We start from the raw sequence: 161,865 nt of genomic DNA on the forward strand, positions 1-161,865 counted from the left end.
AAAAGTGATGGAAACTGGTTCTATTTCTATCGCGGCAGAACAATTATTTATAACACAACCTGCGGTCACCAAACGGATTCATAGCTTAGAAGAGTATTTTGATGTCAAGCTATTTGAATCCGCAGGACGGGGAATACAACCCACCTATGCTGCACACTCACTGTTGCCTAAAGTAAGAGGTTGGCTCAATGAACTTGGCGAGATTCATCATACTTTAAGCCATGAGCAAGCGCAGGTACAAGGTCGTTTAAAAATCGGGACCAGCCATCACATCGGCTTGCATCATCTAGCAGAACCACTCAAAAACTTTGTGCAACATTTTCCGAAAGTCACTTTAGATGTTCATTTTGTCGATTCTGAACAAGCGCATGAGCACGTACTCGCTGGAGAGTTAGAGCTTGCATTTTTGACCTTGCCACCAGTTGGGGATGATCGTCTTCGCTATGTGACGATTTGGAATGATCCTTTGGTTTTTGTCGCATCGCCCTTTCATCCTTTAGCACAACAACAAAACCTGAAGCTCGAAGACCTAATTGCCTACCCAAGCTTACTTCCAGCAGCGCACACTTATACCAGTCAAATCACTCTGGCTGAATTCGAGAAAAAAGGCTTAAAGCCTAAGATCAGCATGAGCAATAACCCGTTAGAATCCATCAGAATGTTGGTTTCGATTGGCTTAGGTTGGTCAGTGTTACCAAAGACATTGCTCAATCATGATTTAAAACAATTAGATCTAAATCTGGATATGCAGCGCCAATTGGGCATGGTATGGCACCCTGCCCGCATTCAGTCTAAAGCTGCTGAAGAGTTGATTAATATGATGACTTAAATCGACCAGTCTTGGATTTCCCACGCTTGTTCTTGAGCGAGTGTTTCTAAGCGGTCATCTGGATTCACCGCAATGGCATGGGTTGCATATTCCAATAAGAAACGGTCATTAATCGAATCTGAATAAGCCCAAGATTCATGGACCTCACGACCTGCTAACCATTGATCCAATCGCACCAGCTTGCCTTTTTGATAGCATGGCACACCCGTTACTTTACCCGTATATTTGTCTGCAATCACTTCAGCATTGGTGGCAATAATTTCAGTAATGCCAAATTCACGAAAAATCGGTGCTGTAATAAAATCACTGGTCGCGGTAATTCCCACAATCGCATGCCCCAACGCTTGATGTCGTTGAATTGCCTCAAAACCTTTAGGGCGCATTTGTGGACGAATCACTTTTTGCATAAATAACTGATGAAGTTCCGTTAAATAGGCATTGTCATGTTTGGTCAAAAACTCAAAAACAAATTCATTATAAGCAATCGGATCAAGTTGCCCTGCTTTATAGTCTTCATAAAACTTGTCATTCATTTGACGATGATGAACTGGATCGACCAAAGCTTCATTGACCAAAAATTCACCCCACGAATGGTCAGAATCGGTATTTAACAGGGTGTGATCTAAATCAAACAAAGCCAATTTCATATAAATGCTCATTTAAATGCAAATTAAAGAAAAAAAACGTAAATCTATTTCCGTAAGTCACTAAAAATTCGTTAAGATCATAGCAATTTTAAACATTTTACTTTGATCTTTTTCGAGTTGGACGTGCAAGCGTGACTGTCCCCGATATCAAAGTCAACGATATAGACAAAATTTAGGTAGCCAAATGATCGACTCAGAAGGTTTCCGACCCAACGTCGGGATCATTTTGGCAAACGATGACGGACACGTCTTATGGGCAAAACGCATTGGTCACAATGCTTGGCAATTTCCACAAGGAGGTATCCAGTTTGGAGAAACCCCTGAGCAGGCACTTTACCGTGAACTGAGAGAAGAAGTCGGTTTATTGCCCGAACACGTCCAAATTATAGCGCAAACTAAAGGTTGGCTGCGTTATCGTTTGCCACATCGGTACATTCGGTCAGATTCAGATCCGATATGTATTGGACAAAAGCAAAAGTGGTTTTTACTGAAATTAACGGCTTCGCCCCATCATATTCAGTTAAACCTATCAGACCCACCCGAGTTCGATGAATGGCAATGGGTGAGTTACTGGTATCCATTGGGTCAAGTGGTCAACTTCAAACGTGATGTTTACCGTAAAGCCATGATGGAATTGTGCATACAATTACCTCAGCGTTAATTGTTATAGAATCATCATTTTAAGCAATGATTTTAAACAAGAGAGCTGTTATAAATAGGCATATAACGATTTATAAATTGGAGTAAACATCCATGTCAAACATGCAACTCGACACCCTCAGACGCATTGTGCAAGAAATCAATGCGTCCGTCAGTTTGCATGACTCTTTGGACATTATGGTCAATCATGTGGCTGAAGCGATGCACGTGGATGTATGCTCTATTTACCTTTTAGATGAGCGTAATCGTCGTTATGTGTTGATGGCCTCAAAAGGTTTAAACCCTGAATCCGTTGGACAAGTATCTTTAAGTGTCGGTACAGGTTTGGTCGGTTTAGTCGGTCAACGCGAAGAAATTGTCAACTTAGACAATGCGCCGAAACATGAACGCTTTGCTTATTTGCCTGAAACAGGTGAAGAATTATTTAACTCATTCCTTGGCGTACCCGTGATGTATCGCCGTAAGGTTATGGGTGTTTTGGTGGTCCAAAATAAGGAATCACAAGACTTTAGTGAAGCGGCTGAATCCTTTCTGGTCACGCTATGCGCACAACTGTCTGGTGTGATCGCGCATGCCCATGCCGTAGGGAATATTGACGTTTTCCGCAAACCCAACGGCGGCTCTACCTATAAGACCTTTCAGGGGGTGTCGGGTGCGGGTGGTATCGCCTTAGGTCGTGCGATTGTACTTTATCCCCCTGCTGATTTAGCCGTGATTCCAGATCGCGAAGCTGAAGACATTAGCGATGAATTAGAATTACTCGATCAAGCGATTGCTTCAGTTCGTATAGAAATTCAGTCCTTAGATGAAAAAATGCAAGATTCCCTCATGTCGGAAGAGCGTGCTTTATTTAGCGTGTTCTTACGGATGTTAGATGAAAATGCACTGCCAAGTGAAATTAAAGACCATATTCGCTCAGGAAGTTGGGCACAAGGCGCGGTGCGGAAGGTGATTGATAAACACATCGCCCTCTTTGCACAAATGGAAGATGACTACCTACGAGAACGAGTTTCCGACCTTAAAGACTTAGGTCGTCGAATTCTCGCTTGCTTGCAGGAAAATGATACCAGTCATCGTGAGCTTAGTCCTGATAGCATCCTCATCGGTGAAGAAATCAGTACCGCAGCGCTCGTTGAACTTCCTGTTGATAATATTGCGGCGATTGTGACCTCCGAAGGTGCAGCCAATTCACATATGGTGATTGTGGCACGTGCACTCGGGATTCCAACAGTTGTGGGCGTAACCGAGTTACCGATTACCACGCTTGATGATATTGAGATGATTGTCGATGCTTATCAAGGACGGATCTTCGTCAATCCACCACGTCGATTACGCCAACGTTATAAAGAAGTCCAAAAAGAAGAAGAACAAATTGCCAAAGATTTAAAGCAGTATGAGACCAAAGATGCGATCACACCCGATGGCGTCGCGATCCCCTTGTTCGTCAATACCGGTTTAATGATTGATGTGGTGCGTGGGGTACAACGCGGTGCCAAAGGTGTCGGGCTATATCGTAGTGAAATTCCATTTATGCTGCGTGAACGCTTCCCAGGTGAAGAAGAACAACGTGCGATTTACCGCCAACAACTCAGTCATTTCGCCAATAAGCCTGTGATTATGCGAACACTGGATATTGGTGCGGATAAAGATCTGCCGTATTTTAGTATTGAAGAAGAGAACTCCGCATTGGGCTGGCGTGGCTTGCGCTTTACGCTGGATCATCCTGAGATTTTTTCTGCACAAATCCGTGCGATGCTAAAAGCCAGTATTGGTTTAAATAATTTACATATCTTGCTGCCAATGGTGACCAGTGTCAGTGAAGTTGAAGAAGTGCTGTACTTATTTGAACGTGACTGGATTGCAGTTCAAGAAGAAGAGCAAGTCAAAATCACCAAACCCAAACTCGGCATTATGGTTGAAGTGCCAAGCGTGCTGTTTCAAATTGATGAGTTTTCGGAACTGGTTGATTTCTTTTCTGTGGGTTCAAATGATTTAACGCAATATTTATTGGCTGTCGATCGTAATAACCCGCATGTGGCCAATGTCTACTCACATCTACACCCCTCGGTTTTACGCGCACTGCGACAACTGGTACAAGATTGCCATAAGTATCAAAAACCGATCAGTATTTGTGGGGAAATGGCAGGTGATCCCTTGTCCGCAATTCTGTTGATGGCAATGGGCTTCGATACTCTTTCTATGAGCTCAAGTAATATTTTAAGGGTCCGAAAGGCGATTTGTCATATTCCAATGAGTGATGCAAAACGGCTATTAGATGAAGTCTTACGTATGAATAATCCACTGCTGATTAAGAGCTGGCTAGAGCATTATTTTAGAACACATGGTTTAGCGGATATGGTTAAATCAAATCGTTTGGTCAACGCCTAGAACAGAGAATGCTAGCGAATCAACATGAATAAAAGGGTGATCCTCTTCTGAGCGTCACCCTTTCTTGTTAGATATTATTATTTTAAATAAATCTGTTGCTTGCCGCTTCCCAGTTTAACACGAGGGAATTTTCGGTCGTAGTCAATCACAATCGCATCTTTTCCTGTCAAATTCTGAGTAGCCGATTCCCATGTCACGTAATAAGTAATCTCAGCGTCTCCGCGGACCGTCGGTTGAATCAGCTTTTTATGATCTGCTGGCACTGTAAAATTCACAGTAAACGGAACTTGAGAAACCTGAACTTGCTTTTGTTGAATTAAGGTCGCAGGCGCATCGGCCAAACCTGTTTCCAACGCATATAAACTGACTGTACCCTGCTGTTGCGGCACGCTATAGATATTATTTCCAACAAATTCGACCGTTACTGTATTTGATTGAGTGGTTTTCAAGCCACTATGGGGAGCAACTGAGCTACAACCAGCCAGAAGAGTCACTGACAAACCTAAGCCATAAGCAATTTTTTTCATTTTTCTATCCCAAAACAGTTAGACTCAAAAATACCATGAAATAAAATCAATTCATTTTCACTTACATATTTCTAGCATTTAAGCTTATAAATTCCATATCAATTGAAGTTGCTAAATCACCTTATTTACACAACACCAACATGTATTTGCGCTACAACGTCTAAATACATTCATGCTGTCTTCATGCAAGCAGTTTTTCATTCTGACCGCTACCATCCCAGAAAAATATAGAATAAACATCTATTTTTTAAATATTTTTTAACTTTCTTAACAATTCATATATCAACATGAATTAAGTTAAAGTTTAAGATTTAAACAGCTTCAATCGAATAAAGCATTTAAGACATCAACTTTAATCCATTGGAAAAAAGAGTTTTATCCACCTAGAGTAAAAGTACAAAGGCTGCACCTAATTATGGTAAATATTATTTAGGCATCTATCACGATACCCAATCGAGCCATGATTAGGCTGTAACGGTCCAACTTTCATAACGGTCTAATAGTCAGGCTGATTTCAGATCACCCTGATGGAGAAGAAACATGAGCCAAGATGACAAAAAATGTCCTTATAGCCAACTTACAACAGACTTTGGTGCGCCCGTCGTTGACAACCAAAATAGTTTAACTGCGGGCGCTCGAGGACCACTCCTTGCCCAAGACTTGTGGCTAAATGAAAAACTTGCCAATTTTGTGCGTGAAGTGATTCCTGAGCGTCGTATGCATGCCAAAGGTTCAGGTGCATTTGGTACATTTACGGTCACCCATGATATTACCCAATACACTCGCGCTAAAATTTTTAGTGAAATCGGCAAAAAAACTGAAATGTTCGCCCGTTTTACCACCGTTGCTGGTGAGCGTGGTGCTGCTGATGCGGAACGTGATATTCGCGGTTTTGCCCTTAAGTTTTATACTGAAGAAGGCAACTGGGATATGGTCGGGAATAACACACCTGTGTTCTTTTTACGTGACCCACGTAAATTCCCAGATTTAAATAAAGCAGTGAAACGCGACCCTAAAACAAATCTGCGTAGTGCAACCAATAACTGGGATTTTTGGACTTTACTGCCAGAAGCACTGCATCAAGTGACTATTGTAATGTCAGACCGAGGAATTCCTGCCAGCTATCGTCATATGCATGGCTTTAGTAGCCACACCTATAGTTTTATTAACGCAGCCAATGAGCGCTACTGGGTAAAATTCCACTTTAGAACACAACAAGGCATCAAAAACCTCACTGATGCAGAAGCAGGTGAATTGGTTGGTCAAGATCGTGAAAGCCATCAACGTGATTTATTTGATGCGATAGAACGTGGCGACTATCCAAAATGGACGTTGTGTGTACAAATCATGCCTGAACAAGATGCTGAAAAAGTTCCCTACCATCCATTTGATTTAACCAAAGTTTGGCCTCATGGTGACTATCCACTCATCGAAGTTGGGGAGTTTGAGCTAAATCGTAATTCAGAAAACTTTTTCTTGGATGTTGAACAATCCGCCTTTGCACCGAGCAACCTCGTTCCTGGCATTAGCGTTTCACCAGATAAGATGTTACAAGCACGTCTATTCAACTATGCCGATGCCCAACGTTATCGTTTAGGTGTGAATTATCAACAAATTCCAGTCAACGCAGCACGCTGCCCTGTTCACAGCAATCACCGTGATGGTCAAGGGCGTACCGATGCCAATTACGGTGCTTTACCACACTACGAACCGAATAGTTTCGGTCAATGGCAAGAACAAGCGCAGTACAAAGAACCACCATTGAAAATCAATGGCGATGCTGATTTCTGGGATTTCCGTGAAGACGATAATGACTACTTTAGCCAACCCCGCGCACTATTTGAATTAATGGAACCTGAGCAACAACAGGCGTTGTTTGACAATACAGCGGGCGCGATGGGTGATGCACTAGACTTTATTAAATATCGCCATATTCGTAACTGCTATGCGTGTCACCCCGCTTATGGTGAAGGTGTCGCACAAGCATTAGGTTTAACTGTAGCTGATGCTCAAGCCGCACGTGCAACCGATCCAGCGAGACATTTACCAAGCTTTCTTTAATTTTTGAAGTACAAAAAAAGCCATCCTCGGATGGCTTTTTTTACCCAAACAATTTAAAGCTACAAACTCAAATGCAAAATAGGGAAAGGTTTGCCCAATCCGTCCAGTGGGGAACGAGAAATGACTTTAAAGCCTAAACATTCATAGAAACCAACTGCCTGTGGATTTTGTTCATTGACATCCACGTTAGTCGCACCAAGCTGTTCAACTGCATAAAATAACAACTGCTTGCCAATGCCTTGACCTCGTGCTGCGTTTCGAATAAACAACATCTCAATCTTTTTCTCTGCCACACCAACAAAGCCCAAAATCGTACCTGTATCACTTTTCATACACTTTAAAGTGACTGCTGGAAAAGCCTGTTCCATAATGATTGGCTTAAAAAAGGCAATATCATCGTCACTAATAAAATCATGTGTTGCTCGAACAGAATCCTCCCAAACGGCTAGTAGTTCTGCATAGTTTTCAGGATGTACAGCATCTAGGACCATAGTTTTTTCACATTTAAAAACAACAAATCAAGATTTAGCTTAAGTATTAAGCACGTATAAAATGCCCTTCACGAATACAATAAAAAGGACTAATCAATCTTGAAGATGATTTCATTGCATGCATCAATTCATTTTCTGGCGTATCACGGTCTTCATCCGTCAACTGAAAAGTTCGATAATGAATCGCCAAAGAACGGTGGGCATGGAGATCTAAATGAGCGTGGAATGCATCCTGTGGATTCATATGCACATAATGCATCAATTTACGCGGTTCATATGCACCGATAGGCAATAATGCAACTCTTGCATCACCATAACGTTCATGAATTTGTTTGAAGTGTCCCCCATAGCCAGAATCACCAGCAAAGAAACAATGCCCAGTTTTAGCTAAAAGTGAAAAGCCCCCCCACAACGCCCGATTTTGATCTCTAAATCCTCGTCCAGAAGCATGCTGCGCAGGGGTATAAGCGATCTTTAATTCATCATGAAACGGTATCTCCTGCCACCAATCCATTTCAATGACATGAAAGTATTTCGGCATGTAATAGCCATTGCCCAAACCCGTATAAATTGGCATTTCAAACTTCTGATGTAACCAATCCAGAGTTGCTAAGTCCATGTGATCATAATGATTATGACTCAGCAAAACCCCATGAATAGTTGGCAAATGCTCTAAAGCTATGCCTGCGGTACACACACGCTGCGGCCCTCGCCCTTGTCTTGGGCTGGCATATTCACACCAAACTGGATCGGTCAAAAAATTATAAGGGCCGATTTGAATCAAAACAGTAGCATGACCAATAAACCACATTTGCCAATCATTGAGATCTGCATGCGGACGGTTTTGTGGCAATTCCAACATCTGATTACGCAGATTCAATTCTTGCGCAGGATCAACACGCCATGTAAAAGACTTACGCGTCGCAAGCCATTTAAATAAAGCTTTACGACCCAACGATACTAAAGGTCTTTCTAGATTATAAAAACGATCAATACCAGAATGCTCAGAAGCCTCGTGTGGAAATGGAGGTTTCTCCCAAGTGTGGCTCAAGCAAGATTGTGTCGGCAATTGATAGGTTAATGTCGGCTTATCTTTCATGTACGTCTTCTTTGGTGGAATCCAATCGCATGAGGCATCAGCGAATATGTATTAAATGATAAGAAGTCTTTCAATCTAAATTTTATCAAATCAATAGATTGTATAATTTTTAAAGGATTTTATTTCATCCAAATCATCGACTTCAATCCTCACATAAGGTTCTTAGTTATGCTGATTTTCTCTAGTCGAGTCAATATAATTTTATTGCTGATCCTCATTGTTTACTTAATTTATGTAAGCTGACGTAATCCATTTTTTCCAAAACCTAAAATGAATAAAAAAAAACAGCCGATTAATACGACTGTTTTCTGCTTTATTTTATTAGAACTGTTTCATCACTATTTAGCCTCTTTATATTTCTCCCATAGGGAGCATGAGGAACGATTGAAGTTTCGCAAGGGAATTGATGAAAGAAATCTATTTTTTATACGTTACTAAAAAATGCAGCGAACTGTTGATAACTTGGTCGTTGGCTGACATTTTCTAAATAACGCTCTATTGCAGGATGAGGTTCTATTTCATTCATTTTTAACTGCCAAAATAACATCGCGGCGACCATCACATCCGCCGCAGTAAACTGAGCCCCACATAAATATGGATCCGCTTCACTTAACCCCTGCACAAAAGCAGTATAAACATCTTGATCGTCACCATATCCAACAAACATCTTCTGTTCTGGTTTTATAGTTATACCGAGCATTTTATTGGTCGATGCAGCATCCCACGGTCCCGAAATAAACATCAACCAACGATAATAAATACCGCGCTGAGGATCATCCAATGCAGGCGCTAAACCTTTTTCTATAAACTTATCTGCCAAATAAGCACAAATAGCGCCTAACTCATAAATCACAACCCCATCATCAACCAAAACAGGAACTTTGCCAAAGGGATTAATTTTTAAATATTCAGGCGTTTTCATTTCCGTTTCAAAGGCAACTTCAATGCGTTCACATTCAATGCCAAGTTCGATCAGTAGCCAATCGACCACCACACCACGAGATTGAGAATTGGTATAAAGTTTAAGTGTCATTTTCATTTTTCCTTGTTTGTTGGTCTTATTTAAATGTAATGGTTTTGATTGTCAGTTTTTGTCAGTAGTCGAATGGCAGACTTCTTTTATCCACCATTGTTGAAAGAGTTGTTGTTTAAATTGGGGGTACACATCCTGACTCAAGGTTAATTGTTGAATACGATCAATCCGAAAATTTCGAAAATCATTGCGCAACTCACACCAAGCAGCTAAAACGATTTTGTCATTAAAATACCCCAACGCAAAAGGCCATACCGTTCTAGCACTTATTCGTTGCTGTTCATCCGCATAGTTCATTGAAATTTTGACTTGTTGCCGAATCGCCAAACGTATTTGCTCAACCCATTGTTCATCGACAGGCAACCAAATACTAAATGCTCTTAATGTGGTTTGTTGTAATAAATGCTGGCAATGTTCAGGTAATACTGCATTTAACTTAGCTAACACCGAAGTTGATGCAGATTTTAAGGCTTGATCTGGAATGTCATTCAACCAATTTAAAGCCAAGAAAATCGCTTCTATTTCAGTTTCATTTAAGGTCATCGGCGGGAGTAAGAAATTTTCTTTAAGTTGAAAACCCAAACCAGCGGCAGCCTCTATATTGACTCCTTGTGCTCGTAAACTTTCAATGTCACGATAAATACTACGTTGGCTGATCTGCAAGCGCTCAGCCAATACCTGTGCAGTCACAGGATAGCGATATTCTCTTAACAGTTGCAAAAGATTGAGCAGGCGAATTGAACGACTCATGGTTTTCCTATTTTTATTATGGCTGATGGGAAAGCGTACTTCCCCATCTTTTTATCATTTTCAAATGGCTTAACTTTCTGTTAAAGCATTCACCTGCAAGATACGCTGTAAGTAACCCTGTAATTCCTGAACATTATGAGCAATCGTTAAAGGTTGATAACGTTGTAAAGTTTCAATGCTATGCACACCGTAACTCACACCGATACGATGCATATTCAGATTTTGTGCCATCTCAAGATCATAACTGGTGTCCCCCACCATAATCGCACGTGCCGCATCCACCTGCATTTCGGCAAGAATTTCTTGCAGCATCAACGGATCTGGCTTGGACTTGGTTTCACTGGCAGCACGGGTAATATCAAAAATATCATGGCTATTGGTTTGACTGAGTACACGATCTAAACCTTTCCGACTTTTTCCTGTGGCAACCGCAAGTTTCAAACCTTGCTGCTTTAAATCCATGAGTAATTCAGCAACGCCACTAAACCAAGCATCACCTTTAGAGTTAGCAACATAATGATCTGCATAGCATTGCAAAATATCTTGCTGTAAATGTGGCACTTGAGGAAATAAGATTTGCATCACTTCAGGCAAGCCTAAACCAATAATACTTTTCGCAGCTTCATCCGTTAACGGTTGCTCGAATTGTTGTGCTGCATGCTGCAAGCTTGCCACAATCTGCCCAACGGAATCGAATAAAGTGCCATCCCAATCAAAAATCACCAGCTCAATGCTGTGACTGATTGCTATTTTATCAATTTGGCTCAAGGCTTTTTTCTCAACTCGTCTATAACCTGTTGCATATCCTCAGGCATCGGCGCTTCAATCACTGGATAGTTTGGTATTTCCAAACGCATCGCATGTAAACACAAGCGTCTTGCTTCTGGACCCGCATAAGGTGTGTTGTGTCCATATTTATCATCGCCAATCAGCGGATGACCAATACTTAAACCATGCACACGAATTTGATGGGTACGACCAGATAAAGGTGAGGCATTGATCAGGGTTGCTGTCTTAAAGCGCTCTACCACCTTCCATTCTGTTTTACTCGGTTTACCCTCTTTGGTGACTCGAACCCGACGCTCACCGTTAGAAAGCTCATAGCGAAGTAAAGGTGCATCAATCATTTGTTGATCCAAACTGACTTGCCCTTTTACTATCGCAGTATAGGTTTTCTGTATTTTGTGCTCGCGCAGTAAATCCTGTAGCAGTTTTAAGGTACTCCGCTTTTTACTGATCATCACCAAACCAGAGGTATCACGGTCAATACGGTGAATCAACTCTAAATATTTTTTCCCCGTCGCGGCACGTAAAGCCTCAATTAAGCCATACGCAACACCACTACCACCATGTACTGCGATACCGGATGGCTTATTCACCACCAACAGTCCTTCATCTTCATACACGACACGACTGAGTAAGCTTTGCGCCACACCATCACTCACAGGTACATCGCTTTCATCTTTTTGTTCATAGCGAATCGGTGCGACACGAATTTGATCCCCAATCGCCAAACGCGTCTCTGCTTTCACGCGTTTTTTGTTGATACGAACTTGCCCTTCGCGAATTAAACGATAAATTCGACTTTTTGGCACACCTTTCAATCGGGTAAATAAAAAGTTATCAATTCGCTGCCCTAATTGATGCTCATCCACTTCAAACCAAGTGACACTTTGCCATTGCTGTGTAGAATTCATACGCTCGATTAATCCAAGATTTACTAAATATGATTAAAAAATGATCATTTAGCTAAGTTATTTCACAAGAAACCTAAACTTAGCCCATAGGCAGATGCCGCAAGGTTTGGTATATTCATCACACGGATACCCTCGTAAGTGAGCGTCAAATCGAAAATTTTATTTAGTTAAAATTTCAAATAGATGAGAAACTCACCAATAGCTCGAATAGGTCCTAAAGAATTATGCCGACGCCGAAGGCTTATTATATCGGCAAAATGACAAACTGTTGCGTTTAATTGTGCATCTGCACATACAGTTTGTTCATAAAAAATATGTCGCCAGCAAATTTGTTGGTTATTAAACGTAAACTGATCCACATCAGACAATTTGCTCCCTGATGTCGCATTCAGGCTAAAGCGTTGATGCATTGGAACTGCCAAGCACAGATACGATGATCATTCCGTATCGAGACTTCCAGATGGATCGACTTCAATGCTTAAGACAATGAAAGTCACCATCCAATGCACCGCTCACCCGCCAGTGAAGCGTACAGGACACTTTGATTACATCGGGTCTAGTGGTATTTCACAGATGCATGACATGGATGAAATACCAATAGCTCCAAGATTGAAGCAGGATTGCTTACATCGAAAGAACCGTATCAAAGCCCGAAACTGGATATTACAGTCAGTGGTTTCAGAGCATCATATATAAAGTTGCTTCTGAGTCTTGATCGCGCCAACTTGATGTTTGTTCAAAAGTATTGAGCTCGTTGTTTGTGTGCATCACTATTAGGTGTCACACCCATGAAACGTATGTTGATTAATGCAACCCACGCCGAAGAAGTTCGCGTTGCACTTATCACTGATAATCGTCTTTACGATTTCGATTTAGAAAATCGTACTCGTGAACAGAAAAAATCAAATATCTATAAAGGTCATGTCACTCGTGTTGAACCGTCTTTAGAAGCGGTTTTCGTCGAGTACGGCGCACAGCGTCAAGGCTTTTTATCAATGCGAGAAATTGCAAACTCGTATTTCAAAGCTGACCCTCGCCAAACCTCAAATATCCGTGAACTCATCACCGAAGGAACTGAGTTACTGGTTCAAGTTGAAAAAGAAGAACGCGGCAACAAAGGTGCTGCACTTTCAACGTTCATCTCACTTGCTGGTCGCTATTTAGTATTAATGCCAAACAACCCGAAAGGTGGTGGTATTAGCCGTCAGATTTCAGGTTCAGTCCGTGAAGAACTGAAAGAAATTTTAGCATCATTAAACCTTCCTCGCGGCATGAGCGTGATTGTACGGACTGCTGGTATCGGACGCACTCAAGAAGAACTGCAACTCGACTTGCAACATTTGCTTGACCTTTGGGCTCAAATTCAAAGCACCTCAAGCACTGGCCCATCGCCAATGTTGGTGCATCAAGAAGCGGGTGTGGTCACACGTGCAATCCGTGACTACTTACGTGATGATGTTTCAGAAATCTTAATTGATAGCGAACAAGCGTATAACGAAGCATATAACTTCGTAAAAGCGGTCATGCCACGTCAACTCGACAAATTGAAAACCTATACCTTGAATGAGCCTTTATTCGCTCACTTTGGTATCGAAAGCCAAATCCAAACTGCTTACGAACGTGAAGTAAAACTTCCTTCTGGCGGTTCAATTGTGATTGACCAAACAGAAGCGCTTGTTTCGATTGATATCAACTCTGCAAAATCTACTCGCGGACATGATGTTGAAGAAACTGCTTTAAATACCAACTTAGAAGCTGCGGAAGAAATCGCTCGTCAATTGCGTTTACGTGATATCGGTGGATTGGTGGTGATCGATTTTATCGACATGACCAAAGACCGCAACCAACGTATGGTTGAAGCTAAGCTCCGTGAAGCAACGCAAAGCGATCGCGCACGTATTCAGTTCGGTCAGTTATCACGTTTCGGTTTGATGGAAATGAGCCGCCAACGCTTACGTCCGTCTTTAGAAGAAGCAACAGGTTATGTCTGCCCTCGCTGTCATGGCACGGGTATGGTTCGTGACTTACGTTCTCTTTCACTTTCGATCATGCGTAAAGTTGAAGAAATTGCATTACGTGAACGTCAAGGTGAAGTTCAAGTTGAAGTGCCTGTTGAAATCGCAGCATTCCTCTTGAATGAAAAGCGTCACAGCCTTGTTTATCTCGAACAAACCTCAAATGTGCGGGTTACGATCCTCCCTCACCCACACTTAGAAACACCGCATTATCAAATCCAGTTCAATCCAGAAGGTTTTGCACCTTCAAGCTACGAACGTACAGAAGCAACTCGCTCAAGTGAAAAAGAACTGGGCTATGAATCTTCTGAATGGCATATAGAGGATGCTGAGCACCAACATGCTGCACCTGTCAAAAACCAGACAGCAGCACCACAGAAAAAAGCTGCCCAAACGCAAGCCGCTCAACAACCATCACAAACACAAGCAAAACCACAGACTTCAACGAGTCCATGTGCATGGTTAGAGAACTTATTTGTTCAAAAACAAGCACAAACGACTGATCAGTCTCGTTCAGCACAAAATGCTGCGGCAAGCATTGAACAAATGGTGAACAATGGTGCGATCAGTCGTGGCCAATTTGGTCAAGTCGCGATCCCAACACCTGTTGCATCAGAAGTGGTAACAGCACCTGTAAGCAACAATGCTTATATGTCACAGCCGCCTGTGAAACAAGAAGCACGCGAATCTTTTGATAAAGACGAAAAACCACATCGTCCACATCCATCTCAAAACCAATCGCAAAATCAGAAGAAGCGTAAACACAAAGAGCAACGCGAACAACACGTGCATGTACATGCACATGAACCACAAGCGTCTGCTCCTGTGCATGAAGAAGTCGTACAGCTCTCTCGTCAAGAACAGCGTCACGAACAACGTGAGATGAAGCGCCAGCAAAAACGTCAGCAACCACAAGAGCCTCAAAACCAACAACAGCAGAATGATGCTGCTCATGGAAATGATGCTACACCGTTGCCACGTCGTGAACGCAATCAACAACGACCAAATCGACCAAATCGTCACCGTGATCAAAGTGTTTTAAATGAAGCACCTGCTGCTCCAGCAGCAGAGAATCCACAACAAGTTAAAGTTGCTGTGATTGATGCGCCACGTACTGAACCAATGAACACAGCATTGATTGTGAACATTGATCAAGGTCAAAGTGAAATTGTTGCACTTAATCCACAACAGAAAGTTGCTCCTGCAGTAAAAGCAGAGCCAGCTCAACCTGTGGCAGCAGCGGTTGAAACTGCGAAGACAGCACCTGTGTCAGAACAACCAGTGGTTGTAGAAACACCAGTCGCTGAAGTCGTACAAGCACCAGCAAAACGTGCAGCAAATGATCCACGTTCGCGCCATCGTCAGCAGCGTAAAGCTCAAACGAACCAAAAAGCGGTGCCGAAAATTGCCCCATCGCAAATTCCAAGCTTGGGACAATACACACTTAGCAGCTTGATTCGTCATGTTTATGGTGAAGATTGCACCATTTTAATTGAACAATTTGGTTTGATTACGACGTTCAATCGCGCTTTACAAAAGTTCGCTGAACAATATGCAAGCAGCCTCGTGGTTGAAACAACCGAAACTGAGGAGAAACGCCCAGTCACTCGTGACGTTGAACTTCCGAGCCAAAAACCAACCGAAGAAGCAGAACCTGCGCCAGTGTTAGCACTCACGCCACCGGAAGCATCTTCTATTCGTGTTGCAAATGACCCTCGTGAGCGTCGTCGTTTAGCTAAACTTGCTGCTGAACAAGCCAAAGAAGCACATTTAAGCTCTGCTGCGACCCAAGCTCCAGTAGAAGCTGCTGCTCCAGCGGAAAGTACGGAAGTTCAAGAAGAAGTGAAAGAAACAGAAGCCGCTGTTGCTATCGCTGAGGAAACTGTTGCAGCAACACCTGAGCAACAACCTCTAGAACTAGCAACAACTGAAGTTTCTCAAGCTGAAGAAACTCCTGCTAAAACAGTTGAAAAACAACAACCTGCTACAAAATCAAAAGCAGTTGCTGTAGAGAAAACTGTAGAGCCAGCACAAGCAGCCGAAAAAAGTGAGCCAACTTCAGATCCTGAAACACCAGAATCGGAAGAAGAGGCTGCGGCTAGAATCGAGAAAGAAAAATCTAACCGCCCTCGTCGCCCACGTGGACGTCCACCGAAAAAGAGCGTTCCTAGCAGTGAATAATTTGCTAAATCGCACTCAATAATCAAGAGCCTAGTCATTTCGGTGACTAGGCTTTTTTGTTATTTTGTCAAATTAGGTTGATTGCTCTAGGAACTTGCGATTAAAAACTACATCACTAACAATGATGTTAATGGTTGTGTTCTCACAGATAGCCACCTTTGGATTGATCGAAAAATAAATAGGATTGATATGAGCCAAACTACGCAGACCGATATTATTACTCTTGGTGATGTCGCAACTCGACTTCCAAACTTTCTCACCAAAGTACCTCATATTCTGAATGGTCTTAAACAAGCATATTTGCGAACGCCAACTTCTCCAGCTGGCTTAGGGGTCGCTTTTGAAAAAGCAGTAAAACGTAACCCGCAAGGTATCGCGTTATTATTTGAAGATCAAAGCTACAGCTACCAAGCACTCAATGAATGGGCAAACCAGATTGCACATTACTATTTATCGCTTGGTGCAAAAAAAGGTGATGTCATCGCGGTGATGGTGGAAAACCGTCCTGAATTGATTGCCACGATCGTTGCTTTAGCAAAGATTGGGGTGACTATTGCACTGGTCAATACCTCTCAAATTGGTAAAGTGTTGGCGCACAGCATCAACTTAGTCAACCCAATCGCCGTGATTGCAGGCGAAGAAGTTCGTGCTGCGATTGATGAAGCTCGTCAAGATCTCAAGGTTGCTCAAGATCGCTTTCATTGGTTTGCGGATCAAGAAACACGCAAGGATGCAGGCACAGCACCTAAAGGCTATATCAACCTCGCTCAAGAAATTGATCAATTTCCAAAATTCAATCCATCAACCACGCGTACCGTAACTGGTAAAGATGGTCTGTTTTATATCTACACCTCAGGCACAACAGGCTTACCTAAGGCAGTAATTTTTACCCATAGCCGCTGGTCGCTAGCTTATGGTACCTATGGCCATATCCTCAATCTAGGTAAAGATGACGTGATGTATGTAACATTGCCGCTTTACCATGCCACTGGTGTGGTGGTGTGCTGGTGTGGTGTGATTGCAGGTGGTGCAACATTAGCGGTACGCCGTAAATACTCAACCAGTGCATTCTGGAAAGATGTACAAAAATTCAATGCTTCTGCGATTGGTTATGTTGGTGAATTATGCCGATATCTCATGGATGCCCCTATCACAGAACTTGATCGCAACCATCGTGTCACCAAAATGATTGGTAACGGTATGCGTCCAAACATTTGGAGCAAGTTCAAAGAGCGCTTTGGTGTAGAAGAAGTCCTTGAGTTATACGCATCAAGCGAAGGTAATGTTGGCTTTAGCAACATTTTCAACTTTGACAATACCGTTGGCTTCTCTCCTACGCCTTATGCGATTGTTGAGTTTGACAAAGAAAAGAATGAACTTGTTCGTGACCAAAAAGGCTACTGCAAGAAAGTCAAGACGGGTGACGTTGGTTTACTCGTTGGTAAAATTACCAGCCGCTCTCCATTTGATGGCTATACGGATCCCGAAAAGAACAAATCTGTGATCTTGAAAGATGTCTTCGTCAAAGGCGATTCATACTTCAATACTGGCGATTTAGTTCGTGATATTGGCTTCCGTCATGCGCAGTTTGTAGACCGTTTAGGAGATACCTTCCGTTGGAAGGGGGAAAATGTGTCTACAACTGAAGTTGAAAACATGGTTTGCGAATATGGCAAAATTGTCGAGGCAGTGGTGTATGGGGTAGAAATCCCAAATACCAATGGTCGTGCAGGTATGGCAGCCATCACACTTGTAGATGGTGAAAAGCTAAATGAATCCGACCTCACCGATATGGTCGATGTATTCAAAAAATGCTTACCTGCGTATGCAATTCCAGTATTTCTACGTGTACAGGCTAAAGTTGAAACAACAGGTACCTTTAAATACCAAAAGAATAAGCTGAAAGATGATGGCTTTAATCCAAGTAAAACCGATGAGCGTTTATTGGTTTTATTACCAGGCGCAACGCAGTATAGTGATGTAAATGCTGAAATCTTTGATAATATTCAGAGTTATCAATACCGTTTCTAGTGTGTTTTTTAGCTAAACAAGAGGAAATCGTGCTTTTTATAAACAATCATGCGACTGTTTTTAAATTTCCTCTTGTGTTAGCTGAATAAGTTGCTAGAATACGCAGCATCAAAACGATACAGTGTTTAGAAGTTTTACTTCTCTCTGATTGGAATGACGTTATAGATTTATTCTTGCGTCATAAAAATTGATTAATAATCAATTTTTACTCCTCAGGGTCGTTAGCTCAGCTGGTAGAGCAGCGGACTTTTAATCCGTTGGTCCCGCGTTCGAATCGCGGACGACCCACCACTTATTTGTTTTGATAGTTTGTAAAATGTATTTTACAAATGCCTGTAAGAGGTTCAATGCCATAGAAAATCATAGATTTTCTCTTGCACTCAGGTAAAACGCTGTTTTACTTATCCTCGCTCAGGGTCGTTAGCTCAGCTGGTAGAGCAGCGGACTTTTAATCCGTTGGTCCCGCGTTCGAATCGCGGACGACCCACCAAATTCTAAAAAACCTCATCATTTTGATGAGGTTTTTTTATTGTGTATCATATAAATTGTATATGTCTAAACGATGACAAAATATATTGAATGACTTCAAGTCCCTGACTCAAAGCCATCCTCTCCTTATAAAAATTTTTCTAATACCGAATTTAAGAAAATATGCCCTTGTTCTGTACAAGCAATTTTATTAGGATCTGCAACCAATAACTTTTTGTCACGGAGTTGATTTAAGATTTCGTGTAAATCCTCCAAATCCAGTCCAGTCCGTTGCGCATACAACTCAGCATTTACACCTTCATTTAAACGCAAGGCATTCATCATAAACTCAAACGGCAATTCCTCAGCTTCAATACGTTTCATTTGCACATGGTCGGCAGGAACCTTAGCTAAATAATCTTTCGGCAAACGTGTTTTTTGGAATCGATAAACACCATCAGGATAAGTGACTTTGCCATGCGCCCCTGCCCCAATCGCTAAATAGTCCCCAAATTGCCAATAATTCAAGTTATGCGTCGATGGCAATTCTTTACGCCATGCAGACACCTCATAATTGAGATAACCATTGGCTTTTAAATACGCCTCGCCGTGTTCTTGGATATATTCCAAAACATCATCTTTGGGTAATACTGGCTGAGTCCTGAAAAAAACCGTATTCGGTTCAATGGTCAGTTGATACCAACTAATATGCGTTGCGCCGTGCTCCACCGCAAGCCTAAGATCCATTAAAGCTTGTTCTTGCGTTTGTTGTGGCAAACCGTGCATCAAATCCACGTTGACCCGTTCAAAGCCCGCTTGTCGAGCTTGCTTGATCGCATCAAGCGCATTGTTGGCGGAATGAATCCGTCCTAAGCGTTGTAAATGTTCGGTATCAAAACTCTGCACACCAATCGACAAACGATTAATGCCAGCAGCTAAATAATCTGCAAAGGGATCATGTTCAACAGTGCCAGGATTGGCTTCTAAAGTAATTTCACAACCCAATTCAAAATTTAGACGTGCTTTGAGCTGATCAAAGAGCCACGTATAACCTTGGGCAGAAATAAGAGATGGCGTGCCTCCCCCAATGAATACACTATGAATTGCACGTCCTTGCGCCATTTCCACCTGCGTCTCAAAATCGGCCACCAATGCAGCCAAGTATTGCTGCTCTAAATCCATGGACAGTTGTCCATCAGGTACCGCATGCGAATTAAAGTCACAATAAGGACATTTACGCACGCACCAAGGCATATGGATATACAGTGAAAGTGGAATATTTGCTGGGTTTATATGACTCAAAGTACAGGCTCAATAACAGAACCTCATTATTTTAACACGACTGCCTTAGACTCTGTTGTGACTTCAAACATGTCAACTGACTTACCATCATGTTTGTATTCAGTTAGACTGTCAGCATAAATAACAATTAGACCAATCATATGATGAAAATTTCTAGCCAATTGCTCCTTTTTCTCCCCCTTGCCTTAGGTGTCGGTGTGGCAATGGCTTTTCAAACTGCGATTAATGCTCAACTAAGAGAATATTTACATTCTCCACTCCAAGCTGCATTTCTGTCATTTTTAGTCGGTACAGTGATCTTGGGATTTTTAGTCTATTTTCAAAGTGCAGCAAAACCTGATTTAAGTGAACTTTCACATATTCCTTGGTTTTTGTGGATTGGAGGATTTCTTGGGGTTTATGCGATCAGTATGAGCATTTATACTGCTCCCAAACTCGGATTTCTCACATTTTCAGGTCTGGTCATCTTCGGACAAATGGTTATTTCAATGTTATTAGACCATTTTGGTTGGTTAGGTACAGATAAAACGCCGATTAATTGGCAACGTCTCCTTGGCAGTATCGTGATTTTTATCGGTGTTTTACTCACGTTACAGCGTTAATTCCTTAAGAGTATTTTTAGTGTCCCACATCACCAGCGCACGGTTTGAACTTAAACATCTGTTTCATTTAATGTTACCCATCTTAATGACACAGTTTGCTCAGGCAGGCTTTGGCCTCATTGATACCATTATGGCGGGGCACTTATCTGCCGCTGACCTTGCAGCCATCGCTGTAGGTGTCGGTTTGTGGATGCCCGTTATGCTGTTATTTGCAGGGATTATGATCGCAACCACCCCACTCGTCGCAGAAGCGAGGGGGGCTAAAACACCTGAAAAAATCCCGACTATTGCGCGTCAATCGTTATGGGTTGCCGCTATTTTGGGTACAATTGCCCTGTTAATTATGCAAGCGCTGCCGTGGTTATTACCAGTATTTGGGGTACCTGAAAGCCTCGTACCGAAGGCCAGTTTATTTTTACATGCTATTGGCTTCGGTATGCCCGCAGTGATGATGTATGCTGCGCTAAGGAGTTATTCAGAAGCTTTGGGTCATCCCCGCCCAGTCACGGTGATCAGCTTAGTTGCACTGGTGGCGCTGATTCCGTTAAATCTGATTTTTATGCATGGCTTTGGGCCAATCCCCGCATTAGGCAGCGCTGGCTGCGGCTTTGCCACTGCAATTTTGCAATGGTTGATGCTGATCAGTTTAGCTCTTTATATTTCCAAAGCCAAAGCCTACCAACACGTTCCAATCTTTACAAAATGGGAAAAAATTGATCCAGCATGGGCAAAACGGATTTTAGTCTTAGGCTTACCGATTGGTTTGGCTATTTTCTTTGAAGTCAGTATTTTTAGCACAGGTGCGCTGGTATTAAGTCCTTTAGGGGAAAATGCGATTGCAGCGCATCAGATTGCAATCTCAGTCACCTCAGTCCTATTTATGATTCCATTGTCCTTAGCGATCGCATTAACCATTCGCGTCGGGATGTATTATGGTGAGAAAAATTGGCAAGCCATGCGCCAAGTTCAAAAAATTGGACTGATGAGTGCGACCTTTTTTGCAGCATGTACTATGATCCTGATCGCGATTGCACGGCCGTATATCGTAGCAGTCTATACCACTGATTTAGATGTGTTTCCTGTCGCGATGTATTTACTTTGGTTTGCAATGGCTTATCAGTTGATGGATGCGTGGCAAGTCAGTGCAGCAGGTTGTTTACGCGGCATGCAAGACACGCAAGCACCGATGTGGATTACCTTGATGGCGTACTGGGTGATTGCGTTCCCTATCGGCTTATATTTGGCTCGTTATACCGCTTGGGGCGTGGCAGGGGTTTGGCTAGGACTGATTATTGGCTTAAGCATAGCCTGTGTTTTCTTGATTGGACGTTTATATTTAAATAATAAACGGCTAGCGAATTCCACATAAATTTCAAAAACCATATATTACATACATATCTTTAAAAATTAACTACTTTTCATAATCAGCAACAGCGATCGTGAAGGCGGCATGGATGCCGCCATTACCTATACACTACATTCGATTTCACCCAAAAAAATGAAGCTATGCAGGTTTTTCTTATTCAGCACATCATGATTCAATACTTACATCACTTAACATTTTGTTATAGGCAATTTAAGTTTTGTCACCTATGATCAAGAGATCACTTTCAAACCTGACCATATGAGGTGCAACCGCCATGGCAAAACATGCAAGCTCTCCCAGTAAACGTTTTTTTAAACTGGCTGGCATGACCGCAAGTATTGCCAGCAAAAGTGTTGCCAATTCTATTCGGAATCTCACCGCAGATGAAGAACAAAAAAATGCTGCTCGCAGTCAATTTTTCCAAGAAGTCGGGCTACAAATTGCCGATACGCTTGGAGAAATGAAAGGCGCAGTCATGAAAGTTGGACAAATTGCTTCGCAATATAAAGATATTTTTCCACCTGAAGTTGCTAAGGCAATCGCAAAACTACAACGTCAAGCTCCCGCCATGCCCTTTGCTGCGATCCAACAACAAGTCGAAAAAGAACTCGGAAAACCTCTAAAAGATATCTTTAGCTCTTTTGAGTCAGAACCTTTTGCAGCAGCTTCAATCGGTCAAGTACATCGTGCTGTGCTGCCCGATGGGCAAGCGGTTGTAGTCAAAGTACAATATCCTGGTGTTGACCAAGCCTGTGAAAGTGATTTAAAACAAGTCCGTTTAGCCTTGCGCTTGATGGGTGTATTAAAAATAGACAAGAAGCTGCAAGATCAATTGTTTCAAGAAATCCAAGACAGCCTCTCTGCCGAACTGAATTATGAAATTGAAGCACAAAATCTAGAGGTATTCCGAACTTTCCATGAAAGTCTGGATGACCAAGTCATCATTCCAAGCGTTTTTAAAGAATATTCTTCTCGCCGAGTGCTGACATTGAGTTTAGAACAAGGTGAATCCATTGAAACCGCAAGCACTTGGCCGGTGGACACACGCAATCAAATCGGTCGTCGCTTAATTCGTGCTTTAGGACAAGAAATGTTTTTCTTAAAACGTTTCCATTGTGATCCTCATCCTGGGAATTTTGCCTTTCGTGAGGATGGCAGTGTCATCATTTACGATTATGGCAGCGTTAAAACCCTATCCCCTGAAATCATTCAACACTTTAAAGCACTGGTCAATGCTGCACGTCATGAAGATATTGCCCAAGTGGAAGATTTGTTGGTTGAATTACACTCGATTGCTGAAAAGCAAAAATTCCCAAGTGAGCTGTATGTGCAATGGATCGAAATTTTATTACGTCCTTTAAGTACACATTATGACTTTGCAGAAAACTCATCTCATCACGATGGTATGCGTCTGGTGAAAAAATCATTGAAATATTGGGATGTATTTAAGCCCTCTCCAGATACCTTAATGGTGAACCGTACCATCTCAGGACATTACTGGAACTTAATTCACCTTAAAGTGCATGACAACCTGAATGATCTGTTTGAAGAGTTAGTACCTAGTTAATAAACATAGCCTTTTTTTCGAAGCATGGATAAAGGGTTTTTTTTACGCTTTGCTCCAATTGAAACTATAACTTGAAAATAGATTAGATTGACTCCATATATTGTTATGTTATAACATTTCTATAAACAATAGGAGTATTTCAAATGCGTAAAGATATTCATCCTGCTTATCAACAAGTGCTTTTTCATGACACCAATGCCGATGCCTACTTTTTGATTGGCAGCACACTTCAAACGAAACAAACTAAAGAATATCAAGGTCAAGTTTACCCATATGTAACCTTGGATATTTCAAGCGCATCGCATCCGTTCTATACAGGTGAAGTACGTCAAGCAAGCAATGAAGGTCGTGTTGCAAGCTTTAACAAACGCTTTGCACGTTTTAATCGTAAGTCTTAATCTAATTTTAAGGTTAAACGATTAAAGTAAAAGAATTCGAAGTCTAAGGCTATTATCTCCTCCGCTTAGACTTCTTTTTTTATGTCTAAATTTTATCTCTGACATCTATTGGTTAAACGTCGAGTGATGCTTTCCCAATAAAACCGAACTCAATCGGTGTTTTGACATAGAACAAAGCGACGTGTTTATCATTGAGATAATTTAATAATTTTGTCGCCTGTTCAGCAGTCACTGCAAGTTGTATCTGTACAGGCTGATCCGCTAGCTCAAAGAACCCAGCAGAATGAAATTGACCGCGATGGTCTAAACCTTGACTAGCATTGATCACCGTTGCGCCACGCAAATCCATTTGTTTTGCGATGGCCAACAGCCATTCAACAATCGGTTGACCTTGATAGCTACGACTCTGCGCTGTATAAAAGGTAATTAGAAATCCATTCATTTCCTCACTCCCAAACTAAGCCGCACTTAGCCATTGATGTAAACTCATGCCCAAAATCGTAAACAACAATGATCCCAAAACATGGATTAAAATAGTGAGTGCCGCATATTCCAATTTACCACTTTGCAATAAAGCAATGATCTCAGCTGAAAATGTCGAGAAGGTGGTAAGTGCGCCGCAGAATCCTGTAATCACAAACAGTTTATAGTTGGGACTCAAAGAACTTTGTGAAAAATATGAAATCGCAAAGCCAATAATAAAGCCACCAACAAAATTCACGGTGACCGTACCTAAAGGAATATTGGGAAAGATGGGATTGAGTTTTAAACCAATAAACCAACGCAACCATGCACCGAGCACAGAACCCATTGCAATTGAAATTAAGGAATAATACATCATGACTCCAAAATTAAACTTGGAGAAGAAAAAGTATTCTGCATGGATTGATCAATATTCTTCTGGAAGCTTTTCATCGGCGAACTCTTAAATTAAACAGAGCACGCACACAGCTACGCTCCTTGTTTAGGGTCACGTAGGCATCATTAGCCACAACGGCAGTTCGTAATAGGAGGAATACCATCTCCTTTATTTTTCTAAAATAACATAATTTTTAGACAACTCAACCGATCTTTTTGAGTTGCAATGAAACTGTGCATAAGCATTCAGTTATCCACAGTTTCCTCATGTTATGATGCTCGCATTCATTTTATACACATGGAATTTTAAAATGGCTCAAACATTATTAGCGCAATTAAAAGCAGGTTCTGCCAAGTTTACAGATGTGTTGGCATTTATTGAAGCACGTTATCAGCATAACCCAACCGCTTTTCAAAATGGTGCACAATTCAATGCTGCAACAGAAAACCAAGGCAGTGCCAAAGTATTTTCTTTTGCCAAAATCGAAGGCTTAAATGCTGAAGAAACCTTAAGTTTATTTGCTGAGCATTACGCTTCTGTGCTTGCAACACCAGAAGGAACAGATCACCAAAATATTCGTCAATTTATGCAAAATGGTTGGGATGGTGTGAAGTTTGAGGCTGAGGCGCTAACTGCCCGTTGATATTGAAAAGACAGGAAGGTTTCCCTTCCTGCTTGCTATCCTATACCGATCATGCATTTGCCATTAAAGCGGTCAAAAGCCCCATTGCTAGCACATAAAACGTGATCGGAAATGCCAGAAACCAAAACTTCGCCCATCCGTTGGTATTAAACACTGAGGTTGCAGCTCGATAGCTCACCCAACATGACCAAAATATAAAAGGAATTACCACCAAGTTCAAAATTGATGAGTTTTGATACGCATCAAGATAACTGCTATACATCAATGTCTGTAATATTGTGACTATCATAACAGGCAAAGCTGTGACCAAAGATTGTAAAGCCCAAATATGTCGGGCCAGTTGTGGGTCTGCGTCTTTGGCACCTGAAAACTGTAAACGTTTTTTATACCACCAACCGTGTATCAACCAAACAATTACAGCAGAGATCGTCCCCAACCCTAAAACGAGTAACCAATAACTCCACCAAGCATCTGTAATATCAAGCATTAACGAGGTGCGATTTCCAAATTCTGCTTGAAGCAACTTTTGATCGACTCGATCCATGACAGAAAATACACCTATTAAATAGGCAGCTATCATAATACTGCGATGATGATAGATTGCTGGCAAAGAAAAAAATGTCTTCGGTTGGAAGAACAGCATCCATAAGTTTTTGGGCGAAAATGGTAAAATTTCTTTTTGCTCTTGTTTCTCTAAAGATAATTCAGTATTCATAAATACTCTTAATAATTTGATTTAAAATATTTTATGTTCTAATAATAGCCAATGCCGCGTAGAAAAAGAAGTTTCATTTTATCAGTTGATAAAATAATGCACGCCTTTACCAACCGCACATCTCGTCGTGAAATACTTTTTTAGTTTCGCTTGAATGATTTTTGAAGGTGTGAAATTTAGAAATGTAATATTCAGCGAAATAATAAATGTTTGAATAAAAAATACCTGAGGGAAATTATGACGATTAACCAAGCTGATCTATTAAAAAAACTACGACAAATTACATTAGAAGCGCAAGGACTGAATCAAAAAAAACCTTTTGGCTCAGGAAAAGCGGCTGTTCTTGCGGCCATACAACAGCTTGGCTATGTACAAATTGATACTTTATCGGTGGTTTCTCGGGCACATCATCATACTTTTTGGACACGAATCCCAGATTATCAGCCCAAACTTCTTGATCAATTAGTCGCAGAACGTCAGATATTTGAATATTGGTTTCATGCTGCGTCGTATTTGCCCATGCAAGATTTTCATTATGCTTTACCGCAAATGCTGAGCATTAAAAATGGTGAATCTCGTTATTTTAAAGCGGATGCTCAAGTCATGCACAATGTGTACGACAAAATCCGTATTGAGGGACCGCAAAAAGCCAGAGATTTTGAAAGCTTAAGTAAAAGTAATAGCAGTTGGTGGAATTGGAAACCAACGAAAATCGCGCTTGAGCAGCTTTTTATGCAAGGGGATCTCATGATTTGTGCCAGAAATGGCATAGAAAAAGTTTATGATCTTAGTGAAAGGGTGCTGCCCAGTACGATCAATACCACGCCACCAACCGCATTTGAATACGCTGAATATCTCGTCAAGACTTATCTTAGAGCGTATGGCTTTACCACCATCAAGCAAATAACACATTTAAAAAAGGGACAAATATTACGTCAAAATGTTGAAAAAATTCTAAGTCAAATGCTTGAGGATAAAATCATCCAAAAGTTCGAAGGAAATGAAATACAAACGATCTATGTGCGCACTGATTTACTTGAAAAAACCTATAACACGGATCATAGCAACCTTTGCTTACTCTCACCTTTTGACAACTCAATCATTCATCGTGAACGAGTAAAAACCTGCTTTGACTTTGATTTTCGTCTTGAATGTTACACGCCGCAAGCAAAAAGAAAATATGGATATTTTTGTTTGCCTATTTTATTTGGTGATGTTTTTATTGGTCGGGTGGATTGTAAAGCTCACCGTAAAAGCGCTCAGTTTGAGTTAATTCATCTGCATATTGAAAATACAGAAATTGATATCGCATTGTGGTTAACACCATTTCTAAAAACACTACATCGTTTTGTACTTTTTAATCACTGCCAATCAATTTATATATCACGTATTAGCCCAATTGAATTATCAAGTACGATTCATGAGTTTATTAAAAATGGTTGGGATAACATTCAGTTCGAAAATGAAATTTAAACAACAAAATAAGAAATAGGAGGCGTCTTAGCTCCTATCCTATCCACTCTGTTATGGTCGTTTGAGTTCTCGCAATACAGTGCTCAAACTATAAAAATCACCACCCATTTTCCCAACACTGTCGAGTTGCTGTTGATCAATCATTTTGCCATCCCATAAGCGATCATCCACATATATGGATTTCACATCAAGCAAGGCGACTGTTCCACCCGATGGCAACGTACTCAGTTCAATCACTTCTCTTAGATGACACTCGTATCGAATCATAGAATCTTTTACCGACAAAGGCTGCACTTGATGGCTTGGACAGGATTTAATCTCAGCAAAATCAAATTCACTTTGTTCCGGTGGAAGTGAAGCACAGGTCAAATTCATCTTTTCAAGTAACTGAGCATTGACGATATGTACCACACACGCTTTGGTGTCGATTAAATTTCTCAAGGTATCTTTATCATTGCCAGTTCTTGGATTTACTTGCGAATACCAAAGAATAGGAGGATTACAACTGGCTACATTAAAGAAAGAATAGGGTGCGATATTGGCAACCCCATCAGCAGATACGGTGCTTATCCACGCAATCGGTCGAGGGGTAATTCCGCCCACCAATAGGCGATAGATTTCATTTGCCTCTAATTTCGATGTCTCAAAAATCATAATCAGATACTTCTTTAAGGACGTTCAGCATATTGTGGTAAATCATCGGCTATGCAGTCCCACTCGGCTTTGGATGCAGTGAAGATGTGCATACTTGGTTTTTGCTGTAAAGGCGTATCTAAGGTCCCGATTCTTAGGCGGTAAAGCTCTGGCTGTGCATCGCGCGAACTAATCAATGGCGAACCACATTCTCCACAAAACCAACGGTAAACACCTGCTGTTGCAAACTTTTTAATTAAATTTTCACCTTGTATAATTTTAAAATCTGCACTGTTAATAGGTGCATTGGTCGCAAAAGCGGTTCCATTGGCTTTACGGCAGCGTTGACAATGACATTGGACGATCTCGCCAATTTCACCGTGAATCTCATAATGAATCCCATCACATAAACAACGACCATGATATACAGGTGTAGTCTGAGACATTTCTTATTCCTTAAATGAATTTTCACGTAAAAATATAGGCGAGATCAGCACACCATGCAAATCGTGAATAGCATTTAGATGAGACTTTTCAATTTACTCAAACTATTCCTCTTAAAATAAAGCGCCAGCTAAACCTTTTGATCCAATACTGCCCTTGCGCGTTGATGATCAATATCTTTTTCCCAATGTGCGATTGCGACTGTTGCCACACAGTTCCCGATCAGATTGGTACAAGCACGTACAATCCCGATGAACCAATCCACGGATAATAGCAACACTAAACCTATGGTTGGAAGACTCGGAATGACCGACAAAGTCGCTGCCAAAATAACCAATGCAGAGCCAGGAATACCATGTGCACCTTTTGAGGTCACCAATGACACCAGTAAAATAGCCAGAAGATCGTGCATGGATAGATCAATATTGCAGGCCTGAGCAATGAAAATCACACCCAGTGTTAAATAAATAGAAAATCCGTCTAAATTAAACGAGTAACCTGTTGGAATGACCAAGCCAACTGTGGAATCCTTGATTCCTAGATTTCTCAGTTTTTTCATGATCTGTGGCAGAACAGAATCAGAAGATGCAGTACCCAATACGATGGACAACTCTTCTTTAAAATAATTCAGGAATTTAAAAATATTTAACCCTGCCAATTTAAGAATCCCACCTAAGATAATCAGCACAAACAAAATACAAGTCACATAAAATAACAACACCAGATAACCGAGTTGAAGCAGTGAATCGACACCAAACTTTGCGGTGGTATACGCCACTGAACCCAACACCCCAATTGGTGCTAGCCGTATGATCAAGCCCATCATTTTAAAGAATACTTCAGAAAATGCTTCAAGTGCCTGACAGACCAAATCACCCAAATGTTTTGGGATCAACAAGAGTGCTATACCAAACAAAATCGCAATCAGTAAAACTTGTAAAATGTCACCACTGGCAAATGCATCGACAAAGGTTTTTGGAATAATGTGTAGAAGAAAATCGGATCCCGTACCCATCGTATGTGCTCGTTCGGTATAAACACTGAGATCCTTTCCGTCGAGTTTACTGATATCGATATTCATCCCGACACCAGGTTTAAATACATAAGCAATGACGATGCCCAACACCAGCGCAATACTGGTCACAATCTCAAAATATAAAATCGTTTTTGCACCAACCTTTCCCATTTTTTTGATGTCATTGGCACCATACAGACCGAGCACCACCACACAAAAAACAATCGGTGCAATCAACATCTTGATCAGAGAAATAAAGCCATCGCCTAAAGGCTTCAATGCTAAAGAGAAATCGTGAAAGCTGATACCCACAATAATGCCCAGAATTAATGCAAGAACCACCTGAAGGAATAGACTAGATTTAAGCTTTTGCCACATCGTAAATTCATCAACCAAAATGATAAATCTCAACAGTGCAAAAAACCCGCCAACACCCGAAAATAAAGAATATTTAGAACATGAAAAATACACAAAATTTAAGCAATGCTTTGCAAAACATCATCTTAAATGGGTTTGCTCACAAGATGATGCACACCTTCCCCTGCTGCACGCCCTGTTGCAAAACAAGCTGTCAGTAAATAGCCACCTGTTGGTGCATCCCAATCCAGCATTTCACCACAGCAGAACACATGAGGATTTGATTGCAATTGTAGTTGTGACGAGAGTACCGCTTGCTTCACTCCACCTGCACAGCTAATCGCCTCCTCTATTGGACGGAATCCATCAAGAGTAATGCTGAGATGTTTAATCTGCTGTGCCATCTGTTTTGCATCTGACCATAGGCTTTTTTCAACCACTTCACGAAGGAGATTGATTTTGACTTGATCCAAACCTGCTTTACGCCAAATATTGGTGAGTGACTGTTTTTTATTTGCTTGTAGTTTCTTTTCTAATTGTTCAAGACTTACATCGGGCAGCAAATCTAAATAAAGTGCTAATTCTTTATTCTGAGAAATTTTTCTTCTTAAATCACGTCCCAATTTATAAATCACACCACTTTCAAAACCATAGTGCGTAATTACGATATCACCGTGTGTCTTCTGCGCTGACTCTACCCACGCATCAACGCGTTTGAGTGGCTGCCCAAAACAATCCTGCATAAATGGCGACCATGCTTTCAATACACCAGCATTGCTGGCTTGGAAAGGCTCTATCTCATCATTCGACAACCATTGCTGCCATAGACCATCGCTACCCAGTTGCGACCATGACACCGCTCCACAGGCCAATACAATCGCATCATAAGCTGCTGTAAAACGTTGACTTTGATTTTCGATGGTCAATTGATTATTGGATAAACCAACACAACGATGTCGATAGTGAAATTTGACGCCATCCACCATCAATCGTTTTAACCAAGCCCGAAGCAAAGGAGCTGCTTTCATTTCTACAGGAAACACCCGACCTGAACTACCGATATAGGATTCAATACCCAAACCTTGCATCCAGTCTTGAATCCACTTTGCATCCCATTGTTTGACCCAAGGCGCTAACCATTCGGCATGATCATAACGCTGTAAAAAGTGCGTCATCGGCTCTGCATGCGAGATGTTCAAGCCTGTTTTGCCAGCCATGAGAAACTTTCGCGCAGCCGAAGGTTTTTGTTCAAATACTTCGATTTCATAACCATATTGACTGAGAACTTCAGCCGCCATTAAGCCTGCTGGTCCTGCGCCAATAATTGCAACCCGCTTAGGCATCGCGTTTCTCTTGCACGTTTTGTCCTTGTAAAGGTGCAAAATCATCAAAGCGAGTTGTATAAGCTTCAGGTTTAGTGATAATCAATTGCTGGCAAAGCTCGCCACGTTCTAAATATTTGATTTCAAAATGCGTTCGCGCAGAATCCGCTGCAATTTTTTGTTTCTGATATGGTAGCTTCCACACGTCAATTAACTGCTGCTCTGCTTCAGCAATATATTCAGGAATATTACTCGCCAAAGTAATCGTGCCGTTTGGCTGAAGACGTGACAGTAAAAACTCAAAGAACGGCATATTCAACCAACGCTGTGCTGGATTATGCGGTTCTGGATTTGGATAAAGAATGAAAAATTGTTCCACCTGAGCTGGAAACAAAGCATGCACCACCCATGGCAGCGCATCAGCATGAATGGGATGTAAATGTTCACGCGTATCAAGTTGATGTTGCTTTTGCATAGCCACAAATTTTTCTTTGGTACGTTCAATCGCATACAAGGCCGTTTGTGGATTTTGGCCAGTAAATAACAGCGCATGTTTGCCTTTTCCCGCACCAATTTCGACACAAATCGGGGTGTTTTGAATTGCGATAAAATCACGAGGTGCTTGCATGCGTTGTGCTTGAAATTGACGAATCGACATAATCCCATCAAACTATCTATAATTCGGCATAAGTCTATCAACTGACTTTACTTTTGCCTAATCTATTTAGGGTTTGTTAACATTTCACAGATGCTTGCGACAGAGGGCATTTTTTAGCTGATGCAAGGCATGACTTACGAAATTTAGCTATTCTAAATGAATAAGGCATAACGCAGTAGCAGCAAAAAATACCCCTGTCCCATAGGGTTATGGCTAAAACTTCCCTAAACTTCGTTATGAAACTTGACAAGGGAGTCGCCATTGCCTACGTTTCATGTCTTGTTTATGTCGTTTTAGCCAATAACGCAATGCATGGTTGAAATGTCAACAAACCCTCTTGTTTTTTAGGAATTTTCTATGTCTACACCTCGTACCTTTCCCTGCCCGCGTTGTGGAGAAGCCAGCACTTGGGAAGGCAATGCATTCCGTCCTTTCTGCTCTGAACGCTGTAAAATGATTGATTTAGGTGCATGGGCAAGCGATGCATATAAAATCCCAACCCAAGAGTCTCCACAAGCTGATGTAAAACGTGGTGAAGATGAGTATGAAGATTAATCTTCGCCTCGCTCGCTAAAGCCAAATTCGATTCAGCGCATCAAGCCAGTTACGCTGGCAAATTTTTTCAATCAGTTTAAGTGAATAATCCCGCTGCTGCATACGTTCAATGAGCTTATGCAGACCTGTGACATCTTCAAGTTCTGTACTGATCAATGCGCCATCGAAGTCTGAACCAAAACCAATATACTCTTCACCAAGCCGATCCATCATATAGTCCAGATGATCTAAAATCACATCAATCGGTGTATCGGCGTTACGCTGCCCATCTGCACGTAAAAATGCCACGTCAAAATTGATGCCCACCATTCCTTTACTGTCACGGATGGCTTTCAATTGTGCATCCGTCAGATTCCGTGCCTGCGGACATAAGGCATGGGCATTGGAGTGCGTTGCCACAATTGGCTGCTGTAAAATATCGATGCTATCCCAAAAAGCACGTTCATTCATATGTGACACATCAACCACGATTTTTTTATTGGCACAACGCTTTAGAAAAGCTTTGCCCTCTACCGTAAGTCCTGCGCCAGTATCAGGTGAATGTGGAAACTTTGCATTCAAGCCATGACCAAACCGACTCGGTCTATTCCACAGTGGCCCGATACTACGTAGCCCTGCCTGATAAAATACTTCAAGTAAATCTGGGTTGTGCTGCAAAGCTTCCGCACCTTCCATGTGCAATACTATCGCTAATTTTTGCTGCACATGACAACGCTGAATATCTTCAACCGAAGTACAGATTTTAATGTTTTCAGAGCGTTGTACTAATGTCTGTGCTAAATCGAGCTGTTCTAAACAAATTTTCTCAATCTGTTGCTGGGTAAAATCAGTCTCATTCTGGTCGAACAGCTTATTCGGGTGATGCTGTTTTACATAGCTAAATGGCGGTAGAAAAATCGCAAACATACCGCCGACAAAGCCCGCTTTTTGGCAGCGTTTTAAATCAAGATGTCCTGCGAGCCGCTGATGAATAAAAGCATGTACGGGATCAGCATCCTCACTGAGCCATAGCCGTGTTAGCGCATCATTGTGGCCATCGAAAATAGGGATTAGCTCATGATTCATGCTGATCTTTTCCATCACAATCATTCATCTGTAATATTTTGAACAGGAATGTTTTGTTGAACCGTAAATTGTTTTGAATTTCGGCTATTACGGAACACCAGTTTTTCTAGAGTTGAATCAAGTTCACTCTCGGCACGTGCTTGTTCAATCAACGGATGATAGGCAGATTTACCACAGACTGGATCTGCATTGGCGGCATCTCCCGTCAACATATAAGCCTGACAGCGACAGCCGCCAAAATCACGATCTTTATCTGGGCAATTACGACAACCTTCTGGCATCCATGCATCGCCCCGAAAATGATTAAAGCCAGTCGATTCATACCAAATTTTTGACAGGCTGTGCTCACGAACATTTGGGAAAGCAATCGGCAGTTGTCGAGCCGCATGACAAGGCAGTGCAACGCCATCAGGTGCAACGGTAAAGAAGATTTTGCCCCAGCCATTCATACAGGCTTTTGGTCTTTCTTCGTAATAGTCAGGCACCACAAAAATAAGTTTGCAAGGATGATTTTGCGCTTTTAACTTTTTCCGATATTCATTAGTAATACGTTCAGCACGAATAAGCTGTTCTTGTGTCGGCAATAAACCTTGTCGATTCAAGAATGCCCAACCATAAAACTGACAAATCGCCAACTCCACGGTATCGGCATTGAGCTCAAGACAGAGTTCGATAATCTGTTCGATTTGATCAATATTATGTCGATGGATCACAAAATTCAGAACCATCGGATAATCATATTGCTTGATCAGTCGGCACATCTGATACTTCTGTTCAAAGGCATGCTTTGAACCGGCCAAGGCATCATTGATCACCGCATCACTGGCTTGAAAGCTGACTTGAATATGATCAAGACCTGCCTGTTTCAGACCCGCAATTCGTTGTTCAGTCAATCCCATACCAGAAGTAATCAGGTTAGTATAAAAGCCCTGTTGATGTGCATGTGCAACCAATTGTTCCAAATCCTGACGCACCAACGGCTCACCACCAGAAAAGCCCAGTTGTACCGCCCCCATCTGACGTGCTTGATCAAACACGTCGAACCACTCTTGTGTGGTCAATTCATGCTTATGCTGTGCATAATCCAAAGGGTTTGAACAATATGGGCATTGCAGCGGACAACGATAGGTCAGCTCCGCTAATAACCATAAAGGCAAACCAACACCTTCGGTCATCGTAAATCAATCCAATGTTGCTGCTGAGCAACTAACATATAATCAACCACATCTTGCTCAATATCAGCTACATCACCAAACTGTTGTTTTAATTCGGCAATAATCGCAGAGACATTGTTCTGCCCATCAATATACTGACCAATTGCACCTGCACTTTCATTCAATTTGATCATGCCTTCTGGATACAAAATCACAAAACCATTTTGAGCAGGTTCAAACTGAAAACGATAACCTTGTCGCCAAGTAGGGATCAGGTTTAAATCCAATGCTGCTTTATTCACGAAATAACCCCTTATGCCATACGCGTTCTGTCGTCACAGGATGATACGGTGCTTGATGGTGAACATGAGCCAGTGTCAACGCATCTAAAATGCTCCATAAAATATCCAGTTTAAACTGTAATATTTCTAACATGCGTTGTTGTTGTTCATATGTGGTAAATGAATCCAGCGTAATACTCATCCCATGCTCAACATCTCGACGCGCCTGACTTAAACGAGAACGAAAGTATTCATAACCTTGATCATCAATCCACGGGTAATGCTGTGGCCACGAATCAAGACGAGACTGATGAATTTGTGGTGCAAACAATTCGGTTAGAGAACTACTGGCAGCTTCACGCCATGTGGCACGCCGCGCGAAATTGACATAAGCATCAACGGCAAAACGCACACCCGGCAAAACCAATTCTTCTGAAATTACTTGCTCACGACTCAGACCAACGGCTTCCGCCAAACGTAACCATGCTTCACGACCGCCACCATCAGGATATTCGCCATCCTGATCAAGCATGCGTTGAATCCACTCCTGACGAACACGCTGATCAGGGCAATTTGCCATAATGGCTGCATCTTTGAGTGGAATATTGATTTGATAATAATAACGGTTTGCCACCCATGCCTGAATTTGCTGCTGGGTTGCTTTGCCCTCATACATCATCACATGAAAAGGATGATAAATATGGTAATACCGCCCCTTATCCAGAATGGCTTGTTCAAATTGTGCCGTAGTGAATGCTTCAGGTGTTTGCGTCATATATTTAACCTTAAAGTTCAATCTGCATGCCGTCATAGGCAACGTCTACGCCACGTGCTTTCAGTTCTGCACATTGAGCCGAGTTTTCATTCAGGATTGGGTTGGTATTGTTAATATGAATCAGCACTTTTTTAGGTCGCTCAAGCTGATTCAAATAAGACAACGAACCACCTTCACCACTGATATAGAGATGTCCCATTTCACGACCCGTTTTAACACCTACACCCGTTTGCTGCATTTCATCATCCGTCCAGAGTGTGCCATCAATCATGACACAGTCTGAATCGCGCATAATCTGCATAATCGACTCATCAATTTTTCCGAGCCCTGGTGCATAGAACAATTGTTTTTGCGTTTTATGGTCTTTAATGATCAAGGCAATATTATCGCCTTCATGCGGATCATGGCGATGAGGTGAATATGGCGGTGCGGCACTTTGAATAACGAAAGGCAAAAACTCGAGCTGCTCAAAACCATCAATTTTAAAAGCCTGTTTCGGATCAATCTGGTGATATTGCAGTCCACCATTCCAGTGTTTCAGCATATTAAAAACAGGAAATCCACTGCTCAAATCTTGATAGACCATTTCGGTACACCAAACATCTATAGGGCAACCTTCTCGCAAGGTGAGTAAGCCTGTGGTGTGATCAAGTTGGCTATCCATTAAGATGACACTGCGAATTCCAGTATCACGTAACTGACGAGCAGGCTGTGCGGCTTTGAAATCAAACAATTGCTGGCGAATATCAGGCGATGCATTCAGCAAAATCCAATCTGTGCCATTTTCAGAAATCGCAATCGAAGACTGAGTACGCGCTTTGGCGGAAATCGTACCTGTACGAACGCCATGACAGTTGGGACAATTACAATTCCACTGAGGGAAGCCGCCTCCAGCCGCCGAACCTAAAACATAAATATGCATAAAATTAATATCTTATTAGAAAAAGATAAGCCCTAGAACATGACTAGGGCTTATGAAATATTCGAATGAGGGCGATTAACGCGCTTCGAAATACATGGTCACTTCGAAACCGATACGTAAATCAGTAAAAGCTGGTTTAGTCCATTGCATGAAATTGTCTCCAATGAGATTCATCTTGTGAGATTAAACACTTGATTCAATTTAAATGAAGTATTCAAAAAATCATTCTAAATAAAAACAACGTCTTTGTAGACAAGCTTGTACGAAGATATTGTTCGATAATTGTGATTTTTGTTCAAATTTTAGTTTTCATCGCTGCCTAAGCTGTAACTCATCTAACCTATATAGACGAATAATAATAAAAATCAGTTAGATGTTCGAACCCCAATAAGGAAATAAAAATTTACACATTTAAAATATGTGAATTACATCACAGTAATTTACTTTTCCATGATGCTGTGCAAATCTTAATCCAATGTTGTATTGACAAACAAATAGGGTTTAAGCCCAAAAAATTGTACATCATGCTGATTCAATGGACTTTTTTGATATCAGATTATTTTTATAAAAAGATTAAGAAAACAGGATGTGAACATGAATAATAATATCCCCTATCAACTTAAAGTTTTGGCAACACAAATTGATCCTTATCTTGATCAAGATTGGCAGCGCTCATTGCAAACGTTATTTTCCGACATTTCTCCACAAGATCGAGAGAACATATGCCAACACATCCTGCAACACAAGAAAATTCACTGGAATAGAAAAGACAATACCTTCTCAGCGCTCACAAAGCCTGATCTAAATGTACTAAGTGAAAAAATTCACTATCCGTATATTAAAAGATTACTCAACACGATTATCGATTCTTTAGAGAGGCTCAAGACTTACCATGACATCTACGAAATCTCAGACTATCTTGAGAATATTCTGAGTCAAATCAACGCTATCGACGCTGAGGATGATTTTGATCTGCAAGCACAGAAAAAACAGATTCTAAAAGAATTTATCTACGTCGCCGCACAAATAATCTTAGCAAAACCGCAGATCGCACTTCCAAACAACCATCGGCATATTCATACCGATATGATTAAAACCTTTATTACTGAGGTTTTTCTCAAACAACAACTTTTAAAATATTCCTTTAATATTCTTCGCTCAACCCAGTTGAGAGAAGAAAAGAACCATATCCTAAAATATTTTCTATATAAACAGCAAAAAACTAAACAACTCGATATCGTCAAAACCTCAAAATATATCTTCGCACTTGCACCCAGCACTGAAGGCATTGTCAGTACTTTTTCAATTCGACGTTTTTTACAAGAAGAACAATATGAAAACTGTGAAAATATTTATGTTAACGCTGCCATTCTACATTTAGATCAAATCGATGATGTTTCTCACTACGAACAGTTTCAATGGCAGATCAATCGTATCGTGACCATTGATAAACAAGTCAATCACTATGTTTCAGATGTTGTACGCAATATTGAACTATATACCAATAAAGAGCTGCTTCCCTTTCTCATGGAACCTCTCAATCCGAGAGGCATATTTATTGAAAAACTGGTAGAACAACGGTTGATCGATTTCGAGCAGAAATTATGCCGCAATATCCTTGAACCCATTGCAGATGCGCTAAAACATGCTGTTCATCACGTAGACGAATGTAACTATTTATATGTCAGTATTAAACAAACGCTGGATGATATCATTCGGCATTTTATTGCGTTCCAATCACAACCTTCGATTATCTGCAATAAACACGTCCATCTTTTCGTGGCACGACTCAAATCCTATGCCACGCTGCTACAAAAAAGACATGCGGATGTCTTCACCGTCTTTTCTTATGATGAATGGAAAAAACATCATACGGAAACGCTTGAACCGACCAATATGCTGAAAGACATTAGTTCGCATTCATTACAACTATATAAAGATGCTTTTTCAGAACTGAAAGAAAATCAGCGTCAGCTCAAACAAAGCGTTAGCTTCTTAAATAAGCTATTTAACAAACCACAGAAGATAAAGGACAATATTCTCAAACTCAAAGAAAAAACTGCTCAAATAAAGAAAAATGCCCATCAGGAAATCATTCGCATGCAACGACGCTTTCCGTCTTTAATTGTTTATCTAGAGTTTGAATCACTGATCTCAGTGAATCACAAAGAGCGGCATTATGCTTTTCCGACAGGCGATAATGGCATTACCCGCTTGCCGATTCTGATCCAAATTCCAGAGGACAAAGCCTCTTTTGATTTGCAAAGTATTTGTAATAGTTTGAACTTTGATATAAGTCTAGCCAATCAGAAGTGGCTTGAAACGATTTGATCTGCTCACGTGTTAGTGGAAACAGGCTTCTGTATAGCTGATATACAGAAGCCTGTTCTCAACGACTTAACCCGCTTTACTGGCAACAAATGGATTAAATTGTTTTTCATAGCCAATGGTACTGATCGGGCCATGACCTGAAATAAATTGTGTTTCATCTGGTAGGGTAAAACATTCACGCTGAATTGAATCCAACAATTGCTGATGATTGCCTTTGGGAAAATCGGTACGTCCAATCGAACCTTTAAACAGAACATCACCAGTCCAAAGCAGACCATGTTGCGCGTTGTAGAACATTACATGACCTGGGGTATGACCCGGTGCAAAACGCACCTCAAATTCATCGTCACCCAGTTTTAGTACCTCTCCACCCTCTAACCATTGATCGACTTTGACAGGTTGTGGAATCGGGAAACCATAACGTGCCGAAACTTCCTGAATCATATCTAACCAAAACTGGTCTTCTTTATGCGGACCAATCACAGGGATTTTCCATGTTTCAGCCAATTCGCCTACAGCACCCGCATGATCGAGATGCCCATGGGTTAACCACAAGGCTTTGACTTTTAAACCTAAAGCTTCTACTTCTTTTTTCAGCACCGCAGCATCACCACCTGCATCAATCAAAACAGCTTCTTTGCTCTCACTATCCCAAAGGATAGAACAATTTTGAGCAAATGCAGTAACAGGGACGATTTTGACTTGCAGCATAATAACCTCTGGCAAAGTAAAGCATCGACTTAACGATGGGCTAAGGTATGGGTGAGTGCGTCAAGATTAGCCTGAACCAGACTGGCAAGCAAATCTATATGTACCTGATCAGTATTGAGTGCAGCAATATAAGCATATTCTCCACCTCCAGCATGCTGGAAAATTTCTTTGTTTTGTATCGCAAGCTCTTCCAGCGTTTCTAAACAGTCCGCTGAAAAGGCAGGACTCAAGACCTGAACTGATTTCACACCAGCTTCTCCCCATTGCTCAAGTAAAGCATCGGTATAGGGTTTAACCCACTCCTGCTTGCCAAACCGCGACTGGAAGCTAATCGCCCACTCATCCTCATTTAAATGCAAGGCTTCAGCCACTAAACGTGCCGTGACTCGGCAGCGATCCGCATATGGATCACCTTTGTCGGCATAAGGCTGCGGAATGCCATGAAAAGACATGAGTAATTTCTCAGGCTTACCATGTTGAAGCTGATAGTTCGTCACACTGTCTGCCAATGCTTGAATAAACAGTGGGTGCTGGTAATAATCTTTAATAAGGGTGATGCCCGGTAAATGACGTTGCTTAGGAATCCATTTAGCAAAAGCATCAAACAACGGTGCGGTTGATGTGGCTGAGTATTGCGGAAATAAAGGCAATAGAATCACATGCTCTTGCGGGTCTTGTTTAAGTTGCGCTAAGACAGCTTCAATACTCGGCTGACCATAGGTCATGGCAGGAACAACGTTTAGATCAAAATGATGATTTTCTTCTTGTAATCGGTGTTTGATCAATTGCGCTTGCTCAAGCACAATTTCTCGCATCGGAGAGTCTTTTGACCAAACCGATGCATAAGCTTCAGCCACTCGCTTAGGACGAAAAGTCAGCACAAATAACCTTAGAATAATCCACCAAAGTGCTTTAGGAATCTCTATCACACGTGTATCAGATAAAAACTGCTTTAAGAAACGACGTACTGCTGGCGCAGTAGGTTCATCTGGCGTACCTAAATTTGCCAGAACCACAGTCACTTTTGGTTTTGGTGTCACTGACATAGATCGCATCCGCTTTTCATTGAGTTCATCCAATTACTTTAGCAGTTTTCGCGCCTTTTTATAAATTGGATTAATGCATCGTTTTAAACTGAAAAATCCGATTACTATCTAAAACATTACTTTCTAGAAGTTTCTGGCCTTTTGCCGTTAATTGCCAAAGCATTCGTTGGCGATCATCCCGTCCTGTCGGAATAATCCATTCATTTTGGCGCATTTGCAATTTGATCTCGTGCAACGCTCGAATATTCAGTTGAGCACGTGACACAGCATGTGCTCTTGGCATTTCTTTCCGCGCATCATCCAAACCTGTCTCATTTAAATATTCGTTCATGCGCTTCGAAAAATATTCTTCTGGCGTAGGGATCACAAATGCAGTCCCCAGTACATTTAACAACTGCGCCCATGTCATTTTTCGATGAGGTTTGACTTCTTTGAAGTTGCCATCTTGATAAGCATGCATACGATATTCAAAGGCATATAGTTCATACATCGAGACTTTCGGTACGCTGGTCAGTGGATCTGCCTCTCGACTACCAAGCTCTGTTTCAAGTTGTTTGACTTTAGCGCGCAAAGTATCAATTTCGTCGCGTAACACTTGGGTATTTTGAGGACGTACCCAACCGACCACAGGATAGCGTTCTAACATTTGCGGCATGCCTGAACGCACCGCCAGCTCTAAATCTCTTAAAGTCCGATAGCAAAAGACTTGATCGACTTCATGTTGCAGCTGCTTTCTAAACTCTTTGAACTTTTCTTTTAACTCCGATTTATGGTCATGCAATTTTTCCTCCCTTGATTCAGGGTCTTCATGCATAAACACAACAATCGGTTTTTGTTTGGTCATCGCATAAATATATTCCAGATGCATATACCCAACACCTGAAACTGACTGCTCACCATACTGACTTCCCAATAAGATCACCACATAATCACAATCATCAATTTGACGACGAGCAATAGAAGTACTCAGTGGCGTACGCTGTTCTAACCCCCAAGAGAAAAAACCCATACCAACCAAAGTCTGGGCTAAAACCGCTCGTTCTGGCTGCATTTCATGACCAGATGACGAAATAAAGACTTGATAACGAGTATCTTGCATAGGCTAAGCCCCAATTCACTTATCAATAATATCAAGTTCTAATCTTGATTTTTGTTAAAAGATGACCCTAATAAAATATAAAATATGGATCGATTGAGCACATTCATGCAACCACATCGTCCAAATTTTGAATCGTCCATGTTAATTGTTCTGATATAAGGCGCTGCAGTACTGGTTCTAATACGGCAGCATTATTACCACTGACAAAACATTCAATACGCGAAATATTATGACGTGTTTTGTCACATAATAACCCATTTTTAATTAAAATATATGAGGTTTGTCTCGCAACTGCTTGTCCAGAATCAATTAATTCTAACTTTTCATCAAAAATCTGACGAATCGCATTTTTTAAAAAAGGATAATGGGTACAACCCAATACTAAAAAATCGGCCTCTTGCTCGACCACAGGTTGTAAAATCTGTTGCAGCACAGCTAAGCAAGCGTCACTCATTTGCAGACCAGCTTCCACAAAAGGAACAAGCTCTAAACTGGTTACCATTAAGACTTTCACGCCAGCAGGTTCTGCAAATTTAGACATTACGTCTTTAATCAATTGACCACGAAGCGTTGCTGGTGTTGCAAGCACGGCCACCACTTTCGATTGCGACTGTATCACGGCGGGCTTCAAGGCAGGAACCAAACCTACTATCGGGAAACGCTCACCATAATGATCACGCAAATAATCTAAACTAAAGGCTGAAGCTGTATTACAGGCAACCACTGCGATTTTACAGCCCTGTCGATAAAGCCATTCGATCGCCTGCGCCGTTAGTTGGCGAATTTCCTGATCCGAACGTGCGCCATACGGGACATGTTTAGTATCAGCATAATAGAGAATCTGTTCATTCGGTAAATGTCGAGCAATCTCTTGCGCAACAGACAATCCGCCGACCCCTGAATCAAAAATCCCAATCGGCGCATCTGAGGACGCATTTGGCATAGGGTCTAATAAAAGCGGCATAGGTTGAACGGCTGTCATACAAATACTTGGCACTTGTTTATTCGCTCTTTTAAGCTTAAACCTCAGGTGCTTAAATGCAAGACCAAATCACCACTTTTTAATGTCAAAACAGCCTCACCTTGCGCATTTTCAGACAAGTTACCGTAGTTAATCAGATGATAAAAACTCTGCCGCTGAATCAAGGCATTCATCCCAAAGCGTACATGAACATAAGGACGCAATTCGCCAGCATATTCACGCATAAAAATAGGATGTTGTTGATCCACAATCACCACATCTTGATTGGTGGTCGTGAGTTGTAAATAGGTCTTGCCTTCGATTTCAACCTGATCCGCTTGATTAATCAATAACGGCTCATCTTCGACTTCAATTTCAATCTGTTCAACTGGTGTCTTGAGATAGAATTTGCCTTCTTCTTTCCACAATACTTTGCTAAACAGATCAAGCAATGTTTGTCGTTTGATCAATTGACCTTCGTGCCACCATTCACCGTTGGCTTTTATCTTCAAATCCATTTTGCCACAATGTTTTGGATGCCATTGGTCTAAAGGTGGAATTGACCTTTTGTGACTTTGCTGTACATCTTTTAAGTATTGTGCAATGTTCATTAAGTTTTTATCATCAGGAAACACGATTTTTCCTGTATTCTGTGAAGAATCATTTTCATTTATCATAGTTTATGCCTTGCTGACGAGAAAATATGACCGCTCAGCCAATTGGCGAGATCAAGGTTTAAAACTATACTATCCCAAACGTTTGCAAGCACAATAGATTCTTTTTGTGTTTGGCAATTCAGAACACTCATGGCAGCACCGAATCACAATATTACGGTTGCCACCCCTAAAAATATGAGGAGTCCTACATGGAACACATCGAACGTGAAGCGATGGAGTTTGACGTAGTGATCGTAGGTGCAGGGCCTGCGGGTTTATCTGCTGCGATTAAAATTCGTCAATTAGCGATTGAAAACAACCTACCTGACCTTTCTGTTTGTGTTGTTGAAAAAGGCTCTGAAGTAGGTGCGCATATCCTTTCTGGTGCTGTACTTGAACCACGTGCCATGAATGAATTGTTCCCAAATTGGAAAGAAGAAGGTGCGCCTCTGAATGTCCCTGTGACGGACGACGAAACGTATTTCTTATTATCTGATACTAAATCACAAAAAATGCCGTATTGGATGGTTCCTAAATCAATGCATAACGAAGGGAACTATGTTATTTCTCTCGGTAATGTCGTGCGTTGGTTAGGTCAAAAAGCGGAAGAACTAGAAGTATCAATCTTTCCTGGTTTTGCAGCAAGTGAAATCCTTTACCACGAAGATGGTACCGTAAAAGGGATTCAAACAGGTGATATGGGGATTGGCAAAGATGGTCAACCTACCCATAACTTTGCACCGGGTTATGAATTGCATGCGAAATACACTTTATTCGCAGAAGGCTGCCGTGGTCATCTTGGTAAACGCCTGATTGCAGGTTTTGCATTGGATCGTGATGTTGATCCACAGCATTATGGTATCGGGATTAAAGAGCTTTGGGAAATTGATCCTGCAAAACACAAACCAGGTCTTGTAATGCATGGCGCTGGCTGGCCATTGTCTGAAACTGGTTCTGCTGGTGGTTGGTGGTTGTATCACGCTGAAAACAACCAAGTAACTTTGGGTATGATTGTCGATCTTTCTTATGAAAATCCACACATGTATCCATTTATGGAAATGCAGCGTTGGAAGACCCATCCAGTTATAAAACAGTTCTTAGAAGGCGGCAAACGTATTTCTTACGGCGCACGTGCTGTTGTCAAAGGCGGCTTTAACTCTTTACCTAAATTGACATTCCCAGGCGGTTGCTTGATCGGTGATGATGCTGGTTTCTTGAACTTCTCAAAAATCAAAGGCTCACACACTGCCATGAAGTCAGGCATGTTATGTGGTGAGGCGGTATTTGAAGCGATTGCTGCGGGTGTTGCTAAAGGTGGTGATCTTGCGATTGCACGTGTTACTGAAGGCGACGATCACTTTGCCAAAGAACTCACCGCTTATACTGAAAAATATGACAATTCTTGGTTGAAAGAAGAGTTGTATAAAGCACGTAACTTCGGTCCTGCGATGCATAAGTTTGGTACATGGATTGGTGGTGCATTTAACTTTGTGGATCAAAATGTCTTTAAAGTACCATTTACCTTGCATGACTTAAAACAAGATTATGCAACACTGAAAACAGTGGATGCTTCAACGTTCAAGCCGAACTATCCAAAACCAGATGGCAAACTTACTTTTGACCGTTTATCATCTGTATTTGTATCGAATACAGTGCATGAAGAAAACCAACCTGCTCACTTAAAGTTGACCAATCCTGAAACACCAATTCAGGTTAATTTGCCGAAGTGGGATGAGCCTGCACAGCGTTACTGCCCTGCTGGTGTGTATGAAGTCATGGAAAATGATGATGGTTCTAAGCGTTTCCAAATTAACGCTGCGAACTGTGTTCACTGTAAGACATGTGATATCAAAGATCCATCACAGAACATTACTTGGGTAACACCTGAAGGTGGCGGTGGTCCAAACTATCCGAATATGTAATTTTTAATTTGCGCTGAAATTAAGTTTTTAGCGCAAATTAAGCCAAGAAAGCCTCATAAAATATGAGGCTTTTTATTGTCTAGTCGTTTTTCACTTCATCAACTTTTTTAAATTCTTTAGTAAGTAGGCTTAATATTTTCATTTGCTTTCCAAAACGACGACATGAACGGCACATCATTACATGGAGCTGCAAAGCACTTTGCTCTTTAAATACCAATTGCCTATCCTGCTGTTCAGAAAGTAATTGCGTCGCTTGTCGACAAGTCAACATGAGCAATCCTCCTTGAGTAACCATTTATTTTCCAAACACTCACGTAACCTTGCTCGGCTACGGTACATCAAAACATTAAGATGAGAAGTACTGAGTCCCAGCTTTGCGCATATTTCATCAGAACTCAGTTCAATCATCTCTCTTAACATAAATACTTGCGCATACTTCGCAGGCAAATGATTTAAACAGGCATCAAGAACAACCCAAAAATCATGCTGCTCCATCATTTCCTCAGGACTTTGCCATGCTTGAGGTCTTTCGGATTTATGCCAGTGCCCAGCAGCGTCAAATAATGCATCGACACTTAGCTCACTTTCATCATCATTGAATAACTCACTCATTGTAACGAGGCGAGTCTTTTGCCGAATTAAATCAACAATCTTATTTTTTAAAATCGCAAATACCCAAGTTTTAAAAGCAGCACGGCCAGAAAAAGATGCAACATGCTGCAAGGCGCTCAACAAAGCTTCTTGAACCACATCCTCAGCTTGATGAAATGATGCAAGTTGTAAAACTGCAAATTTCATCATTTGCTGTCTAAGATCAGTTAAATATTCTGTATTTTTTAATTGCTGATTCAGATCAACATTTTCAACTGAGGCTAGAGACATTTCAATCCTCGGTTATCGAGTTTTTGGGCATATCAATCAACTCCAACTGGGTTAATAAATTAGATAAAGTATTAACTTGTAAAAGAATTTCATGTGATGACAAATCAGGTAGCGTTGCACTTATAAGCTCGCAAAGCTCAAACTCAGATAAAGGCTGTTGATGTAGTTTTTCAATTAAAAAAGCAAATAATGGTGAAAGCGCTTCGACACAAACCTGATCATTTTGATTTCTCCATACCATGATTGCACTTGGATCTTGCTCAAGATCAGTTTGGTTGATTGCCCATCGATAAACTGGATATTGATATACCAAAACCCAAACTTGAGTTTTAAATTGCCATACAGGTGCTTGAACACATTGCTTCTCTGAGATTTCTAAAGTGTCTAAATAAAGCTCTAGCCATTCATATTGTAGTAATTCAGCGAGCCAAGGATAATCCTGTAAAACTGGATGCTGCTGTTCGCTTAAATACTCTCTAAATTGTAGTGAAATCTCATTATAGAAGGGCGATTGATTTATAGATTTTTGAAAAAATTCGTCTAAAAGACATTGCCACGTTTCTTTTGGCAATATTGATCGCGCAACCGGATAAACTAAGTCAATAAAAGAACTTACATTATTAAATAATAATTCTCTATAAACACGCATACGCTCAGTTTCAAAGGATTGAGGTATTGGTTGTTTGGGATCGCGTATCCAATCACAAAATGCGTGTTGACTATCTTGAAAAGACTGGAGTTTATTATTCATTTTGTATCCTCATAATCCTGTTCAGCATGATGTTCCAGACAATGACGACGCAAATAAAAATTGTTTTTGTATACTTTGAATCGTTACAAGCTCATCTTGTAATTCTTGCCATGTCGGAATATTAAAATCACGTTCTAATAATGTCGGCTTCACACCGTGTTGTTGATAAGTAAACTCCAACAATTCCCAAACTGGATCACCAATCTCTGCCCCATGTGTATCAATTAATAAGTCATCACTCACTTGCTCATGACCAGCAATATGCAAATATCGGATGCGATCTCGGGGCATCTTTTTGATAAACTCATAAGGATTGCTATGATGATTAATACTGTTAACGTAGACATTGTTTACATCTAAAAGTAATTCACAGTCCGACTGCTTAATGACTTCAGCAACAAACTCTGCCTCACTCATTTCAGCATGCGGCATGAGATAAGTTGAGACATTTTCAAGCACCAACTTTTGCCCAAGGATATCTTGTACACGAAGAATGCGTTCTGATACATAGCGCACTGCGTCTTCAGTCATCGGGATCGGTAATAAATCATATAAATAGCCACCATCATTGGTATAGCTTAAGTGCTCTGAATAAGTACTTACCTGATAGCGTTTTAAAAATGTTTTTATCTGTTGAATAAATTCGATATTGAGTGGATGTGGGCCACCAATCGATAAAGACAGACCATGACAAATCAGAGGTGCTTTTTCAGCACATTGTTGGAGTAGCTTTGCATGTCGACCGCCAAAACCCATCCAATTTTCAGGTGCGACTTCTATAAAATCTGGATATTGATCAGCCTGTAAAAAGGTATCAATAAAATCACGCCTTAAACCTAAACCCACACCCGTTAAAGCCGTCATGAAATATTCCTTATTGAATGATGCAAATCAAGATTAAATCGATTTGCATCACTCGTTAGCTTGTTGATTCTCGAGCAAACTATTTGGCAGCACCGCATTTGCCATCAGATGCTTTTTTATCAGCACCGCATTTTGCATCTGTTGCTTTATGTGTTGCTCCACACTTTGCTTCAGCAGTTTTTTTATCAGCGCCGCATTTGGCTTCCGTGGTTTTATGTTGTTTTTTTGCCTTATCAGCGCCACATTTTGCTTCACCACATTTTGCATCTGCAGTTTTAGTCACATGTGTTTCAGTGGTAGTTGACGCTGCTGAAACATTCGCTGTCGCACCAACCATCGAAAGTGCAACCAATGCAGCGACTGAAGTCATTGAGTTTAATTTATTCATTTTGGAGTTCCTTTTTTGAGTCAATTTTTAAGTTTGTACTACGGTACATATCATTAGACGAGAGACCAATCCATTTATTACAGTTAAAACTAAAAAAATTATTGTAATAAATTAACTCTTCAACCGACTAATAATCATTGAATGCTACCCAGTGTGAAATTCTCATGAAGTACTTAATCAACTCAGTATTACAACGCTATCAAAAATACCTACAACACTTTAGACATTTTGATGGGATCGTTGCACTCGCGCTAAGAATCTATCTCGTTCCTATTTTCTGGATGGCTGGGCAAAATAAGCTCATGCATTTTAATGATACGGTTGAATGGTTTGGCAATTCCGATTGGGGCTTAGGCTTGCCCTTGCCTACCCTGATGGCTGTACTTGCAACTTCAGCAGAACTTGGTGGCGCGATATTATTAGCACTTGGACTATTTACTCGTTTAATAAGTATTCCACTGATCATTACCATGATCGTTGCAATCATCACTGTACATCTTCCCAATGGTTGGCAAGCGATTGCTGATCCCAATGCTCCTTTTGCAAATATGCAAGTGATAGAGTCCGCAGAAAAATTAGAGAAAGCGAGAGAGATTTTACATAATTACGGAAATTATGATTGGCTTACGTCTAGTGGTTCATTCGTGATTTTAAATAATGGAATCGAATTTGCTGCAACTTATTTAATTATGTTGTTGGCTTTGATTGTTCTTGGCGGAGGTCGGTATTTTAGTTCCGATTATTGGCTATCTCGATATATTAATAAATTTAGAAAGTAAGAGAATGATATAAAACAGTCGCATGGCTTAGTTCGATCTAGCCATGCTGAGCATCAGAACCCGTTTGAAAAAACTCGGTTTTAAAACCTACTTTAAAATAGTCTAAGGCAAAAGCTTATTTAACCTTTCTGCACCAAATAACGATATTCAGTGTTGCTATGCTCATCCAGACTTTCTTCTTTGAGCAATAACTCATGTCCCAAATGCATACAAAACTTGGGAATATCCCATGACGTGGAAGGATCGGTTGCAAACACTTCAACAACATCACCTGACTTTGCTCTACGGATCGCTTGATGTAACATCATCACAGGCTCAGGGCAACGTAACCCTCTCGTATTAAGTTGAACAGTAGCAAGTTTTGATTGTTCAGACATCATAAAACTCAAATATTCGAATTTTTGTATTTTAACATAAAGCAACGATTTAGAAATCAATCACTCCATTCTGAAAAACTGTACGTTTTTTGCATCGTTTTATTGATGCATATCTGCTTTTTCTTCGGTATGATGAAAATCATCTAATTGATATAGAGAGTCTTTAGGAAAGATCATGATCGAGGAATCCAGTCCGTCGTGGGGTATGCGCGGCCTAAGAAAATGGTTAGGTACCGCACCTGAAACCCGCGATGAATTACTCAAGTTAGTCCAAGACTCACGTCGCTTTTTAGAGCCAGATACTGTTGCTATGCTTGAGGGTGTTCTTGATCTGCCAGCAACAAAGATTCGAGAAGTCATGACCCCGCGTACAGCGATGATTAGCTTACAAGAAGATGACCAGCTACTCGATATCTTGGATGTTCTCATTGATTCAGCACATTCACGTTTCCCTGTATTTTCAGCAGATCAAACCGATAATGTCGTTGGTGTTCTACTCGCAAAAGACCTTTTACCGTTTTTAACTGATCGCAATGTTAAAGTCGATATTCGTGCCTTAATGCGTCAGCCAGTCTTTGTCCCTGAAAGTGCGCGTACTGACCAAGTGTTGCGAATGTTAAAAAATACGCAAACACACATTGCAATTGTGATTGATGAATATGGTTCAACGTCTGGTTTAGTGACACTCGAAGACATTCTTGAAGAAATTGTGGGTGAAATCGAAGACGAACATGATATTGCAGATGAAGAAGCTTTATATATCGTGCCAGACAATGACCCAACCACAGCGAATACATGGATCGTTCAGGCGCTTACACCAATTGAACATTTCAACACAATTTTAAATGCTGATTTTTCTGATGATGAAGTTGAAACTATGGGCGGCCTGCTGCTACAAGAAATCGGTTTAGTCAGTGATTTACAAGGTCAAACCATTGAGCTTGACGACTGGCAATTTACCATTATTGAAGCAGATGCACGCACTATTCATCTGATTCGAGCTGTCCGTTCATGAGAACATATTTTGAAAAGCTGTTAAATCCTTCCCAACCGCAAAAACAGCTCCCCTTTATCGTTCCACTGTTGATTGCACTCATATCGGGTGCAATCTTTAGTTTGGCTCTTGCACCTTATTATTTTTGGTGGTTGGCGATTTTGTCCCCCGCATTGCTATATGCGGTGTTACGCCAACGTAGTCCTAAACAAGCTTTCGTTTTAGGCTGGGCCTATGGATTTGGTTTATGGTTTGTTGGGGCATTTTGGCTCTACACTTCAATTCACGTCTATGGCGATACCAGTGCGATTCTCAGTGTGCTGATGATCGTCGTTATGGCGCTGTTGATGGGATTATTTACTGCTTTTCAAACATGGTTGTATCGTCGTTTTTTCCCAGAAACACCACTGACTTTTGCACCACTGTGGGTATTGTTTGAATGGGCAAAAACATGGATATTTACTGGTTTTCCATGGTTATTTGCAGGCTATGCCTTTACTGAACGACTACTAGATGGCTATGCACCATTATTTGGTGTTTATGCCGTTTCATTCGTGGTGATTGTACTTGCTTGTGCCTTGGTCGAGATTTTAAGTCGACGTTGGTTTTGGGCGATTCCATCGGTATTGTTAGTCTTAGGTGCATGGGCTGTCGGATATATTCAATTCGTACAACCTAAAGCAGCTAAACCGCTCAGTGTTTCGTTGCTTCAAGGCAATATTCCACAAGATCTTAAATGGTTAACTGAATACCAGATCAAGACCCTCGAAATTTATGCAACGCTAACGCGTAAAGAATGGGGCCGCGACCTAATTGTTTGGCCTGAGTCTTCAATTCCGTTATTTCAGACAGATATTCCTGAATTCTTAGCGGCAATGGATAGCCAAGCCCAAGCATCAGGGAGTGCATGGGTGACAGGTATTCCATATTGGGATATACCTAAATCACAACAAGTTGGCGAACCTCAATACTACAATAGCATTATGGCGTCTGGCAGCGACTCTTCTGGTTTATACAAGAAACAACGCTTGGTTCCATTTGGTGAATATATTCCTTTATCAGGGCTGCTGAAATGGGTACTACCCGCCATGCAAAATGATGTCAGTATGGCTGGTTTTTCTCGGGGTGAAGCGAATCAAAAACCCTTAACGGTGAAAGGACATGCTTTAGCTGCGGCGATTTGCTACGAAGTTGCCTATCCAAACCTTACGCGTCGTAATGCATTGAATAGTGACTTTTTAATTACCGTTTCTAATGATGCTTGGTTTACCGGTACAGCAGGACCTTGGCAACATTTGCAAATGGTACAAATGCGCGCCAAAGAAAATGGTCGTTGGTTTATCCGTGCCACCAATACAGGTGTTACTGCGTTTATTGACCATCATGGTCATATTGTTAAGCAAGCGCCAGTCGATCAAGAGTTTGTGCTACGTGGCGATTTACCCGCCATGCAAGGGCAAACGCTATATAGCCGTTTAAGTGATTACCCGATCCTGATCTTTTCAGTTCTTTTACTGATAATGGGTTGGTTCTATCGTCCTCGCAAGGTGGATGTTTCGTTCAAGTCACGGCGATAAGATAAAAAGAGCGTTTTAAAATAAAACGCTCTTTTTTTGAATCAATAAAAAATCAAAATACCAGTGATAATTGCACACTTAAATACGCCACTAAACTGGATAAAAATAACATCGGAATATAGCGATAGGCTTTAAACAAAAGCTGCTCATAATTAGAAATGAATGCTTTATTATCCCAAACACTGGTTTTCAAAGCACTTAAAAAGCAAAGTACAAACCAAGCACTCAACATACTTAGTGCAAAAAAGCCAATCATGATTTGGCTACTGCCTTCCGTTGTTTGCCACAGATTTAATGCAGCTTGACTAATCGGCAACAAGCTTAAAATGAGCAACACAGATTTAAGCATGGCCCAATGAAACTGATTCAGTTCATCCAACACAAAAAAAGCTTTCATCTGCGACCTCCCCATATATCATATTTATGATTTAGATTTATTATGCAAAGCTTTGAACTAAAGGAAAAGACTATTTTTATGCATAATTTCTTTTTCTTGTAACGATTAAATATGGGAATAGTTCTTATTATAACTATCAAATAATCAGTATTTTATTATATTTTTACATTTCAAATATTTAGATTATATTTTGGAATCAAGAAACATTATCACTTCACTCTTGATTTATTTAGTGATTGAATGAAGTGATATCTTGAGTTAAAAATTATGGCTGATAATAAATATCCGCATCATTGCCTTCACCACCTTCTTTACCATCCGCACCAAACGAATATAAATCAAATGAACGACCTTCACGGCCAGGCATCACATATTGCAAATCATTTTCCCAACTGTCTTTCGGATAACCACCTTTAACATAACCACCCGGTAACCAGTTTTTTGCAGATGCTGGTTGATTAACCAAAGCGTCCAAACCACCATCCTGCATTGATGGGTAACGACCATTATCTAGTTTATATTGATCTAATGCGCCAGCCACACCTTTTAAAGTAATACTAGTGGTATCGACTTTGGCTTTTTCACCACGCCCCATCACATTGGGTACGATCAGTGCCGCTAAAACACCTAAAATTACAATCACCACCATTACTTCAATGAGGGTGAAGCCTGAGGCACGATTCATTCGAGCAGCGCTCGAACGTGCCGCAAGACGAGGAGCTATGCTTCGAGTAGCAGGATTAAGATTCTGCTCAGCGTTAAACGATGCCACAAGACGAGGGGCTATGCTGCGAGTATCAGGATTCAAACTATTTTCAACATTGTGTTTATTCATTAAATTATTCATTTTCATCTCAAACATCAAATTTCCTAGATCATATTATTCATATTAATAATTGGCAACATAACCGCAATGACAATCACCAAGACAATCGCCGCCATAAAAACCAGCATCAAAGGTTCAAGCAACGCCAACATCGTTGATATAAATGTGGTGACCTCGCGATCCTGCATCGTAGATGCACGGTCTAACATGCGATCCAATTCACCTGATGCTTCACCACTTCGGATCATTTGTACCATCATTGGTGGAAAATAACCGCATCGCTCTAACTGCGTTGCCAAATTACCACCTTCTGTTACACGTTCCATTGCGACTTGAATCGCATCACGTACCACCCAGTTATTGCTCACTTCTGCACCAATGCGAAGTGCTTCTACTAAAGGTACGCCTGATCGAGTCAGAATGGACAGGGTGCTGGCAAATCGTGCCGCATTTATACCACGTGAAAGTTTACCGAATAATGGCAATCTGAGCGTTAATCGGTCAAATGCATAGTGCCCTGCGGTGGTTCGTAAAAAGCGTGTGAATAATACAATGACAATAAAAGCCAACAGCAATATCCCAATCCATGTTTGCTTGATGAATGCACTGGCTTTCATCAACAACACCGTAATCCATGGCAACGCTTCTTTACTCTGCTCAAAAGTCTTTACAATTTCAGGAACCACATAGGTCATCAGCCCCATGACGATCGCAAATGACATCAACATCAGGATAATCGGATAGATCATCGCACCCTGAATTTTCTTTTGCATCGCAAAACGATTTTCGGTGTAATCAGAAAGCTGATCTAAAATCAGATCTAAATGCCCTGAGCGTTCACCTGCTGCCACCGTTGCAATATAGAGTTCAGGAAATCGTCCTGATTGTTGCATCGCTTGTGCAAGCGAATGACCTTCCATGACTTTTGAGCGCACGGAAGACAGTAAGTTTTGCACATGCGATTTTTCGCTTTGTTTACTGACCGCACGTAATGCTTCTTCAAGTGGAATACCTGCAGCAACCAGTACCGAAAGCTGACGGGTCATCAATGCTAAATCATAAGCACTAAAGCCTTTTTTAAACCATGCTTGCTGTTGTTGTTTATCTTTTTGTTCAACGGTTTCAACCGCAATCGGTGTCCATGCTTTATCTCGTAACTGTTGACGAATTTGACGTGCGGAATCTCCCTCAAGCACACCTTTGTGTTGCTTTCCAGAAGCATCAATAGCAGTAAATTGATAAGCTGGCATGGTTCTGTTCTAATTGTCCAAAATGTTGTTGTTAAGCTGCGTCCTTGTAAGGGATGAGAAGCCAAAGTGTCGCAAGTCATCTGAGGCAGATTGACCTTATGCACAGCACTGTAGCACAGGGCTGATTGATATTTCATCCATGTCTTGCTTTATCAGCTAAAATGATCCAAACAAGGTATGAAATCGTACCATTTAACACATGAATAAAGCCTATATGCCTACCGAAAATTCTAACGCTATTCTTTACCGTATTCGAGTCGCCATACCTGTATTTGTGTATGACATGTTTGACTACACAGTCAGTGCTGAGCAATATGCACAAGCACAGGTGGGTGCACGCGTTGCAATTTCTTTTGGTCGACAAAACCTTGTTGGCATTATTACTGAAAAAGTTGATCCTAACGAGCCATTTACGGGACAATTCAAGCTTAAAGCCATCACTGAACTACTCGATCAGCAGGTCATTATAGATCAGCAAGTTTTAACTTTGGTGACATGGTCAGCGCAATATTATCAATTCCCCATTGGCGAAGTCATGCAAAGTGCTTTGCCCACATTATTAAGACAAGGACGTGCTTTAGATATTCTATTTCATCAGTGGCGTATTGTACCGCACGACAACCCTGATGCTTTATTAAAACGCTCTCAAAAACAATATGATGCTTACCAAGTATTAAAACTACATCCGCAGGGCACGACTGAAAATATTTTAAATTTGAGTGGCGTAGAAACAGCAACACTGAAAGCATTAGAAAAAAAGGGGCTGATTGAGTGTCGTCTTGAACCGCATGATTTCACCCCGACGCCTGTGCAATTGGCACAAGTGCCACTCACCCCGAATGAAGATCAGAAAAAAGCCATTCAACAGATCCTCAAAGCACAACAGCATTATCAAGCCTTTTTACTCGATGGCTTAACTGGTAGCGGTAAAACCGAAGTGTATTTGCAGGTGATGTATGAGGTATTAAAACAAGGCAAACAAGTATTGGTACTGGTGCCTGAGATTGGTTTGACTCCGCAAACGGTTGCTCGCTTTAAATCACGCTTTCATTGTGATGTGGCATTGATGCACTCTGGTTTAAATGATTCAAAGCGTTTACAAGCATGGCAACATGCGCAAGCAGGCAAAGCCTCAATCATTATTGGTACTCGCTCCGCGATCTACACGCCACTTCCTCATCTCGGCTTAATCATCTTAGATGAAGAGCATGATCTCTCATACAAACAACAAGAAGGCTTTCGCTATCATGCCCGCGATGTCGCGTTATATCGGGGACATTTGCAAGGCTGCCCCGTGATTCTAGGTTCTGCAACACCAAGTATTGATAGTTATCATCTGGTGGAATCTGGAAAACTGCATTTGCTCGAACTCAATCAACGTGCTGGCGTCGCTGTACTCCCCAAAATGCATGTAATTGATTTAAAAATTGCCAAGAAAAAACATGGCATCAGCCAAAATTTAATCGAGCAGATCAAACTCACCTTAGAGCGCAAAGAACAAGTGCTGATCTTTCTCAATCGTCGAGGTTATGCACCGATTCTGATGTGTGAAAGTTGTGGTTGGCAAGCCAATTGCCCACATTGTGATGCCCACTTTACCCTGCACTCTCAACCTTATCACTATTTGCATTGTCATCATTGCGGTACGATTCATCGACTACCTGATGATTGCCCTGCATGCCAAAAGAAAACGCTCAAAACCATTGGTGCGGGCACGGCAAAACTTGAAGAACACTTACAAGAGCTTTTCCCTCATCACGAGGTCATTCGAGTTGATCGTGACAGTACCAGTCGTGTCGGAAGCTGGCAAAAAATTTATGATCGTATTCAGCAGAACAAACCTAATATTTTGTTGGGTACACAAATGTTGGCCAAAGGACATCATTTCCCTCATGTGACGCTGGTGGCGATTTTAGACATTGATGCAGGTTTGCTCAGTGTTGATCTACGTGCGCCTGAACGTACTGCACAATTGATCGTTCAAGTTGCAGGCCGTGCAGGTCGTGGAGAACATAAAGGTAGTGTTTATTTACAAAGCCTGCGCCCAGATCATCCAATGCTCACCACTTTGATTAAGCATGACTATCGGACTGTCGCGAAGCAAATGCTAGCAGAACGCAAGATCGCCATGCTGCCCCCTTATCGTTATACGGTGTTGGTTCGTGTGGAATCTAAAGATCGAGCATATAGCCAACAATTCTTAGCTGAAATCGCGCAACAATTCAGAACGATGGCTGCTGATCTAGTCGATATCTGGGGACCGATCCCTGCCCCGATGGAAAGAAAAGCAGGACGTTTCCGTGCCCACATGGTGATTTTGTCTGCTGATCGGGCAAAATTGCATTTTTATCTGCGCCAATGGTGGCAACAAGTGGTACATTTACCTCGTCTACATCAACTCAGACTGTCGATTGACGTAGATCCACAAGAGTTTAGTTAACCCTACTTAATATGTCAGACATAAAATCTCACATGAAATATGAGACTCGAAGATGTCATTCACAACCTGCATGGTTCATTTAATATATTGTTTCCGCGATATATTGGATCGCTGAAAGAAGTAAACAGGTTTTGTGGATGACAAATGGTTTTGCCTACTTTTCCCGAAATGAGAAACAACGTTTCGTAAGGTAGGTCGAACCGAAGGTTTGTCCTAAAATTGGATGAGATCTCTGCAAGACTCAGTCATGATCATCCATGAATTAAAAAATTAGAAACAAGTTAAATCCGATGTAGGTTGCTTAATGTCTTTATTACTCCCGATCATTTTTTTACTGGCTGCGACTTTAATTTTTGTTCCAATTGCAAAACGCTATGCCGCAAGCACTGTTTTGGGTTATCTCATTGCAGGGCTTTTGCTTGGCTCAAGTGTGTTCGCACTGATCACCGATACACAACTGATTCGCAAATTGACCGATTTAGGCATGATCATGCTGATGTTCTTTATTGGTTTCGCTTTTCGTCCTCGACACCTCTGGGTACAACGCCGCAGCATTTTAAAAAATAGTGGTTTTCCACTCAGCGTTATCAGCATCATTTTGGTGAGTGTCTGCTTTCTGTTGTTACAAAATCTTCTCAGCAGTATTATTCTCGGTATTGCCTTGGCTTTTTCTTCAGTCACTTTAATTCAGCAATTACTGCATCAAAAACAACAACTCAATAGTACATTTGGGCAGTCAGCCTCGAATACCCTACAATTTCAAGTTTTCATTGCGATTATTTTAATTGCACTTTTCCCCTTATTAGAAGATACCGCAACCACTCAACACGGCATTGCTTATTTTGCTGCGATCATTGCCACTGTTTCGGGTTTGTTCTTGGCCAGTCGTTATTTGGTTCGTCCTGCATTTCGCTTCTTGGCCCGGCATCATAGTCTTGAGCTCATTCCAATACTGAGTTTATTGGTGGTTGTCGCAGTTATTTTAATCATGGATATTCTCAACATCCATGTGTTAATTGGCGCATTTCTCGCAGGATTATTACTCGCAGAAACCGAATTTAAAGCAGAAGTTGAACGCATTATTCATCCTTTTAAAGATGCGGCAATCGGATTGTTTTTCCTTGCAATCGGCTTGGGGCTTTCACTTAGTCCCCTATTGCAATCACCGTTATTGATCCTCGCATCTATTCTTGTTTTAGTGATCATTAAAGCAGGCGTAGTTGCTGCTATCAGCTATTATCAACATCGTCATGCCAAGTTAAGTACCCTGCTTGCAGTGACGTTGGCCCAAAGTGGAGAGCTGTCATTTATCCTGCTAAAAATTGCTGAAAGTGAAAATGTATTAGCCTCTAATATACTCGAATCGACCATGTTGATTGTTTTTGGTTCAATGCTACTCACGCCATTATTGTATTGGTTATTCAACGCTAAAATATTGCCGATGATGCTGAAAAAAACAGCTATTCCAACGCAGGATGTGCCCCAACATCCAATTTTGATTGTCGGTTTTGGTCGTTTCGGGCAAGTGGTCGCCCGAGCTTTACATGCGCAAGGCAAGCAATTCAGTATCATTGACAGTAACCAGCCAGATGCTGATTTTGTGCAAAAATACGGGCATCGTTTCATTGATGCCGATGTAAGCCAAGTTGAAAACTTACGTGCGGCTGGCATTGAGCATTGTAAATTACTAATCCTTGCCATTGATGATGTGGAAGACAGTATGAATCTAGCGCGTTATCTGCGTTTGAATTATCCAGACTTGAATATCATGGTTCGTGCCCGAGATCGTCACCACACCCATCTACTAAATGGTTTAAGTATTCAACATATTTGGCGTGAAACCTATGCATCATCATTGAATATGGCACAACAAGCGTTAATTGAAACAGGTCTTTCCAACGAAGAAGCGCAATCACAGATTGAACAATTTAAACAACAAGATCAGCAACTGCTTGAGCAACAGCATTGGTCACATGCTGAATATGATTTGATTGGTGCTTATCCAAATACAATTGCGGAACTCGAATACTTGTTTGAAAATACAAAAATCATCGCTCAAGATCGTGTGCCAGATGAACAAATTAAACAAAGTGATGCAAATTCACCGCATGAAACATCTTGAGTTTTAGCAAACAGACACCATTATTGACTGCATAACCATTCACCTTTTTATAAAAGCCCTAAGCGCTTTTCAAGGCAAAGCATTGCTTTGTTTCCCCAATACGGGGTGCTGGAGAAAAATATGTCTGATTTACGCCAACGCTTTTTTATTGAAGATAGTCCTATCCGCGGTGAAATAGTTCATTTAGAAGAAGCACTGCAAACCATTTTGGCGAAACGTGAGTATATGCCTGCGGTACAAAGCTTATTGGGTGAAATGTTAAGTGCAACAGTCTTACTTGCAAGCACCATGAAAATCCAAGGGCGTATTAGCTTACAAATTCAAGCAAATGGCACATTTAAATGGGCAATGGCGGAATGTAACCATTTAGGTGAAGTGCGTGCTTTGGCTGATTATGAAGAAGATCCACGCTTCGCCGAAGGTACAGATAGTCGTACGGTTCTTGCATCATTGACCAATCCAATTTTGTTCATCAATATTGAACCTGAACATGGCGAACGCTATCAAGGTATTGTTCCACTCGATAAACCGACTTTGGCAGGTTGTTTAATACAATACTATGATTTATCCGCACAAATCCCAACCCATATTGTCCTAGCGACCAATAGTCAACGTTCAGGTGGTTTATTGATTCAACTGCTTCCTCGTAATGAAGAGGAACAAGAATTCGTTGATGAAGATTTATGGCCACGTTTAACCCTGCTGACTGAGACCTTAAAGCCAGAAGAACTCACTGATCTTTCAGCCAATGAAATTCTTTATCGTTTGTATAATGAGGAAGAAGTGCGTTTGCCCGAGGCTGAACAATTAAAATTTGGTTGCACCTGTTCTAGAGAGCGTTGTGCCAATGCTTTGATTCAAATTGGTGTAGCGGCAGTACATGAATCCCTTGAAATCCAAAACCCAATTCAAATGGATTGCCAATGCTGTAACACACGTTACGAGTTTACCGCTGAAGAAGCTTTAGGTTTGTTTGGTGAGCATTTGAGTTAATCAAAAACAACTCCTATGTTATCTACATGGGAGTTGATTCATTCATCAATACGATTTTGTTTTTATAATCGCCTGATTCCAAATATTTTCAAACTCTTCCTCTGAAATCACTTCAACAACAAATTGTGGATCAGCCTCTATTTCTTCTTTGGTTGGCCAATTACATTCTGAACTAAAGGTAAGTTATTCCAGCCCATCAATACTTGCATACCCTAATTGACCATTTCTGAAAACTTCAATTTTACGAATTTCTTCCATTGTTGCATTTAGTTCGCCATATATTAAATACGGTTCATCAACAAAATTATGAATCCATTGTACTTTCCAATACTACATAGATTATCCCTAAGTACATTAAGCTATCTATTTTTATACTAGTTTTTCTATTTTTTGAAACAATATCAACACATATCCTCTCTGTTCTTTCTTGCTTAATCGTCAAATAATGGAATAAAAGTAAAACATTATGACAATAGACTATGGCAAAGAATTATTACGAAGAACTAGGTGTTGCACGCGATGCCTCAGCAGATGAAATCAAAAAAGCCTATCGCAAACTGGCGCGGAAATATCATCCTGACGTCAGCAAAGAGGCGGATGCTGAAGCCAAAATGCAAACGATCAATGTCGCTTATGACACCTTAAGTAATGCCGAAAAAAAAGCTGAATATGATCAACTGTTAGATCACCCACAAGGCTTTGCAGGTTTTGGTCAAAATAACAATCAAGGCAGTGGATTTGATAGTTCACAATTTTATCGTCAAAGTTCGGGAGACAATACTGACTTTAGTGGGTTTGAAGATTTATTTGGTCGCTTCGGTTCTGGATTTGGTGGTGGACAACAACGTTCGCAACGCCAACAACGTAGCTATCGCGGTGAAGATCAACATGCCAGCATTCAAGTCGATTTATCTGTCGCCTATCAAGGCTCAACTCAACAAATTAGTTTGCAAATACCAACCTATAATGCCTATGGTGAACCTGAAATACAGCGTAAGACCTTAGAGGTTAAAATTCCAAAAGGAATGAAAGAAGGTCAACAGATCCGCTTAAATGGTCAAGGACAAAGCGGGATCAACGGCGGTGAAAACGGTGATCTTTATATTGAAATTCAATACAATGATACTGATCGCATCCGTGTAGAAGGTGCAGATGTATACCAAACCATTGATGTCAGTCCTTGGGAAGCTGGTTTAGGACAAAGTATTGGGGTGAATACACCCGCAGGACAACTTAATGTCAATTTACCTAAAAATGCAAAAAATGGGCAACAATTACGTTTAAAAGATAAAGGCATTCCAAACAAAATCGCAGGACATCTTTATCTGATCATTAACATCGTTTTACCACCAGCACATAGTGAACAAGAGCAACAAGCCTATCAGCAATTTGCTGATGCTTTCTCCTCTTTCCAACCTCGTGCAAGATAAGGAGTAAGATCATGACAACGATTCAATACAAAGAAATCCAATATGATGGTCACTGCCAAATTGAAATCATTGATGAACAAATGGCACTAGACCTTGAACGCTTTGCTGAAACTTGTGGTCAAAGTACAGAATGGGTACTCAAACTGATTGATTATGATATTTTGCAAGTTCAAGTTGATCCGCAAAGCTATCAATTTATTGGTGAAGATGTGGCTCGCGCACGTCGTGCTTATCGTTTACAACGCGACTTTGACGCGAGTTTATCGGCAGTTGCGGTTATGCTGGATTTGATTGATGAAGTACAGCAACTGCGTAAACAGTTAAAACATTTTCATTAAAAAAAGTCCGCATTTAGCGGACTTTTTTGTATTGCTCAGCGTGATTACGCTTGTTCAATATCTTTCATGGTCAATTTGATACGACCACGATTGTCTACATCAGCAACCTGAACTTTAAGTTCTTGGCCTTCTTTCAAGACATCAGACACATTCGCAATACGCTCATTCGAGATTTGTGAAATGTGAAGTAACCCATCAGTACCTGGCATGATGTTTACAAACGCACCGAATTCAACGATACGGATCACTTTGCCATCATAGATTTTACCTGGTTCAACTTCAGCAGTAAGCGCTTGGATTTTTGCAATCGCAGCTTTAGCAGCCGCTTTAGTTTCACCAAATACGCGAACTGTACCATTATCTTCGATATCAATCGCAGCTTTGGTTTCTTCAGTAATAGAACGAATCGTTGCGCCACCTTTACCAATCACATCACGGATTTTGTCTGGGTTAATGGTGATCACTTCAAATGTCGGTGCATGTGCATTAATTTCAGGACGTGCACGTGAAATCACTTTGTTCATTTCATTCAGGATGTGCATACGACCAGCAAATGCTTGGTTAAGTGCAGCTTCCATAATTTCTTCAGTGATGCCTTCAATCTTGATGTCCATTTGAAGTGCAGTAATACCATTGGCAGAACCAGCAACTTTAAAGTCCATATCACCTAAGTGATCTTCATCACCTAAGATGTCAGAAAGAACTGCAAAACGCTCGCCTTCTTTCACTAGACCCATTGCGATACCCGCAACTGGCGCTTTCAATGGAACACCTGCATCCATAAGTGACAATGAAGCACCACATACAGAAGCCATTGAAGATGAACCATTCGATTCAGTGATATCAGATACGATACGAATCACGTACGGGAAGCGATCTGCTGCAGGAAGAACAGCCTGAACACCACGACGCGCTAAACGGCCATGACCGATTTCACGACGTTTAGGACCTGATTCACGACCTGTCTCGCCTACAGAGTATGCAGGGAAGTTATAGTGCAACATGAAGTTGTCAGTTTTAGTACCCGCAAGCGTATCGACCATCAACGCATCACGTGTATTACCTAAAGTCGTTGTCACTAAAGCTTGCGTTTCACCACGTGTGAATAATGCAGAACCGTGCGCACGACCTAATACACCCACTTGAACGTCGATACCACGAACTGTTTCAGTATCACGACCATCAATACGTGGTTTACCAGACAAGATATTGTCACGTACGGTACGGTATTTAAGCTCTTCAAATAATTCGTTTACTTCGTCAGCAATACCAGTTTCGTCATTTTCAGGAACGAACTGTGCAACTGCTTCTGCATAAAGGGCATCAAGTGCTGCATAACGGTCTTGTTTCACCGCAATGGTATATGCATCAGAGATTTTAGCTTCAAACGCTGCTTTTAATTGCTCAAGCAGTGCTTCGTTTTTAGTTGGCGCAACCCAAGTTGATTCAACTGCACCCGCAGCAGCAGCAAATTCTTTAATCGCTTGAATCGCGATTTGCATTTCGTCATGACCAAAAAGTACAGCACCCAGCATTTGGTCTTCTGAAAGTTCTTTCGCTTCAGATTCAACCATCAATACTGCTGATTCTGTACCAGCAACCACAAGGTCAAGATCGCTTTCTTTTAACTGTTCATGGTTCGGGTTAAGAACGTATTCACCGTTGATCAAACCAACACGTGCACCAGCGATTGGACCACGGAATGGAACACCTGCAATTGACATTGCAGCTGAAGTACCGAGCATTGCAGCAATGTCAGCATCCATAGTTTTGTCAGAAGAAATAACCGTTGCTGTTACTTGGATTTCGTTATAGAAACCTTCTGGGAACAATGGACGGATTGGACGGTCAATGAGGCGTGAAATTAAAGTTTCAGCTTCAGACTGACGACCTTCACGTTTGCCATAACCACCTGGGATACGACCCGCAGCATATTGTTTTTCTTGATAGTTAACTGTAAGTGGGAAAAAGTCTTGCCCTGCTTTTGCTTTAGGCTGAGCTACCACTGCTACAAGTACAGTAACGCCACCCATAGTGACCACAACAGTATTCGCTTGACGTGCAACACGACCCGTTTCTAAAACAACTTGATGTTGACCAAATTGGAATTCTTTACGAATGATATTAAACATTGACATGTATTTTAATTTCCTAGTTTTAATTCTAGTGAGACCCCTAAGGTTTGGCATTCAGACTACAACTGCTGTGTAGATAAATGACAAAGCTTAGAAGCCATCGCACTAGACCAAAGATTTTTAAAAAAGTTAAACACAAAGAAGGAGCGAACATTCGCCCCTTCTATAAAATCACCTAAGATAGATTAGGTGAAACTTTCTTCTCAGTGATAAAGCACTGTGACATGCGAAATACCGAAAACAAAGCCAAATCGAATTAACGACGTAAACCTAGTTCGCCGATCAAAGCAACATAACGACCGTGATCTTTACCATTTAAATAGTCAAGAAGTTTACGACGTTGGTTAACCATACGAATCAAACCACGACGACTATGGTGGTCGTGTTTGTGTTCTTTAAAGTGGCTCTGTAAATCATTGATTTGAGCAGACAATAAAGCAACTTGTACTTCTGGTGAACCAGTGTCGTTTTCAGCACGAGCAAATTTAGCGATGATCTCTGCGCGATCTGCGTTTGTTAAAGCCATTCGATTTCTCCGAGATGCTTAAAAAATAAATGATATTGATCAGTTCTAAGAACTGACTGCCGTGCATCACTACAGCAAGTTGGCTATTTTAAGTGATCTCTGACTATATTGCAAAAATGTTTTAACGACACGGGCATTTCGGCAGCTGACAGCCCGTATAAAAAGATGCACACTAGCTAAGTTCTGTTTTCAATTTATGACAGAAATGAAAGAAAAACGAAAAAATGCGAGGGAATCGTGAAAATTTTATCAACCAATACCTGTTATGTACCCCATGATTTAAATCAAGTCATTCGTTCTAAAGATGAAGTTGCTGCTGAACTCGGGGGAATGACCAGTGCTCAGATTGGAAAAATTTGGAACAGTGTCGAACACTTGTACAAAACAGGTAACTATCCACTGATTACCTTGTGTCTACGTCGAAAAGGACAGATTCTGATTAACCGTAGTATTGGTCATGCTCAAGGCAATTCGCCTGATGGGTTAGCCGCTGATGCCAAAGTAGGAACACCAGACACACCTATTTGCTTATTTTCAGCATCTAAAATGGTCACCGCCATGCTAATCCATATGTTAGATGAGCGCGGTGAGCTGAATTTACTTGACCCGATTAGCTACTATATTCCTGAATATGGCGTAAATGGGAAACGTCGTGCGACCCTTTTCCATTTACTCTCCCATCGCGGTGGCATTCCTCGTATTGACAGTGAAGTCACACCCGAACTGCTTTTTAATCAAGAAGAAATCTTAAAACTACTGTGTGCAGCCAAACCAGTATCTCCTTCAGGAACGCATCTTGCGTATCATGCCGTCACCGCTGGCTACATTTTAGGTGAAATTGTACAGCGGGTCACAGGTCAAAGCGTTCGTGAGTTTTTGGCAGAAAATATAGAAAAACCGATGGGCTTGGACTACTTTAACTATGGTCTAAAACCTGAATATCGTGCCGAGGCTGCGCTCAACTACGCAACAGGCATTCATCCAAGCTTAGGCACTGATCGCTACCTAGAACATGTGTTGGGTGCTGGACTGCAAATGGCAGTGGATATTACCAACGATACGCGGTTTATGGATACCATCTGCCCTGCAGGAAATATTTATACCAGTGCCGAACAAGCAGGACGTTTCTTTGAAATGTTGTTGAGTGGTGGAGAATATCAAGGCAAACAAATTATGAGTGCCAAAACCGTTTTCCGCTCAACCTTACCAACGTCAGGAATCAGTATTGACCGTAGTTTACTCGCACCAATGCGTTATGCTTTAGGTCCTATGCTCGGTAGTAACCCGATTGGTTTATTTGGCCCGATGACTGGACAAGCCTTTGGTCATATCGGTTTCTCTAACATTTTATGCTGGGCTGATCCTGAGCGCGATATTAGTGTCTCACTTTTAACGACTGGGAAATCTGTCATCGGAACTCATTTACCTGCTCTGGCAAAAACCCTCTATCAAATCTCAAGCAATTGTCCAAAAATCCCAAAAAATCAACGTCGCTCATTGTTTGCAACTGATCGTACGGAAAATGATTTGGTTTAGCGGTTTTAACATTCAAATTCATACAAAAAAGCCCAAGTTTTAGCTTGGGCTTTGCGCTTAATTTTTATTGTTTTCATTTTCATTTATTTTTGTTATTTATCTTTTTATTTACGATCATTCAAACCCTCTGAATGAGATTCACACATCATTTTTCTTATATAACTGAAAAGAATTTTCTTCTCTTTATACTGACTATTCTGTCACAAGCAATTGTGGAGAAAAATAGCATTTCTCTTATCTCCTTGTAAGCTAAAACGTACGATTCTGTATAACAATTAACTTAATAATTAAAAATAACTGTCTAACAATGACGTGGGAAACAAAACGATTTATTAAAGCATCAAACAGGTCAATTCCGTTTCACTTAGACAGCAAAATCCATCAAAGTGTGAATGTTCACGCTTTGAAAGTAACCTATATTAAAGGTCGCTATTTTTAGGCTTTTATTTGTAGAAATAAAAAAGCCCTGTAGTCTCTCCCAAAACTACAAGGCTTAGCGGCTGTAAGTTTCCTCTTTTATCACTTACTTCACTGTAAGTTCGCTGTCATCACGACGTTATTATTATATTTTTGCGATTTACCTAGTTTTCCCTACTAGGCTCTTTGTGTGTCCATAATCTCAAAAACACGTGAATTGCTCTAGCGCCAATCTCTTGAATCCTTGTAAGCATTTTCTTACAAAGTTGTGAACTTTGAAGTTTAAGTTCACAATCCACTCAAATTGATCTTATGTACTAAACCACTACGGCGGACTGTTCGAATTGTAAGTGCTTGTAATAACGCATTTGGATCGGCCAAAAGTGTCACCACTTTTTTAGCACGAGTAATCGCCGTATAAATTAGTTCCTGACTCAGCAGTTTTTCCGCTGCATGATCAAGCACCACCGCCGTATGTCTAAACTCAGAACCTTGTGATTTATGAATGGTCAAAGCATAAGCGGTTTGCATATTTCGAGGCAACCGATGTGCTGCAATCCATTTATTTAAACTTGGAAAAAATACCTCAAATTGCTGCGACTGACTACGATGTTTAAAGCAAATCCCAATATCACCATTGGATATTCCCAGTTGATAATCGTTATAAGTCATCATCACAGGACGTCCCACGTACCAATCCCCGATCGCAATCTGTTTGAGTTGTTGATTCAACCATTGTTCTGCATAACGATTCAGTTGTTCTATACCCAAAGGGCCATGGCGTACCGCCGCTAAAATTCGATAATCATCAAAGGACTGAATGACTCGCTCAATTTCATATTCGGGTTCAAGCGATTGTAGATAAGCTTTTAACGCATCCACATAGCCCTGAAAACCATACATCAATTTTTGTTGATACGATTCAACTTCAAAATCAGACTGTTGCGGTAAATACTCCAGTTGAATCAGATCTGGCATGCGCTCTGACAACGCAATGGCTTGCAAGCTTGAAGGTGCGACTATTTCCGATTCAAGTTTGGGCAGCACAGCTTGATGTTCTATTTGATCTTGCTGGGCTTGAATAAACCGTGCCAACTGTCCAATTTTGGCTTCATCAGAGAAACGGCGACTATTTTTCAGTTGTACTCGATTTTCGGTCAAGGCTTCGACCTGTTGTAAATCTGCCAAAACTGAACCGACATCGACCGAAGTCAATTGATTGGCATCACCCAATAAAATAATACGACACGAGTCAGGCACAGCTTCCAACAATAAAGTAGCAAGATTGAGATCCAACATCGATGCTTCATCGACCACGATGACATCATAAGGTAAAGGCTGTTTGGCGTGAAAGCGAGGAACCTGCTGATGTCCTAAACCGAGTAAACGGTGCAGTGTTTGTGTATTTTGATGACGTAATTCATCGGTGACTAAACCTGATTCAAGCAGTTTTGGATCATTAAATGAGTTTTGCAAAGCCTCTTGCATCCGTTGCGCCGCTTTACCTGTGGGTGCAGCCATGGCAATACGAATATCAGGAATCATCTGATTCAGCGCCGCAATAATTCTAGCCAAGGTATAGGTCTTACCTGTACCTGGTCCACCAGTAATAATGCTGAGCCATTGTTGCATTACCATTTTCAACGCCGCTTGTTGATATTCATCATTCAATAGGGCTTGATAGCTGGAAATATCCATTGCTTGAGTCGTTTGTCGCTTTAATCGACAAATCTGATCAGCGAGGCGTTGTTCTAAGTTCCAATATCGGTATAATGCCAAGCCCTGCTGATCATAGACGCATGGGGCAACTTGAATCGCTGCGATTTCGCTGCTTACAGCTAAATCACCCAAAGCTTCAAGCTGTGTTGAATCTGTTTCAATACAACTGTCGCCTTGCAAGCTCGCTTCAATCAGTTGTTGTAAAGTATGTGATGCGCTAACTGCTTGAGCAGATTGAGAAAATGGTGCTTGAGTGAGGTAGTTACTCCACATACTCAACCATGGCAACACTTCCGACTGATGACTAATTTGTTTGTCCACAGAGTTATCCTCAAACTTACCCACACGCTTGTCCACAAGTTTATGAACAGACTTATCCACAAAATAAGTTTTTGTTTAATTTAAAATCATTCACTTTATCTACACCATTTTTACCGATTTATCTTCAGAGAAATACCCAAGAATTGCATCTAAACGTAGGATAAATTCATCCTCAGGTTTCCAATAGAAACAACCCTGCTGTGCTTGTCCATTCATGCCCCGTAAATAAAGATAAGACGCACCACCTAAATGCTGCTGCATATCGTAGTTCTGTAATTTCACCTGCAAATAACGATGCAATGCCACCAAATATAATGCCGCTTGTAGCCAATAACTCGACAACGACATACTTTCAGCAATCTGCATCACTTGATAATCAGCCTGATCACTGCCTAAGTAATTACTTTTATAATCGGCAATATGGTAACGCTGCCCATCAAAATACACCAAGTCAATCGAACCATTGAGATACCTCGCTGATTTGGCTTCAAGCAACTCAGGCATTTGGATATCGTATTCTTCAAATAGTTGTTGCACTCGCTGCATAGCAAGGACACGATCAGACAAGGCCAAATAGAATGGGCATTCAGATAAATATTGCCCTGTCATCAATTGCTGTAATTGAAAGCCCTGATTGAGTGGTGTCGCCAAGACTTCACGCAGCCATGCTGCCATCCATTGATACAGTTGCTGCTCGGCATTTTCCTGCTCTGGAAAATGCTGTTGATATTGACTCAGTAAATCCAACCATAAAGTTTGGTAAGTATTTTTAAAACGACGGCGAATTTCTTCTATCCATGTTTCAGGATGTTGAAAATCAATCTGTTCAAAGATTTCATGCAGGAAATTCCCTGCCAAGGTACCTTTGGGGAAATACTGTTTAATCCAAGCGATCGGCTCAGCGCTTGCTGTGTTCTCCGCGAGCTGGAGGTCTAATTCATCTTCAGCTTGATCAAAATCCTGATTCATATTGGCCAAACGATCAACATGATTGGCTTTGTGTTTTAAATGTTGTGCCAAATAGCTAAAGCTGGTTTTTGCACGTGCATAAAACCGCTGTTCGGGTAAAGGTCGTGCTGCGAGCATTCGCTTTTGTTGGGTTTGTTGAAGATGTAACGCTTGTGGTCGCTCCAAGACCAAAGCCTCTTCAGCACTGCAAACATGCTGAAAAGCGTCACCTTGATTCTTCCAAAACGCCAAACCTGACAATTTATTTTTATCACCCTTTTCAGGCTCGAACACTGCATAGACGCGATGACTAGCACGTGTCAGTGCCACATACCACAAACGATTTTGCTCCGCCAAAGCACGTTGTTGATGTTGATCCAATTCAATTTGTTGTAGAAAGTTTTTATCTGCGACCGCCACCACACGCTGCATTCGCGTTTGCCCTGTCTCAGGTAATTGAGTCTCTATGGTAGAAAAATTAAGCGTTTTCTGTTGTTCTGAAAATGGCTTATTTGCCCCCAATAAAAAAACAATCTTAAACTCTAGGCCCTTGGACTGGTGAATCGTCATTAACTGCACACCCGCCTCACTGGACAGTTTATGTTCCAACTCCCAGTCCCGATCACTAGGTGAATGCAGCTGTTTTAAATACCAGTGATACAGGTTTTGTATGCCTTGCACACGCTCACTATGCTGACTCAAAATATCGGTGAGATGACGTAAATTCACCACCGCACGTTCATTTTCTTTACTTTGCGTTGCAACCAACTGTTGCCAAATACCGAACTGATTCAAGCAACGCTGCCAAGCTGATAAAAAACCTTGATTCAACCACATTTCACGAATGGCATCGAACTGCTGAATATAATGGCTCAGTCCTTCCGCACTGTGTTCAAGTGCCAATAAGCGAGTGAGATCAAAACCAAATAAACGGCTCAATAAAGCACGTTTTAACTTGGCTTCATCATAAGGATGCAGTAGAGCCGTTAACAACGCCCCCACATCCTGCGCAATCGCTGAATCAAAAACACTGCGTTTTGATGGACGATTGACTCGAATGCCCAAGCGCTGTAACACATATTGCACTTCATCGAGTTGGCGGTGGCTACGTGAAAGCACCGCAATATCATCTTCACAAATGGCTGTGCGAGCACCACCCTCTAAGTACAATTGCTGCAAATGGGCTTGGTTGAGTAAGCTCTGAATTTTCCAAGCCACTTGGGTTGCTTGTTCATTGCCGTCTTGTAGTTGTAACCAACGTAAAGGGGTCGGGTTGATGTGCTCATTTTCAATTAAAGCAGGGTGTGGACGTGAACCTGCCTGAATTGGGTCATAAAGTACCTGCTCACCAAAATCCATGTGTCGTTGAAATAACACATCCACAACCTCGACCAATTCTTTGACCGAACGATGGTTATGAATCAATTTATACTCACGCCCCTGCTTGGCCATAATGTCTTGGTAAGCGTTCAGGAAGGTCAGCATATCGCCACCACGGAAACCATAAATCGCTTGTTTACGGTCTCCGACCATAATCATGCAACCTTTTTGATAGCGCTGTGGATGCCGCCAAATACTGGCTAACATATCATCTTGGTCTTGATTGGTGTCCTGAAATTCATCCACCAAAATCAACGGGTAACGTGCCTGCACAAACACCGCAAAACGTTGTCCTTGCTCACCTTTTAAGGCTTCTGATAGGGTTTTGATTTGCTGAGCAAAAGTAGTTTCACCTTTTTGCTGTAATACTTGGGGTAAACGCTTCTTCACTTCGAGACACAAATAGGCTTTTAAATAAACCTGCAACTGTTCGAACTGCTGTTGTGTCTGTTGTAGTGATTGACAAAGTTTTTGAAGTTGTAAAACCGTTGGATGTTGATAAAAACCCTCTGCAATCTCCGCAGGGCATTTTTTAAAAATCTTCTGTTGTTCTAATTTATCTAAAAATTTAAACACAGCGTCACGTGCATCTGCAAAATACTGATCAAAAACCTGCACATTCTCGGTATTCGCAAGGGCTTTTAATAGCTGTGGTAATACTTCGCAGAATAATTTATTAAAAGCGTTGTTACGGAAAGAAGTGCCATTAATATGTGAATAATAAGCACCATCTAAATGGAAATATTCTGCCAAAGTGCTGAGTTCAATCTGCTGTGCTTGTTGTTGCCACAGTTGTAATTGCGCAAGCTCAATCTCTGGCATATCAGGCAACTTAAACTGAGCGGAGCTAAAATTCAGCGAGCTTTCCACCATTCCTACAAAATGATCGACACTTTTAAGTCCACCCACGGTATACAGTGCATCAATCACCTGTTGCGGCTGAGATTGTATCCATTCTCGTAACACATCATGAATCAGTTGACGGGTATAACTTTTCGCATCTTCAGTAATCTGGGCGCGTTCAATTTTGCCACTTTCAAAAGCAAATTCTCTTAACAGCTTTTGGCTAAAACTATCCAATGTACCAACGAATAATTCATCCAACTGATCAATCACTAATTTCAGCCGTTCACAGGCATAAGCAATGCGCGGCGCAAATGTTTGTAAAATATGTTGTTTAAGTGGATCAGACTCCTGCGCTGCAAGTTTGTAAATATCGGCGTCTAAGAGCGTGCGGAATGGTTCTAAATATTGATGAATCTCCACCAAACGCGCACGAATGCGGCTTTTGAGTTCTGCGGCAGCAGCACGGGTAAAGGTTGTGGCAATCACTTGATTAGGTAAATATTTTTCTAAAAATATCCGCACCATCAAACTGGATAAAGTATAGGTTTTCCCCGTTCCAGCCGATGCTTCAATCAGATGCAAACCTTCAAACTGGATGTCGCCAATGGGTTGATAAGACACTGGATATCGTGATTGCATGTCTTACTCCACTCGTAAAAATTCAAAAATCGGTTGATACAGCGCATAAGAATAGTGATCACAGGCATATCCCAATAATGCAGTTGCATCTTGTTCCTGTAGAATAAATTGCCAGTCACGATGTAGCTTGCAGGCTTCATTTTGGGACATATCAAACCCTGAAAAATCACCCGTATCATTCCAGTCTTTCAATATTTGCTTTTGACAGTCTTCGGCTAAAATATGCTGATCACCCTGTTCTATCCATTCATAACGTTTAGCTTTTTCGAGCGGCTTCAACAATAAAGCTGCTGATAATACGATAGGCTGCTGCTGAGCAGTTTGCCAAAGCTGTAACCATGCTTGTAAATAGTGATGTGCTTGCTGAGAATTTAAACCTTCACAAATTACAGTTTGATCGCTAAATACCACAATACGGCGTTTCTCAGTTGCCGAGTCATGATTCAATATCGTCAACCAAAGTAAATATTCCAACCACACTTTGGCCAGACGTTTTGCGCGCGCACTGGATGCATCTAGGCTGACCCAATCTTGTGTCAGATGTTTTGGTGTTACGCAGCCAATTTGTAATTGTTTTGAAACGCGCCACACACGTTGCGTGGTTTCAGTGGGCGCTAAGGCATATTGTTGCAATCGCTCCAGCAGTCGTTGTTGCTCCAAACAACTTTGTTGCCATGCACTTTGTTGTACTTTGCCTACTGGAAGTTGATCTTGTAATAGGCTGGACGACGCCGTTTGACTATTCTGCGCAAAATCCTGTTGTTGTAGAAAATGTCGAATCGCATATTTACCCAATCCATCTAACAGTAAGGGTTCTGTTTGATCGACTAGCTCTGTTGCGCTGAGGTTTTCCACCCCCAAGGTTTTCAAATACAGCCGCGCTGGAAAAGTAATATCCTGAATCCATTGACGACTATCCAGAATCGTCATTTCATTGTTTTCAATTGGGTATGAGGTATTCACCCATGCTTGGCGCTCACCTGTCGCTTGCTGAATTTGTGAAGCCACTTTAAACCACTGATCTTGGTAACGCACAGGACGTTCTGCGATAAAACCGAGCGGATCAAAAGGCTGTAAGCGATGCAGGTGATAAAGTGGATACAGTTGTGGGGGGATTTGGAGTTTTTCATAGTCTTCCCCAAAAGAATCCAAGGAAGTCTCTCCCTCTGGGAGAGATTTAGAGAGGGGGGCTTTCACAATCAAAGCCAAATGATCTCGAAAACCCTGCAACACACTGGATGGCTCTCGAACTTCGCCATCATTATTATCAAAGCCATTATAAAATAACCATAATTGCTCTTGAGCCAACAGTACTGCATCCAAAAAGGCACCTTGATCGTCTTCCAGACGGGAACGATCACCTAACTGTTGGCGTAATGCATCCATTAAATCAAATGGAATATGGCTGTCCCGATTTGGGAATTTACCAGTATCTAAATTCAACAGCACAATTAACCGATAAGGAATCGGGCGAATCTGCCCGATCTGACTAAAAGTAATTTGCCCTGTCGGCTCAACTTGTGCTGACTGACTTTCTAAAGTACGTTGTATTTCTTCAATGATATAAGGCAGCGGCAATGAAATTTGCCGTAACTGGGTTTCGGCATCATCGTAATAACTGGCCAAGGTCAGCATTCTTTCTTGCTTTTGCACAATTTCGCGAACGGCTTTTAAAGCCGTCACGTCGGCCTGTTCAAACTCATGAACTTCTGCCTTGATCCGTGTTAACCATGTTTCTACAGGCAAACGCTGACCTTGCTTATGTACGGTTAACCAGTCACGTCGAGCAGCCAGATCCTGATAAATCTGAATCAGAATTCCAACTAACTCAAAATCGCTCGGCTGCACCCCTGCATAACTCAAAGTCTGTTGCACCATCACATGTGCAGGTACAGCAATCCCTAAAGCCAAACGGTCTAAAGCAAATTTAAAACTATAACGATAGTCTTGATCAGCCTCAGTGAGACTCTGTTTTAAATGTTCCGCATCCAGCCCACGTTTAAAACCAGCATCACTTAACAACGTCAATGTCCGTTGTACTTGGCTATAATCTAGGCCATAACGCTGTTGTGTTGCTGACAAATTCAACCAATCGGCGAACTCATCTTGCGTAAAACGTCCTTGAGTCAATTGTAAGCGACCTAACACTGCCCGCCATGCATTCAACGCATCTAACTGCGCGACCCCTGCTATTTTGATCGGCAAAAACACCTCATGCTCATTGGGCACAGCAGGAAAAACACTGCGAATCAACGGTTCTAACTCCGCCAAATTCGGGGTCAGAATCAGCACATCACTTGGACGACGAGCTGTGTTGTCCGCTTGAGAAAGCCAATGCACTAACTGTTCTTTTAATACCTCAAGTTGGCGCAAACTGGAGTGACAGACATGAAGTTGAATCGACTCATCATCGGCAGCTAATTCATACTGTTGGGGTATCGGTTCAGCCAGATAGAAAATATCCGACTGGATTTGACCAAGTAAGCTGTCTGGAAAGTAATCTTCAAATGCATCAACCCAATTGCCCTCTTCCCCTGTCGCTAGTTGCGATAACAGCGAAAAATGATCACGTGCCTGCTTGCCTAAACGCGTTAACAAAGGATGCCGTGATTCACGATTTAAGGCATTAAAACCTAAACTAAAGCTTTCAAAAAATGCGGCAATTTGCGCATCTGTCGCTTTGGGATTCTTCACAATGAAACGTTCTTTGACCCCCAAATCATAACGTTGCTTCCAAAGCGGATCGACACTATCCGCCCAATATTCCTGTGACGGGTTATAGTGCAAAATTAGCACTTCAAGATATTGCCCTAAACGACGTAAGAACTGTAATTGGCTAGGCGGGAGATCTAAAAGCGTGAAAACGATGACCTGATTCGGAAGTTGAGCCAACGCCTGTGATCTTGTCTGCTCATTGTCCAGAAGTTTCCAGAAATCAGCATCAATACTTTGCATTTCCAAAAAGTCAGCATGAAAATAATTGTGCCATAACCAACGTTGCCATGCTTCTAATTGCTGGTTCTGATTGAGCGTAAAAGCCGAAATTTGCTGATCGGAGTGAGAAATCAAATTTTCAATATCGAGCGCTTGATTTTGTCCCCAAGTCGACAGCCAATTACTTGAACAAGTACAATCTTGTTGACAACCACGTTGGCAATAACCACGGTAAATCATATAGTTATTAAATAAATGTGAAACCTGTTCAGCTACCCAATACAACATGCTTTGCTTTTTAAGCTGTTTTTCTGTGCCTTGCTGTAACTGATCGGCACTGTCATAGATACGCTGTACGATTGAATAGAGAGGATGTTCTTCAGCGAGTGTGATTTGCTCTGAATGAATAAAAGGCTGCAAGGCTTGATGTATCCGCCATTTTAAAATCAAGCGTGGAATATTTGCTTTACGTACCTTCTCTTTATCATCGAGGACTTGTTGGTAGGCATACCATTGGAAACCACGAATTCTCTGATGGAATTGATAATTCGCAGTCATGCCCTGTTGTTCAGCAATTTTCTGCGTTAACCATTGTTCTTGAGCAGGACTAGGGACAATAAAGTGTTGCGTTTTAAACACTTGAAATGGTGAGGTGCTTGGTTGAGTGATGGATGCCATCACGCCTTGTAATAATACTTCAAGGCGTTGACTTTGAATAACATGAATCGCCATGCGTTAATACAACCTCATCAAAAAAGCACCATTTCACATGCACAAAATCGTACATAATCGTTAGGGTTTGTTGATATTTCACCTTACGAGCTATAGCTCTCATTGCGACAGAGGATATTTTTATACGATACAAGGCATGACTTATGAGATTTAGCCATTCTAAATGAATAAGGCATAACGTAGTAGCGTAAAAAATATCCCTGTCCCGCAGGGTTATAACTAAAACCGCCTCAAACTTCGTTATGAACCTTGACAAGGGTTTCGCCATTGCCTGCGTTTCATGCCTTGTTTGAGTTGTTTTAGTCAATAACGCAAGGCATGGCTGAAATGCCAACAAACCCTACTATACAAGCTTGTAGAACTATGTCACGTTAATCAAACAATGAAATATAAAAATTGTTTTGAAAACTGTTATTTAATAAGGTTGAATAAAGTATTGTTGACTATTTATACATACACCCCAAAAAATCCCATATTCAAAGGATAGACTTAGGTATCACTTTATGAAAATTGAAAAAACGCCTGACTTTATTGACCCAAGTTTAAATTTGGAACAAATCCGTAAGGAATGCTTGGAACGTACAAAAAAAACTGCTTATTATTCAGCGGGTGCAGCCATTATACCCATCCCATTTTTTGATGTTGTTGTTGACTTGAGCATGCTGACCCAAGTCATTCCGGATATTAACTCTCGCTTTGGTCTAGCACCTGAACATATCAGCGTCTATGACCCAGAAACCAAAAAAATCCATTGGAATGAATTACGTAAACGTGGTTTTGAGTTTTCAGGATTCCTTGTCGCACGCACTGCCATGAAAAAATCCTTTAATGGTTTCTTTGCCAAAATCGCCACCAAACAAGTGACCAAATTTATTCCTCTAGGCGGACAAATTATTGCAGCAAGTTTAGGGTATTTTATGATGAAAAAAATCACCGAACTGCATATCGAAGATTGCTATAAATTAGCAAAACGTATTCAACAAAAAAGCCTTGCGCTCAACTAATATAAATTTCGACGTTATAAAAGATAGTTAGACTTCTTTCATCAATCCCTTTTGTTTCTCCAACTACGAGAAATACACCGAGGATCTCAATAATGGTAAAAGAGGTCTTTGTTCCCTTTGAGGCGACCTGTCTCAGAGGGAAGTACGGACTACATAAAAACAACAGAAGCATTAATATTCATTTCATTTTTTAAGTTTAGATCAAGATTGTATTTTTATTCTCCATCACACGATGACAAATGAATGATGGAGAGTCGTTGTGCAACACGGACCAACAACGTCAAAGATACGTGCAATTTTTAATGTCACCAGCGGGAATTTTCTCGAACAATATGATTTCTTCCTTTTTGGGCTTTATGCACAAGCCATAGGTCAAACTTTTTTCCACTCCGATAGTAGCTATGCGGCACTGATGAAAACCTTTTTGGTCTTTGCTGTAAGCTTTCTGATGCGTCCGATTGGCGCCCTCGTCCTAGGGCCTTATGTTGATCGCATAGGTCGTCGTAAGGGATTAATGGTCACGTTGAGCATCATGGCCGCTGGTTCATTGCTGATCGCTCTGACCCCAGGTTATGCCAGTATTGGATTTGCAGCCACGGTTTTAATCTTCGTCGGCCGTCTGGCTCAAGGGTTTTCAGCAGGTGTCGAACTCGGTGGTGTGTCTGTCTATTTATCAGAAATAGCTGAACCACATAACCGCGGTTTTATTACCAGTTGGCAATCTGCCAGCCAACAAGTGGCTGTTATTTTTGCTGCTACTTTAGGTTATCTGGTCAGCTTAGCATTTACCAAAGCACAAGTAGATGCTTGGGCGTGGCGCATTCCCTTCTTCGTCGGTTGCGCTATTATTCCGTTCATTTTCTGGTTAAGGAAATCTTTGCAAGAAACAGAAGCATTTAGCTCCCGCAAAGAGCACCCAAGTACTCAACAAATTATGGCGACACTGGCTGCGAATTGGAAAATCGTACTGCTGGGCATGTGCATGGTCGCAACCACCACCACCATGTTTTATTTTATTACGGTATATACACCGACCTATGGTAAGGAAGTGCTGCATTTAAGCAGTACTGAAAGTTTAATCGCAACCGTCATGGTGGGTGTAAGCAACTTTTTACTGTTACCGATTGGTGGACATCTCTCAGATAAGTTTGGTCGAAAACCACTTTTGATCATTACAACCGTACTGATTTTTATTAGTGCCTATCCTTTGCTCAACTGGTTAGCACATGACATCAGTCTTGCGCATATGCTGATGGCACTGTTGTGGTTATCGCTACTCTATAGTTTCTACAATGGTGCGTTGGTGGTTTCATTAACCGAAATGATGCCAAGTTCTGTGCGTATCGCAGGGTTCTCCGTCGCCTATAGCTTAGCAACTTCAGTCTTTGGAGGCTTAACCCCTATGATTGCCACTTATCTTGTTCAAGAGTCTGGCAGTAAAAGTATGCCTGCTTTTTGGCTGATGTTTGCCGCGATCATTAGTCTGATTGCCACATTGATCGTATTTCGTCAGCATCAACGTGTTACAGCCAAACCATCTTCTATACAAGCAGGCTTGGCTCAGCACACTTAATCAACAGTAATGTCCACAACTATAATAGGCAAGCTGAGCGTCTAACCCGCGCTCAGTTGTTTTAATATCGCCTTCAACACTTCAATACGTGCGCTATATTTATCATTGGTTGCAATCACATGCCACGGTGCATCCTTAGTACTGGTCCGTTCAAACATATCCGCGGCTGCGTTTAAATAATCATCCCATTTTTCACGATTACGCCAGTCTTCTTCTGTGATCTTAAAACGTTTATGCGGTGTCTGTTCCCGTTCTTTAAAGCGCAATGCTTGTTCATCTTTGCTAATCGCCAACCAAATCTTAACAATGACGGTTTGACTATCAATTAAGTTCTGTTCAAAACGATTGATTTCATCATAAGCACGTTGCCATTCAGGCATGCATGCAAATCCTTCAACACGCTCTACTAACACACGGCCATACCATGTCCGATCAAAAATGGTGATTTTGCCACTGTCATTGAGTCGATTCCAAAAGCGCCATAAATAAGGACGGCGCAATTCGTAGCGCTCAGGTGCGGCAATGCTATGAATTTCGTATTCACGCGGATCAAGTTTTTTTACAATGCGCTTAATGGCTCCGCCTTTACCTGCAGCATCAATTCCCTCAAACGCAATAATCACTTTACGCTCATCACAACGTAATGCTTCAGCAACTTTTCGGGTCAGTTCATTCAACTCGTCTTTATAGCGTTCTTTTTCTAAAACTTGCTGTTCTGGTTGTATCAATTGTTGAGGAATCTCTGCCTGCTGCCATGTTTTTGCTGCTGATGTTTGATGCTCTGGCAAGGCTTGCAAAGTCTGTAACACATACTGAGCAAAGCATTGATCCCGACGTTTTTCATCTTCGCCATTGATGATAAACCAGTCCTCAGTAAAGCATTGACTGAAGCTTTGCAAAGTCTCATATTGCTTTTTATTGCGCCAATCCAACCCATGAAGTTTATGCCAATGCTGCTCAGATGGATCTACTTGATCCAAACGTTTTTGCAGTGCTTTCCAAGACAGATCGAACCAAACTTTAATCACATGTACATGGTTCTGCTGTAAATCATGCTCAAATGCCCGCATTTTTTCGACATAACGATCAAATGCTTTGTCATCCAAAGCCTTGGCATCCTGCATTACGGTTGCAAGTAAATCACTATACCAATTGCCAAACATCACCACGATTTGACCTTCAGCAGGAATAAATCGAGTATAAGACTGCCAAAATGCTTGGCTATTTGACATACGTTGCGGCGCATCCGCTTTAACACGGAGATAACGCGGGTCGACCCACTCTCTTAACTGTTTAACCGCTTCGCCCTTGCCTGCCAGTTCAATACCACTGACCAGCACTAACACACTTTTTGCATTTTTTTGATCTTGGCTTTGTTTTAATGCGTACTGCGCCTCAATCAAATCTAAAGAAAGCTCATCTTCATCACGTAATTCAAATACGGGTTGTTGTCCACTCATTTTTTGCTCTAAGTGTATGATTTATCAAAATTGAGTATAGTCATAACTTGAATAGACTTTAAAAAAACAAATGTACAATTTCTGTAGAATAAAATAAATGTAGCTTTGTAGTGACCAATTGTTAAACATTTAGCGTTTATGTTGTCATGGTTCTTGGGTATCATGCAGCCTATGATTTCATGATTTTATTTTCTTTGAGTGCGAATATGTCAAAACTCGCTGCATTTGATGATCTTTTATTACAATATCAAAATTTGAATTACCACCAAGATCCAGCGATTGCCCAACGTCTACATGATGCACAAGCATGGATGAAAGCACGCATTGCGGCAACGCATCAAGATTTCTTTGCTCAGCCTGAAAATCAACTGATGGCGCAATATTTTTTAAATCGCTTATATGGTGGGCCTGATTTTGATGCCATGGCACAGCAAATCGAACGCTTACTGAAATATGCCCACAAAGCGGAAAGCCTACTTCCTGAAAATGCCATTAAAACAGGCACAAAGTCAGTTAGTCTGGCAGTACTCGCGACACGGTTGGATGAGCAAGTCGCCATCCAACTCTTACAAGACTACCCTTTAGATACACCGATAACCGATGAAATCATGCGCCAGACACTGGTCAAACTTGATCAAGGTGAAGCGCGTTATGAACAATTACAACTACTCGATGAGTTAGGCGTAACCTTAGACAAATATATGCGTTCTACCATGATGTACGCTGCTTTTAAGATGTGCAAAGGTATTGCCAAAAAATATCAATTTGAAGGGATGTACGAATTCATTCAAGAAGGTTTTGCTGCAATGAAACCCTTAAAATCTGCTGCGGTTTTTATTCAAGCGTTTACTGAAAAAGAGCGTGAAATTATTGACAAAGTTCATGCTGGGGATCCTGCTCCATTTCAAGTATAAATAACATACGCCCTCCCTCTTCCATAAGAGGGAGATTTTTCTCAGCACAATTCAAAATAAAAACCCTTTTGAGAAAATGAGTTTCTGTATATTATTCATAACAATTACATGTCAAAGCCTGTAAAAAATTACAAAATCTGTCATCATGCATGCTGATTCGTGCCGCTAGAACGAAAGTTTAGGAGAAAACAATGTCTAACGAAAACCAACAGCCCACCCCAGAAGTTGAGCAAAAACCAAGTTCAGACAAAGTCAGCCCATTCCTAAGCTCACCCCTTCCTCAAGGCACACCGCAAGGCCAGCAACAAACATTACAACAAGGTCTAACATCGACACCGACAGGTTCGGTACCGAAATACAACTTACCGCGTGGTGCAAATACAGGAAATGTCGGTGAAACCACTCACTTTGGTTATCAAACCGTAAGTAGTGATGATAAAGCACAAAAAGTTGCAGAAGTATTCCATTCGGTTGCGAGCAAATACGACATCATGAATGACCTCATGTCATTCGGTATCCACCGTCTCTGGAAACGTTTTGCGATTAATATGTCTGGTGTTCGTCGTGGACAGCACGTATTAGATATCGCAGGCGGTACAGGTGACCTTGCAAAAGTGTTTAGTCGCGAAGTAGGTCCTCAAGGCCATGTGGTCCTTTCAGATATTAATGAATCCATGTTGGATGTGGGCCGTGATCGTCTAATTGATGCGGGCTGTACCAACGTTGATTTTGTACTTGCCAATGCAGAAACTTTAGAACCATTTGCAGACAATAGCTTCGATTTACTGACCATCAGTTTTGGTTTACGTAATGTGACCGATAAAGATGCTGCCTTACAAGCGATGTATCGTGTCCTTAAGCCAGGTGGTCGTTTATTGGTACTTGAGTTTTCAAAACCTGTGTTTGAACCTTTCTCAAAACTTTATGACTTTTATTCATTCACGGCACTCCCGATCATGGGTAAATTGGTCGCGAACGATGCTGAAAGCTATAAATACCTCGCTGAATCGATCCGTATGCATCCTGACCAACGCACCTTAAAAGGGATGATGGAAAATGCGGGCTTCCAAAGCTGTGACTACCACAACTTAACAGGTGGTATCGTGGCTGTTCACCGTGGATTCAAACTGTAAGGTTCAGATTTTAAGGAATTCGCAATGTGGTCGATTTTAGCACTCGGTGCAATCGAACGACTCATTCATCATGTGATTGATTTGGATGCGATTACACGCGTTCAACTCAATCAACTACAAGGTCAATTATTGCGAGTGGTGATCGATAGTCCCCAACTCTCTGTTGATGTGTTTTTTGATGAAAATAAAGTTCGACTGGAACCGACGGTGACAGGACAGAGCCAAGCACCATCCATCTTTGAACAACGACCTTTTGATTCTCAGAATAAACTCACTGATGCAACGGCAACCCTACATGTTGAAAACGTAGTGGAGCTAGTCAAATTATTACTTAGTGATATGGATCAAATTGGCAATATCCCTCTGCAAGGCGACTATCACTTACTACAAGAAATTCAAAGAATTATGCAACAGGCGGAACCTGATCTTGCGGCGCATTTATCGCCTTGGATTGGACCACAACTGGCACATGAACTTGGTAAAATTCAGCGTGCGCCACAACAGTTAAAACGTTCACTGCAAAGCCATTTGTTCTTTGTTGAAGATGCGTTAAAAGAAGACAGCGGGATATTTGCCCCACGTTGGCAAATGGACGATCTCAATCGTGAAACACGCCAACTCAATCAAGAAATTGATCGCTTAGAAGCGAAATTTCAACTGTTACAAGCACAGCTCAACTCACAACATCAACCCTCACACGACTAGGTAAGACTGTATATGATTCCGCATATTAAACGGTTATTTGAACTTTGGCAGATCGCAGCACATTATCGGCTCGACACCTTGTTCCCCGCGGAAGAATTACCTGTAAAAGCCCGTCATGTCTTAAATGTGATTAAAACACATCCTGCTGCATGGTCGAGTCGTGAGAAAAAGAATCCACTTAAGCTCAAAGAAGCCTTAGAAGATATGGGGCCTTTGGCAATTAAGCTGGGGCAACTCCTCTCTACCCGTCGTGATCTGATTCCACCTGAAATTTTATCGCAATTGGTGTTATTGCAAGATCAGGTTAAACCGTTTGATGTACAACTGGCAAAACAACGGATTCAGGAATCATTAAAAGCAGATGTTTCCACCTTGTTCTCTCGTTTTGATGAACAACCGCTTGCTGCTGCGTCGATTGCACAAGTACATACCGCCGCACTGCATGATGGTCGTGAAGTGGTGGTTAAAGTCACTCGTCCTGATATCCGCAATCAAATTTTACAAGACTTTGAAATCCTCGCTTGGCTCGGGGATTGGTTGGAAAATCGTTTAGAAGCGGCACGCGCCCTACATTTATCTGAAATTATTCAGGACTACCGTCAGATCATTTTAAATGAACTTGATCTCAGTCTTGAGGCCGACAATACCCGTCGTATGCGCCATTACTTTACTGGTTCAAGCATGATGTATGTGCCTGAAGTCTATATGGACAGTAAAGACGTGATGGTGGCTGAGCGCATCACAGGCGTACCGATTTCTGATATCGCGACCTTTGACCGTTTAGGCATGGATCGTGCTGATCTGGCAGAAAAAGGCTTAACCATTTTCTTTACCCAAGTGTTCCGTGACAACTTCTTCCACGCCGACATGCATCCGGGTAATGTCTTTGTTGAAACCATTAACCCAAACAATCCTCGCTTTATCGCGTTGGACTGCGCGATCATGGGTGAGTTGTCAAAACATGATCAAATGACCATTGCACGAATGTTACTTGCGGTGATGAACAGCAACTTTATGCAGTTGGTTCAAATCGTGCATCAAGCGGGCTGGATTCCACCGGGTACAGATCAAGATGCATTGTCTCGCGAGATGCGCCGCACCGTTGGACCAATGGTCTCTAAACCCATGGATCAGCTCGACTTCGCCGGGATTTTAATTCAAGTCATGGACATTGCGCGTCGTTTCCACTTGGAAATTCCACCGCAGTTGATGTTACTCCTCAAAACACTGGTTCATGTTGAAGGCTTAGGTACGGATCTTTATCCTCAACTCGACATCTGGAAGCTGGCCAAACCGATTTTGACCGAATGGGTCAAAGCCAATATGAATCCAGTCAAAAATATGAAAGAGCTTGGCCAGCAGATTCCCGACCTATTATTGGGCGCTCAAGATTTGCCAAGCCTACTTATTGATAGTCTAAATGGTTTAAAAAACCAATCTGCATGGCATGACAAACAGCTCAAAGAAATTCAACAAATGCGCTTACAAATGCAACAGCAGCAGCGCCGTAGTTGGATGTTCGGCAGTAGTATGTTGATTTTGCTCACCATTGCGATTATTAGTCCGTGGTTAATCTCAGTTATCTTAATCGTACTGAGTGGACTTCTCGCATTTTGGCGGGTGATCAAATAATCTAGATATTCACCAATACCCTCACTGCAACATTAATTTTCATCATTTGATTATTTGGCATACAAGTTGCTATTTCATAATTATAAAAATCAAAGATGATTTTTTAATTCACGGCCAATGACGCTCGTAAAACTGCTTGCTCCATAAATTACATATGGATTGAGTGGTGGAAGGGCGCTGTCATCTTTTTATCTGCTTTACCCTACAGCCTCCATCTCTCACCTCTCGCTCGCATAAATAAAATATTGATCAGCATAAATCATCTGGCTAATGGCCAAGAGACAATCTGAATAGGGGTCTAACGATTATGTCACATTTAGTCAAATCAACATGTTTAATGATGTGTATGACTGCCGCGGTATTATCGCTGAGCGGATGTGGTAAAAAACCTGAAACTGCAACGAATGCATCTTCAAACACAGCAACCGAGGCTGAAAAAACCAATCTCAAACTTGGATTTATTAAACTCACCGATATGGTGCCTTTAGCAATTGCCCATGAAAAAGGCTATTTCCAAGATGAAGGATTAAATGTGCAACTTGAAGCACAATCAAATTGGAAAGTTCTCTATGACCGTGTTGCTGGTGGGGAATTAGACGGCGCGCATATGCTCGCAGCGATGCCACTAGGCTCGATGACAGGCATTACTGGAAATAAAGAAATCATTGCCCCATTTACGCTTTCCTATAATGGTGCAGGCATCACCGTATCAAATTCAGTTTGGCAAAAAATGAAGCCGAACCTAAGCATGGAAAATGGTAAGCCGAAGCACCCGATTAGTGCTGAGGCATTAAAAGTGGCCGCAAATGAATCAAAAGCTGCGGGTAAGCCCTTTAATTTGGGTATGACATTTCCAGTGGGTACACATAACTACATGATGCGCTATTGGCTTGCGGCAGGTGGTGTCAATCCGGGCGTATACGATGCAAGCGATACTTCAGGCAATAAAGGTGCAGATGTGATGCTCTCAGTAGTGCCCCCACCACAAATGGTTGCCACCATGGAAGCAGGAACGACGATGGGCTATTGCGTTGGTGAACCGTGGAACCAACAAGCCGTGTTTAAAAAAATTGGCGTTCCCGTAGCCACCTCTGACCAGATGTGGAAAGACGGAACAGATAAGGTTTTTGGAATGACCAAAGACTTTGCCGAGAAAAACCCAACAACAACCATAAAAGTCGTCAAAGCATTAATTCGCGCATCTTACTGGTTAGATCAAGACAATAATGCCAATCGTGCTGAAGCGGTCAAAATCATTTCAAGACCGAACTATGTCGGCGCGGATGAAGCTGTGATTGCCAACAGTATGACAGGAACCTTTGAATTTGAAGCAGGTGATAAGCGCCCCGTACCAAATTTCAATACCTTCTATAAAGGTCAATACGGCATTCCGTATTATTCAGATGCAGTCTGGTGGTTAACACAAATGCGTCGTTGGGGACATGTGCCTGAAACCAAGCCAGATCAATGGTATTTAGATATGGCGAAAAAAGCCTATCAACCAGAAATCTATGCGCAAGCAGCCAAAGAACTGATCGCTGAAGGCAAAATGAAGGCAGAAGATTTCCCTGACCTCAGCACCGCGACCTATATCAAAGCACCAGAAACCAGTGCTTTGGATGGTGTTACTTTTGATGCAAATCAACCCAATGCTTTCTTGGCATCCTTTAAAATTGGTTTGAAATAACTCTCTACGAACATGGGATAAGTGATGCCTGGTTTGAAAGGCTCACTTATCCAGCCAAGATTATATTGATGTTATAGGGGGAATTTTCATGAAAAAACTATCAATAAAAGCACGTCATTCTGTATTAAGCGTCATCTTGCCGATGATTGCAATTCTTGTATTTTTAGGGGTTTGGCAAGGTGCATCACAACAGATTCAAACCAATATTGGCAACCTACCCGACCCTGTGGAAGTGTTTAATGCCTTTAAAGGTCTAATGGCTGAGTTTTTCAATCAGCGAGAAGCTGCAAAAAGCTTTTATGCCAATTTACCCGAAGGATCGACCGCCATATTTAGTGGTCCTCCGACTTTTTTTGATCAGATTCTGACAAGTTTAAAAACGGTGCTAACCGCCTGCCTGATCTCTTCAATGATTGCCATTCCAGTGGGTTTACTCTGTGGCCTAAGTCCTAATTTTTATCGTGCTTTAAATCCACTTATTCAGATTTTCAAACCGATTAGTCCATTAGCATGGTTACCGATTGTGAGTTTATTGGTTGCGTCCTTATATGTAAATCCAGTCGAGGGGCTATCTAAATCATTTGTCATTTCAGCCATTACCGTCGCGATGTGTACCATCTGGCCTACCCTGATTAATACCATGGTCGGCGTAGGACAAATCAGCCAAGACTTTATCAATGTCAGTAAAGTACTGAATCTCTCTTGGTACACCCACCTCACCAAAATTGTATTGCCTGCAGTTATCCCAATGATATTTACAGGTTTACGCCTGTCTGTCGGGGTGGGTTGGATGGTCTTGATTGCGGCTGAAATGCTCGCCCAAAATCCTGGCTTAGGAAAATTTGTTTGGGATGAATTTCAAAATGGCAGCAGCCTATCAACTTCACGAATTTTCGTTGCCGTCATCACCATTGGTTTGATTGGTTTTGCGCTTGATCGAATAATGCTCATGCTACAACACCGTTTTAGCTGGGATAAATCTCTTGCCGCTCGCTAATAAGGAATAGACATATGAGTACAGCCTATCTTTCTTTACAACATCTCGATATGGTGTTTGAAAAAGACAGCGGTGGAACTTTTACCGCTTTACAGAATATCCATCTCGATATTCATCAAGGTGAGTTTGTTTCATTAATTGGACATTCTGGTTGCGGGAAATCAACTGTTTTAAATATCGTTGCTGGTCTATACCAAGCTACGCAAGGCGTGGTGTTACTGGATGGCAAAGAAGTCAATACGCCAAGTAGTGATCGTGCAGTGGTATTTCAGAATCACTCACTACTCCCGTGGCTAAGTTGCTATGAAAATATTGAACTTGCAGTCAATTCTGTGTTTAAAACGCAAATGAGCAAAGCCGAACGTCATGACTGGATTATTCACAATCTAAACCAAGTCAATATGCTGCATGCCAAAGATAAATTACCGAGTGAAATTTCAGGGGGAATGAAACAACGGATTGGGATTGGGCGTGCACTGGCAATGAAACCTAAAGTTTTATTACTCGATGAACCATTTGGCGCTTTAGATTCGCTCACACGCTGCACGCTACAAGATGCATTAATGCAAATTCAGGCAGAGCTGAATAACACCATGATCATGATTACCCATGATGTCGATGAGGCAGTATTGTTATCTGACCGCATTGTGATGATGACCAATGGACCTGCTGCGACCATTGGTGAAATCTTGACGGTTGATCTGCCTCGCCCTCGTGATCGCCTTGCTTTGACTGAAGATGCACAATTCAATCATTATCGGGGTGAGGTGCTGGCGTTCTTGCATCACAAACACAAACATGTCGAGGCTTAAGTTCTGTTAAGCAATCCATGAATCGGCTTCCGATACTTCCTTCAAAAGCTAAACCTGCAAGAGCGTTTCCAAAAACGCTCTCAGGGCGCTTTTGCCCCTATGATCACCAACGTCAAGTTTGATTTGTCTATAAAACAAAGTATTATGCTTAAACGATATAATGACTTAACAATGATATAGAGATATCTGTGTTCTTATACAAAAGAACATGATGATGGAAAATATTCATTCAAAAATAATATGAAGATACCCCATTTTGCGATTATTGGCGCAGGTACAGCAGGACTCGCAACCGCAATTCTACTTGCACGCGAAGGCAATCAGGTCACCATTTTTGAACAAGTCGATGAATTATCACCTGTCGGGGCTGGCTTACTGTTACAACCTGTTGGTTTGGCGGTCTTTGAACATCTCGGTGTACTTGAGCATGCCTTACAGCTTGGAGCGAAAGTCACAGGCTTAGAAGGACAACTCCCCAATAAACGACTTTTGGTCAATAGCCATTACCAGCAAGCTGCTCCAAAGCTCTATGGTCTAGGCATTCATCGCGCCACTCTTTGTCACGTGCTCATGCAAAAACTGGCTGAATACTCAAATCAAGTGACATGGCGGATGAGTCACAGCATTGAAAGAATTGAAGAACGACAAAATGAAGTTCGATTATTTGGCTCATCCAAACAACATAATTTTGATGACTGTTTTGATGCGGTATTGATTGCCAATGGTGCACGTAGTCAACTACGACCTAAACAATGGGTGAAAGTCGATCAAGCATATCCGTGGGGCGCAGCGTGGAGCATCGTACCTGAATGCTTGACTCTGAGTCCTGAAATTTTGCATCAGTTTTATGATCGCTCAAAAATCATGATGGGTGTTCTACCCACAGGTGCAATCCCCTCTGCACCGCAGCAACGGCTTTCCAGCGTATTTTGGAGTCTGCCAACGCCACAGTTACAATCCTTTTTAAAAAATGAACAAGCAAAACAGCAATGGCTACAACAAGTGTCAGATCGCTGGCCTGATGTCGCAGAATGGCTGAAACAGATTGTGTACGATGAACAAATCCAACCACAATGGTTATCCGCACAATACCGTGATGTGGTGATGTCGCAATATGGGCAAGGACGAATTGGGGTGATTGGTGATGCCGCACATGCCATGAGTCCACAATTAGGGCAAGGTGCCAATATGGCACTGTTAGATGCGTGGGCTTTTTCACAATCCGTACAACGTGCCAAGAAAAACCAGCAAATAGATTGGGCAGTGCTGTGGCAGCATTATCATCAGCATCGTCATTCTTCAACCCAGTTTTATCAGTTCCTTAGCCGTTTACTGACACCCCTTTATCAATCCAATCATTGGTGGGCAGGCAGCTTACGTGACCTTACTTTTCCTTGGATGTATCAGATTCCCTATTTTCGTAAGGAAATGGCGATGACCATTTCAGGTTTAAAAACGGGTTTATTTCAGCAAATGAGCTATCAACAAATTGCTGCATATCAACAAAATGAAAATGCATTGCTTCAAAACAATCAATCGTTGCCTGAATATGACTAACATCAAAAAGGAGTTCAGTCAGAACGGACTGGGTCAATGGGGAAAATTTATCGATTTATTTACGTGACCCAGATCAGAATTTGATTGAGATCTCGAACCACCTTTAATTATCCATCATTGATTTTTTAACCAACAAGCATAGCCAACCCTAGCCACACAGGCTAAACTAGCTGCTCTCCACTCAATGGATTTCACTCATGTCAAACTGGTTAGATGAAGTTAAATTTGATTCCAATGGTCTTGTTCCTGCCATTGCACAACATCATCAAACTGGTCGAGTGTTAATGGTTGCGTGGATGAATCGTGAGGCTTTACAACTCACCGCAGAAAAAAACCAAGCGGTGTATTACTCACGTTCACGCCAAAAACTATGGCACAAAGGCGAAGAATCAGGTCATTTCCAAACGGTGCATGAAATTCGTCTGGATTGTGATGCAGATGTCATCATTCTACAAATCGAACAACATGGCGGTATTGCCTGTCATACGGGGCGTGAATCTTGCTTCTATCGCAAACTCACCCCGCAAGGCTGGGAAACCGTTGATGCACAACTGAAAGATCCCACTGCGATTTACGGCACATCTGCAAAAACAGACACTCACGATCATGTTCAAAGTGAGCAAGTCGATGTACTCGACTATTTAGGTCGTTTGATGCAACAACGCAAAAAAGCAGAAGCAGATAACTCGTATATCGCAAGCCTTTATAAAAAAGGCATCAATAAGATTTTAGAAAAAGTCGGTGAAGAAAGTGTCGAAACGATCATCGCCGCTAAAGATTATGCAGTGCATGCTTCTTTGGAAAATAAACACGATCTGATTTATGAAGTGGCTGACTTATGGTTCCATAGTATCGTCATGCTCGGTTACTTCGATCTTGATCCACAAGTGGTTTTAGATGAGTTAGCACGCCGTCAAGGTTTATCAGGTTTAGTTGAAAAAGCAAACCGTAGCAAAGAGGCGTAATCCAAACCTGTGTCAAATATCGAAAAACCCAAAGCCACCTATGAGCAAGCAGTTGCCATAGATAATGCTCGTTTAGGACAATCATTTAAAGTGATTGCTTATGCTGGCACAGGTAAAACCACAACCTTACAAATGATCAGTGATGCCATGCCTGAGCGGCGTGGTATGTATTTGGCGTTTAATAAAGCGATTGCCACTGAGGCGCAGAGTAAATTTCATGGCAATGTCAATTGTCGTACTTTTCACTCGCTGGCATTTCGCAGTGTTCCACGTGGCATCACTGACAAATTACGCTTACCGCGTTTAAGTCCGAGTTTTATCGCCAAAGAATATCGCTTAGAACCAATTACCTTGCGACGCTTAATGGGCGGACGCTATGAAAAATATGTATTGATGCCAAGTCGGCTTGCCAGTTTAGTGTCCAATACCGTCAGTTATTTTTGCTCGACCAGTTCGCAATACCCTGCGCCACGTCATATACAAGCACCAAGTTGGCTGCATCAAGATGATATCGAATCCTTACAGCAACATCTTTATCCTGCGGTTGAACGTCGCTGGCTAGAGTCGATTGATCCCAATCATCAGGCTGGCATTGGGCATGACATTTACCTCAAATTGTGGGCGTTGTCAGAACCCAATATTCCAACGGATTATGTGCTGTTTGACGAAGCACAAGATGCTGATCCACTGATGCTCGGTATTTTGTTGCGACAGAAAAGTACCCAAGTGATTTATGTCGGCGATGCGCATCAACAAATCTATGCGTGGCGTGGCGCAATCAATGCCATGCAGCAAATGCCACTGCCTGAAAGTCGTTTAACCACCTCCTTTCGTTTTGGTGATGCGATTGCAGATGTGGCCAATAGTTTATTGGGTGCATTGAATGAAACCGTACCGCTTCTAGGCAACCCCAATGTCAAATCGAGTGTGGTAAATAAACCACATACCAAAATGCGTGATGCAATACTATGTCGCACCAATGCCCGTGCGATGGAATTGTTACTGGCTGGTTTAGTTCATGGTGATAAAGTCGGTTTGCAAGCTGATCATCAAAAACTGAGTCGTTTTGTGGATGCAGCTAGTCTCCTCAAACAAGGCAAGCGTATCGTCGATGTTCCAGAATTGGCTTGGTTTAACTCTTGGCATGATGTGCATGAGTACTGTGAAACCAATGATGGTAGTGACATCAAACCTTTAGTTAAATTGGTTGATGAACATGGTACAGATCCATTGAAAAGAGCATTGGCCAAAATCACCCCAATTGAACAAGCGGATTATGTGATTTCAACTGCGCATAAAGCCAAAGGTCTAGAATGGAACCGTGTGCATATCGAAGATGATTACCAATTTAAAATAAACGGACTTGAACATAAAATTACAGATGAAGAATTAAGATTACTTTACGTGGCCTGCACTCGTGCTAAAGTAAGTTTAAATATCCATCATCTTTTTGACTTAATACAACAATTAAAACTAAAACGATGCGCTCCCCCAAGCCTTCAAAAAACCGCAGGTTAAAGCGCTCATGATCGAGGTAAGCTTATGCAACTTGAATCGGTTCAATTTAGACATGTGGGCATGTTTCGAGACCTTCGTATTGAGTTTCAACCTGAACGGCATCCCATCACCCTGATCCTAGGCGATCAAGCGACAGGCAAAACCACAGTTATAAAAAACATCTATCAGGCACTGTCTTGGTTCTCAGCGCGATACAAAGATATCAGAACCGCTGGCGTGGTCATCTCAGATCAAGATATTATGCTGAAGTGCTTACAAGCCAAAATTCAGACCCAAGTGCGTATCAGCAGTGAGCTCAACAATGTCTTAACAGAAAGTAGCTCGGCTCAACAAAAAAACACCCAAAGCTGCGTCTGGAAGTTATTTAAAACCTTTAATAATCAAGGTGTCGGAATCAGTCAGGTTGAGACGCAACAACTCGATCAAATGGTAAGTTTGTATCAAAAAACCATTCTCCAAGATCCCTTATTTGGTCTTCCTCTGATCGCCTATTACCCTGCCGAACGCTTTGTCCAAGACATCAACTTACAAAGTAAAAATGTGCCTGGCGTTTTACAAAAAAACTCAGCCTATGACCTAACCGCGATTCCTTACACAACCTTTACTCGTTTTTTTGAATGGTTACGTGAGATTAGTGATGTCGAAAATGCCCATTCAGCGCATATCGTCAGACGTTTGATGGGCAATGATTTTAATCAACAAAACCAATCTGAAATATTGCAAGAACTACAACAAGAACTGCTCAACCATCCTAAACAGCTCTCCGCACCCAATCTGTATGCATTGAAAAAAAGCTTGAATACCGTGTTTCCCGAACTGGATGATATTTATATTCAATATGTACCAAAGCTACAGCTCATCGTGCGCTATCAAGAGCAATTGATCCCATTCCAGCAACTTTCCACATCACAAAAAACATGGATCGCGCTGGTTGGAGACATCAGTCGTCGTTTATGCTTACTCAATCAACATTGCTTTGACCCCTGTTTAGAGGGCGAAGGTGTCTTATTGATTGACCAAATCGATGCACAACTCGATCAAGTCATGTGTGCAGAAATTCTTGAGCGCTTACATCACGCCTTCCCTCGCCTACAAATCATCGTGACAGGCAACCGCGACGAACTCCTCGAGCATGCACTCCACTATCAATGTTTACGCTTAGACTCAAAAGAGATTTTTGAAATCAATCTAGAGCAATCACAACAACAACTGTCTGAACTATATAGTGAACTTTCACAGACAGAAGAGGATACTGAACTGCAAAGCCCCGACTTAGTTGAGTCAGAGACCTTGTCGCGTAGAGTTGATGAATTATTCAATCAGATACAAGAACTTAGTCCACAAGAAAAAAATGAGTTATTAGACTTACTTAAAATTGATGATACCCCACAAAAAAGTGCTTTATAGCCTGCCAAGCGAATAACAGCACCCAGCTCTTTTGAGGTTTTGATCTGTGTTTTTCATGTAATAAGCCAATCTTTTTTATTGTTTTTGTAGTAAAATAAATCGCTTTTTATTACTAAGTTGCGCAATACAACTTACTGCTCTATTAACTTGATTGGGCTTCAAGATTTAAAGCTTTGGCGTTCTCTTTGCGCGCCTGTGAGTCTTGAATAAATTTCACTTTAGGTTTTCGACCTACATCATCGACATGGATACCAGTGTGCTACCGATTATTATCCTATTACCGCTCATACTCGGCACCACCCTAATCCCACAATTGCAACGTATCTCACGTGGCATGACGGCACTTGGGGCGATTGGCATCAGTCTGAGTTGTTTTATTTTATTATTAACCCAGGCGCCTACCATTCTTCAAGGCAATACCCTGCAACAAAGCTGGGATTGGCTACCACAACTTGGAATCAATCTAAGTTTCCGCCTTGATGCCTTAGGTCTATTATTTGGTCTACTGATTAGCGGTATCGGTACCCTAATTTATATTTATGCTTATTATTATCTAAGCCCTAAAAATTCGCTGACTAAACTGTATCAGTTACTGATGCTGTTTATGGCGGCGATGCTCGGTATTTCATTTTCTAACAACCTCATTTTATTACTCGTATTTTGGGAACTGACCAGTATTTCATCCTTCCTGCTGGTAGGTTATTGGAGCAATTACGATGCAGCGCAACGCGGTGCACGTATGGCGCTCACCATAACAGGCTTAGGTGGCCTTGCGATGCTGGGTGGTTTTGTCCTGCTTGGACAAATCACCGGAACATACGAGATCGACCAACTGGTGCAGATGAAAGATATCATTCAACAGCATGAGCTTTTTGTCCCCACGTTACTGTTGATTTTACTCGGTGCATTTACCAAAAGTGCGCAGTTTCCATTTCACTTTTGGCTTCCGAATGCCATGGCAGCACCTACACCAGTTTCTGCCTACCTACACTCAGCCACGATGGTTAAAGCAGGGATTTTCTTGCTGGCTCGTTTAGCGCCGATCTTTATTGGTGCTGCGCTGTATCACAACATCGTGACCTTTGTTGGTCTGTTTACCTTGTGTATGGCAGCAGGTTTTGCCATTTTCAAAGAAGATCTCAAAGGGCTGTTGGCTTATTCGACCATCAGTCATTTAGGTTTGATCGTTTGCCTACTCGGTATCGGTTCTCCGCTTGCAGTTGCAGCGGCAATTTTTCATATCATTAACCATGCAACCTTTAAAGCCGCATTGTTTATGATTGCAGGCATTATTGACCATGAGACTGGAACACGCGATTTACGTAAGCTAAGTGGCATTTGGCAACTGTTACCATTCACAGCCACGCTCACCATGATCACTGCCGCTTCAATGGCAGGTGTCCCTCTCACCAATGGTTTCCTCTCTAAAGAAATGTTCTTTACTGAGTTGCTGGTAAATCTATCTGGTCCTGTCATGATTGCTTCCGCAATTGTGGCGACTTTAGCCGGTATCTTTGCGGTGAGTTATTCAATCCGCTTAGTCCATGGCGTATTTTTTGATGGCGAAGTGGGTAAACAGGTTCCTCACAAAGATGCGCATGAACCACACTTAGGCATGCGTATGCCTGCCATTATTCTTGCAGCCTTGTGTATTTTGGTGGGTATTTTCCCAGCACTATTGGCTGAAACATTTGTCAACAGTGTAACTCGTGCCAGTTTGGCACAGCCAGACTTTGTTGGAACACATTTGGCCATTTGGCATGGCGTTAACGCACCATTAATCATGAGTCTGATTGCCTTGGTGGGCGGTACAATATTTTACTTCGCACTGGCTAAAGATGGTCGTATCCGTAAAATTGATCTCGATCCTCATCTTGGCAAATTTCAGGGCAAAATCTTATTTGAACTGTTCCTTAAACACTTATTACTGATCAGTCGCAAAATAAAACAACGCACTGAAAATGGCTCTTTACAGCACTACTTATTTTTAATTGTGCTGTTTAGCATCTTCATGGTGGCTTTACCCCTCTTCAATCAAGGTTTAACCACAGGTACACGTGAACTGACACATGCACCTTGGATTGCCATTGTACTTTGGCTCACATTGTTCTCTGGCTGCTGGATGATGCTTTGGTTCCATCATGAACGAATCAAAGCCATCTTGATTAGCGGCGCAGTCGGTTTAGTCGTGACCATGACCTTCGTGGCTTTATCGGCACCTGATTTGGCGCTGACGCAAATCACTGTAGATGTGGTGACCACCATTTTATTGTTAATGAGTTTGTCTTTACTGCCACAACTTACACCTTACGAATCATCGCGCCCGCATCGTTGGCGCGATGCCAGTCTTGCGATTGCAGGTGGTCTAGGAATTGGCTGGATCACATGGCTAATCCTGAGTCGAGACCATAATTCAATTTCATGGTTCTTCTTGCAGCAATCCATCCCCTTGGGTGGCGGTTCAAATGTGGTCAATGTCATTTTGGTTGACTTCCGTGGCTTTGATACTTTCGGTGAAATTGTGGTGCTTGGGATTGCTGCCATTGGCGCACTGTGCTTGATGGACGGTATGCGTACGCATGGCACTACGGTGACCCAAGGATTAACCTATCGTTTTAATCCATCTCCCTTGATGTTACGTATCGCTGCTTCTTGGGTATTACCGATCGCACTTGTGATCAGTATTTATATTTTCCTCCGTGGACATAACTATCCAGGTGGCGGTTTTATCGCAGGTCTAGTCACTGCAATGGCGCTGATCATTCAGTATATTGCCTTGGGACAAGATCAAGCCGAAAGAATAATTAAAGCCAAGTCGGGTCGTTTATACGAAATTTGTATTGGTTCAGGCTTAATGATTGCAGGTTTAACTGGTGTTGGCGCTTGGTTCTGGGCACGCCCATTCCTCACCAGCGCACATATCTACATAGAGCCTCCTCTGATTGGAAAAATGCATTTAGCTTCTGCATTGCCATTTGACTTAGGGGTCTACATTACCGTCGTGGGTGCAACCATGTTGTTGATTTCGGTCTTAGGTGACTCACGTCACTCAGGTATGACGGGACCAATCCCAAGTGGAGACAAATAATATGCTCAGTATTGAATTTTTACTCGCTTCTGGTATTGGTTTACTGACTGCGACAGGCATTTATTTAATTCTACGTGCCAGAACATTCCCTGTGGTACTCGGACTGGTCATGATTGGCTATGCCGTAAATTTATTTTTGTTTGCGATGGGGCGAACCCAAGTCAACGCACCTGCCGTACTGACTGAAACGACTAAAGTGTCTGACCCATTACCTCAAGCATTGGTACTGACCGCGATTGTGATTGGTTTTGCCACCACCGCATTTATCGTACAACTGGCATTGCGCAGTCGTTACGAGTCAGGCACAGATCATGTCGACTCAAAAGAAGATCCAACCTTGACTTATGACCCACGTGAGGATGAGCCATAATGTTTGATTTCTACCACTTTTGGCAGACTCATGCTCCAATTCTTAGTATTTTAATTCCAGCATTTACTAGTTTTATATTATTGATATTGGGTAATCCCGGTGCGGGGGCGTTAAAACAAGACTGGCGCCAACCTTGGCGACGTGGGATCAGTCTCACCTCCGTCGTTTTAGGCTTAGTCACTGCGGTGAGCTATCTAGCAATCGCAAGTACAGGTCAAATTACGGTTTACCAGTTGGCTGAATGGTCTGCACCATTTGGTATCGTATTGGTACTTGATCGTTTATCCGCATTTATGTTGGTCTTGACCTATGCACTGGCAGTGCCTGTACTTTGGTATGCCAGTCATAACTGGGACACACGTGGTCGCTATTTTCACGTGATGTTTCATTTCTTATTGATGGGTATCACAGGCGCATTCTTAACAGGCGATTTATTTAACCTATTTGTATTCTTTGAAATCTTATTGTTGGCTTCTTATGTCCTTCTTTTACATGGTCAAGGTCGTCAACGCTTTCAGTTAGGCATACATTACGTCACCATCAACTTACTGGCTTCAGCATTATTCCTTGTCGGCTTAGGCATGATTTATGGCAGTGTTGGTAGCTTAAATATGGCGGATGTAGGTCGTCTGGTTCCAACTTTAGATGGCGATCAGCATAAACTGGCAATTGCGGGTGGTTTATTGCTATTCGTGGTTTTCGGTATTAAAGCTGCAATGCTACCTGTAGGCTTTTGGCTACCGAAGACCTATGCCGTTGCCAGTACACCCGTAGCTGCGATCTTCACCATCATGACCAAAGTCGGTATCTATGCCATTTTACGCGTGAACGGCACGGTATTTGATGATGAATTAGCACAAAACATATTTAAAAACTGTTTAATGGTCATCGGTCTAATTACGTCGATTTATGGTGTGATTGGGGCTTTAGGGGCTGATCGTTTACGTCGCTTTGTTGGCTTTATGGTGTTGTCCTCTATTGGAACATTACTCATCACCATTGCGATGTTCAATACCCAAGCATGGGCCGCAGGCTTATATTACATCGTACACAGTACTTTAATTGCCGCTGCGTTCTACTTGTTTTGTGGTTGGATCACCTCTCAACGTGGTGTATTCAAGGATCACTTGAAAGTCGCACCGAAGATGAAACAAGAAAAAGCGGCTGCGTTTACTTATTTTACCATTGCACTGATGATGGCAGGTCTGCCGCCATTTAGTGGCTTCTTAGGTAAAGTCTTTATATTGCAAGCAACTGCAGAAAGTCCTTATCAAGGCTGGATCATTGCCATTGTCCTGATCGTGAGTTTATTGAGTATCATCGCCTTTACCCGTGTTGGTTTTATTCTGTTTTGGCGTGCGAGCGCACCTGAAGAAAGTCCAAAAGAGGCAAACTTTACTTTATATCAAGCCCTGCCTGAGCGCGCACCAAAGCGTAATGACAAAGCGATATATATACTGCTTGCTGGGTTAATGGCTTATGTGGTTTTCGCCTCCCCTATTCAACAATATACTGTTGCGACCGCACAGCAAATCCAAGACCATGCTCTGTATAATCAAGCAATCTTGAAAATAGATGCTCAAGGTCGTGCGATCAGCGTACAACCTTATGATCCAAGTTATTTACCAGAAACCAAATATGGTGGTGAAGTAAGTGATCATAATGCTTTGCTTATTCCAGATATCATTTCAAAAGCCACTTTACAAGGCGAGCATATTTCTGAATATAAGCAACGCCAAATCGCTGAACAGACCCTAGAAACACCAACACGTCCAAATGCAACCCAGCTCAAGCCAATGGAGGAACACTAATGCAAAAACGCGCTTTGCTTCATCGTTGTTTTCCACATCCATTCGTATCCTGCTTGGTTTTTCTCAGTTGGTTAATGCTTGCCAATAGCGTAGAGATAGCAAGTCTTACATTTGCTTTCTTATTGGCAGTCATTATTCCGCTTTTGGTCCGACCTTTTATTGCGTATACGCCACGTATTGATTGGACGGCCGCCATGAAGCTATTTTTTGTGGTGCTGTGGGATATCGTGATCTCAAATTTCCGAGTGGCGAGAATGGTGCTTGGTCCGATGCAACAGTTGCGCCCTAAATGGTATCGCGTCCCTTTAGATACTGAACATGAGCAGGTCAATACACTACTCGCAATGATCATCACGACCACACCGGGTACTGTTTCAGCAGGAATCGATCAAGAACGTGGTGATATTCTGGTTCATGCATTGAATTGTGATGATACTGAACTTGATATCCAAGAGATTAAAAAGCGCTATGAAATGCCTTTAATCCAAGTCTTTAATGTGAAGATTGCAGAAGGAGTCACCACAAAATGACCATTTTACCTTATGCACTGGGGATCGGTTTAATTGCCATTACCTTTTCCATGTTCATGTGCCTCATTCGCCTGATTATTGGGCCTTCTGTGATTGACCGACTGCTCGCCTTGGACACCCTATTTCTCAATGCAACTTGTCTCATCGTTGTGTTGGGTATTTATTGGGTCAGCACCAATTTCTTTGAGGGTGCTTTATTGGTTGCAATGCTCGGTTTTGTTTCGACTGTCGCACTTGCTCGTTATTTCACAACTGGGCATGTGATTGATTAAGGAGATACATCATGCAACTGATCTATGAGATCCTCATTTCATTCTTTTTGGTGTTCGGCGCTTTTTTTCTATTGGTTGGATCAATCGGTATGATCCGTCTACCTGATTTATTTATGCGTCTGCATGCACCGACCAAAGCTGGTACATTAGGATTAGGCAGCTTCTTGATCGCAGCAATGATCTTTGGTGTGACACAAGGGCGTTTTGGTTTTGCTGAGTTACTGATCACGCTGTTTATCTTTATTACCGCACCTGTATCTGCAAATTTAATGGCGCAAGCTGCTATTCATTTGCGTTTGCGCTCGAATAGTGGTGATGTTCCTGAAGCTTTAAACCGTCCGCTTCCTTGGCAACGTTATAGCCGTAAAGACAAAAAAGACCAACTGTAGTATGAGAGAGCATAGCACCCCCGAAAATTTGACATTTTGTGGGTGCATTTCTAAGGCTTGAGGATGTTATGGAGCTAAATTTTGACGATATTGGATAAAACCTGCATTCACTGCAATATTATCGTATAACCTTCTGGCTTGCATATTGCTTTCATGGGTCAACCAATACACACGAGAGCATTGTTGGGCTATGGCTTGTTCATACACCGCTTCAATCATTTTCCGCCCCAAACCCATTTCACGTGTATTTTGATCCACAAATAAATCTTGCAAATAACAATAATTCCCAATCGTCCATGTACTACGATGGAAAATAAAATTCACAAAACCAATCAATTGCTGTTCATTTTCAACCACAATACAGTGCATCGCTTCACTTGAATTCAATAAACGAGAAAATGTAATTTGTGTGATTTTCTCATCAATCTCTACCTGATAAAAAGCTTGATAAGCCTGCCATAAAAGTAGCCATTGTGAATAATCATCTTGATGTAATGCTCTGAGTTGCATCTTAACGTCCTGATTTTTAATAAACACACCGACAAAAAAGCCACCCTCAGGTGGCTTTCTTTAAAACTTATTCTTTATCTTGCTCAGGCAAATCCTTGACAGCTTCAGCAATCAAACCAAACATATAGTTTCCATATGCATTGGTTTTATCATAATGGAAACGCAATCTTGGCGTGATACGCGTCTTGATGCGACGACTCAATTCATGACGCAAGAAACCAGAAGCCTTATTCAGCACATCTAAAGTTTCTTTATTTGCAGCTTCACTTTGATCATCACCCAGTTCACGCCCCATAACAGTGACATAAACTTCAGCATATCCCATATCTGCACTGACTTTCACGGCTGAGATGGTCACTAGACCACCCAGACGTGGATCTTTAAGCTCCTGACGGATCAGCTCAGCCAACTCACGTTGTACTGAATCCGCCATGCGCTTTAAGCGTTGGCTACCCGCCATTAAAGACTCCGTTTAATCAGTTGAACATCATATACTTCGATCTTATCTTGTACTTTGATGTCTTTATAACCTTTCACCGCAAGACCACATTCCATACCTGCGCGAACTTCTTCAACCACTTCTTTATAACGACGAAGAGATTCAAGTTCACCTTGGAACACAACCACGTCATCACGTAATACGCGAATCGGTTTATTACGGTGTAACATACCTTCAAGTACCATACAGCCTGCTGCTGCACCAAATTTACTTGAGTGGAAGACTTCACGTACTTCCGCTACACCTAAGATCGTTTCACGATGTTCAGGTGCAAGCTTACCGCTCATTGCTGCTTTTACATCATCAATCAATTGATAAATGATGCTGTAGTAACGAATATCGATACCGTCTTGATCAGATTTCTGACGTGCAGTGTTGTCCGCACGTACGTTGAAACCAAGTAAGACTGCTTCTGAAGATTCAGCTAAGGTGACATCTGACTCAGTGATTGCACCGACACCAGAACCGATCACACGAACTTTAACTTCATCAGTTGAAAGCTCATCAAGAGCAACATGTAATGCTTCTAAAGTACCGCGTACGTCAGTTTTGAGTACAACATTCACATAAGGCACATCTTTTTTGCCCATAGACGCCATGATGTTTTCAAGACGCATCGCACTCGCGCGCTCTAAACGTTTATGACGTTCACGATCAGAACGAGCATCAGCAACTTCACGTGCTTTCTTCTCATCATTCACGACAAGAACTTCATCACCTGCCATTGGCGCTTCAGGTAAACCTAAAATCTCAACTGGAATCGAAGGACCTGCTGACTGAATACGTTTACCGTTTTCATCAACCATTGCACGTACACGACCATAAGATGAACCAGCAAGAACTAAATCACCGATGTTCAAAGTACCGTTTTGTACAAGAATCGACGTTACCGCACCACGGCCTTTATCAACACGTGCTTCAATAACAACACCTTGCGCCGCACCGTCCGCAGAGGCTTTGAGTTCCATCAATTCAGCTTGGATCAAGATCAGATCAAGTAACCCATCGATACCAGCACCAGAATGTGCTGAAACTTTAGCGATAGGCACATCACCGCCCCACTCTTCAGGCACGATACCTTTAGTGGTCAATTCATTTAAGACGCGATCCACATCTGCTGATTCTTTATCCATTTTGTTGATTGCAACAATAATAGGCGTACCAGCAGCACGAGCATGATCAATTGCTTCCGCAGTTTGTGGCATTACACCATCATCCGCAGCAACAACAAGTACCACGATATCAGTCGCTTTTGCACCACGTGCACGCATAGAAGTAAACGCTGCGTGTCCCGGGGTATCTAAGAAAGTAATAATGCCTTTCTCAGTTTCAACGTGATAAGCACCGATATGCTGAGTAATACCACCCGCTTCACCCGCTGCCACTTTAGAGCGACGGATACGATCCAGTAATGAAGTTTTACCATGGTCAACGTGACCCATGATCGTAACTACTGGAGGACGAGTTGTTTGCTCACCACGTGCTTCTTCAGCTGCAACCAATAAATTATCTTCTGCTTGAGTATCCGAAACCAGAACAGGATTGTGTCCCATTTCTTCAACCACAAGTACTGCTGTATCTTGTTCAATCGCTTGGTTCTGTGTAACCAACTCACCCATTTTCATGAGGGTTTTGATGACTTCACGAACTTTAACAGCCATCTTTTGAGCGAGATCAGCAACAACGATTTTCTCGCCAATCTCAACATCGTAAACTTGTTTTTTGACAGGTTTTTCGAAACCATGTTTGTTTGCTTGGCTGGTTTTTAAACCACGCTTGTGATGATTCTTGCTGAAACTTTGTTCAGACTGAGCATCACCGCCGCGACCGCCTTTCTTACCAGCACGTGGATTTGCAGTTGCACCACCACGTTTGATTTCACGGTCTTCCTTGTTAAAGGAATCTTCATATGCTTGACCAACAAGACCCGCTGCTAAAGGCGAATCATCAATCACACGAACAGTCGTAGTGGTATCATCATTTGAATATTTTGATGCCATTTTACGCATTTGTTCAAGCGTACGTTGCTGAGCTTCTTCAGCCGCCTTACGACGCACTGCTTCTTCAGTTGCTTTTAACTGAGCAGTTTGTGCTTCACGTGCTTTTTTCTGTTCAGCCGTCTCTGATGGTTTTACCACTTGAGGCGCTTTAATCACCTTATCGCTATTGCGTTTTTTCACCACAACAGCCGTTTTTGACGGTGCTTGTGTTGCGCTATCAGAAGTATGCGCTGCACGCATTGCTTCTAAGGTTGCATTGGCTTTTTTCTCTGCAACATCACGTGCATTTTGCACTGCTTCAGTACGTACATTTTGTTCAGCACGTACTTTCACATTCGCTTCTACGCGTGCTTTTGCTTCAGCAGCAAGCAACTCTGGGTTCGGTTTAGCAAAAACTTGTTTCTTACGAACTTCAACATTAATGCTTTTTGCTTTGCCCGAAGTACTTGTAACTTTAGCAGTACTCGTTGTTTTACGTTTCAACGCAATTTTTCCTGTGTTACCACTTTCCTGACCATGAACTTTTTTCAAATGATTGACTAAAGTGTCTTGTTGCTCAGTGGTAATAATTTCATCTGCTTTACGCTGTGGTAGACCTGCATCACGAACCTGCTCTAGGAGTTTCTCTACAGGACGTTCTACGCTGAGCGCTAACTCTTGAATCGACTTGTCCGTCATCTATTATCTCCTAGTTAAACCATGATTCACGTGCTTTCATGATGAGTTGACCCGCTTTGTCATGACCTAAACCTTCGATATCAGAGATATCATCAGTCGCTTGGTCTGCCAAATCATCAACAGTAATCACACCACGTGCCGCCAATGCATATGCAATCTCAGTGGTCATACCTTCCATTCCGAGAAGTTCTGCACTTGGCTCTTGAATATTTTCTTGCTGTTTTAACGCATCCGTTAATGCAGCTTCTTTTGCACGACTTTGTAGTAATTCAACTAAGTCTGCATCAAGCTCGATTTCATCAAATGTCTCAGCAGGAACATAAGCAATTTCTTCTAATGAAGTGAAGCCCATTTCTACCAAAGCCATTGCTAAATCTTCTTCAATATCGAGACGTGATACGAACATATCAAGATATTGTTGTGCTTCATTTTGCTGACGAGCACGATACTCTTCTTCCAACATCATGTCGAGTTTATAACCGGTTAATTCCGATGCTAAACGAACATTTTGTCCTTGCGAACCAATCGCACGTGCCAACTGGTCACTGGTCGCAAAAATGATATCTGCACTACGTGCATCTTCATCAAGTACGATACCTGAAACGTCTGCTGGCTCTAATGCACTTGCAATGTATTGCGCTGGATCATCAGACCACACCACAACATCAATACGCTCACCATTTAACTCTTGTTGTACCGCTTGGATACGCGTACCGCGCATACCAATACATGCACCTACAGGGTCAATACGGTGATCATTGGTTTTCACTGCAATTTTAGCACGCACACCCGGTTGACGCGCTGCGGCTTTAATTTCAATGATTTCTTCAGAAATTTCAGGAATTTCTTTTTTCATTAAAGCCATTAGCATTTCAGGACGAGCACGTGACAACAGTAATTGTGCACCACGACCTTCACGGTTGACGTTATACAAGATTGCATTGATACGTTGCTTAGGACGTAAAATTTCTTTATGGATAGTTTCTTCACGTGCCAAATATGCTTCTGCATTGTCACCAAGATCAATGATAAAGCCATCTTTAGTTTGTTTTTTCACTTCACCATAGATCAGTTCGCCAACTTTAGACGCATACGCATCCGCAACCAACGCACGTTCAGCTTCACGAATCTTTTGCACAATCACTTGTTTTGCAATTTGCGCAGCAATACGACCAAACTCGATCGATTCAACTTCAAGCTCGCGGATATCGCCAATTGACCACTTTGTTGCATCCACATCAGAAATCGCATCCTGACATGCTGGCATTTCGTGGTCTTCATCTGCAACTAGCGTCCATTGACGGAAAGTACGGTAATCACCAGTTTTACGATCAATCTCAACACGAAGTTGAGCTTCTTCTGAATTTGTGCCTTCGTAGAATTTTTTCTTCGTCGCGGCAACCAGTGCTTGCTCTAACGCTTCGAAGATCGCTTCACGACTAACACCTTTTTCATTACTAACCGTTTCTGCAACGGTAAGAATTTCGCGGCCCATAAGTCACCTACCGATTTCTTATAAAATTAAGTTAATATTAGTCTTGATAGATTAAATTTGCTTTATCAATATTATTACTATCAACTTCAAGCACCTGACCACCCTCTACTTCAACCTGAATGATTTCATTTTCTAGGTCTACAGAAAGTAATTTTGCTTGAAATTTACGACGGTTTTCGACAGCAGCAATTAATCGTAAAGCGACTTGTTGTCCAATATACCCAGACATTTGTGACAACTGAAAGAATGGGCGATCCCAACCAGGTGAAGAAACTTCTAGAGCATACTCACCCGAAATCGGATCATGGACATCTAGCATTGCGCCCACTTGTTGCGTGACCAGCACGCAATCTTGAACACCAATACCACGCCCTTGGTCTGCTTCGCCATCTTCAGTGAGAAGCGGCTCTGCATTTTCATCAGTCGCTTTGTCAATATAAATACGTAATAAAGAACGTTTACCTTGTGGTAGGAATTCAATTCCCCACAGATCTACACCACAAGCAGCCACAGCTGGTGCGATAAGATCAAACAGTGCTTGAGATTTATTTGATAATTTCATTTACTCTCGTCGCTCTCATGCGAGCCAATCAATCTTAACCGTATAGTGAACACGATGATTTGATCTTGCGCCGTATACGGCTCATATCGACACTACACGATAGCTAAACAACCAATAAAAAAGGGCGTAATCGCCCCTATGTTACACAGAAAAGCAAAGCCCACTGTGCAAAAAGGCCCACCTATTGTGAGCCTCTTTTTAGAAACTTGGTAGCGGGAGCTGGATTTGAACCAACGACCTTCGGGTTATGAGCCCGACGAGCTACCAGACTGCTCCATCCCGCATCAACGTGCAAAATTATATACAATTATGAAAAAAAGTCAATCTAAGTTTTTTTCACCATTGCTTGATTAAGTTGCACCTTAATCAAATGGTAGCGGGAGCTGGATTTGAACCAACGACCTTCGGGTTATGAGCCCGACGAGCTACCAGACTGCTCCATCCCGCATCAACAAATTACTGCGTACACCAAACTTACTGGTTATTAAGCTTGGTGCGGAAGGGGGGACTTGAACCCCCACGCCCGAAGGCACTACCACCTCAAGGTAGCGTGTCTACCAATTCCACCACCACCGCAGCTTTGTGGGACGAATTCTAGTACCTAAAACAAAAAAAGGAAAGCATTAATTCAGCTTATTCAGTCGTTTTTGGTGCATTTGGCGAAGTTTCAGCCGATGTCACTGGTGCAGACGTTGAGGTTTGAACAGTTTTTAAACTATACGCATCTGTGGTATGTTTTTTTGCGAGTACAGCTAAAGTTAGACTGGTCACAAAAAAGATTGCAGTAAAAACTGCTGTTAAACGTGTCAAGAAGTTACCTGCACCTGACGCGCCAAACACAGTTGCAGCACCACCACCACCAAACGATGCGCCTGCTTCTGCACCTTTACCTTGTTGTACTAAAACCAAAGCAATAATCAAAATTGCTAAAATGATGTGTACAACGAGTATAAAACTATACATTTCTATTCCTCGTTATTTGCTTTGTGCAAATGCTTTTGCAATTTGGTAAAAAGATTGTGCATTGAGAGACGCACCACCCACTAAGGCACCATTGATATCTGGACATGCAGCCAATTCAACTGCATTTTCAGCCTTAACACTGCCACCATATAAAATCGCCATGTTTGCGCCATATGATGTGATTTGCGTTAACCCTTCACGAATTTTTGCATGCATCGCCTGAGCATCTTCTGGTGAAGCTGTTTTACCAGTGCCTATCGCCCAAATTGGCTCATAAGCGATCACGATACTTTGCCATTGTTCAGCTTTGACTACAGCAGCAATATCACAGATTTGCTGTAATACAACTTGATCAGCCAAACCTTGCTCACGCTGATCAAGACTTTCACCAACACAGTAAATCACAGTTAAGCCTGCATTTAATGCATGATGCAACTTCTCTTTTAAAATTTCCACATGGTCACCGAACAACTCACGGCGCTCAGAGTGACCAACCAGCGCAAACTCAATACCACTATCTTTCAGTAATTCAGCACTCACCTCTCCCGTGTACGCACCTGTACCCGCTACCCGAGATAAATCTTGCGCTACAGTATAGACTGTCCTAGCGGCATCTTTTAGTTCAGCCTGAATACTGGTTAAAGCGATTGTGGTCGGTGCCACGCCGATATGACATTGTTCGGGAGCAATATTTTCTTGCTCTAATAACTGTTTAAATTCTTGTATTAATTGGAAAGCATTCGCATGCATTGGATTCATTTTCCAATTACCAACAACCCAAGGGGTAATGGTCGAATTCGACATACTTCGCCTGCCTAATGTTAATTTCTCAAAAATGCTGCATATTTTACACGGATTTTTATAAAATTGAGTTTTTTTCTATTGTTTAAATATAAATCAGATTGAAAACAGCATGAGTTCAACAAGAAATCCTTTGAGAACGCGCTGTTCGTTTTGATATTTATTTTAAAATTAAGTTGCTTAGGCGCTGCTACTCTTTCCAGCACGCATTGCATTATCGCTAAAAACGGCTCAAACTTAAATCAAATTAATCGTGTGTCTTTTAGTAATAGAACGAATAAAAGAAAATTAATTTATAAAAAACTCGATTAGTTCAAAGTTTTATCGGTGAACCAAGTCAAAAACGACACTTTCTCTAGTAGTATTTTTGCATAACAAAAGTATAATTTTTAGGATACATATTATAAACATTTATTGTCATAAGGCGGACAGATGTCAGGATTACATACGTCTCCAAAATTTTCGGGGTTTATTCGACGATTGGTCGAAGATGGTCATATGTCTGCATCAGGTATGCAAACAGCAATCGACACAGCAAAAAAAGCACAACAAGATATTGTTGCGCATCTGATTGAACATCATCGTCTTTCTCAACTTACCATTGCTGAAACCATTGCAGTCGAATTCGGTGAACCAGTCTTTGATTTAGCGGTTTTTGATACGGCTTTGCTGCCACGTGAGCTCGCTGATAGCAAGTTGATTCACAAACATCGGGTTGCCCCTTTGATTCAACGTGGGCAAATCCTCTATGTTGCCACCAGCAATCCAACCAATATCGACGCATTGGATGCGATTCGTTTTAACACCAAACTCAATATCGAACCGATTATTGTTGAACACAGCAAACTCGAAAAACTCATTGAGCAACAATTTGGGGACACGGATAACTTTGATTTTGGTGAAAATGAAGATTTTGATCTTGATGTCGATATACCCACTGAATCAACACAAGATGATGAAGTCCCTCAAGGTGAAGAAGCACCGATTGTAAAATACATCAACAAGTTACTCATTGATGCGATTCGTATGGGGGCATCCGACTTACACTTTGAGCCTTATGAGAAAATGTATCGGGTTCGCTATCGTGTCGATGGCGTATTGCGTCAAATTGCAAATCCGCCGTTGCAACTCGCCACTCGACTTGCTTCACGTTTAAAAGTCATGTCGCAAATGGACATCTCTGAAAAACGGATGCCGCAAGATGGTCGTATTAAACTCAAGCTATCCAAAACCAAAGCGATTGACTTCCGTGTCAACTCATTACCCACGCTATTTGGTGAAAAATTGGTGCTGCGTATCCTTGATCCATCCAGTGCAATGTTAGGCATTGAGGCACTCGGTTATGAAGAAGAACAAAAAGCATTATTTCTAGAAGCACTCGACAAGCCTCAAGGCATGCTCTTGATCACAGGTCCAACAGGTTCAGGTAAAACAGTTTCCTTATATACAGGGATTAACATCCTTAACACTGAAGACACCAATATATCCACCGCAGAGGATCCTGTTGAGATCAACTTAGAAGGGATCAATCAGGTTAACGTCAACACCAAGACAGGCTTAACCTTCTCTGCTGCCCTTAAAGCCTTTCTCCGTCAAGATCCTGATATCATCATGGTTGGTGAGATTCGTGACCTAGAAACTGCTGAAATTGCAATTAAAGCAGCGCAAACAGGTCATATGGTCATGTCTACACTTCATACCAACAGTGCGCCTGAAACATTAACTCGCTTGCGTAATATGGGAGTACCCTCCTTCAATATCGCAACTTCAGTCAATCTTGTTATTGCTCAGCGATTAGCACGTCGCTTATGTCCACAGTGCAAACAAGCGATAGATATTCCCAAACAAAGTCTTTTAGAGTTAGGCTTCACTGAACAAGATTTAGCAAATCCTGAACTTCAGATATTTCAACCCGTTGGTTGTTCTGAATGTCGTGAAGGCTACAAAGGCCGTGTCGGTATCTATGAAGTGATGAAAGTGACCCCTGAAATTTCTAAAATCATTATGGAAGATGGCAATGCTTTACAAATCGCAGCTGCATCTGCACAAGCTGGTTTTAACAATTTAAGGCGTTCAGGTTTACAAAAAGTCATGCAAGGGATCACTTCATTACAAGAAGTTAATCGAGTCACAAGTGAATAAAATTAATAAAAAGGATTAATAATCATGGCAGCTAAAAAAGCGCAAATGATGCCTACTTTTGCTTATGAAGGGGTAGATCGTAAAGGGGCAAAAATTAAAGGGGAATTACCTGCACGTAATATGGCTTTAGCAAAAGTCACTTTACGTAAACAGGGTGTCACCATTAAGAATATTCGTGAAAAACGTAAAAATATTCTCGATGGCTTAATGAAAAGACGAGTCACAACACTGGATATCACGGTGTTTACACGCCAGCTGGCAACCATGATGAAAGCTGGTGTACCACTGGTTCAAGGGTTTGAAATTGTTGCTGAAGGCTTAGAAAACCCTGCCATGCGTGAAGTCGTACTGGGCATAAAGAGCGAGGTAGAAGGTGGTAATACTTTTGCTGGCGCGCTAAAAAAATACCCGCAGTATTTTGACAATTTATTTTGCTCTTTAGTTGAATCAGGCGAACAGTCGGGTGCGCTAGAAACCATGCTCGATCGTGTTGCAATCTACAAAGAAAAAAGTGAATTACTGAAACAAAAGATCAAAAAAGCCATGAAATACCCAGCCACAGTGGTTGTGGTTGCGGTGATTGTGACGATTATTTTGATGGTCAAAGTTGTGCCTGTTTTCCAAGATCTATTTAGTTCATTTGGTGCTGACTTACCTGCCTTTACCAAAATGGTGGTGAATATGTCGGTATGGATGCAAGAATATTGGTTTATTCTGATTATTGTGATTGGTGCAATTATTGCGTGCTTTCTCGAAGCGAAAAAACGCAGTAAAAAATTTCGAGATACCTTGGATAAAATGGCGCTGAGATTGCCTATTTTCGGTGATTTAGTTTATAAAGCCATTATTGCGCGATATAGTCGTACTTTGGCAACCACATTTGCAGCAGGTGTGCCACTGATTGATGCACTTGAATCAACCGCTGGTGCAACCAACAACGTGGTCTACGAAGATGCGGTGATGAAGATCCGCGAAGATGTCGCAACTGGACAACAATTACAGTTTGCCATGCGCGTGTCGAATCGTTTCCCATCGATGGCGATTCAAATGGTTGCGATCGGTGAAGAATCTGGCGCTCTAGACAGTATGCTCGATAAAGTGGCAACCCACTATGAAAATGAAGTCGATAACGCAGTCGATGGCCTTACATCTATGATGGAACCACTCATTATGGCAATTCTAGGTGTACTGGTCGGTGGGCTTGTGATTGCAATGTATCTTCCAATCTTCCAAATGGGTTCCGTGGTCTAATGCAACAATTTTTCTCTTATTTTATCGAAAACCCAACTGCCCTCTACCTTGCAGTTGGGTTGTTGAGTTTATGTATTGGTAGTTTCCTCAACGTGGTGATTTTCCGCACGCCTCGAATGATGGAACAGGAATGGCAGCAAGAATGTCAGATGCTGCTCCACCCAGAACAACCGCTCATCGATCAAAGTAAATTAACACTTAGTCAACCGCCCTCGACCTGCCCAAAATGTCACTCTGCTATACGCTGGTATCAAAATATTCCTGTGATCAGTTGGCTCGTATTACGTGGTAAATGCGGTGCTTGTCAAAATCCAATTAGTATCCGCTATCCATTGATTGAGCTCCTCACCATGGCGTGTTCACTGGTGGTTGTGGCTGTGTTTGGTGCAACCATTCAAATGCTGTTTGCATTGATTTTCACATGGGTTTTAATCACACTGACCTTTATTGATTTTGATACGCAACTGCTTCCTGACCGTTTTACCCTTCCCCTTGCAGCCTTAGGTTTGGCAATTAACAGTTTTGCGATTTATACCACAGCAAGCTCGGCGATTTGGGGCTATGTAATCGGCTTCCTCTGTCTATGGATTGTTTATTATCTTTTTAAGCTGATTACAGGCAAGGAAGGGATGGGTTATGGAGATTTCAAGTTACTCGCAGCCCTAGGTGCTTGGATGGGACCGATGTTGCTGCCTTTAATTGTTTTACTCTCTTCAATTGTGGGTGCAATTGTGGGTATTATTCTGTTAAAAATGCGTGGTGAAAATCAACCCTTTGCATTTGGTCCTTATATCGCGATTGCAGGTTGGATTGCCTTTTTATGGGGTGATCAAATTATGAAAGTTTATCTTGGAGGTTAACATGCGATTTATCTTGGGAATTACAGGGGGTATTGGCAGTGGTAAATCTGCGGCGACCCAATGGTTTGAATCTCAAGGTATTCGCGTTGTGGATGCAGATATTGTGGCAAGAGAAGTCGTAGAGCGAGGTCAACCTGCATTAAAAAGCATTCAAGATACTTTTGGAGATTGGGTATTATTGGAAGATGGTAATTTAAATCGACGTGCACTGCGTGAGCATATTTTTCAATCCCCAGAAGCCCGTCAAACTTTGGAAAAAATCACCCACCCAGCCATTCGCCAGTCGATTATCCAACAATTACAACAAGCCCAAAGCCCTTATGTGATATTAGTTTCACCACTACTCTTTGAAACCAATCAGCATGAACTCGTTCATCACACCTTACTGATTGATGCAGATGAACAAACACAGTTACAACGCGCCAGCCAACGTGATGGACAAAATGCAGCTGAGATTAGAAAAATTATCGAGGCACAAATGCCTAGAGCTCAAAAACAACAACTTGCCAATGACATTGTTCTCAATGATGGTTTATTAGAACATCTGCATAAGCAACTCAAGCCTTTGCATTTAAGCTATTTACAACATGCTGAGCAGTTTTTTTAATCTTTTTTTTGCTGAGCAAGTTGTTTAGTTAAACTGTCTTGACGGAACCACCGCCATGGCTGTAACGCCCCGATTGCCATTCCCACCAAACCACAAGCAACAGCAACACTTAATGGCTCATTTAACAACGGAACGGCAAGCACAGCAGCGATAAATGGCGCTAAAGTGACAATACTTCCAGTCTTAAATGCACCTAAACGCTCAATTGCAGCGATATAAGTCAAAGTAGCAACAATCACCACCAGCACGCCATGAAACAACCCTTGTACCAGTAAATGTACAGCTTCGACTTCTTGGAAATGCTTTGGAATAAATAAAAGATAAATCGGTAAATAAATCAATGCTGACCAGATTGCGACACTCGCCATCGCATGCCATGCGGACAATTGCCACTGTTTCAACAGCACAGTGAATAGCCCCCACCAAACTGCACTAAAAAAGAATAACAGATCACCTAAACCAAATGAGGAAGCTTGCTCATGCAACATCAAATAGCTCATCACTGCTAAAGCACTCAACATGATGATTAGGCTCAACCATGTATGTTTATCAAAGGTCTGCTTAAAAAATAAATAAGCAGCGACAGCAGTACATAATGGAATAAAACCATTTAAAAAAATCGCGGCATGGGCTGCGGGGGCATGTAGAAAAGCAGTATAGACGGTAAAACAATATGCTAGTCCGCCTGTTAATGCCAATATCACTGCGCGTGGATGCCACAAAAAACCAAAATCTTTCTTATAAATTAGAATCGGCATGAGTATCGCAAACGCAATCGCAAAGCGCATTGCAACCAAATCCCACGCACTGATATGCCAATGTGCATTTAAGCGCGAAAAAATGGTAAAGCCGCCCCAAATACACATGGTGATGAAGACAAATACGTAGCCTTGGGTTCGAGCAGTCATATCAAAGTACTTGAATTATCATACCGCAAGCATATGCTTATACATTGCGCTGACGGCACGCTTCATACAGTGCCATTCCCGTCGCCACACTCACATTCAAGCTTTGTAAATCACCTGACATTGGAATATAAACCGTGTGATCACACTGAGACTGTGTAATTGGTCGCAAGCCTGTATCTTCAGCACCCATCACGATCACAATCGGTCCACTAAAATCACATTGCTGAAGAGGCAAGGCTTTCTCATCTAACATCGTGCCAATAACGCGCGTATGTGTGGTGTCTTTTAAATGCGCCAAAGTCCGTGCCAAATTAGTCACTTGAATAAATTTAACCTTTTCAGCGCCCCCTGCTGCAACTTTGCGTGCAGTCGGTGTAAGTCCTGCGGAACGGTCACGAGGCACAATCACAGCTTGAACCCCCATTGCAGCAGCGGTACGAATACAAGCACCAAGGTTATGCGGATCAGTCACTTGATCAAGTGCCAACAACAATGCATTTGGAGTCTGTTGCATCAGTTGATCTAAATCTTGTTCATTTAAGGTCGGATGTGGACGTACAGCCGCTACAACCCCCTGATGAAAAGGCAGACCCGCCAATTTTTCTAAACTGTCTCGACTGGCTTGTTGCACACTAATTCCAAAAGGTTCTGCAAGCTGTAAAATTTTTTGTAGTCGTTGATCATCACGACCTTTTAAAGTAAATAAAGTCAAAACTCGCTCAGGCTCTAACTCTAATAATGACTCCACCGAGTGAACACCATAATAATATTCAGATTTTGCCATGAACGAACGACCTCTTTAAAAAATGCCCTTTTCAAAAAGGGGATTTAGGTTGTAAAAGTTTCACTTTCAAGCGAGAACTTTTGGGAGACTTATAAAAAATAAAAATCCTGCAAAGTGACTTTACAGGTGAGGAGCGAATAGCTCCGCAAGGGAATTTAATAAAAAAATCCTGTAAATGACTTTACAGGATTCTCTTTAGATATAGTGTACTCGATTTAAACAGTAATAGGTTAGCCTTCTAAATGGCAAACATAATCGAGGACTTCATCCGCTTCGATATGAAAAACACTATTGCCAGGCACATAAAAAGACTGCCCTGCACGGAATAACTCACTTTCAGTGCTATCTGCAATTTTTACTCGGCATTCACCAGAAATAATTTCCATACGCTCTGGTACATGCGTCTCAAATGCTAAAGGCTGTTCAGTAGGCAAAAGTACACCTAAAGTTTTTTTCGTACCATCTTCAAATTGTACCGTATGGCTAATACATGCCCCACCAAAATACACATTTGACTTTTTAATGACCGTAACATGATCAAACTGCACTGAACTCATGCCTACTCTCCAAATAATGCAGCATTTATATTAGGTTATGATGGACGTAGTTTAATTGTGCCTGCGTCACTAATCAATCCATTTTTTTCATGCTTTTTGCAGCAAATGGCGAAGCTCCAAAGTGCTTTATCACTGAGAGAACTGCCATATCCTAGGCAAATAAGCAAAATGCTGTATTCAACCCTTGTAGCAACTATAAAACTTCTCTATCTTTAAGCAAAAGATTTTGTGCATTGGATGCGTTTATGCTCACCCATTTAACTTTAATTAATTTTGCACTCGCCGACCACCTCGCTTTAGATATTGAACAAGGTTTTAATGTACTTACTGGTGAAACTGGTGCAGGTAAATCGTTATTGTTAGATGCATTATCTGCCTGTTTAGGAGAGCGCACAGACACCCATTATGTTCGCTATGGTGCTGATAAAGCAGATGTGACTGCCGTATTTAGTTATCAGCCTGAAAGTGCTGAAGCACATTGGCTGACCGAACATGAACTGGATGATGACACGGGTGAAATCCATTTACGACGTGTGGTTTTTGCCACAGGTCGAAGTAAAGCGTGGATTAATGGACGACCAAGCAGTTTAACTGAGCTAAAAGAAATTGGCCGCTTGTTGGTACAACTCTATAGTCAACATAGCCAACAGCAGTTACTTGAACCTCCTTATCCCAAACATTGGTTAGATCGCTATAGTAACTTTGCGGATCCAGCCAACGCAGTGCGAGAAGCGTATGCGACTTGGCAAAAAAACATTCAACAACATCAAGCCGCACTAGATGCGCAAGCAACGCGCATTCAAAGAATACAAACGCTTGAATCTCAACTTGAAGAACTCGAAGAAGTCATTCAAACAGACTATCGTGAAACCGAACAAGAATTCGATCGTCTGAGCCACCATGAACATATTATGCAAGACTGTGGTTTTAGCTTAAATGTGCTAGACGAAGCCGAACAAAATATTACCCAAGAAGTTGCCTCTATCATCCGTCGTTTGGAATCTCACTCAGGACGTAGTGAACAACTCTCTAGTATTTATAATTCATTATTAAATGCGCAAAGTGAAATAGATGATGCAACCGCGAATCTACGCCAATTCATTGATCGCCAAAGTTTTGATCCTGAGCGTATGGAACAGCTCAACGCAACTTTAGAAATTTTCCATCGTCTTGCACGTAAATACCGTACTCAACCAGAACAACTCAAACAAGAGTACGAAACTTGGCAACAAGAACTTGAACAGCTTCATCATCTTGAAGATCCAGAAACCTTAGCTGAACAGGTCGAGATGTCCTACCAAACGTTTATGCAAAAAGCACAACATTTGGATGAGATTCGTCGTGCTACCGCGATTCCATTGGCGAAGCAACTTACTGAGCAAGTCAAACCGCTTGCCTTACCTGAAGCCTATTTTGAGTTTAAGTTTGAGCCTTTAACGCCAGCAAATGCTGAGGGTTTAAGCGCTATTCAACTGTTATTTACCGCTAATAAAGGCATTCCACCGCAACCCTTGGCACGTGTGGCGTCAGGCGGCGAACTTTCACGTATTGCACTGGTCATGCAAGTCATGAATGCTGAGAAAACCGAAGCTGAAGTGCTGGTTTTTGATGAAATTGATGTCGGCATCAGTGGCGGAACTGCTGAAGTGGTTGGACGCCTTCTCGCTGATTTGGCACAACATGTACAGTTACTGTGTATTACCCACCAAGCGCAAGTGGCAGCACAATCTGACCAACATCTATTGGTGAAGAAGCAGCAAACTGATCCTGCTAGCAGTACCATCATTGATTTAGATGAACAGCAACGGATTTTGGAACTTGCCCGCATGTCTGGGGGGGTCGAAATTAGCGAAACAACTTTACAGCATGCTAAACAATTACGTCAGTTGAAGTTTCAACCGACCTAAGCTTTGCGAGAAAATATCAGAAAATGATTGGCGAAATCCGATCAACTCTTGTATGTTGATAAAAAGAACCTATATAGATAAATTAGCAGAATATTTTGATGGAGAACCACCTAGGTGACGAAACAATATTTAACACATCGTTGTCTAATTGCTCCACCAGACATGGCAGATGACTTTTTTGCAAACACAGTCATTTATGTAGCTCGCCATGATGAAGACGGCGCTCAAGGCATTGTTATCAACCGCCCTTCTGACCTACAAATCAAAGAATTACTCAATGATTTAGAGATTGATGCGGACAATGTACAACCCCATGCAGTTTTGCAAGGTGGACCATTACGTCCCGAGGCTGGCTTTGTTTTACATACCGGCCAACCTACTTGGCATTCGTCTATCGCGGTGGGTGAAAATGTGTGTATCACCACCAGCAAAGATATCTTAGATGCAATTGCACACAATGAAGGTGTTGGTCGCTATCAAATCGCATTGGGTTATGCAAGTTGGAGCAAAAATCAACTTGAGGAAGAAATGGCTCGAGGTGATTGGCTGATTTGCGATTCAGATATGGATTTGATTTTTAATTTACCCTATGACGATCGTTGGGATGCAGCCTACAAAAAAATTGGGGTAGATCGTACATGGTTGGCTTCAGAGATTGGTCATGCCTGATAACAAAAGTTCGCAATCCATCATGGCTTTTGATTTTGGCACCCAGAAAATGGGAATTGCGATTGGTCAGTCGAGTATCGAAAGCACCAACCCTCTCCCTCTATTCATCATGAAAGATGGCATTCCTGACTGGAATCAGTTATTGAAGCTGGTCAAAGAATGGCAACCCAATCTATTTTTAGTAGGTCTGCCACTGAACATGGATGATAGTGAGTCAGAACTTTCTGCACGTGCCCGCAAATTTGCACGACGCTTACGCCATCAAACCAACATTGAAACATGGATGGTCGATGAACGATTAACCACTCGAGAAGCACGAGAAGAACTTGAATTTTATCAAGAGCGAGGTCGCGCCAAACGCTTATCTGCGGATAGTTTTGCAGCTGCGTTGCTGATTCAAAGTTGGTATCGTGATCCTACTGGAGTTACGCCTTAAAAGAACTGTCCCTCAACTTTCTATCACAGAGCAGCATTAGTATTATTCCGCGATAGAAAACAACTTCAAGATAACAACTCTTGAATAAAATAAGATACACGGAAGCGTCATCCACAACCTGCGTGGCATAAACAAGATTTTGTTTCTGCGAAAAAGCATATAAATGAAGAAATAGAACAGGTTTTGTGGTGAGCTGCGACTATAGCAGCGCAAGATGCCTTTGCCTACTTTGGGCGAAACCAAAGTAGGGCGAACCGCAGGTTTAACCTGAAATTGGATGAGAACTCAGCAAGACTCCGTATATCACTATTTCTCAATAATTCGAACCGTGGCCGTGCGTCCAGACACAAAAGCTAACGGATTCTGTGGTTGTTCATCTAACACGATCTTGACAGGTACACGTTGTGCTAAACGCACCCAACTAAAGGTTGGGTTCACGTTAGCAAGTAAATTCGAACTACCTGAGCGCTCACGATCTTCAATTCCCGTTGCTACCCCTTGAACATGCCCTTTAATCTGCTGACGATCACCCATGAGTTGAACTGTTGCCTGATCACCAACATGAATACGATTGAGTTTAGTCTCCTCAAAATAACCCACCACATAAAGCTGATGGCGATCGATTAATGCGGCGACGGCTTGCCCCACATTGACATAACTCCCAACACGCAAATCAAAATTTGATAAAGTTCCATCAGCAGGCGCAACCACTTCTGAACGATGTAAATTTAATTGGGCTAAATGTAAACTACTTTGAGCAACCTCAATCAATGCTTGTTGTTGTTGAATCGCAGCATTGGACTGTTCAATAGTGGCAACAAGTTGCTCGCGTTCTGCCACAGCTTGATCACGGCTTGCAAACACTTGATCCTGCTCCTGCTTTGAGATCGCACCATCCATGAGACTGGCATAACGAGCCGCATTCTTTTCAGTCAGTTTCATATTGGCTTCAGTTTTGATCAAACTGGCTTTCGCACCAGCCATATTTGCATGAGCTTGTGCTAATCCCGCCTTCGCTTTGGCTAAATCAGATTTTGCTTGCTCAACATCTAAGGCTTGACGTGCGACATCAATTTTGAAAAGCACCTGCCCCTTTTTTACAGTTTGGTTATCCTGTACCAGAACCTCTGTGACCAGACCATTGACATCTGATGCAACCTGAATCACATCCCCTCGTACTCGACCATCTCTCGTCCAAGGCGCTGCATTATAGTAATTCCACAAATGCACAACTGCGTAAACCGCGACCACAATCGCAACCAGTAATACCACAGGACGTATGACTTTTCGCACCTCAAATGCATTCATGTTAATCACCTTTAGCACTAATTTTTAAATCAATAAATTTCAAACTGAGCATTTATTAAAAAGCTCTTAGACCCACAACCATACAAATAGCCCATGTACCAGTAACAACACGGCCAAGTAAAAACACAGATTAAAAATACTCGGCAGTGCGATCCACCCCTTGATGACCAATCTGTCAATCCACGGGCTAAGCAGCTTAAACAAGACATAAGCGATGATGGCTTGCACCAAAAGAATAGGGATATAAATGCCGTAAAGATTAATTTCACCCATGTGATACACCTGCTGCTGACATTGCCAAATCCATCTGATCTGTTTGAACATGACCAATGCTTTCACAAATATTATTCAGCGAAATCAACAATCTTTGCTGTAATTGAGTATCTTCAATCTGCTGAGCAATACGATGAAGGACATTCACTTGTTGCACAATTGAGTTTGAAAAATGATGCAGTGAAGGTTGTTTCTCTTGGGCTTGGAAATATTGCGTTAATTGCTGCTGTAATACTGCGACTTCAGTTTGTAGTGAGGCGAGCTGCGGCAGCTTTTGACTAATTTCTTGTAGACGAACCAAATCAACAATCGAACTACTCTCAATCAATGCATTCTGAATCGCTGTTTTAATCTCAGGATTTTGCACCAACTTGGTATTCAGAATACCCACGCGATCCAACATACTGCGTAAATGGATTTTAAAATCACTACCATAAGACATGCTTAAGGCCTGACGCATGGCTTGATAATGCAAAGCCAAAATACGCGTGGCACTGGTATCTGGTGAAACGGCACGAACCAAATCAATCACAATTAACGACACCAAAACACCCAAGATCATGGCAAAGGAACTATCCAGATAAGAAACCGCATCCATCGTATATTGGTTATGCAGATTCAAACCCATCATGGTATTGATCCCAAGAACCATACCAATCGGCATTAGCATTTGATTGGCCATCATGGTCACAGCCACAAGGAACATCGGAAACAGGACCAATGCCAATTGCCAAAAATGTGTGACATGCGGAAAAATACCAAAGGCGTATAAAAAGACCAAACCCGCCGAGACAATACTGCCCCAAATAAAAATCCGTAGAACAGGGACAGGATTATCCAAAGCAGTCAAAATACACGCCGTCACTGCGCCCATTTGCGCCATCATAAATCCAGCTTTCCATCCTGACAGAATCCATGCGCCAGTCACGATAAAGGTGATCAGCACAGCACTGATGCCACCACGAACGGCAATCCCATGATCACGATGTAAACTTGGATATTTCGTCGTAATCGCAGTAATTTCGACAGGGATCTCTTTATTCCCTTGCTGGATTTGCTGCCAAAGGAGCTTTACCGCCAAAATATTGGTAATAAAATGACGAACGTCCATTTTTAATGCAGCCAACACCACTTGCTGTTCAGCACTTGCCATCGCCATCAGTTCAACAAAATCTTGCTCAAAGCTAATTGGTAAGGTCTGTAAATCACTCGGTTTTAACAGCTGATCCTGTTTTAAAAATGCTAAGCTATGCTGAAGAATGAGATCTAAGTTCGGTGCAAGATTGCTCATCTGCATTTTTTCAAGCTGTTTCACCCGCTGGGACAGTGCCACCAAATTCGCAACCACTAATGAAACCTGATGCAACATTTCCTGCAAAGGTTTGGTCATACCCTTCAATTCGCCTTTTTCATAGGCCAAATGAACTGCCAAAGCGTGAATATCCGAAGCATCACGTGTGATCACAGATAGAATTTGCGTATCATCGCCTGAACTTGTCTGAACACTCATTAAATTCCTAAAGGTACTTTCTAGATCACTCAAGGTTTTATTGACACGCTGCTTAATCATGGCACCAACATGAACAGGCAAAATCGTGGCCGAAACCACTGCGGATGCAATCACACCGATTGAAATTTCTAATACCCGCGCCAATGCAATATCAAACATATTGTAGGTATCAATATAGGTAATGGCGTTATACACGATCATTGCGGTTGAATAGCCCGCCAACATAAATACATAACTGCGTGGCGTACGATCCAGTAATGAAACATATAAAGCGAAACCTACCCACAAAGATAAAATAACGGTGAACAACCACGGGGTATTGATAAAATGAGGGGTTAACAATAAGGCAACCATTGCCCCAACGACGGTCCCAACTAAACGATAAACACATTTGGAAGACACCATTCCTGAGTATGGATTGGCAATAATCAAAACCGTACCAATCGACCACATTGGATTAATTAAATCGAGTTCAAAGGAAATAAACAGTGCCAGCATGCCTGCCACAAATGTTTTACAGGCAAAAATAATGTCCAGTCGGCTCGGTCTAAAAGCCAACAACTGTTTAAATAGCATGAACGTGTCTCAATTCTGAGTCAGTCTTCTCACCCATATTGTTTCAGCCACATAAATCAATGCGACGACGAACTCACCTAACTTGGGTAAATATCCAAATCAGTGTGATATGAGTAAAGCTGATGGTGGGGAATGATGCACAATGCTTGGAGGTTTTTAGGTGGTTTATTCTAAAAACAATTATCCAAATAAGACATTGTGTTGTTGATTTTTTCAAAATATAGGTAATTAGTCAACACAAATTATCACTATTTGATAATTTTAACTATAATAAAAATAATCTCGATAGATCTGGTTTTGCTTCTCACAGTGACACTGGAACGAGTGTACCTTCACGATCAGATTTAAAAGCCCATACACGAACCTAGGCTTTTCTGTTATAAAACAATAAAAGTTTGATTTTCACGTTATTTTTAAGGAGTAGGCGCCAAACATGGCAATTTCGAGTTTTGGTAAGATTCTGACCGTATTGGATTTATTCTCAGTTTCACGCCCAATTATCAATGTCGATATCATTTGTGATGAGCTTGGTCTATCCAAACCTACCGCCTATCGCTACCTTAAAGAGCTGGTTGCAACCGATATGTTGAAACGTATTAGTGGCACCTCAGGTGATTACACTTTAGGGTCTAAAATCGCGGTTTTAGACTATATTTCGCATAGTACCGACCCCTTAGTGCAAATTAGTATTCCATTTATGCGAGATATTGTAGAGAAGACCGAACTTTGCTGTTTGCTCACCTATTTAAATCATGATTATTGCATTGATTTACATCATGAAACCTATAAAGAATCAGAGTTATTATCCTTTGGTCGTGGTTGTCCACGCCCTGTTTATATTGGTGCATCACCTAAAATTGTCATTGCTCACTTAACTAAGCAACGGATACAAGCTTACTACCAACAGTTCTCCCAAGAACTTGCTCAAGTTGGATTTGCACAAAACTTAGATGAGTTTGTTCAACAGATGCGAAAGATTAAAAAACAAGGCTTTTATTTATCACAAGGTGAGATTGATCCACTGATTTGTGGTCTTTCAGTACCGATTCGCTTTTCAAGCAAAGAAGCGCCTATCGCCCTCACTTTAGTGGCATCAAAAAAGCGTTTTGATTTTCTCAATATTGAAAAACTGATTGAAATCTTGCAAAACAATGCTGCTCATATCGAACTTAAATTTGCATTGCTTGCAGACAATCAATGACGTTAAATTCGAGAATATAAAAAACATTTACATTTCCAACCGTTGTAAAAATCAATAAATTCTCATATTATGATTATGTTCTTCAGCATCCTCTCCTCAAGAGAGCATGTTTCCTCAGAGAACTAAGCTCATCCATGTTATGGGCTTTTTTCTTGTCTTGATTTCCACATGACCAATAAAAAGCCCTCCATCAGGAAGGCTTAGAAATTTTGAAGCGGATCAATAAAAACCTATTCTAAGGCTGTTTCAAATATGGCCACGCTGCTTTGAGATAAATAAACATAGACCATAATGTCAATATAACCGCTGCATAAAGCAAGGCATAGGCCCACATTTCAAGTGGTTTCCAGTTCAACAAAAACACACTAATCGCGATCATTTGAAAAGCAGTCTTATACTTCCCTACAGTCGAAACCGCAACATTGGTCCGCGCACCGAGTTCAGCCATCCACTCACGTAAAGCAGACACCGTTATTTCACGAGAAATAATTACGATAGCAGCAAATGCCATAGATATCGTAGGTTGCCATTGCACCAATACAATCAGTGCTGCAGCAACCATCAACTTATCTGCAACTGGATCAAGAAAGCGCCCAAAAGCTGAACTCTGATCTAAAGTTCTCGCCAAATAACCATCAAACCAATCCGTCAGCGCAGCAACAACAAATATTGCTGTCAGCACGATATGGCGTAGCATTCCCCCATGGTGTTCAGCTCCAATGGCCGGTGGCCAATAAGCGATTACCAAAAATACCGGTATTAGAGCAATACGCGCCAAAGTTAAGATATTGGGAATGTTCAGGATTTGCCCTGTACTCATAAACACCGCCATGTTGTTCGCGTCAAATTTGCATATTGCACAAAGGATGTACCGAGAATGTATCCATCTGTAAGCAACTTTATACGAAATATAGTTGAATGTCGATTAGGCAAAAACGGCAACCGTCTGTCTTAACACGGCAATGAGCTGATTTTGTTGATCCCAAACATAAGCATATTCCGTTGAATACCCTTGATGGGCAAACTCAGTGACGACCTTATATTTAAACCAATCCTGAACCTGATGTGCAATTGGAGTTAAATACGTAATCTGCCATGTCAAAGAACTCGCAGGTGCTGGGGTCTTAAACATCGGTAATACGCCTGGCGGCCAAACATCCATTAAAGCAAACAAATCTGCAAGCTGCATGTCACGATTTGGATGTAAAGCAGGTGAAAAACGACTCCAACCACCAAAATCAGGGACCTTACTCCCCGCCATTGGGTAGCTTCCCTCTGCCCAACAGAGTTCAAATTGTTGTAAGCATTCTGGCATCAGACCTTCGAGATAGAAGGTTTTTTCCAATTGTTCAGCCATCGGATAATCAGGAACTTGAGGCAAATTACTCACGTGGATTCGAGACTCACGCTGCGAACCAAAACTTGCAACTAAAATACTCTGTACTGCGTCATCTTGCCATAAACGTACTTCTAAGCTAGTGACTGATTTTCCTTGTCTTAAAATCTCAGCACTCAGCTTTGCTCGCCCTTGTTGTACTGGGCCAACGAAAGTGACATTACAACTTAAGAGCTGTTTTGCTGCATCATTTACCACACTCAGCGCTTTTTGAATCATTAAGCCTGCAACTAAACCACCAAATACTGTGCGACCTTGTAGCCATCCCGATGGAATATCAATCCATTCTTGTTGTTCGATCTGTTTATAAATCGGGAGTAGTGACATATTGATTTCCTTGATCGCTCTGAATAAATGTTATCTTTCAACTTTTCAGCCTAAATGTGAATGATCGATCTGGCTAAAATGTCAGAGCAATTATGTCAATTCAGTATGCTGACACCATAACACGATCAATCGATCACTCAGTTCAACGCGGCCTATCCCAACAATCGTGCAGCATCATCTACTCATGCAAGATTTTATAAATGGTACGTGCCATCACCTCACCTAAACCTTGTACCAACATAAGCTCTTTTTCAGATGCCCTCAGTACACCTTGAATCCCACCAAAATGGGTCAGTAAATCACGACGGCGTTTAGGACCTAGCCCTGGAATCGCCTCCAATACTGAACTACTGCGTCGTTTATCACGCTTCGCTCGATGCTTGGTAATCGCAAAACGATGGGCTTCATCACGGACCTGTTGAATCAAATGCAGGGCCTTATGGTCCTCTGCCAACTGCAGTTTAGTACCATCGGTAAAATGAAGCGTTTCTAAACCCGCTTTACGCCCCTCACCTTTAGACACCCCAATCATAAAAGCATCTAGTGCTAACTCTTGCATTACCTCCATTGCCATATGCAATTGACCTTTACCACCATCAATGAGGAGTAAATCAGGCAATATATTTTTCTTATAGCGACGGATTAACGCTTGGCGCATAGCCGCATAGTCATCACCACCCGTAATATCTTGAATCGCAAATTGACGATAATCCCGCTTTCTCGCACCGCCTTGATCAAAGACCACGCAAGATGCAATCGGTGCTTCACCCATCGTATGGCTAATATCAAAACATTCAATTCGGTCGATCGGACGTCCTACCACTTGTTCAAGTTGATGAAAACGTTCGTTCAATTCTAGATAATTACTGAGTTTACCTTTAATCGCATGCTGCACATTCATTTGTGCTAACTCTAGCCACTCCGCCCGTGTTTCACGTACTTTATGCTTGATGTGGACTTTCTTGTTAAAGGTTTGCTGTAAGGCTTCTTCGAGTTGGGGGCGATCAGGCACCTCAATATTCACAATCAACTCAGTCGGCACTTCATCAGCCACCTGAAAATAAAAGTTCGCAATAAAGTCGCTGAGCATTTGCCCGAGATCGTCTCCCAACATATCTGGAAAATAACTTTTCCCTCCGAGCATCCTTCCGTTACGAACGTACATGATCTGCACACAAGTTACGCCCGCTTGATAGGCAATCGCTAAAATGTCAGCTTCACCTTTAACTTTAAAGACTGCCTGTTGTGCTTGAACCTCACGCAATAAGCCTAAACGATCCCGATAGAACACAGCCTTTTCAAACTCAAGTGCTTCAGCCGCTTGCTCCATTTTTCCGATCAATTCTTGATTCAGCTCTTTGGTATCCCCTTGTAGAAAACGAATCGAGTTATCGACATCTTCTTTATAGGCTTCAGGGCTAATCAAACCCACGCAAGGCGCAGTACAACGTTTGATTTGATACTGCAAACACGGACGTTTTCTTTGGGCAAAATAGCTATTTTCACACTGCCGTACATTAAATAGCTTTTGCAAGGTGAGCAAAGTATCTCGCGCACTGTAAGCACTCGGATAAGGTCCAAAAAACTTACCAATTTGATGTTTGCCTTTACCACGTCCACTAGCAATACGCGGATAGGGTTTATCTGCCGAGACAAAGATATAAACATAAGATTTATCATCCCGCAGCATAATGTTATACGGTGGACGGTGCAGTTTTATGAGATTTTGTTCGAGTAATAAAGCCTCTGTTTCTGAACGAACAATCAGCGTTTCAATGTCATAAATACGCGCAACAAGGGCTTGTGTTTTAGGATGCTCAATGGTTTTGACAAAATAGCTGGATACACGATTTTTTAAATTTTTTGCCTTACCCACATACAATAACTCACCCTCTTTGCCGAGCATTTTGTAAACACCGGGCAATTGGGTCATGTGAGTCAAGATGGTTTCAATGTGTTCACGTGCGTTTGAGTTCACAATAGATTTTCATGAGCAGAATTACTTTGATGATGTAGTCTGTTCACACGAATTTCAAGCCTAACTCGGTGAAATCCATGTGCTGCTCAGTAACGATTAGAATACTCGACCCAAAATTCGATCATGCAAGTCAATAGTTGTTTTTTCATTATCTTTTCTCTTCATAAAAACCAGTCAGACTATCCTGAATTAGACCATCTGTTACAATCTGGTTAAACAAATTACTACTTATTTGCTGCATTAAAAAACGCCCTTTTGGGCGTTTGAATAACGTAAATTAGAGACCGAATAAAGTTCATAATTTAATATTCAGGAAAAGCTCAATTAATTACAGTCCTGATAACCACCCAACTCTCCACATTTTAGACATTTAAAGAGATAAGCTGTTGGTGAGCCATCTTTATCCAAAGCCTGTAAAAATCTATTCCAATCCTCACCAACCAAACCTATGGAATTTTGGATAGCAAGAACCGCTTCTTCCCCCATAGCAAATAATTCTTTTCGACCCGCTCTTCCTACAAATGCTGCGGCATCACCACAATGAGTCCACCAGCGTTCCTGCTGCCATCCTGAAAAACCAGGTGTACGATAAGCCACTTCCTCAACCACAAGGTCGGGTACAGACCCCCATTTACCATAAGCACCTATTCCTGCCTCATCTGTAAAAGCAGCATCGAACTTTTTATGCGCAGAACCATCTGCAATACACCACGGACAAATTGCTTCAGCAAGTTCTTCTTCTGCATAGACTGGCCCACTATAGATATAACCTTTGACCTGACCACAACACAGACACGCTTCATCTGACTCAATAATACTTTCCGTTGCAATAGGGTCTGGATGATATTTAAATATGGGTAATTTCATGTTCCTTCTCCTTTATTTGAATTTAAAGCTCTTCGATACTGATAGCTAAATTTTCTATCGCCAACCTGTTTTGTAACATACAAATTATTTTTTGATGATCTCTTCCATGTAGAAGCAGATAGACCATATTTTCTAATTTTTCAATTTCCAGATCTGTATTCCATGTATGAATTGAAACCTTATCCTTGAATCTATAGTTATTTTCATTGGAAAAAACGAGTTTATAAGATGCTATAGATTCAAAAATATGTTTTATTTTAATAATATAAATCACTTGCTGGAAGATTTTTACTTTTTAATCCATATTCATAATTCATAGCCCATTTCTTATTCCTGTTCTATCTCTTGCATATTAAAATTATGATTGAAAATATCACAAAAAAACGTCCTTTCGGACGTTTAAATTTACTTAAATACATACGGTCTTATAAAAATAAGAAAGAAAAGTCCCAACATTAAAAACCACTTTAAAAAATAATAAAGTTGTCGATTTGATTTCTTCAATGCCTTCGCTTTAATACGAATTTGATAGACATAACCAAATGCTTTATTTAGGCCGCCAGTCTGATCACCCACTTCGTTGGGTGAACTCGCTGCAGTCATCACACTTTTACCAAACCAATGATTAAATTTTTCCATGAAACGCGTTTTTAATGGGCGCTCAACATCAGCGAAAAAGATAATACGGTTTTGATCGGTTTTATTTTCAGCATAGTGAATATAGGTTTCATCAAACACCACACTCTCACCATCACGCCAAGAATAACGTTCACCATCGACATCAATGAAACAACGATCATCGTTCGGTGTAATCAAACCTAAATGGTAACGCAATGAACCTGCATAAGGATCACGATGGCGGACCAAACGGCTATCAGGTGCAAGTTCAGTAAACATTGCAGCTTTGATACTTGGGAGTGTTTTTAACAAAGCCGTGGTTTTTGGACAAAATTCTGATGCTGATGGATGTGCAGAGTCATACCATTTCAAATAGAAACGCTTCCACCCCGTTTTAAAGAAAGAGTTAAAACCCAAGTCATCATATGTACTTGATGCTTTAATACCGCCTTTATCATAAAGCGCTTGCGCTTCATCACGGATCATTTCCCAATTTTCATCCAGAACTTTTAAGTCCTTGAAATGCTGTGTATCGATATAAGGTTGATTCGGCACACTGGAAAACATGTACATCAAATAGTTAACGGGTGCGAATAGCGTTGAATGGTCAAAAAATTGACGATAAAACGAGTGTCTAACTTTACCACGGCGATGAACATAGAGCGCCGAAATGATAAAAATCGCTAATATGATCCACTTAATCATTAGATTACTCTATCTTTTTAGCTGAAAACCAAATGCCAGTTTGAGAACCAAATATCAAAATCGCACTTAAAATAAGCTTGCTATTCTAGCAAATTTGTATGACTGAATACCAATTTACTTTGTTTAAAGCGAACAAATAAAGCTTTGTAGTTATCTTTACCAATCAAAGAGAAACAGCTAAAAGCATCATTAAAAAATTATTTTTCTTCTTGGCTTAAAAGTCTCACTAAAAAGTTACAACAAATTGATGACCACTGCGTCACGCCTTGATACAACTTGTTATGTCCTTTTTAGATATAGTTATCGTAAGATTAGCGAAGCTTTTTTGTGTGCCTAACCGCATACATGCTTTATGACATCAACTCAGAATCCTCCACAACAAGGGAGATCAGGCATGATCCACGCTGGCAATGCCATTACCGTCCAAATGCTTGCGGACGGAATTGCAGAATTCCGCTTTGACTTACAAGGTGAGTCGGTTAATAAATTTAACCGTGCAACCATTGAAGACTTCCAAGCAGCGATTGCTGCGGTTAAAGCCAATAACGATATTAAAGGCTTAGTTGTAACTTCTGAAAAATCAACGTTTATTGTTGGTGCAGATATCACTGAATTTGGCGACAACTTCGCCGCAGGTGAACAAGCTATTGTTGATTGGCTTATGCCTGTACACGAAATCTTCAATAGCTTTGAAGATTTAGACATCCCTAAAGTTGTTGCTATTAATGGCATGGCGTTAGGTGGTGGTTTTGAAATGTGCTTAGTCTGTGACTACCGTGTCATGTCTGAACAAGCACAAGTCGGCTTACCAGAAATCAAATTGGGTATCTATCCTGGTTTTGGTGGTAGCGTACGTTTAAGCCGTTTAATCGGTATCGACAATGCCGTTGAATGGATGGCAATGGCGAATCCGAAGAAACCTGCTGCTGCACTTAAAGATGGTGCTGTAGATGCGGTTGTTGCTGCTGACAAACTACAAGAAGCTGCCGTTGACTTGGTTAATCAAGCAATTGCAGGTCGTTTGGACTGGAAAACAAAACGTCAAGAAAAATTAGACGCGATTAAATTGAACCCACTTGAACAAATGATGGCGTTCAATACAGCGAAAGGTGCGGTACTTGCGAAAGCAAACCCTGCACAATATCCAGCGCCTAAACTGTTACTAGATTCATTACAAGCAGGTGCAACCTTAACACGTGATGATGCATTAAAAGCAGAAGCACAAGGTTTCGCTAAAGCAGCGATCACACCACAAGCAGGTGCATTGATCGGTTTATTCATCAACGATCAAGTTGTGAAGAAAACTGCGAAAAAATATGAGAAAGGTGCTCACCCAGTAAACCAAGCAGCTGTTCTAGGTGCTGGTATCATGGGTGGTGGTATTGCTTACCAAGCGGCAAGCAAAGGCACACCAATCATCATGAAAGACATTGGTAACCCACAACTTGCACTTGGTATGAAAGAAGCGAATGGCTTACTGACCAAGCAAGTTGAACGCAAGAAAATGAAAGCTGCGCAAATGGGTGAAACACTTGCTCGCATCCGCCCTACTTTAAGCTACGATGAGTTTAAAGAAGTGGATATCGTGATTGAAGCAGTGACTGAAAATCCAAAAGTAAAAGAAATGGTATTGGTGGAAACTGAGAAAAATGTTCGTGAAAACACGATCATTGCATCAAACACTTCTACAATTTCAATTACACGTTTAGCAAAAGCATTACAACGTCCTGAAAACTTCGTTGGTATGCACTTCTTCAACCCAGTACATATGATGCCACTGGTAGAAGTAATTCGTGGTGAAAAGACTTCTGACGAAGCGATTGCAACCACTGTTGTTCTTGCTCAGAAAATGGGTAAAACACCAATCGTTGTTAACGACTGCCCAGGCTTCTTGGTAAACCGTGTATTGTTCCCTTACTTTGGTGCATTCGACCTTCTTGTTAAAGACGGTGCGGATTTCCAGCAAGTGGACAATGTGATGGCGAAGTTTGGCTGGCCTATGGGTCCTGCATACTTGATCGACGTTGTTGGTATCGATACAGGTGTTCATGGCGCTGAAGTCATGGCTGAAGGTTTCCCTGACCGTATGAAGCCTGACTACAAAGGTTCTATCGAAGCGATGTACGAAGCAAAACGTCTTGGTCAAAAGAATGACGTTGGATTCTACAAATACGTGTTAGACAAGAAAGGTAAGAAAGCGAAAACTGTTGATCCAACAGCTTACGAAATCATTGCACCTTTCGTGACGGGTGAAAAACGCGAGTTTGACAACCAAGAAATCATTGACCGCATGATGCTTGCTTTCTGTAACGAAACTGTTCGTTGCTTAGAAGACAACATCGTTGCAACGGCTGCTGAAGCAGATATGGCAATGATTATGGGTGTAGGTTTCCCTCCATTCCGTGGTGGTCCATGTCGTTACATCGACCAAACAGGTGTTGCTGAATACGTTGCGCTTTGCGACAAGTATGCACACTTAGGTAAGGCTTATGAAGCGCCACAGATGTTGCGTGACATGGCTGCTAACAACACAAAATTCTACGGTTAAGGAGCGACGTGAATGGCTACTTTAAATCCACGTGACGTTGTGATTGTTGATGGCGTTCGTTCTGCCATGGGCAAATCGCGTAACGGTATGTTCCGCAATGTACGTGCCGACAGTTTATCTGCTGAATTAGTACGTGCACTGGTTGCTCGTAACCAGTTCGATACAAACGAAGTTGAAGACATCATTTGGGGTTGTGTCAACCAAACTTTAGAGCAAGGCATGAACATTGCTCGTAATATTGGTTTATTGGCTGACATCCCTAAAACTGCTGGCGGTCAAACCGTCAACCGTCTTTGTGGTTCTTCTATGCAAGCAATCCACACGGCTGCTGCACAGATTGCAACCAACCAAGGTGACGTGTTCATCATCGGTGGTGTAGAGCACATGGGCCATGTTGGTATGATGCACGGCATCGACCTGAACCCAGAAGCGTCTAAACACTATGCGAAAGCATCTAACATGATGGGCTTAACTGCTGAAATGTTAGGTCGTATGAATGGCATTAGCCGTGAAGAACAAGATGCGTTTGGTGTTGAATCTCACCGTCGCGCTTGGGCTGCAACACAAGAAGGTCGTTTCAAAAACGAAATCGTTGGTGTTGAAGGTCATGATGCCAATGGCTTCAAAATCCTTTGCGACATCGACGAAGTGATTCGTGCTGAAGCAAACCTTGAAGCGTTCAAAGCATTGAAACCTGTATTTGATCCTAAAGGCGGTTCAGTAACAGCAGCAACATCTTCTGCTCTTTCTGACGGTGCTTCTGCAATGTTGTTGATGTCTGCTGAACGTGCACAAGCTTTTGGTTTAAAACCACGTGCCGTGATTCGCTCTATGGCGATTGCGGGTTGTGATGCTGCGATCATGGGTTACGGTCCAGTTCCAGCAACTCAAAAAGCACTTAAGCGCGCTGGTTTAACGATGGCTGATATTCAAACCATCGAATTAAACGAAGCATTTGCTGCTCAAGGCTTATCAGTCATGAAAGGCTTAGGCGTTTACGACAAACAAGACATCATCAACTTGAATGGTGGTGCGATTGCATTGGGTCATCCATTGGGCTGTTCAGGTGCACGTATCACAACAACATTGTTGAACGTGATGGAACAACAAGATACACAAATCGGTCTTGCGACTATGTGTATCGGTCTTGGTCAAGGTATCGCGACTATTATCGAACGTGTTTAATCGGCACTGAGATAAAAAAAACCCCGCTCAGTGCGGGGATTTTTTTATCTTTAACGTCTATTTAGACCATCTTGAATCTGTTGCTGCAATTTCAAAATATCATCCATATTGATCTTAATCGACCCATCACGAATACCAATTATATTATTTCGATCAATATTCAAAGGTTCTAACATTTTAAACAGCCCACTGGTCGGATCAGATGATTGTAGACCCTGAGCAACAGCTAAAATATGTTGCTCTAATAGCGGTGAAAGTTGCGATGAATCTGGTTCTTCCATTTTTTGCTGATAATTGACCGTCGTTACACCCTCTTTCACCCCAGCATTCTGCATATCACTATGAGCTTTATAGATTTGATGTTGTAGAGCTTCACGTACTTTTTCATCTTCTTGAAACGGAATAAAGCCGACTTCTTCACGCAACTCAGACTCAGCCATAATACGAATCGTTGGCAATGTGACGACCTCTTCTGCCTGAACCGTTGGTAAACCAATAACAGCTAACACGGCGATAAACGCTGATCGTTTTAGAAAGTTCATGATGCGACTCGCTCCAAAAATCAGTCACCATATGAAAAGATGATGAGTTAAATAAAAGCTTCTATTCATAGGCTACAACAAAGTCGGGCTTGATTCAGTAAGGCTCAGATAAACGGTAAATATCAATAAAATATTGAACAAAAGATCAAATGAATTATGAGTATCAGGCCATTCTATTTTCTGAGCATTTCTTTCAAATACCGAACCAACTGAGGAAAGTCAGTATAACCATCCTCTGCCAAAAAATGCCCCGCTTTAGAAATAAGAGTAAATGGTATCTCAAGTTGTTTTGCGAAATTAATACTCAATTCAGGTGGGACATACTCATCATTTTCTGAAATAAACAGGTGTTTATTTTGGGAATTCTTCAAACTTATATGCATATTTTGACTTTTTAGAATATATGAGTCGAGTTGGGGTAGCACGGGTAAAGTTTCAGTAAACCCAGCAACAAGAATAACTCCCCCAATCTTGGGAGGATTCCGCTTTGATAAAAAATTTAATAATGTCACACCGCCTAAACTATGGGTTACAAAATACGTCTGTTCATCAATCATTTTAATATTTTGTTCTAAAACATGCTGCCAAGCCTCAACATCTGGCTGCATCGGATTGGGTAACTGTAAAATGGTTACCTGAGTATGTGAATCCTGCATCTGCCTCTGTACTGATTCAAACCAATGATCATGTGCTGTAGCACCATAACCATGCACAATAAATATCTGACGATGTATCGTCGTCTCTTGTGGAGGCGCAGCATATCCGAAAAAAGAAGTGAAAAACAATCCTAAAGAATAAGCCAATTTTTTCATCAATATACTCTCAGTAAAATCTACTTATAACCATGCTAAACTATGACAGCGATGTTAAGGTCAAGTGATATTCTATGAATCTTGCAAAAGTTGCCAAATTAACGCAGGTTAGTCCTCGTATGTTGCGTTACTATGAGGACGTAGGGCTAGTTCATCCCAAACGAAATACAAATAATTATCGCGATTACAGTCAAAAAGATATTGAAGATATTTATAAGATTAAAATATTGAATGATGCAGGGATGAATTTGAAAGATATTCAAATTTTATTACCCTGTTTCGATTTGGATTATTATCGATTTAGTTTATGTCCTGTTGTGCAGACAAAACTAGAAAATGAACTTAAATACGTAAATGAGCAATTAACTAAACTACAACGATCACATGAACTATTAAAATCATTTTTAGAACATGGTACAGTTGAATCAACCATTTAGGACCATAGATATGAATCATATAATAAAAACGACATTATCAATTGCTTTATCAAGCATGGTTATCTCAGGCTGTGCCACCAAAACCCTCATCACCAAAGATAGTAAAACGTATACTCGGACGGCAAAGGTTACTTTAGTTGAAGACAATGTGGTCGCTTTTGGGCGACCGGCGCAAGCAACAGCCAATTTACCACGCGATAGCATCGTCATTGCAGGTCAAAAGAATAGTTACATCCTGACCCAAGGCGGCGCTCAGTTTGTGACCATCATCAACAAGCTTGATCCCAAAAATATACAAATCACACGTGATCTAAATTTCTTCTCTGAAAAAAATGATGGTCATTTTTCAGGAACATTGCCCATTTCTTATGTCAAACTCAAAGAGGATTTAAGCAAAAAAGACTTAGAATTTTTTATTGAAAATGGTGCAAAAGAATGTTCGTCTTCAAGTGATACACGTATGCAAGCACAACGTTTTTGTTTTGATATAAAACTTGCGGGTGTAGTCTACCCTGTCGCAAATAATCTGACTTCATTAAAAGCATTAAGCAAACCTTATCAAGTTACAATCTATACCAATCAACAAGAAAGCTATAAATCAAGATCAAGTCTCAATCCTTTTGAAAAGTTAGTATTACTACCTTTCGCAGTAGCAATTGATGTGGTGAGCTTACCGTTCCAAGCTGCCGAAAAGATTTTTGATTAAGCTTAAGTTAAAGGTCTTTGACTCAAAACAATCACTTGCCTCAAAGACCTTGTCTTCTTATTGACCCTAAAATCATTTTTCCATCAACTATGTGTCTCTTCTTCACCTTCATTATCAAAGGTTTTGGCGATTTTATCGATATTTAGACTTTTCGCCATCGCATCAAAAATATCCTTATAAACACCTTGCTGCTGATAAAGTTGATAATGCTCACCATGCTCAACGATCGCACCATCCTGCATCACATAGGTATAATCCGCATCGATGATCTGTGACAAACTATGAGAAATAATGATCACCGTTCGCCCCTGTTTGATTTCATCTAGACTATGTTTGATTTGTTCAGTTGCAATAGCATCCAAACTTGCTGTCGGTTCATCTAAAAAGATAATCGGTGGATTTTTCAGAAACATCCGAGCGATTGCGATTCGTTGTTGTTGACCGCCCGACAACTGTAAGGCATCTGATTGATAGCCTTTTGGTAGTTTCAAAATTTGTTCGTGGATAGAGGCTTTTTTTGCTGCTCGGATAATCTCTTCTTCGGTTGCATCCATTTTTCCATAGCAAATATTGTCTTGGATGGTACCTTGGAAAATATGGTTTTTCTGTAATACCAAACCAATATGATCACGTAAATATTGGGTATCCATCTGATTTAGATCAATCCCATCCATGAGAATCTGCCCAGATTGCGGTAAGTAAAACTTATCTAGCAAACTAATCAGGGTCGATTTACCTGCACCTGATAGTCCGACCAAGGCCGTAATTTTATTGGGTTGAATAACCATGTTGATATTTTTCAGGGCATGATGACCATTGGGATAATAAAAATCGACCTGCTTTAACTCAAACTTTCCTCTCAGATGCGCTGGCTTTTGCTGCCCAGAATCCTCAATCTCATTCTCTGCCTGAAGAATCTGGAAAAAACTTTCTGCATAAATCATGGCATCATTCACTTCATCATAAATGCGGTGGAGTGAACGAATTGGAGCAGATACATTGTTGAATAACAGAATATGGAACATGATCATCCCGATACTCATGTCTCCAACCAAGACAAAATAAGCCGTTAAGATGATAATAAAAACAATACCGATTTGTTCTGTAAAGGTTTTCAAACCATCGAAAACAAAGCTAATTTGACGGGTATACATCTGATTATCCGTCAGTTGCTTTTGTAAGATGAGCTGTTTTTCAGCTTCAACTTTTTCCCGATTGAATGATTTGATCACCGTGATGGAATTTATAATACTCAAAATGCCCTGACTCTTACGTTCACGCCCATCACGTAAACTTCGTCTAACCCCACCTAATTTTTTTGCTTGCTTAAATGTCAGCCAAAAGTAAATCGGTACGATACAAAGCGCAACCAATCCAATCCAAAAGTTGGCGTAGAACATTAAAGCCAATGCCAAAATGGCACTACTAAACAGCGGTAAAATATCGATAAAGAAAATTTGAATCAAACGGGTAATTGAGCCAATTCCTCGATCAATCCTTGTTTGTAATTTGCCTGCCTGATTATCATCTTGCGTAAAAAATGCCAGACGATAGGTGAGAAACTTCTCAATAATCGCCTGTGCGACATCTTGGGAAACCATAATTCTGAGACGTTCACCAAATAACTTCTGACCAAACTGAATCAAGGTACTGAAGATTTCCTTACTCAGCAAAATCACACTAATCGTTATCAAAATATGTAAGCCTTCCGCCAAGCCGCCGCCTGCTTCAACTAAACGATTGATCTGGTCGACAGCATATTGAAGCGTTAAGGCATTAACCTGAGCCGTCAGTGCACCGATTAATGTCAGAACCAATGTCACAATCACCAGTAATTTATACGGTGCAACAAAGGGCTTAACTCTATTAAAAAGCTGCCATAGATTCATATTTTTACGATTTTTCCCAAAATGCTTACGACGACAGGTTTTAACTTACAGCCATGAACTCAATGACTTCGATGTGATTCTCCAGCTTAAACATGGCAGATGATGATCTAGATGCGCTATTTTCTAGCTATGGAAGCAGAAAATAACTATAGCTCCTCCTCCAATACTTCGACGTTATTGTTTTTAATTTTTTCCATCTGACTATTGAGCTTAAGGACATCTTGATAAAGCGTATTAAATTTTTTCACGGGTGCATTCTCATAAAACAGAATGGTGTTATTTTTTCTTTGCCATTGATGCGTTTTTAACAGATCAAACATAACTTGTGCCTTTTCTACGATCTGTTGTTCAATTGCAAAAATATCTTGGCTTTGATCTGCATTCAGGTTGCTTTCTAGTTTTGCTTGCAGCAAATCACGCATATCACGTTGAATAGACAAATTCTTGGCTTGTTCAAGCGCGTCTAATTGAATTTTTTGACGTGTTTGCTCATATTCGGTCGAGATTTTACGCACATCGCTAAGCATCTGCTGCGTTTCTTTATAGTCCTGTTTACGATCACGATCCAATCGCTCTACATTTAAAAAGGTATCCCAATTCCCAGCTTTTAGTTCTCGTAGATAATCGTTTCTCGCTTCAACATTTTGCATCCAATAGGTTAATAAGAATTCCGACATTAATTTATAATCACCAGATAAGCGATCATCCCTTACATCGAGTTGAACTGGGGTTGACCAATCTTGTGCTTGGTCATACAGCTCACGCATCTTCTCGGCCATGACCACATCAAACATTTGCTTATTGTTCTCAGCACGCTGTTGTAGCTTATGTTGATATAGAAAAAATGAACCAATACAAATCGCGATTACAGCAACAAATAATAGAAAACGGCGCATAATGCCTCCAAGCTTAATTATATTTTTTATGTCCTAACTTTAGTGTAATCATTAAAACGTATGCATTAATATGATTTTTATTTCACTTCACGTAACGGAGCATTACATATTACTCACTTTAAATTCAAGCACTTCATCCCTATTATCTCTTTAACTGAAATTGAAGAGATACGCCATGCGTGTAGATATTTGGTCAGATGTGGTCTGCCCTTTTTGTTATATCGGTAAAAAACGTCTTGAGCATGTTGCAGCAGAAGCTGGAATCAAACTTGATATTCACTGGCATAGTTTTGAACTCGATCCAGATGCGCCAGCAAAACATGACACATCCAATACAGAGCGTTTAGCCAAAAAATATGGTCGAAGCTATGCTGAGATGGAAGAAATGGAACGCAATATTGCGGCCATGGCTGCTGAGGAAGGCATCGACTTCCAATGGCAAAAAGCCAATTCAGGCAATAGTTTTAATGCACATCGTATTATCCATCTCGCGCAAAGCAAAGGCATGGGCAATGAAGCAAAAGAGGCTTTTTTTCATGCCTATATGACCGAAGGTTTAGCCATTGGTGAACGTGAAGTGGTCGAAGAAATTGCTTCACGGATTGGCTTAGACAATGCTGAAGTCGAATATGTCTTGGACTCTGATGAGTTGGCTGATTTTGTTCGGCACGATGAAAAAATTGCACATGAACAATTGAAGGTGACAGGCGTTCCTTTTTTTGTTTTTGATCAAAAGCTAGCTCTTCCTGGCGCCCAGCCTCGTGAGATTTTCTTACAAGCACTACAAAAAGCTCAATCAACATCTGAGCAAGAAATAGTACCCACTGATGCAGCACAGTGTCATGATGATCAATGTGAAATAAAACCGTAATAACACGACTTAGGGACAAGCTTCAAATCCAAGATTGAAGCTTGTCTTGTTCCGTATAAATTTGTCTATTTTCTATTTATTTCAATATTTTATCTTAGATAATTAACCCATCTTCACTGAAAGTGATCTTTTTGCATGCTTTTTAGCCATTGATTTGTGCAGCTGATCACAACTCATGTATAGATTTATAGATACCTTTCTATTTTATGATCTATTTATCCGATTTGTTCTTTTAAAATGTTTCTATTTTTGCTCACAAAGCATGAACAACATCTCGATTTAACCCTATCAAATGAGATTGTTTGCTAACTCAAGTGCTATAGATTTTGCATTGTTTTCTTCTATAATTGTCATAATGTGACAATCTTTTGTGATGAAAATGCAAACATTACAGCCCGAATAGATCGTTAAATTTATGCAACAGACATCTATCTCGAATCGCTTATAGGATGAGCAAAAAATAGAAGCTCACCACTGCAAGCGACAACAACAAATTGTTAGAAATACGACGACTTAATTTTTTATCTAAAACAGGCTCAAGCCTATCTCTAAGGAAACAATAAATGGACGTATTAGAGAAAGCACTATTGGTGGATGAGCTCCAGCATCTCATTGAAGGGCTCAATGATGATAAAACCTCACTATTTGAAATTGCCAAATCAAAACAACGAATTAAAGATATTTGTGCATCTTGTGATGATCCTACTTTTCAGGATCAAATCACGCCTTTTAAGGCCTATATTCAAAATGAAGAGTTCTCAACGGACGAATTGAGCAATCACGGTTATGCCATGACCTATCGTGGTACTTATAATTTTATGGGGCGCGTAGAGAATGCTTTATTTGCCTCTGCGGATATGGGATGGGCTGCATTGCGTCAAGCCCAACATTGGCAAGTCTGGGTCATTCGCCCTGCTTTATCATTTCTTAAAAGCCCTTGGATGAATTCATCTCAGGACGCATTACAATGGCTAAAAAACCATGCCAGTGAATATGTTAAAACAGACCATGAACTACAACATTTAATTCCAGTTTTAGAGCCAATTAGCCAAAACTCAACCTCATCATCAAGCTCAAATCAAAGCATTCATACCGATCCCTTATCCTTAATAAAAGAAGAAACGGCTCAGTTTCAGTCACAACTCGACGCGATTATCCAAGAGAAGATTCAACCTGTCTCAGCCCCAAAAACAACAGCGGTGAAAGCGAACGTTAAACAGACCACAGCGACGTCTAGCAATCTAAATAAAGCGAAACCCGTTGCACTGAATGATTTTAATTTAGATGGATTGGTCTGCCGCTTAGAGCGTATTAATGCGCGCACCTTCCCCTCGTTATATCGTGTTGACTTACACAATGAGATTGATCAAAACATCAAAATTGATTGGTTATATTTAAAAGCTGAAAATGACGTTCAGCCTGTATGGGAATCCGCACAGATTTTCATTGCAGAACAACTCTATGCACAAGGTCAATTTTCACATTATGTGGTGCTGATTGGTACGCACAGCATCGAGTATGCCATTTCAGTCCTACAGTCCTATACAAACCCACTGCATACTCAAACCAGCTCGATTCATCAAACCCACTGGATTAATTTTAAGCAACATTATCATCAACATGAAAGTTTGTTTAATGAATGCATCATGAATGGAACATTGATCTGGCAACGTGATCAACGTGTTTATCCATATATCCCAGCTTCATTTGTGAATACGCAAAAATTCATTCCATTTGAAGAAACTTCGGCAACTTTTTTGACCCCTGTGATTTTATTAAGAGAGCGTCATAAAATTCGCGTGATCCATGGTGCTGAACGGATTAAGCTATCCAATGAAGATCAGGCTTATCCTTATCTGTTATTGGACCGTGCCGATGGTTATACATGGCAGTTGATCCGCCAAGCCATTAGCCGCTTACCTCAACCGATTTCAGTACATGACTTATATCAAGCACTGGAAAGTAGTGCGCTATCAGAATCAACCTAGTATTGAGCGTATGCAAAGCCAAAAACCTCATCCCCATCATCGGCCTTGTGAGGTTTTCTTCGCATTTTAGGTGATGGATTTTGAGTGTACTAAGTCATTCTGTTCACTCGCCTTTTATACGATTAAATTGCAGTTTTTTGTGATTATGACTTGATTTTATGGGTTGAATCATCAAGAGTTAAAAACAAGAACAATACATAAGCTTGCACCATGATAATTTCCCAAAGAACGGTATCATCTCATCTCTTTTATACGGTATTCGCCCTGTCATGCGGATTCATGAGTATGGCAAATGCCGCTGAAGCAACGCCACAGCAGCCAAGCAACAATACGCAAACATCGAATGGTAAAAATACTGAAAGCGTTTTGAACTATATTCCCAAGTGGGTCGATGCAACACCAACCATTCTTCCTGAACAATCCAGTCAACCTGTTGTGCCTCCAGTTTCAGAAACAGAGGAACGAACCTGGGTTGATCGTAAGCAACGTGACGTCCGAGAATGGGCCGATCGCACCTCAGTTAAAATTGATAATTGGTTTGGTGAGGTCGACCCAGAAAAGCCTGCTTCTGCAACCATTCGGTTGATGCTCGACAATTATTGGAATGAATATGATAACTATGAAGTAAAACCACGTATACGCGGTAAAATTAAACTGCCGACACTGGAAAAACGGCTCAGCTTGGTGTTTGGTGATGATTCACTCGACGATGAGTTTGATAATCATATTTCCAGTACCAATCAGCAGCCAAACCAAGATCCTGATAAAAGATTCGATTCTAAACAAACGCGTGATAACAATGGTTCTGTTGCTCTACGCTTCTCAGATCTCTCCAAGAAATTGCCTTTTGAAACGGATGCCGATATTGGTTTACGTTCAGGCAGCGATGTTTATCTTCGTTTAAGGGCGAAAAAGAAATGGGAATTAAATAACGACTTTAGGTTCAATGCTGAACAGATTTATCGTTATGGCAGCCAAAGTGAAAATTATCTTCGCACTAATTTAGAACTTATCCATGCTCGTCCCAATCATGCATTTTTATCCAATCAGCTCAGCCTGACCTATGCTGATAAACAGGATGATGATTTACGCTGGGATAATCGAACCTTCCGTGAACATCAGTTTTTTGCGCACAATCGTTTTAATTATGGCATTTATACGGGTGGTTATTACAACGACAATGACTTGCGTTTGAATAGCTGGGGACCTTTTGTCTCATGGCGACAACCACTGTGGCGTGAATGGTTTTATGTGCAAGGTGATCTCAATTATTTTAATGATCATCGTGAAGACAGAGACCACTATGTCAGTACCTTTGTTCGTCTTGAGACCTTATTTTAGTTTTGATGGAATTATCAGCACAACTGTGGATAACTTTAATGTTATCCATAAACATTAAAAAGCACCCTCCAAATTAGACTATAAATGTCCAACTTTCGGGGTGCAGTTCAAAGCAGAGTTTTTTTAGAAAAGCGTTTATTTCAATAACAAGCTATTAATGCGTTTTACATACGCCGCAGGATCTTCAGGTAAACCACCTTCTGCAATCACAGCCTGATCAAAAATCACATTGGCAAGATCATCAAACTGCGCTGAGCTCTCTAATTTCTTCACTAAAGGATGCTCAGGGTTAATTTCCAATGTTGGTTTAATCTCAGGAACAGCCTGACCCGCTTGTTTAAGCATGCGAATAAGTTGTGGAGAAAGCTCACCTTCACTGGTCACCAAACATGCTGGAGAATCGACCAAACGTGTCGTGACACGAACTTCTTTGGTTTTGTCTTTTAACGATGTCGTTAAACGATCCACAACTGGTTTGAATTGTTCAGCTGCTTGTTCAAGTGCTTTTTTCTCATCAGCATCTTGTAGATCACCCAAGTCTACCGCACCTTTAGAAACGTTCTGTAATGGCGTACCATCAAACTCAAATACAAAGTTCATCGCCCATTCATCAACACGGTCTGCCATGAGCAAAACCTCAATGCCCTTTTTCTTGAACAATTCAAGTTGCGGCGAGTTTTTCGCTGCCATTAAGCTATCAGCCGTCACGTAATAGATGGCTTTCTGTCCCTCTTGCATACGTGCTTTATAATCAGCCAAAGATGTTGATATCTCGTCATTATTTGAAGTCGCATAACGTAATAACTTCAAGATACGATCACGATTTCCAGTATCTTCACCCAAGCCTTCTTTCAGAACTGAACCGAATTCAGCATAGAACGTTTTGAACTTCTCTTGGTCTTTCTCATCTTCCGATTTCGCTAAACCATCGATCAAAGTCAGCACACGGCGCGCATTGCCTTCACGAATGGTTTTAACATCACGGCTTTCTTGCAATAATTCACGGCTGACGTTGAGTGGTAAATCAGCACTATCCACCACGCCTTGTACAAAACGTAAATAGTTTGGAATCAGATTATCCGCTTCATCCATGATGAAGACACGTTTAACGTAAAGCTTGATGCCAGCTTTGGCTTCACGAGTAAATAAATCTTGTTTGGCTTGACTTGGGATATAAAGCAACTGGGTATATTCAGTACTGCCTTCCACACGGTTATGTGCCCACGCCAACGGTTCAGCAAAATCATGGCTGAGGTTCTTATAGAACTCGATGTATTGCTCATCACTGATCTCACTCTTACTACGCGTCCATAGCGCACTGGCAGAGTTAATGGCCTCCCACTCATCGGTCTTGACCATTTGACCGCCTTTCGGCTCTTCACCCTCGGCAGCTTCTTCTTCCTGCCAGACTTCTTTTTGCATCTCAATTGGCAAGCTAATATGGTCAGAATACTTATTGATGATTTGCTTAACTTTCCACGACTCTAAATACTCAAGCGCATCATCACGTAGGTGCAGGATAATATCGGTACCGCGTGTCGCTTTATCGATGCTTTGAACTTCAAACTCACCTGTACCACCACTAATCCAACGTACCCCATCAGCAGCCTCTGAACCTGCTCGACGAGATTCAACCGTAATTTTATCAGCAACAATAAAACCTGAATAAAAACCCACACCAAACTGTCCAATCAACTGCGCATCAGATTTTTGATCGCCAGTCAGCTTAGACATAAAATCTTTGGTTCCCGATTTCGCAATCGTTCCCAAATTATCAATCGCTTCTTGTTGACTTAAACCAATCCCATTATCAGAAATGGTCAGCGTTTTATGGTCTTTATCTAAAGTCACACGAACATGTAAGTTCGGATCATTTTCATAATATTCAGGATGATTGATTCCCTCAAAACGCAACTTATCACATGCATCAGAAGCATTTGAAATCAATTCGCGTAGGAAAATCTCAGGGTTGGAATAGAGAGAATGCGTCACTAAATGCAATAACTGAGCAACTTCAGCTTGGAAACTATAATTTTGTGATGCTTGTTCACTCATAAATCACTCCTTATCTGTGAGGCGTATTAAATTGGATTGATTTATGAATGGTGCATATCTTCGATTTTTCAATACCTCAATTTTAATTTTTTATCTGTTCATTCATTTCAATACGATCAATCTCAAAAATCAAACAAGTCCAACCTTTCGGTAAGACTTGTTTGAGGGATCAACTTAGAATTTATAACTATAGCCAAGGGTATACACCATCGGGTTGATATCCAAATCTGTCAACTTTGTGCCATTAAGTTTTACTTCTGGTTTTAATTGAGCATAACGGGCATCGAAGAAGACTCCCCAATTCTTTGCATCAGCAGGCTGAAAAGTAAAACCTAACTGACCCGCAAAACCAAAATCCTCTTTCACTTTGATTTTTTCGCCTGATAACGGACCTACTGCTTTTTCATCCCAAGCAAGAAAAGCAGTACCGCCTACACCAATATAAGGCGTAAAAGCAGTTGAGTTTTTAAAGTTATATTTCGCCGTAATCGTTGGCGGTAAATGTTTAAGCTTGACCACTTTCGTTCCGTCTAAAGAAACATCATGTGATATCGGTGTTGCAAGCAATAATTCAGCAGAAAAAGGCGTATCTCCAAAGAAATACTCAACAGACGGTGTAAATGCAAACTCATAATCCGCTTTTAACGTACCCACGCCCGCAACTGTTGTTTCATCCGTTGGTGCAATAACACTTGCCCCGACTTTAACTTGAAAACCACCCGCAAAAACAGTTGAAGACATCCCCAATAAAGTAACAATTAATAATTTTTTAAACATTTAAATGACCTCTTTAATAAAATTCTAACCGTGCTATTTATAATAATCATGGGTTTTTATTTTATGCAATATGTATTAATTCCGACCAATTTGATTATATTTTTAAACAACTGATTAACAACAATATATATTTGTAAATATATGTAACAAAAATCATATCCAACTTAATCACTCGGTTTAAACATATGAAAACCAAGTATTTTTGTATAGATTCGTACAGCAAAAAATCAAATCCACCAAGCGATTTAAAAACCAAATAATGTAGTTTTATTTAAGAATGAAGCATTGATAAAAACACAAGTAAAATCACATAAAAGACAAAAAATGTCACTTTATAACCAGATAATTAAATTAAAACCAAATTTTATAATCAATCATCACACCATAATAAAAACAATTCATTAGAAAACAAAAACATTATTTTAAGCTTCGTTCATCTTTTTATTATTTCTTAATATTAAAAATGGCCCTAAATAGAGCCATTTTTGTATTAAAGAACCATCGCGGCGATCCAGCCAAAGACAATCAATGGAATATTAAAATGTATGAAGGTCGGTACAACCGTATCCCGCATATGGTCATGCTGCCCATCTAAATTCAAACCCGATGTTGGACCCAAAGTTGAGTCCGATGCAGGAGAACCCGCATCTCCTAATGCCGCAGCTGTACCAATCAGTGCAATCGTTGCCATTGGGCTAAAGCCAAATTGCAAACATAATGGAACATAAATAATTGCAAGAATCGGCACCGTTGAAAATGAAGAACCGATCCCTAAAGTAATCAATAACCCGACCAAAAGCATGACCAAAGCAGCGAGAGCTTTACTATCACCAATCCAACCAGCAGTTGCTTTGACTAGATCAGGAACTTGATTGGTCGCCTCAATGACAGCAGCAAAACCTTGCGCAGCAATCATGGTGAATCCAACCAATGCCATCATTCGCATCCCACTGACGATGACATCATCAGCCTCTTTCCACTTAAAGATACCCGCACAACTTAATATGGCTACACCCACCAAGCCAGCAACTATCATCGAATCTGAATAAAGCTGCACCGCAATAGTTGCAATAATCGCAAAGGCCGCCATCCATAAGGTAAAAGTGGCAATTTGAGGAGCCTGTTGCTGTTGCGCCATCTCTCCGACAATACTACGTGTCACGTTATGTAAGGGTTTATCTTCATAAACACGCGGCTTACGGTAACTAATAAATACAGCAACCAGTAGACCTAAAAACATTCCCCCAACAGGAATCATCATCGCACGGGGAATCTGATCATTACTGATCTGCAAGCCGTAGCCTTGACCAAAATGATTGATGTTATGTGCAAGGATATCATTTAAGAAAATTGCCCCAAATCCCATTGGCAGGAACATATAGGTTGCAACCAAACCGAAGGTCAACACACTCGCAATTGCTCTACGGTCTAAGCGTAAATGATTGAACACACTCAATAAAGGGGGAATTAAAACAGGAATAAATGCAATATGAACTGGAATAACATTTTGTGAGGCAATCGCAGCTAAGCCAACGGTGATAAAAATGAGAAATTTCACCTGTTTTTGAGCACGAATGTCGCTATCATTTTTAAGAATTTTAACGAGTTTATAGGCCAATAAATCAGGCAACCCAGAACGCGCCAAGGCCAAGGCAAATGCACCTAGCACCCCATAGGCAAGTGCGATTTTCGCTCCGCCACCTAGACCATTATTAAATGCATCTAATGTTCCTTGTAACCCCAAACCAGCCAGTAAACCGCCTGTCAAAGCACCAATCACTAAAGCAAAAACAACAGGAACTCGGCCCAAGGAAAGACCGAACATGACGGCAACCGCAGCAAGAATTGCAAACATAACTTTGAACTAAATGAAACGAGGTCGCCATTTTAGCAGAGTTTAAATTCTGCGATTGCCATCACGTGATTTTTATTTATGCATTTTTCACGATAAATTGACGAATATAATTCGCAATTTTTTCGGGTTGGCTCAACACCGCCCAATGGTTCGCATCCAACTCAACATACTCAAAGTTCTCAACCCATTTCGGCATAGATTCCGTAATATATTCAGGGCTAACAAAAGCATCTCTTTTTAAGACAATTGCCTGTACAGGGCATTGAGCATAGCGTTGGCGCGGTTGAGTTAAAGATGGAATAAAATTAGCGCGGTATAGATTAATCCCATATTTGCCGTCTGCCACAATATTTGCATTCAAAGGTAAATCTTGTTTTTTCTCTAGGCCGCTTAACACCTTGCCCCACTTCTCAGGACTAAACAAAGTCCATACCGTTGGTGCAAGTAGAGGTAAATGGAATGCGCCAATGTACCAAGATTTAGTCAACATTTTTAACACATGGCTCGGTGCTGATTTAAACTTTTCACGCAAATACAAAGATGCATGATCTAAGCAAGGCCCTGAGATCGTCGTATAAGACAATAAACGACCTTTTAATTTTGGTTCAGTCGCTGACTCCCATGATTGTAAAGAACCCCAATCATGCGCTGCCATATGAAAATTACGATTCGGTAATACCTGATCAACGACTTCTTGTAAATCTAATGATAAACGCGGTAAACGATAGTCTTTAATGCGCTTTGGAATCGAAGATAAGCCTGCACCACGTACATCATAGGTAACAACAAAATAGTCATTCACCAGTTTTTCAATAATCGGTTCCCATACTTCTTGGTTGTCAGGATAGCCATGTACTAACACCAATGCTGGCTTTTTCTCATCACCCCATGTTTTTACACACAGCGTTTGCTGATCAGAGGTGGTTACAGTTTCTACTTGTACTTGCATAATTGTTTCCCATTTTGTTTTCAGACGGCTTGGTCGTTCAATCAGCCATTGCCAGCGATACTATAAAAATGATACTTATGCAGTATGAATTGAGTTGTAAGAAAAAAAATTGACCATGAAAAGCTTTTTCAAAAAAATTCGAACCATTCCTGTGGTTGCAAAATTTATGATCAACCACTACTCCCCGTATCGTGGTGCAGGAATTGCGATTGAGACCATGGATTTGGATAATTACCACATTCGAGTCAAAATGCCGCTTACTAGAAAAAATCGTAATATTGTGGGTACGCATTTTGGTGGTAGTTTATATTCGATGGTTGATCCGTTTTATATGCTAATCCTGATGCACCATCTAGGGCATAAATATATCGTCTGGGATAAAAGCGCCACCATTAATTTCATATCGCCCGGCCGCAATACTGTTTATGCTGATATTAAACTGAGTGCCGTTGAAATTGCAGAAATTAAGCAATTGGCTGAAAATCATGAACCCGTGTTACGTCACTACACCTTAAATATCATCGATGATGCTGGTACACGCATTGCGGAAGTTGAAAAAGTTTTATACATCCGCCGTAAAAAGCCGAAAGCCACATCAAAATAAAAGCGCTTAAAAATAAAAAATGCCTGCACTTTATCGCTTGCAGACATTCTTATTCATAACATTTAAGGCTGTTGAAAGCCCCAAGAACTATTTCTTTTCTTGGATTGCTGCACCAGCACCACCACCGATCGCGCCACCAATCGCAGCACCTGAGTCGCCGCCGAAGATCGCTTTACCGACAACCGAGCCGATACCTGCACCAACGGCACTACTGGTCGTGGTCTTGCTACTACCACCTTGGGTATTCGCACCAACACCAGCACCCGCTGCCGCACCGACACCAGCACCTAGACCGCCACCAACATGATTACCTACACCACCGCCTACAGCACCACCTAATGCAGCCGCACCAATACGTTGATCAGATGCACTCATATTTTGACAGCCTGTAAACATAACCGTAGACAACATAGCTGCAGAAACTAAAGCAATTGTTTTTTTCATAACCGTATTCACTCCTTTCTGTTCTTATAAAAAGCATAGTCTTCTTTTATGAGTATTTTGATCATATTGTGTTATCACACTGTCCTAATCGATTGATATTTTGTAAAGCACCTTTCCCTATTCAGACACCCATCTCGTTAGAACTGCATAGACCTGAACCAATCAAGAGCCAAATCGAGCATAAGTTTAATATTCTAAAAGCTGTTAAAAAACTTCTAAACATATCCATATCAGGACATGGCAGTTGTCCAAAGCGTATAACCTCCCATCCACTAATGATCCAATAATACAATCTGGAAAGCTTGCTATTGCAATGCCACCTAATTAAAAAAGCCCTTATCAAAATAAGAGCTTCTTCAAACTTCTAATAAACACTCAGCGTATTTTTAGTACTTACCCTTTTTTTCGCCATACGCAGCTCCAGCACTACCACCAAGCGCTCCACCTGTTGCTGCACCAGCACTGCCACCAAGTACTGCGCCGCCAAGCCATGCACCTACACCTGCACCAATCGCACTATTTCTTGTATTTTTACTATTTGCACCTTTTGTATTTGCTGCAACACCGGCGCCAACCGCGGCGCCAAGCCCTGCACCTAAATTACCACCAAGATTTTTACCTACAGCACCACCTGCACCACCGCCAATTGCTGCAGCACCGATACGTTTACTTTCTGGGCTTGCGTGCTGACAACCTGCCAAGATTGTCGATGACATCAATACCGCACCCATGAGTATCATCATTTTTTTCATTGGAACTACTCCTCTCTTTCTATGCAATAAGATAGTCATATTTCATGAAGTATCTATTCAGATCAGGTAATGAAACATTAACGCTCTAAGGTGTTTTTGTAAGGCTTTACTCGTATTTCCTTCATAAAAAAAGACACCCGAAGGTGTCTTTTTTGATTTAGCTAGAACTTAGAATTGATCAGAGTTCAACGCTTGGCTAAATGCTTGGTCAACTTCACTAAAGTCATTGTGAAGTTCTAATTCAGCAGCTTCTGCTTCTTGACGACGACGTTCTAAGTGATACGCAAGACCCGTACCCGCTGGGATCAAACGACCCACAACCACGTTTTCTTTCAAGCCACGTAAGTCATCTTCTTTACCTGTTACAGCCGCTTCAGTTAACACACGTGTTGTTTCCTGGAACGATGCAGCAGAAATAAATGAGTCAGTAGAAAGCGATGCTTTGGTAATACCCATTAATAAACGCTCAAACTTCGCAGAGAATTTATTCTGAGCAGATACCGCTTGGTTCTCTTGAACAACGCGAATGTAATCCACTTGCTCGCCTTTGATGAAGCTAGTATCACCACCCTCAGTAATATCAACTTTACGCAACATTTGACGTACGATAACTTCAATGTGCTTATCGTTGATTTTTACACCTTGGAGACGATATACATCTTGAACTTCGTTCACGATGTAGTTGGTCAATGCCACTTCACCTTTCAAACGCAAGATATCATGTGGATTCTGAGGACCATCAGAAATGGTTTCACCACGATTCACATGTTCGCCTTCGAACACGTTAATGGTACGCCATTTCGGAATAAGCTCTTCGTAAATCTCAGAACCATCATCTGGTGTGATCACCAAACGATTCTTACCTTTAGTCTCTTTACCAAAACTCACAACACCTGACACTTCAGCCAAGATTGCATGCTCTTTCGGTTTACGTGCTTCGAACAAATCAGCTACACGTGGTAGACCACCGGTAATATCACGGGTACGTGAAGTTTCCTGTGGTACACGACCAAGTACATCACCGACACCAATCGTTGCACCATCACGGACGGTTACGATTGTATTTTGTGGCAAGAAGTAGAACTGTTCACCACCATCAGTTGTATCCAACACGATTGCAGGACGCAAATCTTTACCAGAAGCAGGACGTGCTGTAACAGGCAAGATTTCAACAGTAGTCATACCTGTTGCATCATCTGTTTTAGAGGTCGCAGTCACACCATCAGCGATTTGGCTGAAGCGTGCTTTACCTGCAACTTCTGTCACAAGTGGATGGGTATGTGGATCCCAAGTCGCAACGATACCGCCCGCTTCTACAGATTCACCATCTTTCAACAAGATGCTTGCACCGTAAGGAAGTTTATAGCGCTCACGCTCACGACCTAAGTCATCCGCAATACCAATTTCACCTGAACGTGAAACTGAAACCAAGTGACCTTTGTTGTGTTCTACTGTTTTCACATTGTGGAAACGTACAGTACCTTTATTACGGACTTGAACACTGTTTGCAGCAGATGTTCGGCTCGCAGCACCACCGACGTGGAAGGTACGCATCGTTAACTGTGTACCTGGTTCACCGATTGACTGTGCAGCCATTACACCAACAGACTCACCTGGGTTCACCAAGTGACCACGTGCAAGATCACGGCCATAACAGCGCGCACATACACCGAAGGTAGATTCACATGCAATCACTGAACGTACTTTAACTTCATCGACACCCGCTTCTTCAAGCTGAGCAGCGATTTTCTCATCGATTAACGTACCACGTGGCAATACCACTTCATCATCAGATGCACGACGTACATCTTCAGCAGTTACACGACCCAATACACGATCGCGTAATGGTTCAATGACATCACCACCTTGAATAAATGGTGTCATCACTAAACCGCCAGCTGTACCACAATCAGGCTCAGTAATCACCAAATCTTGTGCTACATCGACTAGACGACGCGTTAAGTAACCAGAGTTTGCAGTTTTCAATGCAGTATCGGCCAAACCTTTACGTGCACCATGTGTTGAAATGAAGTACTGAAGTACAGTCAAGCCTTCACGGAAGTTTGCTTTAATCGGCGTTTCAATGATCGAACCATCTGGTTTCGCCATCAAACCACGCATACCAGCAAGCTGACGAATCTGCGCCGCACTACCACGGGCACCAGAGTCAGACATCATATAAATTGAGTTAAATGATTTCTGCTTTTCGTCAACACCGTCACGGTTTTTAACCGTAACAAAAGACAAGTTGTCCATCATTGCTTTGGCAACTTGGTCATTGGTACGTGCCCAAATATCGACAACCTTGTTGTAACGCTCACCAGCAGTTACGAAACCTTGCTCAAACTGTTGTTCGATTTCACGAACTTCTGTTTCAGCTTTATCGATAATCGTATACTTGGTTGGTGGAATCAACATGTCTTCCATACCGACTGATACACCTGAACGCGTCGCTTGACGGAAGCCCAAATACATCAATTGGTCAGCGAAGATAACAGTATCTTTCAAACCAAGTTTACGGTAGCAAGAGTTGATTAACTTAGAGATGTTTTTCTTGGTCATCTCAAGGTTAATCGATTCAAAGCTTAAACCTTGTGGAACAACTTCCCACAACAAGCAACGACCAGGCGTGGTATCAACAATAATGGTTTGTTGTTCACGTTGACCATTTTCATCGATCACTGTTTGATGTACACGTACTTTTACGCGTGCATGAATCGCAACTTGACCTGTTGCCAACGCACGGTTTACTTCGTGTGTATCAGCAAACATCATGCCTTCACCTTTGGCATTTACCGCATCACGTGTGATGTAGTAAAGACCCAAGACAACGTCCTGAGAAGGAACGATGATCGGCTCACCATTTGCAGGTGACAAGATGTTGTTGGTTGACATCATCAAGGCACGAGCTTCTAACTGTGCTTCAAGCGTCAATGGAACGTGTACCGCCATTTGGTCACCATCGAAGTCGGCGTTAAACGCAGCACATACGAGTGGGTGAAGACGGATCGCTTTACCTTCGATCAGAATAGGTTCAAATGCTTGAAGACCTAGACGGTGAAGTGTTGGCGCACGGTTCAACATCACTGGATGTTGACGAATTACAGATGCTAGAACGTCCCAAACTTCAGGTGTTTCACGCTCAACCATTTTCTTCGCAGCTTTAATGGTTGTTGCCTGACCTGATGCTTGTAATTTTGCGAAAATAAATGGCTTGAATAATTCAAGTGCCATTTTCTTCGGAAGACCACATTGGTGAAGACGTAAAGTAGGACCAACAGTAATTACCGAACGACCAGAATAGTCAACACGCTTACCGAGTAAGTTCTGACGGAAACGACCTTGCTTACCTTTGATCATATCTGCCAAAGATTTCAATGGACGTTTGTTCGAACCAGTAATCGCACGACCACGACGACCGTTGTCTAACAACGCATCGACAGACTCTTGCAACATACGTTTTTCGTTACGCACGATAATGTCTGGTGCTGATAGATCAAGTAGACGCTTCAAACGGTTGTTACGGTTAATCACACGACGATAAAGATCATTCAAGTCAGACGTCGCAAAACGACCACCTTCAAGTGGTACAAGTGGACGAAGATCTGGCGGAAGTACTGGAAGTACAGTTAACACCATCCATTCTGGCTTGTTGTTTGAATCTTTGAAAGCTTCCATCAATTTCAAACGCTTAGACGCTTTTTTAAGTTTCGTCTCAGAGGTTGTTTGAGGAATTTCTTCACGCAAACGTGCAATTTCAGCTTCAAGATCGATATCTTTCAATAGATCTTGGATTGCTTCAGCACCCATTTTTGCAGTGAATTCATCGCCATGTTCTTCAAGCGCATTGAAGTATTCTTCGTCTGTTAAAAGTTGATACTTTTCAAACGGAGTCATGCCTGGATCTGTCACAACATATGATTCAAAATACAATACGCGTTCGATGTCACGTAATGTCATATCAAGTAACAAACCGATACGGCTTGGCAATGATTTTAAGAACCAAATATGCGCAACTGGCGAAGCAAGATCAATGTGACCCATGCGCTCACGACGTACTTTAGCAGTCGTAACCTCGACGCCACATTTTTCACAAATGACGCCTTTATATTTCATACGCTTGTATTTGCCACACAAGCATTCGTAATCTTTAACTGGACCAAAGATCTTGGCACAGAACAAACCGTCACGTTCAGGTTTAAAAGTACGGTAATTAATGGTTTCTGGTTTTTTTACTTCACCGTGAGACCATGACTTAATCATTTCTGGTGACGCAAGACCAATACGGATACGGTCAAATTCAACAGGTGCATGACCTTCTGAATCCGTTTTCTTACGCATGATATCGAGCAAGTCTTTCAATTTTTTTCTCCGTGTGTCGGGGAGCTAAGCTCGCCCGACTGGGTCACAAATATTGTTTTTTAACTGAATAATCCTCCCTCAGTCCCTCCTTTTTCTAAGGAGGGAAGCCCCTACTCTTTCGAGTGGGAACTCCCCCTTTCATAAAGGGGGCTGAGGGGGGATTAATGGCTAATTAGTCACCATTTTTCAGTTCAATGTTGATACCTAAAGAACGGATCTCTTTGGTCAATACGTTGAACGATTCAGGCATACCCGGATCCATATAATGGTTACCATCTACAATATTCTTATAGATGCGAGTACGACCTTCGACGTCATCCGATTTCACAGTGAGCATTTCTTGGAGTGTATATGCTGCACCATATGCTTCAAGTGCCCAGACTTCCATCTCACCAAAACGCTGACCACCGAATTGTGCTTTACCACCAAGCGGCTGCTGTGTCACAAGCGAGTAAGAACCAGTTGAACGCGCATGCATTTTGTCATCAACCAAGTGGTTCAATTTGAGCATGTACATGTAACCCACAGTTACAGGACGGTCAAACTGTTCACCTGTACGGCCATCAAACAAAGTCTGTTGACCAGAACGCGGCAATTCAGCAAGTTCAAGTAATTCTTTAATTTGGCTTTCTTCAGCACCATCAAAAACTGGTGTCGCCAAAGGAACACCTGCACGTAAGTTACCTGCAAGCTTCAACACTTCTTCATCAGTTAAGCTATCAAGATCTTCTTGCTCGCCACCAACTTTGTTGTAAATCTTATCGAGGAACAAACGAAGTTCAGCAACGGTGCGTTGTTGTTGCAGCATCTTATCGATCTGTTCACCCAAACCTTTTGCCGCCAAGCCCAAATGGGTTTCAAGAATCTGACCCACGTTCATACGCGACGGTACACCCAATGGGTTCAATACGATGTCAACTGGTACACCATTGGCATCATGCGGCATATCTTCAACAGGTAAGATGTTAGAGACAACACCCTTGTTCCCGTGACGACCCGCCATCTTATCACCCGGTTGGATACGACGTTTCACTGCAAGGTAAACCTTAACAACTTTTAATACACCCGTTGTTAATTCATCACCTGTAGAGAGTTTGCGTTTCTTCTCGGCAAATTTCTCATCAATCTCGATACTCTTCTCTTTCAAGAATACCTGAATTTGAGTTAAACGTTCAGCAATTGCTTCATCTGTTGGTTGGATTTCTAACAAATCAACCAGCTCTAAACCAGACAACATATCTTCTGCAAGTTTATCGCCGCGCTTCGTTGTGCCGCCACCATTAGACTCTTTGCCTTTCAACAAGCGAACAATACGTTCACGTGCTGCTTCTTCAAAGATTTTGTATTCTTCTTTCAAATCTTTACGGTAAGCATCAAGCTGTGCTTTTTCAATCGCTTGTGCACGATCATCTTTTTCCAAGCCATCACGTGTGAAGACTTGAACATCGATCACTGTACCTTTGGTACCAGATGGAACGCGTAAAGATGAATCTTTTACATCAGCTGCTTTTTCACCAAAGATAGCGCGAAGTAATTTTTCTTCAGGTGTTAACTGTGTTTCACCTTTAGGGGTTACTTTACCAACAAGGATGTCACCTGCTGTAACTTCAGCACCGATATAAACAATACCAGACTCATCCAACTTAGAAAGCGCTGCTTCACCAACGTTAGGAATATCGGCAGTAATTTCTTCTGCACCTAATTTGGTATCACGTGCGACACATGACAATTCTTGGATATGAATCGAAGTTAAACGGTCTTCTTGAAGCACACGCTCTGAAAGTAAGATCGAGTCTTCGTAGTTATAACCGTTCCATGTCATGAATGCGACGCGCATGTTTTGACCAAGCGCAAGCTCACCCATATCAGTCGATGGACCATCAGCCAAGATATCACCACGCGCAACTTTGTCGCCCATGTTCACGATAACATTTTGGTTGATACAAGTATTTTGGTTCGAACGGGTATATTTGATCAGGTTGTAAATGTCTACACCTGCTTCACCAGCAATCATTTCATCTTCGTTTACACGAATAACGATACGTGACGCATCAACATACTCGATCGCACCACCACGGCCTGCGATCACACATACACCAGAGTCACGCGCTACGTTTGCTTCCATACCCGTACCAACAAGCGGCTTGTCCGCACGCAAAGTAGGAACGGCCTGACGTTGCATGTTTGAACCCATCAATGCACGGTTCGCATCATCGTGTTCAAGGAACGGAATCAATGACGCTGCAACAGAAACAACCTGCTGTGCAGATACGTCCATGTGAGTGACACGCTCAGGTGACATACGAACGAAATCACCCTGATGACGTACAGAAACCATTTCTTCAGTCAAAGTACCTTCTTTATCAACTGCTGAATCGGCCTGTGCAATAACAGTACCTACTTCTTCAATTGCAGATAAGTACTCAACCGCATCAGTAACACGACCATCTACAACTTTACGGTAAGGTGTTTCTAAGAAACCAAAGTTGTTTGTTTTTGCATAAACAGAAAGCGAGTTGATCAAACCGATGTTTGGACCCTCAGGCGTTTCAATTGGACAAACACGACCATAATGCGTTTGATGTACGTCACGAACCTCAAAGCCCGCACGTTCACGTGTTAAACCACCAGGCCCAAGCGCTGATACACGACGTTTGTGTGTAATTTCAGATAATGGGTTGTTTTGATCCATGAACTGAGACAATTGGCTTGAACCAAAGAATTCTTTGATTGCAGCAGCAACTGGTTTTGCGTTGATCAAATCCTGTGGAGACAGGTTATCCGCTTCAGCTTGGCTCAAACGCTCTTTAACAGCACGTTCAACACGTACCAAACCAACACGGAACTGGTTTTCTGTCATTTCACCAACAGAACGTACACGACGGTTACCCAAGTGATCGATATCATCGACTTCACCTTTACCGTTACGGATTTCAACCAATGTACGAAGTACATCAATGATATCGTCGTGCGATAAAATACCTTCAACTTCACGAGACTTTTGATCAGTACCGACTTCGTATGGACGACCCAAACGACGGTTAAACTTCATACGACCAACAGGCGACAAGTCATAACGCTCAGAAGAGAAGAATAAGTTATTAAATAAATTATCTGCAGCTTCTTTCGTCGGTGGCTCACCTGGACGCATTACTTTGTAGATTTCAACAAGTGCTTCTTCACGACCCGTTGTGGTATCTGCACGTAATGTATCAGCAATAAAAGAACCACGGTCGATATCGTTAGTAAATAGGATGTTAAATTGCTTAACACCACCTTCAGCTAACTTCACCATCACTTCATGGCTTAACAAGGTATTTGCAGCAATCACCTCACCATCTTTTAATGGGATATCTTCAGCGGTGATACGCTCATACAAATATTCATCAGGTACAGAAAGCTTAGCTAAATTAGCCGCTTCCATTTGACGTACGTGACGCGCATTAATACGTTTACCTTGCTCTACAATCACTTTGCCGTCATTGTCTGCAATATCAAACTGCGCCATTTCTCCGCGCAAGCGATCTGGAATAAGGTCAATTTGATAGCTACCCATATCAAGATATACAGGTACTTTTTCGTAGAACAAATTCAAAATTTGCGCATTGCTATAATTTAAAGCACGTAGAATCACAGTCGCCAACAATTTACGACGACGGTCAATACGTACAAACACAAGATCTTTTGCGTCAAATTCAAAGTCTAACCATGAACCACGGTAAGGGATAATACGTGCTGAGTACAACACTTTACCACTTGAGTGGGTTTTACCCTTGTCATGGTCAAAGAATACACCTGGCGAACGGTGTAACTGCGATACGATCACACGCTCAGTACCATTGATAACGAAAGTACCGTTATCGGTCATGAGTGGCATTTCACCCATGTACACTTCTTGCTCACGAACGTCTTTAATTGATTTCGTTTCACGATCTTTAATGATCAAACGAATTTTTACGCGCATTGGTGCTGCATAAGTCGAACCACGTAAAATACATTCACGCACGTCAAACTCAGGCTTACCAAGACTATACTCAACAAATTCTAAAGCAGCATTGCCAGAATAACTTTCAATAGGAAAAACTGAACGAAATGCGGCTTGGAGACCGATATCTTCGCGGTTCTTTGGAGTTTTGCCACCTTGTAAAAACGTACGGTACGAATCGACTTGAATCGAAAGTAAATACGGTGCTTCCATCACTTGGGGCAATTTACCAAAATTCTTACGGATCCGTTTCTTTTCGGTATATGAGTATGCCATCTGGAGTCCTCGGGAAGTAAACTAAGCCCGCCTGCAGAACGGGCCTAGAAGGATTACGCAGGCCGATATGGCCACCACTGTTTACAAATGCTGCAATTTTTAGTGGTATTAAAACGCTTAACAATATTTTTATAAGCAAAAAACATTGTTAAGCGTTTGATATTAGTCTTTTTATTGCAAAAACCCGCATTTTATATGCGAAACTAACAAAAAACGAGCCGATTATTGTAACGCAAAAAGGCTGATGACCCAAGAGCCATCAGCCATTTTTTGGAGCCGATTATCAAAAAAACCGACTCCCTACAGTATTACTTAAGTGTAACTGTAGCGCCAGCAGCTTCAAGCTTCTTCTTAAGCTCTTCGCCTTCTTCTTTAGAAACGCCTTCTTTAAGAACAGCAGGAGCGCCTTCAACAAGATCTTTCGCTTCTTTAAGACCAAGACCAGTCGCTTCACGTACTGCTTTAATTACCGCAACTTTGTTCGCGCCGAAAGAAGTCAACTCAACGTTGAATTCAGTTTGCTCTTCAGCAACAGCAGCAGCAGGACCAGCAGCTACAGCTACAGCAGCAGCAGATACGTTGAATTTTTCTTCGAAAGCAGAAATAAGTTCAACAAGCTCAAGAACAGTTTTTTCAGCAACTGCGTTTAGGATTTCTTCGTTTGTTAAAGCCATGAGAGTAACTCCAAATGGGTATTGAATGGTGTGAAAGTAGATTTAAACTTAAGCAGCTTCTGACTCGTTTTTCTCTTGAAGCGCTGTAAGTAAGCGACCCAATTTCGAAATAGGAGCTTGAAGAACAGAGGCAAGCATAGTAAGCGCTTTTTCTTGGTTCGGAAGATTTGCGATAACGCTAATGTCCGCACCTTGATAAACTTTGCCATCAAATGCGGCAGCCTTTAATTCAAATGCTTTATTAGTTTTAGCAAATTCTTCGAACAAGCGTGCAGCTGCACCCATATCGTCTTCAGAAGTTGAGAATGCTAAGATTGTTGGACCAACAAGGTCGTCATTCAAGATAGCGAATGGCGTATCTTGAAGAGCACGTTTAGCCAAAGTATTACGTACAACACGTGTAGCAACACCTAACTTACGAGCTTCAACACGGAGAGCAGTTAATTGCTCAACCGTTAAACCTTGGTAGTCAGCAACAACGGCAGCGAACGCTGTAGAAGCAATTTCACTTACTTCAGCAACGATCTGTTTTTTGTCTTCGATAAGAAGAGCCATTGTAAAACCTCCTAACGGTGATTTATGTACTCAAATGAGTACACTCCCAATTCGCAAGTCTTAATTCAGACTTACACGCGGAGGAGGAATAAATCACACCACCGCGTCTACTCAGACTGGATTTTTAAGAAGAATATTCGAAAATATTCCTCGCCTGAGGTCTTTGACGCTGATAAATATTTATTTATCAATTCAAAGTTTGCCTAAGTTTGCAAGTAGTCCGAAACCGGTTTCTCTTGCGTAATATTTGAAGCAGTGCTTCAAATATTACTCAGGGCTTTAAAATTCTTTTCTAAATTATTTAGAAATATTGCTTACGTCAACAATAAGACCAGGACCCATAGTAGAGCTCAAAGTGATCTTTTTAACGTATACGCCTTTAGATGTTGCAGGTTTTAACTTTTTCAAGTCTGCAACCAAAGCTTCAAGGTTTTGACGTACAGCTTCTTCGCTAAAGCCAAGTTGACCGATCGCAGCGTGGATAATACCCGCTTTGTCGACACGGTAACGTGCTTGACCAGATTTAGCGTTTTTAACTGCATTCGCAACATCAGGAGTCACTGTACCCACTTTAGGGTTTGGCATTAAGCCACGTGGACCAAGAATCGTACCAAGCTTACCTACAACACGCATAGCGTCAGGTGCAGCAATGACAACGTCAAAGTCAAGATTACCTTTCTGAATGCTTTCAGCTAAGTCTTCAAAACCAACGATATCAGCGCCTTCAGCTTTAGCAGCTTCAGCAGCAGCACCTTGTGCAAATACTGCAACACGTACAGTTTTACCAGTACCCGCAGGTAAAGTTGTCGCACCACGAACCACTTGATCAGATTTACGTGGATCAACCCCAAGGTTTACCGCAACATCTAGAGATTCTTTGAACTTAGCAGCTGGAAGGCTGTTGAGAACTTGTACTGCTTCTTCCAAAGTGTAAACTTTGTTTGCTTCTACAGCAGCAGCAATGGCTTTTTGACGTTTAGTTAACTTTGCCATGTCTTATAGCTCCACTTCCAAGCCCATAGAACGTGCAGAACCAGCAATGGTACGAACACGAGCGTCTAAATCAGCACCAGTTAAATCTGGTTCTTTAGTAGTCGCAATTTCTTCTAGTTGAGCACGAGTCAACTTACCCACTTTAGTTTTGTTAGGTACAGCTGAACCCTTTTGAATACCAGCAGCTTTCTTAAGAAGAATAGATGCAGGTGGAGTTTTCATGATGAAAGTGAACGACTTGTCGTTGTACACAGTAATCACGACAGGAATCGGCAAACCAACTTCAAGTTTTTGTGTAGCAGCATTGAATTCTTTACAGAATGCCATGATGTTTACACCACGTTGACCCAAAGCAGGACCAATTGGTGGAGATGGATTTGCTTTACCAGCTGGGACTTGCAGCTTGATATAGCCGTCAATCTTCTTAGCCATTAAAAATTACCTCTGGGTACAAACGCCGTTAGGCTCCCCAAAAATCAAGTAACGCCAAAGCATTACAACAACAATGCCCGACAAAATCGGGCGCTTTCCAACCAACTCAAATTAAATCGTTTTTTCGACTTGGCGAAACTCGAGTTCAACCTGAGTAGGTCGATTAAATACATTAATCGTCAACGTTAAACGTGACTTCTCGTATTGTACTTCCTCCACGACCCCTTTAAAGTCAGTGAACGGACCATCAATAACGAGTAATTCTTCACCTGGTTCAAACATCGTCTTAGGACGAGGTGCTTCACCAAGATTACGCACACGAGCAAGAATTGCATCTGCTTCACGCTGCGTGATTGGTGCTGGTTTTTCTGGTGTGCCACCAATAAAACCAAGAACCTTTGGACACTCTTTTACAATGTGCCAAGTATCATCATTCATTTCCATTTCGACTAACACATAGCCAGGAAAGAATTTACGTTCAGACTTGCGCTTCTTTCCGTCCTTCATTTCCACTACTTCTTCAGTAGGAACAAGAACTTCACCAAAGCTATCAGCTACTGTGCTACGTTGAATTCGTTCATTAAGTGAACGCATTACTTGTTTTTCAAAACCTGAATAGGCATGAATAATATACCAACGTTTCATTGCGCTCTTACCCGATAATTAACTTAATAAACCAGCCTAACCCATAATCAAAACACCACAATACGATTGCTGTTATGATTACAACCAAAAGCACTTGCCACGAGGTCGTGATCGTCTCTTGTTTTGTCGGCCAAGCCACTCGACGTAGTTCTATTCGCGCATCTTGCAATAAACGCACAAAGCCCTTACCTTGATGGGTGGCGTATAATAAACCTAAAGCGACGACGATACAAGCCAAAATTACCCCGATGCGCACCCAAATATCATTTGCGGGTGCCCAATGGGCTGGCAAATACTGATTTACCATTGCTGAACCAATCAATAAAGCTAGAGCAATCAACCATAAGACGACATCTAATGGAGAGCCCGAGCGCACAACTTCTGCAGCATTATTTCTTTGGGGAATTGGCGCGTCGCTTAATGCGTCACGCGATTTATCATTCGACATTTTTTTACTCGTCGTAGAATTCGCGACTTATTATATGACAACTTAGCCAGAATCAAGCTTTTTTATTTAAAAAAAGTGGCAGGTCAGGAGGGACTCGAACCCCCAACATTCGGTTTTGGAGACCGACGCTCTACCAATTGAACTACTGACCTATTATGCAAATCGAAAGCCGAAGCTTCCGATTTGAATCGCATATCGTATTATGCAGTTACTTTCGCAACAACACCAGCACCTACAGTACGACCACCTTCACGAATCGCAAAACGTAGACCTGGGTCCATTGCGATTGGGTGAATTAATTCTACTGACATTTCAACGTTGTCACCTGGCATAACCATTTCAACGCCGTCTTGTAATTGGATTGCGCCAGTTACGTCAGTTG

The 161,865-nt window shown here is 41.5% G+C and carries 139 protein-coding genes, 6 tRNA genes, 3 pseudogenes and 1 riboswitch (1 of these 149 cut by a window edge); of the genes and pseudogenes, 63 read left to right on the plus strand and 85 right to left on the minus strand.

Features of this window, described 5'->3' with window-relative positions:
- On the plus strand, window positions 1–829 hold the 3' portion of the coding sequence (locus EAH57_RS08905; protein WP_121929748.1) for a LysR family transcriptional regulator. It extends 29 nt beyond the left edge of the window; 829 of the gene's 858 nt are visible here — the last part of the coding sequence; its start codon lies off the left edge, out of view; it ends in the stop codon at window positions 827–829.
- Here the strand turns inward: EAH57_RS08905 and EAH57_RS08910 are convergent.
- Entirely contained in the window at window positions 826–1,476 is a 651-nt protein-coding gene (locus EAH57_RS08910) for an HAD family hydrolase (protein WP_121929749.1), read from the minus strand. The two genes, EAH57_RS08905 and EAH57_RS08910, sit on opposite strands and share 4 nt — an antisense overlap.
- 184 nt (window positions 1,477–1,660) lie before the next feature.
- Here EAH57_RS08910 and EAH57_RS08915 point away from each other — a divergent pair, with 184 nt between their 5' ends.
- Entirely contained in the window at window positions 1,661–2,137 is a 477-nt protein-coding gene (locus EAH57_RS08915) for an RNA pyrophosphohydrolase (RefSeq protein ID WP_004668505.1), read from the plus strand.
- 92 nt (window positions 2,138–2,229) lie between these two features.
- The gene (gene ptsP / locus EAH57_RS08920; RefSeq protein ID WP_121929750.1) at window positions 2,230–4,524 is read left to right on the plus strand and encodes a phosphoenolpyruvate--protein phosphotransferase; all 2,295 of its coding nucleotides are present in this window, start codon (window positions 2,230–2,232) and stop codon (window positions 4,522–4,524) included.
- A 77-nt stretch (window positions 4,525–4,601) separates the two neighbouring features.
- Here the strand turns inward: ptsP and EAH57_RS08925 are convergent, their stop codons facing one another.
- Entirely contained in the window at window positions 4,602–5,051 is a 450-nt protein-coding gene (locus EAH57_RS08925) for a hypothetical protein (RefSeq protein ID WP_121929751.1), read from the minus strand.
- A gap of 540 nt (window positions 5,052–5,591) precedes the next feature.
- On the opposite strand from EAH57_RS08925, the gene EAH57_RS08930 reads away from it, so the two are divergent.
- A complete protein-coding gene (locus tag EAH57_RS08930) occupies window positions 5,592–7,112 on the plus strand; it encodes a catalase (RefSeq protein WP_121929752.1) in 1,521 nt (506 codons plus the stop codon).
- Window positions 7,113–7,171: 59 nt separating this feature from the next.
- Here EAH57_RS08930 and EAH57_RS08935 read toward each other — a convergent pair whose 3' ends face one another.
- From EAH57_RS08935 to EAH57_RS08960, 6 genes are all read right to left on the minus strand, one after another.
- Window positions 7,172–7,603, minus strand: a complete 432-nt coding sequence (locus tag EAH57_RS08935) for a GNAT family N-acetyltransferase (protein WP_121929753.1) — start codon at window positions 7,601–7,603, stop codon at window positions 7,172–7,174.
- 46 nt (window positions 7,604–7,649) lie between these two features.
- Entirely contained in the window at window positions 7,650–8,702 is a 1,053-nt protein-coding gene (locus tag EAH57_RS08940; RefSeq protein WP_121929754.1) for an MBL fold metallo-hydrolase, read from the minus strand.
- A 424-nt stretch (window positions 8,703–9,126) separates the two neighbouring features.
- Complete coding sequence (locus EAH57_RS08945; protein ID WP_005194913.1) at window positions 9,127–9,735, minus strand: glutathione S-transferase family protein; 609 nt, start codon at window positions 9,733–9,735, stop codon at window positions 9,127–9,129.
- A 51-nt stretch (window positions 9,736–9,786) separates the two neighbouring features.
- Window positions 9,787–10,485 (minus strand): helix-turn-helix transcriptional regulator, encoded by a 699-nt coding sequence (locus EAH57_RS08950; protein ID WP_121929755.1) that lies wholly within the window; start codon window positions 10,483–10,485, stop codon window positions 9,787–9,789.
- A 69-nt stretch (window positions 10,486–10,554) separates the two neighbouring features.
- The gene (locus tag EAH57_RS08955) at window positions 10,555–11,229 is read right to left on the minus strand and encodes an HAD-IA family hydrolase (protein WP_171407430.1); all 675 of its coding nucleotides are present in this window, start codon (window positions 11,227–11,229) and stop codon (window positions 10,555–10,557) included.
- Between the two features lie 20 nt (window positions 11,230–11,249).
- Complete coding sequence (locus tag EAH57_RS08960) at window positions 11,250–12,182, minus strand: RluA family pseudouridine synthase (RefSeq protein WP_121929757.1); 933 nt, start codon at window positions 12,180–12,182, stop codon at window positions 11,250–11,252.
- Window positions 12,183–12,656: 474 nt separating this feature from the next.
- On the opposite strand from EAH57_RS08960, the gene EAH57_RS15965 reads away from it, so the two are divergent.
- From EAH57_RS15965 to EAH57_RS08985, 5 genes are all read left to right on the plus strand, one after another.
- A complete protein-coding gene (locus EAH57_RS15965; protein WP_171407427.1) occupies window positions 12,657–12,878 on the plus strand; it encodes a hypothetical protein in 222 nt (73 codons plus the stop codon).
- A gap of 92 nt (window positions 12,879–12,970) precedes the next feature.
- Entirely contained in the window at window positions 12,971–16,378 is a 3,408-nt protein-coding gene (locus EAH57_RS08970) for an Rne/Rng family ribonuclease (RefSeq protein ID WP_121929758.1), read from the plus strand.
- 189 nt (window positions 16,379–16,567) lie between these two features.
- Window positions 16,568–18,409, plus strand: coding sequence for a long-chain-acyl-CoA synthetase (locus EAH57_RS08975; RefSeq protein WP_121929759.1), 1,842 nt, complete (start codon window positions 16,568–16,570; stop codon window positions 18,407–18,409).
- A 215-nt stretch (window positions 18,410–18,624) separates the two neighbouring features.
- Window positions 18,625–18,700 (plus strand) — tRNA-Lys (locus tag EAH57_RS08980).
- Window positions 18,701–18,823: 123 nt separating this feature from the next.
- A tRNA-Lys gene (locus EAH57_RS08985) sits at window positions 18,824–18,899 on the plus strand.
- A gap of 125 nt (window positions 18,900–19,024) precedes the next feature.
- Here EAH57_RS08985 and hemW read toward each other — a convergent pair.
- Window positions 19,025–20,179 carry a radical SAM family heme chaperone HemW gene (hemW, locus tag EAH57_RS08990; protein WP_121929760.1) on the minus strand — a complete coding sequence of 385 codons (1,155 nt, stop codon included), beginning with the start codon at window positions 20,177–20,179 and terminating at the stop codon, window positions 19,025–19,027.
- Window positions 20,180–20,319: 140 nt separating this feature from the next.
- Here hemW and EAH57_RS08995 point away from each other — a divergent pair, with 140 nt between their 5' ends.
- The 4 genes from EAH57_RS08995 to EAH57_RS09010 all read left to right on the plus strand — a co-directional run bounded on the left by EAH57_RS08995 (window position 20,320) and on the right by EAH57_RS09010 (window position 24,112).
- Window positions 20,320–20,781, plus strand: a complete 462-nt coding sequence (locus tag EAH57_RS08995) for a DMT family transporter (protein ID WP_121929761.1) — start codon at window positions 20,320–20,322, stop codon at window positions 20,779–20,781.
- 19 nt (window positions 20,782–20,800) lie between these two features.
- A complete protein-coding gene (locus EAH57_RS09000; protein ID WP_121929762.1) occupies window positions 20,801–22,150 on the plus strand; it encodes an MATE family efflux transporter in 1,350 nt (449 codons plus the stop codon).
- Window positions 22,151–22,421: 271 nt separating this feature from the next.
- Entirely contained in the window at window positions 22,422–23,714 is a 1,293-nt protein-coding gene (locus tag EAH57_RS09005) for an ABC1 kinase family protein (RefSeq protein WP_121929763.1), read from the plus strand.
- A 143-nt stretch (window positions 23,715–23,857) separates the two neighbouring features.
- A complete protein-coding gene (locus EAH57_RS09010) occupies window positions 23,858–24,112 on the plus strand; it encodes a type B 50S ribosomal protein L31 (protein ID WP_004668481.1) in 255 nt (84 codons plus the stop codon).
- Between the two features lie 112 nt (window positions 24,113–24,224).
- Here the strand turns inward: EAH57_RS09010 and EAH57_RS09015 are convergent, their stop codons facing one another.
- The gene (locus EAH57_RS09015; protein WP_121929764.1) at window positions 24,225–24,554 is read right to left on the minus strand and encodes a DUF190 domain-containing protein; all 330 of its coding nucleotides are present in this window, start codon (window positions 24,552–24,554) and stop codon (window positions 24,225–24,227) included.
- 15 nt (window positions 24,555–24,569) lie between these two features.
- On the minus strand, window positions 24,570–24,950 hold the full coding sequence (crcB, locus tag EAH57_RS09020) for a fluoride efflux transporter CrcB (protein ID WP_121929765.1): 381 nt from the start codon (window positions 24,948–24,950) through the stop codon (window positions 24,570–24,572).
- 130 nt (window positions 24,951–25,080) lie between these two features.
- Window positions 25,081–25,147, minus strand: a riboswitch (Fluoride riboswitch).
- Between the two features lie 134 nt (window positions 25,148–25,281).
- Between crcB and EAH57_RS09025 the strand changes: the two genes are divergently transcribed.
- Window positions 25,282–25,614, plus strand: a complete 333-nt coding sequence (locus EAH57_RS09025) for a HopJ type III effector protein (RefSeq protein WP_121929766.1) — start codon at window positions 25,282–25,284, stop codon at window positions 25,612–25,614.
- A gap of 49 nt (window positions 25,615–25,663) precedes the next feature.
- On the opposite strand, the gene EAH57_RS09030 is transcribed toward EAH57_RS09025, so the two are convergent.
- Window positions 25,664–26,329 carry a hypothetical protein gene (locus tag EAH57_RS09030; RefSeq protein WP_121929767.1) on the minus strand — a complete coding sequence of 222 codons (666 nt, stop codon included), beginning with the start codon at window positions 26,327–26,329 and terminating at the stop codon, window positions 25,664–25,666.
- 237 nt (window positions 26,330–26,566) lie between these two features.
- Between EAH57_RS09030 and EAH57_RS09035 the strand changes: the two genes are divergently transcribed.
- On the plus strand, window positions 26,567–27,802 hold the full coding sequence (locus tag EAH57_RS09035; protein ID WP_121929768.1) for a winged helix-turn-helix domain-containing protein: 1,236 nt from the start codon (window positions 26,567–26,569) through the stop codon (window positions 27,800–27,802).
- A 51-nt stretch (window positions 27,803–27,853) separates the two neighbouring features.
- Here EAH57_RS09035 and EAH57_RS09040 read toward each other — a convergent pair whose 3' ends face one another.
- The 5 genes from EAH57_RS09040 to EAH57_RS09060 all read right to left on the minus strand — a co-directional run bounded on the left by EAH57_RS09040 (window position 27,854) and on the right by EAH57_RS09060 (window position 32,231).
- Window positions 27,854–28,456 (minus strand): flavin reductase family protein, encoded by a 603-nt coding sequence (locus EAH57_RS09040; protein ID WP_121929769.1) that lies wholly within the window; start codon window positions 28,454–28,456, stop codon window positions 27,854–27,856.
- Between the two features lie 14 nt (window positions 28,457–28,470).
- Window positions 28,471–28,881 (minus strand): GFA family protein, encoded by a 411-nt coding sequence (locus EAH57_RS09045; RefSeq protein WP_121929770.1) that lies wholly within the window; start codon window positions 28,879–28,881, stop codon window positions 28,471–28,473.
- Window positions 28,882–29,009: 128 nt separating this feature from the next.
- Window positions 29,010–30,272 (minus strand): C4-dicarboxylate transporter DctA, encoded by a 1,263-nt coding sequence (dctA, locus tag EAH57_RS09050; RefSeq protein WP_121929771.1) that lies wholly within the window; start codon window positions 30,270–30,272, stop codon window positions 29,010–29,012.
- Between the two features lie 125 nt (window positions 30,273–30,397).
- Complete coding sequence (locus EAH57_RS09055; RefSeq protein ID WP_121929772.1) at window positions 30,398–31,594, minus strand: TIGR03862 family flavoprotein; 1,197 nt, start codon at window positions 31,592–31,594, stop codon at window positions 30,398–30,400.
- Window positions 31,587–32,231, minus strand: a complete 645-nt coding sequence (locus EAH57_RS09060) for an SAM-dependent methyltransferase (protein WP_121929773.1) — start codon at window positions 32,229–32,231, stop codon at window positions 31,587–31,589. The genes EAH57_RS09055 and EAH57_RS09060 overlap by 8 nt, the downstream gene beginning before the upstream one ends.
- A gap of 357 nt (window positions 32,232–32,588) precedes the next feature.
- On the opposite strand from EAH57_RS09060, the gene EAH57_RS09065 reads away from it, so the two are divergent.
- A complete protein-coding gene (locus EAH57_RS09065; RefSeq protein ID WP_121929774.1) occupies window positions 32,589–32,786 on the plus strand; it encodes a DNA gyrase inhibitor YacG in 198 nt (65 codons plus the stop codon).
- 15 nt (window positions 32,787–32,801) lie between these two features.
- Here the strand turns inward: EAH57_RS09065 and EAH57_RS09070 are convergent, their stop codons facing one another.
- The 6 genes from EAH57_RS09070 to pqqA all read right to left on the minus strand — a co-directional run bounded on the left by EAH57_RS09070 (window position 32,802) and on the right by pqqA (window position 37,133).
- Entirely contained in the window at window positions 32,802–33,851 is a 1,050-nt protein-coding gene (locus tag EAH57_RS09070) for a dipeptidase (protein WP_121929775.1), read from the minus strand.
- 20 nt (window positions 33,852–33,871) lie between these two features.
- Window positions 33,872–35,026 (minus strand): pyrroloquinoline quinone biosynthesis protein PqqE, encoded by a 1,155-nt coding sequence (gene pqqE, locus EAH57_RS09075; RefSeq protein WP_121929776.1) that lies wholly within the window; start codon window positions 35,024–35,026, stop codon window positions 33,872–33,874.
- Window positions 35,023–35,307, minus strand: coding sequence for a pyrroloquinoline quinone biosynthesis peptide chaperone PqqD (pqqD, locus tag EAH57_RS09080; protein WP_121929777.1), 285 nt, complete (start codon window positions 35,305–35,307; stop codon window positions 35,023–35,025). The genes pqqE and pqqD overlap by 4 nt, the downstream gene beginning before the upstream one ends.
- Entirely contained in the window at window positions 35,300–36,061 is a 762-nt protein-coding gene (gene pqqC / locus EAH57_RS09085; protein WP_121929778.1) for a pyrroloquinoline-quinone synthase PqqC, read from the minus strand. Before pqqC ends, pqqD begins: the two co-directional genes overlap by 8 nt.
- A 10-nt stretch (window positions 36,062–36,071) precedes the next feature.
- Window positions 36,072–36,983 (minus strand): pyrroloquinoline quinone biosynthesis protein PqqB, encoded by a 912-nt coding sequence (pqqB, locus tag EAH57_RS09090; protein WP_121929779.1) that lies wholly within the window; start codon window positions 36,981–36,983, stop codon window positions 36,072–36,074.
- A gap of 75 nt (window positions 36,984–37,058) precedes the next feature.
- Window positions 37,059–37,133, minus strand: a complete 75-nt coding sequence (pqqA, locus tag EAH57_RS09095; protein WP_001982218.1) for a pyrroloquinoline quinone precursor peptide PqqA — start codon at window positions 37,131–37,133, stop codon at window positions 37,059–37,061.
- A gap of 444 nt (window positions 37,134–37,577) precedes the next feature.
- Between pqqA and EAH57_RS09100 the strand changes: the two genes are divergently transcribed.
- A complete protein-coding gene (locus EAH57_RS09100) occupies window positions 37,578–39,314 on the plus strand; it encodes a hypothetical protein (protein WP_121929780.1) in 1,737 nt (578 codons plus the stop codon).
- Between the two features lie 66 nt (window positions 39,315–39,380).
- Here EAH57_RS09100 and EAH57_RS09105 read toward each other — a convergent pair whose 3' ends face one another.
- From EAH57_RS09105 to EAH57_RS09125, 5 genes are all read right to left on the minus strand, one after another.
- Window positions 39,381–40,025 (minus strand): MBL fold metallo-hydrolase, encoded by a 645-nt coding sequence (locus EAH57_RS09105; protein WP_121929781.1) that lies wholly within the window; start codon window positions 40,023–40,025, stop codon window positions 39,381–39,383.
- A 29-nt stretch (window positions 40,026–40,054) separates the two neighbouring features.
- Window positions 40,055–41,071, minus strand: a complete 1,017-nt coding sequence (hemH, locus tag EAH57_RS09110) for a ferrochelatase (RefSeq protein ID WP_121929782.1) — start codon at window positions 41,069–41,071, stop codon at window positions 40,055–40,057.
- A gap of 70 nt (window positions 41,072–41,141) precedes the next feature.
- Window positions 41,142–42,170, minus strand: a complete 1,029-nt coding sequence (locus EAH57_RS09115) for a DUF4062 domain-containing protein (protein WP_121929783.1) — start codon at window positions 42,168–42,170, stop codon at window positions 41,142–41,144.
- Window positions 42,171–42,273: 103 nt separating this feature from the next.
- On the minus strand, window positions 42,274–43,152 hold the full coding sequence (gene murI, locus EAH57_RS09120) for a glutamate racemase (RefSeq protein ID WP_121929784.1): 879 nt from the start codon (window positions 43,150–43,152) through the stop codon (window positions 42,274–42,276).
- Window positions 43,153–43,196: 44 nt separating this feature from the next.
- Window positions 43,197–43,808: a DUF1285 domain-containing protein gene (locus EAH57_RS09125; protein ID WP_121929785.1), complete on the minus strand. Its 612-nt coding sequence runs from the start codon at window positions 43,806–43,808 to the stop codon at window positions 43,197–43,199.
- Between the two features lie 188 nt (window positions 43,809–43,996).
- Here EAH57_RS09125 and EAH57_RS09130 point away from each other — a divergent pair, with 188 nt between their 5' ends.
- On the plus strand, window positions 43,997–45,709 hold the full coding sequence (locus EAH57_RS09130; protein WP_121929786.1) for an electron transfer flavoprotein-ubiquinone oxidoreductase: 1,713 nt from the start codon (window positions 43,997–43,999) through the stop codon (window positions 45,707–45,709).
- 79 nt (window positions 45,710–45,788) lie between these two features.
- Here EAH57_RS09130 and EAH57_RS09135 read toward each other — a convergent pair whose 3' ends face one another.
- The 5 genes from EAH57_RS09135 to EAH57_RS09155 form a co-directional block, all read right to left on the minus strand.
- Window positions 45,789–45,980, minus strand: a complete 192-nt coding sequence (locus EAH57_RS09135) for a zf-HC2 domain-containing protein (RefSeq protein ID WP_121929787.1) — start codon at window positions 45,978–45,980, stop codon at window positions 45,789–45,791.
- Window positions 45,974–46,591 (minus strand): RNA polymerase factor sigma-70, encoded by a 618-nt coding sequence (locus tag EAH57_RS09140; RefSeq protein WP_121929788.1) that lies wholly within the window; start codon window positions 46,589–46,591, stop codon window positions 45,974–45,976. Before EAH57_RS09140 ends, EAH57_RS09135 begins: the two co-directional genes overlap by 7 nt.
- Before the next feature lies 1 nt (window position 46,592).
- Window positions 46,593–47,342 (minus strand): DNA-binding domain-containing protein, encoded by a 750-nt coding sequence (locus tag EAH57_RS09145; RefSeq protein WP_121929789.1) that lies wholly within the window; start codon window positions 47,340–47,342, stop codon window positions 46,593–46,595.
- Window positions 47,343–47,363: 21 nt separating this feature from the next.
- The gene (locus tag EAH57_RS09150; RefSeq protein WP_121929790.1) at window positions 47,364–48,206 is read right to left on the minus strand and encodes a DUF692 domain-containing protein; all 843 of its coding nucleotides are present in this window, start codon (window positions 48,204–48,206) and stop codon (window positions 47,364–47,366) included.
- Window positions 48,207–48,285: 79 nt separating this feature from the next.
- Complete coding sequence (locus EAH57_RS09155; protein WP_121929791.1) at window positions 48,286–48,594, minus strand: hypothetical protein; 309 nt, start codon at window positions 48,592–48,594, stop codon at window positions 48,286–48,288.
- 164 nt (window positions 48,595–48,758) lie between these two features.
- On the opposite strand from EAH57_RS09155, the gene EAH57_RS09160 reads away from it, so the two are divergent.
- Window positions 48,759–49,373 carry a DoxX family protein gene (locus EAH57_RS09160; RefSeq protein WP_121929792.1) on the plus strand — a complete coding sequence of 205 codons (615 nt, stop codon included), beginning with the start codon at window positions 48,759–48,761 and terminating at the stop codon, window positions 49,371–49,373.
- Between the two features lie 119 nt (window positions 49,374–49,492).
- Here the strand turns inward: EAH57_RS09160 and tusA are convergent, their stop codons facing one another.
- Window positions 49,493–49,750: a sulfurtransferase TusA gene (gene tusA / locus EAH57_RS09165; protein ID WP_121929793.1), complete on the minus strand. Its 258-nt coding sequence runs from the start codon at window positions 49,748–49,750 to the stop codon at window positions 49,493–49,495.
- A gap of 175 nt (window positions 49,751–49,925) precedes the next feature.
- Here tusA and EAH57_RS09170 point away from each other — a divergent pair, with 175 nt between their 5' ends.
- Entirely contained in the window at window positions 49,926–50,765 is an 840-nt protein-coding gene (locus EAH57_RS09170) for an HlyC/CorC family transporter (RefSeq protein WP_004668435.1), read from the plus strand.
- Window positions 50,762–52,321, plus strand: a complete 1,560-nt coding sequence (gene lnt / locus EAH57_RS09175; RefSeq protein ID WP_121929794.1) for an apolipoprotein N-acyltransferase — start codon at window positions 50,762–50,764, stop codon at window positions 52,319–52,321. The genes EAH57_RS09170 and lnt overlap by 4 nt, the downstream gene beginning before the upstream one ends.
- Before the next feature lie 52 nt (window positions 52,322–52,373).
- Here lnt and EAH57_RS09180 read toward each other — a convergent pair whose 3' ends face one another.
- From EAH57_RS09180 to gspF, 3 genes are all read right to left on the minus strand, one after another.
- Window positions 52,374–52,718, minus strand: a complete 345-nt coding sequence (locus EAH57_RS09180; protein ID WP_004668433.1) for a hypothetical protein — start codon at window positions 52,716–52,718, stop codon at window positions 52,374–52,376.
- A 265-nt stretch (window positions 52,719–52,983) separates the two neighbouring features.
- Entirely contained in the window at window positions 52,984–53,580 is a 597-nt protein-coding gene (gene gspG, locus EAH57_RS09185; protein WP_121929795.1) for a type II secretion system major pseudopilin GspG, read from the minus strand.
- Between the two features lie 8 nt (window positions 53,581–53,588).
- Window positions 53,589–54,794 (minus strand): type II secretion system inner membrane protein GspF, encoded by a 1,206-nt coding sequence (gene gspF, locus EAH57_RS09190; RefSeq protein ID WP_121929796.1) that lies wholly within the window; start codon window positions 54,792–54,794, stop codon window positions 53,589–53,591.
- A gap of 214 nt (window positions 54,795–55,008) precedes the next feature.
- On the opposite strand from gspF, the gene EAH57_RS09195 reads away from it, so the two are divergent.
- From EAH57_RS09195 to EAH57_RS09205, 3 genes are all read left to right on the plus strand, one after another.
- The gene (locus EAH57_RS09195) at window positions 55,009–57,234 is read left to right on the plus strand and encodes a primosomal protein N' (protein WP_416240489.1); all 2,226 of its coding nucleotides are present in this window, start codon (window positions 55,009–55,011) and stop codon (window positions 57,232–57,234) included.
- Between the two features lie 304 nt (window positions 57,235–57,538).
- Entirely contained in the window at window positions 57,539–59,356 is a 1,818-nt protein-coding gene (locus EAH57_RS09200) for a cation:proton antiporter (protein WP_121929798.1), read from the plus strand.
- A 120-nt stretch (window positions 59,357–59,476) separates the two neighbouring features.
- The gene (locus tag EAH57_RS09205; RefSeq protein WP_121929799.1) at window positions 59,477–60,349 is read left to right on the plus strand and encodes an Hsp33 family molecular chaperone HslO; all 873 of its coding nucleotides are present in this window, start codon (window positions 59,477–59,479) and stop codon (window positions 60,347–60,349) included.
- Window positions 60,350–60,394: 45 nt separating this feature from the next.
- On the opposite strand, the pseudogene EAH57_RS16240 reads toward EAH57_RS09205, so the two are convergent.
- Window positions 60,395–60,667 (minus strand): annotated as a pseudogene (locus EAH57_RS16240) (DUF6881 domain-containing protein); the annotation flags it as partial.
- Between the two features lie 161 nt (window positions 60,668–60,828).
- Here EAH57_RS16240 and EAH57_RS09210 point away from each other — a divergent pair.
- Window positions 60,829–61,779 carry a DnaJ C-terminal domain-containing protein gene (locus tag EAH57_RS09210; RefSeq protein WP_121929800.1) on the plus strand — a complete coding sequence of 317 codons (951 nt, stop codon included), beginning with the start codon at window positions 60,829–60,831 and terminating at the stop codon, window positions 61,777–61,779.
- Between the two features lie 11 nt (window positions 61,780–61,790).
- Window positions 61,791–62,117, plus strand: a complete 327-nt coding sequence (locus EAH57_RS09215; protein ID WP_004668424.1) for a chaperone modulator CbpM — start codon at window positions 61,791–61,793, stop codon at window positions 62,115–62,117.
- Window positions 62,118–62,161: 44 nt separating this feature from the next.
- Here the strand turns inward: EAH57_RS09215 and pnp are convergent, their stop codons facing one another.
- Together pnp and rpsO are read right to left on the minus strand one after the other, a co-directional pair.
- Window positions 62,162–64,249 (minus strand): polyribonucleotide nucleotidyltransferase, encoded by a 2,088-nt coding sequence (gene pnp / locus EAH57_RS09220; protein ID WP_171407433.1) that lies wholly within the window; start codon window positions 64,247–64,249, stop codon window positions 62,162–62,164.
- A 259-nt stretch (window positions 64,250–64,508) separates the two neighbouring features.
- A complete protein-coding gene (gene rpsO, locus EAH57_RS09225; protein WP_004668422.1) occupies window positions 64,509–64,778 on the minus strand; it encodes a 30S ribosomal protein S15 in 270 nt (89 codons plus the stop codon).
- A 237-nt stretch (window positions 64,779–65,015) separates the two neighbouring features.
- Between rpsO and EAH57_RS09230 the strand changes: the two genes are divergently transcribed.
- Complete coding sequence (locus EAH57_RS09230; RefSeq protein ID WP_121929802.1) at window positions 65,016–66,314, plus strand: serine hydrolase domain-containing protein; 1,299 nt, start codon at window positions 65,016–65,018, stop codon at window positions 66,312–66,314.
- Window positions 66,315–67,019: 705 nt separating this feature from the next.
- Here the strand turns inward: EAH57_RS09230 and recD are convergent.
- From recD to EAH57_RS09245, 3 genes are all read right to left on the minus strand, one after another.
- Window positions 67,020–68,771: an exodeoxyribonuclease V subunit alpha gene (gene recD / locus EAH57_RS09235; RefSeq protein ID WP_416240490.1), complete on the minus strand. Its 1,752-nt coding sequence runs from the start codon at window positions 68,769–68,771 to the stop codon at window positions 67,020–67,022.
- Between the two features lie 99 nt (window positions 68,772–68,870).
- Window positions 68,871–72,584 (minus strand): UvrD-helicase domain-containing protein, encoded by a 3,714-nt coding sequence (locus EAH57_RS09240; RefSeq protein WP_121929804.1) that lies wholly within the window; start codon window positions 72,582–72,584, stop codon window positions 68,871–68,873.
- 3 nt (window positions 72,585–72,587) lie between these two features.
- Window positions 72,588–76,250 carry an exodeoxyribonuclease V subunit gamma gene (locus tag EAH57_RS09245; RefSeq protein ID WP_121929805.1) on the minus strand — a complete coding sequence of 1,221 codons (3,663 nt, stop codon included), beginning with the start codon at window positions 76,248–76,250 and terminating at the stop codon, window positions 72,588–72,590.
- A 503-nt stretch (window positions 76,251–76,753) separates the two neighbouring features.
- Between EAH57_RS09245 and EAH57_RS09250 the strand changes: the two genes are divergently transcribed.
- Together EAH57_RS09250 and EAH57_RS09260 are read left to right on the plus strand one after the other, a co-directional pair.
- Window positions 76,754–77,254: a hypothetical protein gene (locus EAH57_RS09250; protein WP_121929806.1), complete on the plus strand. Its 501-nt coding sequence runs from the start codon at window positions 76,754–76,756 to the stop codon at window positions 77,252–77,254.
- Window positions 77,255–77,513: 259 nt separating this feature from the next.
- Window positions 77,514–78,827: an MFS transporter gene (locus tag EAH57_RS09260; RefSeq protein ID WP_121929808.1), complete on the plus strand. Its 1,314-nt coding sequence runs from the start codon at window positions 77,514–77,516 to the stop codon at window positions 78,825–78,827.
- A gap of 41 nt (window positions 78,828–78,868) precedes the next feature.
- Here EAH57_RS09260 and EAH57_RS09265 read toward each other — a convergent pair whose 3' ends face one another.
- On the minus strand, window positions 78,869–80,287 hold the full coding sequence (locus EAH57_RS09265) for a phosphate--AMP phosphotransferase (protein WP_121929809.1): 1,419 nt from the start codon (window positions 80,285–80,287) through the stop codon (window positions 78,869–78,871).
- A 206-nt stretch (window positions 80,288–80,493) separates the two neighbouring features.
- Here EAH57_RS09265 and EAH57_RS09270 point away from each other — a divergent pair, with 206 nt between their 5' ends.
- The 18 genes and pseudogenes from EAH57_RS09270 to EAH57_RS09355 all read left to right on the plus strand — a co-directional run bounded on the left by EAH57_RS09270 (window position 80,494) and on the right by EAH57_RS09355 (window position 100,074).
- Window positions 80,494–81,201, plus strand: coding sequence for an FFLEELY motif protein (locus EAH57_RS09270; protein WP_212749520.1), 708 nt, complete (start codon window positions 80,494–80,496; stop codon window positions 81,199–81,201).
- Window positions 81,202–81,392: 191 nt separating this feature from the next.
- A complete protein-coding gene (gene ubiE, locus EAH57_RS09275) occupies window positions 81,393–82,334 on the plus strand; it encodes a bifunctional demethylmenaquinone methyltransferase/2-methoxy-6-polyprenyl-1,4-benzoquinol methylase UbiE (protein WP_121929810.1) in 942 nt (313 codons plus the stop codon).
- A 24-nt stretch (window positions 82,335–82,358) separates the two neighbouring features.
- Complete coding sequence (locus EAH57_RS09280; protein WP_121929811.1) at window positions 82,359–83,039, plus strand: ubiquinone biosynthesis accessory factor UbiJ; 681 nt, start codon at window positions 82,359–82,361, stop codon at window positions 83,037–83,039.
- A gap of 12 nt (window positions 83,040–83,051) precedes the next feature.
- Window positions 83,052–84,671, plus strand: a complete 1,620-nt coding sequence (locus EAH57_RS09285; RefSeq protein ID WP_121929812.1) for an ABC1 kinase family protein — start codon at window positions 83,052–83,054, stop codon at window positions 84,669–84,671.
- Between the two features lie 307 nt (window positions 84,672–84,978).
- Complete coding sequence (locus EAH57_RS09290; RefSeq protein WP_121929813.1) at window positions 84,979–86,358, plus strand: CmpA/NrtA family ABC transporter substrate-binding protein; 1,380 nt, start codon at window positions 84,979–84,981, stop codon at window positions 86,356–86,358.
- 88 nt (window positions 86,359–86,446) lie between these two features.
- A complete protein-coding gene (locus EAH57_RS09295) occupies window positions 86,447–87,355 on the plus strand; it encodes an ABC transporter permease (protein WP_121929814.1) in 909 nt (302 codons plus the stop codon).
- A gap of 14 nt (window positions 87,356–87,369) precedes the next feature.
- The gene (locus EAH57_RS09300; RefSeq protein WP_121929815.1) at window positions 87,370–88,167 is read left to right on the plus strand and encodes an ABC transporter ATP-binding protein; all 798 of its coding nucleotides are present in this window, start codon (window positions 87,370–87,372) and stop codon (window positions 88,165–88,167) included.
- A gap of 240 nt (window positions 88,168–88,407) precedes the next feature.
- On the plus strand, window positions 88,408–89,724 hold the full coding sequence (locus tag EAH57_RS09305; RefSeq protein WP_121929816.1) for an FAD-dependent oxidoreductase: 1,317 nt from the start codon (window positions 88,408–88,410) through the stop codon (window positions 89,722–89,724).
- 21 nt (window positions 89,725–89,745) lie between these two features.
- Window positions 89,746–89,831 (plus strand): annotated as a pseudogene (locus EAH57_RS09310) (VOC family protein); the annotation flags it as partial.
- Window positions 89,832–89,921: 90 nt separating this feature from the next.
- Complete coding sequence (gene hisIE, locus EAH57_RS09315; protein WP_005194801.1) at window positions 89,922–90,689, plus strand: bifunctional phosphoribosyl-AMP cyclohydrolase/phosphoribosyl-ATP diphosphatase HisIE; 768 nt, start codon at window positions 89,922–89,924, stop codon at window positions 90,687–90,689.
- Window positions 90,690–90,698: 9 nt separating this feature from the next.
- Window positions 90,699–92,207, plus strand: a complete 1,509-nt coding sequence (locus EAH57_RS09320; protein WP_121929817.1) for a UvrD-helicase domain-containing protein — start codon at window positions 90,699–90,701, stop codon at window positions 92,205–92,207.
- A 24-nt stretch (window positions 92,208–92,231) separates the two neighbouring features.
- Window positions 92,232–93,614: an AAA family ATPase gene (locus EAH57_RS09325; protein WP_121929818.1), complete on the plus strand. Its 1,383-nt coding sequence runs from the start codon at window positions 92,232–92,234 to the stop codon at window positions 93,612–93,614.
- 244 nt (window positions 93,615–93,858) lie between these two features.
- A complete protein-coding gene (locus EAH57_RS09330) occupies window positions 93,859–96,702 on the plus strand; it encodes a monovalent cation/H+ antiporter subunit A (RefSeq protein ID WP_121929819.1) in 2,844 nt (947 codons plus the stop codon).
- Window position 96,703: 1 nt separating this feature from the next.
- The gene (locus EAH57_RS09335) at window positions 96,704–97,072 is read left to right on the plus strand and encodes a Na+/H+ antiporter subunit C (protein WP_121929820.1); all 369 of its coding nucleotides are present in this window, start codon (window positions 96,704–96,706) and stop codon (window positions 97,070–97,072) included.
- Window positions 97,072–98,883, plus strand: a complete 1,812-nt coding sequence (locus EAH57_RS09340) for a monovalent cation/H+ antiporter subunit D (RefSeq protein ID WP_121929821.1) — start codon at window positions 97,072–97,074, stop codon at window positions 98,881–98,883. The genes EAH57_RS09335 and EAH57_RS09340 overlap by 1 nt, the downstream gene beginning before the upstream one ends.
- Window positions 98,883–99,413, plus strand: a complete 531-nt coding sequence (locus tag EAH57_RS09345) for a Na+/H+ antiporter subunit E (RefSeq protein WP_121929822.1) — start codon at window positions 98,883–98,885, stop codon at window positions 99,411–99,413. The genes EAH57_RS09340 and EAH57_RS09345 overlap by 1 nt, the downstream gene beginning before the upstream one ends.
- Window positions 99,410–99,685, plus strand: a complete 276-nt coding sequence (locus EAH57_RS09350) for a monovalent cation/H+ antiporter subunit F (protein WP_121929823.1) — start codon at window positions 99,410–99,412, stop codon at window positions 99,683–99,685. The genes EAH57_RS09345 and EAH57_RS09350 overlap by 4 nt, the downstream gene beginning before the upstream one ends.
- An 11-nt stretch (window positions 99,686–99,696) precedes the next feature.
- Window positions 99,697–100,074 (plus strand): Na+/H+ antiporter subunit G, encoded by a 378-nt coding sequence (locus EAH57_RS09355; protein WP_121929824.1) that lies wholly within the window; start codon window positions 99,697–99,699, stop codon window positions 100,072–100,074.
- Between the two features lie 66 nt (window positions 100,075–100,140).
- Here EAH57_RS09355 and EAH57_RS09360 read toward each other — a convergent pair whose 3' ends face one another.
- The 10 genes from EAH57_RS09360 to tpiA form a co-directional block, all read right to left on the minus strand.
- On the minus strand, window positions 100,141–100,584 hold the full coding sequence (locus EAH57_RS09360) for a GNAT family N-acetyltransferase (protein ID WP_121929825.1): 444 nt from the start codon (window positions 100,582–100,584) through the stop codon (window positions 100,141–100,143).
- A gap of 67 nt (window positions 100,585–100,651) precedes the next feature.
- A complete protein-coding gene (locus EAH57_RS09365; RefSeq protein ID WP_121929826.1) occupies window positions 100,652–101,044 on the minus strand; it encodes a ribosome-binding factor A in 393 nt (130 codons plus the stop codon).
- The gene (gene infB, locus EAH57_RS09370; protein WP_121929827.1) at window positions 101,044–103,761 is read right to left on the minus strand and encodes a translation initiation factor IF-2; all 2,718 of its coding nucleotides are present in this window, start codon (window positions 103,759–103,761) and stop codon (window positions 101,044–101,046) included. Before infB ends, EAH57_RS09365 begins: the two co-directional genes overlap by 1 nt.
- Before the next feature lie 10 nt (window positions 103,762–103,771).
- Window positions 103,772–105,256, minus strand: a complete 1,485-nt coding sequence (gene nusA / locus EAH57_RS09375; RefSeq protein WP_004668373.1) for a transcription termination factor NusA — start codon at window positions 105,254–105,256, stop codon at window positions 103,772–103,774.
- 37 nt (window positions 105,257–105,293) lie between these two features.
- Window positions 105,294–105,818, minus strand: coding sequence for a ribosome maturation factor RimP (gene rimP / locus EAH57_RS09380; RefSeq protein WP_121929828.1), 525 nt, complete (start codon window positions 105,816–105,818; stop codon window positions 105,294–105,296).
- A gap of 207 nt (window positions 105,819–106,025) precedes the next feature.
- Window positions 106,026–106,102 (minus strand) — tRNA-Met (locus EAH57_RS09385).
- Between the two features lie 87 nt (window positions 106,103–106,189).
- Window positions 106,190–106,266, minus strand: a tRNA-Met gene (locus EAH57_RS09390).
- 43 nt (window positions 106,267–106,309) lie between these two features.
- Window positions 106,310–106,394: transfer RNA gene (locus EAH57_RS09395), tRNA-Leu, on the minus strand.
- Between the two features lie 57 nt (window positions 106,395–106,451).
- Entirely contained in the window at window positions 106,452–106,781 is a 330-nt protein-coding gene (secG, locus tag EAH57_RS09400) for a preprotein translocase subunit SecG (RefSeq protein WP_004668371.1), read from the minus strand.
- Window positions 106,782–106,793: 12 nt separating this feature from the next.
- Window positions 106,794–107,585, minus strand: a complete 792-nt coding sequence (gene tpiA, locus EAH57_RS09405; RefSeq protein ID WP_121929829.1) for a triose-phosphate isomerase — start codon at window positions 107,583–107,585, stop codon at window positions 106,794–106,796.
- A gap of 429 nt (window positions 107,586–108,014) precedes the next feature.
- Here tpiA and pilB point away from each other — a divergent pair, with 429 nt between their 5' ends.
- The 4 genes from pilB to coaE are packed head-to-tail and all read left to right on the plus strand — an operon-like array spanning window position 108,015 to window position 112,442.
- Complete coding sequence (gene pilB / locus EAH57_RS09410) at window positions 108,015–109,724, plus strand: type IV-A pilus assembly ATPase PilB (protein WP_121929830.1); 1,710 nt, start codon at window positions 108,015–108,017, stop codon at window positions 109,722–109,724.
- Between the two features lie 24 nt (window positions 109,725–109,748).
- Window positions 109,749–110,975, plus strand: a complete 1,227-nt coding sequence (locus EAH57_RS09415; protein WP_121929831.1) for a type II secretion system F family protein — start codon at window positions 109,749–109,751, stop codon at window positions 110,973–110,975.
- Window positions 110,975–111,835: a prepilin peptidase gene (locus EAH57_RS16210; protein ID WP_121929832.1), complete on the plus strand. Its 861-nt coding sequence runs from the start codon at window positions 110,975–110,977 to the stop codon at window positions 111,833–111,835. Before EAH57_RS09415 ends, EAH57_RS16210 begins: the two co-directional genes overlap by 1 nt.
- 1 nt (window position 111,836) lies before the next feature.
- Window positions 111,837–112,442, plus strand: coding sequence for a dephospho-CoA kinase (coaE, locus tag EAH57_RS09425; RefSeq protein WP_121929833.1), 606 nt, complete (start codon window positions 111,837–111,839; stop codon window positions 112,440–112,442).
- Here coaE and EAH57_RS09430 read toward each other — a convergent pair.
- From EAH57_RS09430 to EAH57_RS09440, 3 genes are all read right to left on the minus strand, one after another.
- Window positions 112,439–113,350: a DMT family transporter gene (locus tag EAH57_RS09430; protein WP_121929834.1), complete on the minus strand. Its 912-nt coding sequence runs from the start codon at window positions 113,348–113,350 to the stop codon at window positions 112,439–112,441. The two genes, coaE and EAH57_RS09430, sit on opposite strands and share 4 nt — an antisense overlap.
- A 37-nt stretch (window positions 113,351–113,387) precedes the next feature.
- Entirely contained in the window at window positions 113,388–114,134 is a 747-nt protein-coding gene (gene rlmB, locus EAH57_RS09435) for a 23S rRNA (guanosine(2251)-2'-O)-methyltransferase RlmB (RefSeq protein WP_005194769.1), read from the minus strand.
- Between the two features lie 230 nt (window positions 114,135–114,364).
- Window positions 114,365–114,691 carry a pyrimidine/purine nucleoside phosphorylase gene (locus EAH57_RS09440; RefSeq protein ID WP_004668356.1) on the minus strand — a complete coding sequence of 109 codons (327 nt, stop codon included), beginning with the start codon at window positions 114,689–114,691 and terminating at the stop codon, window positions 114,365–114,367.
- A 245-nt stretch (window positions 114,692–114,936) separates the two neighbouring features.
- Between EAH57_RS09440 and recN the strand changes: the two genes are divergently transcribed.
- The 3 genes from recN (at window position 114,937) to ruvX (ending at window position 117,703) form a co-directional block, all read left to right on the plus strand.
- Window positions 114,937–116,598, plus strand: coding sequence for a DNA repair protein RecN (recN, locus tag EAH57_RS09445; RefSeq protein WP_121929835.1), 1,662 nt, complete (start codon window positions 114,937–114,939; stop codon window positions 116,596–116,598).
- Between the two features lie 114 nt (window positions 116,599–116,712).
- The gene (locus tag EAH57_RS09450; RefSeq protein WP_121929836.1) at window positions 116,713–117,267 is read left to right on the plus strand and encodes a YqgE/AlgH family protein; all 555 of its coding nucleotides are present in this window, start codon (window positions 116,713–116,715) and stop codon (window positions 117,265–117,267) included.
- Entirely contained in the window at window positions 117,260–117,703 is a 444-nt protein-coding gene (gene ruvX / locus EAH57_RS09455; protein ID WP_121929837.1) for a Holliday junction resolvase RuvX, read from the plus strand. Before EAH57_RS09450 ends, ruvX begins: the two co-directional genes overlap by 8 nt.
- Window positions 117,704–118,009: 306 nt before the next feature.
- Here the strand turns inward: ruvX and EAH57_RS09465 are convergent, their stop codons facing one another.
- The 3 genes from EAH57_RS09465 to EAH57_RS09475 form a co-directional block, all read right to left on the minus strand.
- Window positions 118,010–119,011, minus strand: a complete 1,002-nt coding sequence (locus tag EAH57_RS09465; RefSeq protein ID WP_121929838.1) for an HlyD family secretion protein — start codon at window positions 119,009–119,011, stop codon at window positions 118,010–118,012.
- A gap of 66 nt (window positions 119,012–119,077) precedes the next feature.
- Window positions 119,078–119,284 (minus strand): DUF1656 domain-containing protein, encoded by a 207-nt coding sequence (locus tag EAH57_RS09470; protein WP_121929839.1) that lies wholly within the window; start codon window positions 119,282–119,284, stop codon window positions 119,078–119,080.
- Window positions 119,277–121,370, minus strand: a complete 2,094-nt coding sequence (locus tag EAH57_RS09475) for an FUSC family protein (protein ID WP_121929840.1) — start codon at window positions 121,368–121,370, stop codon at window positions 119,277–119,279. Before EAH57_RS09475 ends, EAH57_RS09470 begins: the two co-directional genes overlap by 8 nt.
- Before the next feature lie 433 nt (window positions 121,371–121,803).
- Between EAH57_RS09475 and EAH57_RS09480 the strand changes: the two genes are divergently transcribed.
- On the plus strand, window positions 121,804–122,571 hold the full coding sequence (locus EAH57_RS09480; protein WP_121929841.1) for an IclR family transcriptional regulator: 768 nt from the start codon (window positions 121,804–121,806) through the stop codon (window positions 122,569–122,571).
- 235 nt (window positions 122,572–122,806) lie between these two features.
- On the opposite strand, the gene pgsA is transcribed toward EAH57_RS09480, so the two are convergent.
- From pgsA to lpxO, 5 genes are all read right to left on the minus strand, one after another.
- Window positions 122,807–123,391, minus strand: coding sequence for a CDP-diacylglycerol--glycerol-3-phosphate 3-phosphatidyltransferase (gene pgsA / locus EAH57_RS09485; RefSeq protein ID WP_121929842.1), 585 nt, complete (start codon window positions 123,389–123,391; stop codon window positions 122,807–122,809).
- A 105-nt stretch (window positions 123,392–123,496) separates the two neighbouring features.
- Window positions 123,497–124,294, minus strand: a complete 798-nt coding sequence (locus EAH57_RS09490; RefSeq protein WP_121929843.1) for a thioesterase family protein — start codon at window positions 124,292–124,294, stop codon at window positions 123,497–123,499.
- 178 nt (window positions 124,295–124,472) lie between these two features.
- Complete coding sequence (gene uvrC, locus EAH57_RS09495; protein WP_034594839.1) at window positions 124,473–126,272, minus strand: excinuclease ABC subunit UvrC; 1,800 nt, start codon at window positions 126,270–126,272, stop codon at window positions 124,473–124,475.
- A 324-nt stretch (window positions 126,273–126,596) separates the two neighbouring features.
- Window positions 126,597–127,139: a CbrC family protein gene (locus EAH57_RS09500; RefSeq protein WP_121929844.1), complete on the minus strand. Its 543-nt coding sequence runs from the start codon at window positions 127,137–127,139 to the stop codon at window positions 126,597–126,599.
- Between the two features lie 405 nt (window positions 127,140–127,544).
- Entirely contained in the window at window positions 127,545–128,462 is a 918-nt protein-coding gene (gene lpxO, locus EAH57_RS09510) for a lipid A hydroxylase LpxO (protein WP_121929846.1), read from the minus strand.
- A 394-nt stretch (window positions 128,463–128,856) separates the two neighbouring features.
- Here lpxO and fadB point away from each other — a divergent pair, with 394 nt between their 5' ends.
- Complete coding sequence (gene fadB / locus EAH57_RS09515; protein ID WP_121929847.1) at window positions 128,857–131,010, plus strand: fatty acid oxidation complex subunit alpha FadB; 2,154 nt, start codon at window positions 128,857–128,859, stop codon at window positions 131,008–131,010.
- A 12-nt stretch (window positions 131,011–131,022) separates the two neighbouring features.
- On the plus strand, window positions 131,023–132,195 hold the full coding sequence (gene fadA / locus EAH57_RS09520; RefSeq protein WP_004668297.1) for an acetyl-CoA C-acyltransferase FadA: 1,173 nt from the start codon (window positions 131,023–131,025) through the stop codon (window positions 132,193–132,195).
- Window positions 132,196–132,245: 50 nt separating this feature from the next.
- On the opposite strand, the gene EAH57_RS09525 is transcribed toward fadA, so the two are convergent.
- Window positions 132,246–132,737 carry a hypothetical protein gene (locus tag EAH57_RS09525; protein WP_121929848.1) on the minus strand — a complete coding sequence of 164 codons (492 nt, stop codon included), beginning with the start codon at window positions 132,735–132,737 and terminating at the stop codon, window positions 132,246–132,248.
- A gap of 173 nt (window positions 132,738–132,910) precedes the next feature.
- Window positions 132,911–133,549, minus strand: a complete 639-nt coding sequence (locus EAH57_RS09530; RefSeq protein WP_121929849.1) for an RBBP9/YdeN family alpha/beta hydrolase — start codon at window positions 133,547–133,549, stop codon at window positions 132,911–132,913.
- A 74-nt stretch (window positions 133,550–133,623) separates the two neighbouring features.
- Here EAH57_RS09530 and EAH57_RS09535 point away from each other — a divergent pair, with 74 nt between their 5' ends.
- Together EAH57_RS09535 and EAH57_RS09540 are read left to right on the plus strand one after the other, a co-directional pair.
- Window positions 133,624–133,986: a MerR family transcriptional regulator gene (locus tag EAH57_RS09535; RefSeq protein ID WP_121929850.1), complete on the plus strand. Its 363-nt coding sequence runs from the start codon at window positions 133,624–133,626 to the stop codon at window positions 133,984–133,986.
- Between the two features lie 10 nt (window positions 133,987–133,996).
- Window positions 133,997–134,692: a hypothetical protein gene (locus tag EAH57_RS09540; protein WP_121929851.1), complete on the plus strand. Its 696-nt coding sequence runs from the start codon at window positions 133,997–133,999 to the stop codon at window positions 134,690–134,692.
- Window positions 134,693–134,775: 83 nt separating this feature from the next.
- On the opposite strand, the gene EAH57_RS09545 is transcribed toward EAH57_RS09540, so the two are convergent.
- Window positions 134,776–136,581 carry an ABC transporter ATP-binding protein gene (locus EAH57_RS09545; protein ID WP_121929852.1) on the minus strand — a complete coding sequence of 602 codons (1,806 nt, stop codon included), beginning with the start codon at window positions 136,579–136,581 and terminating at the stop codon, window positions 134,776–134,778.
- A 146-nt stretch (window positions 136,582–136,727) separates the two neighbouring features.
- Window positions 136,728–137,477 carry a hypothetical protein gene (locus EAH57_RS09550; protein WP_121929853.1) on the minus strand — a complete coding sequence of 250 codons (750 nt, stop codon included), beginning with the start codon at window positions 137,475–137,477 and terminating at the stop codon, window positions 136,728–136,730.
- A 175-nt stretch (window positions 137,478–137,652) separates the two neighbouring features.
- On the opposite strand from EAH57_RS09550, the gene EAH57_RS09555 reads away from it, so the two are divergent.
- From EAH57_RS09555 to EAH57_RS09565, 3 genes are all read left to right on the plus strand, one after another.
- Window positions 137,653–138,348, plus strand: coding sequence for a DsbA family oxidoreductase (locus tag EAH57_RS09555; RefSeq protein WP_121929854.1), 696 nt, complete (start codon window positions 137,653–137,655; stop codon window positions 138,346–138,348).
- A gap of 563 nt (window positions 138,349–138,911) precedes the next feature.
- The gene (locus EAH57_RS09560) at window positions 138,912–140,336 is read left to right on the plus strand and encodes a hypothetical protein (protein ID WP_121929855.1); all 1,425 of its coding nucleotides are present in this window, start codon (window positions 138,912–138,914) and stop codon (window positions 140,334–140,336) included.
- 210 nt (window positions 140,337–140,546) lie between these two features.
- The gene (locus EAH57_RS09565) at window positions 140,547–141,677 is read left to right on the plus strand and encodes a hypothetical protein (protein WP_121929856.1); all 1,131 of its coding nucleotides are present in this window, start codon (window positions 140,547–140,549) and stop codon (window positions 141,675–141,677) included.
- Between the two features lie 135 nt (window positions 141,678–141,812).
- Here EAH57_RS09565 and htpG read toward each other — a convergent pair whose 3' ends face one another.
- From htpG to EAH57_RS09585, 4 genes are all read right to left on the minus strand, one after another.
- Complete coding sequence (gene htpG, locus EAH57_RS09570) at window positions 141,813–143,732, minus strand: molecular chaperone HtpG (protein WP_121929857.1); 1,920 nt, start codon at window positions 143,730–143,732, stop codon at window positions 141,813–141,815.
- A 174-nt stretch (window positions 143,733–143,906) separates the two neighbouring features.
- Complete coding sequence (locus EAH57_RS09575) at window positions 143,907–144,509, minus strand: OmpW/AlkL family protein (RefSeq protein WP_121929858.1); 603 nt, start codon at window positions 144,507–144,509, stop codon at window positions 143,907–143,909.
- A gap of 490 nt (window positions 144,510–144,999) precedes the next feature.
- A complete protein-coding gene (locus EAH57_RS09580) occupies window positions 145,000–146,364 on the minus strand; it encodes a Na+/H+ antiporter family protein (protein ID WP_121929859.1) in 1,365 nt (454 codons plus the stop codon).
- A 76-nt stretch (window positions 146,365–146,440) separates the two neighbouring features.
- Entirely contained in the window at window positions 146,441–147,313 is an 873-nt protein-coding gene (locus EAH57_RS09585; protein WP_121929860.1) for an alpha/beta fold hydrolase, read from the minus strand.
- 115 nt (window positions 147,314–147,428) lie between these two features.
- Between EAH57_RS09585 and EAH57_RS09590 the strand changes: the two genes are divergently transcribed.
- Window positions 147,429–147,917: a DUF4442 domain-containing protein gene (locus EAH57_RS09590; protein WP_121929861.1), complete on the plus strand. Its 489-nt coding sequence runs from the start codon at window positions 147,429–147,431 to the stop codon at window positions 147,915–147,917.
- An 87-nt stretch (window positions 147,918–148,004) separates the two neighbouring features.
- On the opposite strand, the gene EAH57_RS09595 is transcribed toward EAH57_RS09590, so the two are convergent.
- The 12 genes and pseudogenes from EAH57_RS09595 to EAH57_RS09650 form a co-directional block, all read right to left on the minus strand.
- Window positions 148,005–148,361 (minus strand): YMGG-like glycine zipper-containing protein, encoded by a 357-nt coding sequence (locus EAH57_RS09595; protein WP_004668277.1) that lies wholly within the window; start codon window positions 148,359–148,361, stop codon window positions 148,005–148,007.
- Between the two features lie 386 nt (window positions 148,362–148,747).
- Complete coding sequence (locus EAH57_RS09600) at window positions 148,748–149,113, minus strand: DNA transfer protein p32 (RefSeq protein ID WP_121929862.1); 366 nt, start codon at window positions 149,111–149,113, stop codon at window positions 148,748–148,750.
- Between the two features lie 168 nt (window positions 149,114–149,281).
- Entirely contained in the window at window positions 149,282–153,475 is a 4,194-nt protein-coding gene (rpoC, locus tag EAH57_RS09605) for a DNA-directed RNA polymerase subunit beta' (RefSeq protein ID WP_004668274.1), read from the minus strand.
- Window positions 153,476–153,647: 172 nt separating this feature from the next.
- Window positions 153,648–157,736: a DNA-directed RNA polymerase subunit beta gene (gene rpoB / locus EAH57_RS09610; RefSeq protein WP_121929863.1), complete on the minus strand. Its 4,089-nt coding sequence runs from the start codon at window positions 157,734–157,736 to the stop codon at window positions 153,648–153,650.
- A 308-nt stretch (window positions 157,737–158,044) separates the two neighbouring features.
- Window positions 158,045–158,410, minus strand: coding sequence for a 50S ribosomal protein L7/L12 (rplL, locus tag EAH57_RS09615; protein WP_121929864.1), 366 nt, complete (start codon window positions 158,408–158,410; stop codon window positions 158,045–158,047).
- A 48-nt stretch (window positions 158,411–158,458) separates the two neighbouring features.
- On the minus strand, window positions 158,459–158,965 hold the full coding sequence (rplJ, locus tag EAH57_RS09620) for a 50S ribosomal protein L10 (protein ID WP_004668265.1): 507 nt from the start codon (window positions 158,963–158,965) through the stop codon (window positions 158,459–158,461).
- A gap of 297 nt (window positions 158,966–159,262) precedes the next feature.
- The gene (gene rplA, locus EAH57_RS09625; protein ID WP_121929865.1) at window positions 159,263–159,958 is read right to left on the minus strand and encodes a 50S ribosomal protein L1; all 696 of its coding nucleotides are present in this window, start codon (window positions 159,956–159,958) and stop codon (window positions 159,263–159,265) included.
- Window positions 159,959–159,961: 3 nt separating this feature from the next.
- Window positions 159,962–160,390: a 50S ribosomal protein L11 gene (gene rplK / locus EAH57_RS09630; protein WP_004668262.1), complete on the minus strand. Its 429-nt coding sequence runs from the start codon at window positions 160,388–160,390 to the stop codon at window positions 159,962–159,964.
- A 111-nt stretch (window positions 160,391–160,501) separates the two neighbouring features.
- Window positions 160,502–161,035 (minus strand): transcription termination/antitermination protein NusG, encoded by a 534-nt coding sequence (gene nusG / locus EAH57_RS09635; protein ID WP_004668261.1) that lies wholly within the window; start codon window positions 161,033–161,035, stop codon window positions 160,502–160,504.
- 7 nt (window positions 161,036–161,042) lie between these two features.
- On the minus strand, window positions 161,043–161,483 hold the full coding sequence (gene secE, locus EAH57_RS09640) for a preprotein translocase subunit SecE (protein ID WP_121929866.1): 441 nt from the start codon (window positions 161,481–161,483) through the stop codon (window positions 161,043–161,045).
- Window positions 161,484–161,559: 76 nt separating this feature from the next.
- Window positions 161,560–161,635 (minus strand) — tRNA-Trp (locus EAH57_RS09645).
- 48 nt (window positions 161,636–161,683) lie between these two features.
- Window positions 161,684–161,865, minus strand: a pseudogene (locus EAH57_RS09650) (elongation factor Tu); the annotation flags it as partial.

The organism is Acinetobacter sp. 2JN-4 (assembly GCF_003687745.1).
Lineage (GTDB): Bacteria > Pseudomonadota > Gammaproteobacteria > Pseudomonadales > Moraxellaceae > Acinetobacter > Acinetobacter halotolerans.

Bases quoted from the DNA above. Each gene is read 5' to 3' on its own strand.
- EAH57_RS09575 (WP_121929858.1), bottom strand. From the start codon at position 144,509: ATGTTTAAAAAATTATTAATTGTTACTTTATTGGGGATGTCTTCAACT.
- lnt (WP_121929794.1), top strand. From the start codon at position 50,762: ATGAGAACATATTTTGAAAAGCTGTTAAATCCTTCCCAACCGCAAAAA.
- EAH57_RS09585 (WP_121929860.1), bottom strand. From the start codon at position 147,313: ATGCAAGTACAAGTAGAAACTGTAACCACCTCTGATCAGCAAACGCTG.
- EAH57_RS09125 (WP_121929785.1), bottom strand. From the start codon at position 43,808: ATGATAAATGAAAATGATTCTTCACAGAATACAGGAAAAATCGTGTTT.
- EAH57_RS09480 (WP_121929841.1), top strand. From the start codon at position 121,804: ATGGCAATTTCGAGTTTTGGTAAGATTCTGACCGTATTGGATTTATTC.
- EAH57_RS09355 (WP_121929824.1), top strand. From the start codon at position 99,697: ATGCAACTGATCTATGAGATCCTCATTTCATTCTTTTTGGTGTTCGGC.
- EAH57_RS09525 (WP_121929848.1), bottom strand. From the start codon at position 132,737: ATGAACTTTCTAAAACGATCAGCGTTTATCGCCGTGTTAGCTGTTATT.
- fadA (WP_004668297.1), top strand. From the start codon at position 131,023: ATGGCTACTTTAAATCCACGTGACGTTGTGATTGTTGATGGCGTTCGT.
- pqqB (WP_121929779.1), bottom strand. From the start codon at position 36,983: ATGCATATTTATGTTTTAGGTTCGGCGGCTGGAGGCGGCTTCCCTCAG.
- pgsA (WP_121929842.1), bottom strand. From the start codon at position 123,391: ATGAGTACAGGGCAAATCCTGAACATTCCCAATATCTTAACTTTGGCG.
- nusG (WP_004668261.1), bottom strand. From the start codon at position 161,035: ATGAAACGTTGGTATATTATTCATGCCTATTCAGGTTTTGAAAAACAA.
- EAH57_RS08930 (WP_121929752.1), top strand. From the start codon at position 5,592: ATGAGCCAAGATGACAAAAAATGTCCTTATAGCCAACTTACAACAGAC.
- rpsO (WP_004668422.1), bottom strand. From the start codon at position 64,778: ATGGCTTTAACAAACGCAGATCGCGCAGAGATCATCGCTAAATTTGCT.
- EAH57_RS09595 (WP_004668277.1), bottom strand. From the start codon at position 148,361: ATGAAAAAAACAATTGCTTTAGTTTCTGCAGCTATGTTGTCTACGGTT.
- rpoB (WP_121929863.1), bottom strand. From the start codon at position 157,736: ATGGCATACTCATATACCGAAAAGAAACGGATCCGTAAGAATTTTGGT.
- EAH57_RS09560 (WP_121929855.1), top strand. From the start codon at position 138,912: ATGGACGTATTAGAGAAAGCACTATTGGTGGATGAGCTCCAGCATCTC.
- EAH57_RS09170 (WP_004668435.1), top strand. From the start codon at position 49,926: ATGATCGAGGAATCCAGTCCGTCGTGGGGTATGCGCGGCCTAAGAAAA.
- EAH57_RS09295 (WP_121929814.1), top strand. From the start codon at position 86,447: ATGAAAAAACTATCAATAAAAGCACGTCATTCTGTATTAAGCGTCATC.
- EAH57_RS08925 (WP_121929751.1), bottom strand. From the start codon at position 5,051: ATGAAAAAAATTGCTTATGGCTTAGGTTTGTCAGTGACTCTTCTGGCT.
- EAH57_RS08975 (WP_121929759.1), top strand. From the start codon at position 16,568: ATGAGCCAAACTACGCAGACCGATATTATTACTCTTGGTGATGTCGCA.
- EAH57_RS09200 (WP_121929798.1), top strand. From the start codon at position 57,539: ATGTCTTTATTACTCCCGATCATTTTTTTACTGGCTGCGACTTTAATT.
- EAH57_RS09535 (WP_121929850.1), top strand. From the start codon at position 133,624: ATGAATCTTGCAAAAGTTGCCAAATTAACGCAGGTTAGTCCTCGTATG.
- EAH57_RS09475 (WP_121929840.1), bottom strand. From the start codon at position 121,370: ATGCTATTTAAACAGTTGTTGGCTTTTAGACCGAGCCGACTGGACATT.
- EAH57_RS09365 (WP_121929826.1), bottom strand. From the start codon at position 101,044: ATGGCGGGTAGCCAACGCTTAAAGCGCATGGCGGATTCAGTACAACGT.
- EAH57_RS09240 (WP_121929804.1), bottom strand. From the start codon at position 72,584: ATGCAATCACGATATCCAGTGTCTTATCAACCCATTGGCGACATCCAG.
- hemH (WP_121929782.1), bottom strand. From the start codon at position 41,071: ATGTCAGTGACACCAAAACCAAAAGTGACTGTGGTTCTGGCAAATTTA.
- EAH57_RS09285 (WP_121929812.1), top strand. From the start codon at position 83,052: ATGATTCCGCATATTAAACGGTTATTTGAACTTTGGCAGATCGCAGCA.
- EAH57_RS09015 (WP_121929764.1), bottom strand. From the start codon at position 24,554: ATGAATGGATTTCTAATTACCTTTTATACAGCGCAGAGTCGTAGCTAT.
- ptsP (WP_121929750.1), top strand. From the start codon at position 2,230: ATGTCAAACATGCAACTCGACACCCTCAGACGCATTGTGCAAGAAATC.
- EAH57_RS09035 (WP_121929768.1), top strand. From the start codon at position 26,567: ATGACGATTAACCAAGCTGATCTATTAAAAAAACTACGACAAATTACA.
- EAH57_RS09500 (WP_121929844.1), bottom strand. From the start codon at position 127,139: ATGAAATTACCCATATTTAAATATCATCCAGACCCTATTGCAACGGAA.
- EAH57_RS16210 (WP_121929832.1), top strand. From the start codon at position 110,975: ATGCAACAATTTTTCTCTTATTTTATCGAAAACCCAACTGCCCTCTAC.
- lpxO (WP_121929846.1), bottom strand. From the start codon at position 128,462: ATGATTAAGTGGATCATATTAGCGATTTTTATCATTTCGGCGCTCTAT.
- hisIE (WP_005194801.1), top strand. From the start codon at position 89,922: ATGTCAAACTGGTTAGATGAAGTTAAATTTGATTCCAATGGTCTTGTT.
- EAH57_RS08910 (WP_121929749.1), bottom strand. From the start codon at position 1,476: ATGAAATTGGCTTTGTTTGATTTAGATCACACCCTGTTAAATACCGAT.
- EAH57_RS09245 (WP_121929805.1), bottom strand. From the start codon at position 76,250: ATGGCGATTCATGTTATTCAAAGTCAACGCCTTGAAGTATTATTACAA.
- EAH57_RS09360 (WP_121929825.1), bottom strand. From the start codon at position 100,584: ATGCAACTCAGAGCATTACATCAAGATGATTATTCACAATGGCTACTT.
- secE (WP_121929866.1), bottom strand. From the start codon at position 161,483: ATGTCGAATGATAAATCGCGTGACGCATTAAGCGACGCGCCAATTCCC.
- EAH57_RS09065 (WP_121929774.1), top strand. From the start codon at position 32,589: ATGTCTACACCTCGTACCTTTCCCTGCCCGCGTTGTGGAGAAGCCAGC.
- EAH57_RS09545 (WP_121929852.1), bottom strand. From the start codon at position 136,581: ATGAATCTATGGCAGCTTTTTAATAGAGTTAAGCCCTTTGTTGCACCG.
- htpG (WP_121929857.1), bottom strand. From the start codon at position 143,732: ATGAGTGAACAAGCATCACAAAATTATAGTTTCCAAGCTGAAGTTGCT.
- EAH57_RS08915 (WP_004668505.1), top strand. From the start codon at position 1,661: ATGATCGACTCAGAAGGTTTCCGACCCAACGTCGGGATCATTTTGGCA.
- EAH57_RS09140 (WP_121929788.1), bottom strand. From the start codon at position 46,591: ATGTCTCTAGCCTCAGTTGAAAATGTTGATCTGAATCAGCAATTAAAA.
- EAH57_RS09270 (WP_212749520.1), top strand. From the start codon at position 80,494: ATGTCAAAACTCGCTGCATTTGATGATCTTTTATTACAATATCAAAAT.
- pqqE (WP_121929776.1), bottom strand. From the start codon at position 35,026: ATGACCGAAGGTGTTGGTTTGCCTTTATGGTTATTAGCGGAGCTGACC.
- EAH57_RS08950 (WP_121929755.1), bottom strand. From the start codon at position 10,485: ATGAGTCGTTCAATTCGCCTGCTCAATCTTTTGCAACTGTTAAGAGAA.
- EAH57_RS09540 (WP_121929851.1), top strand. From the start codon at position 133,997: ATGAATCATATAATAAAAACGACATTATCAATTGCTTTATCAAGCATG.
- coaE (WP_121929833.1), top strand. From the start codon at position 111,837: ATGCGATTTATCTTGGGAATTACAGGGGGTATTGGCAGTGGTAAATCT.
- secG (WP_004668371.1), bottom strand. From the start codon at position 106,781: ATGTATAGTTTTATACTCGTTGTACACATCATTTTAGCAATTTTGATT.
- gspG (WP_121929795.1), bottom strand. From the start codon at position 53,580: ATGTTTGAGATGAAAATGAATAATTTAATGAATAAACACAATGTTGAA.
- EAH57_RS09130 (WP_121929786.1), top strand. From the start codon at position 43,997: ATGGAACACATCGAACGTGAAGCGATGGAGTTTGACGTAGTGATCGTA.
- EAH57_RS09265 (WP_121929809.1), bottom strand. From the start codon at position 80,287: ATGAGTGGACAACAACCCGTATTTGAATTACGTGATGAAGATGAGCTT.
- EAH57_RS09045 (WP_121929770.1), bottom strand. From the start codon at position 28,881: ATGTCTCAGACTACACCTGTATATCATGGTCGTTGTTTATGTGATGGG.
- EAH57_RS08960 (WP_121929757.1), bottom strand. From the start codon at position 12,182: ATGAATTCTACACAGCAATGGCAAAGTGTCACTTGGTTTGAAGTGGAT.
- EAH57_RS09350 (WP_121929823.1), top strand. From the start codon at position 99,410: ATGACCATTTTACCTTATGCACTGGGGATCGGTTTAATTGCCATTACC.
- EAH57_RS08970 (WP_121929758.1), top strand. From the start codon at position 12,971: ATGAAACGTATGTTGATTAATGCAACCCACGCCGAAGAAGTTCGCGTT.
- EAH57_RS08945 (WP_005194913.1), bottom strand. From the start codon at position 9,735: ATGACACTTAAACTTTATACCAATTCTCAATCTCGTGGTGTGGTGGTC.
- tpiA (WP_121929829.1), bottom strand. From the start codon at position 107,585: ATGTCGAATTCGACCATTACCCCTTGGGTTGTTGGTAATTGGAAAATG.
- EAH57_RS09215 (WP_004668424.1), top strand. From the start codon at position 61,791: ATGACAACGATTCAATACAAAGAAATCCAATATGATGGTCACTGCCAA.
- EAH57_RS09340 (WP_121929821.1), top strand. From the start codon at position 97,072: ATGTTTGATTTCTACCACTTTTGGCAGACTCATGCTCCAATTCTTAGT.
- EAH57_RS09145 (WP_121929789.1), bottom strand. From the start codon at position 47,342: ATGAATAATAAACTCCAGTCTTTTCAAGATAGTCAACACGCATTTTGT.
- EAH57_RS09490 (WP_121929843.1), bottom strand. From the start codon at position 124,294: ATGTCACTACTCCCGATTTATAAACAGATCGAACAACAAGAATGGATT.
- EAH57_RS09600 (WP_121929862.1), bottom strand. From the start codon at position 149,113: ATGAAAAAAATGATGATACTCATGGGTGCGGTATTGATGTCATCGACA.
- EAH57_RS09580 (WP_121929859.1), bottom strand. From the start codon at position 146,364: ATGTTTGCAATTCTTGCTGCGGTTGCCGTCATGTTCGGTCTTTCCTTG.
- tusA (WP_121929793.1), bottom strand. From the start codon at position 49,750: ATGTCTGAACAATCAAAACTTGCTACTGTTCAACTTAATACGAGAGGG.
- EAH57_RS09070 (WP_121929775.1), bottom strand. From the start codon at position 33,851: ATGAATCATGAGCTAATCCCTATTTTCGATGGCCACAATGATGCGCTA.
- EAH57_RS09205 (WP_121929799.1), top strand. From the start codon at position 59,477: ATGTCTGATTTACGCCAACGCTTTTTTATTGAAGATAGTCCTATCCGC.
- murI (WP_121929784.1), bottom strand. From the start codon at position 43,152: ATGACAGCCGTTCAACCTATGCCGCTTTTATTAGACCCTATGCCAAAT.
- ruvX (WP_121929837.1), top strand. From the start codon at position 117,260: ATGCCTGATAACAAAAGTTCGCAATCCATCATGGCTTTTGATTTTGGC.
- EAH57_RS09060 (WP_121929773.1), bottom strand. From the start codon at position 32,231: ATGTCGATTCGTCAATTTCAAGCACAACGCATGCAAGCACCTCGTGAT.
- fadB (WP_121929847.1), top strand. From the start codon at position 128,857: ATGATCCACGCTGGCAATGCCATTACCGTCCAAATGCTTGCGGACGGA.
- EAH57_RS09415 (WP_121929831.1), top strand. From the start codon at position 109,749: ATGGCAGCTAAAAAAGCGCAAATGATGCCTACTTTTGCTTATGAAGGG.
- rimP (WP_121929828.1), bottom strand. From the start codon at position 105,818: ATGAAATTATCAAATAAATCTCAAGCACTGTTTGATCTTATCGCACCA.
- EAH57_RS09465 (WP_121929838.1), bottom strand. From the start codon at position 119,011: ATGAATGCATTTGAGGTGCGAAAAGTCATACGTCCTGTGGTATTACTG.
- EAH57_RS09150 (WP_121929790.1), bottom strand. From the start codon at position 48,206: ATGACGGCTTTAACGGGTGTGGGTTTAGGTTTAAGGCGTGATTTTATT.
- EAH57_RS09280 (WP_121929811.1), top strand. From the start codon at position 82,359: ATGTGGTCGATTTTAGCACTCGGTGCAATCGAACGACTCATTCATCAT.
- EAH57_RS09040 (WP_121929769.1), bottom strand. From the start codon at position 28,456: ATGATTTTTGAGACATCGAAATTAGAGGCAAATGAAATCTATCGCCTA.
- EAH57_RS09565 (WP_121929856.1), top strand. From the start codon at position 140,547: ATGATAATTTCCCAAAGAACGGTATCATCTCATCTCTTTTATACGGTA.
- EAH57_RS09100 (WP_121929780.1), top strand. From the start codon at position 37,578: ATGAATAATAATATCCCCTATCAACTTAAAGTTTTGGCAACACAAATT.
- EAH57_RS09330 (WP_121929819.1), top strand. From the start codon at position 93,859: ATGGATACCAGTGTGCTACCGATTATTATCCTATTACCGCTCATACTC.
- EAH57_RS09290 (WP_121929813.1), top strand. From the start codon at position 84,979: ATGTCACATTTAGTCAAATCAACATGTTTAATGATGTGTATGACTGCC.
- pnp (WP_171407433.1), bottom strand. From the start codon at position 64,249: ATGTTTAATATCATTCGTAAAGAATTCCAATTTGGTCAACATCAAGTT.
- EAH57_RS09430 (WP_121929834.1), bottom strand. From the start codon at position 113,350: ATGACTGCTCGAACCCAAGGCTACGTATTTGTCTTCATCACCATGTGT.
- rplA (WP_121929865.1), bottom strand. From the start codon at position 159,958: ATGGCAAAGTTAACTAAACGTCAAAAAGCCATTGCTGCTGCTGTAGAA.
- EAH57_RS09555 (WP_121929854.1), top strand. From the start codon at position 137,653: ATGCGTGTAGATATTTGGTCAGATGTGGTCTGCCCTTTTTGTTATATC.
- EAH57_RS09160 (WP_121929792.1), top strand. From the start codon at position 48,759: ATGAAGTACTTAATCAACTCAGTATTACAACGCTATCAAAAATACCTA.
- EAH57_RS09030 (WP_121929767.1), bottom strand. From the start codon at position 26,329: ATGAATACTGAATTATCTTTAGAGAAACAAGAGCAAAAAGAAATTTTA.
- EAH57_RS09115 (WP_121929783.1), bottom strand. From the start codon at position 42,170: ATGCAAGATACTCGTTATCAAGTCTTTATTTCGTCATCTGGTCATGAA.
- dctA (WP_121929771.1), bottom strand. From the start codon at position 30,272: ATGTGGCAAAAGCTTAAATCTAGTCTATTCCTTCAGGTGGTTCTTGCA.
- EAH57_RS09135 (WP_121929787.1), bottom strand. From the start codon at position 45,980: ATGTTGACTTGTCGACAAGCGACGCAATTACTTTCTGAACAGCAGGAT.
- EAH57_RS09055 (WP_121929772.1), bottom strand. From the start codon at position 31,594: ATGCCTAAGCGGGTTGCAATTATTGGCGCAGGACCAGCAGGCTTAATG.
- EAH57_RS09300 (WP_121929815.1), top strand. From the start codon at position 87,370: ATGAGTACAGCCTATCTTTCTTTACAACATCTCGATATGGTGTTTGAA.
- EAH57_RS09250 (WP_121929806.1), top strand. From the start codon at position 76,754: ATGAAAATTGAAAAAACGCCTGACTTTATTGACCCAAGTTTAAATTTG.
- EAH57_RS09005 (WP_121929763.1), top strand. From the start codon at position 22,422: ATGGCAAAACATGCAAGCTCTCCCAGTAAACGTTTTTTTAAACTGGCT.
- EAH57_RS09195 (WP_416240489.1), top strand. From the start codon at position 55,009: ATGCCTACCGAAAATTCTAACGCTATTCTTTACCGTATTCGAGTCGCC.
- EAH57_RS09590 (WP_121929861.1), top strand. From the start codon at position 147,429: ATGAAAAGCTTTTTCAAAAAAATTCGAACCATTCCTGTGGTTGCAAAA.
- rplK (WP_004668262.1), bottom strand. From the start codon at position 160,390: ATGGCTAAGAAGATTGACGGCTATATCAAGCTGCAAGTCCCAGCTGGT.
- pqqC (WP_121929778.1), bottom strand. From the start codon at position 36,061: ATGACGCAAACACCTGAAGCATTCACTACGGCACAATTTGAACAAGCC.
- EAH57_RS09550 (WP_121929853.1), bottom strand. From the start codon at position 137,477: ATGCGCCGTTTTCTATTATTTGTTGCTGTAATCGCGATTTGTATTGGT.
- EAH57_RS09305 (WP_121929816.1), top strand. From the start codon at position 88,408: ATGAAGATACCCCATTTTGCGATTATTGGCGCAGGTACAGCAGGACTC.
- EAH57_RS08995 (WP_121929761.1), top strand. From the start codon at position 20,320: ATGATGAAAATTTCTAGCCAATTGCTCCTTTTTCTCCCCCTTGCCTTA.
- EAH57_RS08935 (WP_121929753.1), bottom strand. From the start codon at position 7,603: ATGGTCCTAGATGCTGTACATCCTGAAAACTATGCAGAACTACTAGCC.
- EAH57_RS09180 (WP_004668433.1), bottom strand. From the start codon at position 52,718: ATGAAAGCTTTTTTTGTGTTGGATGAACTGAATCAGTTTCATTGGGCC.
- EAH57_RS09470 (WP_121929839.1), bottom strand. From the start codon at position 119,284: ATGGGTGAAATTAATCTTTACGGCATTTATATCCCTATTCTTTTGGTG.
- EAH57_RS09345 (WP_121929822.1), top strand. From the start codon at position 98,883: ATGCAAAAACGCGCTTTGCTTCATCGTTGTTTTCCACATCCATTCGTA.
- EAH57_RS09105 (WP_121929781.1), bottom strand. From the start codon at position 40,025: ATGCTGCAAGTCAAAATCGTCCCTGTTACTGCATTTGCTCAAAATTGT.
- EAH57_RS09210 (WP_121929800.1), top strand. From the start codon at position 60,829: ATGGCAAAGAATTATTACGAAGAACTAGGTGTTGCACGCGATGCCTCA.
- EAH57_RS09155 (WP_121929791.1), bottom strand. From the start codon at position 48,594: ATGAATAAATTAAACTCAATGACTTCAGTCGCTGCATTGGTTGCACTT.
- EAH57_RS09025 (WP_121929766.1), top strand. From the start codon at position 25,282: ATGGCTCAAACATTATTAGCGCAATTAAAAGCAGGTTCTGCCAAGTTT.
- EAH57_RS09010 (WP_004668481.1), top strand. From the start codon at position 23,858: ATGCGTAAAGATATTCATCCTGCTTATCAACAAGTGCTTTTTCATGAC.
- rplJ (WP_004668265.1), bottom strand. From the start codon at position 158,965: ATGGCTCTTCTTATCGAAGACAAAAAACAGATCGTTGCTGAAGTAAGT.
- nusA (WP_004668373.1), bottom strand. From the start codon at position 105,256: ATGGGCCGCGAAATTCTTACCGTTGCAGAAACGGTTAGTAATGAAAAA.
- rlmB (WP_005194769.1), bottom strand. From the start codon at position 114,134: ATGGCAAAATCTGAATATTATTATGGTGTTCACTCGGTGGAGTCATTA.
- crcB (WP_121929765.1), bottom strand. From the start codon at position 24,950: ATGTATTATTCCTTAATTTCAATTGCAATGGGTTCTGTGCTCGGTGCA.
- gspF (WP_121929796.1), bottom strand. From the start codon at position 54,794: ATGCCAGCTTATCAATTTACTGCTATTGATGCTTCTGGAAAGCAACAC.
- EAH57_RS09440 (WP_004668356.1), bottom strand. From the start codon at position 114,691: ATGAGTTCAGTGCAGTTTGATCATGTTACGGTCATTAAAAAGTCAAAT.
- rplL (WP_121929864.1), bottom strand. From the start codon at position 158,410: ATGGCTTTAACAAACGAAGAAATCCTAAACGCAGTTGCTGAAAAAACT.
- EAH57_RS08940 (WP_121929754.1), bottom strand. From the start codon at position 8,702: ATGAAAGATAAGCCGACATTAACCTATCAATTGCCGACACAATCTTGC.
- ubiE (WP_121929810.1), top strand. From the start codon at position 81,393: ATGTCTAACGAAAACCAACAGCCCACCCCAGAAGTTGAGCAAAAACCA.
- EAH57_RS15965 (WP_171407427.1), top strand. From the start codon at position 12,657: ATGCTTAAGACAATGAAAGTCACCATCCAATGCACCGCTCACCCGCCA.
- EAH57_RS09325 (WP_121929818.1), top strand. From the start codon at position 92,232: ATGCAACTTGAATCGGTTCAATTTAGACATGTGGGCATGTTTCGAGAC.
- EAH57_RS09335 (WP_121929820.1), top strand. From the start codon at position 96,704: ATGCTCAGTATTGAATTTTTACTCGCTTCTGGTATTGGTTTACTGACT.
- EAH57_RS09530 (WP_121929849.1), bottom strand. From the start codon at position 133,549: ATGAAAAAATTGGCTTATTCTTTAGGATTGTTTTTCACTTCTTTTTTC.
- recN (WP_121929835.1), top strand. From the start codon at position 114,937: ATGCTCACCCATTTAACTTTAATTAATTTTGCACTCGCCGACCACCTC.
- pilB (WP_121929830.1), top strand. From the start codon at position 108,015: ATGTCAGGATTACATACGTCTCCAAAATTTTCGGGGTTTATTCGACGA.
- infB (WP_121929827.1), bottom strand. From the start codon at position 103,761: ATGACGGACAAGTCGATTCAAGAGTTAGCGCTCAGCGTAGAACGTCCT.